Annotated in this window: 230 protein-coding genes, 4 pseudogenes and 2 riboswitches (1 of these 236 cut by a window edge); of the genes and pseudogenes, 182 read left to right on the forward strand and 52 right to left on the reverse strand. The window is 41.6% G+C overall.

What is annotated here, in order from left to right; translation table 11 throughout:
• Positions 1-802 precede the first annotated feature (802 nt).
• The 3 genes from IEV27_RS14745 (at position 803) to IEV27_RS14755 (ending at position 2,162) form a co-directional block, all read left to right on the forward strand.
• The gene (locus IEV27_RS14745; protein WP_188378282.1) at positions 803-1,126 is read left to right on the forward strand and encodes a nucleotidyltransferase family protein; all 324 of its coding nucleotides are present in this window, start codon (positions 803-805) and stop codon (positions 1,124-1,126) included.
• On the forward strand, positions 1,102-1,500 hold the full coding sequence (locus IEV27_RS14750; protein ID WP_188378283.1) for an HI0074 family nucleotidyltransferase substrate-binding subunit: 399 nt from the start codon (positions 1,102-1,104) through the stop codon (positions 1,498-1,500). Before IEV27_RS14745 ends, IEV27_RS14750 begins: the two co-directional genes overlap by 25 nt.
• A gap of 296 nt (positions 1,501-1,796) precedes the next feature.
• Positions 1,797-2,162 carry an MFS transporter gene (locus tag IEV27_RS14755; RefSeq protein ID WP_342590300.1) on the forward strand — a complete coding sequence of 122 codons (366 nt, stop codon included), beginning with the start codon at positions 1,797-1,799 and terminating at the stop codon, positions 2,160-2,162.
• 171 nt (positions 2,163-2,333) lie between these two features.
• Here the strand turns inward: IEV27_RS14755 and IEV27_RS14760 are convergent, their stop codons facing one another.
• Positions 2,334-3,413: a hypothetical protein gene (locus IEV27_RS14760; RefSeq protein ID WP_188378285.1), complete on the reverse strand. Its 1,080-nt coding sequence runs from the start codon at positions 3,411-3,413 to the stop codon at positions 2,334-2,336.
• A gap of 473 nt (positions 3,414-3,886) precedes the next feature.
• Here IEV27_RS14760 and IEV27_RS14765 point away from each other — a divergent pair, with 473 nt between their 5' ends.
• The 4 genes from IEV27_RS14765 to IEV27_RS14780 all read left to right on the forward strand — a co-directional run bounded on the left by IEV27_RS14765 (position 3,887) and on the right by IEV27_RS14780 (position 9,286).
• Positions 3,887-4,648, forward strand: a complete 762-nt coding sequence (locus tag IEV27_RS14765) for an alpha/beta hydrolase (RefSeq protein ID WP_188378286.1) — start codon at positions 3,887-3,889, stop codon at positions 4,646-4,648.
• Positions 4,649-5,102: 454 nt separating this feature from the next.
• Positions 5,103-5,849: an MBL fold metallo-hydrolase gene (locus IEV27_RS14770; protein ID WP_229735372.1), complete on the forward strand. Its 747-nt coding sequence runs from the start codon at positions 5,103-5,105 to the stop codon at positions 5,847-5,849.
• A gap of 380 nt (positions 5,850-6,229) precedes the next feature.
• A complete protein-coding gene (locus IEV27_RS14775; protein ID WP_188378288.1) occupies positions 6,230-7,054 on the forward strand; it encodes an undecaprenyl-diphosphate phosphatase in 825 nt (274 codons plus the stop codon).
• Positions 7,055-7,921: 867 nt separating this feature from the next.
• Positions 7,922-9,286, forward strand: a complete 1,365-nt coding sequence (locus tag IEV27_RS14780; RefSeq protein ID WP_188378289.1) for an alkaline phosphatase — start codon at positions 7,922-7,924, stop codon at positions 9,284-9,286.
• A gap of 191 nt (positions 9,287-9,477) precedes the next feature.
• Here IEV27_RS14780 and IEV27_RS14785 read toward each other — a convergent pair whose 3' ends face one another.
• Positions 9,478-9,954 carry a CarD family transcriptional regulator gene (locus IEV27_RS14785; protein WP_188378290.1) on the reverse strand — a complete coding sequence of 159 codons (477 nt, stop codon included), beginning with the start codon at positions 9,952-9,954 and terminating at the stop codon, positions 9,478-9,480.
• Positions 9,955-10,307: 353 nt separating this feature from the next.
• Between IEV27_RS14785 and IEV27_RS14790 the strand changes: the two genes are divergently transcribed.
• Positions 10,308-10,628, forward strand: a complete 321-nt coding sequence (locus IEV27_RS14790; protein ID WP_188378291.1) for a hypothetical protein — start codon at positions 10,308-10,310, stop codon at positions 10,626-10,628.
• A 140-nt stretch (positions 10,629-10,768) separates the two neighbouring features.
• Positions 10,769-10,936 carry a hypothetical protein gene (locus tag IEV27_RS14795; protein WP_188378292.1) on the forward strand — a complete coding sequence of 56 codons (168 nt, stop codon included), beginning with the start codon at positions 10,769-10,771 and terminating at the stop codon, positions 10,934-10,936.
• 294 nt (positions 10,937-11,230) lie between these two features.
• Here IEV27_RS14795 and IEV27_RS14800 read toward each other — a convergent pair whose 3' ends face one another.
• Positions 11,231-12,109 carry a DMT family transporter gene (locus tag IEV27_RS14800; protein WP_188378293.1) on the reverse strand — a complete coding sequence of 293 codons (879 nt, stop codon included), beginning with the start codon at positions 12,107-12,109 and terminating at the stop codon, positions 11,231-11,233.
• A gap of 1,267 nt (positions 12,110-13,376) precedes the next feature.
• Between IEV27_RS14800 and IEV27_RS14805 the strand changes: the two genes are divergently transcribed.
• From IEV27_RS14805 to IEV27_RS14815, 3 genes are all read left to right on the forward strand, one after another.
• Positions 13,377-13,514, forward strand: a complete 138-nt coding sequence (locus tag IEV27_RS14805; protein WP_188378294.1) for a hypothetical protein — start codon at positions 13,377-13,379, stop codon at positions 13,512-13,514.
• A gap of 105 nt (positions 13,515-13,619) precedes the next feature.
• Complete coding sequence (locus tag IEV27_RS14810) at positions 13,620-13,757, forward strand: hypothetical protein (protein WP_188378295.1); 138 nt, start codon at positions 13,620-13,622, stop codon at positions 13,755-13,757.
• Positions 13,758-13,999: 242 nt separating this feature from the next.
• Positions 14,000-14,260, forward strand: a complete 261-nt coding sequence (locus tag IEV27_RS14815; protein ID WP_188378296.1) for a hypothetical protein — start codon at positions 14,000-14,002, stop codon at positions 14,258-14,260.
• A 148-nt stretch (positions 14,261-14,408) separates the two neighbouring features.
• Here the strand turns inward: IEV27_RS14815 and IEV27_RS14820 are convergent, their stop codons facing one another.
• Positions 14,409-14,903: a hypothetical protein gene (locus IEV27_RS14820; protein WP_188378297.1), complete on the reverse strand. Its 495-nt coding sequence runs from the start codon at positions 14,901-14,903 to the stop codon at positions 14,409-14,411.
• Positions 14,904-15,131: 228 nt separating this feature from the next.
• Here IEV27_RS14820 and IEV27_RS14825 point away from each other — a divergent pair, with 228 nt between their 5' ends.
• On the forward strand, positions 15,132-15,296 hold the full coding sequence (locus tag IEV27_RS14825; protein WP_188378298.1) for a hypothetical protein: 165 nt from the start codon (positions 15,132-15,134) through the stop codon (positions 15,294-15,296).
• A gap of 403 nt (positions 15,297-15,699) precedes the next feature.
• Here the strand turns inward: IEV27_RS14825 and IEV27_RS14830 are convergent, their stop codons facing one another.
• Positions 15,700-16,437: a PHP domain-containing protein gene (locus tag IEV27_RS14830; protein WP_188378299.1), complete on the reverse strand. Its 738-nt coding sequence runs from the start codon at positions 16,435-16,437 to the stop codon at positions 15,700-15,702.
• 417 nt (positions 16,438-16,854) lie between these two features.
• Entirely contained in the window at positions 16,855-17,817 is a 963-nt protein-coding gene (locus IEV27_RS14835) for a LysM peptidoglycan-binding domain-containing protein (protein WP_188378300.1), read from the reverse strand.
• 416 nt (positions 17,818-18,233) lie between these two features.
• Here IEV27_RS14835 and IEV27_RS14840 point away from each other — a divergent pair, with 416 nt between their 5' ends.
• The 4 genes from IEV27_RS14840 to IEV27_RS14855 all read left to right on the forward strand — a co-directional run bounded on the left by IEV27_RS14840 (position 18,234) and on the right by IEV27_RS14855 (position 25,754).
• Positions 18,234-23,783, forward strand: a complete 5,550-nt coding sequence (locus IEV27_RS14840) for a DNRLRE domain-containing protein (protein WP_229735373.1) — start codon at positions 18,234-18,236, stop codon at positions 23,781-23,783.
• On the forward strand, positions 23,777-23,959 hold the full coding sequence (locus IEV27_RS14845; RefSeq protein ID WP_188378302.1) for a hypothetical protein: 183 nt from the start codon (positions 23,777-23,779) through the stop codon (positions 23,957-23,959). Before IEV27_RS14840 ends, IEV27_RS14845 begins: the two co-directional genes overlap by 7 nt.
• 649 nt (positions 23,960-24,608) lie before the next feature.
• Positions 24,609-24,995, forward strand: a complete 387-nt coding sequence (locus IEV27_RS14850; protein WP_188378303.1) for a hypothetical protein — start codon at positions 24,609-24,611, stop codon at positions 24,993-24,995.
• Positions 24,996-25,475: 480 nt separating this feature from the next.
• Complete coding sequence (locus IEV27_RS14855; protein ID WP_229735374.1) at positions 25,476-25,754, forward strand: hypothetical protein; 279 nt, start codon at positions 25,476-25,478, stop codon at positions 25,752-25,754.
• Between the two features lie 137 nt (positions 25,755-25,891).
• On the opposite strand, the gene IEV27_RS14860 is transcribed toward IEV27_RS14855, so the two are convergent.
• Positions 25,892-26,206: a hypothetical protein gene (locus IEV27_RS14860; RefSeq protein WP_188378305.1), complete on the reverse strand. Its 315-nt coding sequence runs from the start codon at positions 26,204-26,206 to the stop codon at positions 25,892-25,894.
• A gap of 220 nt (positions 26,207-26,426) precedes the next feature.
• On the opposite strand from IEV27_RS14860, the gene IEV27_RS14865 reads away from it, so the two are divergent.
• The 17 genes from IEV27_RS14865 (at position 26,427) to IEV27_RS14945 (ending at position 40,207) form a co-directional block, all read left to right on the forward strand.
• Positions 26,427-26,666: a hypothetical protein gene (locus IEV27_RS14865; RefSeq protein ID WP_188378306.1), complete on the forward strand. Its 240-nt coding sequence runs from the start codon at positions 26,427-26,429 to the stop codon at positions 26,664-26,666.
• A 126-nt stretch (positions 26,667-26,792) separates the two neighbouring features.
• Positions 26,793-27,065 (forward strand): hypothetical protein, encoded by a 273-nt coding sequence (locus IEV27_RS14870; RefSeq protein WP_188378307.1) that lies wholly within the window; start codon positions 26,793-26,795, stop codon positions 27,063-27,065.
• A 239-nt stretch (positions 27,066-27,304) separates the two neighbouring features.
• A complete protein-coding gene (locus tag IEV27_RS14875) occupies positions 27,305-27,592 on the forward strand; it encodes a hypothetical protein (RefSeq protein WP_188378308.1) in 288 nt (95 codons plus the stop codon).
• Positions 27,576-27,863 carry a hypothetical protein gene (locus IEV27_RS14880; RefSeq protein ID WP_188378309.1) on the forward strand — a complete coding sequence of 96 codons (288 nt, stop codon included), beginning with the start codon at positions 27,576-27,578 and terminating at the stop codon, positions 27,861-27,863. The genes IEV27_RS14875 and IEV27_RS14880 overlap by 17 nt, the downstream gene beginning before the upstream one ends.
• 502 nt (positions 27,864-28,365) lie before the next feature.
• On the forward strand, positions 28,366-29,118 hold the full coding sequence (locus IEV27_RS14885; RefSeq protein ID WP_188378310.1) for a CPBP family intramembrane glutamic endopeptidase: 753 nt from the start codon (positions 28,366-28,368) through the stop codon (positions 29,116-29,118).
• Between the two features lie 356 nt (positions 29,119-29,474).
• On the forward strand, positions 29,475-29,846 hold the full coding sequence (locus IEV27_RS14890; protein ID WP_229735375.1) for a hypothetical protein: 372 nt from the start codon (positions 29,475-29,477) through the stop codon (positions 29,844-29,846).
• The gene (locus IEV27_RS14895; protein ID WP_229735376.1) at positions 29,843-31,960 is read left to right on the forward strand and encodes a LuxR family transcriptional regulator; all 2,118 of its coding nucleotides are present in this window, start codon (positions 29,843-29,845) and stop codon (positions 31,958-31,960) included. Before IEV27_RS14890 ends, IEV27_RS14895 begins: the two co-directional genes overlap by 4 nt.
• Before the next feature lie 721 nt (positions 31,961-32,681).
• Positions 32,682-33,047: a DUF192 domain-containing protein gene (locus IEV27_RS14900; protein ID WP_188378311.1), complete on the forward strand. Its 366-nt coding sequence runs from the start codon at positions 32,682-32,684 to the stop codon at positions 33,045-33,047.
• A 52-nt stretch (positions 33,048-33,099) separates the two neighbouring features.
• Positions 33,100-33,276, forward strand: a complete 177-nt coding sequence (locus IEV27_RS14905) for a Flp family type IVb pilin (RefSeq protein WP_188378312.1) — start codon at positions 33,100-33,102, stop codon at positions 33,274-33,276.
• Between the two features lie 90 nt (positions 33,277-33,366).
• On the forward strand, positions 33,367-33,876 hold the full coding sequence (locus tag IEV27_RS14910; RefSeq protein WP_229735377.1) for an A24 family peptidase: 510 nt from the start codon (positions 33,367-33,369) through the stop codon (positions 33,874-33,876).
• A complete protein-coding gene (locus tag IEV27_RS14915) occupies positions 33,870-34,247 on the forward strand; it encodes a TadE/TadG family type IV pilus assembly protein (RefSeq protein WP_188378314.1) in 378 nt (125 codons plus the stop codon). Before IEV27_RS14910 ends, IEV27_RS14915 begins: the two co-directional genes overlap by 7 nt.
• Before the next feature lie 10 nt (positions 34,248-34,257).
• Positions 34,258-35,172, forward strand: a complete 915-nt coding sequence (locus tag IEV27_RS14920; RefSeq protein WP_188378315.1) for a TadE/TadG family type IV pilus assembly protein — start codon at positions 34,258-34,260, stop codon at positions 35,170-35,172.
• A 13-nt stretch (positions 35,173-35,185) separates the two neighbouring features.
• Complete coding sequence (gene cpaB, locus IEV27_RS14925; RefSeq protein WP_188378316.1) at positions 35,186-36,112, forward strand: Flp pilus assembly protein CpaB; 927 nt, start codon at positions 35,186-35,188, stop codon at positions 36,110-36,112.
• A 21-nt stretch (positions 36,113-36,133) separates the two neighbouring features.
• Positions 36,134-37,006, forward strand: coding sequence for a CpaE/TadZ family protein (locus IEV27_RS14930; protein WP_188378317.1), 873 nt, complete (start codon positions 36,134-36,136; stop codon positions 37,004-37,006).
• Positions 36,960-38,363 (forward strand): TadA family conjugal transfer-associated ATPase, encoded by a 1,404-nt coding sequence (locus tag IEV27_RS14935; RefSeq protein WP_188378318.1) that lies wholly within the window; start codon positions 36,960-36,962, stop codon positions 38,361-38,363. The genes IEV27_RS14930 and IEV27_RS14935 overlap by 47 nt, the downstream gene beginning before the upstream one ends.
• A 1-nt stretch (position 38,364) precedes the next feature.
• A complete protein-coding gene (locus IEV27_RS14940; RefSeq protein ID WP_229735378.1) occupies positions 38,365-39,297 on the forward strand; it encodes a type II secretion system F family protein in 933 nt (310 codons plus the stop codon).
• Positions 39,298-39,301: 4 nt separating this feature from the next.
• Positions 39,302-40,207, forward strand: a complete 906-nt coding sequence (locus IEV27_RS14945) for a type II secretion system F family protein (protein ID WP_188378319.1) — start codon at positions 39,302-39,304, stop codon at positions 40,205-40,207.
• A gap of 41 nt (positions 40,208-40,248) precedes the next feature.
• On the opposite strand, the pseudogene IEV27_RS14950 reads toward IEV27_RS14945, so the two are convergent.
• Positions 40,249-40,407: pseudogene (locus IEV27_RS14950) on the reverse strand (NAD(+)--rifampin ADP-ribosyltransferase); the annotation flags it as partial.
• Between the two features lie 390 nt (positions 40,408-40,797).
• Between IEV27_RS14950 and IEV27_RS14955 the strand changes: the two are divergent.
• The 7 genes from IEV27_RS14955 to IEV27_RS14985 all read left to right on the forward strand — a co-directional run bounded on the left by IEV27_RS14955 (position 40,798) and on the right by IEV27_RS14985 (position 45,798).
• Complete coding sequence (locus tag IEV27_RS14955; protein ID WP_188378320.1) at positions 40,798-41,040, forward strand: hypothetical protein; 243 nt, start codon at positions 40,798-40,800, stop codon at positions 41,038-41,040.
• Positions 41,041-41,534: 494 nt separating this feature from the next.
• Complete coding sequence (locus IEV27_RS14960) at positions 41,535-42,008, forward strand: hypothetical protein (protein ID WP_188378321.1); 474 nt, start codon at positions 41,535-41,537, stop codon at positions 42,006-42,008.
• Positions 42,009-42,176: 168 nt separating this feature from the next.
• Positions 42,177-42,587: a hypothetical protein gene (locus IEV27_RS14965; RefSeq protein ID WP_188378322.1), complete on the forward strand. Its 411-nt coding sequence runs from the start codon at positions 42,177-42,179 to the stop codon at positions 42,585-42,587.
• Positions 42,588-43,126: 539 nt separating this feature from the next.
• Positions 43,127-43,264, forward strand: a complete 138-nt coding sequence (locus IEV27_RS14970; protein ID WP_188378323.1) for a hypothetical protein — start codon at positions 43,127-43,129, stop codon at positions 43,262-43,264.
• A gap of 220 nt (positions 43,265-43,484) precedes the next feature.
• Complete coding sequence (locus tag IEV27_RS14975; protein WP_188378324.1) at positions 43,485-44,003, forward strand: GNAT family N-acetyltransferase; 519 nt, start codon at positions 43,485-43,487, stop codon at positions 44,001-44,003.
• A gap of 155 nt (positions 44,004-44,158) precedes the next feature.
• Positions 44,159-45,046: an aminoglycoside phosphotransferase family protein gene (locus tag IEV27_RS14980; RefSeq protein WP_188378325.1), complete on the forward strand. Its 888-nt coding sequence runs from the start codon at positions 44,159-44,161 to the stop codon at positions 45,044-45,046.
• Between the two features lie 275 nt (positions 45,047-45,321).
• The gene (locus IEV27_RS14985; RefSeq protein ID WP_209488414.1) at positions 45,322-45,798 is read left to right on the forward strand and encodes a P-loop nucleotide/nucleoside kinase family protein; all 477 of its coding nucleotides are present in this window, start codon (positions 45,322-45,324) and stop codon (positions 45,796-45,798) included.
• 214 nt (positions 45,799-46,012) lie between these two features.
• Here the strand turns inward: IEV27_RS14985 and IEV27_RS14990 are convergent, their stop codons facing one another.
• Positions 46,013-46,450: a CHRD domain-containing protein gene (locus IEV27_RS14990; protein ID WP_188378326.1), complete on the reverse strand. Its 438-nt coding sequence runs from the start codon at positions 46,448-46,450 to the stop codon at positions 46,013-46,015.
• A 536-nt stretch (positions 46,451-46,986) separates the two neighbouring features.
• On the opposite strand from IEV27_RS14990, the gene IEV27_RS14995 reads away from it, so the two are divergent.
• Positions 46,987-47,382, forward strand: a complete 396-nt coding sequence (locus IEV27_RS14995) for a VOC family protein (RefSeq protein WP_188378327.1) — start codon at positions 46,987-46,989, stop codon at positions 47,380-47,382.
• Positions 47,383-47,509: 127 nt separating this feature from the next.
• On the opposite strand, the gene IEV27_RS15000 is transcribed toward IEV27_RS14995, so the two are convergent.
• Positions 47,510-48,319: an ABC transporter permease gene (locus IEV27_RS15000; protein ID WP_188378328.1), complete on the reverse strand. Its 810-nt coding sequence runs from the start codon at positions 48,317-48,319 to the stop codon at positions 47,510-47,512.
• The gene (locus IEV27_RS15005; protein WP_188378329.1) at positions 48,309-49,289 is read right to left on the reverse strand and encodes an ATP-binding cassette domain-containing protein; all 981 of its coding nucleotides are present in this window, start codon (positions 49,287-49,289) and stop codon (positions 48,309-48,311) included. Before IEV27_RS15005 ends, IEV27_RS15000 begins: the two co-directional genes overlap by 11 nt.
• A gap of 444 nt (positions 49,290-49,733) precedes the next feature.
• On the opposite strand from IEV27_RS15005, the gene IEV27_RS15010 reads away from it, so the two are divergent.
• Positions 49,734-50,354 carry a hypothetical protein gene (locus IEV27_RS15010; RefSeq protein WP_188378330.1) on the forward strand — a complete coding sequence of 207 codons (621 nt, stop codon included), beginning with the start codon at positions 49,734-49,736 and terminating at the stop codon, positions 50,352-50,354.
• 203 nt (positions 50,355-50,557) lie between these two features.
• Here the strand turns inward: IEV27_RS15010 and IEV27_RS15015 are convergent, their stop codons facing one another.
• A complete protein-coding gene (locus IEV27_RS15015) occupies positions 50,558-51,427 on the reverse strand; it encodes a DMT family transporter (RefSeq protein ID WP_188378331.1) in 870 nt (289 codons plus the stop codon).
• 464 nt (positions 51,428-51,891) lie between these two features.
• Between IEV27_RS15015 and IEV27_RS15020 the strand changes: the two genes are divergently transcribed.
• The 9 genes from IEV27_RS15020 (at position 51,892) to IEV27_RS15060 (ending at position 58,316) form a co-directional block, all read left to right on the forward strand.
• On the forward strand, positions 51,892-53,253 hold the full coding sequence (locus IEV27_RS15020) for a DUF2254 domain-containing protein (RefSeq protein WP_188378332.1): 1,362 nt from the start codon (positions 51,892-51,894) through the stop codon (positions 53,251-53,253).
• 531 nt (positions 53,254-53,784) lie between these two features.
• On the forward strand, positions 53,785-54,267 hold the full coding sequence (locus IEV27_RS15025) for a DUF2975 domain-containing protein (RefSeq protein WP_188378333.1): 483 nt from the start codon (positions 53,785-53,787) through the stop codon (positions 54,265-54,267).
• Positions 54,268-54,277: 10 nt separating this feature from the next.
• On the forward strand, positions 54,278-54,490 hold the full coding sequence (locus IEV27_RS15030; protein WP_188378334.1) for a helix-turn-helix domain-containing protein: 213 nt from the start codon (positions 54,278-54,280) through the stop codon (positions 54,488-54,490).
• Between the two features lie 18 nt (positions 54,491-54,508).
• On the forward strand, positions 54,509-55,309 hold the full coding sequence (locus IEV27_RS15035) for a DUF817 domain-containing protein (protein WP_188378335.1): 801 nt from the start codon (positions 54,509-54,511) through the stop codon (positions 55,307-55,309).
• 408 nt (positions 55,310-55,717) lie between these two features.
• Entirely contained in the window at positions 55,718-56,113 is a 396-nt protein-coding gene (locus tag IEV27_RS15040; RefSeq protein ID WP_188378336.1) for a hypothetical protein, read from the forward strand.
• A gap of 131 nt (positions 56,114-56,244) precedes the next feature.
• A complete protein-coding gene (locus IEV27_RS15045; protein WP_188378337.1) occupies positions 56,245-56,634 on the forward strand; it encodes a thiol-disulfide oxidoreductase DCC family protein in 390 nt (129 codons plus the stop codon).
• A gap of 266 nt (positions 56,635-56,900) precedes the next feature.
• On the forward strand, positions 56,901-57,644 hold the full coding sequence (locus IEV27_RS15050) for a hypothetical protein (RefSeq protein WP_188378338.1): 744 nt from the start codon (positions 56,901-56,903) through the stop codon (positions 57,642-57,644).
• Between the two features lie 72 nt (positions 57,645-57,716).
• Positions 57,717-58,004 carry a hypothetical protein gene (locus IEV27_RS15055; RefSeq protein WP_188378339.1) on the forward strand — a complete coding sequence of 96 codons (288 nt, stop codon included), beginning with the start codon at positions 57,717-57,719 and terminating at the stop codon, positions 58,002-58,004.
• A gap of 78 nt (positions 58,005-58,082) precedes the next feature.
• The gene (locus IEV27_RS15060; RefSeq protein ID WP_188378340.1) at positions 58,083-58,316 is read left to right on the forward strand and encodes a hypothetical protein; all 234 of its coding nucleotides are present in this window, start codon (positions 58,083-58,085) and stop codon (positions 58,314-58,316) included.
• A gap of 9 nt (positions 58,317-58,325) precedes the next feature.
• On the opposite strand, the gene IEV27_RS15065 is transcribed toward IEV27_RS15060, so the two are convergent.
• A complete protein-coding gene (locus IEV27_RS15065; RefSeq protein ID WP_188378341.1) occupies positions 58,326-58,499 on the reverse strand; it encodes a hypothetical protein in 174 nt (57 codons plus the stop codon).
• Positions 58,500-58,665: 166 nt separating this feature from the next.
• Here IEV27_RS15065 and IEV27_RS15070 point away from each other — a divergent pair, with 166 nt between their 5' ends.
• The 7 genes from IEV27_RS15070 to IEV27_RS19995 all read left to right on the forward strand — a co-directional run bounded on the left by IEV27_RS15070 (position 58,666) and on the right by IEV27_RS19995 (position 66,000).
• Positions 58,666-58,887 (forward strand): hypothetical protein, encoded by a 222-nt coding sequence (locus IEV27_RS15070; protein ID WP_188378342.1) that lies wholly within the window; start codon positions 58,666-58,668, stop codon positions 58,885-58,887.
• 545 nt (positions 58,888-59,432) lie between these two features.
• Positions 59,433-60,425, forward strand: coding sequence for a LacI family DNA-binding transcriptional regulator (locus IEV27_RS15075; RefSeq protein WP_188378343.1), 993 nt, complete (start codon positions 59,433-59,435; stop codon positions 60,423-60,425).
• 146 nt (positions 60,426-60,571) lie between these two features.
• Positions 60,572-61,075, forward strand: a complete 504-nt coding sequence (locus IEV27_RS15080) for a hypothetical protein (protein WP_188378344.1) — start codon at positions 60,572-60,574, stop codon at positions 61,073-61,075.
• Between the two features lie 101 nt (positions 61,076-61,176).
• Positions 61,177-62,679 (forward strand): sodium:solute symporter family protein, encoded by a 1,503-nt coding sequence (locus IEV27_RS15085; RefSeq protein ID WP_229735379.1) that lies wholly within the window; start codon positions 61,177-61,179, stop codon positions 62,677-62,679.
• 17 nt (positions 62,680-62,696) lie between these two features.
• Positions 62,697-63,860, forward strand: coding sequence for an iron-containing alcohol dehydrogenase (locus IEV27_RS15090; RefSeq protein ID WP_188378345.1), 1,164 nt, complete (start codon positions 62,697-62,699; stop codon positions 63,858-63,860).
• 29 nt (positions 63,861-63,889) lie between these two features.
• Entirely contained in the window at positions 63,890-65,323 is a 1,434-nt protein-coding gene (locus tag IEV27_RS15095; RefSeq protein ID WP_188378346.1) for an NAD-dependent succinate-semialdehyde dehydrogenase, read from the forward strand.
• A gap of 467 nt (positions 65,324-65,790) precedes the next feature.
• Positions 65,791-66,000 (forward strand): aspartyl-phosphate phosphatase Spo0E family protein, encoded by a 210-nt coding sequence (locus tag IEV27_RS19995; RefSeq protein ID WP_268235664.1) that lies wholly within the window; start codon positions 65,791-65,793, stop codon positions 65,998-66,000.
• A gap of 297 nt (positions 66,001-66,297) precedes the next feature.
• On the opposite strand, the gene sda is transcribed toward IEV27_RS19995, so the two are convergent.
• From sda to IEV27_RS15115, 3 genes are all read right to left on the reverse strand, one after another.
• Entirely contained in the window at positions 66,298-66,453 is a 156-nt protein-coding gene (sda, locus tag IEV27_RS15105) for a sporulation histidine kinase inhibitor Sda (RefSeq protein ID WP_229735380.1), read from the reverse strand.
• A 17-nt stretch (positions 66,454-66,470) separates the two neighbouring features.
• Positions 66,471-66,555, reverse strand: a riboswitch (cyclic di-GMP riboswitch).
• Positions 66,556-66,930: 375 nt separating this feature from the next.
• On the reverse strand, positions 66,931-67,854 hold the full coding sequence (locus IEV27_RS15110; RefSeq protein WP_188378347.1) for an LCP family glycopolymer transferase: 924 nt from the start codon (positions 67,852-67,854) through the stop codon (positions 66,931-66,933).
• Positions 67,855-67,856: 2 nt separating this feature from the next.
• The gene (locus IEV27_RS15115) at positions 67,857-69,239 is read right to left on the reverse strand and encodes a glycosyltransferase family 2 protein (RefSeq protein ID WP_188378348.1); all 1,383 of its coding nucleotides are present in this window, start codon (positions 69,237-69,239) and stop codon (positions 67,857-67,859) included.
• 377 nt (positions 69,240-69,616) lie between these two features.
• Here IEV27_RS15115 and IEV27_RS20145 point away from each other — a divergent pair, with 377 nt between their 5' ends.
• From IEV27_RS20145 to IEV27_RS15130, 3 genes are all read left to right on the forward strand, one after another.
• Positions 69,617-69,796 carry a YrhK family protein gene (locus tag IEV27_RS20145; protein WP_209488416.1) on the forward strand — a complete coding sequence of 60 codons (180 nt, stop codon included), beginning with the start codon at positions 69,617-69,619 and terminating at the stop codon, positions 69,794-69,796.
• Between the two features lie 366 nt (positions 69,797-70,162).
• Positions 70,163-70,426, forward strand: coding sequence for a CBS domain-containing protein (locus IEV27_RS19900; protein WP_229735381.1), 264 nt, complete (start codon positions 70,163-70,165; stop codon positions 70,424-70,426).
• A gap of 67 nt (positions 70,427-70,493) precedes the next feature.
• Entirely contained in the window at positions 70,494-71,228 is a 735-nt protein-coding gene (locus IEV27_RS15130; protein ID WP_188378350.1) for a YqjF family protein, read from the forward strand.
• Between the two features lie 32 nt (positions 71,229-71,260).
• On the opposite strand, the gene IEV27_RS15135 is transcribed toward IEV27_RS15130, so the two are convergent.
• Complete coding sequence (locus IEV27_RS15135) at positions 71,261-71,620, reverse strand: SpoIIAA family protein (protein ID WP_188378351.1); 360 nt, start codon at positions 71,618-71,620, stop codon at positions 71,261-71,263.
• A gap of 537 nt (positions 71,621-72,157) precedes the next feature.
• Between IEV27_RS15135 and IEV27_RS15140 the strand changes: the two genes are divergently transcribed.
• From IEV27_RS15140 to IEV27_RS15150, 3 genes and pseudogenes are all read left to right on the forward strand, one after another.
• Positions 72,158-72,340, forward strand: coding sequence for a YjzC family protein (locus IEV27_RS15140; protein ID WP_188378352.1), 183 nt, complete (start codon positions 72,158-72,160; stop codon positions 72,338-72,340).
• A gap of 106 nt (positions 72,341-72,446) precedes the next feature.
• On the forward strand, positions 72,447-72,695 hold the full coding sequence (locus tag IEV27_RS15145; RefSeq protein ID WP_188378353.1) for a hypothetical protein: 249 nt from the start codon (positions 72,447-72,449) through the stop codon (positions 72,693-72,695).
• 23 nt (positions 72,696-72,718) lie between these two features.
• Positions 72,719-72,949 (forward strand): annotated as a pseudogene (locus IEV27_RS15150) (manganese catalase family protein); the annotation flags it as partial.
• Here the strand turns inward: IEV27_RS15150 and IEV27_RS15155 are convergent.
• The 3 genes from IEV27_RS15155 to IEV27_RS20150 all read right to left on the reverse strand — a co-directional run bounded on the left by IEV27_RS15155 (position 72,945) and on the right by IEV27_RS20150 (position 74,149).
• Positions 72,945-73,256, reverse strand: coding sequence for a hypothetical protein (locus tag IEV27_RS15155; RefSeq protein WP_188378354.1), 312 nt, complete (start codon positions 73,254-73,256; stop codon positions 72,945-72,947). The pseudogene IEV27_RS15150 and the gene IEV27_RS15155 overlap by 5 nt on opposite strands.
• A 68-nt stretch (positions 73,257-73,324) precedes the next feature.
• Positions 73,325-73,777: a YndM family protein gene (locus IEV27_RS15160; protein WP_188378355.1), complete on the reverse strand. Its 453-nt coding sequence runs from the start codon at positions 73,775-73,777 to the stop codon at positions 73,325-73,327.
• 222 nt (positions 73,778-73,999) lie between these two features.
• Positions 74,000-74,149, reverse strand: coding sequence for an aspartyl-phosphate phosphatase Spo0E family protein (locus tag IEV27_RS20150; protein ID WP_188378356.1), 150 nt, complete (start codon positions 74,147-74,149; stop codon positions 74,000-74,002).
• A 559-nt stretch (positions 74,150-74,708) separates the two neighbouring features.
• On the opposite strand from IEV27_RS20150, the gene IEV27_RS15170 reads away from it, so the two are divergent.
• Positions 74,709-75,140 (forward strand): RDD family protein, encoded by a 432-nt coding sequence (locus tag IEV27_RS15170; RefSeq protein ID WP_188378357.1) that lies wholly within the window; start codon positions 74,709-74,711, stop codon positions 75,138-75,140.
• A gap of 443 nt (positions 75,141-75,583) precedes the next feature.
• Here IEV27_RS15170 and IEV27_RS15175 read toward each other — a convergent pair whose 3' ends face one another.
• The gene (locus IEV27_RS15175) at positions 75,584-76,198 is read right to left on the reverse strand and encodes a hypothetical protein (protein WP_188378358.1); all 615 of its coding nucleotides are present in this window, start codon (positions 76,196-76,198) and stop codon (positions 75,584-75,586) included.
• A 465-nt stretch (positions 76,199-76,663) separates the two neighbouring features.
• On the opposite strand from IEV27_RS15175, the gene IEV27_RS15180 reads away from it, so the two are divergent.
• Positions 76,664-77,062, forward strand: a complete 399-nt coding sequence (locus IEV27_RS15180) for an RDD family protein (RefSeq protein WP_188378359.1) — start codon at positions 76,664-76,666, stop codon at positions 77,060-77,062.
• Between the two features lie 231 nt (positions 77,063-77,293).
• On the opposite strand, the gene IEV27_RS15185 is transcribed toward IEV27_RS15180, so the two are convergent.
• The 3 genes from IEV27_RS15185 to IEV27_RS15195 all read right to left on the reverse strand — a co-directional run bounded on the left by IEV27_RS15185 (position 77,294) and on the right by IEV27_RS15195 (position 79,791).
• Entirely contained in the window at positions 77,294-78,532 is a 1,239-nt protein-coding gene (locus IEV27_RS15185; protein ID WP_188378360.1) for an MFS transporter, read from the reverse strand.
• A 113-nt stretch (positions 78,533-78,645) separates the two neighbouring features.
• Positions 78,646-79,305, reverse strand: a complete 660-nt coding sequence (locus IEV27_RS15190) for an ArsR/SmtB family transcription factor (RefSeq protein ID WP_188378361.1) — start codon at positions 79,303-79,305, stop codon at positions 78,646-78,648.
• A 216-nt stretch (positions 79,306-79,521) separates the two neighbouring features.
• The gene (locus IEV27_RS15195; protein ID WP_188378362.1) at positions 79,522-79,791 is read right to left on the reverse strand and encodes a hypothetical protein; all 270 of its coding nucleotides are present in this window, start codon (positions 79,789-79,791) and stop codon (positions 79,522-79,524) included.
• 307 nt (positions 79,792-80,098) lie between these two features.
• Between IEV27_RS15195 and IEV27_RS15200 the strand changes: the two genes are divergently transcribed.
• The 10 genes from IEV27_RS15200 to IEV27_RS15245 all read left to right on the forward strand — a co-directional run bounded on the left by IEV27_RS15200 (position 80,099) and on the right by IEV27_RS15245 (position 90,521).
• A complete protein-coding gene (locus IEV27_RS15200; protein WP_188378363.1) occupies positions 80,099-82,192 on the forward strand; it encodes a heavy metal translocating P-type ATPase in 2,094 nt (697 codons plus the stop codon).
• Between the two features lie 171 nt (positions 82,193-82,363).
• The gene (locus tag IEV27_RS15205; RefSeq protein WP_188378364.1) at positions 82,364-83,356 is read left to right on the forward strand and encodes a LacI family DNA-binding transcriptional regulator; all 993 of its coding nucleotides are present in this window, start codon (positions 82,364-82,366) and stop codon (positions 83,354-83,356) included.
• 236 nt (positions 83,357-83,592) lie between these two features.
• Complete coding sequence (locus tag IEV27_RS15210; RefSeq protein WP_188378365.1) at positions 83,593-84,867, forward strand: ABC transporter substrate-binding protein; 1,275 nt, start codon at positions 83,593-83,595, stop codon at positions 84,865-84,867.
• Between the two features lie 70 nt (positions 84,868-84,937).
• Positions 84,938-85,798: a carbohydrate ABC transporter permease gene (locus IEV27_RS15215; protein ID WP_188378366.1), complete on the forward strand. Its 861-nt coding sequence runs from the start codon at positions 84,938-84,940 to the stop codon at positions 85,796-85,798.
• Positions 85,798-86,622 carry a carbohydrate ABC transporter permease gene (locus IEV27_RS15220; protein WP_188378367.1) on the forward strand — a complete coding sequence of 275 codons (825 nt, stop codon included), beginning with the start codon at positions 85,798-85,800 and terminating at the stop codon, positions 86,620-86,622. The genes IEV27_RS15215 and IEV27_RS15220 overlap by 1 nt, the downstream gene beginning before the upstream one ends.
• Before the next feature lie 29 nt (positions 86,623-86,651).
• Positions 86,652-88,319 (forward strand): glycoside hydrolase family 13 protein, encoded by a 1,668-nt coding sequence (locus IEV27_RS15225; protein WP_188378368.1) that lies wholly within the window; start codon positions 86,652-86,654, stop codon positions 88,317-88,319.
• A 214-nt stretch (positions 88,320-88,533) separates the two neighbouring features.
• Entirely contained in the window at positions 88,534-88,836 is a 303-nt protein-coding gene (locus IEV27_RS15230; protein WP_188378369.1) for a hypothetical protein, read from the forward strand.
• 65 nt (positions 88,837-88,901) lie between these two features.
• Positions 88,902-89,159 (forward strand): hypothetical protein, encoded by a 258-nt coding sequence (locus tag IEV27_RS15235; protein ID WP_188378370.1) that lies wholly within the window; start codon positions 88,902-88,904, stop codon positions 89,157-89,159.
• Positions 89,160-89,190: 31 nt separating this feature from the next.
• Complete coding sequence (locus tag IEV27_RS15240) at positions 89,191-89,997, forward strand: ABC transporter ATP-binding protein (protein ID WP_188378371.1); 807 nt, start codon at positions 89,191-89,193, stop codon at positions 89,995-89,997.
• Positions 89,994-90,521, forward strand: coding sequence for a 2'-5' RNA ligase family protein (locus IEV27_RS15245; RefSeq protein WP_188378372.1), 528 nt, complete (start codon positions 89,994-89,996; stop codon positions 90,519-90,521). The genes IEV27_RS15240 and IEV27_RS15245 overlap by 4 nt, the downstream gene beginning before the upstream one ends.
• 27 nt (positions 90,522-90,548) lie before the next feature.
• Here the strand turns inward: IEV27_RS15245 and IEV27_RS20155 are convergent.
• Positions 90,549-90,644: pseudogene (locus IEV27_RS20155) on the reverse strand (Spo0E family sporulation regulatory protein-aspartic acid phosphatase); the annotation flags it as partial.
• Positions 90,645-90,812: 168 nt separating this feature from the next.
• Here IEV27_RS20155 and IEV27_RS15250 point away from each other — a divergent pair.
• Positions 90,813-91,076, forward strand: a complete 264-nt coding sequence (locus IEV27_RS15250; RefSeq protein WP_188378373.1) for a hypothetical protein — start codon at positions 90,813-90,815, stop codon at positions 91,074-91,076.
• Between the two features lie 259 nt (positions 91,077-91,335).
• On the forward strand, positions 91,336-91,512 hold the full coding sequence (locus tag IEV27_RS15255) for a hypothetical protein (protein WP_188378374.1): 177 nt from the start codon (positions 91,336-91,338) through the stop codon (positions 91,510-91,512).
• Positions 91,513-91,886: 374 nt separating this feature from the next.
• Here IEV27_RS15255 and IEV27_RS15260 read toward each other — a convergent pair whose 3' ends face one another.
• The 5 genes from IEV27_RS15260 to IEV27_RS15280 form a co-directional block, all read right to left on the reverse strand.
• A complete protein-coding gene (locus tag IEV27_RS15260; protein ID WP_188378375.1) occupies positions 91,887-92,399 on the reverse strand; it encodes a DUF3231 family protein in 513 nt (170 codons plus the stop codon).
• An 88-nt stretch (positions 92,400-92,487) separates the two neighbouring features.
• Positions 92,488-93,606: a GerAB/ArcD/ProY family transporter gene (locus tag IEV27_RS15265; protein WP_188378376.1), complete on the reverse strand. Its 1,119-nt coding sequence runs from the start codon at positions 93,604-93,606 to the stop codon at positions 92,488-92,490.
• Between the two features lie 20 nt (positions 93,607-93,626).
• Positions 93,627-93,839 carry a hypothetical protein gene (locus tag IEV27_RS15270; RefSeq protein ID WP_188378377.1) on the reverse strand — a complete coding sequence of 71 codons (213 nt, stop codon included), beginning with the start codon at positions 93,837-93,839 and terminating at the stop codon, positions 93,627-93,629.
• 4 nt (positions 93,840-93,843) lie between these two features.
• Positions 93,844-95,043 (reverse strand): Ger(x)C family spore germination protein, encoded by a 1,200-nt coding sequence (locus IEV27_RS15275; RefSeq protein ID WP_188378378.1) that lies wholly within the window; start codon positions 95,041-95,043, stop codon positions 93,844-93,846.
• 2 nt (positions 95,044-95,045) lie between these two features.
• Positions 95,046-96,563, reverse strand: a complete 1,518-nt coding sequence (locus IEV27_RS15280) for a spore germination protein (RefSeq protein ID WP_229735382.1) — start codon at positions 96,561-96,563, stop codon at positions 95,046-95,048.
• A 246-nt stretch (positions 96,564-96,809) separates the two neighbouring features.
• On the opposite strand from IEV27_RS15280, the gene IEV27_RS15285 reads away from it, so the two are divergent.
• From IEV27_RS15285 to IEV27_RS15300, 4 genes are all read left to right on the forward strand, one after another.
• Positions 96,810-96,971, forward strand: a complete 162-nt coding sequence (locus IEV27_RS15285) for a hypothetical protein (protein WP_188378379.1) — start codon at positions 96,810-96,812, stop codon at positions 96,969-96,971.
• A gap of 101 nt (positions 96,972-97,072) precedes the next feature.
• Entirely contained in the window at positions 97,073-97,438 is a 366-nt protein-coding gene (locus IEV27_RS15290; RefSeq protein WP_188378380.1) for a hypothetical protein, read from the forward strand.
• A gap of 137 nt (positions 97,439-97,575) precedes the next feature.
• Positions 97,576-97,845, forward strand: a complete 270-nt coding sequence (locus tag IEV27_RS15295) for a hypothetical protein (protein WP_188378381.1) — start codon at positions 97,576-97,578, stop codon at positions 97,843-97,845.
• 46 nt (positions 97,846-97,891) lie between these two features.
• Complete coding sequence (locus IEV27_RS15300) at positions 97,892-98,173, forward strand: hypothetical protein (protein ID WP_188378382.1); 282 nt, start codon at positions 97,892-97,894, stop codon at positions 98,171-98,173.
• A 99-nt stretch (positions 98,174-98,272) separates the two neighbouring features.
• On the opposite strand, the gene IEV27_RS15305 is transcribed toward IEV27_RS15300, so the two are convergent.
• Entirely contained in the window at positions 98,273-99,130 is an 858-nt protein-coding gene (locus IEV27_RS15305; protein WP_281063590.1) for an alpha/beta fold hydrolase, read from the reverse strand.
• Between the two features lie 208 nt (positions 99,131-99,338).
• Here IEV27_RS15305 and IEV27_RS15310 point away from each other — a divergent pair, with 208 nt between their 5' ends.
• The 6 genes from IEV27_RS15310 (at position 99,339) to IEV27_RS15335 (ending at position 105,422) form a co-directional block, all read left to right on the forward strand.
• A complete protein-coding gene (locus IEV27_RS15310) occupies positions 99,339-100,166 on the forward strand; it encodes a hypothetical protein (protein ID WP_229735383.1) in 828 nt (275 codons plus the stop codon).
• A 238-nt stretch (positions 100,167-100,404) separates the two neighbouring features.
• Positions 100,405-101,445, forward strand: a complete 1,041-nt coding sequence (locus IEV27_RS15315) for a zinc-binding dehydrogenase (protein ID WP_188378383.1) — start codon at positions 100,405-100,407, stop codon at positions 101,443-101,445.
• A 285-nt stretch (positions 101,446-101,730) separates the two neighbouring features.
• Complete coding sequence (locus IEV27_RS15320) at positions 101,731-102,312, forward strand: nitroreductase family protein (RefSeq protein ID WP_188378384.1); 582 nt, start codon at positions 101,731-101,733, stop codon at positions 102,310-102,312.
• A gap of 1 nt (position 102,313) precedes the next feature.
• Positions 102,314-103,288, forward strand: coding sequence for an ABC transporter substrate-binding protein (locus IEV27_RS15325; RefSeq protein ID WP_188378385.1), 975 nt, complete (start codon positions 102,314-102,316; stop codon positions 103,286-103,288).
• A 51-nt stretch (positions 103,289-103,339) separates the two neighbouring features.
• On the forward strand, positions 103,340-104,353 hold the full coding sequence (locus IEV27_RS15330; protein ID WP_188378386.1) for a FecCD family ABC transporter permease: 1,014 nt from the start codon (positions 103,340-103,342) through the stop codon (positions 104,351-104,353).
• Positions 104,354-104,378: 25 nt separating this feature from the next.
• Entirely contained in the window at positions 104,379-105,422 is a 1,044-nt protein-coding gene (locus IEV27_RS15335; protein ID WP_188378387.1) for a FecCD family ABC transporter permease, read from the forward strand.
• Between the two features lie 111 nt (positions 105,423-105,533).
• Here IEV27_RS15335 and IEV27_RS15340 read toward each other — a convergent pair whose 3' ends face one another.
• Entirely contained in the window at positions 105,534-106,034 is a 501-nt protein-coding gene (locus IEV27_RS15340) for a GyrI-like domain-containing protein (protein ID WP_188378833.1), read from the reverse strand.
• A gap of 157 nt (positions 106,035-106,191) precedes the next feature.
• Between IEV27_RS15340 and nagE the strand changes: the two genes are divergently transcribed.
• The 9 genes from nagE to IEV27_RS15385 all read left to right on the forward strand — a co-directional run bounded on the left by nagE (position 106,192) and on the right by IEV27_RS15385 (position 118,591).
• A complete protein-coding gene (gene nagE / locus IEV27_RS15345) occupies positions 106,192-108,123 on the forward strand; it encodes an N-acetylglucosamine-specific PTS transporter subunit IIBC (protein WP_188378388.1) in 1,932 nt (643 codons plus the stop codon).
• Positions 108,124-108,177: 54 nt separating this feature from the next.
• Entirely contained in the window at positions 108,178-109,356 is a 1,179-nt protein-coding gene (gene nagA / locus IEV27_RS15350) for an N-acetylglucosamine-6-phosphate deacetylase (protein WP_188378389.1), read from the forward strand.
• Positions 109,353-110,099: a glucosamine-6-phosphate deaminase gene (gene nagB, locus IEV27_RS15355; protein ID WP_188378390.1), complete on the forward strand. Its 747-nt coding sequence runs from the start codon at positions 109,353-109,355 to the stop codon at positions 110,097-110,099. Before nagA ends, nagB begins: the two co-directional genes overlap by 4 nt.
• A 3-nt stretch (positions 110,100-110,102) precedes the next feature.
• The gene (locus tag IEV27_RS15360; RefSeq protein WP_188378391.1) at positions 110,103-110,828 is read left to right on the forward strand and encodes a GntR family transcriptional regulator; all 726 of its coding nucleotides are present in this window, start codon (positions 110,103-110,105) and stop codon (positions 110,826-110,828) included.
• A 13-nt stretch (positions 110,829-110,841) separates the two neighbouring features.
• On the forward strand, positions 110,842-111,564 hold the full coding sequence (locus tag IEV27_RS15365; RefSeq protein ID WP_188378392.1) for a sugar isomerase domain-containing protein: 723 nt from the start codon (positions 110,842-110,844) through the stop codon (positions 111,562-111,564).
• A gap of 60 nt (positions 111,565-111,624) precedes the next feature.
• The gene (locus tag IEV27_RS15370; protein WP_188378393.1) at positions 111,625-112,344 is read left to right on the forward strand and encodes a MurR/RpiR family transcriptional regulator; all 720 of its coding nucleotides are present in this window, start codon (positions 111,625-111,627) and stop codon (positions 112,342-112,344) included.
• A gap of 131 nt (positions 112,345-112,475) precedes the next feature.
• The gene (gene mngA, locus IEV27_RS15375) at positions 112,476-114,419 is read left to right on the forward strand and encodes a PTS 2-O-a-mannosyl-D-glycerate transporter subunit IIABC (RefSeq protein ID WP_188378394.1); all 1,944 of its coding nucleotides are present in this window, start codon (positions 112,476-112,478) and stop codon (positions 114,417-114,419) included.
• Positions 114,420-114,438: 19 nt separating this feature from the next.
• Entirely contained in the window at positions 114,439-117,051 is a 2,613-nt protein-coding gene (gene mngB / locus IEV27_RS15380; RefSeq protein WP_188378395.1) for a mannosylglycerate hydrolase, read from the forward strand.
• A 487-nt stretch (positions 117,052-117,538) separates the two neighbouring features.
• Positions 117,539-118,591, forward strand: a complete 1,053-nt coding sequence (locus IEV27_RS15385) for a M14 family zinc carboxypeptidase (RefSeq protein ID WP_229735384.1) — start codon at positions 117,539-117,541, stop codon at positions 118,589-118,591.
• Positions 118,592-118,646: 55 nt separating this feature from the next.
• On the opposite strand, the gene IEV27_RS15390 is transcribed toward IEV27_RS15385, so the two are convergent.
• Positions 118,647-119,495 (reverse strand): HAD family hydrolase, encoded by an 849-nt coding sequence (locus IEV27_RS15390; RefSeq protein WP_188378396.1) that lies wholly within the window; start codon positions 119,493-119,495, stop codon positions 118,647-118,649.
• Between the two features lie 194 nt (positions 119,496-119,689).
• Between IEV27_RS15390 and IEV27_RS15395 the strand changes: the two genes are divergently transcribed.
• The 4 genes from IEV27_RS15395 (at position 119,690) to IEV27_RS15410 (ending at position 124,280) form a co-directional block, all read left to right on the forward strand.
• A complete protein-coding gene (locus tag IEV27_RS15395) occupies positions 119,690-121,729 on the forward strand; it encodes a BglG family transcription antiterminator (protein ID WP_188378397.1) in 2,040 nt (679 codons plus the stop codon).
• A 2-nt stretch (positions 121,730-121,731) separates the two neighbouring features.
• On the forward strand, positions 121,732-122,013 hold the full coding sequence (locus IEV27_RS15400) for a PTS sugar transporter subunit IIB (protein ID WP_188378398.1): 282 nt from the start codon (positions 121,732-121,734) through the stop codon (positions 122,011-122,013).
• A gap of 32 nt (positions 122,014-122,045) precedes the next feature.
• Entirely contained in the window at positions 122,046-123,392 is a 1,347-nt protein-coding gene (gene ulaA, locus IEV27_RS15405; protein ID WP_188378399.1) for a PTS ascorbate transporter subunit IIC, read from the forward strand.
• Positions 123,393-123,482: 90 nt separating this feature from the next.
• A complete protein-coding gene (locus IEV27_RS15410) occupies positions 123,483-124,280 on the forward strand; it encodes a histidinol-phosphatase HisJ family protein (RefSeq protein WP_188378400.1) in 798 nt (265 codons plus the stop codon).
• 137 nt (positions 124,281-124,417) lie between these two features.
• On the opposite strand, the gene IEV27_RS15415 is transcribed toward IEV27_RS15410, so the two are convergent.
• Positions 124,418-125,449 (reverse strand): YARHG domain-containing protein, encoded by a 1,032-nt coding sequence (locus IEV27_RS15415; RefSeq protein WP_188378401.1) that lies wholly within the window; start codon positions 125,447-125,449, stop codon positions 124,418-124,420.
• A gap of 183 nt (positions 125,450-125,632) precedes the next feature.
• Between IEV27_RS15415 and IEV27_RS15420 the strand changes: the two genes are divergently transcribed.
• The 35 genes from IEV27_RS15420 (at position 125,633) to IEV27_RS15590 (ending at position 161,601) form a co-directional block, all read left to right on the forward strand.
• Positions 125,633-126,856 (forward strand): DUF819 family protein, encoded by a 1,224-nt coding sequence (locus IEV27_RS15420; protein ID WP_188378402.1) that lies wholly within the window; start codon positions 125,633-125,635, stop codon positions 126,854-126,856.
• Between the two features lie 184 nt (positions 126,857-127,040).
• A riboswitch (cobalamin riboswitch) is annotated at positions 127,041-127,224 on the forward strand.
• Positions 127,225-127,358: 134 nt separating this feature from the next.
• Positions 127,359-128,336 carry an ABC transporter substrate-binding protein gene (locus tag IEV27_RS15425; protein WP_188378403.1) on the forward strand — a complete coding sequence of 326 codons (978 nt, stop codon included), beginning with the start codon at positions 127,359-127,361 and terminating at the stop codon, positions 128,334-128,336.
• Positions 128,329-129,381, forward strand: coding sequence for a FecCD family ABC transporter permease (locus IEV27_RS15430; protein ID WP_188378404.1), 1,053 nt, complete (start codon positions 128,329-128,331; stop codon positions 129,379-129,381). Before IEV27_RS15425 ends, IEV27_RS15430 begins: the two co-directional genes overlap by 8 nt.
• Positions 129,374-130,837 (forward strand): adenosylcobinamide amidohydrolase, encoded by a 1,464-nt coding sequence (locus tag IEV27_RS15435; protein ID WP_188378405.1) that lies wholly within the window; start codon positions 129,374-129,376, stop codon positions 130,835-130,837. The genes IEV27_RS15430 and IEV27_RS15435 overlap by 8 nt, the downstream gene beginning before the upstream one ends.
• Positions 130,837-131,784 carry an adenosylcobinamide-phosphate synthase CbiB gene (gene cbiB / locus IEV27_RS15440; protein ID WP_188378835.1) on the forward strand — a complete coding sequence of 316 codons (948 nt, stop codon included), beginning with the start codon at positions 130,837-130,839 and terminating at the stop codon, positions 131,782-131,784. Before IEV27_RS15435 ends, cbiB begins: the two co-directional genes overlap by 1 nt.
• The gene (gene cobD / locus IEV27_RS15445) at positions 131,759-132,823 is read left to right on the forward strand and encodes a threonine-phosphate decarboxylase CobD (RefSeq protein ID WP_188378406.1); all 1,065 of its coding nucleotides are present in this window, start codon (positions 131,759-131,761) and stop codon (positions 132,821-132,823) included. The genes cbiB and cobD overlap by 26 nt, the downstream gene beginning before the upstream one ends.
• Complete coding sequence (locus IEV27_RS15450; RefSeq protein WP_188378407.1) at positions 132,820-133,353, forward strand: bifunctional adenosylcobinamide kinase/adenosylcobinamide-phosphate guanylyltransferase; 534 nt, start codon at positions 132,820-132,822, stop codon at positions 133,351-133,353. Before cobD ends, IEV27_RS15450 begins: the two co-directional genes overlap by 4 nt.
• Positions 133,350-134,819: a cobyric acid synthase gene (locus tag IEV27_RS15455; RefSeq protein ID WP_188378408.1), complete on the forward strand. Its 1,470-nt coding sequence runs from the start codon at positions 133,350-133,352 to the stop codon at positions 134,817-134,819. The genes IEV27_RS15450 and IEV27_RS15455 overlap by 4 nt, the downstream gene beginning before the upstream one ends.
• A complete protein-coding gene (gene cobS, locus IEV27_RS15460) occupies positions 134,816-135,583 on the forward strand; it encodes an adenosylcobinamide-GDP ribazoletransferase (RefSeq protein ID WP_188378409.1) in 768 nt (255 codons plus the stop codon). Before IEV27_RS15455 ends, cobS begins: the two co-directional genes overlap by 4 nt.
• On the forward strand, positions 135,556-136,152 hold the full coding sequence (locus IEV27_RS15465) for a histidine phosphatase family protein (RefSeq protein ID WP_188378410.1): 597 nt from the start codon (positions 135,556-135,558) through the stop codon (positions 136,150-136,152). Before cobS ends, IEV27_RS15465 begins: the two co-directional genes overlap by 28 nt.
• Entirely contained in the window at positions 136,113-136,493 is a 381-nt protein-coding gene (locus IEV27_RS15470; RefSeq protein WP_188378411.1) for a bifunctional adenosylcobinamide kinase/adenosylcobinamide-phosphate guanylyltransferase, read from the forward strand. Before IEV27_RS15465 ends, IEV27_RS15470 begins: the two co-directional genes overlap by 40 nt.
• 12 nt (positions 136,494-136,505) lie before the next feature.
• A complete protein-coding gene (locus IEV27_RS15475; RefSeq protein WP_188378412.1) occupies positions 136,506-137,087 on the forward strand; it encodes a cob(I)yrinic acid a,c-diamide adenosyltransferase in 582 nt (193 codons plus the stop codon).
• Positions 137,088-137,813, forward strand: a complete 726-nt coding sequence (locus IEV27_RS15480; protein ID WP_188378413.1) for an ATPase — start codon at positions 137,088-137,090, stop codon at positions 137,811-137,813. It abuts the gene before it with no gap.
• Between the two features lie 62 nt (positions 137,814-137,875).
• On the forward strand, positions 137,876-139,000 hold the full coding sequence (locus tag IEV27_RS15485) for a M20 peptidase aminoacylase family protein (protein ID WP_188378414.1): 1,125 nt from the start codon (positions 137,876-137,878) through the stop codon (positions 138,998-139,000).
• A gap of 183 nt (positions 139,001-139,183) precedes the next feature.
• On the forward strand, positions 139,184-139,339 hold the full coding sequence (locus tag IEV27_RS15490) for a hypothetical protein (RefSeq protein ID WP_188378861.1): 156 nt from the start codon (positions 139,184-139,186) through the stop codon (positions 139,337-139,339).
• A gap of 201 nt (positions 139,340-139,540) precedes the next feature.
• Positions 139,541-140,098, forward strand: a complete 558-nt coding sequence (locus tag IEV27_RS15495) for a hypothetical protein (RefSeq protein ID WP_188378415.1) — start codon at positions 139,541-139,543, stop codon at positions 140,096-140,098.
• Positions 140,099-140,435: 337 nt separating this feature from the next.
• Complete coding sequence (gene rfbA, locus IEV27_RS15500) at positions 140,436-141,365, forward strand: glucose-1-phosphate thymidylyltransferase RfbA (RefSeq protein ID WP_188378416.1); 930 nt, start codon at positions 140,436-140,438, stop codon at positions 141,363-141,365.
• Positions 141,362-142,387: a dTDP-glucose 4,6-dehydratase gene (gene rfbB / locus IEV27_RS15505; protein WP_188378417.1), complete on the forward strand. Its 1,026-nt coding sequence runs from the start codon at positions 141,362-141,364 to the stop codon at positions 142,385-142,387. The genes rfbA and rfbB overlap by 4 nt, the downstream gene beginning before the upstream one ends.
• Complete coding sequence (locus IEV27_RS15510; RefSeq protein ID WP_229735385.1) at positions 142,351-143,313, forward strand: glycosyltransferase family 2 protein; 963 nt, start codon at positions 142,351-142,353, stop codon at positions 143,311-143,313. Before rfbB ends, IEV27_RS15510 begins: the two co-directional genes overlap by 37 nt.
• A 4-nt stretch (positions 143,314-143,317) precedes the next feature.
• On the forward strand, positions 143,318-144,007 hold the full coding sequence (locus IEV27_RS15515; protein ID WP_188378418.1) for a GNAT family N-acetyltransferase: 690 nt from the start codon (positions 143,318-143,320) through the stop codon (positions 144,005-144,007).
• A gap of 3 nt (positions 144,008-144,010) precedes the next feature.
• Entirely contained in the window at positions 144,011-144,367 is a 357-nt protein-coding gene (locus IEV27_RS15520) for an EamA family transporter (protein ID WP_188378419.1), read from the forward strand.
• Positions 144,364-145,503, forward strand: coding sequence for a dTDP-4-amino-4,6-dideoxygalactose transaminase (gene rffA / locus IEV27_RS15525; RefSeq protein ID WP_308808341.1), 1,140 nt, complete (start codon positions 144,364-144,366; stop codon positions 145,501-145,503). Before IEV27_RS15520 ends, rffA begins: the two co-directional genes overlap by 4 nt.
• Positions 145,466-147,157 (forward strand): DUF6044 family protein, encoded by a 1,692-nt coding sequence (locus IEV27_RS15530; RefSeq protein ID WP_188378421.1) that lies wholly within the window; start codon positions 145,466-145,468, stop codon positions 147,155-147,157. Before rffA ends, IEV27_RS15530 begins: the two co-directional genes overlap by 38 nt.
• A gap of 372 nt (positions 147,158-147,529) precedes the next feature.
• Positions 147,530-147,808, forward strand: coding sequence for a YhdT family protein (locus IEV27_RS15535; protein WP_373868111.1), 279 nt, complete (start codon positions 147,530-147,532; stop codon positions 147,806-147,808).
• Complete coding sequence (gene panF, locus IEV27_RS15540) at positions 147,805-149,274, forward strand: sodium/pantothenate symporter (RefSeq protein ID WP_188378423.1); 1,470 nt, start codon at positions 147,805-147,807, stop codon at positions 149,272-149,274. Before IEV27_RS15535 ends, panF begins: the two co-directional genes overlap by 4 nt.
• A complete protein-coding gene (locus tag IEV27_RS15545) occupies positions 149,275-150,501 on the forward strand; it encodes a M20 family metallopeptidase (RefSeq protein WP_188378424.1) in 1,227 nt (408 codons plus the stop codon).
• Complete coding sequence (locus IEV27_RS15550; RefSeq protein WP_188378425.1) at positions 150,501-151,571, forward strand: tartrate dehydrogenase; 1,071 nt, start codon at positions 150,501-150,503, stop codon at positions 151,569-151,571. The genes IEV27_RS15545 and IEV27_RS15550 overlap by 1 nt, the downstream gene beginning before the upstream one ends.
• The gene (locus IEV27_RS15555) at positions 151,571-152,317 is read left to right on the forward strand and encodes an SDR family NAD(P)-dependent oxidoreductase (protein WP_188378426.1); all 747 of its coding nucleotides are present in this window, start codon (positions 151,571-151,573) and stop codon (positions 152,315-152,317) included. Before IEV27_RS15550 ends, IEV27_RS15555 begins: the two co-directional genes overlap by 1 nt.
• 18 nt (positions 152,318-152,335) lie before the next feature.
• Entirely contained in the window at positions 152,336-153,778 is a 1,443-nt protein-coding gene (locus tag IEV27_RS15560; protein WP_188378427.1) for an aldehyde dehydrogenase family protein, read from the forward strand.
• Positions 153,779-153,926: 148 nt separating this feature from the next.
• Entirely contained in the window at positions 153,927-155,366 is a 1,440-nt protein-coding gene (locus IEV27_RS15565; RefSeq protein WP_188378428.1) for a sigma-54 interaction domain-containing protein, read from the forward strand.
• A gap of 173 nt (positions 155,367-155,539) precedes the next feature.
• The gene (locus tag IEV27_RS15570; protein ID WP_188378429.1) at positions 155,540-157,123 is read left to right on the forward strand and encodes a class I adenylate-forming enzyme family protein; all 1,584 of its coding nucleotides are present in this window, start codon (positions 155,540-155,542) and stop codon (positions 157,121-157,123) included.
• Positions 157,124-157,140: 17 nt separating this feature from the next.
• Complete coding sequence (locus tag IEV27_RS15575; RefSeq protein ID WP_188378430.1) at positions 157,141-157,896, forward strand: SDR family NAD(P)-dependent oxidoreductase; 756 nt, start codon at positions 157,141-157,143, stop codon at positions 157,894-157,896.
• A 15-nt stretch (positions 157,897-157,911) separates the two neighbouring features.
• Positions 157,912-159,294: a short-chain fatty acid transporter gene (locus IEV27_RS15580; RefSeq protein ID WP_188378431.1), complete on the forward strand. Its 1,383-nt coding sequence runs from the start codon at positions 157,912-157,914 to the stop codon at positions 159,292-159,294.
• A 38-nt stretch (positions 159,295-159,332) separates the two neighbouring features.
• Positions 159,333-160,379 carry a phosphotransferase family protein gene (locus IEV27_RS15585; RefSeq protein WP_188378432.1) on the forward strand — a complete coding sequence of 349 codons (1,047 nt, stop codon included), beginning with the start codon at positions 159,333-159,335 and terminating at the stop codon, positions 160,377-160,379.
• 16 nt (positions 160,380-160,395) lie between these two features.
• On the forward strand, positions 160,396-161,601 hold the full coding sequence (locus IEV27_RS15590) for an acyl-CoA dehydrogenase family protein (RefSeq protein WP_188378433.1): 1,206 nt from the start codon (positions 160,396-160,398) through the stop codon (positions 161,599-161,601).
• A gap of 186 nt (positions 161,602-161,787) precedes the next feature.
• On the opposite strand, the gene IEV27_RS15595 is transcribed toward IEV27_RS15590, so the two are convergent.
• Complete coding sequence (locus tag IEV27_RS15595) at positions 161,788-162,804, reverse strand: substrate-binding domain-containing protein (RefSeq protein WP_188378434.1); 1,017 nt, start codon at positions 162,802-162,804, stop codon at positions 161,788-161,790.
• Between the two features lie 244 nt (positions 162,805-163,048).
• On the opposite strand from IEV27_RS15595, the gene IEV27_RS15600 reads away from it, so the two are divergent.
• The 7 genes from IEV27_RS15600 (at position 163,049) to IEV27_RS15630 (ending at position 170,061) form a co-directional block, all read left to right on the forward strand.
• Complete coding sequence (locus IEV27_RS15600) at positions 163,049-164,140, forward strand: BtaManbiosPhlase (protein ID WP_188378837.1); 1,092 nt, start codon at positions 163,049-163,051, stop codon at positions 164,138-164,140.
• Positions 164,137-165,048: a DUF1861 family protein gene (locus IEV27_RS15605; RefSeq protein ID WP_188378435.1), complete on the forward strand. Its 912-nt coding sequence runs from the start codon at positions 164,137-164,139 to the stop codon at positions 165,046-165,048. The genes IEV27_RS15600 and IEV27_RS15605 overlap by 4 nt, the downstream gene beginning before the upstream one ends.
• 37 nt (positions 165,049-165,085) lie before the next feature.
• Positions 165,086-166,408 (forward strand): ABC transporter substrate-binding protein, encoded by a 1,323-nt coding sequence (locus IEV27_RS15610; RefSeq protein WP_188378436.1) that lies wholly within the window; start codon positions 165,086-165,088, stop codon positions 166,406-166,408.
• Positions 166,409-167,287, forward strand: a complete 879-nt coding sequence (locus IEV27_RS15615; RefSeq protein WP_188378437.1) for a carbohydrate ABC transporter permease — start codon at positions 166,409-166,411, stop codon at positions 167,285-167,287. It abuts the gene before it with no gap.
• The gene (locus IEV27_RS15620; RefSeq protein WP_188378438.1) at positions 167,274-168,104 is read left to right on the forward strand and encodes a carbohydrate ABC transporter permease; all 831 of its coding nucleotides are present in this window, start codon (positions 167,274-167,276) and stop codon (positions 168,102-168,104) included. The genes IEV27_RS15615 and IEV27_RS15620 overlap by 14 nt, the downstream gene beginning before the upstream one ends.
• 107 nt (positions 168,105-168,211) lie before the next feature.
• Positions 168,212-168,967, forward strand: coding sequence for a sugar phosphate isomerase/epimerase family protein (locus IEV27_RS15625; RefSeq protein ID WP_188378439.1), 756 nt, complete (start codon positions 168,212-168,214; stop codon positions 168,965-168,967).
• An 11-nt stretch (positions 168,968-168,978) separates the two neighbouring features.
• Positions 168,979-170,061 carry a Gfo/Idh/MocA family protein gene (locus tag IEV27_RS15630; protein WP_188378440.1) on the forward strand — a complete coding sequence of 361 codons (1,083 nt, stop codon included), beginning with the start codon at positions 168,979-168,981 and terminating at the stop codon, positions 170,059-170,061.
• A gap of 118 nt (positions 170,062-170,179) precedes the next feature.
• Here IEV27_RS15630 and IEV27_RS15635 read toward each other — a convergent pair whose 3' ends face one another.
• The gene (locus IEV27_RS15635) at positions 170,180-170,404 is read right to left on the reverse strand and encodes a DUF3892 domain-containing protein (protein WP_188378441.1); all 225 of its coding nucleotides are present in this window, start codon (positions 170,402-170,404) and stop codon (positions 170,180-170,182) included.
• A 221-nt stretch (positions 170,405-170,625) separates the two neighbouring features.
• Here IEV27_RS15635 and IEV27_RS15640 point away from each other — a divergent pair, with 221 nt between their 5' ends.
• The 21 genes and pseudogenes from IEV27_RS15640 (at position 170,626) to IEV27_RS15740 (ending at position 191,720) form a co-directional block, all read left to right on the forward strand.
• Positions 170,626-172,203 carry an ATP-binding protein gene (locus tag IEV27_RS15640; RefSeq protein ID WP_188378442.1) on the forward strand — a complete coding sequence of 526 codons (1,578 nt, stop codon included), beginning with the start codon at positions 170,626-170,628 and terminating at the stop codon, positions 172,201-172,203.
• Between the two features lie 6 nt (positions 172,204-172,209).
• Positions 172,210-172,899 (forward strand): response regulator, encoded by a 690-nt coding sequence (locus tag IEV27_RS15645; RefSeq protein ID WP_308808342.1) that lies wholly within the window; start codon positions 172,210-172,212, stop codon positions 172,897-172,899.
• Positions 172,900-173,106: 207 nt separating this feature from the next.
• Positions 173,107-174,105 carry a tripartite tricarboxylate transporter substrate binding protein gene (locus IEV27_RS15650; RefSeq protein ID WP_188378443.1) on the forward strand — a complete coding sequence of 333 codons (999 nt, stop codon included), beginning with the start codon at positions 173,107-173,109 and terminating at the stop codon, positions 174,103-174,105.
• Between the two features lie 25 nt (positions 174,106-174,130).
• Positions 174,131-174,589, forward strand: coding sequence for a tripartite tricarboxylate transporter TctB family protein (locus IEV27_RS15655; protein WP_188378444.1), 459 nt, complete (start codon positions 174,131-174,133; stop codon positions 174,587-174,589).
• A 16-nt stretch (positions 174,590-174,605) separates the two neighbouring features.
• Complete coding sequence (locus tag IEV27_RS15660) at positions 174,606-176,093, forward strand: tripartite tricarboxylate transporter permease (protein ID WP_188378445.1); 1,488 nt, start codon at positions 174,606-174,608, stop codon at positions 176,091-176,093.
• Positions 176,094-176,311: 218 nt separating this feature from the next.
• On the forward strand, positions 176,312-176,602 hold the full coding sequence (locus tag IEV27_RS15665) for a VanZ family protein (RefSeq protein ID WP_188378446.1): 291 nt from the start codon (positions 176,312-176,314) through the stop codon (positions 176,600-176,602).
• A gap of 361 nt (positions 176,603-176,963) precedes the next feature.
• Positions 176,964-178,016, forward strand: a complete 1,053-nt coding sequence (locus IEV27_RS15670; RefSeq protein ID WP_188378447.1) for a TRAP transporter substrate-binding protein — start codon at positions 176,964-176,966, stop codon at positions 178,014-178,016.
• 70 nt (positions 178,017-178,086) lie between these two features.
• Positions 178,087-178,626: a TRAP transporter small permease gene (locus tag IEV27_RS15675; protein WP_188378839.1), complete on the forward strand. Its 540-nt coding sequence runs from the start codon at positions 178,087-178,089 to the stop codon at positions 178,624-178,626.
• On the forward strand, positions 178,623-179,903 hold the full coding sequence (locus IEV27_RS15680) for a TRAP transporter large permease (protein WP_188378448.1): 1,281 nt from the start codon (positions 178,623-178,625) through the stop codon (positions 179,901-179,903). The genes IEV27_RS15675 and IEV27_RS15680 overlap by 4 nt, the downstream gene beginning before the upstream one ends.
• An 83-nt stretch (positions 179,904-179,986) precedes the next feature.
• Positions 179,987-180,883: an AEC family transporter gene (locus IEV27_RS15685; protein WP_188378449.1), complete on the forward strand. Its 897-nt coding sequence runs from the start codon at positions 179,987-179,989 to the stop codon at positions 180,881-180,883.
• A gap of 26 nt (positions 180,884-180,909) precedes the next feature.
• A complete protein-coding gene (locus tag IEV27_RS15690) occupies positions 180,910-181,848 on the forward strand; it encodes a C-terminal binding protein (protein WP_229735386.1) in 939 nt (312 codons plus the stop codon).
• Between the two features lie 18 nt (positions 181,849-181,866).
• Positions 181,867-182,172: an HPr family phosphocarrier protein gene (locus tag IEV27_RS15695; protein WP_188378450.1), complete on the forward strand. Its 306-nt coding sequence runs from the start codon at positions 181,867-181,869 to the stop codon at positions 182,170-182,172.
• Positions 182,154-182,909: a 2-dehydro-3-deoxy-D-gluconate 5-dehydrogenase KduD gene (kduD, locus tag IEV27_RS15700; RefSeq protein ID WP_188378451.1), complete on the forward strand. Its 756-nt coding sequence runs from the start codon at positions 182,154-182,156 to the stop codon at positions 182,907-182,909. Before IEV27_RS15695 ends, kduD begins: the two co-directional genes overlap by 19 nt.
• Before the next feature lie 16 nt (positions 182,910-182,925).
• Entirely contained in the window at positions 182,926-183,564 is a 639-nt protein-coding gene (locus IEV27_RS15705) for a bifunctional 4-hydroxy-2-oxoglutarate aldolase/2-dehydro-3-deoxy-phosphogluconate aldolase (RefSeq protein WP_188378452.1), read from the forward strand.
• Positions 183,565-183,582: 18 nt separating this feature from the next.
• Complete coding sequence (locus IEV27_RS15710) at positions 183,583-184,602, forward strand: 2-dehydro-3-deoxygalactonokinase (RefSeq protein WP_188378453.1); 1,020 nt, start codon at positions 183,583-183,585, stop codon at positions 184,600-184,602.
• Positions 184,599-185,747 (forward strand): galactonate dehydratase, encoded by a 1,149-nt coding sequence (gene dgoD, locus IEV27_RS15715; protein WP_188378454.1) that lies wholly within the window; start codon positions 184,599-184,601, stop codon positions 185,745-185,747. The genes IEV27_RS15710 and dgoD overlap by 4 nt, the downstream gene beginning before the upstream one ends.
• Positions 185,748-185,895: 148 nt before the next feature.
• Positions 185,896-187,056 carry a sulfate adenylyltransferase gene (gene sat, locus IEV27_RS15720; protein WP_188378455.1) on the forward strand — a complete coding sequence of 387 codons (1,161 nt, stop codon included), beginning with the start codon at positions 185,896-185,898 and terminating at the stop codon, positions 187,054-187,056.
• Positions 187,056-187,646 (forward strand): annotated as a pseudogene (gene cysC, locus IEV27_RS15725) (adenylyl-sulfate kinase). The gene sat and the pseudogene cysC overlap by 1 nt, the downstream one beginning before the upstream one ends.
• 47 nt (positions 187,647-187,693) lie before the next feature.
• Positions 187,694-188,464, forward strand: a complete 771-nt coding sequence (gene cysQ / locus IEV27_RS15730; protein ID WP_188378456.1) for a 3'(2'),5'-bisphosphate nucleotidase CysQ — start codon at positions 187,694-187,696, stop codon at positions 188,462-188,464.
• Between the two features lie 298 nt (positions 188,465-188,762).
• Entirely contained in the window at positions 188,763-190,721 is a 1,959-nt protein-coding gene (locus IEV27_RS15735) for a phospholipase D-like domain-containing protein (RefSeq protein WP_229735387.1), read from the forward strand.
• A gap of 192 nt (positions 190,722-190,913) precedes the next feature.
• Positions 190,914-191,720, forward strand: coding sequence for an alpha/beta fold hydrolase (locus IEV27_RS15740; protein ID WP_188378457.1), 807 nt, complete (start codon positions 190,914-190,916; stop codon positions 191,718-191,720).
• A gap of 98 nt (positions 191,721-191,818) precedes the next feature.
• Here IEV27_RS15740 and IEV27_RS15745 read toward each other — a convergent pair whose 3' ends face one another.
• Both IEV27_RS15745 and IEV27_RS15750 read right to left on the reverse strand, forming a co-directional pair.
• Positions 191,819-192,406, reverse strand: coding sequence for a YdcF family protein (locus IEV27_RS15745; RefSeq protein WP_188378458.1), 588 nt, complete (start codon positions 192,404-192,406; stop codon positions 191,819-191,821).
• A 67-nt stretch (positions 192,407-192,473) separates the two neighbouring features.
• The gene (locus IEV27_RS15750; RefSeq protein WP_188378459.1) at positions 192,474-193,199 is read right to left on the reverse strand and encodes a metallophosphoesterase family protein; all 726 of its coding nucleotides are present in this window, start codon (positions 193,197-193,199) and stop codon (positions 192,474-192,476) included.
• Positions 193,200-193,392: 193 nt separating this feature from the next.
• Between IEV27_RS15750 and IEV27_RS15755 the strand changes: the two genes are divergently transcribed.
• The 3 genes from IEV27_RS15755 to IEV27_RS15765 all read left to right on the forward strand — a co-directional run bounded on the left by IEV27_RS15755 (position 193,393) and on the right by IEV27_RS15765 (position 196,364).
• Entirely contained in the window at positions 193,393-194,193 is an 801-nt protein-coding gene (locus tag IEV27_RS15755) for a hypothetical protein (RefSeq protein WP_188378460.1), read from the forward strand.
• Between the two features lie 16 nt (positions 194,194-194,209).
• The gene (locus tag IEV27_RS15760; RefSeq protein WP_188378461.1) at positions 194,210-195,637 is read left to right on the forward strand and encodes a TcaA NTF2-like domain-containing protein; all 1,428 of its coding nucleotides are present in this window, start codon (positions 194,210-194,212) and stop codon (positions 195,635-195,637) included.
• Positions 195,638-195,740: 103 nt separating this feature from the next.
• Positions 195,741-196,364 (forward strand): YdhK family protein, encoded by a 624-nt coding sequence (locus IEV27_RS15765; RefSeq protein ID WP_188378462.1) that lies wholly within the window; start codon positions 195,741-195,743, stop codon positions 196,362-196,364.
• Between the two features lie 46 nt (positions 196,365-196,410).
• On the opposite strand, the gene IEV27_RS15770 is transcribed toward IEV27_RS15765, so the two are convergent.
• The gene (locus IEV27_RS15770) at positions 196,411-197,799 is read right to left on the reverse strand and encodes a hypothetical protein (RefSeq protein WP_188378463.1); all 1,389 of its coding nucleotides are present in this window, start codon (positions 197,797-197,799) and stop codon (positions 196,411-196,413) included.
• Between the two features lie 241 nt (positions 197,800-198,040).
• Here IEV27_RS15770 and IEV27_RS15775 point away from each other — a divergent pair, with 241 nt between their 5' ends.
• A complete protein-coding gene (locus IEV27_RS15775) occupies positions 198,041-199,024 on the forward strand; it encodes an aldo/keto reductase (protein WP_188378464.1) in 984 nt (327 codons plus the stop codon).
• A 103-nt stretch (positions 199,025-199,127) separates the two neighbouring features.
• Here the strand turns inward: IEV27_RS15775 and IEV27_RS15780 are convergent, their stop codons facing one another.
• Positions 199,128-200,429 carry an alpha-glucosidase/alpha-galactosidase gene (locus tag IEV27_RS15780; RefSeq protein WP_188378465.1) on the reverse strand — a complete coding sequence of 434 codons (1,302 nt, stop codon included), beginning with the start codon at positions 200,427-200,429 and terminating at the stop codon, positions 199,128-199,130.
• A 79-nt stretch (positions 200,430-200,508) separates the two neighbouring features.
• Complete coding sequence (locus IEV27_RS15785; protein ID WP_188378466.1) at positions 200,509-201,573, reverse strand: LacI family DNA-binding transcriptional regulator; 1,065 nt, start codon at positions 201,571-201,573, stop codon at positions 200,509-200,511.
• Between the two features lie 332 nt (positions 201,574-201,905).
• Here IEV27_RS15785 and IEV27_RS15790 point away from each other — a divergent pair, with 332 nt between their 5' ends.
• From IEV27_RS15790 to IEV27_RS15805, 4 genes are all read left to right on the forward strand, one after another.
• Positions 201,906-203,207: an ABC transporter substrate-binding protein gene (locus IEV27_RS15790; RefSeq protein ID WP_188378467.1), complete on the forward strand. Its 1,302-nt coding sequence runs from the start codon at positions 201,906-201,908 to the stop codon at positions 203,205-203,207.
• A gap of 94 nt (positions 203,208-203,301) precedes the next feature.
• Positions 203,302-204,228, forward strand: a complete 927-nt coding sequence (locus IEV27_RS15795) for a carbohydrate ABC transporter permease (RefSeq protein ID WP_188378468.1) — start codon at positions 203,302-203,304, stop codon at positions 204,226-204,228.
• Positions 204,228-205,052, forward strand: a complete 825-nt coding sequence (locus IEV27_RS15800) for a carbohydrate ABC transporter permease (protein WP_188378469.1) — start codon at positions 204,228-204,230, stop codon at positions 205,050-205,052. Before IEV27_RS15795 ends, IEV27_RS15800 begins: the two co-directional genes overlap by 1 nt.
• Before the next feature lie 55 nt (positions 205,053-205,107).
• Positions 205,108-207,339, forward strand: a complete 2,232-nt coding sequence (locus tag IEV27_RS15805) for an alpha-galactosidase (protein WP_188378470.1) — start codon at positions 205,108-205,110, stop codon at positions 207,337-207,339.
• A 664-nt stretch (positions 207,340-208,003) separates the two neighbouring features.
• Here IEV27_RS15805 and IEV27_RS15810 read toward each other — a convergent pair.
• The 7 genes from IEV27_RS15810 to IEV27_RS15840 all read right to left on the reverse strand — a co-directional run bounded on the left by IEV27_RS15810 (position 208,004) and on the right by IEV27_RS15840 (position 216,573).
• Positions 208,004-209,014, reverse strand: a complete 1,011-nt coding sequence (locus IEV27_RS15810) for a LacI family DNA-binding transcriptional regulator (protein WP_188378471.1) — start codon at positions 209,012-209,014, stop codon at positions 208,004-208,006.
• A 527-nt stretch (positions 209,015-209,541) separates the two neighbouring features.
• Entirely contained in the window at positions 209,542-210,576 is a 1,035-nt protein-coding gene (locus IEV27_RS15815) for an aldose epimerase family protein (protein ID WP_188378472.1), read from the reverse strand.
• A gap of 65 nt (positions 210,577-210,641) precedes the next feature.
• Positions 210,642-211,562: an ArsR/SmtB family transcription factor gene (locus IEV27_RS15820; protein WP_188378473.1), complete on the reverse strand. Its 921-nt coding sequence runs from the start codon at positions 211,560-211,562 to the stop codon at positions 210,642-210,644.
• A gap of 94 nt (positions 211,563-211,656) precedes the next feature.
• Complete coding sequence (locus tag IEV27_RS15825) at positions 211,657-213,051, reverse strand: MFS transporter (RefSeq protein ID WP_188378474.1); 1,395 nt, start codon at positions 213,049-213,051, stop codon at positions 211,657-211,659.
• A gap of 17 nt (positions 213,052-213,068) precedes the next feature.
• Positions 213,069-214,883, reverse strand: a complete 1,815-nt coding sequence (locus IEV27_RS15830; RefSeq protein ID WP_188378475.1) for a glycoside hydrolase family 2 protein — start codon at positions 214,881-214,883, stop codon at positions 213,069-213,071.
• 197 nt (positions 214,884-215,080) lie between these two features.
• The gene (locus IEV27_RS15835) at positions 215,081-215,551 is read right to left on the reverse strand and encodes a nucleoside deaminase (RefSeq protein ID WP_188378476.1); all 471 of its coding nucleotides are present in this window, start codon (positions 215,549-215,551) and stop codon (positions 215,081-215,083) included.
• 92 nt (positions 215,552-215,643) lie between these two features.
• Positions 215,644-216,573: a prenyltransferase gene (locus IEV27_RS15840; protein WP_188378477.1), complete on the reverse strand. Its 930-nt coding sequence runs from the start codon at positions 216,571-216,573 to the stop codon at positions 215,644-215,646.
• A 142-nt stretch (positions 216,574-216,715) separates the two neighbouring features.
• On the opposite strand from IEV27_RS15840, the gene IEV27_RS15845 reads away from it, so the two are divergent.
• A complete protein-coding gene (locus IEV27_RS15845) occupies positions 216,716-217,615 on the forward strand; it encodes a vanadium-dependent haloperoxidase (protein WP_229735388.1) in 900 nt (299 codons plus the stop codon).
• Between the two features lie 162 nt (positions 217,616-217,777).
• Positions 217,778-218,881: a CapA family protein gene (locus IEV27_RS15850; RefSeq protein WP_229735410.1), complete on the forward strand. Its 1,104-nt coding sequence runs from the start codon at positions 217,778-217,780 to the stop codon at positions 218,879-218,881.
• 40 nt (positions 218,882-218,921) lie between these two features.
• Here IEV27_RS15850 and IEV27_RS15855 read toward each other — a convergent pair whose 3' ends face one another.
• From IEV27_RS15855 to IEV27_RS15870, 4 genes are all read right to left on the reverse strand, one after another.
• Entirely contained in the window at positions 218,922-220,130 is a 1,209-nt protein-coding gene (locus IEV27_RS15855; protein WP_188378479.1) for a M14 family zinc carboxypeptidase, read from the reverse strand.
• A gap of 23 nt (positions 220,131-220,153) precedes the next feature.
• Entirely contained in the window at positions 220,154-221,194 is a 1,041-nt protein-coding gene (locus IEV27_RS15860) for a M14 family zinc carboxypeptidase (protein ID WP_188378480.1), read from the reverse strand.
• Between the two features lie 219 nt (positions 221,195-221,413).
• The gene (locus IEV27_RS15865) at positions 221,414-222,271 is read right to left on the reverse strand and encodes an STAS domain-containing protein (RefSeq protein WP_188378481.1); all 858 of its coding nucleotides are present in this window, start codon (positions 222,269-222,271) and stop codon (positions 221,414-221,416) included.
• A gap of 726 nt (positions 222,272-222,997) precedes the next feature.
• On the reverse strand, positions 222,998-224,122 hold the full coding sequence (locus tag IEV27_RS15870; protein ID WP_188378482.1) for a M14 family metallopeptidase: 1,125 nt from the start codon (positions 224,120-224,122) through the stop codon (positions 222,998-223,000).
• A gap of 188 nt (positions 224,123-224,310) precedes the next feature.
• Here IEV27_RS15870 and IEV27_RS15875 point away from each other — a divergent pair, with 188 nt between their 5' ends.
• From IEV27_RS15875 to IEV27_RS15905, 7 genes are all read left to right on the forward strand, one after another.
• A complete protein-coding gene (locus tag IEV27_RS15875) occupies positions 224,311-224,460 on the forward strand; it encodes a hypothetical protein (protein WP_188378483.1) in 150 nt (49 codons plus the stop codon).
• A 270-nt stretch (positions 224,461-224,730) separates the two neighbouring features.
• A complete protein-coding gene (locus IEV27_RS15880) occupies positions 224,731-225,189 on the forward strand; it encodes a hypothetical protein (protein WP_188378484.1) in 459 nt (152 codons plus the stop codon).
• Positions 225,190-225,316: 127 nt separating this feature from the next.
• Positions 225,317-226,312, forward strand: coding sequence for a LacI family DNA-binding transcriptional regulator (locus IEV27_RS15885; protein ID WP_188378485.1), 996 nt, complete (start codon positions 225,317-225,319; stop codon positions 226,310-226,312).
• A gap of 123 nt (positions 226,313-226,435) precedes the next feature.
• A complete protein-coding gene (locus IEV27_RS15890) occupies positions 226,436-227,782 on the forward strand; it encodes an ABC transporter substrate-binding protein (RefSeq protein WP_229735389.1) in 1,347 nt (448 codons plus the stop codon).
• A 69-nt stretch (positions 227,783-227,851) separates the two neighbouring features.
• Positions 227,852-228,844, forward strand: a complete 993-nt coding sequence (locus tag IEV27_RS15895) for a carbohydrate ABC transporter permease (protein WP_373868114.1) — start codon at positions 227,852-227,854, stop codon at positions 228,842-228,844.
• Between the two features lie 5 nt (positions 228,845-228,849).
• Positions 228,850-229,701 carry a carbohydrate ABC transporter permease gene (locus tag IEV27_RS15900; RefSeq protein WP_188378486.1) on the forward strand — a complete coding sequence of 284 codons (852 nt, stop codon included), beginning with the start codon at positions 228,850-228,852 and terminating at the stop codon, positions 229,699-229,701.
• Between the two features lie 24 nt (positions 229,702-229,725).
• Positions 229,726-230,686, forward strand: partial view of a glycoside hydrolase family 32 protein gene (locus tag IEV27_RS15905; protein ID WP_188378487.1) — the 5' portion only. Its footprint extends 488 nt past the window's final position; the window shows 961 of its 1,449 coding nt (coding positions 1-961); its start codon is at positions 229,726-229,728; its stop codon lies beyond the right edge, outside the window.

Genomic DNA, 230,686 nt, shown 5'->3' on the forward strand with positions numbered 1-230,686 from the left:
CATGGACTATGGCCTTCCCAAAAAATATATGGAGCTAAAAGTAGTTTATATAATATCGCCAAAGGAGAAACCATTGAACAGGTTGAAAAGAAGAAAAAATCTAAAATTTAGTAAGCGAATGATTACTTCTTTACTTTAATCGTTCAGTCATCAGCCATCGATCGTTGCAGCGTAAAAGTGTTATCCTCCCTTTGCTGGTCATTCATAATGGACTTTTCCATTCGTTCGCTTCTTTCCACAACTCTTTAAGCATGTCAATATGTGCTGGCAGCATTAATGAAGGCCAATTATGAGTTCCACGCTTATGAATACAACCCACGAGTGTTCCTCTTAATAATAGGAACGTTTGTTCACCAGTCTGTATTTTTGCAATCAATTTATTATCAAATAAAATCGAAGTAGTAACCTTTGTGTAATAGATTAATAACCTTTTGATGTCCTTTGTTATGATCAGTTACTGCTTATTTAGTAGTTCAATATTGGGATTTATATAGTTTCAAGTCTTCTAGAAAAGGGCAGGATAATTGAAGAATTGATTTCAAGATAATGGAAGTGCTCAATACGTGGGGAATATCGTCATTAATTAGTAAGAAAAGCAGAGTTGATGCTTATTCGAAATACCTATGTGTTCAAAAAGGTTCTAATATAAATTGTTATTAAAGTAACGGGGGCTTATCTACAATATAATGCCAGCCACAAGTAGGTGTAAATCGAATTTTTACTTAAGGAAAGCGGAGAAAGAAAATCCATCAAAGAGAAGATATACATATGCTATAATGGGAAAAAAAGAGGAAGGGATATTATGGGATGTCCTGCAGAGTTACGAGAGAGAATATTAGAACAATTAAAATCGATTTTGAATGAACAACTCGTCAAGGAAAAAGCGCGTGTTTACTTATTTGGCTCTTGGGCCCGACAGGAAGAAAAGCATAGTTCGGATATCGACATTGCTATCGAATCCCTCTCCCCGATCTCTCCTTTTAAATGGAATAAACTGATCGAGCAAATCGAAGAGTCTACCATTCCTTACAAGGTAGATGTGGTGGATTTACATGATGCCAATGAAGATCTAGTCCAACAAGTGAAAGAGGAGGGGATTTTATGGAAAGATTACGCCAACGATTAGAAGCAGCAGAAAAAGCGTTGGTTGCCTTTGAAAAGCTAGCTACCATTAAAAACCCGAATGATGTGGAGCGAGATGCAGCGATTCAACGATTTGAATTCTCTTTCGAGGCCTGTTGGAAAGCGGCGAAGCAATATTTATATGACATAGAAGGGGTCGATACCGGTTCTCCGAAGGGCGTCATTCGCAGTTGCAGGGAGGTCCACTTGTTGGAGGATGAAGAAGCCGTTCTGGCTTTGGAAATGGTAAACGATCGTAATTTGACCGTCCATACTTATAATGAAGAAGTGGCCATTAAAATCTACAAAAACTTGAACCGGTATAATAACCTTCTCCATCAATGGGTTGAAAGGATGAAAGGTAAAGTGATGGAATAATCATTAAAAGTTAAAGCCCCACACGTCTGCAACTACGTCTAGGGCTTTGTTTATATAGAAGTTTGGCTATATGGCGAAGGTCTTTTTTGATTTGTGTACTTTTTATAATCTTTCATTCAACTCTTCCAGATAAGGAGGCGATTATTCAATAAGAATAGTCGTCTTTTGTTTATTCACTCGTAATCCTCAGACATCAAAAAAAGCGGTGTCTGTCCCCTGCTCTTTTAAAAATTTAGCAGAGCGGGGGTCAGGCACTGATATCTACTTTCAACAATCATTGAAAAAACTTGAAAAAAATGCTCTTTACTTCCTTCAGTGTCAGTGGTGTAACTTTATTTTTTGGTCTTAATAGTTTCGCCTGGCTGGCATTGGTTTTGTCAGTACTATACGGTATTAGCGAACAAATCAGGTCGATAACGTTAGAAACGTATCTTCAAAATGAAGCTACCGTTGATGATTTGCCTAAAATTTATGGAGCACAGGGAGCAATAACATCCTTAACGTTTGGACTTTCCTCATTATTGTTAGGTGGAATGGCGGATGTGTTCGGCGTACAGTATGTGTTTCTATTAGCTGGTATCTTATTAGCTATAGCTGCTGTTTACATTGGAGTTGCATGCCAATATTTTCCTATAACCTATACGAATGGTCATGATGCTTAGAAAAATTTCAAAGAAAAGACTGCACTACTCAATTGTGCAGTCTTTTCTTTACGATTCAATTGTCTTTATATTGAGTGTTCCGTTATGATATCGGTACCTGACCCCCCGCTCTGCTAAAGTGGTAACACACTGGGGGTCAGGCGCCGACATTGTTTAGTTCTTAGCTTCATGTTACTGACCTATCAACGGATACGTGTTGCTTTCTTTCAAAGTATCATTCATTATTACAACTTCCCACGCGTGAAAGTCAAGTGCCGCCAATTGAATTGCATTCTCAAGTACAACCCGATCCGCTTCCGTTACGATATCTTCATCCATTGTGTATTGCACCGTAGCAACACCGTTTGTAATGGATGAGTCGACAATTTGTATCCCTTCTACAATGGCTGACGAGTAAAACGCATCGGCATTATCTATTGATCCCATCGCTTCAATTGTCTCTGGGAAAGAGAGCGGCTCATCGTTTTCATTTACCACTTGCTCCTCCAGCTCGCCACCAGGCAGAAACAGCGTTTCCTCTAATCCTTCGTCATAAATCGTATAGTAGCCGCGTGTTAAACCTCTTTCATCTTTAACAGCAGTAGGTTCATCGACTGCTCTCTCAGCTACTGTCATACCCTTTTCATCATAAGGATTTAAGAATGTAATTTCTTCAACTCCATAAAGGTCACTGATCCCATATAACGCGTCAAAGAATAAATTGCTTTGAGCTGAGGTTGCGGATAATTCATTCCCATCTTCATTGAAGTGGATGAATAGATCTGGCCGCTCAAATGATAGATCAGCATACGAACTTAATATATCCTGCTCAGACGGATCATTATTTAAAAGTGAGGTTTCTAAGCGTTCTTCAGGTGACAGTGCTTGATCTTCTTTCTCATCACGGTGTATAGCGTAGGCTGTATAAAACCGACTTTCCTGATCGAATACTTGAGTATCAATAAAATAATTAGAATTCTTTTGAGCCCCGGCATAAACGTCTGTGCTGCTCTCCTCATCATTAGAAGTTTTAGCTTCATCTGAAGAATCCATATTTTCATCGTCTCCCTCATCAGTTGTCCCATCTTCTGCCTCTGAGCTGTTATCGATTTCAACGTTGTCTTCTGTGCTGCTATTATTTTCTGGCGATTCCGCACTTTCATTTTCAGCAGACTCAGAAGTTTGAGGATTTGTCTCTTCCCCTGAGCTTTGACATCCAGCAATAAAAAAAGCAACAGTAATCAACCCTGATATTTTTGTCATTTTTTTCAATTTTAACGCCTCCTATTCCAGATATACCCCCTAAGTAGTTTCTTAAGAGTTAATTTTTGGATATTTATATTTATTTTCCAATATATCGGTACCTGACCCCCGCTCTGCTATAGTGGTAACGCACTGGGGGTCAGGCAATTCCACTGATGATGAATGGCTTGTTGTCAATGCCGTTCATGAAGATGATGTGAATCTTGATCGTTAAGCAGGTATCTATGCTGAAATAGGTACCTGTTTTATTTTGAAGGGTTTTCAATTTTCTTTTCTGTTGCAACTTTTTACTTTGTAAATCGTAATTATTTTTACAGTTGAATAAACAGTCCTTTATCAAGTCACTTTTAAACGAGACAGAATTTGCCTGTGGTACTGTTTTTTAATGTATTTTATGAGCATAAGATCATTAAGTTATATAAGGCGGACTACGGAGATTAGGCGATTGCGAAACTTTTCAGTAGGATTATAGGAGGGGTCCCATGTTAGAAATCCTTCAAGTTCAAATGAAGTCATTTAAAGAAAAAAGAAAAGTGAGGGTCTACCTTCCTCAAAGTTATAATCCATATAACAAAAAACAATATCCCGTGATATATATGCACGATGGCCAGAACGTTTTCAGGGACTCTGATGCGATTGGCGGGGTTTCATTATCCCTTGAAGAATACTTAGATCATAATAAAATTCATGTAATTGTGGTAGGTATTGATCAAAAGCCTGAAGAGAGGATTAATGAATATTGTCCATGGATAAATGGAAACTACAGCGAAGAAGTTTTAGGGTATAAATGCAACTTAGGTGGTAAAGGTGAACAATATATTGACTTTATAACTAAAGAACTTAAGCCATTGATTGATAGTAGGTACAACACTATAAAAGAAAATACATCAATGGTTGGTATATCTTTAGGCGGGCTGATTTCTGTTTATGCAGCATGTAAGTACCCGCATATTTATAAAAGTGTAGTGGGTTTATCTTCAGCATTTTGGCGTAACCAGGAGCAAATAGAAGATTTTATCAGAAGATCTGATCTTTCCTCTATTAGCAGCCTCTACTTAGACTGGGGAGATAAAGAGGTGGAAGACGAAGACATTAGCAGGAAATTTTCTGTTTCGAATGAAAGAGTTGCCACTTTATTAAAAGAAAAGGTAACCAACTTTAAATATTCAGTAATAGTAGACGGTGAACATAATTATACTTCCTTTAAAAACAGGGTTTCTCAAATAATTTCCTGTATCAATTAATACGTTAAGACTAGGAAAAATAGTTTTATCGTGAAATTCAGTCTTTATTAATAGGGAGCTTTATATAAAGCCCTTACATACATGTTCACCAATTAGAAATTTGAATAATTAATCAATCGAAAAAGGATTGAGTTCCTGCCTTCGTTTTGAAATAATTGGAAGTGTGTCCAAGATAAAAATATCATTTGTCCACCATCATTAAATGCTGTAGGAGGGGTTATGAAAAAAATTTACTGATTTTATCCGTCATCGTTAACCTGTTTTATTCAGAAATACATTAGAAGATAACCACCGTACCTATATAAATGTTATACTTTGGAAAATGATGAAGGGGGATGTGCTCGAATTGGAAATTGAATTTCTTGGAACTGGCGGGGCCGTCACTATACCACGACCACTCTGTCATTGTAATGTTTGTTTAGAGGCAAGAAATAAAGGAGTGCCATTTAGTAGAATGGGACCCAGTTTATTTGTCCATGGTCCTAATTTATTGATCGACACACCAGAAGAAATTAACCAGCAAATCAACCGTTCTACTATTAAAGATGTCAATGGAATTATCTATTCTCACTGGCACCCAGACCATGTAATGGGAAGAAGAATTGTTGAATCGTTAAGTGCAGACTGGACGCACCATCCCCCTCAACATAAGAAAATAAACATTTACCTTCCAGAACAAGTAGATATAGATTTCAAAACATTTCTTGGCAGTAGCGACCATTTAAACTTTTTTGAATCACAAGGATTTGCTAATGTTAATCGACTAAAAGATGGCGATAGTTTATTCTTAAATAATACGAAAGTTTTTCCGTTTAGGTTGGCGGAGGATTACGTTTATGCTTTCATGATTGAAAGTGATAGCAAGAAAGTCCTTATTGCTGCTGATGAGTTGAATAATTGGAAGCCGCATAAGGATGTAATAGGTGTGGACCTCGCTATATTACCAGCAGGTATATTTGAATTTCATCCATTAAATGGGGAGAGATTATTACCTGAAAATCATCCTGTTTTTGAAGAGGAAGCAACCTTTAATGAAACATTACAAATTATCCAGACTCTTAAAGCTAAACACGTGATCTTAACACACATTGAGGAACCGAATGGGTTAAATTTTACTGATTATAAAGAGTTAGAAAAGAAGCTGAAAAATTCTGGCTTACGTATAGAATTTGCTTATGACACTCAAATGGTGAAAGTGTAATTTCTTAATCTATCGGGGGCGTTAGCCCATCTAAAATAAAAGCGAGAGTTTACCATACAACAGGTATCGTCATATCTCTCTTATTTTAGGGGCAGTTATTTGGAAAAACCGTTTTAAATTTTGTTCAGCACGTTCAGAAAGGTTAATATATTAATTATAGTAAAGGAAAGGAGAGATTATTGGAGAGCAAGAATATAAAATAGTCAGTCATTCAACTACATCTTCATATTCCACCAAGCATAAGCCTTTTCATATTTCTATTTTTTAATCCAATTGCTTATCTTGTTCTAGTTACGAATGTATTTCTATATACTGTAAAGGCAATAGTACTGTAGATCATGAGATCGGTAGAAAGCATTTGAGTTAGGGAGAAGTGTGTTATGGGAATATGGGAAATGATTGTGGCCATCATATTAGGCTTTGTAGAAGGTCTAACTGAATTTGCTCCAGTTTCTTCTACAGGTCATATGATTATTGTCGATGAATTATGGTTGCGTTCTGGCGAGTTATATAGTGAACCTGTAGCCAATACATTTAAAGTCGTAATTCAGTTAGGATCCATACTTGCTGTGGTGGTTATCTTTAAGGATAAGTTCACTCAAATGCTTCATTTTAAAAAAGGTCATAGGGAACAGTTAGGAAGATTAAAACTCTCCCAAGTTATAGTGGGTATCCTCCCGGCCTGCGTTTTAGGTTTTGTATTTGAAGACTATATTGATACCCATTTATTTTCAGTCAAAACTGTCATCTTCGGTCTTGCTGCGGGGGCCATTCTAATGATTTTTGCAGACCACTTTCAGAAAAATAGACCATTCACAACAATTAGTGTAGATAAGATATCTTATAAACAAGCGTTTGGGATGGGGTTATTTCAGTGTATAGGTCTGTGGCCGGGTTTTTCCAGATCTGGTTCAACGATGTCGGGTGGTGTTTTGCTGGGCATGAGTCACCGAGCATCCGCTGATTTTACCTTTATTATGGCCGTTCCCATCATGTTAGGAGCTAGCAGCCTTTCCTTACTAAAAAATTTACAATACTTCACATTTGATGCGCTGCCGTTTGTTTTAGTAGGCTTTATAAGCGCATTTGTGTTTGCATTAGTGTCTATTCGATTCTTCTTAAAGTTAATAAATCGGATAAAACTTGTTCCTTTTGCCATTTATCGAATCCTCTTAGCCGGAACAATATATTTACTTTATTTTTAGGACTAGGTTAGGACCTTCCTAGCTGCTTATTTCGATTCTATTCATGGAAAAAGTAAGACTTTCTAGGTATAAGAAATGTAAAATTTAAGTCAGCCACCTTGCTGGCTTTTTTATTTGGTAGAAGGATTATTACTAATATAGTGCCTGCCCCCGTCCTGCTATAGCAGTAACCCGGTGCGGGCATCGATACCGTGCTTCCCTTGTAAATAAATATAATCTAAAAAGAAATGGAGACTTTTATGTATCACTGAAATTAAAAAAATAGGAAAATTGGCGGTGTCTCTGATGTTGACGTCATCATCGTAGCATATTCTAACCTTCGGACTGGAGGTCACGCACCGAGGTTATAACGCAAACAGGATGGTTAAAGGACTTCTATATAAAAGGTGACCACCGCCATAAAAAAAGGAATAACAAAGCAGAGAATCGTTATCGTGGAGCTAGAATATCATTTGTCATATCGTATGATCTCACAAATGATGCTCGAAATATGGTGCCTGCCCCTGCTCTGCGAAAACGTTACGCAGTGGGGTCAGGCACTTCTACCCTTCTGCATTTTATTATACGCAGGAGGATTTTTTTGCTTTTAATGACAACTTTTTAACAAATAGACTTTTCGCCCACATCGATGATCAGCCCCCTTCTTATGACATAGACAATTAACTTTCATTCCCTTTCTTGCTATCTATTGACTTATATTAAAACACTACTTTTGTAAAAGTTTTTTACTTCCATTTTTTGTAGTCTATTAGGTCTGGTGAATAATTTACAATGTTTAAAATAGTCTTAACTTTTCCTTAAAACTACCTAGTCAAGTCTGTGTTACACTTTTTTTGAAATCACAAAAATTGGGAGGAGAGAGTACATATGTTAAAAAAGTTAAGTGTGATTACAATTAGTGCAGGTTTGATTTTTGGTGCAGGAGGGGGATACGTACAGCAGGTTGATGCCCAAAAGCCGGATGGGGCTGATAAAGGAAAGCCTGACCATGCAGGTAACCAAAAAGTTGAAAATGTTATTTACATGATTCCTGATGGTTTTAATGCAGACTATGCGACTAACTACCGCTGGTACAAAGGAGAAGATGCTGTTTGGGATGAGCATTTAAAAGGGCTGCATCGAACGGATTCTGAGGATTCTAGAGTAACGGACTCCGCGGCTGCCGGAACTGCGATGGCTTCAGGTGTAAAAACGAACAATGGTTCGGTAGGGTTAGATGAAGAAGGAAATGAAGTAGAAACGATCCTTGAATCCTCTAGTGAGAAAGGAAAATCTACTGGTCTAGTAGCCACATCAACGATTACTCATGCCACACCGGCTGTATTTGCCTCCCACGTGGAATCACGTGATAATGAGCCTGAGATTGCCAGGCAAATGCTCGCTAACGAGGTAGATGTGATGCTGGGTGGAGGTAAAGATTTCTTCCTGCCGGAGTCTGATGGGGGAGAACAAGATGAGAATCTATTAGAGCAAGCGGAAGAAGCAGGATATACAAATGTGGAAACTCGTGATGACTTAATGGAAGCTGATGATATTGATGTAGAAGAAGGAGAGAAACTGCTTGGTTTATTTGCAGATGGTCCTTTAACTCCTGAAATGGAGCGTGAAGGTACAGAACAGCCTAGTCTATCAGACATGACGGAACGTTCGATTGATGTTCTTGAGCAGGACAAAGATGGATTTTTCTTAATGGTTGAAGGCAGCCAAATTGACTGGGCTGGGCATGATAACGATCCAACCTGGGCAATGAAAGATACAGAAGCTTTTGAACAAGCTGTAGAAAAAGCTATTGAATTTGCTGAAGAAGATGGAAATACGCTTGTCGTTGTAGCTGGTGACCATGAAACTGGTGGAATGACCGTTGGATCGAATGGTGAGTATGATACGAAGCCGGAGCTCGTCAAAGATGTGACAGCCACTGGTGCAGCGATGGCTGATGAATTAAATGAAGACCGTTCCAACGTGGAAGAAGTAGTAGAGAGCCATACACCATTTGACCTGACAGAAGAAGATGTGGAAGAAATCCAGGAGGCTGAAGATCCAAAAATGGCAATTAACCATTTTGTCAGCGATGAAGCCTTAGTCGGCTGGACGAGCGATGGCCACACTGGTGTAGACATTCCCGTTTATGCCTACGGCCCGCAGTCGGATTCTTTCAGCGGCTTGATTGATAACACAGACCTTCCTAAACTTATGGCAGAAGCCATGAAAGTAAATTTGGGAGACAAATAAGCGAATCTTAATAATGAACAGATTCGGTGAAGAAGTGTAATAGATAGAAGAAGCGGCAGCCATATGACTGCCGCTTCTTCAGTAGGATGAAGATAAAAAATATAACCAACAAAAAGCTGCAGCGATTGTAAATCGCTGCAGCTTTTTAATAAAAGTTATAACACACTCACCTGATTTTTTTAATAGTAACGTTAACTGAAAATTTTTATTTGTTTTTCAGTGATCCCTTTAATTAATTTCAGTTCACTTATCAAAAATTCATGGGTGTTATCAAACATCTTTTTTTCGCTTGTATTTAGCGCTTTCTCTTTCCTCATACGTTTTAGATCACGTACAACTTCAGCACTTTCCTGCATTAGACCCGTTTTAATTTTGTCCGTGTTCACTTTAAATCTTTGTTTCCACGGCAGGTCTTTATCTGATTCTTCATCCTGAAAAATGTGTATGATGTGTTTTAATGCCATTATGTCAGTGATGGGACGTATACTTGAACTCAATATTTTCCCCGTCGGAATCATGACTTGCATATTACTGATTAACATTTTGATAACATAATACTCTTGTTTTTTTCCTGAGATTTCCTTATCTTCTATGGCTTTAATAGTACCTACTCCGTGCATTGGATAAACAATGTTATCGCCAATTTTGAACAAAAAATCCACCTCCATATGTGGTTACCTTATTAAGCTTAACATACATATGGTTTTTAATAAAATTTTATAATAACATATTTCAATATTAACGATCAACTATTTTTTCTTGAAACTAGATTGAATAAACACATTTGGAAGCGTGTCGGGTAAAGTATTTTTCTTTAAGGTCTAAGGGAAAAAGAGGAATTTATTTATTTGGCGGTTTCTCTATTTTCCACTTTATAATCATTGAGGCAGTTATTTTTACTCAGGAAAGTAATTTTATATTTGTGATAATAATGATTGAGTCTGCTTCTTTAATTTGAAATAATTGGTATTAAAATAGAGGGTAGTTTAATTGAAACGAGCAGCAGTTAAGGAGGATAGATATGATGGATTATGTTTGGCTTAATATTGGAAGCTTTGTTCTAGGAATAATAGCTTGGACAACTCCTCTTCTTAGTCTAACGTCAGATAAAAAGAAAAGGAATAAAAAATGGGTTAGGATGTCTTTTATCAGCTTTAGTGCATGCAGTATTTCACTATGTTTTCAGATTTTTTATATTTACCATAAAGTAGTTATTGAGGATTGGTGGGCGTTAATAGATACAATGTATGCTGTTGCGATTGCTTCCGCCACTCTTCTTGTCGTTACTATTATTTTAAATGCGATAACTCTAAATGCATCTCGCGGAATAACTACAGATTAGGTGTTAATCCTTCTATTTCTTGATGAATTTTTTTATCTAAAATTTTGAAAAGGTAAGTAACATTTAAATGAAGCATGTGTTTCCAGCTGCATCTCAGTGTTATTATAAAGGGCAGAAGAAATTTAAAAGGGGGGTTCTAAATGAGTTCTACTAAAATTATGTTACTAGGTATTGCACTAATGCTTGTGGCGTTATACATACCTGAGGCTGTTTTTAGATCAGGCGGTTTTGAGATTTATCTATTAGGTTTAGGCTTTATTGTAGTCATTATCGGCTTATTTAAAGTAGATAAGAAGCAAAATTCATAGGGACCATCATGAAAGTAGAATCTTATCTGACGCAGGATGGTAAGAATGGAGGGAGAAGTGAATGGAAAATAAACATTTCTTGATCATAACTCTAATCTTAGCGGTTCATTGCCTCATTCTAGGTTTCTTAGTTTTTCAAATAAGCATATTAAATGACTTATTAGAAGATATATCCATTACGCTCAAATACATAAATAGAAATGTTTAATAGGCATATGTCGGTACCTGCCCCCCCCGCTCTGCTAAAGCGGTAACGGACTGGGGGTCAGGCACCGATATTTAGATGACTATATTTTATTGAGGATGGGGAGGCTTCTTCACGCTAAGTACGATAACCGTAACTAGAATGAGTACCATTCCAAGAAGTTGAATGAGGGTCAAATGATCCCCGATAAGCAGAAGGCCAAATAATGAAGCTGTTACCGGCTCAACCATAGCGACCATTGAAGCAGTAGTCGGGGCCGTCCACTGAATGCCAATCACATAAAATATAAACGAGATCCCAGCCCCCAGGATCCCCAATAAAAGAAACCAGCCTATGTCGTTTGACGTCACCACACTAGCGGCTTCATCAATATCAGCAATAAGAAAAAGGATGAGACAAAATGAAAAGAACGCGATGGTTAAGGTGGTCTGTGGCTTGCCGATGGAAGAGGCGATTTTAAATCCGAATATAAATAATGCATAGGAAAGACCCGCAGCAAGCCCGGAGGCCACCCCTAGTAAACCCACTGATATCGAATCGGTATTGTAGGCACCTGTTAGCATGATAATTCCCATAAGTACACCCACTATGCATCCCCATTTAAACCAAGTTGAACGTTCTATTCGTAATAAAAAAGAGATGACAAGGACGAACACCGGTGCCGTGTACATTAAAGTAGCGGCAACAGCTACGCTTGAGGCTTGGATCGTGAGAAAATAAAAAGTGAAATTTCCAGCCACACCAACACCAGCCAATAAGGACCAAATGAATAAACGAGTAGAGGAGGTCCAATTTTGTTTAAAGCGTAAAAGAAACCATGCCAAAAAACATACAAAGCCAACAGCCCCTCGATAAAGGGAAATCACAATTGGATCCCAGCCCTTGTTCATTAAAATATCCGCAATTCCCCCACTAACGCCCCAGCATATAGCTGCAAGAATAACTAAGGTTACACCTACCGATCTCATCGTTTGTATGCCTCCTAAAAACAAGTAATGGTACAACTTTTAATAGAAACCTAAAGCGGGCTTAAAATTAAGGGCCAAACCACCCTCTTTACGTTCCTATTCAAACCTATGTTTTTTAGAAGGCATAAATGGTAATTCCTTTACTTTATTCTGTATTCCCTTAAGGGTGTATCTAGTCTTTACTGAAACTTTGATGTATTCCAGAAAACGATATAGTTACTAGCAACTTAATAAATGTGCCGATGGTAAGTGTTAAAAAAGGACTGGGGGTCAGGCGCCGACCTTTGTTTTACCCCTGATATTCCTAAAGTTCTTCCTTATCATCCTTCCAAAATAAAAGTGGATGTGGGAAGCATATGTGGAGGGAAAGATAACTCTTTGACCTTTATAGGTTAAGACAAAGGAAAGACTACTTTTAGTGCTGTAAAGATCAAAATGCATTTGATTTTACAGAAGAAAGTGTAAAGATAAACGAGAACCTTAAGGGCAAATATGGAGAGATAAGAATAAAATTCCAAGATATAAAAATGGGAAAAAGATGAGATTTACTACGAATTTATTACTTATGAAGATAGCGTGTCTAAAGAAGAATTATTCAATGTTGCAGATCATTTTTACTTAACCGAATATCTTTTCGTCCCAAGACTATTAAACGGGCTGGGGCGATGGCTGCATCATTTCAACATTTTTCTTAAGTTATGCATTCACTTTCATGCTGTTTTAAGATATGTTTTGAAAACGTGTCTTCTTTAAATGGGGGCCGAAGTCGATTAAAAGGTAAAGGAATAAACCTAAGTGGAGTGACATATCGTTTTAAAACGGGTTACGTTCTGACAGGAACATAATTTTCATTTGTATGACTTTTTTGAAAAATAGGCTTTACTTTAAGGTGGAGTTCGTATATAATTTTCCAGAGTAAGAAAAAATTATCAGAAAGCGAGGTCGAAACCAATGATGAAAACTTTAACTTTGAATCAAACTGTACAACTAAATCGACCTGCGCTATTTATTAGACCCTAAAATATCTTTCTAAAAATAGGATCATAACAGCCGCAGGTCATGCATATTGTATTCCTGTGGCTTTTTTGCGTCTTCAAACGGAGAGCTTAAAGCAAAGCCACAGAATACCTGTGGCTTTTTTGCGCCTTCATAAACGAAGAGCTTTAAAAGCAGAGCCACAGGACACCTGTGGCTTTTTCTTATGGAATCAAAGAGTAATATTACTCTTTTGATATAAATTTATAATAGTTTAAGGAGGTGACCAATAATGACGATGCATTTCTTTATTTTTACGATTCGCGTGACCCGGCGAAAGAAACAAAATTATTCACCGCTGCCCGGTTACCGACACAGTGCTCATGATCAATGGCTTGACCGAAAAGCAAGTGCCAAAACTATTATTTAAGAAAGGGAGTGTAACGATGACAGAACTATTGAGAATTGAATTTATGAATTGGTTAAATGCGGAGAAGGATTCCGCTTAGTGACAATCACATAGGAGGAATAAACGATGAGAATTAACTTTTTAATTTTTGTGATCTCATTTGAAAAAATGGCGCCGGAAGCTAGAGATCGTTCGGCTAAGCGTGCCCGATTAATCAGTGATCGCATCAACGAAAGAAAAATGAAACACCATCAAATGTATTAAGATGATCTCCGCTTTTTGGAGGAACATAGATAAATCAAAACATCAGAGCTGCCATGACTCTAACTTCTACTAGAGTCTGGCAGCTTAAATTTAAAGTTGGAACAAAACTTGAGTTTTCATATTTTGTTGGGAATTGGAAGGAATTGACGTTTTCTATATCGAAGTGTAACAAAGGAACTTAATATTCTATACATATGAAAAGGAATGAGTGGAATGAAACTTACAGGGAAGGAGAAGTTGATATGAATAAGGTGCTTTTTTTCTTTAGTAATTTACTTGTCATACTAGGAGTTTGTACGTTATTTGTAACCGGCATTTTGAGTAAGATCCTCCCTATGCTGGGGAGGGCTGCTTATCAGGCTGCCGCAGCAGGCAGCTATTCTCAAGAGGACTACATCGTGAACTTCACGACAATTAATATTTTTGCTTTCTTATTAATAGCCATAGGTGCGGTATCAAGTTATTTGATTTATAAACAAGTTTTGGTAGAAACTGAAGTTTGAGAACGAATCGGGGACGTTTGGTAAATAAGCTTACTTACAAGGATGAACTTCCATCACATGCAGGAGTTCTTCCTTGTAAGTAAGCTGAAACTAAACGTTAACAGAGCCATTATGTAAAGCATTCTTTCCTGCATTTCAAATCGGATGGTTAAAGGAATTCTACAAAGAAGGCGACCACCGCCATAAGGAAAGGAACAACAAAGCAGAGTACAACTATTAGTGCCAGTCCTTTACTTTCCTGCACCATATCCCGCCAGGCTCTTTTTGACTTGCTTGGCAGCTTTTTAAACTGTTTTTTTACGTTTATATCAGCAAGCAGCAAGTCATATTTAACCTTTTTAAAGGAAAAAGTCCCTTTTCTTCTGTATCGCTGCGTACCTTTGCTAGTCAAAAAAGCAAGTAATCCAAAAATAGCTGCATTGCCTGAAAATAGAATCCAAGCCCCTTTTAACCCCTTACTATCTATGTACAACATTGCAACCATAAAAGCACTAACTGCACATCCCGTGATGATACTATATACCAATCTCGCTGCAGACAGACGAGTCCCCCTCTTTACTAAAGTTCTTGAAACCTTTAGAGCTAAATAAACAGAAAGAATCAACGCGGATATAAGCAAAACAAAGAAAATAATCTGTGACATAACTTCCTCCATTGAATAAAAAATACTATTTTTCTTGGGGTCCATCTTATCATAAGTGCTATAGAGGAGGTAACAATGATGGGTTTTTCGGTCGGATTGGGAACAGGTCCAGGGGAAAAATCGAAAGGGATGGGTATCGCTTACTTAACGAACGGAGCAGTAGAATAGAAGACTCAATGTTACAGTTTAATTATCTTGCAAAAGTGATATCGGAGGGAGCGGTCAAGAATGTTCAGGAAATGGATTAGACCTATTCTAAGAGCAGTTCCATTAGGAATTGGTATAGCAACAATTGTTTTGGTTATTCAAGGGTCTATAGAAGGAAGCGGCCCAATCACCTTTTTATCAATTGGAATGATTTGCTTAGCCATTTTACATTATGAAGAAAAGTAATAGCTGATATAGATAAGGGGAGAAAAGATGAAAGGATTCACTTGGGGTTTACTGCTTATTTATTTGGCTGTTAATGTTACTTTGCTTTGGATATCAAATTCATCGTATTTATTTTCCCAGTCGGGTGTATCCATTTAATTATTATTCACTGTGTCAGGTTTTTTAATTTATAAACAAGTTAAAGAAAATCGAATTCTGAAGAAACTAGTAGTGTATTCAACTTCCTTTATGGTGTTTTTGCTTATCGTAACAGGTTTAATACATATCGCGGTAACTTCTATGCCATAATTGTTGTTGAGCGGCGGACTTTTGGTTATCGAGTCTTACAAAAAATATGGTGCCTGACCTCCGCTCTGTTAAAACGTTAACGCAGTGGAGGTCAGGCACTTCTACTCATGTTTTATTAAACAGCTTTTTTTCTAAAAAACATGCTTACAAAATTAGCCGCTTTTATCTTAGGGTGTAAGAAAGGTGAAACGTGAACTTTATATTCTTTTTCTAGAATAGCCTTTTTCAACTGATCAATGGTTGTACATTCTGGAATTTCATTAAAGATACATCCGTAGTGAAAACGCTGATCAGCACTACTGCCGCTCACAGCCCCGATTTGAAGGTGAGAAGCTAAAGCTTCCATTTCAGTTTTCATAGTATTCCCATATCTGTATAAGTCTTTTCCGTTAATTTCGAGAGCATCAAACTGTTTTAAGGTTTCCTCTTTATGATGGAGCCAGGGATTGGATTGTCTTAAAGGGTGAGCTGCAATCTTCAATACATGATTATGGTGAATTAATTCCATCAATTCGTCCGCGTGGATCTCATTCTCTTGAAGACTTAGCTTCTTATAAATGAGCTTGATAGTTTCCCGATTAGCAATAATTAAAAAGCTCCCTTTGTCTTTAACATCAACTTGCATGCCAGGAAACACTTTTAGGCCATTTACATCATAATAATCATTTTCATAAGAGAAGTTGTGATCGAGCATGTTATAAAGGTTAGTAAAATTAGGGTGGTTTACATTTTCCGTCAAAGCTAACGCATCTAGTCCATTCAAGCTTGCTTCTTCCATTTTTTTAATAAATTCATCTAGAGTAATGGGTGATTTCCTTGATAGATTTGCGTGGGTATGAAAGTCTATGTGCATTTAGCTCTCTCCTTTGTTTTTACTAAACGAATCATCAGCTCAAGTAAGATCCTAACTATCTATTATTGTAATCAAACATTATTAAGGGAATTAATGTAATATGTTGACTCAATGTAAATTTTTTCTGAGGTATATTAATTTACTGATAAGATCGAGTGGCAGAATAGTAGAAGAAAAATGATAGTAATATGATGCCTGCCCCCTGCTCTGCTAAAGAGTTAAGGGAGTGGGAATCAGGCACTTTTACCGGAATTCGTTTGTGTAGCTATCGATTCTTACAATGAGGGGAGGTAAATATTTTTTGAGTAGAAGGATCTGTGGTAAATCTCTAAAACATAAATCATCCGAACGGATTTCGACGGAATCGTTCGGATGATTTTACTCTATATTCAGTTTTGTTCCAACCCGTTTTGTCGTTTATTCAGGAATCTCTAACTCTTCTCCTACCCATAAAGGATCCTGTGTATCCATATCATTAGCTTCTGCGACGGCTTCAGCAGTCGTTCCATACTCGTTGGCTATCCCCCATAAATAATCGCCTTCTTTTACTGTATGGACTTGAGTGTCATCTCTCGTTTCACTCAGGCCGATTTCAGCCCAATTAAATAGGGAGCCAGGATCTGTTTTTCGGTCCGGTGCATATTCATCATGGCCGACGATGTGATCTCTGTCCCTTTGAACGTCGGGATTGCGCTGTTCGATACCTTCTAACAACTCATCTAATGCTTTATACTGATCTTCCGTGTATCCAATGTCAGAGGAATCTATTGAATGGTACGCTTCCGTGGACATCATGGAGGCCATTTCCTCCTCTGTTCCGACAGCTAATAATTCAATTCCAATCGATCGTTGATTCATATCGTTGTCATACTCGGGAAACCCTGAAAGGCTACCTTCCCCTGCGTGAAAAGCTGCACGGTCTTCATCGACCAGCTGATAGATCTCTCCATCTCGTCCTATCATGTAATGAGCGGAGACGCCGTAATCGACAAAATTGTCATATATATCATTCACACTGTATGGATTCTGCGGTGTCAAAGCGGCGTTTGAAGTGAAGTGAGTCATCACATGAGTGACTTCTTTCGTGCGTTCCTCCGAATGTTCTAATGGAAGCGAAAGATCCATGATCTCTTCTTCCACAGGGATTACCAGTTCTTGCCCGACATAAAGATAATCGGTGGTCTCCATATCATTAGCTTCTGCGATTTCCTCCATGGTTACATCGTACTCTTGCGCGATGACCGATAAGTATTCGCCTTCCTCTACAATATGTATAGTCGTCTGTAGATCTTTTTCCTCAGCTGAAACTGATAATGGCACCGTCATTGCTGCTGTTATGAATAATGAGCAAAAAATGATCCAAAACCTATTTATCTTCATCCACTATTCTCCCTTCTAGTACCTTTTCCCTGTTCACACAAAAAAGCGAACGGGGCCATGGTAACATAGAAAGCGAGCAGAATTGATAGGTCATTCTAATTATTCTAGTTTAAAAGTCAGAAATAATGCTGATTTGCTTATTAAGCTCGAATAAAGCCGATGGAAAAGTTATTCCTGTTGTTAAATCGGTGATATCACGCAAGGAAAAGCAGAGTCTTTAAATAAAGGCTCTTATTTTTATAGCATCTACATCCATATTTTGGTTAAAAAGTAAAACAAATCATTTAGTTGGCAATAGTCAATTTTTATTAATCTTTCTAAACCCTGTTGTTGGGAAAATTTATGGATGTTAGGGTTTCAACTATGTCAAGAAGATGACAAAAAAGTTACAAAAATATTAAAAGGAGGATTTGATGTTGAAGAAATATTTTTCAAAGTCATTAGCCGTAATATTATCTTTTTGTTTAGTTTTTTCTCTGATCGCGCCAAGCATTTCATTGGCTGCACCGGGAAAATCAGAGCGGGGACAAAGCAAGAAGGAAGAAGTGCAGCCTGATCGGGGCGAGCTCCCTGATAAACGGCCAGATGAAAGTATAGAGCTGAAAAATCAGCGGACAGAATTTTCAACTCGTTACTATAACCCGGATGGAAGTTTTACAGAAGAGATTTCCGCAGATCCGATTTACTATGAGACGTCCGGTAAAGATAATAACGGTAAACAATTTAAAGAAATTGATAACAAATTGAAAAATCACCCCAATAAAGATAGCAAGGTTGTAAACGGGGCAAATAAGTTCCAGTCTTCCTTTGGGAAAAGTACAAATGCTGGGAATTTAGTCACCATTGAAGAAGGGGATACGAACCTTTCCTTGACGCCTGTCGATGCGAAGAATGTGAAGGGAAAAACCAATGGGAATAAGATTACATATGAAGATGCCTTTCCTGACGCTGATTTAGTGTATGAAGCGAGAGGCGAGGGTGTCAAAGAAGACATTGTCCTTCACGAACGTCCGGACGATCATAAGTTTCGGTTTGAAGTAAAAACCGGCGGACTTGAAGTGAAGGAAGAAGACGGCACGATTTACTTAGAGAAAAAGAATGGCAAGAAAGCTTGGAAAATGGAGCGTCCATTTATCTCCGATGCGAATGAAAAAGATGCAGATGCGGTTACCTTAGAATTAGTCGAAGAGCAGGGGAAAACGTATGTGGATGTAGTAGTTGATGAAGATTACCTTGATGATCCAGATATCAAGTATCCGCTAACGATTGATCCGACGATATCACACCCTGATGTCATTCAGGATAATTACATATCCAGTGCATTTGAAGATTCCGTTTTTTCTAGTAATTCGTATACATTGAGCGGGCACGATGACTATTATGAGAAAACTCGTTCCTTAACGAAGTTCTTCTTACCGAGTCTTCCGAGCGATAGTAAAATCGAAGAAGCAAACTTCCAACTTTATCAAACCGAACAAAGTACGAATGACTCTACCGTCGATTTATATGGGATCGAAGAGAATTGGAATGATGAAGTGACCTGGGAGGATCGACCTGAAACAGCTGACTCCAAAGAAGATTCCGTAACAAATAATGCCTCTGATGAATACTGGAGCTGGGACATTACAGATCTTACGACGGGCTGGTATAACGGCACTGAAGCGAATAACGGAGTCATGCTGCAGCATGAAGACGAAGAAGAGCTGTACCGTAAATTTAATAGTAAAAGTAATGATGCCAACGGACCGCGCTTAAAGATTAATTATCGTGTGGATCCAATCGGCCAAGAGGATTTCTGGATGCAAACAGATGATCAAGTCAATCCTGCCAACGGAAATCTGATGAGACAGGAAACGGACCTTTCCATACCAGGCAGAGGGCCGGATACGGAAATCACCCGTACCTATAACAGCAGAAAAGCGGATGTTTCGGGGATGTTTGGAAACGGATGGTGGAGTAACCTGGATAAGCGAATTGTGGACGAAGGAGAAGGTCCGATCACTTTTATCGATGAAGACAATACGCGACACATCTTTGGTAACAAAGTCGGCGGTGGATATGAAGCTGCTGGAGGCTTACAGCTGGATTTAGAAAAAGAATCGGACGGTTACACGATCACGAAAAAAGATGGCACAGAGTGGAAATTTAATGAAGACGGCCTTCTGATATATAGTGAAGACACGAACAACAATAAAGCGGAGTATTCGTACAACAGTGACAATGAGTTAACAAAAATTACGGATGCTGCCGGCAGAGAAACAACACTTGATTATGAGGATGGAAATGTTCAAACGATTGAAGATTTTGATGGGAGAACCTTAGATTATAACTACAGCGACGGCGAATTAACTGGTGCTTCAGATTTAGAAGGTCACACGAAGTCGTATGAGTATGGAGAGGATTCACTGCTGCAAAAAGAAACGGATCCGGAAAATCACACGCGCTCCTACTCTTATGAATCTGAACGTCTGATAAAAATCGCCTCTCCTATGACTGTAGACGGTGAAGAGAAAACAAGTGAAACCACTTATGATTACGATCGCGATGAACAAGTAACGTCCGTGACTGATGGAGAAGATCACCGTGTAGATTATACGTATAACGACTATCGTAACGTCGTTCAGGTGAAAGAAAACCCTCTAGATGAAGACAATCAGGCGGTTACCACCTATGAGTATGATGACCAGAACAACCTGACGGAAGTGGTGCAGCCAAACGAAAACGAAGAGGACAGTTCAAAAGCCTATCAATATGAGTATGATGAGAACGGCAATATTACCAATAATGAATTGCCGGAAAGTGAAACGTCAGCTTACCAGTACGATGATCAAAACAACCAGGTTCAAGCAGAGGACTACAATGGAAATGTAAGCTCTCAAGATTACGATGAACAAAATAATCAGACAGAATCTACGGATTCCAATTTGCAATCGGAGGCCACTCGTTACAATGAGACGGGAAGTGTACAATATCAAACCCATCCTCTCGGGGCTGCTGATAACTTAGTGGTCAATAGTAACTTTGAAAAAGAAGACGGAGACAGCAACTGGCCGCAACAGTGGAATCAAGAGGGCGAAGCAGGCTTTTCCTGGAGTGATGAAGCTCGTTTCGGTGAGAAAAGTATTAAAATAGAAGACCCTTCTGAAGACGCTAAAGTTGTGTCTGAGAAGAAACTGGAGATGGACCCTGAAACGGATGTGACAGCCAGTGGCTACGTAAAAACAGAGGATCTCGAAGGGCAGGCACGTCTACATGCGGTTTATTACAATGATGGGGAAGAAGTAGCCACTGAAACCGTCGGCACTGTCCAGGAAACAAAAGATTGGCATCGCGTGCAAGCACCTTTACAGGATGTACCTGAGGATGCCAATGAAATTCAACTGGAAATGGAACTTCAAGAAGGCGAAGGCTCGGCTTACTTTGACGGTCTGCAAGTAGAGAACAGTTCCGTCTCCAGTGCTTACAACCTGATCGAAAACCCGAGCTTTGAACGAGAAGGCGAGGACGAAGGCATTCCTGAAGACTGGAGCACGACAGATAATGTCACCAGCGATGACAAAATGGTTAATGACGATGATTACGTCTACACGGGAGACCAAGCCTTCCGCCTGACGGGGGAAGAGGATGAAGACAAGTATATTAAACAGCGAATCAACGTTTCTGGAGATAAAGACTCCAAGCTTACCCTTTCCGGCTGGTCCATGCAGGAGGGTGCCGACCCTGATGGAGGATACTACAACCTTCAAGTAGCAATTAATTACGAGGATGGGTCAACTGACTGGACAAATGCCAATGACTTTAAACCAGAAAAGGACGGGTGGCAGCACGTCGCGGCAGAATTTGACCCGGAACAAGCCTATGAATCTGTCGATGTGTATTATTACTTTTATGATCAGACGGGCGAAGCTTACTTTGACGGAATCCGTCTAGAAGAAGGCAGCTCACGTACGAATTATTCGTACGATTATGAAGGCTACCAAACGCAAGAAGAAGACCCTTTAGGCAATAAGACGTCTTTTAGTTATGACGAAGTAGGAAACAAAACAAAAGAAACGAAGCCTGAGGGTAATGAAACCGAATATGAGTATGATGAGAAGAACCAGTTGACCAGCGTGATCGATGCGAGAGGAAATGAAACCTCCTACACACATGATGACAATGGCAACCGCACTTCCGTAACGGACGCCAAAGGACATGAATCTACGTACGACTATCATGAAACCGATCAAATTTCGTCCTATACCAACCCTTTGGATCAGGAAACGAAGTTTGAGTATAACTTAAATGGTGAATTAACCGATACCAATCAACCGAATGGGGATCAGGTGACAGAAGCCTACAATGAATTGGACCGAAAAGAATCGATCTCTTATAATGGAGACGAAAAATGGTCCTTTGATTACGATCCATCCGGCAACTTAACGAGTGTCTCCGGTGATACGGAAGAAACGTATGACTATGATTCCAATGACCGTATGACGAGCAAACAGGACGGAAAAGGGAATGAAACCAGCTATAAATACGATAGCAACAGCAACAAAACTTCCCAGAGCGTAGACACGAGCGACAGCAGCTTTACATTAGACTATGACTATAATAAGCTGGACCAATTAGAAACGATCTCCCGTGACGGAGAGCGCCTTGCGGATTTCACTTATGATGAGCGAAGAAACCCGGCGGCGATTGACCGAGGCAACAACAGTCACACCAGCTTATCGTATGATTCCGCCAACCGTCTCAAAGAAATCTCAAACGATGATGGCAATGGTCAAACCATTGGTGCGTATGAATATGAGTACGATCAAAACGGCAACCGTACCAGCGTGGAAACGGATGAGGGCACGATTGAGTATGAATACGATGCACTCGATCAGCTGAAGAAAGAAACCTTAACGGACGGCACCACTATTACGTATGAATACGATGATGCTGGAAACCGTACGGAAAAAACAGAAACTAAAGACGGAGACTCAGAGACGGTCGAATATGCTTATGATGAGGCAAACCAGCTGACAGACAAGGATGGTCAAGCCTTTGATTACGATGAAAATGGCAACCTGTTGGACAATGGGGAGCATCAATTTGTCTACAATGAAGACAACCGCCTGATGGAAGTAAAGGATCAGGATGGTTCTACCATTGCGGAATATGCGTATGATCATGATGGGAAACGGACGAAGAAAGTAACGGATGAAGGCACCATCAACTACCACTATGAAGGTAACAACGTCCAGTATGAGACAAACGAAGACAATGAGGTCATCGCTGAATACACATGGGATGAAAATGATCAGCCTGTCACAATGACGAAGGACGGAGAAACGTATTATTATCATGTCAACGGCCACGGAGATGTGACTTCTCTTACGAATGAAAGCGGAGAAGTGGTCGCAGAGTATGACTACGATTCGTATGGGAATATTCTAGACCAATCCGGAGAAATGGCGGAAGAGAACCCGTATCGTTACGCAGGGTATCAGTATGATGAAGAGACGGATCAATACTATCTGATGGCGAGGTACTATGATGCAGATACAGGGAGGTTTATTACTCGAGATACTTTTCATGGGTTTGCGGATGAATCATTGAGTGTGAACCAATATATTTATACAAAAAACAACCCGGTGATGAATATAGATCCTTCTGGATTCTATACAGTTAGTATAGTAACTGTGAAATGGGCAGGTGCTATATTTAACACCATAATTGGAGCAATTGTTGGCGGCGGTGCTGGAGCTTTTGCGTCTTTCCTCAAGAGAAAGGGTGCAGAAGAAGCGGGAAAAATTTTCACTAAATCAATAAGGTCCAAACTTTCAGCTTGGGGATTAAATGCATTAGGAGCTTCCGTTGGAACTATAGTAACTACCGTTCTAAACGCACTAGATATTGGGACAGCGATCGCAAGAGCGCTAGACAAAACTGATGCAAAGAAAAATAACGGATGGTTGGATGTGAGGTTATGGTAAGAATACTTTCATGTATTGTTGTGCTGCTTGTATACAGTACGCTTATCTCACGATTAATGACAGCATTAGTTGAACAAGGTTTATTTCTTAGAAAAAGTCTTTTATTCGTATTAATTACAGGCATTCTTTTGATTTCAGGGACACTTCTCATTATCGAATTGTTTAAAAGATTGTAACGAGGAACTAATCAATGTAAGCGGTAAGGCTCGTCCATATGGAAATTGCCCATCACTAAAAGAGAAATAGTGATGGGCAGTTTTATCTATTGTCGATCCAGTAAAATGAATATGAAAAGTCCGTTTTGGTCTTCTCCAGCTTCAGGAACTACAACCCAAAACTCACCTGTACTTTGAAGAATCTTCTTAGGATCTCTGTGAAATGGTTTACTGCCGGACTAAATCCGGATCATAAGGTCCAGTTTTAAAAATCATTAATGTCGTTATGGACTCTCTGACATGTAATTTTATTTTTACTAGAAAGTTTTAAATATGGTGCCTGCCCCCCACTCTGCTAAAGCGTTAAGGCAGTGGGGGTCAGGCACTTCTACTCCACTTCAGCAGTAAGCGGTGCACTAGGGAGAGCTGTAGGAGTTGGAGCAGCGGGATCTATTGCTTACGGAGTATATCTTGATATAAAATGGGAGGTCGCTGGATGGGCATCAAATCCTCCAGCTAATAAATGGGTAGCTTTTTATAGAATTGGAGATAAGTTAATAAGTTCAATAGTCACCAATGCATTTAGTGCAGGAGTTAGTAAAAAATTAAAATTGTGATTTGAAAAGGGAAATTTGTTCCCCTTTCAATTAAATGATTAGGAGGTGGTTGTTTGCTAGAAACTTTCATGCACTACATGAGAAATCATGGATATGTACGGGTTTTCACTATTGTGGGTTTAGGTTTTTTATTGGGGATCGTATTATATCTACTTAGATTATTGCAGGTAAGTCTCTTTGTTGAAAATATTATATTTTATACTACTGTATTAATTGTACTGACTATTGGCATTTTATTAGGTTTCTTTATAAATGTTCCTTCAATTAAAGCTTTTCTTCTATCTTTCGGTTCTACGACTATTTCTTTAATTATATACTTTTTACTTACAGAGACAGTATTAAGGTGGTATGAAAATTCACATATCCTTTTTATCGGTATCGTTTATTTAGTGGCGGCAGGAATGGAAAAGAAGTTTGTTGATAAAGTAGACTCTGCTTAAAAAATAGGTAATTATTTCACTGCTGTTTATTAATATGATGCCTGACCTGGCTCTGCTGAAGCTTTAATGCAGAGGGGTCATAAATAAGGTGCCTGCCCCCCGCTCTGCTAAAGCGTTAAGGCAGTGGGGGTCAGGCACTTTTACTGAATGCAGGCTTATATTTTATGATGTTAAGTTATAAATAGTCCTACTAATCAATGCAAAACTGGGATTAACTAAAGGAATCTATATTCATTAAAAGGAAAGTATCTAAATGAACATCAGATCCTTCTTCTAGTACTAATGAAGTTGTAACATGACTAGGAAAATATTAAATTATTCAATTGCTGAATCAAATAATTAAGGGGGGGGGCATACTCCCTTGTTTTAAAAAAGTAATGGAGGTGACAAAAAATAGTGCCTAATGCTACATACAGCAATACTTATCCATTATTGCCACTAGTAGTAATCTATCTATTATTGGCATTGGGTATTTTTTTCGTGGCAAGTTATAGTTCGCTGGAATTTAAAGTTATAGGAACTCTAGTAATTGTAAGCTCTTTTTCACTAGCCACTTACTTTACTAAGTTTTCTCATATAAAACCAGCTTCTTTAGGAATTGTTTTTACTGTATTAACTGTAACCGCGTGTGCGGGAGTTTATTTTCTAATAGAAGTACTGTTTTCAGGAGTAGAGTTTTTTATAAAACTAATTGTTGTTTTCTTAACCGAATCTCTAGCAGCGAAAAGCTTATTAAAATGGTCCGGTAAGAATGAATAAGTTCTTGTTTTGGTGCATGTCCCCGCTCTGCTAAAGCTTTAACGCAGTGGGGGTCAGGCACTTCAATGTAAAAGTGCCGAGATATCTATTAAGTAAACCTTTAACTAAAGCTCGCGTTTTAAAAAAACTTCATCCATTTATTGTAAATAATTGTTCAATTCTCTTGCTTTTTCTTGAATATCAAAGACATATTCATTTTTTGAGAACCTATATTCAACTCCCTGAAAAGTTTTAATAATCATTACATCAAAAGGAATTCGACGGCTTACTACAACCTCATTTGGTTCATTAACAAATCCAGGGTTTGTTAATAGTAAAATGATACGTACAAACCAATTGCGCTTTTTTTTCTCTGTGTATGTCCGTTTTAGCTGTTCAGTGGTTATTTCATAATTTTTAATATCGGATAATGGTATTCTTTTTGAACCTATCTCAATAAAGTCTTTTTCCATTTTAGCAAGACCTCACAATCATTATATTATTTAAGTATATTTTATAATTACAATGAAGACAACTGCCTGACGGAAGTGAAGGACCAGTAATATGGTGCTTGACCCCTGCTCTGCTAAAGCGTTAAGGCAGTGGGGGTCAGGCACTTCTACTCAAGTCAATAATAAAGCAGCGGTTATATGGCCGCTCAAAGTCTTACGTGAAAACTAAAGGAGAATAAAGATGGGAGATTTAGTAGGTGGCCTTCTAAGCTTGGTGACTGGTGTTTCTTGTGTATACATGTTTTTTTATACGACCCGGTACCAATTCTTTTACGGCAAATCATACGAAATTGTTAAAGATATCATTACTCCTCTTCCTGCAAGCTTTAACTATTGGCTTTTAAAGCTCTTGTATCTAGTCGGAGGTTTATTAGGTACAGGTATTGGAGTTTGGTTCGTTTTTATAAAGCCGCTTTTATAATACAGAGTAGAATATTTTATATAGATAACTTGCTATAAAGTTAGTACAGTAGGAGAAAGAATTACGGTTGTAATGAGAATGGGGAAGGTCGTTCCTCTTTCAATTAAGTTCTTAGGAAGTGATTGTGTGCTGGAAAATTTCATGCGCTACATGAGAAATCATGGATATATTCGGACTTTTACGATGGTGGGGCTAGGTTTTTTAGTGGGGATTGTACTGTATTTGCTTAGGTTCCTGCCTGTTCATCCGCTGTTAGAAGATATTATTTTTTATACTTGTAGTTTAATCATCCTGACGTTGATTATTTTACTAGGTTTTTTCATTAATCTGCCTGTGAAAAAGCTATTTTTCTATCGTTCGGTTCAACGGCTGTCTCTGTGCTTATCTATTTATTGCTGAGAGAGACGGTATTTAATTGGTATGAAAATTCTCATATTCTTTTTATTGGAGTCGTATATGTAGTGGCAGAAGTGATGGAGAAAAAGTTTGCTAATCAAGAAGAGGTGCACGTATAAAAAGAGGGGACTTGTATTTCGTTACCTCATACTAAGGCACAACGCTTATGATGGGAAAAGAGTGATCGAATCGATACATAAGATGAGGGAAAGGGAGATTTAGAAGGTGGTGTTAAGACTTTTATGTCAATGTTTTTACTGGTTTTTTATCAAACGATCTTATTTAGCATTGTATTAATAGGTGAAGTGCTGTTAGAAAATCATGACGGATCATTCGTTCATTTACATCCAATCATCCCATTTTTGGGGTCGTACTTCCTTTATGCGCTTGCCCTGTTATTTTTAGTGTATGTGTATAAACAATATCATACGGTTTCATTTAAAAAGAGAATCATAACATCGATCATGTCATTTTTGCTTTCTTTTTTCCTTATGTTTATCGTTTTAGCTGTGCTTGAGAAATCTTTATAAACGAGTAGCACCATCTCATATAAGTGAGCTGAGCAAGGAATATGCAAGCGAAGATCATTTACTTGTTATTACGGTGACCCATTCAAAGAATCGTGAAAATAAGTTATTTATCGATTTAACAAGTGAAGGGAAAGGGCTGGTCGTAAACTTCGAGAATGGGGAATCAACAGACGAAGTATACGAAATACAACATGGGGCTTCCCATTTATATGCAGAAACTTTCGAGCTTTATGAGTCTCTTTATAAAGAGAGACCCATGGAAGCCGATTAAAATTTGAAACCGCCCTTCAATAGTCGAACCCTATTTTGGAGGGGTGATATGAAGTAAAGCATGCTATGGGGATCTGAGTTCATATTAATTATGAACATGCCCTACAGGCAAGATGGTTACTTTTACCCTATTGGGATATATCTATACTTAACAAATTTTGTTATATACCATCAAAAAGAATAGTAATTCACAAACAAAACAGCCCTGGTTCTTTAGTGCATAGAATCACGGCTGTTTTTCTTCGATTGTAAAAAGCGGCATAAATTCGTGTGTGGCATTCCCTGTACTAAAGTTTTGTAGTGAGGATCAGGTACCGTAACTTTAAATGAACACGCAGTAGACCCTACTGGATTGTTTATAGGGAACAATGACAAAGTTCAAAGGCAAACTATTTTTGCCATCTAGTTTTTGCTATGATAGCAGTAGGTACTCTTGTTAGAGGAAGTAGATCATTTTAGTATCTGTACTAATAGTGTTCTAACGCAAGGGGAAGGTTGATCGTATGCAGAAAAACGGAATGAATAATAGAGTTAAGGGACTTGCTGCAATAGGATTTATGCTAGTCATCTATTATGGTATTAAGTTTATCGCGGTTAACGCTGCTTTATATGATTTTCTCCCGATTAATGGGAAAGAAATTGATATGGATTGGATTAGGAAAATGGAACATCATTTCATACAACTTCTATTAGCCATTCTTCTAATTGTTATCTTTTCAAGAGGGAAAATTCAAAAGTGGGGCTTTAATTTTTATAACTTTAAACTTTCAATAAAAATACTAAAGAAATTCATTTTTTATTATGTTGTTTATTTTATTTTAATTAGCTTGATGATTCAGTTTTTCTTCTACCCTGATCCATCGTTAAATTATAGTTTAACACCAATCAATGCACTTGGTCATTTAAGCTTTATGTGGTTAGTATCGGGTACTTCAGAAGAGATACTTTTTCGCGGTCTTATTCAAACTTTTTTAGCTGTTTATTTGACGAACGTTTATAAGATAAGAGGCATAGAATTGCCTTTGGCTGGAGTAGTTGCTGCTCTTATATTTACTCTTGCACACTTTCATTTTAGTCTTTTTCCATTTGAGGTTATTCACTATAATATCCCTCAACTCATTATGGCTTTCGTATTGGGGATATTCTACTCGATTACGTTTCATTATACTCGCAGTCTTCTCGCTCCAATTATTGCTCATAACCTGTCAAATGGAACGATACTCTTAAGCACATATATATTATACCTCATTAAATAAATGGTGGATTTACACAGGTATCCTTCTACAGTTATTCTTATCATCCATAAACAAAACAGCCCTGGTTCTTTAGTGCTTAAAACCAGGGCTGTTTTGTTTGTTCGATTGAATAATGGCACAGAAAATTAATGAAATAGATCTAATTTTCAGTGTTTTTGGTTGATTTTGTATAAGGAAGGGTAGGGGAAAATAATCCATACATATACGTTCCTTAGGGAACAGAGGACAGATTTGAATACGGGAACAGTAGGGGATATAGATCTTTCAGTTTTTAAGATAATATAGGGTTACACCTTATTATCTATAAATAGTAATGGAGCCAGATTGCTTCTTTATAACTTTATGGAGGTGTTGGAATGATTGAACATGTAACAGAGCCATTGCAGGAAAATCAAGAAATCTTCGCTCTCCTAGAAGATCATAATGAATGGAAGGGGATCCCTTTCATTTTCGAAGAAGGGAGGAGTTTAATGGTGAAAAAGGAATCGCTGCCATTACAGTTGGAATGCACGATGCTATTTCAATCGAATCCTCATATGAATGAAACGATGACAGGCATAGGAACGCGCTTAGGCAGAAAATCAGAGGATCTTCAATCCATTGTAGAAGGGCTGGTGCAGCAGGGCATTTTACAAAAGTCAGGAGATGAATCCTCTCCTCTATTCCGTTACAAAGAGCCTGTTGTTACTACGGAATTGGTTATTACCGAAGAGTTTGATCGTTCATGAGAGAAAACATTGAACTAGTAGAGGAGCTTCAAGAGACCTATGCCTGTCAGTATGATTTAACGGTGATTATTACAGATGAAAGCGGAGAATTGGTCACACCGATCAAAGGAGAGAATGCTCTCTGTAATCAATTACTGGATCAACAACAAGAGTACTTAATGGAAAGAATAAAAGAAAGCTTGAATGAAAAATGGACCATTTCCGCTCCCGTTAGTCATGACATTTTACCAGGAATTCATATGGTCGTTGTACCTGTCGAGATTACAGGGGGGCGTAAGTTATTTTTGTGGAGTGGAGTGCTGGTTGAGGATAACGTTCGCAAGCTTGTTGCAGAAAAACTGAATCAGCAGGTTGATGAAACTGTGACATGGGAATATTTAATTGAGGAAACGCCTGTACTTACTTCAGAAAATAAAAAGGAATGGCTTTGTCGAGTGGATAAACTGGCTAAAATTATCTCTCTTTGTTTTGGAGGAGAGAAGGATTCTACTGATTTTAATAGCTTTTTACTGCGGCAAGCTATGAACAATAGAACAGAGGACATGATCGAGAAGTTTGGCGACCGTCACCATGACCATGACTTTTTAGGGATAGCTGAGAAAGCAGAGGGAGACGAATACCGTGTGACACATGCTGCAGGAGACGGGGTCGACTCTTTGCGGGGTGCAGCATTTTCTTTAGGAGAAGGGTTTCTCGGTCGTGTGCTTATAAGCGGAAAGGCGGACTACTGGGAAGACATTAAGAGAGATCCGAGATCTTATTTCTTTCACAGGTTCTCTTTCTTTCCTCGATCGCTTTTTTGTTTTCCGATAAGCCGATATGATGGTTCTTTATCTCTTTTATTCGGAGGAAGCCTGTCAAAAGGAATCATTCCTAAGGAAAGCATAGATTTAGGAAAAGCTTTTGCCAGTGTTTTAGAGATGAAGCTGTTAACAGAAAATCTGCAAAAAGAGAATAGTGACCAGCTTAACCGCCTGTCGTCTCTTGTTGAAATATGCAAGCTGATGGCCTCTACTCCGGAAACAAAACGGATCCTGTATATTCTCGTTGATATCAGCTTAAATTTAGTAGAAGGCCCATTTTCGTGTGTCGTTTTAAAAGAGAAAGATGATGAAAAGGCTCAATTAGTGGCCAGGGGCAATATGACCGGTCAAGCGAAAGATTATGTGAGAGATGTGGTCAGCCGCTATTACAGTCCGTCCAGCAAAGATACGTCCGAAGATTCGCTGCCAGTAGAAAATGAAACGCCGTGGGGTGGAACAGTCATTGAGTGTCCTTTATTCCATCGGGACAGGCTGCTGGGAGTGCTATGTGTAGGTGTGGAGGAGTTATCTACGCAGCATCTTAAGGAGCACATTACCTTCCTCCATACGCTTGGGATTATTGGCGGGATTTCATTACATCTCGCAAAAGTGGAAAATGAAGGAACGATCTCAGGGCAGGTAGAAACGTTATACAAAGCCATTAGTCAATTCGACGAAGAAGCTTATTTGATTGCTAAAGAGTCTAAGAATTTAGCCAGGGAGTTTACACTTAAACTGGGTTTAGCGGCCCCGATTATAAAAGATATTATTAGTGCCTGCCAGCTTCATCTTTATACGGGGTGCTTTCTGGAACAATTTTTTCCCGATAGTAAGGTTCCCTTGATTGTTGAAGAAGGAAAAAGATTAATGGAGAAACCGTTGCAGGAGTGGGAAGAAGCAAGCGTAGACAGTCAAGTATTTGCTATTATTCTTATGTATGAAAAAACACGAAGCGTAGGGATGTTCGAACGTGAAGAAGCTGCTATTTTTCAAAAATTTATATCTTTTATTAAAGAATCACACGTTATTGAACAGGAATTTTCTCTATCGGATGAGCTGGGAGAGCAGGAGCTTACGTCTTTTATTGATCCTATTAAGGAGGAGACGAACCTTTCTCCACGCGAGCAGGAAGTTCTGAATTTAGTTATTCAGGGGCTGAACAACCGGGAAATTGCAGAGGAACTGTATATCAGCGGTCATACCGTGAAAAACCATGTCACGAAGATTTTTCAAAAGCTTGAAGTTCCTGACCGGGCTCATGCGATATCAAAAGTGTACCAATTAAAATATGAACAATCCTATACGAATTAGAAGTTGTATTAACCCCCAGAAAGACTCGATCTATTCATTAAAATGATCGGGTTTTTCTGTCTTTAGCCCTCGCCGCTTCGTCAACATCCTGCGCTTTCCGCGGGCACGGCCTCAGTCTCCTCGGAAAGCAAAGACCGCTTTCCTGTGGGGTCTTCGGACTCGGGCTGTTCCCGCAGGAGTAGTCGCTTTTTTTCGTTTCTTTTATCAAATTCGGCTTTGGAACTATCCTAGACTGAGCTGCAAATATTGTTTCTATAAGAACTCAGATTGTTTCTTCAATGATTGATTATGGAAAAGGGTTTTAGGAAACGTCGACACTCCTATGGGAGATACGAATAAGGTGTGACCCCGGAAGGCATAAGCCTGAGGAGGCACATCATTCGCCCATGGAAAGGGAGTAGTTTCCTAAAACCCTTTCTTCTATCGATGGCAAGAAACTTATACATTCGAATAAATGAAGAGAAATCTAAGCTTTCTCTCCTAGCTGAAACCTCCCATTTCGGGAGGTTTTTTTGTTGCACAGAACGGAGAATAGGACTAGTCCGCTATAGGACTCCTTCCCAATTAGAGCTTTATATAGGAAAGGTTTCTCATGGATCCGTGAAATGAACAACAGGAACAGAAGGGGATAGTATATTATAATGAACACCTGCATAATTGAGATTGTAAGTTGATCACTCATGAGTTCAACGAACCATAACAAAAGTCAGGAGGTGATCCGTTGCAGGTCATTGATCGTCAAACCAATCAATTGATCGTACAAGATCTAAAAACAGCGTACACCTTCTGGGCAAGGCTAAAGGGACTAATGATGACAAAGAGCCTGTCAGAAAATGCCGGGCTGCATATTGCCCCCTGTCCTTCGATTCATACCTTCTTTATGACATACAGCATTGATGTAATCTATCTTAATGAACGAAAAGAAGTCATAGGAATCGAAGAAAATCTAAGTCCCGGAAAGATCGGCCGACGGTTTTCAGGAGCGAAATCAGTGATCGAGCTTCCTGCAGGACGAATAAGGGAAGTCTCGATCACTGCAGGACAAGTCCTGGCTTTTGTAAATGGGGAAAATGAGCAAGTGAGTTAATCAAACGGCAGAACTATAGTCATAGTTAATAATAAATAAGGGAGAGATTTAAATGGGAAACAAATTTAAAGGTTTATTTATCGAAGAAGAAGGTCAAGGCATGACGGAATACGGCTTAATTTTAGGACTTATCGCTGTGGGAGTCATTGTTGTATTAACTACTTTAGGTGAAGAAATCCAAGGTGTGTTCGAGAATTTAACAGGTCAACTTCCAGGTGGCGGCGAATAGTAAGTAAGCTATAGAGAATCAACCAAAGGACCCTATTTCTTAGTAGGGTCCTTTCATAAAAATCAAAAAACGAAGGAAAGGATGGCCCGAGTGATTAATTTTTTATTACTTCTTATTTTACTTATTTGCGTGATCACAGATATAAAAAACAGAAAAATATACAACAACGTCATTTATCCCGCTTTGCTGCTCACATTTATCATTCACTTCGCAGCAGATGGGTGGGGAGGATTAGGCTATTCTTTCCTTGGTTTTTTGATCGGTTTCAGTTTGCTGCTGATTCCTTATTTCCTCGGGGGCATGGGAGCAGGCGATGTGAAGCTGCTTGCATTAATTGGGGCTCTTAAAGGCGGGAGCTTTGTTTTTCAATCCTTTCTATATATGACCATCATTGGGGCGCTGATCGCGGCAGCCATTATTTTGTTCCGCCGCGGTGTTCTAAAGTCAATCATCTACTACTTTTCGAGTTTTAAAAATGGGGTGAAGCTTCCGGGCGGTATTTCTAAAGGTTCACTCACAGCCAGCTATCCGTACGGTGTAGCCATCGCGCTTGGCGCAGCCTTTCAGGTAATGACAGAGGGGACGATCACTTTATGGTAAAAAAAGAGGATGGCCAGTCGCTTGTCGAATTTGCTCTTGCCCTGCCCATTCTCCTTTTACTGGTCATAGGGATTATTGATTTCGGACGGGTGCTTTATATTCATCTTCAGCTTGAGCTTGTGACGCAGGAGTCGGTTCGGCTTGGAGGGCTGGGACAAGAAGATGGTTCCATCCGCTCCTATGCAGAGAATCATTTCGCAGCGGGAGACCCTTCTAAATTGGAAGTAGCGATTACGCCTTCAAGCGGCAGTCGTGAAACAGGAGATTATGTTACGGTTTCGATTTCTTATCCTGAGCGATTATTGCAGCCGCTTGGGGATCTATCTATTCCTTATACAGTAGAAACCAGCTCAACCATTCGGATTGAATAAGGTGAGAAAAATGAAGCGATTTTTAAAAAATATAACAAGAAAAGAAAGTGGAAACGCGATTGTCCTTATGACACTGGCCATGGGAGTGGTACTGATCCTTGCAGGACTGGTGATTGATGGGGGGCATTTATTTATGTCTAAAAGTCACTTGCAAAAGACGGCCAATGCCGCAGCCTTATCAGGAGCGCAGGAAATTGTGAATGATCAGGCTTCTGTCGATGCGGTGGTCACTCAGGTATTAGACTCTCATGGAGAAACAGAAAGTCTGCGGCAGTCGACGGTAGAAAATAATCAAGAGCTGCACGTTGAGCTTGAAAAGGATGTTCCATTGTTCTTCTCTTCCATTCTCGGAATTGAAAACATACTTGTAAACGTGGATGCAAAAGCTGGTTTAAATCCAATGGGTGAAGCCAAAGGGGTCGTCCCTTTAGGTGTTGATGAGTCCGTACCGTTAAACTACGGAGAGACGTATCAGCTTAAGGTGGATGCAGGGGATTCAACAGCTGGAAACTTCGGAGTGCTTGCACTTGAAGGCCCTGGAGCTAAATCTTATGAAGAGAGTTTAACCCATGGATTTGATGAAAATTTAAATGTAGGGGACATCATCAATACGCAGACGGGTAATATCGCTGGACCGACTAGAAACGGAGTTGATTACCGTGTGAGTAACTGCCCCGATGGAGAAGTGACTCAGCGAGACTGCTCCAGAATTATGTTAGTCATTGTTTATAAACCCTACAGCCAGTCCAGCAATCAATTGAAAAGTGTAGAAATTACGGGCTTTGCTTATTTTTATATCAATGAGCCGATGGGGAAAAATGATGATTCCATCAGCGGGATTTTTATAAAGCGGGCCGGAGCAGGGACAGCTGGAGGAGAATCCACGCCTGATCGCGGTGCATACGCCATTAGATTAGTAGAGTAGGTGAAGACTTTAAATGAAACCGAAGAAGATCGTATTATTGGCCGTTATCTCTGGGTTAATGACCACGCTTTTATTTTACACGATTATGAGCAAGCAGGACTCCAGTGCTTCTGGAGAGGAAACTCCGATGGTTGAAGTAATCGTAGCAAGTGAAGATATCCAGCAAAATCAAAAAATCACGGAAGAAGTGTTGACGAGCGAACAGGTGCCTGAGGATCAGGTTCATGCGCAGGCAGCCAGTCAAACATCAGATGTGGTGGGACTGTTTGCAACAGCTGATTTAAAAGAAGGAGAGCCTGTCATGCTTCACCGGGTTCAGCAGAGCGAGGATGAAGATGAATTTGTTACTAAGAAAGTAACAGAAGGGTATCGGGCAGTTTCTATTAATGTGGATTACGTAAAATCGGTCTCTAATTTGATTGAACCCGAGGATTTCGTAGATGTGGTTCTCAGTGAAGGGACGGAAGGCGAAGCCATAAATTCTGAAGTGATTTTGGAAAATGTGCGCGTGCTTTCAGTAGGGCAGCGGATGGTGGAGAAGAAATCCGGGGAAACGGAGGAAGAATATACAGCCGTCACTCTCGAATTAAAACAAGATGAAGCCGTGAAGCTGGTCAACGGAAGTGAAAGAGGAAGCCTTCAGCTCGTTCTTTTAAGTGAACAGATTTCAGAAAAGGATGAGAATGAGGAAGCATCAGCAGAAGCTGACGATGAAATACCGGAGGATTCAACTTATATCACCTTGCCTGAGCAATCGCTGCTTCGAGAAGGACCGGGACTCGATTCCTCTGTCTCTGATGTTATTGCTAAAGACACAAAGCTTAAAAACCTGAATGAACAAGAAACAGACGACGACGAGCGGATTTGGATGCTGGTAGAAACGCCTGATCAGAAAAAAGGGTGGATGAGCAGCCGGATCCTTAAACATGAAAATGAATAATGGACAGGGAGTGAGTAACCAGTGACAAACGATAAACATCAAACGTTAGAAACGTATCCATTACACGAAGTAATTGCCGTATGCGGTGCTGTTGGGGGAGCGGGGAGAACGTCTGTCACTGTCAACCTTGCTGCCTCTTTGGCCAAAAAGAAAAGAAGGATACGGATCGTCGATGGAGATTTGCAGTTTGGCGATACAGCTCTAGCTCTTGATTTGCAGCCGTCGCTGACCGTAAAGGACATCGCCGAAAGAGAAGATGAGAAAAATGTCCACGATTATTGGACGGTCCACGAGTCTGGAATTGAATTGCTTGCTGCTCCGCATCGCCCGGAGCACGCGGACTTAATGACAGCGGACAGGTTTGGATCGTTGATCGAATCGCTGCAGATTTCTTCTGATATTTTAGTAGTGGATGCCGAAACAGGCTTAACGGAAAGAAGTTTGCAAGTTATGGAAAAGGCGGATCGAATTCTGCTTGTGACCACGCCGAGGATGGCGGCGTTAAAGCATACTCGACTAATGGCCGAAACCCTTCAAGTACTCGACTTGAAACATAAAGTTGACCTCATCGTTAATCAGTTCACGGCGGACTCGGTCATGAAAGCAAAAGAAATGACAGAATTAACCGGGGTAGAAAACGTTCATTTTCTGCCATATGACTATAAGCGCATGCCGAAATCACTGGATGTAGGGATTCCGCTGGTGGAAAGCAATCCAAAGCTTTCGTTTTCTATAGAGATCGGTAAGCTGGCAGAGGAGCTTTTTCCAAATCTGCAAAACACAAGAGAAAAACAGAGTGCTGTAAACAAGATGATGAACAGGCTAAAAGGTTCAAGGGGGAACAGGCATGAGTTTATTAGCAAAACTTCAATCAAAGACTCAAGAAGAAGCTGACGTAAAAAAGAATAAAGAAGCTGCTCGAAAAGATCAAACCATCCAGCCTCCAACTCAACCGGCTCCTAAGAAAAAGCCGGATAAAAAGCCTGTCATTAAACCAGACCCCAACAAAGAATTAAAAAGTCTGACGTTTAAATACATTTTAAAAGAACGAAAAGACGATGACGTGGAAGACATCGTCCATGATTTAGATGACATTATCTCCACCATCATCATTGAAAATGAACTAAAGCCTAAACAAGATGACCTGGAAAAATTAAAGAAAGAATTAGCCAATGATTTAACAGGGTATGGACCGATTAATCCATTACTGCTTGATGAAGACGTATCTGAGGTCATGGTCAATGGCCCGGATCAAGTGTATGCCGAACGCAACGGACAATTAGAGCTGACCGATATTACTTTCCGTGACAATGACCATGTGCTGGCCGTTTTAGAAAAAATCGTCGCCCCTCTCGGACGCCGGATTGACGAAAGCAGCCCCATGGTTGATGCCCGACTTCAGGATGGATCGAGGGTAAACGCCATCGTCCCGCCGTTAGCTTTAGGTGGTCCTACAATTACCATCCGTAAGTTTGCTAAGGATCCCTTTACGATTGAAGATTTGATTCGCTTTGGGACGCTCACTGAAGAGATGGCGGATTTCATCCAAGCCTGTGTGGAAGCGAAGCTGAATATTTTCGTAAGCGGCGGAACAGGATCTGGTAAAACGACAACCCTCAATGTTCTTTCTTCTTTTATTTCCAATAAGGATCGCATTATAACGATTGAGGATGCTGCTGAGCTTCAGCTCGGGCAGGAGCATGTCGTTTCACTTGAGACCCGGCCTCCAAACATTGAAGGGAAAGGAAGTATTTCCATCCGTGATCTGGTGAGAAACTCTCTTCGGATGCGTCCGGACCGCATTGTCATTGGAGAGGTCCGTGGCGGCGAAGCGTTAGATATGTTGCAGGCCATGAATACAGGCCACGATGGTTCTCTTGCAACCGGTCACTCGAACAGTCCGCGGGACATGATCGCCCGTTTGGAAACGATGGTATTAATGGCCGGGATGGAGCTTCCCGTCAAAGCCATACGCGAACAAATCGCGGGTGCGCTTGACGTCATTATCCAACAATCAAGATTAAAGGATGGAACCCGTCGCATTACGAGCATTACCGAAGTTCAAGGCCTGGAAGGAGACATCATTGTTCTTCAGGATATTTTTGCTTTTGAGCAGTCGGGTATCGATGAAGAAGGTAAAATCATTGGAAAATTAGTGCCTACCGGGGTGCGGCCTAAGTTTTATGAACGGATGGAGTATGAAGGCATCCACTTGCCTGCCTCAATCTTTATCGAAAGGGAGAGTCATTAGAATGACCATCTTATTCGTGGGTGCTGTATTTCTAACCATCTTTCTCTCTTTACTGGCACTCGCCAGCATGCGTCAGGCAGCTGTCGAGGAAGGGGAGGCTGCCGCTCCGCCTTTGACCTTCAAAGAGTTTCTAAGGCAAAGCAACCAGCGCCTGAAAATGATTTTGATTAGAAAGAAAAAACCGACCAAAAAAAGAAATGCATTAGAGGAAGAACTAAGTGGAGCTGGACTTACTATGAAGCCTGAAGAATTCATTGTTTTTCAGTGGATTGCAAGCATCATAGGCGGCGGACTGCTTCATCTGGTACTGCAAAATATGCTGATGATGACGGCAGGTGCCATCATCGGCTTTCTTATCCCGAAAATTTTGTTAAAAAGCAAGCGCAGGAAGAGAATCAAGCAGTTCAATGCGGGACTGCCGGGAATGATCACTTCGATCATCGGTTCCCTGCGGGCCGGGTTCAGCTTTCCTCAATCCTTGCAGATGATTTCTGAAGAGTCTTACTCTCCTATAAAGGAAGAAGTCCAGCTGGTGTTAAAATCGATGCAATACGGGACAAGTTTGGAAGAAGCTTTACTCGAGTGGAAAAAACGACTGCCGAGCGAAGACCTGTCTTTATTAGTCGAAGCCATTTTAATTCAGCGGCAGGTAGGGGGAAACCTTGCCTACCTTCTTGACAAAATCGTAGAAACTACGAGAGAACGAGCAAAGATCGAAAACCAGATTAAAACGCTGACTGCACAAGGACGTTTATCAGGCATGATTATAAGTCTTCTGCCTATTGGGCTGGGCGGCATCATTTACGTCATGAACCCGGAATACATCCTTACATTATTTACGAATCCTATTGGACAGGCCATGCTGGCAGCCGCACTTATAGGCGGGGTTATAGGCTTTATCCTCATACGAAAAATTACGACGATCGAGGTGTAGCGAGATGCTATTGTATATTAGTTTTTTTATCGTCATCAGCCTATTCGTCTACTCTATGCTTACGTTTAAAACAGAAAAAACGGCCCGCCGCAGGAAAAGAATCGATGCTTATTTTACCAACATGTCCATTACTGAAGAGAATGAAGAAGACCCTTCCTTCTCTGAGCGTGTCCTGACGCCTTTATGGAGAAGTATAAAATTAAAGTATCAAAGAAAATGGAATAAAGAAAAGGCATCAAAGCTTGAAATAAAGCTTCTGCAGGCCGGCCAGCCGTTTGGGCTGTCCCCTGTCGAATTTAAAATCGTGCAGCGGATTCTATTATTTTTCTTCCCGTTGATTGGCTGGGGGTATGCCTTATTACTCAATAGCGACCTGTCTTTAAGGATTCTACTGTCCCTTCTCGGTATAGCGGCTGCCCTCGTTCTGCCGAAGTATTATTTAAAAACGAAAGCAGCTAAAAGAAGCAAGCTTGCGGTCAAAGAGCTGCCCGATACACTAGACCTCCTGACGATTAGTCTTGAGGGCGGGCTGGGCTTCGATTCGGCATTAAGCAAAGTAGTTTCAAAGAAAAAAGGTGTGCTTTCTGAAGAATTCAAACGCTGTTTAGAAGAAATTCGTTTAGGAAAGACAAGAAAAGAAGCGTTAAACGCAATCAATGATCGTTTATATTCCGAAGAATTACAGTCTCTCGTTTATAATATCGTACAAGCTGAAAAACTTGGCGTTGGAATGGTTAAGGTGTTGAGAGTACAAACGGAGGATATTCGGGAACAAAGGCGGCAGAGAGCAGAAGAAGCAGCGATGAAGGCGCCTATTAAGATGATGTTTCCGCTCGTTTTGTTTATATTCCCTACCTTATTTATTATTCTACTTGGACCTGCCATCCTGCAATTTATGGATGCATTTTAGGACCCATTCCTGCTCGCAGCATCAAGAGCTGATAGTTAAGATCAATCGTATATAACAGCTTTTCCTTGTTCACGTAACTTTTGTAAAGATGTAAGCATATGAGTAATTTGTTCATCGGAATGTCTTTCCCATGCACGTAATTCAGCAACTATTTTCAAAGGAGATTTAGACCTGTACGAACGTGTGGGGTTTCCCGGGAATTAAAGTTTGTTCAAGTTTAGGGGGCAAATCTTCAAATATAGGATTTGCTCCCTTTACTTATGTTTAGTGAATAACCTGCAATGGTGTTAAGAAAAAACTGAAACATTCTATTCTCTTGAAACGTAATTATTAATAAGTAAAATCCTTTTGAGGTGAAAGTATGGATATTAGTATAATTGTAGCGATATTTGTAATTTTTGTAGTGGCTTTAGGCGGCAGTTACTACAACAACAAAAAGAAATAAAATTCGGGAGCTTATCAGGTATCTCGACTTAATATCGCTGATCCAACTATCGTATTCGAGTTGCAATTCCAACTAAGGAGTTGCTTTTTTCTTTTTAGCAAAAGGTTAAGTAACTTTAAAGAATAGAAGCAGATGAGAGTGTCTGGTGGAGTTAAGTAAGGGCAGGGAGAGACTGATTAAATCCTTGCAGACAGTTAGAAGTTTTTCCGTTATTGAAAGAGTGAATTCAGGACATGTAGTTGTAGACGACAGGAATCTTCCTGGTTTCTTTTTTATAAGTACTATGATTTCAGAAGGTTTATTTATTCCTTATCATGGGTCGTTGATTGAAGTATTGTTTGATATGAGAAACGACATGGGAGCGCACAACCAAAGAAAAGGGAAGTAAGAACATATATAAGCAATCGCTCGAAATTTAAGAAAGATTGGAATGCGTCCATTGTTCTGTTGTTCCGTTAAAAGGGGCGATAGATGCACAGTGGATAACGCTTATTGTGCTAACTAAACAGAACTTAGAAAAAATATGGTGGTTTTATGCAAATGTACATTCACATATTAATTGTAGGTATCTTAATTTTCCTCACTGTATTCTTTAAAGACAAAGCGAACTGGAGGAAACATCTTGTAAGGTTTATTTATTTTGTGGTTGGTTTATCTATTTTCAACTTTTTATTGAATTTATTGTTAGGTAAAACGTTGTGATCTTTCACTAATTTTTTGCTTATAGTATGTATGACTTAGCTTTGGTCATAAGTGCATGTAGTCATCAAGAACAAAATATGGCATTAAAAATAGAACGAGATGAGAAAAGTAACCAGATTTTACTGGTACCCGATATGAAAGAAGATATATGTGAAAAAGTTTAGTGAAGGAGGAGGTCTTTTGAGAAGGGCGAGATTACTAGTAATCATTGCTGTTTTGACTCTTTTAACGGCCTGTTTTTCTAATGAAGGAGACGGGAAAGAAGAAGACACTCTTTTCCTATACAAAGGAACCAAAATATCAGATCGGGAATTCACAGGCACTGTCATTCGATCGATGCCTTATCATAAACAAATGACTGATTTCTCACTCTACCCCAATGAACATCAGATAACAATACGTTATAGTGACATTCAAGATAAGGAACTTCAAAAAATGATTCTAACTGTATCAACATATGCTTTTAGTTTGATAGAAGGTGTGAACCTAATTGTTTTGGTAACAGAAGGAGAAAGAGCCAGAGTATACGAAGAAGAGTTAAAAGAATGGTATGGAAACAGTGATTATGACGATGCTTCTAGACAAGAAGAACTCGACAATATGATTGACTCATCTATCGACAACAACAGGGAGGTTTTTTTAGACAATATATAAATTATAGGGTATCTTTTGCTGAAGTGAATCTTTCCTTTTCCAAATATACCTGAAAATAATAGTGTGGTTTTTATTTTAGGGTTATCTTGAATTCAATGTTTCCACATAAGCCAGCTATTACTAAATAGAGTACTCGCCCTTATTAAAGAGAGGGGGAAGAATGTCAGATTGAAAAGTATCATATTATTTATTGTTACCTTATTATTAGCAATGTCTATAATCAATGGATGTTCTGATAATGGACAAAATTCTGCTGAATCTATTAATACTTTTGAAGGTTATTTTGTTTCAGTTGTTGGGGACAACGAATTAAAGATTGAGTGTTCAAAAGCGGCTAAGAGAAACACTGATTCTACGACAGAGGAAGGATACGATTGTAATGTAGAAACAACTGAAAAAACTACCATAAAAACAGAGGGTGGGAAAAGTTTAGAAGTTGATGAATTAAGAAAATTGGATATTCATAATCTAGACAAACCGAAAAAAGCTAAAGTCATTCTTTCAGAAGAAAAAAACATAAATCTAAGCAAGAGTAGCAGGAAGGGGCTGGATGCTTCTGAAATAATTATTTTTCATTAACGGGGCATCAGAAAATGAGCTATTTAGAAATGTCTCGAAACCAGTACATAGTCAACACTTTGTGTCGGCTTTTTATTATGTTTTTAAGACGTGGGAAATGTAATGAGTTAACAAAAGGTACAACAGATTTAAAGTAAAGACTAAGAAATAACTTACATAGTTCTTTAATAATGAAGAATTTTTTCTTCTAATAAGCTTTATTTAATAGGTTGAGAGGAGGTGTTGCTCACGTGGTTTCCATGATAATAATGTTAGTCCTTTTTCCAACAATGATTACTAGTCTTATCGGGTATTTTTTATATAAATACAGTAAACCTTTAAGTATAATCGCGATGATACTACTTCCGATCATTATTATGTACTTGCTTATAAGTTATGTAGTTATATTGAGCATTCCTTTATCTATCATTATTGTGCTAACCGTTCATGGATATAAAAAGTCTCAAGGATCTTGATTTCAAATATTCTATACACGTGGGCAAGCCTTAAATTGAGCATTTTTTTAAATTTACATCATAAAGGATGAAAGGAGAACTATTGTGAATAGAGATCCATTAGAGTTAGTGAAAGTAGTGAGTTTAGCAATTATTGCTGTCAGCATGGCTGTGATAGCTTGGAGATTGGGGAAGGTTGCTGATTATTTGTATGACTTAGTGATGTTATCTGGAAATGGCTGAGAAGGTTACTCTCTCACTAAATGAGAAAGAATTGAATCATGGGTTTTTCAGACAAAGAGATTGTAGTAGAAGGAGCTTAAGGTCAAAAAAACTTGATATAATTTATTCAATCAAAGGTGGGGATTCTAGAGAAAGTATTTTATTCCTTTATCCCTTTATTTTGACTTTCTTTATGGAACGAGGATTGTGGCTAATTTGACTGATAAACGGAGGAGGATAAATGGAAATTACAATTGATAAATTAAAATATGAAGATGCGGGAGAATTATTTGATTTTGAAAATGAAAATCGAACCTTTTTTGAAAAAATGGTACCAGGTCGGGGTGAGGATTATTATCACTTTGACACGTTCATGATCCAACTCGAAGAATTATTAAATGAACAAAAACAAGGGTTATCTTATTTTTATCTGATAAGAAAAAGAACTGGTGAAATCTTAGGAAGGATTAACTTAGTGGACGTAGACAGATCCCAAAACTTAGTTCACATAGGTTATAGAGTTGGTGAAAAACATACGGGACAAGGGGTTGCACACAAAGCTTTACAGATCTTATTGGATAATCTGAGTAAGGATGGTTTTACTAAAATCTTGGCCAAGACGACAAATAATAATGTTGCTTCACAAAAAGTCCTAGAAAAAAATGGCTTTACGAAGTTAGGAGTAAGTAACGAAGAATTTGTAATGAATGGAGAAACACTGAGGTTTGTACATTATATGTGGACTATTTGTGTAACGTAGCTACACTCATATTTGCTATGACATACATCGCTCGTTTAGTGGTCCTTTTTTTTGACTCGACTAATAAATCAATATGGTGCCTGCCCCCCGCTCTGCTAAAGCGTTAACGCAGTGGGGGTCAGGCACTTCCACTATAACTGGTAAAGGAGTAATAAATGGATATTAATGTTAATTTAGTTAGAGGATTAATAGACGAACAATTTCCTGAATGGTCAGAATTAGATATCACTCCGGTGAGAAATGGTGGAAATGACAATAGAACATTCCACTTAGGTGATTATATGAGTGTAAGGCTACCGAGTTCTGAACATTATGTTCCTCAAGTTGAGAAAGAACAAAAGTGGTTACCAAAGTTAGCAAAAGAATTATCTTTACCCATTTCGACACCTATAGCAAAAGGGTATCCTAATCAGGACTACCCGTTTCCGTGGTCAATCAACAAGTGGTTAGAGGGAGAAACGTTAGCTCCAAAAAATATTCGTGATGTTAACCAATTGGCAAGAGACTTGGGATCATTTTTAATTGAGTTACAGTTAGTAGATGCTAGTGGAGGTCCTTTAGCAGGGAAACACAATTTTTATAGAGGTGGCGATCTTGCGGTATACAATCAAGAGACGAGAGATGCCATTGACGCGAACACAGATACATTAAACACCTCAATACTAAATGAAATTTGGAATCTTGCCTTGAGCTCTAAATTCTCTGGTCGTCCTGTTTGGGTTCATGGTGATATGGCTCCAGGTAATATTCTTACTAGAGATGGAAAACTCTCTGCTGTTATAGATTTTGGGATTTTAGGAGTAGGTGATCCTTCTTGTGATTATGTCATGGCTTGGACCTTTTTCGATGACGAAAGTAGAAAGGTTTTTAAACGTACATTAAATACGGACGAAGAAACATGGAACAGGGCGCGAGGATGGGCATTATGGAAAGCTTTAATTACGTACAATTGGAATAGAAGATCTAACAAAGAAATCGCAGAAGAATCATATAATATCATTAATACCATACAGGAGGATTACGAACTAAATCATTCGCTCTGATAGACGATTATACAAATGAAAGGACTAGTCAATGAATCGCCTTCTTTACATAGAAGTAGGAGGAACATCTTTTTGGGGAAGGTGATGTCTGAATTGGAGAAGGGCAAACCCGGAACAATGGTTTGTTCCCATTTCTTATTTTTGTACCAGACTATAAATAACTGATCCGATCTTGTTAAAACAAGTGGGACAGTAACAATTTAATTAGGCTAACGAGGCAGGTTAATTCAAGAATATTGCACATTTATTTATTACAGAAAAGGGGGTGGTATTATATGGCAACTCTCCATTTAATGGTCGGTCTCCCTTGTAGTGGTAAGACTACCCTTGCTCGGAAAATTGAAAAAAAATATTCTGCACTTCGACTTACTCCCGATGAATGGCATACGCGATTAGGTCATGATTTCGGGTATAACATGACGGAATTAAAAGAGGCAATACACAATGCTAGACATGATGCAGTGGAATCGCTGATGTGGGATGTTGCAGCTAGGATTTTGCTTCTTGGTGTTGATGTTATTCTAGATTTTGGATTCTGGTCTAGAAGTGAACGGGATGAGTTTCGTTCTCGTGCCAAGGAACTAGGAGCTGAGTTTAAAATTCATTTTAATGATCTATCACAAGAGGAGCTATTTGAACGTTTAAGGAATAGAAATGCTCAGAAACCAGATGCGACATTTGTTATTCCTGAATCTAAACTTAAAGAGTGGATACAAACTTTCGAGCCACCTTCTCCAGAGGAACTTGAGTAATGATCCTAGAAAACAGCAATTTTGAATAAGAATCAGGATGGGCGCCACCTCACTCATAAGGCGCCTTTTTAGTTTGAACATTTAAGGTAAACATTAATTGGAGAGAAACAAAAGTAAAACAAACTAGGGAGTACTTTATGTTGAAGAGAGATTTATTTAAAACAGGCACTTATCGAAGGAGGATAAGCGCCATTTGAATCAAGAAGATAGACCTTTAATAACTATGATCAAGAGGGATGATCTGCCCCCTGATTTCTCCACCAGGGTTTTGCTCGGTATGAACGTTAACGTACGTAAGTTTTTTTCGCATAAACTTTAGCAGGTCAGCGACATCGTGTATACCCACATCATTATCTTCAATATCTTTATCTGTAATGGTTCCAGTAATTTTTCCTCTTCGAGTGGTTATCCCTTCTTGTTCTTCTAAAGTCATTAAATTAGCTCCGAAAAGGAAAACAATGACGGGACCATTTTCATCACGATCACCAAAGTGAATATGCGCTTGCACGAAATTTTTAATATCTTCGACTTCGAGCTGAAACTTGATTTTAGTACAACCTTTATTCGCCATGAATTTAGCCACTCCAAAAGCATCTGTATCAACTGGAGGTACTTCATTTTTACCTTTTAGCTTGGCAAAAAACTTCTCCATAATTTCACCTCCCACATAAGTAAACTACGTTATTGTATGTTAAGAGAAATAAGCTTGTATAGGTGAGAGGATGAAAGGAACTACATTTTCTTGCATAATAAAGAAGCTGAAAACCCTAGAATCGATCTTCAGCTTTTGGCCCTATAAAATTTGACGGATGGAGCCGGGCCAAAAACTTGTTATGCGGACCGTAGACGGACCTTTTCCTATGGAAACGACGTACAGGTGGAAAGCCATACATGAGAACCGCACACAGATGACGCTGCAGAATAAGGGGGAGCCGGCAGGTTTTTCAAAAGTGTTATCTCCTATCATGGCTCCCATGATGAAAAAAGCTAATAAGAAAGACCTTAAAGAAATCAAAAAAATTTTAGAAAACAGCAATTTTTAATAAATATCAGATGGGCGTCTCTTTAAAATGAGACGCCTTTTTTTGTTAAGGATTCACGAATATAATAAAGGATTATTAAACTTTTTATAGAATATACAACTTGATGAGAAAAGTCTAGGCCTAGAACGAAACCAGGAGGTTATTTATGGGCAGATTAGTTCATTTCGAAATTCATGTGGATGAGATGAATCGGGCGAAAAAGTTTTATGGAGAAGTGTTTGGATGGAAGTTTGAAGATTGGAGCGAGTATGCGGGAATGCCTTATTTTGGAGCCGTAACGGGCGATGAAAAAGAGTTGGGTATCAACGGTGCATTAATGCAGCGGCAAAGTCCTCCTCCAGGAACAAACCAACCTTTGAATGGTTACGCTTGTACAATGAGTGTGGAAGATTTCGATTCTACTGAATCTAAGATTATCAATAATGGCGGCAAGGTCGCATTGCCAAAATACGCTCTGCCTGGGATGGCGTGGCAGGGATACTATATTGATACGGAAGGAAATACCTTTGGTATTCACCAACCGGATGAAAATGCCAAGTAGCATGTAAAGGCCCCTTTTTTAACCTAAGGTGAAGACTAAACAATCGATTGCCAATAGCGGAATAGCCTTCGTCCATAAAGTATAGAACGAAGGCTGTTTCGTCTTTTTATTTATTTTCTCAATTTGATTAATTTTTGTTTCTGAAGAAGTACATCGTCAGTGTGCCAAACACGGCAATTAATCCTACTGAGATGTACGTAATGATCAATAATTCGCTCGTTACATCATACCCGTGAATTAATCCTCTGGACGCATCGACCACGAATGTTATTGGGTTAATGTCTACAAAGTGTTGTAACCAGTTTGGCATTGTAGATGGATCAACAAATACGCTGCTTAAAAAAGTGAGAGGGAATAACAGCATCATACTTATGGCCATGAGAGCTTTTTCAGAACGTACAATGATTCCAAGCATTGTCCAGATCCAGGATAAACTAAAAGAGAAGAATAGAATGACCAGGACGGCAAGGACGACTCCTGAGAACCCTGCTTCTGCACGGAATCCTAGAATGTAACCAAGTGTGATCATGATGGTTGCAGCAAGTGAGTATCGTACGACATCCACTAGCAGCGCTCCTACCAATACAGCGGGCTGCCAGATCGGCAGTGAACGAAAACGATCAAAAACGCCTTTCTCGATATCTTTATTTAAATCCAGCCCTGTGTACATCGTAATCATTGCAACGGTCATGACTAAAATTCCTGGCAGGACAAAGTCCAAGTACTCGCCTGTTGAACCCGAAATTGCTCCACCGAATAAATACGTAAACATCAGCAGGAAGATAATCGGGAATACCGTTACATCAAATAGCTGTTCTGGAACATAGCGTATGCGTAATAACGCTCGCCATGCGAAGGTAAGAGCGGCACTCATGGGTGAAGCTTTGGGTGGGCGTTTTTCTAAGGTGATTGATTTTTCTAATGAATTATTCTCCATTTGCTTCCCCGCCTTTCTCTTTAGCAGGCTTTCCGGTAATGGTTAAGAATACATCATCTAAACTTGGCTGCTGCATCGAGAAGTCTTTCACGGCTATCTGGTGGTTGGCTAGTTCTCCAATGGCTTTTGCAGCCTTGGACTGGTCTTTCATCGTTACGGAAATCGATAAGCGAGCACGATCCACTTCAGGGGTCTGTGCAAACATTCCTTCAAAGATGGACTCAGCCTTGTTCAAATCCCGTTCGTCTTCGAATTCGATAATCAAGCTGCGAACACCAATCGATGATTTCAATTCTGCACTCGTTCCTTCCGCAATTAAAACCCCTCGGTCTATCACACCAATGAGGTCAGCAAGTTGATCGGCTTCTTCTAAGTATTGAGTCGTTAGAAATACTGTCGTACCGTTTTTGACTAATGCTCGAATGATAGTCCACACTTCATTCCGGCTCCTTGGATCCAGGCCGGTCGTTGGTTCATCTAGAAAAAGCAGCTCTGGGGAAGTAATAATACTTGCGGCGATATCGATTCTTCTTCTCATTCCGCCGGAGTATTTCTTCACCTGGCGCTTCGCTGCATCTTCTAAATTAAAAGCGGCTAATAATTCATCGGCACGCTGCTTTGCTTCTTTTCGCGAAAAACCAACTAACCTGCCAATGAAAATTAAATTCTCGCGGCCGGATATTTCTTCATCAACCGAAGCAAACTGTCCCGTCAAACTAATCGACTGCCTGACTTCATCCGCTTCTTTTGTCAGATCATACCCCATGACTTTCGCTTGACCTTCTGTTGGTTTCAGCAGCGTGGCCAGCATACGGATCATCGTCGTTTTCCCGGCACCATTAGGCCCAAGGAATCCATAGATAATTCCTTTTGGCACCTTTAAGCTTATGCCGTTTACAGCACGTTCTTTTCCAAACGCTTTGACTAACTGATCGGCTTCTACTGCATAGGTTTTATTGGATCGTTCCATTCGTCGTCTCCCTCCCGCTTCCATTCCATTTTATCACAGCTCTGAAGTCTTGATTTTTGTTTGTGATAAAGGATTGAGTCGCTGGGTTCAGGTATGTATCAAATTATGTTTAGATCGTACAAAAAGATTGAAAGGAAAAGAAATTAGAAATGAAACAAATTTAAAAATATAGGAGGGGAGAGGTGGGAATATTTAATTTTTAAAGTAATTTTTGTGCCAGGTACAGAACGTTTGTGAATGACTTTCCCAAGTTCTACTTTCTAATAAAACTGAGGGGGTGAATAGGGAAGCAATATTCCCAATGCAAGAGGGTAGATTAAAATGATACCATTATGAATATATTAATGAGGAATTATTACTGTTCGTATTCCAATTATAAATCAGTAGACGGTGACTGGACTTATAGAACCTGGTCAGACAGTTCACCAATGTAGGGGATAAATTATGAATAATAAACTCATCATCATTATTACATTATTGTACATAACGTCCCTTCTTGCTGCTTGTAACCAAAATGAAGAACAAGGAGCAGCGGCGGACTCAGACTCAAAAGAAGAAGTTGAAAATAGCGAGGAGCAAGATAAGACAGAGGAAAGTAATGAGGAAGAGAGTACTTCGAACGATTTAAGTGAAGCATTCATTCCACCTGACTTTGTCGTTCAAAAATTTAAAACGACATTCAACGATGAAGAAAACAAGATGAATATGGCTTTAGATTATAAAGTTAGTCCTGAGCTGTATGAAAAACTTAAAGATCATGAGTACTATTTTTATCTTAACTATCCAGAAGAAATACAAAGTATAATTGATTCAGAACACACTGATCTAGTGAAGGGTTCAAAGATGATGGATGCGAACAGGTTAGATTACTCTGTTTCTTTTGAGCAATCCATTTCCCAGGATGTCGACCAAGGAGAAATTGAAGCTTTAACGGATAATCGTAACTACGATTTATACATTACGAATGGTGAAAAAGAAATCGTACATGTATTCAAAGACGTGGCAATCGGTGCTGAATTTGATTCAGAAGAATCATCCTCCGTTGAAGTAGATGAAGAAGATTAGAGACCTGAATATAAGTAATCCGAACTGATTTCTACAAAATCGTTCGGATTATTTTATGCTTTATTTTTTCCCGTCCTGATTCCTGGGCGGCTTTTCTTCTTCAAGTGCTTATTTACAGGATATTAAATGATGTTGCAGAAGAGAAGTAGATTCAAAAGTTCTTTGCGCCGGGTACCAGGTACCGTTGTTGGTACCTGGTACCCTTAGTCGGACTGCTTCACACTAAGTACGGTGACCGTCGTCAGGATGAGTACCATTCCAAGAAATTGAACGATGCCCAAATCATCTCCCATAAGCATAACGCCAAATAATGAAGCTGTCACCGGCTCTACCATAGCGACCATTGAAGCAGTTGACGGGGCAGTCCTTCGAATACCAATTACATAAAAGATAAATGAAATTCCAGCTCCCAGGATTCCTAATAGAATAAACCAACCTAAGTCGTTTGACATCACCACACTGGCTGCTTCACCCCTGTTCATAAAGAGAAGAAGAATGAGGCAGAATGAAAAAAAGGCGATAGTTAAGGTAGTCTGCGGCTTTGCAATAGAAGCGGTTTTTTTAAATCCAAATATAAACAATGCATAACAAAGTCCAGCAGCAAGCCCCGCTGCCGCCCCTAGAAAACTTACTGAAATCGATTCGGGGTTGTAGGCACCTGTAAGCAGGATAATCCCGATAAGTACGCCGGCAATGCATCCCCATTTGAACCAGGTCGACCGTTCTATTCCTAATAAAAAGGAGATTAAAAGAACAAACACAGGGGCCGAGTACACTAAAGTAGCCGCAACTGCAATGCTTGAAGACTCGATACTAAGAAAATAAAAAGTGAAATTACCAGCTACACCAAGACCAGCTAATAAGGACCATATATATAAACGAGTAGAGGCTGTCCAATTTTGTTTAAAGCGAACGAGAAACCAGGCGAGAAAACATATAAATCCCACAGCCCCCCGGTAAAATGAAATCACAATAGGATCCCAGCCCTTGTCCATTAAAATATCGGCAATCCCCCCGCTAATGCCCCAAAATAAACCCGCTAACATAACTAAACCTACACCTGTATATTTCATTGTGTGCCTCCTAGTAATAAGTAATGGTACGAAAATTTGAAAACCTTATGCGACATTAAACGTAAATTGGAGGATCAAACGATTCTCTTTACGTTTTTCATCAAGTTTTAAAAGGTGTTAACGGTAGTTCCTTTAATTTCTCAAATTTAAACCTCAATAAGAAGAGAAAGGACAACGGTCCTAGGATAGAGGTGAAAACCGAATCAATATTATGGACAACCTCAAATTGAACTCATTTAGAGTTCCAACTCTCGCAAGCTTACCTGGAAAAAGTCCACGCAGAGATGTAATAGAAACTTCGGGTTAAGGAGCCTGGGAGATCAGTTGGTATTTTTCGTGATAGTAATGGAAACCTAAAAAGTAAGGTTAGTTTGCTTCGATCCGGGGTAGGAAATAGAAGTATTTAAACTAAGAAGAATGGTGATCATGTGGGTCTCTTTTACTATATAAAGAAATATTTTAAAATGTCGAGACGTCAGCGGAAAAGTGAATTAAAATCAACTCTTTGGTTTATGCCTTTCTGGTATATCGTTGGAGCGGTGTGTTTATCCGCTTTTACCTTTTATCTAGATTATGTCGTTGATATCAGCTTGTATTTGCCGGCTGCTGTCGGTTTCAGCGGCCAGACGCTGCAGGTGCTTTTAAGTGCCCTCGTAGGAGGAGTGCTTACGCTAAGCGCGTTTACGATTAACTCCCTGCTCGTCGCCTTGACGACGTTCAGCGGACAGTTTTCTTCCAAAATGCTTGTCAACTTTGTCAGTGACCGGGCGACCCAGCACGTACTCGGTATTTTTAACGGCAGTTTTATTTATGTACTTTTAAACTTTTTATACGTTACACATGAAGAAGAAGAGTACATTGTAGCGACACCGGTCTTATCGATTCTGACAGCTATTACGGCTGCGGTCACGTTTATTTATTTTATTAACCATACAACGACCTGGATGCAGGTGCACAACATCAGCTTCAATATGAATGCCAAGTCAAAATCAGTGCAGGCTTCTCTAGAAAAAGAATTAAAGCCATACCGCCTGGAAAAGGAGGTAGACGAAGAATCCCTTCCTTTTGCGTCTGATGGAAAAGTGTTAACAGCCAGCCAATCCGGTTATCTTCAAGTGGCTGACTTTTCAAAACTGATTAAACAGGCGAATCGAGATAACATTCTCCTGCAATTTGACGTTAGAATTGGAGAATTTGTTGTAGAAGGAACTCCCATGCTTACGTATTGGGAATACGGACGAGCCATTCATCCAGAACGCTACATTAAGTCTGTTGAAATCGGGGTCAAACAAACCGAAATTCAAGACCTGGAGTATGGGCTGATTAAGCTTGCCGAAGTAGCCATCAAAGCTTTAGGTCACAATGACCCTCTTACCGTTACGAATACGATTCATCAAATTGCTGATTTGCTGAAGAGCATCGGCCAGTCGACGAATTTCTCTCCTTATCTTTTTGATCAGGAAGAGGAGCTGCGCGTGATCTTAAGTCAAAAGGATTTTCGTTATTACCTTCATAAGGGATTTGCCTCGATTCGTGAGTACGCGAACCAGAACTCGACAGTGATGACGGAACTTTTAACGATGGTATCCCTGCTGAGCAAAACGATGGATGAAGAAGTGCACAGTGATTTATGGGAATTTGCCCGTCAGACCATTTTAGGATTTGATAACTACAGCCTGTACGAAAACGACTGTCTGTATATTTTGGAGCAGTTATCCGAACTCGCTAAAAACACAGATCATGAGCAGGATTACCTTTTCCTGCTTGAATATATGCTGCAGCGGGTGAGCTCAAAGAGTGCGGCTGAAGTGCGTTCTTCTCTTTAAACTATTTTCTGAAACGAGCCATGATTAGCTTTAGGGGCTGTTCATGATATTTCCAAAAACATATAAGAATGGCCATAATGATTAGAATAACGGCAAATCAAAGACTGCACTTTATGCCTCTCTGTTTATTTCCAGTAGTATAAAGTAATACGTCTGCTGTCACATAAAATAGCATCAAAGTTGAGAGAAGCAGAAGTGAAGAAAGGCCAGGATGAGACTGTCAATATGAGTAAAACTGAATAGAACCTAAAAAATCCGAATGATTCGATTGAAATCAGTTCGGATTTTTTGAGGCAAGGCAAGTATCTTTTGGAATTACACCCACAGCTACCTATTAAAGTTCTATTCTATCAGGGGTCTTCGAATCAAGCGGTTCCCATAGGAGTCTGCGAATTTTTCCCTAACAATCTATCTTGTCGAGTTTATATTTGTATAACAACAAAAATATCATTTAATTAAATAAAAATTTATTGTAAAACGATAAATGACATGGTAAATTAAATGTACCATTAATTTAGTGAGGTGCGTTTGATGAAACGTGGAACAACACTCTTTTTAAAATTGGCTGTCATTCTGATTGGTCTCCCGATTCTTGCTTTATGTATCTTTGCAGTGCCCGAGATCGCCGACTTTGCCGCAGAATTTTTTCCCGATCTTGCTTTTATGAAAATTTTCATCTGGATTTATCTATACGTCACAGCCATCCCTTTCTTCTTCGCGCTGTACCAGGCCTTTAAGCTATTGAGCTTCATTGATAAAAATAAAGCATTCTCCGATTTATCGGTGAAAGCATTAAAGGTGATCAAAAACTGTGCTGTGGCTATTAGCGGGTTATATGTTGTGCTCATGCCGGTCATTTATATCGTGGCAGAATACGATGATGCGCCGGGTGTGATCGTCCTTGGGTTAATCATTATTTTTGCTTCCATGGTAATCGCTGTTTTTGCCGCCGTGCTTCAACGACTGCTGCAGGAAGCGATCCAAATCAAATCAGAAAACGATTTAACGGTCTGAGGTGAAGACGATGGCTATTATTATTAACATTGACGTCATGCTGGCGAAAAGGAAAATGAGCGTAACCGAACTTTCGGAAAGAGTTGGAATCACGATGGCCAACCTTTCGATATTGAAAAATGGAAAAGCAAAAGCGATTCGGATCTCAACGCTGGATGCGATTTGTAAGGCATTGGACTGTCAGCCTGGAGATCTCCTGGAATACAGACCTGATGAAGAATAATGAGGAGGAGGCGATAGGATGAGAGCCATCACACAACTTCTGCATTTTGGCTGGCAGCAGGCTCTATCCTGCCTGTTTCCTGTCGTCATTTTTGCCTCATTAGCGATTACTCAAGTCATACCACTGCCTTTCCTGCCGCGGTATGACTGGCTGCTGATCATCTTTCTTCTCATGCAGTGGTGGATGGTTCGTTCCGGACTTGAAACGCGGGATGAACTAAAGGTGATTACATTGTTCCACTTGATTGGGCTGGCGCTGGAGCTTTTTAAGGTACATATGGGCTCCTGGTCGTATCCAGACGAAGGCTATTCGAAAATACTCGGCGTCCCGTTATACAGCGGTTTTATGTACGCTAGTGTGGCCAGTTACCTCTGTCAGGCGTGGAGAAGATTAAAGGTCGAGCTTGTGAAGTGGCCGTCTTTTTGGGTCGTCGCTCCTTTAGCCGCGGCCATCTATTTGAACTTTTTTACCCATCATTACTGGATCGACGTGCGCTGGTGGTTATCTGGACTGGTCATCATTGTTTTCTGGTCTTCCTGGGTTCGTTATGAGGTGAATGGTTCTCATTATCGGATGCCGATCGCCCTTTCTTTTGTACTGATCGGCTTCTTCATATGGGTTGCTGAAAATATCGCAACTTTTTTTGGTGCCTGGGAGTATCCCAATCAGACGGATGCCTGGAGTCTCGTTCATTTAGGAAAAGTGAGTTCGTGGCTGCTGCTTGTGATTGTGAGCTTTTTAATTGTGGCAATGTTAAAGCAGGTGAAGGGGAAACGTTTCACTCTTGCATGGCTTCAGGAAAAGAAGACGTTTTATTGAAATTTTTTTGTGAATAGTGAGTATTCTGTTATGTTGTAAAAAGTTACCTGTTCAAATGAAAGAGTGTCTATTATAATGAACATGCCATCCAACTTACTCCAACCCGTTCAGTAAGTTTATTTCGGTGATGGCCCTATGCCTATTTCCGCTCCCATGTTCACATGGGACCCCTATTTATGTAGAAACCCACAGAACGTCTAAGGATCTAGTCTTAGACGTTTTTTGTATTGAACACCTGGCAAAGGAAGCCGCCTATCCCAGTAACTGATTATTTTCCCCTCCCTAGAAAATGGTTGTAAATTACTTGTAACGTCTGTACGCAGGTTAAAAAATCAAGCATAATGAGGGAGAATACATAAGTCTTTTTTACTGAATAATTACTAAATATTTGATCGTGAGTGGTTTGCTATGCTGTTTTCTGTTAGAAAAAATAATTATCCTCAATCATTTGTAGATTATGTTAATGTTCATAAGGATCAAGTGTACCAGCTTAGTTATATGCTGACGGGGAACTCCCGTGCGGCGGAAGAAATTTCGACCGAGGCATTTCTGCGAGCCTATACGCAGACAAATTACAAACGTTACATAACTAAGAACCATACGCAGCTTTATCGAATAGTTGTCGATCTTGTTACTGATTATCTAGCCGAGCGTAAAACAGAAACAGGGAAAAAGAAAGTTGGCAAGGATACGTTAGAAGACTCCTTAATAGCTCTGCCTATTAGGGAAAGGGTGAAGGTAGTATTGAAGTATATCTTTGAACTGCAGTCGAGGGACATTGAAGCCATTCTAGAGTCCATGTAAAGAGGGAGCTAATATTCAAGTCGTAGTTCCCCAATATGCATGGAATAACTGCGGAATCCATAGAGAAAAGGCTGAAAGAAGGATACATCGACCGGCTTTACTAAACCAGTATGATGAAAGGCGGGGGAGCAATGAAGAGGGTTATTTTATTTGACGGGGAGTGTAACTTCTGTGATCAAAGTGTCCAATTTATCATCAAAAGAGACCCGAAAGCATCCTTTGCATTTGCTTCGTTACAAAGTGAAAAAGGGAAAGAATTATTGAGGAAGCATCATGCCCCAGAAGACATTGACAGCCTGGTGCTGATCGAACATAATCGCTGCTATGTTCAATCCTCCGCAGCTCTTCGGATTTGTAAACATTTAAAAGGGGCATGGAAGCTGCCGTATGTTCTCTTACTCATGCCCAAACCTTTGAGGGATTTTGTTTACAGCATCCTGGCAAACAATAGGTACAAATGGTTTGGGAAGAACGAAAGCTGCCGGCTGCCTTCCCCCGAAGAACGTAAAAGGTTTTTATAATCGATGACGCTATTCTTGTGGTCATTTACTTGGCGTAGAAACTCATAACTATTTCACTAACTATAATTTGCTTAATGCCTTCGCTAATAAGTAGAAATGTTCTTTTTTTCCTGAGAATGTTCATATATGCCTCGAAATGTTCATAAAATTGATTTCTGAGATTGGTATGATGATCTAATTGTTCTCTGAAAAAGCTTTCCTTTTCCTAATGGCGGGCGGCTAACCGTCTATTTCATAGATGAACTAAATATATAAGGATGACATGCATGAAACGACAAACGATTTCATTTCTGCTTGCTGCTTTCTTAACCGTGCTGCTTTTAACGAGTTGTAAAAGCTTAGAAGGGGAGCAAGAGCTTGAAATAGATAATGAACAAGAAGAAACGGAAGATCAAAAAGTTGAAGATATTATCTTTCATAGTGCTTCTAAAGAAAGCGAAACACCAGGGGAAGCCGTTCAAGAACAATACGAGGTTGTTTTTAGTGATGAAGAGAGTGAATTTCCTGAAGCGTCTTCCGTCCTCCATGAAACGGGGGTAGAGGATCGAAGCATCGTTTCGATACGTTCACCTGAAGGGGAAAACAACTATAGTGTTTTTCTGTATGAACGAGAAGAAGTGTGGGAAATCAGAGGTTCCGTGCGGATCGATGCGAACGAGGGGGAAAGCTTTACAGATTCAGAAGGCTTAACTTTACCAATGGAGGACTACAGAACCACTCATCTACAATTAGACGATTCAGAAAGTGATATGTGGACGTTCGTGAACGATCAAAAAGTGGTCAATGTAACCACGTTTGAGGAATTTCCGTTAAGACAAGAGGCCGAGGAAGTGGAGCTGGCGGAAGGCCGAAAGGGATTTGTCCAGGAGGATTCCTATGGTCACACGTCCATCTATTATTATGATAGAGGAAAAGTAGTCGTTGTATCTGGCACTCTTACAGAAAGAGAAGCGATTGACTTAGCGGAATCACTGCCTCCTGTCAGCTCAGTTGACTTCCCGAAACAATAGCCATTAAGGTTGTGGCGGTTTCGTAGAAAAGCTTTAGGAGCCTGTTTAGTACTTTGATAGAGGTGGTATTTTTTGAAACATGTAGGTTTACTAGTAATTGCGGGGTGTGTACTTACAGCGTGCTCTGATGATTCACCAGAACCTGAACAGAAGGATACTTCAGCCGATCCCTTAGCGCCGCATTATGCAGAGATCCTCGATTATTATGGACAGTTATACAACACCATCGATGCGTCGATTGAAGACGACAAAAGTGAGGACTATTATGAAGGTATTGCTGATAATGCTAAAATCACGCTGCAGACTGCTTTAGTATACGACCAAATCGATGATTTATCTTATGATCATTTATCAGAATAAGTTTCAGGTGATGAAGTAGAAAAAGTCAAAGAGATTAATAGCTACTTATACGATGCTACGTTCCACCTCACTCAAATAATGAAGGAGGAAAAAGTAGATAAAGAGGGCGTCACTCCATATTTAAAGGAGCTTAAAGCTGAGCTAGATGTTAGTGGTGTATCCAGTCATGATTTAAACTATTATAATTTACTAAAAAACCCCCGGCCCGTTGCCGAGGAAAATAGTGAGGCGGAAATCCTTGAATTAATCGATCAAATGCTGGAGGACTCTAAAGAATTCTTTGAAACGGTTGATAAAGAAGCAGAGAATTAGGTACAACCATTAATACAATTTTTTTAATATGAACTGGGCAATTACACGGGCAGCAAGTCCGATTAATAGTGCTATAAGCCAAATGATTAAAATGTTATCAGACACTATCATCCCAACCTGGAATCCATAAACGAGCGCAACTCCTATTATAATTCCTATAATAATTCTTTGAGACAATTTCATAGTTCCACCTCTTACAATTATATTGACGATCTAATCCCTATATTTCCTAAGAGGGAATAGTTAAACATTTCCATGTCCAGTGAAAGAGTAACATTATGGATCGCCCCTTACCTACAGCAGGAAAAACCCACTTTTTGTCGAAAGTTGTCTTCAGGAGGTGTTTTTGGTGAAAGAGATTGTGACGAATGTGTCTTTATGCAATGGCCATGTGATTAAAATGGTTCTTGAAAGAGAAAGCGTAGAAGCTGTCATTGAAGAGCTGCTGGAAAGCAGCGGTACATTTAATGAAGATGGAGTTTCTTTTTTAAAAGATCATGTGATTTCGGTGGAAGCCAGTGAGAAGCGCTTACCACGAACGAGTACTGATGCAAAGAAATATGTACCTTGATCGGAAGCATCCCATTTGGGGTGCTTTTTATATTAATTGGAGGAGGATGTTCATATTTTCCTGAGAATGTTCATATATTGGGCGAAATGTTCACAAAACCACTCCAAATGTTCATATATTCCTTACAATGTGCATAAATGCTGTGAAAGGTTCATATTGCTAGATTCACTGGCTTTTGCGATCAATGCTTGATACGAAAACAATCGCTGCAAGCACAAGTAATCCAACTGCGTTCTTAATTTTCATTTTCTCAAACTCCCTTTTAAACTTTTTATGATGTTATAAGGACTATATCATATGAAGTTATTTTTTGGTAAAAATGTAATTTAGAAGTTGTGACATTTATATAGTGATCGATTTAATAAAGTTCTAGCAAATGTAAGAATTATCGTTTGAAATGTCAGAAAAAGCATGACAAATGTCAGAATAAATCCCCAAATGTCAGAAAAAAACACCAATGCTTTTTCACCACTCCCATATTGACAATTTTCTGAATGTATTTTAACTTAACATGTAAGCGCTTTTATAATTGAGGAGATAAAAACATGACGTCATCTAAAGATGTAGCAAAACGCGCAGGAGTTTCTCAGTCTACCGTTTCAAGAGTACTGAACACGCCTGAAAAAGTGGACAGGATAAAGTATGAAAAAGTAGTTGAGGCCATGAAAGAACTGAACTACCGGCCGAATTCGATTGCAAGGTCGCTCGTTAAGAAACAAACGAAGTCGATTGCACTGATCTCAGGACCGCTGCACAACCCATTTTTTGTGGAAACGACGACATCGATCGTCAATTATTCTAAAAAGAGGGGGTACAACGTCAACGTCCATTTTGAAAACTTTGGAGACAATATGTCTGTTTATCAAGATGTTCTTGAACATGAAGTCGATGGGATTATTTTGTCATCGATCTTGTATGATGATCCGATATTTCCTGAGCTTCAAAAGCAAAATATTCCATTCATTATGTTTAACCGTAAGCATCGTGAGCCTGGCAATTATGTGGAGATGGATAATGTACAGGCGGGTCGCATTGCCACGGAGCATTTAATGAATTTAAATCATACGAACATTGTTTGTGTAGGTGGACCTTCATCGATGACGACGTTTCAAGGTCGGTATGAAGGGTTTAGACAAGTGATGGAGGAAAATGGAATAGAAGTTTCGGATCACAATGCCCGGATGACGGACACGAGTGAAGAGGCGATTCGAGAAGTGATCAGGGAGATCCTGGCTGAAAAAGATCGTCCGACCGCTATTTTTGCAGCCACCGATTCGATCGCTATTTTTATATTGGATTATTTAATTCAAAAAGGGTATAGCGTACCGGAAGATATGAGTTTGATTGGGGTCGATAATATCGCTTTAAGCAGTCATCATTCGTTTCAGCTCACCACAGTCGGCATGATGGAAAAAGAAAACCTGGGCCAGCTGGCGATCGAACATTTAATTGAACACATTGAATGTCCAGACAGTGAGTCTGTGCAGGAAACATACCCTGTTCAATTATATAGACGATCGACGACTAGAGATATTTAAACGTGTTTTTGAATACGTATTCAAAGGATGCGCTGCTGTTGTAGTGAACAAAGGTAAAGACAATAAGGGTTTATTCTATAATTTTATGTAAAGGGATAAGAATACGTAACCATAGTGAGTCTCTTAAGACTAAGGGAGGTGAATGTTTGATGTACACGCTGCAAGAGAAGGACACGATTCAATTACCAGATCAGTATACCATGGTGTATTATCCTTATATGGTTTCTGAATGGTCCGTGGAGTATCAACCCTTGCCGTTTATGAAGAAGCGAAAAGAAAAAATGAGGGTGATTTCAAACTTGTTCCATAAAGAAACAGGGCTGTTTGAATGGCCTGCGGATAAAATGGAAGCGCTGTCAAACGAGAGGGAAGGGATTTTCTTACCAGAGCAATATGAAGAGTCTGCTCGTCATCATACGTCCCTTGATTTTATACGTAATCTTTACCTCCACAAACGAAAAGTTTGGTCCAGTCCCGTCATAGACTGTTTGAATACGTATTCACTATATGTAACCTATGCCATTTTCCCGGAAGATCGCAAGGGGCGTAAGGTCTATCAAATGGTAGAGCTGGCCACAGGTCAAAAGGTGAATCTGCAGCACCATAAAAATATTTATCATTACTTACAATCGAAGGAGGTGATTACATGACGTTCTTATATATCATGATTGCTGTTATTTTTGGAACATGGATTGGGATGGCCCTGGTGCTCTTTAAAACAAATTTTCTAAATAAATAAGGGGGGATTACGTTGAGTGTAGTCGTTTATTCTTGGATTTTTATGGCGATTTTTATAGGGATTATGCTTGTGATGGGTTTTATCGGAATGAAAAAGACAAACACCGCTGAAGATTTTGCGACGGCCCGGTCCAGCTATGGACCCATAACGATTGCGCTGGTGATCAGTGCAGGGGTATCCAGCGGTTCTACGTTTATGGGGATGCCTGGGTTAGCTTATGACTTAGGTACACCGAGTTTATGGTATCCGTTGTTATATCCAGTGGCCACAGTGATTGGGATGCTTTTTGTCGCGAAGACCATTAAGAAATATGGAGATGAATTCGGAACGCGAACGATTCCAGAATTTATTGGCGATCGATTTAAGAGTGAATTCTTAAGAATCGTCTTAACAATCATTTCCATTCTATTAATCTTCTACGTGGTTTCCCAGCTGGTCGCAGCTTCCACTATGTTTCAGATTATGATGGGCGTTGATTATCATTGGGGCATTATCATTACAGGCGTTGTACTGGCGATTTATGTATTTATGGGCGGCTCCCATTCTGACATTTTAACGGACTCGATCCAGGGCTTTCTTATGTTGATTACATCCCTGGTGGTCGTGGCTGTCTTTGTGGCAAGTGTTGGGGTGGAAGGTGGCTTTGGAGATATGATCTCAACGATAAAGGAAAGGAACCCTTCTGGTGGTTTTGATCAACTGTTCCTTCCCGGTGACAATACGTATGGCTCACTTTGGCTGGTAGCCTTACTGTTTATCGCCCACCTTCCTTTTGGTATTTTACCACATTTAGGCAACAAATTCTTAGCTGTCAAATCAAACAACGATATGAAGAAATTGATTATGTACTGTACCATCTTTGCAACGATTTTACCTTTAATGGGTCTTGGCGGAATGCTAGGGATCGCCGTTATTGATCCAGGGATGGACATTCGTCCTGACCAGGTCATTCCTGTACTCTTTCAGGAGATTTTTCCTCCATTTTTAGCAGCATTTTTAGCGGTTACGGTTCTATCGGCCATTATGTCCACATCGGACGGGTTAATTGTTTCCTTAACCCAGCTGCTTGCTAATGATTTGTATCGTAAATCCATCGTTCCAAGAACCAATGTGACAAAAGAAAAAGCGGAGAAAGTCGAACTGATCATCAGCCGTTACTCCACATTTGTCGTGATTCTCGTCGCTTCGATCATGGCGTGGAATCCGCCGGAGTTTCTATCGATCTTCATGTGGATTGGAATTGGTGGAATTGTCTCCGCAACGGCAGGGCCATTAGTTGTCGGAGCTTTATGGAATCGAGCAACCAAAGCAGGGGCGATCACGTCATTATTAGTCGGGACGCTTTCTTATTGGTACATTTACCTGCCGATCGGGATGGGCGTCAGCAACCCGTTTGCTGCGGCCGGTGCAGGCGTATCACTAAGCATGATCACGATGGTGGTATTTACGTTAGTCGCAGGAAAAAAACATGAATTAAATACGCAATCTAGCGAAAAAGTATCGATTCATTCGTAGAAAGGGAGAGTCATACCATGAATTCTTTTATTACGCCGCAGAATATCTATCACGGGGAACACTCCATTGAGCAGCTGCGAACGATTGTTCAAGATTTAGATGTAAAGCATGCCTTTTTGTTAACGGATCCTATGCTAAAAGAATTGGAAGTCATTAAGCCTATTGAACATATTTTAGAGGAAGAGGGCATTCGGTACGATTTATCGACGAATGTCGTCCCTGAACCTCCGTTAGCTATAGGGAACGAAGTCGTGCAGGAAATAAGAGAACAGAAACCCGATCTTGTCATCGGAGTTGGCGGAGGGAGTGCCCTGGATCTTTCCAAAGCGTCTGCCGTGCTGGCAGACCATGAGGGGTCCGTTGAAGATTATTTAAATTTAACGGGTACCAAACAGCTTCAATCCCCTGGAATTCCAACGGTGCTTATCCCAACCACAGCCGGGACAGGGGCTGAAATAACGGATATTGCTGTTTTTTCCTTAGAGGATACGAAAGATGTCATTACCCATAAGTATTTGTTAGCGAATTACGCCATCGTCGATCCTCAGCTCACCTATACACTGCCGCCAAAAGTAACCGCAGCCAGCGGTGTCGATGCGTTGACTCATGCCATTGAAGCTTTTACATCCGTAAACGCCACGCCGTTAACCGATACGCTTGCTTTAGATGCGATGAAACGAATCGTTAACAATCTGCGAAGTGCGGTTTGGAATCCGAAGGCTTACGACGCAAGAAAAGAAATGTCGCTAGGCAGTTTAATTGCCGGACTGAGTTTTTATAATGCGGGGGTAGCCGGTGTACACGGTTTAGCATATCCGCTTGGAGGATTATTTAAGATCCCTCATGGTGAAGCCAATGCTGTGCTGCTGCCTTATGTGTACCACCGGATTTGGCCATCATGTTTAGATAAGATGAACGAGTTAGGTGAAATTTTCTCCATCTCTTACGAAGGGAAAGATAAACGACAGGTGGCTCAAGAGGTTGTGCAATCTCTTCATGAACTCGTAAAAGACGTCGGGCTGCCAACGTCCATCTCTGAATACAACATTATATCAGACGATATCGAGCAACTGACCAGTAATGGGGCGAAGCAAACACGCTTACTGACAAGAAGTCCTATGCCTTTTGATGAGAATAGCATTCGTAACGTCTATCAGCATGCACTTCGCGGCTGGGAATAATTGAACTTTATCATTAGAGGAGGAGAACCATGAAGGAATTAAATCTATTAAACTATGTGGCAGGGGAATGGGTAGGAGAAAACGAAGAAACCTTTGACATTACAAACCCGGCCACTAATGAACGAGTCGGAACGATGCCGAATGGTACAAAAGAGGATGTACTGGCTGCGATTGAAGGGGCGCAGGCTGCATTTGAGGAATGGAAGGTATTATCAGCAGAAGAACGCTCGGATTATTTAGAAAAATTTTATCAGCGGGTGATCGAGCGACAAGAAGAGATTGCTCGGATTCTAACGCTTGAAAATGGCAAGCCGTTAAAGGAAGCAAGAGGAGAAGTGTTGTATGCTGCTTCATTTATTAAGTGGTACGCCGAAGAAGGAAAAAGAGTGTACGGACGAACCATTCCTTCAAAAGGACCAGGGCAGCGCATCCAGGTGATGAAACAACCCGTTGGAGTCATTGCTGCTATTACACCATGGAATTTTCCAGCAGCTATGATTACTCGAAAACTGGCTCCCGCCTTAGCTGCAGGCTGCACGTTCATTGTGAAGCCGCCAAAAGAAACCCCATTAACGGCTGCTAAATTAATGGAATGTGCAGAGGAAGCTGGGATTCCGAGTGGTGTAGTTAATATGGTCGTTACCCCAAACGAGGCATTTAGCGAAACCATTCAGCAAAGTGAAGTCGTTCGCAAACTGACCTTCACAGGTTCTACGGAAGTTGGAAAATTATTAATGAAGCAAAGTGCGGATCAAATGAAAAATATTTCACTTGAACTAGGTGGACAAGCTCCACTCATTGTTCTGGATGATGCTGATGTAGAAGCAGCCGTCGAAGGCACGATCGCTTCGAAATTTAGAAATGCCGGCCAAACGTGCATATGCGCCAACCGACTGTATGTTCAAGCAGGAATTTACGATGAATTTGTAAGCCGATTGAAAGAAAAAATAGAGGAGCTCAACGTAGGAAATGGGCTGGAAGAAAACGTCGATATTGGACCACTGATCAACCAAAAAGGGTATGAAAAAGTCGTACGCCACGTCGAAGATGCCAAAGAAAAAGGAGCAGACATCGTCGTAGGCGGCCAAGGGCAATACGAAGCTCCATTTTACGAACCTACCTTAATTCTCGGGGCGAAAGAAAATATGCTATGTATGACCGAAGAAACCTTTGGCCCCGTCGTACCGGTACAAAAAGTCGAAACTGAAGAGGAAGCTATTCGACTGGCCAATGATACACCTTTTGGATTGGCCGCCTATTATTTTACGGAAAATATGAATCGCGGCACAAAGATGGCAGAGGCTTTAGACTATGGAATTATTGGCTGGAATCATGGGGCCCCGTCCGCTGCGCAAGCTCCTTTTGGAGGAATGAAGCAAAGTGGATTAGGAAGAGAAGGAGGAGCGGAAGGTATTGAAGCGTTTCTGGAAACGAAATATCTTTCGATTGGCATTAAATCATGATTCATCACGTGCTTGCACACGATGAGTGATTGACAGAGTTTTACGTGAAATAAAATGTCCTGGGACAAAAGAATCTATTATTGAGAAAGACCCGAACAAAATCATTTAAATTTGATCGGGTCTTTCGTATGTAACATTCTGGGTATCCGCCGCTTCGTCAACATCCTTCGCTATCCGCGGCCACGGCCTTAGTCTCCTCAGAAAGCAAAAACCGCTTTCCTGCTGGGCCTTATGACTCGTGCTGTTACCGCAGGAGTCTACGCCTGTTGACTAAGTTTCATGTTTCCCTGTCTCTGCCTCTTTCTCTTTGATTCCTGGTTAGATGTTCCCTGACAGTTGGGGCATCGATACAAGAAGTTCTTTATAGTCTAGGTAGAATAGCATTCGTTTTCACCAATAGGGCTGATAAAATCGAGTCCCAATATTAAGTATTTCATTCTTTAGAATCGAATTGTATCGATTAGACATTGAGTCCATTAGATCATCTCGAAAAGGGGTATATAGTTACCATTGGGGGTGTCAGAATTACTATAAAGCAATTAGAAGAAAGAATTGAACAACTACGACTGGAAATGTACAAAGCGTTTCTTGAAAATCCTCAAGACCCCCAAGTGGTAGAGATTTCGCAATCCCTGGATGAACTCTTGAACGAGTACAACCGTCTTACAAAGAAGTAATTTAGGATTACTCCTTTCGTCTGAGTGGATTGCGAGTGGAAAATCACCCAACCTCCATAGCACATCATGAATTAAGGGTGGTTTTCCATTTTCCTTACCATCTCTACTTTAATAGCTTACGAGAATTTCTGGTAGGATCTTAACGACAAATTAATACCCATAAAAAAATAGCCCTTTTATTGGGCTTTTAGGAGTTTATATATGATTTCTTTAATGAAAGAATGGAAATTAGACTATCTCGCAGGGTGTCTAAAGCAGCACACATTGATTATTTATCTAATCATAGGAAACTTTTGCTCATATACAAGGACAATACATCTTTCTGCGTTGTAGTTCCTCAATAACTAAGCTTAAGAAATCATTAGACACACCGATTTCTAGAGCAGCGCAATACGTTCGAACTAGTACATCATCTGGCAGTTCGACAATTTTACCTCCACTCCTATAGGCCATTGTAGTTTCTTCTCTCCTTTTAGAGGAGCCGGTTGCACTAATTGTTCATTATAATTCAAGTGCCCACATACGAATTATAAATCATCACATTCTCTTATTATAAATTAAAATTCTCAGCAGTTAGTTCATTGATCCATAAGAGTATTCTCTACTACAATTCTTGCTTTTTGGATACCTCATTTTGCTTGCAAATTAATATAGATACACATTCTCTCATTGTATTTATTATACAATAGATACATACGTAAAAATATAAAAATAATAGATTAAACATCCTGTTTTTATAATATTTTTGAAGTTTATTATGAAACTATCATTAATCTGAAGTTGTTTATATATTGGTTTAGGATGAAAGTCCATTTTATCCTAAAAATAGCCCAATTATAAGAGAAATGCCCTCTACTTGAGTTAATGCTTGAGCTGTTGTTTAAGTAGAGGGATTTCCCGGATTTTTCTTTTATATTCGTACGTCCAATTTTAATTCTCTTCTTCTAAATGTTCTTTCAATACGTCTGAAAGTTCCTCGACTTGATTTTCATCAGGCATATAATAATACGTTTCGTCGATTTCTCCATCCTCACCTTCAATTTCGTGCTGCTCCACACGTTCAAGAGCATCACTGTAGTTCGATTGAATCTCCCAAATTTCATTTAAACTGAAGTTCGTGCGTACATTGTCTTCAATGACTCCAAAGATCCCTTCCACTTTTGTGATGGAGGAAAAGTTGGATCCTTTATCGATCATTCCACGAATAATCTTCCGTTGTCGCTCCTGACGTCCCAAGTCTCCGCGCGGATCGTCTTTTCTCATACGAGAGTAGGTCACAGCCTCTTCACCATTTAATTGTATAGGACCTTCTTCAAAATGAACGCCCTTATAGGTGAATTCGAAATCGTTGGTTACTTCGACTCCATCGACGGCGTCCACCATGTCTTCGAAGCCTTGCATATCGATCCGGATAAAGTAATCAACCGGGAGATCAAGAAAGTTTTCTACCGTACGCATCGTCATTTGCGTCCCGCCGAATGCATAGGAATGGTTAATTTTATCTTTTATGTTTTCTCCCGCGATATCTGTATACGTATCACGAGGGATACTCACCATGTGTGTCGATTTCTTATCAGGATTTACGGTTAGTAACAGTAGGGCATCGCTGCGCTGGTTCGTGTCTCCTTCACTTCCTGGTTCATCGATCCCCATTAATAAGACAGAAAAAGGATCTCCTTCCTCAAAGTTGATCCCTTCGAGGCGTTTCTCTGATTCCTTCCGATCAATATCCTCCTGGATGCTCGTGAACGTAGAAGTGACTAAATTCCAACCGTAACTTCCGGCGGCTACAAGTAAGACACCCATACTCGTTAAGGCAACGAGCAGTATTTTCTTCCACTTTGTTTTCCTCATAATTACCTCGCTTTTTGATTATAAGTTGGTGGCTGAGACGCTGAATCTACATGATAGGTTCGACCTGTTCGTTCGACTTTCTTCCAATCCCGATTAAAGAAATAAGCGATACTGCCGTACATAACGAAATACATCGTGACAAACCGGTGAATCAACACGTCATACACGACGGTATTAAATAGAAGAAAGTGCTCGCCTTTTTCGAACGAAAATCCATATCGTTTCAATTGACTGATGGCCAGTAAATTATAAATAAAATTAAATAAGAAGATATAGGCTAAATACACAAGGATAAATCCAATAACTACGAAGGCCATATTCATAAGCGCATTGGCAACAAAAAAGCCGGCCGTAATGTATGCCGCCAAAATTCCTACAAAGAACGATTCAATGATGTAAAAGAACGAAACAGCTTTTGTGAAAACTGTTTTTCCGAGAAAGGTGCGAAAGTGAACGAGGCAGTCCATATAAGACTTTTGCCAGCGAATTCTCTGCTTAAATAAATCTCTCCACGTTTCAGGTAACTCGGTATAGCTGATGGCATCCGTAATAAGTAAGACTTTTTTATCCTTCAGTTTGGCGATGTATCGATGAATTTTAAGAGTGATATCGATATCTTCCCCCACGGATGAACGATAGCCGCCGACTTCAATGAGTGCACTTTTTTGAAAAATACCAAACGCACCAGAAATAATCGCTAATGCTTGAAACCGTGCAAGTGATAATTTTGTAACGTAAAATGCTTTCAGAAAATCAAGCATTTGCACGCGGACGAGCATTTTTGTACCCGCTAAGGACAGTTTTTTGAGCGGGTTGGCTGATTTCGTCTGTAACACATGAACCATACCGCCAGCTGCCACAACATTAGGGTCGGAGAATTTTTCATTAACGACATCCAATGCGGGAGGGGTGAGTACCGTATCCGCATCCAGTGTGACGACTAATTCTTTTGAAGAATATTCGATCCCTGCATTTAAAGCATCTGCTTTCCCGCCATTCACTTTGTTAATGACATAGATGTGCGGATAAAGAGAAGATTGATAAACAATATCCACTTCCTTATGGGATAGATTGCGTTGAGGGCATTTGTGAGATGGTTTTAAGTGCAGAAGCTGATGCAAAAGCGGTAACGTCTCATCTACGGAACCATCGTTTATGTAAAGAACTTCAAAATTACCGTAAGCAAGCGACTTCATGCTTTCCACAGATGTTTCAATAATTCCAGCTTCATTATATGAAGGAACTAATATGCTGATCCCCTTTTCTGATTCCATCGGTTCTTTTTTCTCTTCATCCTCTTCTCGAAACCAGGGCAAGCAATGAAATAAATGAAGAAGTGGGAAAAACAAACATAAACAGAAAAAGATGATAAGGAAAATTTCCAAGAATAGGCTCCTCTCGTTAAAGATTTAATCTACATAATCCTTCAAATTTCGATCTTTTTCAAGGGTGTTCTAAAGAAATCTTACAGAATACCCACTAGAATGATCTGGATCCTTATCATATGAAAAAACGAATGGTTCAAATTTCCTGTGCTTTGATAAAAATTATGTGAAGAACATGGTTTTGCCTGTAAAGAAAGTTTACTTTAAAACGAAGAGTTTAATCAAAATCTAAATTGGTAACTAATCATGAAAGAAGAATTTGTGAGGGAAAGGAGTATTCCAAAACTAACCGAAGACAAGAATTACCTAGATTTGAAGGCAGGCGGGTTTCGCGTTTTTTCTGGAAAAGGTATAAGTTTATCTCACTTTTTAACGATGTGCTCGTAGGTGTCTTCTTTATTGCAGGCAGTACACTGAATTTCTTTTCAGTTACGGCGTTGTATGGAAATACATGTTACCTGTTGGGCAGTTTATTTCTCGGCGCACGCCCAGTCCTTAAGTTTATTCATGACACCACTTTAAAAAATGAAACGAAAAACACGATAGGAAAAGAATGAGGGCCATAAGCCAGTTTATACCGCCTTGCCTGGAAGTTTTAAACGGTTTCTTGAAAAATGAGGACTATGGTCTTTCTTGCTTACCCTTTTCTAGTTTGAAAACCATAGGCATAAACGTGCATAATGCTCCTGTGAGGTTTTAAAAGGCTTTCAAGGTGGAAATTGCTAAAATATAGCAATGACTACATAAAGAAAGGTGGAGGGACAATGAGTAAAGTAAAAGACGTGATGACGACTAACCTGACGACTTGTAACTCTTCGGATGATCTGGCTACGTTAGCTAAGCAGATGTGAGATGAAGATGTAGGATTTGTCCCAATCGCCGAGGAAGGTAAGTATGTAGGCGTAGTGAAAGACCGGGATATCGTGGTTAAAGGTTTAGCCAAAGGTTCAGCTGGTGAGGTTAAAGCGTCCGATGTGATGACAGAGAAGGTTATAACCGGCTATCCAGAGATGGAAGTAGAGGAAGCGGCTCGCCTGATGCAAGAGCACCAAATCAAAAGACTTTTAATTGTAGAAAGTGATACGGTAAAAGGTGTAGTAACTCTAGGTGACATTGGATACCAGGGGATCGATGAAGCAGCCGCAGGAATTGTCCGTGAAGTCTCCAAAGGGCAGTCAAACAACTAGTAACGTACGAGTGGGAAAAGATACGCTATCATGCCATAGGGTATCTTTTTTATAGGAGGAAGCGAATATGTATAAACAGATCGTGGAGCAGACAGACCATAGAACCACTCCCATACCTGATGGTCCCTGGGTGATGACCCAAAGGTGGGAACATCTTTTATTTCTACATTTCCCTTTAAACAAAGAGACGATGGGGCCTTATATCCCTGAAGGCCTTACGTTAGATACATATGAAGGAGAAGCCTGGATCACCATTCTTCCATTTGTAATCAGCGATATGCATATTAGAAACCTCCCGCCTCTTCCATTTGTAAATAATTATTTAGAACTCAATGTAAGAACGTATGTAAAACGTAACGGAGTCTCTGGTCTTTATTTTCTAAGTTTAGATGCCAGTAAAATCTTAGCTGTAATGGGAGCAAGATTGACCACGCTTCCTTATTATTATGCAAGGATGTCTATGTTCGAACAAGACGGACAATATCACTTTTACAGTCAGCGTAAAGGAAAGACAGGATCCCTTCTTCAAGGCTCCTACCGGCCTCACTCCGGCTTCTATGTCCCCAAAGATATATCGCTTGATCAATGGCTGCTGGAACGATATTATGCCTGGAGTTCCCTTGGCAGCCTCCTTGTCGAAGTCGGAATTCACCACACGAAGTGGGAGGTTCAGAAAGCTCAAGCTGAGATTCAAGCGTATAACTTAACCCCTTTTCCTGTTCAAGAAATGACAAAACCGCCGCTACTTCATTACGTAAGATCCAAACGAGTATTATTATGGGCGCTTAACCTCGTGAAATAAAAAGTTTCCTTCTCAATAGGGAGAAGGAAACTTTATTGTTGTTTCATCCACTTCCAGGCTTTCTCCTGTTCCTTATCTTCAAATACCTCTACTTGAATACCGGGCAGATATTTCCCGACTTTTGCGGAGGCTGTAATCCAATCTTTATGGCTGATAATGGCAAACTTGTCAAATTGCTTCCACCGTTTAGCATCTACTTTCATCCCTTTAAGAAGTCCTTGTTGAGTAATTCCATTCATTTCTTTTATATAAGCGATCACATTAAATCTGTCTTCGTCTTTAAATTGAGTCTCAATATATTCATCGAGATGAAGCGCATCCCTGCCAGTGGCTTCCCCTTTGACCTCAACTACGATGGTTGAGGGATCTTGACTGGGTAAAATGGTAAACATGTAAACATCTCCTCCTTGAGAAACCATTCACGAAACTAAACAACTATAAACATTGGCGAAAATGATTATTATTACCTTCCTTCATCTGTGATTTAAGTCTTGCTTTGGTTCATGAATTGGTAAAAAAGATTGATATGAAGTTCAGTGAATATTGTATTATTAGGCTTTATTAGGTGAAGGAATCTTTTGTTTTATTTGAAAAAATATTGCGTCAACAGGAAATAAACAACATTTTTGTTTAAAATTTAATTACCAATATTTCGGATATTTTACAAAAGTAATTTCAAATAAAATTTGTAGTTTAACTTAACTAAAAAGTGAGAAATTTAAAATTGTAACACCAAAAATTTCATCTAAGGAGGCAAGATAACATGGCTAAGAACAATCAAAGGAACATGAGCAGAGAAGAAGCAGGTAGTAAAGGCGGCCGCAATTCCAGCAGCGATTCCAACCGCAGTTCTTAACAACACTTTTAAAATATAAGAAACTGGTTACTGGCATAACCATCAACAAAAATTTTTCCGGAGGTGCTTTCCAATGGCAAATAACCAACAATATAAAACAGGAGAAAAAGCTCCAGAAAGCGGTAAATATAAAGTAGATAAGCTTCAAAATGGAAATTCCAGTCAAGATAACACAACAATTAATCTCAATAAAGGAGATCAATTTCCACCTTCTCCTTCAGAGAATGAAGCAGCATACTGGGTGAAATCTTCTTAAAGATGTAAAGAGATTCCCCTCTTGGTTTATGTATCAAGAGGGGAATTTTATTGAAATAATAAATCTGGTGTAAAAAATCACTCTGATACGGTGAGGGGATGTAACTGTGGCGTTGAAGCTTCTTCATACATTGAAAAGTGACGGGTACTCCAAAGTTACTTTTGATACAGAAAATGAAGGGAAGAGGGTATTTCTCCAACTGGATGAATTGGTCAGCGAAGAGCAGTTGTTAAATATATTAAAAGTTAATCCCAAACGTGTAGAGTATTTTCCATTAGAAGAGAAGCCGTACATGATTGTACATGAAAGTGATATATGCACAAGGTTTTATATTGATCCTAAAAAATCAAACTAAAAAAGAAGGGTTGGAATACTCCTGTGTTTTTTCATAAAAAAGAACTACAATATCATGCACAGCCAGAACGTCCGGACCCTGTTTACGCTAAAAAGCTTCAAGAAATACTAGGTGGTCAGTTTGGATAAATATCAGTCGCGATGCAGTACTTATTTCAAGGCTGGAATGCATGAGGAGACCAACGCTATAAGGATCTAATAATGGACACAGGAACAGAAGAACTTGGGCCCATTGAAATGATTTTAATGGTTATTCCATTTGACTATTGTTTTCATTGGGAGACGTGTTGTATGGATCTTCACTATTTTCATTCTTATCATCATGAGTAGGGTGGGCTCCCGGATATTGCCTTGGTAAGTCTTGGTGAAGATTCCGGTTCTCATAGGCAAAATTACTGTAATATTGCTGGCCATCTTTCCATGGTGTCTCTTTGTTTTTTACTGGTTTATCTTTTCCTTCTGGATGCCCAAAAGAACCTTCTGGAAATTCTTCTGAAGTAAGAAAGTTACGCTGTGTTTCAGCATTTGCAAAGTCTGTATATTTCTGGTTCTTTTTTGTCATCTGCTTTATTCTCCTGCTCGTTTTCTAATGATATAAAGATGGGAAGAACGATAAAACTTAGTAAAGTTTTATCGTTCTTCCTTATTATGCGGGTCGTCTGGTGTTAATTCTTCGGAAGCCTCCATACTTAGCTGCCTTGAAGCTTTTTTCCGTTTAACAACCCTCTTCGTGTCATTCGAGCCGTTTAACGTTCGTGCGACTGACTGATGGAAGAAATACTCGAAAATCCCTAAAGAGATCGTCGAAATAAGAGTGGCTTCAAACACTGTATTTCCCACAGTAAGAGCATCTGTCATTATATAAATCACGACAAAAGCTAGGACGACATCAGCTATAGTTGCGGTCATATTATTGCTTCTAGCTAAGATAAGCTTATCACCCAGTACGTACGAAACAATACCAAGAACGAGAGTGATCAAGAACACGTTACCAAAAGAAACGTCAAACCCTACCCCTAAAATCATATAGAGAATAGCGAGACTGACTATAAATTTTAAACCCATTAATTTTACATTTTCCACTGCATTCACCTCCTACACTTTATAGGCTTTGTAGAAGGACTTACTTTTATTCAATGGTTAAAGTAGCTGAATGAATACTGGAAGAAAAGGTTTCTGGTTAGTAAATAATATTCTGAAGAAGACCCTTCGAATTTTGAGAAGAATGAAGGGTTCAATTGAGGAGAAACCACGTGCTCAGGTCGGTAAGAGTAATTTTTTAAGGAAGTGATAAATGTGAAGAGTTTATTTAGATTTTCGACTCAGTTGGTTTAAAAGCTTATCTAACTGCTGAGAGATTTCTAATATTTCATGATATGGTTTTTTGCTGCGGTAGGCTTCGTGCATTTTATTTCTTAGTTTCTCGATCTGTATGTCTAAGGAACTTTCCTTCATTTAATCCTTCACCACCCTAAAAGATGTTAGCGTTTACACCATCATATCGTAATTCCGCTAATAAAAACAGAAGGATGGCGAAGATTCTCCTTGCTTGTCGAATGAATAAACGAAAAATTGAGGTTAGCTTCTCGATAGCTTTTGAATGGTCACTAATACTTGTGAATGTTTAGAGATTTTTCTCTTATAACTCAGTGATAGATGTCTTTTTCTTGCAGCTTTTTCAATCAAATCGATTTCATTAAACATGGCGTTTGTTAAATCCCCGCTTGTAATCTGCATTAGAATCTGTTGGTAAAGCTCTACTAATTCTTTGGTGCTGTAATGCTCATGGTAGAAATTATATTTAATTACGTGTACACTCCTTACTAATAATTTATTTCCCTAACTCATGATAAAGGTAAAAATTATATTAGTAAAATGTAAAAATACCCAATCAGTAATGTGTAGATTATACTAACCACGAGGTGTTTATTGAACTAATCTACTAATTGCTATCGTTGCATAGGCTATTTGACCCGAGTAAAATAGACAGTATTATGAAAGAAAGGAGAATCTTATGTATCAATCTGTAGGATTTTGGACAAGAGTTGGAGCCTTTCTTCTCGATGGGCTTATTATTTATTTTCCTATTGCCCTTATTACCTACATACTTTTTCATTCGGATATCGATGGGCCGATCCCGAGCGTTATTCAATCACTGTATATGTTGATTGTACCGGTCTTCTGGTACGGCTATATGGTAGGAAAGCGCATCTTAGGCATACGAATTGTAAAAACGGACGGCACGGACGTCACAATAGGTACGATGCTTCTGCGTGTTTTTGTAGGAGGGCTTGTTTACGGCATTACCCTGGGAATAGGTTATATTGTAAGTGCATTTATGGTAGGTATTCGAAAAGATCATCGTGCCATTCATGATTTGATTGCAGGTACATACGTAACGGATGCTCCACCGGAAGAAGCACCTCCGTTAGAACAAGTGAATTAAGGTAAAGAGAAAAACACTCCAGCTTGGAAGTGTTTTCAGATTGTGGAGAAACCCAATGTTTTGCCGCAAGCTTTTTATCTTTACCTTTTCCGTGGACGTGCGCCCAAGCTTCCTCGCGAAACCCGCACTCGGCGATCTCGGCTCACTCGTTCTTCCGCAGGAGTGGAAGGGCCCTCGCTCCTTGGAAGTTCTTTAAGACAGAAAAAGACTCTCCTCCACCTGGCTCACCCTTGCTAGATGGAGGACAATCTTTTTCATGTTCTGGCAGACAGCCGTCATCACCGCCTGTTCCTTCACTTTCTCTTTTCCACGCAAACGACTGCAAAGCTATGCTCAAACTTCTTTTTTCATGCGGTAAATCCATAAAATGAAAGAAATCAGAAAAAAATCAGGCTGTCGGGCCTTTGACAGCCTGAAATTACTAAAGCTTGGGAGTGTTTTATTTACTTAATATAGCCGTGGCTTCTGCGGATACTCATTCCTTCATTTAAGTCTTCATTCCAGGTGAGAATACGGTCGACGTGATCGCAGTTTTTCTGCCCAAGGAATGATTTTACTTTGTTCACGAATTCGTTATACCGAATGGATTCTTGGTGCATTTTATTGTAGGACTTTTTATACGTCTGCACAGCATCCTCTAGGGCACATTCATAATCGTGGCGTAGTTTTTGCAACGCCTCTGATTGAAAATCATCTTGATAAGCTTCCGCTGTTAAGTAAACTAATCGGTCAACGATTTCTGAATGATTTGTCACCTGCGGCTCGTATGTGTCCGACGGGTTTTCATTTCTTAAGTTCTCTTCCATCTTAAGAATTTTGTTTACGGTGCGGCAGTTTTCCTGCCCGAGGCTCATTTTAATCTTCAATACGAGCTCGTTGTAGCGGACGACTTCGGGACGTATATCTTCATTGGCCTCCCTGTACATTTCGATCGCTTTCCACACCGCGCACTCATAATCGTGACGCAGTTTCTGGATCGCTTCTGATTCAGGGTGCTCATTATAAGCTTCTGCAGTAAAGTGAGTAAGACGATTGACAATGGATTGTGGACTGGTCATAAAAATCTCTCCTTTTCCTGTCATTTCTTTGTTTGTTAAAAGATTTCCATACCGCCGTTGAACCCTTTATATTAATTTTGTTTGAAGAGGCATGCTCTTCTTTTTGTGAATCATTCACTGGTTTTCATTATTGGGCTGGCTGATGGATTTAGTATTGTTGTGTTAGTTGTATAGATAATACCCAGCTTTTCTTAAAATAAACCACCTCATACGTTTCGATGTGCAAAAGCCTGTTATAGAAGGGGGAAATACATCATTCTTTTTAACGAATTAACTTATACTGCCAGAAAGTAAAATTCCTTTAGAAGGATGACTCAACATGGGAGCATGAAGGAGTACGAGAGGGTATCGGCAAATGGATGGAATGAGAGCTTGTTTATGGGAAGCAGGCTTTTTCTCTATGAAACTCTTTCCAAAGGATCATCGTAGGTAAAATAGGACATTAAAATTAGAGGAGGAACTACGATGACATCTATTTCACAAAAACGCACAGATGCTATATTTATCGACTTTGCCATTTCGACAGTGGTTACGTTAAGTGTGGAGAAGCTGCTGAGGAAAAAAGTAAAAAGTGAAGCTGTGCACGCGTTAGTAACGCCGACACTCGTCATGTGGGCACTAGAGTATGCACAGCTGAAGCAATGGGGCCAGACGGCAGGTTATAAAGCAATGGGACTTGCGCTGGAAAATGAAGATGGAGAAGAGCCGACTTCGAGTCAGTTGATTAAACGAATGGCGTATCGAGACACGATCAGCGGTTTTAGTTATTTAAAGGATCGGAAAGGTTTCACTGAAGAAGACGGGGCACTTATGCCGCATGATCGTTATGCAGGGACGGTCGTGAAAGAAGTAGAATCTTGTTAACTACCTTACCATCACGGACGAGGGGGAGGGTAGTCGCTCTACAATCCGGAAGTATTAAAGAAGCACGCTCCTCTTTTTTAAAAAGAGAGCGTGCTTTATTATTTTCAAATAACACCCCGAAAGGTTTCCCCTTTGTTTGCATATCAGATTATGCAAGGTTACACCTTCACTCTTAAAATTACACAATCCCCATTCCCTTACCTACGACACTAAAAATGGTTAAAGCTAGCCTTAAGCATCCACTTGAAGCGTTTCTTTCATTTTTGTCCATGCTATGATTGCGGATATAAACGGGAGTACAGCGACAAGGCCAATGGCCCAATTGACATTAATCATGTCTGCAATAATTCCTGCAATTAATGCACCAAATGCGTAGCCGCTGTCCCGCCAAAATCGATAAACTCCCATAGATGTAGCTCGCCATTCTGGATGGGCCACATCGCTTATCGATGCGAGGATCGTTGGGTAAACCATTGCTGTTCCTATTCCTAGGAGAGTTGCCCCAATAATCCATAACGGATAGGTATTGACCATTACTATAAACCATAGGGATAAAGCTTGGACAAACATCCCAGTTACTATGAGTTTTTTTCGGCCAATCCGATCGCTCCATACGCCGGTAAATAGCTGAAATAATCCCCATGCAGCTGGGTACACAGCCACAACTGTTCCAATCTGGCCGACACTTAACCCGCCGGTGGCAAGAAACATCGGGAACAGGCCCCAGGCCATCCCATCTTTTAGGTTTGTTGTTAATCCAGCTAAGCTGTTGCTTGATAGATTAGTATTTTTCCACGTGGTACGTTTGAAGACTTCCCATGTGGAAACAGGATCTGACTCCATCTTCTGTTGTTTAGCCTGTGCTTTAAGATGCTGATCCGTATTTTGTACGATAAGCGATAAAATAAAACCAATAATGACGAGTACGATGCCAATGTAAAAGGGTTCCGGACTTAAGGAATAAGTGGAAGCGACATAACCTGATACAGCTGCCATGATCGCGACACCTATATATCCGGCAAATTCATTGAATCCAACAGCCAATCCTCTCTGGGTGGATTTAGCAAGGTCAACTTTCATATTTACCGTCATCGACCAGGTTAATGCTTGGTTAATACCTAAAAAGATGTTGGCGACAATAATGACCCACCAGGCATGAGCGAAAATGACCATGATAGGGACCAATAATCCGATGGCCCAGCCAATAAGGAGAACTTGTTTTCTACCCATTCGATCGGCTAAATCACCTGCAAAGAAATTGACGATCGCTTTTGAAAAACCAAAGCTGACAATAAAGGATAAGGCAGCACTCATAGATGCTAGTCCAAAGCGTTCTTCTCCTATAATAGGTAGAATGGTTCTTTCCAAACCTACCATGGAACCTACAAATAAGTTGATGACGACTAATAAAACAAATTGAGCAATATTTTCTTTGACCCCTACCTGGGGCTGAGTCGTTTGATTGTTCATGATTGATCACCTCTTAAAAAGAACCTGATTTGTTTTATGCATTTCCTTGAAGTTTTCTAGTTGAGGAGGAAGGTCTGCCACAATAGGGTATGTGTGTAGATACGGACGGAACTTTAGTGGGTCAGGTTTTCTTTATACTGATTCCATTCATGAACACTTGCTTCCAAACGTGCAGCCTCAAAGCCTTCCGATTGTAAAAGCTCTACGGCTTCGGTGGCATAGACACAGTAGGGACCACGGCAGTAAGCAATGACTTTCTTATCCTTTGGAAGATGGATGATGTAATCATTCAATTCCTCCATAGGTATGGAAATCGCTCCATCTAAGTGTTCACTCATATACTCCGCTTTTGGCCGGACATCAATCAAAACGTGGCTCTCATCTTTTCTGCGATCTGCCCATTCTTCTAATTCAATCGTTTCCAACTCGTTCCCTCTTACAATAAATTCATCTCTAAGAAGGTTAATATCAGTGATTTGTTCTTCTGCCACAGACTTTATGGAAAATAAAAGATCCGTTACTTTAGCATTCGCCAGCTGATAAATCACATAATTTTTTTCCTTCTTATATTGAACTAAACGGGCTTCAAGCAATGCTTGTAAGTGTTTAGAAGTGTTGGCTGTCGCCATTCTCGTTTCCTTAGAAAGAGTTTCAACGGACTTCGGTGATTGAGATAGTAAATCCAGCAGTTCTAATCGCTTCGGGCTGGACAAAACTTTACCTATGCGTGTGAATTCATTGTAAATTGTATCTTTGAACGACCTTGCATCCATGTAAGCTCATCTCCTCTAAGTCAACTATTAAACTGAATAGTTGAATAGTAATACTCGTAATTATGTTTTGTAAAGAATAAAGATTGATCAAAAGGGACGTTGACTACAACGAAAAAAAGAACGAATCCAAAACATGGGTTTCTTGGATTCGTTCTTCTTACATTTTCTCCATAAAGGTGTTGGTCATTTCCTTACTTAAAATAGAGCGATGGATCATTATTTTATTTTTGACAGCGTCTTTAATTCAAAATGGTCGGCTACCAGATCAAAGTCCCGGCTTACATTGAACAAGTGCCAGTCCGAAAAGTTATTGACGCTCTCCCATACATGCTCACCGACCTTGAAGGTGTAATATTCCCCTTCTGTGAAATAGCAGTGGTGGGGAGAATCTAACACTTTTTTAAGTGATTTTTCATCTTTGGCTGTGTTTAGTAATGTCGAATTCTTGCTGAAGATACTTCGTTTACATTTTGCTTCAAATTGCATCGTAAGCACCCCTTTTTTAATGTTCTCTTGTAATATAATTCTACCCAAGAAGTCAGAAAATTATAACAATGAAATGGACAACCTAATTTACTTTACTAAAGTCCCATTCGCTGGTTTAAGGTGCTGGGTTGAATATACCAGTAGTTTTTTAGCGGCAATTGAATTAGTTTGAGAAATATATTTTCCAACTTCACAAAATCTCGATAATTAAGTGGAACTGTTTTATAAGCCGTCTTAGCGATAGAAAGCATAAGTTTCCTTTAGATAGAGGAATATAAGAAAATAAGTTTAGGAGGGAGTATGTGTGATGTCTAAGGATAAAGCAAAACATGAAGTGGAGCAAAACCAGGAGCATCCTCATGGAGAAAGCCATAATCATCAAGGGGATGAGGAGACCTATGATCATCATTCCCATGAAGAACATGGTAATGATCACGGGGGTCACGACCATCATGACCATGACCACGGAGATATGATCGCAGATTTTAAGAAACGTTTTTATATTTCATTATTATTAACGATCCCTATCCTTATTTTATCTCCAATGATTCAGAATTTTATGGGAGTGGATTGGCGATTTCCATCTGATCTATGGATCTTATTTGGCCTCTCCACCATTGTCTTTTTCTATGGGGGCTGGCCTTTTCTTACGGGAGCATACAGTGAGTTAAAACAAAAGAACCCAGGGATGATGACGTTAATCGGCTTAGCTATTTTTGTTGCTTACGGGTATAGCTCGCTCGTTGTTTTTGGGTGGAGCGGCAATAACTTTTTCTGGGAGCTTGCTACCTTAATTGATATTATGCTGCTCGGTCACTGGATTGAAATGCGATCGATCATGGGAGCATCCAATGCACTGGAGCAATTGGTTAAGCTTATGCCAAATGAGGCCCATCGCGTAAAGAAGAATGGAGAAACAGAGGATGTCCCTGTTTCGGAATTAGATGCAGGAGATCGAGTGCTCGTTAAACCTGGGGAGAAGATTCCTGTAGACGGTGTCATTCAGGATGGGAAATCAGCGATTGATGAATCGATGCTGACAGGTGAATCCATGCCTGTAGAAAAAAACGTAGACGATGAAGTGATTGGCGGCGCTGTAAACCAGGAAGGATCTTTAACCATTGAAGTGAAGAAAACCGGGGATGATACGTATCTCTCCCAGGTCATTACGTTAGTCAAAGAAGCTCAAGATTCTAAATCAAAAACCCAGGATTTAGCCAACCGTGCGGCGAAATGGTTGTTTTACATTGCATTAGCCGCTGGGTTTGGAACATTATTTATCTGGCTCGCTTTAGGCTATGGCTTTGATATGGCCTTTGAACGTATGGTAACGGTAATGGTCATTTCCTGTCCACACGCACTAGGTTTGGCCGCTCCCCTTGTCGTCGCTGTGTCCACTTCGATTTCGGCCAAAAAAGGTCTATTAATCAGAAATCGTACCAACTTCGAAGGGGCCCGCCAGTTGAATGCTGTCGTGTTTGATAAAACCGGCACACTGACAAAAGGAGAATTTGGCGTCACCGATATCATTCCTTCTGATGATTATACAGAAAAAGAGGTTCTTCTTTGGGCAGCAAGCGCTGAACAGAATTCAGAGCATCCACTTGCTGCAGGAGTTTTACAAGAAGCGAAGGAAAAAGAGTTTACACTTAAACAGGTGTCAGACTTTGAGTCGATGACTGGAAAAGGCTTAAAAGGTACAGTAGAAGGAAAAGAAGTGCTCGTTGTCAGTCCAGGGTATGTCAACGAACAGGACATGACGTATGATCAACAGGCCTTCAACGATCTATCAGAAAAAGGGAAAACGGTCGTATTTGTGATCATCGAGAATCAATTAGCCGGCATGATTGCATTAGCTGATATGGTTCGTGATTCTGCTAAAGATGCGGTTGCCAGCCTCAAAGAGATGGACATCCACCCGATTATGCTGACAGGTGATAATCAGAAGGTCGCCGACTGGGTGGCGGAACAGCTGGGAATTGAGGAAGTGTATGCGGAAGTCCTGCCCCATCACAAATCCGATCAAATTAAAAAAATCCAGCAAAAAGGCTGGAAAGTAGCCATGACAGGTGATGGGGTGAATGATGCCCCGGCCCTGGCTACAGCAGACTTAGGCATCGCTATCGGTAGTGGAACCGACGTCGCAATGGAAACGGCCGATGTTGTTTTAGTAAAAAGCAATCCCGAGGACGTGGTCAGTATCATGGATCTATCCCTGCGAACGTACCGCAAAATGGTGCAAAACCTATGGTGGGCGGCTGGATATAATATAGCTGCTATTCCCCTTGCTGCCGGAGTTCTTGCTCCTGTCGGCATTGTTTTAAGCCCAGCGGTGGGAGCAGTATTAATGAGTCTCAGCACAGTGATTGTTGCCATCAATGCAAAATTATTACGAGCGTAAATATCGGTACCAGGTACAGAGAAGCTATCAAAGCGTACCTGGTACCAAAATAGTGTTAAAAAATCGATTTTAATGTGGTGTATCTTCTTTTTTATTGCATCATCTTTCTCTGTTGATTAGAATAAGGGTATGAAACTGATTTCATATATCAATGGAGTGGAGTGATGGGAGATGCCAACGATTTCGGATGTGGCGAAGTTATCGGGGTTGTCGAAAGCAACTGTATCCCGGGTGATTAACAATCACCCTTATATAGCAAAAGAAAAACGTGAACGTGTGGAACAAGCGATGAAAGAGCTCGGCTATGTCCCGAATCCGTCAGCGCGAAGGCTGCGCGGTTCTTTGACGAACACGATTGGTGTGATTGTCCCTAGAATCGTCAATCCGTTTTTCTCCTATCTTGTCCACTCCATTGAACAATCGGCTTATAAAAACAATTACCAGGTATTGATGTTTCAAAGCAACGAGAAAAAAGATAAAGAGCTGTACTTTTTAAATTTGCTGAAGAATCGACAGGTTGACGGGCTTATTATGACATCGATCGAAAACGATTGGGATGTGATTCAGCCTTATACGGAATTTGGACCCATTGTGTTGTGTAATGAATACTTGACGCATTCAAAAGCGCCCATCGTCCGACTGGATCAGGCGAAGGCAGCCTATATCGGAACGAAACATTTGATTGATAAAGGTCATACGAAGATTGGGTATTGTACGGGCGGCTTATTTGCTGAGGATGGCAAAGACAAGGATCGCAACCATGGCTACCAGCAGGCGTTAAGTGAAGCGGGACTCAGCATCCATACGAACTGGATTTTCATTAATAAACATACGATTGATGATGGGAAAAAAGTGATGAGACAGATGCTGGCGATGGACGATCGTCCGACAGCTATTTTTACAGGCAGTGACGAAATCGCAGCCGGAGTTATCATGGAGGCGAAGGAAAATGGCGTACGTGTGCCGGAGGATCTTGCGGTAATCGGGTTTGATGATCAGCCGGTTGCTGAAATTATTGAGCCGAAACTTACGACGATCCGTCAGCCGGTGGATGAGTTGGGGGAGAAATCGGTCGAACAGCTGATTGCGTCGATGAATAGCAAAGAGACCGTTTTGAAAAATATTGAATTACCTGTAGAGCTGCTTGTCAGAAAATCTACCTAATTTTCAAAAAAATATTGAAACCGATATCATGATCGCGTATACTTCTAAGTAGAAAATAAATTGTGAGTATCGGTTTTTTATTTTTTTGGAACGATATGAAACCGATATCATACGCAGGCATCTACTTTTTATTCAGCTTATGATCAGAAGGAGGGACAATATCTAGTTAATATAAGGTATATATTTTTTAAGAATTTATGAAACCGATATCATATACAAAAGGAGTGTTCCAGCAAATGAAGAAAATAATGGTTGTGATTGCAGCTTCTATATGGTTAACAGGGTGTTCATTTTCCTCCGGTGGTTCAGGTGAAGGATCTGGCGATCAGGTGACGATTGAAATTTATCAAGGAAAAGTTGAATTTAAAGATCAATTTGAAGAGCTTGCCGAAGAATATGAATCAGAAAAACCGGATGTAAACATTGAAATTACGAGTGTCGGGGGCGGAAATGATTATGCGGGCTCGCTGAAAACGAGATTTGCTTCCGGGGATGAACCGGAAATCTTCAGTATTGCCGGGCCTACCGAGGCGGAGAATTTTGAAGAGTATTTAGCCGATGTATCGGATACTGCCTCAGCTGACGCTGCGCTTGAGGGCAGCCTTGACCCGGTAACAAAAGACGGAGAAGTGCTTGGTCTTCCTTTTAATCAGGAAGGGTATGGACTCATTTACAATAAGCGTGTTTTTGAAGAAGCGGGTGTGAACGCGGACGACATTCAATCGTATGAAGACTTAGAGAGTGCTGTGGAAGAATTGGACAGTCAAAAAGAAGACTTAGGATTAGAAGCCGTCTTTGCTTTCCCTGCGAAAGAGCAGTGGGTTCCTGGAAATCATTTGTCCAATGTTTATATGGCAGCGGAATTTGATCAAAAAGTGTTGAATGCTTATGAAGCAGACAGTGTTGAGTTTGAAAAGGGCGATGAGTTTCAAAGAATGATTGATTTGCAGAATGATTTTTCGATCCAGCCTTCCTTAACGCTGGATTATTCGCAGCAGGTGGAGCAGCACTTTTCCTTAGAAGAAGTCGCGATCATTCAGCAGGGCAACTGGATTTATCCGTCGGTTGAACAGATGGATCCTGAGTTTGCCGAGGAAAACATGGGAATTCTCCCAATCCCGGTGGAAGGATTTGAAGGAAAGATGCCTGTTGGAATCCCGAACTACTGGGGTGTGAATAAGAATAGTGGCGAAGAAGAGGTTCAAGCGTCGAAGGATTTCATTGACTGGATGTACACCTCTGAAGCCGGTAAAGAAGCGGTTCTTCAAGACTTCAAATTTATTCCGGCCTACGAAGGCTTCGATACAGAGAATATCGTGGATCCTTTATCAAAAGAAATCTATCAATATGCATCGGATGGAAATACGATCGGCTGGGTTTTCCTTGGCTACCCCGGCACGTGGGGCGATGACATCGGCGGTTATATTCAGGAGTATTTAAGCGGAGATATGACGTGGGAAGAAGTGGAAGAAGAATCCATCAGCCGCTGGGAGAATTACAGACAGGAATAAATAAAATGTGAAGAGGAGCTAACAGCTTAGGTTGTTAGCTCTCCTCATTTAAAAACGCAAGGAGGCTGTTATGAGTAATCGGACGCTTTCATTTTGGTTGTTTCTTACCCCTGTTTTACTTGGTTTAGGTATTGTTGTGGTGATTCCGTTTCTTTATGGATTGGTGTATTCGTTTACCGATTGGAACGGGCTTCGGGCCGATCAATTTATCGGATGGCAAAATTACATCCGTTTGTTTCAGGAAGATGAGTTTATGCAGGCTGTCTGGTTTACGACCAAATTTGCCTTTGTCACAGTGATTTTATTAAACCTCTTTGGTCTCGGGCTTGCGTTAATCGTAACCCGTAATATTAAATCAGGTAATTTGCTGCGTACGATCTTCTTTATGCCGAACTTAATTGGCGGGCTGATTCTCGGGTTTATCTGGCAGTTTATTTTTATTAGCGTGTTTGGCGATATTGGGAACCTTACTGGAATTGAAGGATTCAATGGATGGCTTTCCACCGTGAACACGGGGTTCTGGGGGATTGTTATTCTTACATGCTGGCAGATGGCCGGCTACATTATGATCATTTACATCGCCTACCTTGAGAATATCCCGAAAGACTTAATTGAAGCGGCGAAGATTGATGGAGCGAGTGCCTTTCAGCGGTTTAAAAATATTACCTTCCCGCTGGTGGCGCCGGCATTTACGATCAGCATGTTTCTGACGCTGTCGATGTCGTTTAAAATTTATGACCAGAACCTATCGTTAACCAATGGCGGTCCAGCCAATCAAACGCAGATGGTGGCGATGGACATCGTCAATACAGCGTTCTCAGATAACGACATGGCTTACGCCCAGGCGAAGGCGGTCATTTTCTTCCTTATTGTTTCAGTTGTTGCGTTAACTCAAGTGTATTACAACAAAAAACGAGAGGTGGAAATGTAATGAAGAAAAACAACGAGAAGCGTAATTTATTCTCGATCGAAATTCTCGGATTAGTGCTGGGACTCTTATGGATTGCTCCCTTTTACTTAATGATTGTGAATGCTTTTAAAACGAAGCGCGATATTTTTACAGGGGTGCTCGGATTTCCAGACGAGTGGATTACGGAGAACTTTGTGGAAGCATTTATTGATCTTGAATTCCTAAAGTCGCTGTTTAATTCGACACTGATTACGGGCGTCAGCGTGGTCGTGATTATTCTTTTTTCTTCCATGGCCGGCTATGCGCTTGCACGAAACAAGAGTAAGTTGAGCGGCGTCATGTTTTTCGTGTTTGTGGCAGCGATGCTGATTCCGTTTCAGTCTGTGATGATTCCGTTAGTCGCTTTGTTTGGACAGGCCGATATGCTGAACGCTGGCGGATTAATCTTTATGTACTTAGGATTTGGGTGCAGCTTATCCATCTTCTTATACCACGGGGCAATGACGGGAGTATCGAAGTCGATGGATGAAGCGGCGATTATCGATGGAGCGAATCGATTTCAATTGTTCTGGTGGATCATTTTCCCTTTATTAAAACCGATATCCGTTACGGTTGGGATCTTAAATGTCATTTGGATTTGGAACGACTATTTGCTGCCTTCCCTCGTGTTAAGCGAAGCCAATGCGACCATTCCATTGAAGATGTTTTTCTTCTTTGGTCAGTATACGAAGCAGTGGCACCTGGCGTTAGCTGGATTAACGATTGCAATTATCCCCGTGATCATTGGATACTTTTTTGCCCAAAAACAAATCATTGCCGGGGTGTCTGAAGGCGCTGTGAAGTAAGGGAAAAAATAGAAGCAGGAGGTAGGAATATGGAAAGACAATGGTGGAAAGAAGCGGTCGCGTATCAAATCTATCCGCGCAGTTTTATGGATTCAAATGGCGACGGAATCGGCGACCTGCAAGGGATCCTCTCTAAACTTGATTATTTGCAAGACTTAGGCATTGACGTGATCTGGATTTGTCCGGTTTATCCCTCCCCGAACGATGACAACGGCTATGACATTAGTAATTTTAAGGGGATTATGAATGAATTTGGTACGATGGAAGACTTTGATGAGCTGCTGAATGAAATTCATAAACGAGGCATGAGGTTGATCATGGATTTAGTCATAAATCACACGTCTGATGAACACCCGTGGTTTATTGAATCGAAGTCGTCAAAAGACAGTCCGTACCGCGATTTCTACATCTGGCATCCCGGGAAAGATGGAAAGGAACCGAACAATTGGGCTTCCATTTTTGAAGGGTCTGCCTGGGAGTATGACGAAGAGACGGAAGAATATTATATGCACATTTTTTCTCGAAAGCAGCCTGATTTAAATTGGGAAAACGAGGCCGTGCGCGAGGCGTTATACGAGATGGTCAATTGGTGGCTTGATAAAGGGATTGACGGCTTCCGCATTGATGCGATTTCTCATATTAAAAAAGCCCCCGGGCTGTATGACCTCCCAAACCCTGAGCAGAAGGACTACGTCTGTTCATTTGACGGGCACCGCAACCAGGAAGGGATTCAGACGTATTTAGAGGAGCTGAACCAGCAAACCTTTTCACGCTACGATATTATGACCGTGGGCGAAGCGAACGGCGTCAGTGTCGAGGAAGCCAACGAATGGGTCGGCGAGAAGGACGGAAAATTTAATATGATTTTTCAATTTGAACATACCGATTTATGGGGAAAAGAAGGCAGGAAAAGCCTGGATATTCACGCCTTAAAGCACATTTTCACAAAATGGCAGACGGCGCTTGATGGCTCGGGATGGAATGCTTTGTTTTTAGAAAATCACGACCTTCCCCGTTCGGTATCGGTATGGGGCAATGATGAAAAGTATCATACAGCCTCCAGCAAATGCTTAGCTGCTTTTTATTTTCTTATGCAGGGCACACCTTTTATTTATCAAGGCCAGGAAATCGGTATGACCAATGTGCATTTCCCTTCGATTGATGACTATGATGACGTCGCTGCCAAGAACCTCTACCAGCATGAAAAAGCAAATGGCAAAACGCATGAAGCAGTGATGGAAGCCATCTGGCACTGCGGACGCGATAATTCACGGACCCCGATGCAGTGGTCGCCAGAAAAGAATGCCGGATTTACATCAGGGACTCCCTGGATAAAAGTGAATCCGAATTATTCAAGACTTAACGTAGAAGAATCGATGGCAAGAAACAATTCCATTTATCACTTTTATAAGCAGTTGATTCAGCTTCGAAAGGACCACCCCGCCCTTGTCTATGGAAGTTATCAGCTTGAACTTCCTGATCACGATCAAATTTTTGCGTATTCGAGGAGCTTTGAAGGACAGACCTTTGTCGTCATAACGAATTTAACAGAAACGGATGCACCTTTTAGTGAGGCGTTTGTGAAGGGTCGTGCAAGCGAGCTGTGCCTGAGTAACTATGAAAGAGCTGGGTTAGAAGAAGCCGTTCTACAACCTTTTGAAGCGCGGGTTTATCGATTAAGGGAGACACTTATCTAAACGGTAAGTGTCTTTTTTATAGTCACGTAAATAAGGTTCTTTTTGGCTTCGCGGTTCTTCCGCTGGAGTGATCAATAAGCTCTCGTCGAGTTCAGCCTGAATCCCCTCACCTAACACGCAAATTCTTTTATAAAACGTATCAGCCAACTTTACCAAGTGAGCAGGAAAAAACCTCTAGGATATGGAATACTATACTAGAGGAGGGTGGATCGAAATGAAAAACATAAAGCTGAACAAAGCATTTAATATGGAAGACAACTCAGAAATTACTTTCTCAAAAGGCCTGCTGCTCATTGATGATAAAGGAACACCCGAGAATTGGACGGTCAGCTTATCAAAGGTGAAAGAGCCTGAAGTATTTAAAGGAAACGATCATAAACAAATTAAGTTAAATTTACTGGATATCAAGGGACAAACGTATATTGGCACTGCAGCGACTGATCTTATAACGAGTGATGGTTCTGTTCTGATGAAATCAAAGGGTGCACTGGATAAAGGGAAAACGGTCGAGTCCTAAACAGGGATCGATCGTTTTTTTCTTCATTAAAATGTGGAGCATTAGTTACAATCATTGAGGATCACATGCTGCCTGTGGATTCTGTGCTCATTCCTGTCAAAGGGTATCATGCGATGTACAAGGAAGTGATCCTGGATAAAAGAATGCCGACAGACGTTCAACTCCCTCATTTAAAAAGAGGCATTCAGTTATACTTAGATCACAAAAGAGAACTGACGAGTTTTATTCATCTTCATCTTGAGCTTTCAGAGGAAGAGCTCGTCCCGTTACTATTGAACAATTTTAAAAAGTACGGCCTAGGTGAGTTCAATATAGAAAGTTAATAATACAGGCAAAAGGAAGGGTGTCCAACGAATGGTGTTGAAAATGGAAAACGTTTCATTAAGACGGGGAGATCGCTGGATTTTAAAGGACATTAATTGGGAGATTGAAAAAGGAGAGCACTGGGTACTGCTCGGACTGAATGGTTCAGGCAAAACCTTGATTCTTAATTTACTGAACTCCTACACGTTCGCAACAAAGGGAGAGATCAACGTGTTAGGGATGCAATTTGGCAAGACGTACCTTGCTGAACGACTCCGCAAACAAATCGGTTTTGTTTCTTCCGCTATTCAGCAGAAGATTCACGAGGGTGATAACGCGTTTGAAGTCGTGTTAAGCGGAGCTTTTGCTTCGATTGGTCTGTACGAACGACCGACAGATGATATGAGGGAGCGGGCCATTGGGTTACTGGAGGATCTCGGCTGCATAGAGTATGCTAATCGTAATTATGAAACATTATCACAAGGGGAAAGGCAGAGGGTGCTGATTGCGCGCGCCTTAATGGCCGAACCTTCCTTGTTAATCCTCGATGAGCCGACCAATGGGCTGGACTTTATTGCCAGAGAAAAGCTTTTAGAATCCATAGAAGAGCTTGCGAAAAAGCCGGACGCCCCTACGATGATCTATGTTACCCATCACGTCGAAGAGATTTTACCCGTTTTTCATAAAACCTTGCTGTTAAAAGAAGGCGAAGTGTTTGATGCTGGAAAGACGAATGAAATGATGACAAGTGAACAGCTTTCTGCCTTTTTTGATCTGCCTGTTGATGTCAGCTGGCACAACGACCGTCCGTTTCTTTCTAAAATAGAAATGGCAAATAAAAGAGGAGGGAGGACATGAGCCGAACAGTAGGAGTCGCTACATTGCTTTCGGGAGAAGAAAAACTTGAGGTTCTTACCTATTGGAACATGTTCGAAATAGATTTCAACTCAACGGGGGTTCAGTCCTTTGATTCACCTAATTTTGGCTATCAGGGCGGAACGTGTGAGGATGCAGCTTCTTTGAAAAAAGATTTGGAACAGCTATGGGCAGCACATCCTTCGTTTGAAGTGAACGTCGATGGGTTCGGGTATTTTGAAGAGCCATCTCCAGTTGTTTATTTGAAAATAGAGAAGAACGAGCGATTAGCTGCATTACATAAAGACGTGCATCAGCTGCTGGAACAGCATTGCGAGAATCTATTTGCCTTATACGCACCCGATCAATGGGTGCCCCATATTACACTCGCGATGGGCGACATTTCTCCTGAAGATATTCAGATTTTTAAGAAAGAGTATCATAACCATGCACCCGCCTTTACACAAAAAGTGGATCACCTGGCACTCGTAGAATTCAAAAAAGACGGAAGAGTTGAACTCCTGTAAGCCTTTTTGCGCTGTATAAAATTGATTCATCAGGTCGTCCAGCTTCTGCGACAGGTGAAGAAGATGGCTGTACTCACATCCATTCAGGTACGCTTCATATAACTGCTTCCTCATTTTTTCAATTTCACTTTCTAAATAACTGGCCTATCCTTTTTTAAAAAGTAATCAATTTTTTGAAATTTTTCCAATTGTGTATGATACACTACTATTACGAAAATTCCTATGATGAAACGAATAAATGGCCTATGTTGTAGAAAGAATTACAATGAAGCGACAAGGAGAAAAGGAAGCATGGAAAAGACAAAAACCATTTGGGTCGATCCCAATAAAAAGTACGGGATACTTAAGATAGAAGATGAAGTTTTCGGAGCTTCTTTTCATCCGATTGAAATTAACAGCAGCGATCCATGGAAGTATACGATCATCAATAACTTATGGTACACCACCTACAACGGGGCGAGACAATACTTCCGTGTGAAAACCAACCCTCATGTTGTGACAGGAAGAATGGTTAAAATTCAGCTTGTTGATGAAAAGCCATCTGTGCATACATAGTAGCATGATAAAATTACATGGACCTAAAAAAGCTCCCTAATCCGGAGCTTCTTTTTTTGCCTATAAAAGTGAAACTTTACCAGTTGGGTGATCGTAACTTTAGTAATGAAGAAAAAGGGGGCAGGGAGATGAACTTGATCATCGGCCTATTGATCATCGCGGCACCGGCCCTTTTCCTAATCTATTGGGGAAAGTCAGGCTTCGATTGGGGAAGTACAGAGGATCGTAAAGAAGACAAAAAATAAAGGATGAGAATGGCATGTATATGTTTGTTTTTATGTTCTTAGCAGGATTCTGTATTTTAACGTTTCCACTCATGGGGCTCAAGGACTTTAAAAATGAAAAGAAAAGTCACAAAATGATTCGTATCTCTTTCATTGGTCTAGCTTTCGTCTTCCTTATTGGGGGAACAATTGATTTAATGACTTATTTATAGCGTGAGGACGAATAATAGTCATTAGAAGTAATCTACTTTAGAAAATTAAGTAAATGTTATCATAGGTAAGTTGAAGAAGTAACCGTTTGATAAAAAATTGTATGGTATAAACGCAGATCATTAGCGTAGTCAAAATGCTTAAGACTCCTGTGGGAACAGCTCGAGTCGAAGAACTCGCAGGAAAGCGCTCTTTGCTTTCTGAGGAAGCTGAGGCTGAGGCCGAGCCCACGGAAAGCGAAGTATTTTGACGGAGCGATGGTGAAAACCCTTACTTGAACATAAATAATCCGAACTGATTTCAATAGAATCGTTCGGATTATTGTATGCTTTATTTAGTTTTGTGTCACTCTCCACATATAAGGAGATCTTAACCCTTATTGTTCGCGTGAGCTTGTTTTATGCAAAGGAGGAAGGACAAGCCAGCCTTTTTCCTTATTCAAGCGTAAAGCTCTTGCTCCAGCTTGAGCTTTATTCATATGGAACTGCCCAAATAACATCGCAATGTCCTCACGGCTGGATTGACCGATAGCTTGACTGCAAGCCACAAGTCCCTGGGCAATGTTAAGTGAGACAGCAGCGCTGATTTCTGGATCATTGGCTCGAGCACCTACAGGAATGTCGTCTACGTTAGCTACTGGACGTTCAGGAGGTGTAGGAGGTAGAGCGATCCCATTTAACTTAAGTAGTTCTTCAATTTCCCGGCTTTCCTGTTTAATCCCTTGAATCAGTTCTTCTAAAAGGCGTTTTAAATCCTTATCACCTGCATGATTGTAAAGGGTCTCATAGGTTGCACAGTTTCCCTTAGCTGCTGATAAGTAACTCCATAAACTAAAAACTTCTCCATAATGCAATGGCTCTTTTTGTTGATTCCCTGTCAGAATACCCATATCTATCTACTCCTTATAAAAAGTGTCTAGTCTATTATTGATCCGTTTTTGAAATTTATTCATCCGGTGAGAATTTAAAAGACCTCTTTTATGAATGGGATGAGAGGTCTTTCTGCTTTTTATCTCTCTTCGATTTGATTATTAGACCGATCCATACGAAGGCAGGAAGGATAAAGCCATGTGTGAAAGCATAAGGAAACCACGTATCGCCTACGAATGTTTCAAAATAAGCGACATCAGGATAGGCGATGATGGATAAAACAATCATGCCCATCCCGAGCGGCAACAGCAAAGGACGGTGGTCGTCCATCGTAAGGAACTGGGCAACCCCCACGCTGACAGCATAATAAAGAACGACCATTTTGAAGAATATGGTTAGCATCCAAATTATTCCAATAACAATTTCCAGCCCTTCTAAAAAACCTGCAATGTTTATTTTTTGAGCCAGTTTATAACTTGGAAAAGTATTCAGAGCTGTTAGGTCGCTGCCAAGGACGAGCAAACAGAGAAGAGTAATCAACGTCAAAATCATCCCGCCGATGAATACGCCTAACACCCACGCTTTTCTTTTCGTTTTAGCGTCTTTTACATAAGGAAAGATCATCAGAAAGGTCACCATCTCCAAAAGGGGTGTACCGATGACAAAGGTAGACGTGCTGAGCACGGGCATAAATCCTTCGCCTAAAAAGGGCTGAAGGTTTTCTACGTTAATCTGGGGAGCTAACGTAATCGTGAAAAATAACAATAAAAGAAAGACCCAGGGCATGAACATTTCAGCAGACCTTCCCATGACTTCTAATCCTAAATAAGCCCCCCATATGACGACAATCAAAAAGAGAATGTGGGTAAATTGTAAAGGAGTTTCGGGTATTATTTCAGTCGTCATGAAATCTCCAATGTTTCTTAACACAAGGGCAGCTAAAATAAAAAGAAACGATAGATAGAAGAATAGAATAAACCTGCCGAACCAATTTCCAAATACCATAATTGTCGCCTGTACAAACGTCTTACCTTCCATTAATTTTGCCATATGATTATAGAAAAGGATGAGAGTTAATCCAATTAAAAGGGAGATGGTAATGGATAACCATGCGTCCTGCTTTGCTTGCGCAGCAAGGGGGCCGGGTACAATGATAATGGAGCTTCCAATGGTAAACAAAATGACCAAGAACATAAATTGACGGGGACTTATCGTCTGGTTATCCATTTTTTCACCTCATTTCTTCGTTACCCTAAGAAAAGTTGATAAAAGCTTTGAATATAATCCAGCGGGTTTGGCAATGGGACTTCTCCGGCTTCCAATACACTAATAGCTGTGAATATCACCAAAAACAGGCTGAAAAACCATAGGTCTTTCTTTTTCTTTTTTAATAAAGGGAACTCCACAATAAAGATAACTGCTGCGACAATGATAATTGCTAGTATAGACCACACCTTCACTCACCTAGCCTTCTTTAATGATCGGTTGTGTAGAGTCTCCTTTTCTACGGAGATCCGCTTTGACTTGAATGTCTACATGTAAATCTTTGAATTCAGTATCCCAATCATTTTCTACGGTCTTCCAATATTTTGGGTTTTTACGATGGATGAGACTGCCGAAGCCAAAAATGTCGGTCTCATAATCGTTTTGAGCCGATTTTATAGAGGCTTCCATGAGCCTTTTAATTTCTTTTTCTGTTTCCTTATTCAAATTCTGGATAGAGTCCTCTTTGCTTAAATCAATCGGACAATTCAATTCACCGATGTTTCCTTCTAGGTCCAATTCAATGGAAATGGAGGGCTCTCCACCTGCAAATGCCGCATCCATACTGCTTTGCGTCCGTAATATTTCAATGCTTGCCGTCCCATCCTGGCAAGGATGAGTGATCACTGAACTTTTGATATTCCCGAGGATGTAGTTATACCCCATACTTGCATCTTCATCAAGCCAGCCAACAAGTCGGTCATCCTTTAGTACTCCTAAGTGATCGATGGTCAGTTTGACTGGGGCATCAATATTTTCTACATTACTAATATTCGTCCCACCTTCTTCTGGTCCTTCCATGAAGACGCCGGCAATGACAGGGCTTTGCCCTTTACTGTGAATCTGAGAAATTAACTCGTCAATCGTGATCCCTTTAGAAGAGCCATGACCTGTTTCTACAGCTTCAATGGAATTCATAAGTTTATTAGCTGGTATTTTCTCATAGGCAGTAAGAGTACTTAACAAAGTGTCCACGTCCGTATCTTTAGCAATCGTTACATAAAAACCAGTCCGAAATTCATGTTCCCGGTAAAATAAATCAAGTGAGGAAATGATTCCTTCTTCCGCTAAATCTTTTCCGAGTACAAGAAGCCTTAATTGCGATAAGTACATTTTACGTGGGGATTTATGGGTCAACTTTCTGAATGCTTCTAATAATGTTTTGCCTGTGGTGGAATACGTCGAGACCGGTGGGCGAGTAGTTGGTGCATCTGTAGCAATTTCAGATGGGTTGATCACCTGAGCAACTAACTCGTATTGGTTATCATCCGTCTTATCAATTCCCATCGCCACGACAATGCCAATTTCATCTAACTCGTTGCTGTTCCAGCAACCTGTAAGGAGAATGAAGCACAAGACTATCGCTGGAATTTTGAAAAAGACTCCCTTCTTCACCAACATCATCAGCTCTCCTTTGATGTAGAATCTACTCTTTTTTGGTCCTTTTTTGTTAAAGAACTAGGGCGGGATAACAAGCCCCAGTGAGGAAAACGAACCAATACATCCTTCTGATCTTTAGGTATAAATGGAGCAAAAGGAGACATATAAGGCTTTCCGAACGATGTTAGACTGCATAAATGAAGAACCAACGCAATCATCCCCAGGATAATGCCATATAAACCGAACGTAGCTGCTAAGATCATCAAAGGAAATCGCAGCATTCTAATCGAAATCGCCAAATTATAAGACGGGAAGACAAAGCTGCTGATGGCCGTAATAGCGACAACGATGACCATGGCAGGAGAGACGAGCCCTGCTTGAACAGCTGATTGTCCTAATACAAGTGCACCAACAATCGATACGGCAGAACCCACAGGTTTAGGCAGCCTTACTCCTGCTTCCCGTAATATTTCGAACGTCAATTCCATCATTAATGCTTCAACTAAAGCAGGAAAAGGCACGCCTTCCCTTTGGGCAGCTAAGTTGATCAAAAGAGGGGGCGGAATCATTTCTTGGTGAAACGTTGTAAACGCAATATAGAGAGAAGGCATGAATAAAGCGACAAAAAAACAGAACAAGCGCAACATTCGTATTAATGTGCTTATGTCCGCACGCTGATAGTAATCTTCACTGGATTGCATAAAGTTTACGAATAAAGCGGGTACTAATAGAACGTTTGGCGTTCCATCTGTAATAATAGCGACTCGGCCTTCAAGAATCCCTCCCGCAATCGCATCCGGTTTTTCCGAATTATAGACGGTAGGGAAGGGAGAATACTGCGCGTCTTGCATGAACTCTTCTAAATAACCACTTTCCAACACTCCATCAATATCGATCTGGTCTAAGCGTCGATTCAATTCTTCGATGACATCTGTTTCGGCCGTTCCTTCTAAATAGACAATCGCCACATCAGTATGTGTTTTGTTACCGATTTTCTTAGCCTCAATGCGAAGGTTGGAATCTTTAATTTTTCTTCGAATTAAAGCTGTGTTTGTCCTTAAGGTTTCCGTGAAAGCTTCTTTAGGACCGCGGATGACGCTTTCTGATGTCGTTTCCTGAACCCCTCTGTCACGCCAGCCTTTGGTGCTGGCAGCCAATGCTTTTGTTTGTTTTTCAAGCAGCAGGATCGTTTCACCTGAAAGCAGCTTATCGAATAGGTCAGTGTACGACTCTATTTCTTCCGTTTCACCAATGGGCAATGCTTTTTCTTTGATGGATAAGTAAAGATGGTGACTGGACTGACGCTTCGATGGCATCTCCAGCATTAAAGCTTCGAGAATGAAGTTTTGCACCGAATTGTTATCAACAAGCCCGTCCATATAGATAACAGCTGCGGACGTTTTGTGAATCATTAACGAACGGATCACAAGGTCAGAGCTGTCGCCCATTAACGTGCGGATATGGTCTAAGCTGTCTTCCAAATTAGGAAAAAGTGGTTGTGAAGCAGGTGGAGACGTTTGCTTATTAGAGTTTTGCTTCAACGTAATCCCACCTTTACTCTCGGATGTTTTTGTTTATTTTGTTCATAAACTGAGAAATTATGAATGCTTTCAAGATATTTTTGGAAGAGATAATATTAGATCAAAGACCTAAAAAAGCTGCCCCTGAAAAAGAACAGCGGGTAAATTTTTTTGCTGGTTGGAAGTGGTGAGGACTTTGTAAAGGCAAGTTTATTACCAGGGAAGTTGTCCATGGGTTTGAGGATGTCTCTCAAAGCATAAACCAATATGTTTATACGAAAATATTCCCATACTGCCCCTGATGGGCATACACCAGTTATGGCTGCGATAGCAGCATTAGGGATTGATTTAGGACTCGTAGAATACTACTATGGTGGAAGAAGAGGAGCTCAATCATTCAGTTGGTTATACAATACCACCCTCAGCTAAAAGTGGCTCAGAATCAGCGGACTTAGTAAAAAGTTTGGTACATAAGCAAGGTGAAGGAGCCCCTTATCATTTTTGTAAATTGAATGGAGTTTTCAGCAGGTATGATACAAGCCTTAAGAAACAGTTATTACATGCGTGCGTTTGCATTTCTGATTTTAGCGGTCATAATGAGTGGAGGATTTTCCTTAATAGAAAGTGATCTTATATTTTATATATTTCTCCTGGTTATTTTAATTTTAACGGTATTCATCGGTTTTTTTATAGAACTACCTCTCATTAGAGCATTTTCATTAACTAGTCTTTCAGTAGTCATTGCTGTGAGTATTGATCTGATACTAACGGAAACCATTTTAAGCTGGTATGACAACTCACATATTTTGTTTATTGGGTTGATCTTTTTCATAGCATCGTGGCTCGACAAGAAATTTGGTTCTATGGAAGATTCAGAGGCTTCCCCGCAATCTTAATGTAATCCCTGCTGGTCATTATGTAGAAAAAGAGAATGCCGTTCTCTTTTTAAGAGGTGATTTTTTGCTTAATCATATCGTGCAGTTCATGCGAAATCATGGATATGTTCGAGTCTTTACTATAGTGAGGGATTACAATGATTTATTTCAAGTTTATATTGTATCAAATGATCATCATATGTTTAACAATGGCGTTAAGTGTCTATTTCAACATGACTATTGATGGATGGGGCTCGAATGTACTGAGCGGGATTCTATTTATTGCTATGTTCAGCTCTGTTGTCTATCTTCATTATCGAAAAAGATTCGAGCACTTACGACTGAAAATCCTGTCTTTTGTCCTGGCAACTTTACTCGCAGGGATCATTATAGTGCTGGGCGCAATTTTCCTGCGAGTTCTTGCGTAATAGGTGAATCTGTCAAATAGTACTTTGTAACAAAGGGGGGGTTATGATGGGTGAACTTGAAATAAGTATGGCGGTCACCATTACTCTGATGGTCTTCACCTGTTCTGGAATCGTCCTGTATGACAAGTTTTTTAATAGAATCAAAGTAGATAAATGGATTTACATAACGATGTTCTCAGCTTCCGTTATATTGGGATTGAGCTTTGCGGTTTATACAGATATGGGGTACCTGGAGGCTCTGATTATAGTTGCTTCGTTTAGTGTTTTATCCATGGGGCAATACAAACTTTTCACCAGGATGAATCGTAAGTTGCACAAGAAAGAATAAAAAATTGTACAAGAACCCCCCCTTCTTCAATATATCAAAGAAAGGGGGGACATTAAGATCAGCTTTTGATTTATAACGTCCTACCGTAACGTATAAACATTAATGGAACGGCATTAATGCTCGTTCAGCGTCTGCCGGACCATCATAAGCAAGAGCATCATAAACAAAAGCATAGGATAATGGATCATATACAATTCCCTGATGACCAATTTTGTTCAATGGATAATGGTCTTGTATAGTAATGTTCGATATTTGCTTCTTTGGTCCTTCGAGAAAGGCTGAGGTATAGGGGATGACCACTTGATCAGTTTCTGTAGTTAAAACAGTATAAGAAACGTTTCCTCTGGTTTCTTCTCCACTGTTTAGATTTTCAAGAAATTCCGATCCTGCTAGTTGCTGCTGGCAGGCTATACAGGAAGTGATATCAGCCAGCTCCGGGTTTAGTCGTTCGAAACCAAAGAATCCCTTTGTTCCATGGTTAGAAGGCACAAAAGCAATTAAGTTGTCTACATACTTGTCCCCGCCTAAAAACTTGAGATAGTATCTTGGCATCATTCCCCCCTGGCTATGCCCTATAATATCTACTTTATCTGCACCAGTGAGTTGAAGAACATTCTCAACAAAATGTTCCAATTCTTGAGCGGATTCTTCAATAGGACCTGTAGAAGCCCCGGCGTGAGTAAACCCGTAATTTAATGCATAGACACAGTAACCTTTACTTGTAAGGGCAGGGGACAGCTCCATCCAGTTTTGTGCACTGCGCTCAAATGTACCGGGAACAAGAATGACCGGGTTGGGTTTATCGTCAGACGGTTCACAACTCGAATCATTAGCTCCAGGCGGCGGGGTGCCTTGCTCCAGTAAAAAACCTTCCTCACTTTCAGCGTGCGATGGATTCGGGACGATGAAAAAGAAAACGATGAACAAACTAAACATGTAAAAGGAATGCTTTTTCAAATGAACTCTCCTCTCTCAGAAAATGAATGATAGTTCAGGGAGTATATAAAAAGAGTTCACCCAAAAAGTCTGCTTTTGCAGTATTATTTCTGAGTGAACCATCCATATCTCCGCACGAAGTATAACCTTTGTTTTTTACAATATAATAGCGCTTACATTTTTGTCAAATTACGTTCTTTATGTGGTAAAATAATAAAGAAATTCCGAGATGAAAATTAAGATAGATGGCGGTTTATTTGAGAAGGATGGACGATCGAATGAGGTGGACCTTATGTTGCCAAGTGAAGACATTTTGAAGACGTGGCGTAAGTTTGATCATTTTCCTATGGAAACTGTAAGTAAGCTGTGGGTTTATAACAAGCATAAGGCGGGCAGGCAAAGAGATATTGCTCAAATGAGAGAAGATCGGCAAAAGTACGGACTCTCAGGCAACTGCTTTGATTTGGCCATCTGGCTGCTTGACGAGTTTAAGAAAGACGGAATCAAAGCTTATCCGATCGGTCACGATATAGACGCTGAAGGTGCTCATGTTGCCGTTATAGCGGTTGATGAAACGGGAGGCCGATATTTATGTGATTTAGGAGATCAATGGATCACTCCTATACTCATTGACAGTCATCGGCAGGATTTCAGTGAGGAGAAACTCAGTGGAGTCTTTCCAGCTGCAAAAATACAAGTGAAACCTGGAAGGGAACATCTAGAAATCCTCTACCATCGGCCGAATGGAAAAGTTTCCAAGCAAACGTATGATACCACCCCGATCGAAGCCGAAGAATTTCGTACAGCAGCGGAAGCATCTCAAAATAGGATCAGTCCGCCTCCTTTAATAGAGTGCCGGGTAGGATATAAAGATGAGACAGCTCATTGGGAGTTCGATGATTGGGAAATCACATGGAGCACAACGGAAGGTTTAATCAAAAAAGAAAGCAATGAAACGATGAGTGAGTTAGCGGATGTGATCGAAACTACAACCGGAATGGATAAAGGGATCGTGCAAACCGTTTTGGAGCTATATCGAAAGAGAGAGAAAGAGTAAATGAGCATGATCATGCTTCCATTGGGTATAAATGGAATGCATGACAAGTGATGTAGGAACATGTCCCTCCTTGCCTTGAAAAAGTAAGGAGGGTTATTTTATTGCTCTGCGTATGGAGAGCAAAGGATAGCAGGAAGTTAAACATTACATTTGATAAATAAAAATAAAAGATAAATAATATATCGTATACTTACTCTCTTATAAAAGAAGGGTTAAAAAAGAGAAAGGTGATGATGTTATGAGAGCGGTACAAGTTACAGGATACGGGGATGTTGATCAGTTAGAACTAGTGGAAACCCCCATCCCTGAACCAAATGACGGGGAAGTCCTAGTAAAAGTAAAGGCATGTGCGATTAATAATACAGAGATCTGGATGAGAGAAGGAGCTTACGGCACTGGTTCTAAATCTGGATGGCGGCCCGAAGGCGTACAGTTTCCACGCACACCTGGCTCTGATATAACAGGCGAAATTGTCAAAGTCGGAAATTCGGTAGAGGAATCTATGGTAGGTAAAGATGTTGTTTTATTCCCATTTACATCTAGTGGAGAAGAAGGATCCGAACATATTTCTGAGGATATGTCTTTTATAGGCTCAGAATATGACGGGGGTTATGCTGAATATGTGGTATGGCCAGCTGAACTTTGTTTTGATATGCCTCTCTCCAGCTATTCTGAAAGTGCCGTTTTTTCCGTAAGTGGTTTAACGGCGTGGCATATGGTCGAACAAATTCAAGTTCAGCCTGGGGAAACGATTATGGTAACCGGGGCAAATGGCGGTGTTGGATCACTAAATGTCCAAATTGCATCTAAAGTCTTTGGCGCTAAGGTTATCGCGGTGATTGGTGACTTAGATAGTGAAGAAAGACTGAAGGAATTAGGAGCGACTCATGTCGTTTCCTATAAATCTGATCATCTTGCAGAAGAAATTTTAGAAGCGAACGGGGGACCCGTTGATTCTGTGCTGGATGTTGTCGGAGATGCTTTGTTTCCTGCATCTCTACAGGTATTGAAAAAGGGAGGCAAGTTCTGCATCTCAGGATCTGCTGGCGGCCAGAAGACAAATCTCGATTTTAGAACGCTGTATCTTAAACATATTACGATGTATGGATCCGTGCTCGGAACGAGGGCCGAGTTTAAAGATATGCTTCAAGCCATTTCGGAAGGGAAAATCAAGCCGGTCATTGATAAGACTTTTCCTTTGGAAAAAGCGAAAGACGCTCAAGTGTATTTTAAAAATAAAGGGAAGTTAGGAAAGATTGTATTACTGCCTGAAGAATAATTCAATTTGTTTCACTGAGGAATATAAGAGCCAACTATCCAATCGGAGGTTGGCTCTTATGCTTATGATAACTACGTTCGACTTTAGCAGGATTGTAATGGAATCTCAGCTTTAAAGTATGATCAATTTTAAATTAATTTTGAAGATGTGGTTGCAACTTATCTTTTCTTTGTCTATAATGAGAATCATTATCAGTGAGTCTTTAAAAAAATTCCTCGATCTGGGGTTATTTTTTTTATTATTTTTAAATGAAAATGATTATCATTACCATATAGGAGTGAGAAAATGCTAAAAGTCGAAGAGAGTAAAGTAGTTGAAACGATAAAGAATCGACGTTCCATAAAGAAATTTAAAAGTTCGCCCATCGATAAAGAAGTCATTATCGACTTGTTAAACGATGCGGTTTGGGCTCCCAATCATGGCGTAAGGGAACCCTGGCGTTTCATGCTGTTTATGGGTGAAGGAAAAGAAGCCATCGTTGAAGCCTTGCTAAATGAGTGTGAGCGCGGCAAATTATCGACGAAAAATCCTGATAAGCTGATTGAAAGATACCGCCACATCCCGGCTCACTTAGTCGTCGTGATGGAAGAGAGTGAAAAGAAAAAAATATGGGAAGAAGATTTTGCAGCTACAAGTGCTTTGATTCAAAACCTTCAGTTGCTTGGGTGGGAGCAAGGGATCGGAATGATATGGAAGACCAATCAGTACATAAATTCCAGTTCATTTTGTGAAGATATCGGGGTGAAAGAAGGGGAAAAAATCGTTGGGATTATCCATATGGGGTATCCAGAAGAAATCCCTAAAGCCCAGCAAAGAACAAAAGCGGAAGAAAAAATAACAGTAATCGACAAAAAGGAGAGGTTATAAAATGAAAAATAAATGGGGAATCGGGAGTTTGCTCGTATTATCGTTCGTATTATCGGCATGTGGCAGCTCTTCAGATGAAACGTCAGGAGACTCTGAAAATCAATCCAATGATTCAGAAACTCGTGAAGTGGAGCATGCGATGGGAACGGCAGAAATTGAAGGGGACCCAGAACGTGTCGTTTCACTCTTTCAAGGAGCCAATGATGCAGCCGTGGCTTTAGATGTGGAGCCTGTTGCCATTGTAGAATCCTGGGTGGAGCAGCCTGTCTATAAATATTTGCGCGATGATCTTGAGGGTGTAGATCAAGTAGGGGAAGAAACACAGCCTAATTTAGAAGAAGTAGCTAAGCAGCAGCCGGATGTTATTTTTGCCAATAAAGACCGGCATGAGGATATTTATGATGAGCTTTCACAAATTGCCCCTACGGTCATGATTGATGAGATCTATGGATGGAAAGATACCGTGGATCTCATGGGACAGTCCCTGGATCAAGAAGAAGAGTCCGAAGAGTTACTTGATGAATGGGATGAGAGAGTGGCAGACTTTAAATCTCAAATGGAAGAGGAAGGTCATTTTCCTGTCGAAGCAGCCATTACGAATTTCCGTGCGGATCATGCCCGAATCTTTTATACAGGGTTCGGTGGCGGAATTTTAAATGAATTGGGCTTTGATCGTCCTGATAATCATAAAGAGGATACGTGGGGAGTGAAGTTAACATCTAAAGAAAGCATTCCTGAAATGAATGCGGACGTCATCTTTAACTTTAACTCTGGAACAGAGAAGGACGAAATTCAGCAGACCTATGAAGAATGGACAGGTCACCCTCTTTGGCAGGAGCTTGATGCTGTGCAGGATGATAATGTGCACAATGTAGATGAAGTGACGTGGAACAGCGCAGGAGGCTATTTAGCTGCGAACCATATGCTGGATGACTTGTACGAGATTTATGATTTAGAAGATGAAAATAACGAATAGAAGGAGAGGGGAGTCTCTCTTCTTCTGTCTGTCAAAGGATAACGGCTGATTATGTCTTATTTATTAAAAACAAAGCTTTCAAAAATCATAGGGGCTGCCGTCACTGTACTACTCTTTTTATTTGCCTTTTTATCAAGCTTATATTTTGGTCAGACAGCCATTGTAGTAGAGGATATTGTGCAGGCATTTACTCGTTTTAATACGTCGTCCATTAACCAGGTGGTTGTTTTGGAGGAGCGGCTGCCCCGGGCAGTGTTAGGCAGTGTCATTGGTGCCAGCCTGGCAATCGCAGGAGCCTTAATGCAAGCTTTAACAGGGAATCCCCTCGCTTCTCCAAGTATTTTCGGAATCAATGCAGGCGCCTTGTTTTTCGTCGTTTTATCGATTACTCTGTTTTCATTTTCTTCGCTTGTTCAGATTATGTGGCTGGCGCTGTTAGGTGCAGCTGTGGCAGGGTTATTGGTATTTTTGCTTGGTTCGATTGGAAGAGATGGGATGACGCCGATCAAAGTTGTCTTAGCAGGATCGGCCATCAGTGCTTTGTTTTTATCCATGACTCAGGCCATGCTTGTGTTAGATGAGAATGGGCTGCAGCAAGTCCTGTTCTGGTTGACTGGTTCGATCAGCGGCAGGTCTCTGGGTATGCTTTATCCTATCTTGCCTTTTATTGTGATAGCCGCTGCCGGGGCTATGTTTATGGGAAATGCGTTAAATGTGTTTGCGACTGGAGAAGATGTGGCTAAGAACCTTGGACAGAAAACGACCCTGTTTAAAATAGGGATAGGTCTCATTGTCATTATTCTAGCAGGGAGTTCTGTGTCGATCGCCGGTGCAATTGGTTTTATTGGATTAGTCGTTCCCCATATCACAAGGGGAATGTTCGGACCAGATTATCGATGGGTGATCCCTTTAAGTGCGGTGTTGGGAGCATCCTTACTCGTTAGCGCGGATGTGTTAGCCAGGCTGCTTATTATGCCTCAGGAAATACCTGTAGGGATTATGACCGCATTGATTGGCACCCCGTTTTTTATTTATATCGCCCGGTATGGTTTAACTAAGAGGTAAGGGCTGTTGTGAAGGGAGTTTCAGTATGGCAAGACAAATGAACATTCGCAGTAAGAAAAACACAATATCCTTTCAAATTGATGTAAAGCCTCTAATGGTGACCCTGTTATTACTGCTACTCACCGTTGCCGCTCTCTTTGCAGGACCTGGATTTGGCGATCCTTTCTTTAGCCCAGTGGAGATTAGTCAGTCTTTATTTGGTCGAGGTAGTGGGGGAAATGAATTTATTATTAATACGCTGCGATTTCCGAGGGCGGCCGTATCTCTGCTGGCTGGTTTATGTTTAGGAATAGCTGGAGCGATTCTTCAGGGAATCGTACGTAATCCCTTAGCTTCGCCGGATATTATCGGAATTACTGGAGGAGCGGCAGTAGCGGCTGTAAGCTATATCACCTTTTTTCAGGATAGTTTCGGGATTCAGTGGCTGCCCTTTGCAGCCATTGGTGGCGCCTTAGCGGCTTCCCTGCTGATCTACTTCATTTCATGGAATGAAGGGGTAACGCCTATTCGGCTGGTTCTTATTGGCATTGGCGTGTCCGCAGCGATGAACGCCTGCACGATGCTCATTCTAACGCTGAGCCCGGATTACTCTGCAAGCCAAGCCTATATTTGGCTGACAGGAAGTGTTTACGGTGCGTCATGGGAGGGGCTGCGTTTACTACTGCCCTGGACGGTTCTAATCGTTCCATTAATTGTTTTGTATTCATCTGTACTCAATGTGCAGGAATTGGGAGATGATACTTCCGCGGGGCTCGGTCTAAGTGTGCAAAAACACCGCGTGGTTTTATTGTTGAGCAGTGTAGTACTTGCTGGGGCAGCGGTTTCTGTTGTAGGCACCATAGGCTTCGTAGGATTAGTTGCCCCTCATATCGCACGACTGCTGGTAGGGCGTTCTTTTCCATATTTACTTCCTTCCGCTGCCTTTATTGGTGCTCTTATTGTTTTTTTAGCAGATGTCGTTGCACGCACGGCTTTTTACCCCAGTGATATCCCTGCTGGAATCTTTACGGCTGGTGTAGGAGCTCCTTTCTTTATTTACTTATTAGTTAAGAATCGGCATAATTTTTAAATATCTGTCTTGGTGATCTGCACCACCTGCAGTAAAAGAGTCCCATTTTCTTTGAGAAAATGGGACTCTTTTCTATGGGAGCTTTCTGTTAGACCTTTGTCGTCCGCTTTTTTATTGGATGTAGATGTCAATCTGTTTGTTCTCGGGATCGTAACACCTTTCGTCATACATCTCGAAATCCAGGGCGCCCTGATGCTCATACCCCGATTGTGGAAACCACTCTGTAAAAAGGTAATTCCATGTCGATTGAATGGTCGAGGGAAACGATTCCTCATTTGCCTTCGGCGTAGTGAACACGGCATATTCGAGCTCGGGAAAACTTTTATACACCAATCCTTCAGGTGCTTGCGTTCCTTTTTCTACTTCCATTCCAATGATATAAACGAACTCGCCGGTTTCTGGGGAAAAATCGGTACAGATGCCGAGTTCTTCATTTTTGTGCAGGGGATTCGGAATCGTAGCGCCCAATTGTTTCTGAATGTACTGCTGCCAAAACTGTGGGATGTCTTTAAGGTTCTGACCACCCTTATTCTTCGTCTTCAGTTCGTACCCAAGTCCGCGGAAAGGGAAGGGTCCATGGATCCTGACGGCAAGAAGCTTTTGGAAAACTATTCATAAGGCGTTTTTTACATAATGATCATGTCTAATATTCACTATAATTATAGGTGCAAATAATCTTTTATTCTATTGGTATAGACAACTATACTTCATAATGGTAAATTACTTATATGAAACGTTTTCACATAAAAAATTTAAGAGGAGAATAATCATGTTAAATTTCTTACAACGAATTGGGAAATCTCTCATGTTTCCCATTGCAACGTTACCAGCCGCTGCGCTTCTCGTGCGCCTCGGCATGGACGATATGCTTAATATCCCGTTTGTTACAGCGGCGGGAAATGGAATCCTTGAAAACCTGTCGCTTATTTTTGCGATTGGGATTGCGATGGGATTTGCGAAGGATGGGAACGGGGCCGCTGCTCTTGCGGGTGCGGTTGGTGTTTTAGTTCTTGAAAGTGGAGTTCAAGGCATTAATGATGAAATTGATATGGGGGTTTTTGCCGGAATTATTGCCGGGGTGATCGCCGGTATGCTCTATAATCGTTACAATGATGTGAAGTTCCCAGAGTTTCTATCGTTCTTTGGCGGGAAACGGTTCGTACCGATCATTACTTCCCTCACTATGGTAGTACTTTCGTTTGTGTTTGGTTATTTATGGGTGTATCCGCAATACGTACTCGATTCTACAGCGAATTGGATATTAAATTCTGGTGAAATAGGCGTTGGTGTATACGGGGTGCTGAACCGTTTGTTTATTCCAGTTGGTTTGCACCACGTAATGAACACGGTCATCTGGTTTGATTTTGGTACATTTTCAACAGAAACTGGTGATGTCGTTCGAGGCGAGATTAATCGTTTCTTAAATGGTGATCCAGAGGCCGGGTACTTCTTGGCTGGGTTCTTCCCGATTATGATGTTCGGACTTCCGGCTGCTTGTTTAGCGATGTATGCCGCAGCGAAGAAACATCGTAAAGCGGCAGTTGGCGGCATGTTCTTAAGTATTGGCTTAACGTCCTTTTTAACAGGGGTTACGGAACCGATTGAATTCTCCTTTATGTTCTTGTCTCCTTTGCTTTATTTTGTTCACGCCTTATTAACAGGGGCGGCGATGGTCGCAGCCTTTATGCTCGATATTAGGCATGGATTTGGCTTCTCGGCAGGGTTGATCGACTTTTCCTTAAACTATGGAATTGCCCAAAATCCGCTCCTGCTTATTGTCGTAGGGCTGGTATTTGCAGCCATCTACTTTGTCGTGTTCTACTTCTTAATCGTCAAGCTCGATTTGAAAACGCCGGGCCGTGAGGATGAAAACGAAGGTTTTGTAGAAGAAACGCAGGAAGTTGGTCAGCCGGGAGAGAAGATGGATGATCAAGATGTAAAAGCTTATCGCTACCTTGAAGCGCTCGGGGGAGCTGATAATATTAAATCACTCGATTATTGTACGACGCGCCTGCGTCTGCAAATGGCTGACCGGAAGCAGGTGAATGAGAAAGCATTAAAATCGTATGGTGCCCGTGGAGTGATGAAGGTGGGGAAGCAAAACCTTCAAGTCATTGTCGGCACATCGGTTGAGTTTTTAGCGGAAGCGATGAGGAAACAGATGGAGCAGGGAAACAACGCCCCTCCTGTTCAAAATGAAAAGCAGCCATCAAAACAGGAAGAAGCGTTTCATGGTCTTCGTATCATCCGTGAAAATGATTTTACCATGCCGATTGAAGGGAACGTCATGCCGCTTGAAGAAGTGCCGGATGAAGTGTTTGCCCAAGGCATGATGGGACCTGGATTTGCGATCGATCCAAAAGGCGATACATTCCGCTCTCCGGTAAACGGTAAAGTGGTGCAGGTTTTTCCGACGAAGCATGCGATAGGGCTTGAAATGGACAATGGTTTAGAAATCCTCATTCATGTAGGTCTTGATACCGTTAAACTAAATGGAGAAGGATTTGAAACCTTAGTGGAAGCTGGTCAGTCTATAAAACAAGGCGACCCGCTTCTGCGCATCGATCTTGATGATGTGAAAAGCAAAGCGCCTTCTGTCGTCACGCCGATTATTTTTACCAACGTAGAAAACGAATTGGTGACCCTCCTTAAGCAAGGGATGCAGTCAGAAGGTCAAACCGGGATACTAACGATTCAATAATCATAAGGGAGGAGCCTCTTGCTTCTCCCTGAGTTCATGATAAGGAGTGAGACGATGGCTGGAAGTATTGAATGGACAAACGTAACCATTGTGACCCCGTCAGAAACGATCGAAAACGGTTCGCTGCACGTTCAAAATGGAAAAATTACCGCAATCGCACGTCAGCCGATTGGCGGAGCGGATGTAACCATTGATGGGAAAGGAAAGATACTTGTGCCAGGGTTTATCGACGTGCACATTCATGGCGCCAATGGCCATGATGTGATGGATGCAACTGAAGAAGCTTTACATGGAATGGCGTCTGTGCTGCCTCAAGAAGGAACGACAAGCTTCCTCGCAACGACGATGACGCAGTCGAACGAGGAGATTTCAAATGCTGTAACGAACGTCGGAAACTATATGAAGAACGAACAAGCAGAAGGTCAGGCAGAAGTGGTAGGCATTCACTTAGAAGGCCCTTTTATTTCAAAAGATAAAGCAGGCGCTCAGCCTCTTACCCACATTGCACCTCCTTCGATTGAGCTGTTCGATCAATGGAATCAGCAAAGCGGTGATCACATTTGTCTCGTGACGTTAGCTCCTGAAGTCAAAGGGGCGATGGATTTTATCACCCACGTTAGTCAAAAAGGCATCGTTGCTTCTATTGGGCATAGTGACGCCACGTATGATCAAGTGACAGAATCCGTAGAAGCAGGTGCTCGCCACGTTACGCATTTGTACAATCAAATGAGCGGCATGCATCACCGGGAACCTGGAGTCGTCGGAGCGGCATTTTTAAATAACAAGCTGATGGTCGAAATGATTGTCGATCACGTACATGCCCGCCCGGAATCTGTGCAGCTGGCGTATCATCATACAAAAGCTGACCGCACGATATTAATCACGGACGCGATGAGAGCGAAGTGCCTTCCTGAAGGAGCCTATGACCTTGGAGGACAGCAGGTGCATGTAAAAGGAAAAGAAGCGCGTTTATCAGACGGCACATTAGCGGGTAGTATTTTAACGTTAGAAGAAGCGGCTGCTCATATGAAAGAAAATACGAACCTAACGATCAGAGACCTTGCACGGATTACATCAACAAACGCGGCGGAACAGTTAGGCATTGACGATCGTAAAGGAAAGCTTGAAGAAGGAAAAGACGCTGACCTTGTGCTTCTTGATGAAGATTACCGCGTCGTCATGACCATTTGCCGCGGAATCCTCGCATACGATGGCAGGGAGGAGACACGATGAAGGTGATCATCACGCATAACAATCAAGAATTAAGTGAAAAGGCGTGCGAACTTATTGAACAGCAGGTGAAAGAAAAGCCGGATTCCGTGCTCGGCTTAGCCACAGGAGGCTCTCCTCTAGGCACATATAACGAAATGATCAAAGGATGTAATCACCGCTCCGTTGATTATGAGCACGTAAAGGCACTGAATTTGGATGAATATATCGGCTTGGACAAAAACGATCCCCAAAGCTATCATTTTTTCATGAGGAAGCATTTGTTTGATCACATTAACATTAACCCTGATCACACGTACATTCCGAATGGGAAAGCGAAGGATCTACAAGAAGAATGTGAACAATATGAACAGTTCATCGAAGATATCGGCCCCCCGGATCTTCAACTGCTTGGCATCGGTCAAAATGGACACATTGGCTTTAACGAACCAGGAACACCGTTTGATCGTGAAACGCACATCATCCAGTTAGAAGAGTCGACAAGGCAGGCCAATGCCCGTTTTTTTGAGTCGATCGACGATGTACCGAAGCAGGCCATCACCATGGGGATCCAGTCCATTTTAAAAAGTAAAAAGATCGTCGTTATTGCTTCTGGTGAACGAAAAGCAGACGCCATTCAACGTTTATTAGAAGAAGAACCAAGCGAAAACCTGCCGGCCTCTGCCTTGAGAAATCATAAAAATGTTACTCTTATTGTAGACGAAGAAGCGTATCAAAAAGTAGGACAAGGAGAGGAGACCCAATAGAATATGGTTGATAAACAATCACCACTCCCGATCTATTATCAGATTGAAGAGGAGCTTAAGCAGCGCATCAAAAATAAAGAATTCAAGACCTACGACATGATTCCATCCGAACGCGAGCTGTCGGAAACCTTTGATGTAAGCCGGATGACCGTCAGGCAGGCGATTACGAACCTGGTAAATGAAGGCGTCTTGTACCGTGAGAAAGGCCGGGGGACCTTTGTGGCGGAGGAGAAAATCGAACAGCCGCTCCAAGGACTGACTAGTTTTACCGAAGATATGAAAACGCGGGGGATGGAAGCGAGCAGTAAACTGCTCACTTTTGAAAAAGTGAACGCTCCCCTCGATATTTCTCGTAAATTAGAAATAAAAGAAGAAGCGCCCGTTTATAAAATTCAACGGATTCGCTACGCCGACAAAAAACCAATGGCGATTGAAACGAATTTTCTATCCGCCGCTATGTTTCCTGAACTCGATGAACAAATTGTTCTCGGTTCGCTTTACAGCTACATTGAAAAAATGAAAAAGCAGCCGATCGGAAAAGCTCACCAAATGATTGAAGCGACAACGGCCGATGAGAATCAAGCCGCTTTATTAGATATTCCTGTAGACTCCGCTATTTTGTCGATAGAGCGGCACAGCTGCTTAGCTGATGGAACTCCATTTGAAGTCGTCAAATCGTCCTATCGCGCCGACCGCTATAAGTTTATTAGTGATATTTATCGTACGTAAGGAGTGGGAAAGCTTGTCCTATTTATCGAAGGTCGCCGAACAAATCCACCACTTAGAACAGTCCACGAACGAGCAGCTGACCTCGATCAGTCAAACGATCGCGACGAAACTAAAAGCCGGCGGGATCATCCACTTGTTTGGCTGCGGCCATTCCAGCTTACTGGCTCAGGAGCCCTACTACAGAGCAGGTGGGCTCGTTCCCGTTCGACCGCTCGTCATTGAACCGCTCATGCTGCAACAGGGTGCTGTGCAATCAAGTGTGTATGAAAAAACGTCGCATTTCGTGCACGATTATGTAACAGAGGAAGACGTACGCGAAGAAGATGTGCTCATCGTCATCTCAACATCCGGCCGCAACCCTGCACCGATTGATGCAGCGAATTTTGGAGGGGAAAAAGGAGCTTACGTGATCGGTATGCTCTCGATGGAGTATTCCACTACCCAGCCTTCCCGGCACGTGTCAGGGAAACGATTAGAAGACGTCGTTGATGCGGTGATTGACACACAGGTTCCGTTAGGCGATGCCCTTCTAAAAGAAGAAGGGATCCCCCAGGCATTTGGGCCGTTGTCTTCGGTTGTGGGCGTCGCCTTGATTCAGGATCTGCTGGCGAAAACTGTAGTTCATCTTAAGGAAATGGGAGAAGAGCCTCCGGTATTTATGAGCGGAAATCTGGACGGGGTCGACGAGCATAATCGGAAGCTTGTTGAAAAATATAAGCATCGGATTCAGTTTTAAATCGTCATCTACCTTCATGATATAATAGCTGGTAAGACAGGTCTTCCATGAGGTGAACCTATGAACTTAAAAGAAAGAGCTCATAAATATGAGTACAAATTGAATGACACAGACGATCAAATTATCGACTATATCCTGGCCAATAAAGAAACAGTGATCGACACTTCGATCCAGGCATTAGCGAAATCTTTATATACGGTTCCTAATACCATTACCAGGCTGTCGAAAAAGCTTGGTTATGATGGATTTTCGCAGCTTAAAAACAATTTGAAAGAAGAGCAGGAAGACGACGAGGAAAATGCAGCTCAGTTCAACATTCGTAAGACGCTGGAAATCTTAGATGATGACATGCTTCGTAAAATTGCAAAAAAGATTAAGCAATCTCGCCATGTGTATCTTTTTGGCGTTGGGGACACCGCTCCTTTTTGTGAAATTATGGCCACTCATTTTAAAATTGGAGGAATGAATGCTGAGTTTTTTCTGCATCGCCATGATGCGGTTTACGCGATCAATCATGCGAAAAAACAGGATGTTTTGTTTCTGATTAGTATGTCTGGGGAAACGGAACAAATCATCGAAATGGCTGAGTTAGCGAAGGAAAAAGAGATCACCATTATTTCTTTCACTCATTTTTCGAGCAATACGCTAGAGAAAATGTCGGATTATCGCTTTTTCTTTTACTCACCGAAACGAATGCTTGAGAACTACAACATTTCTGATAAGACACCGATGATGCTGGCGCTTCAGCAATTATCCAATGTGTTTTGGGAAACCACTTGATGTGTATAAATACACACATCAAGTGGTTTATTTTTTTGAGGAAGTGTACTTTTATAAAGAAAAGTAAGCGTTTACTTATCGTGTGTTACAGTGTTTTCAAATGGAACGAAGATTGAGGGGAGGAGAAAGTAGTGAAATTACAAAGCTTAACGTCAACGAATTTAATTCGTACAGATCAGGCTTTTTCTACGAAAGAGGAAGCGATTCGATATTTAGTCGATCAATTAGATCAAGAAGGCCTGCTTCATTCAGCTGATGACTTTTATGATGCAGTGATGGAACGAGAAGCGCTCTCGGCTACGGGTATGGAAGGGGGATTGGCCATCCCTCACGGAAAGTCGACATCCGTTAAACAAGCCGCATTTGCTGCAGCTACGTTAAAGACACCGATTGAAGACTGGGAAAGCGTCGATGAAAATAACCAGGTGGAGCTTGTCATGCTGCTCGCGATTCCAGAAGATGAAGCGGGTTCGACCCACTTAAATCTACTGGCTGAGTTAATGACGCGCATAACTGACCCGTCCTATAAAGAAAAATTAATGGCAGCTAAGACGAGTGAGGCATTTTACGAAGCACTTGACCAGGAGGAAACAGAAGACGTTGCGGAGACAACATCTGATAAATTGCTCTTAGCTGTAACAGCCTGTCCAGCAGGCATAGCGCACACGTACATGGCAGCTGAAGCCTTAGTAAGAGCCGGTAAGGAACTAAATGCTGAGGTGAAGGTGGAGAAGCAAGGGTCGAACGGAATTGAAGACCGGCATTCGAAAAAAGACATTCGTCGTGCTGATGCAGTCATTTTTGCAGCTGATGTGGCCGTGAAGGACCAGGAACGCTTTGCAGGACTTCCACGAGTAACGACTTCAGTTGCAGCGCCCTTAAAAAATGCAAAGGGAATTATTGAGGACGCGATTAAGAAATCAAGAGATCCATCGTTACGTGAAGAAACAGATGATTCTCATGAAGAAGAGGAGCCAGAGGGAAAATCATTCAAAGCTGAAATTAAAGACTCCATTATGACCGGGATCTCATATATTATCCCTGTTATTGTAGCTGGCGGGATGACATTGGCTTTCGCTGTGCTAGTCTCTCAAGCCTTTGGACTGCAGGAGGTTTATGATCAGGAAGGTTCTTGGCTTTGGTTGTTCCGCCAGTTAGGCGGCGAAATGCTTGGAACGTTAATGATTCCGATTTTATCCGCGTACATGGCGTACTCGATTGGTGATAAGCCGGCGCTTGGACCAGGTTTTGCAGCCGGGATTGCCGCTAACTTGATTGAGAGTGGCTTTTTAGGCGGGATGCTTGGTGGTTTCCTTGCCGGGTATATTATTAAATTTTTGAAGAAGCATGTGCAAACATCCGGCACGTTCTCTGGCTTTGTAAGCTTCTGGTTATACCCTGTGGCCGGGACGTTATCCGTCGGAGCGATCATGCTGTTTGTCATTGGTGAGCCACTAGCCTTTTTAAATAATGGGCTTATTAACTGGCTTGAAGGTTTGTCGGGTGGAAACGCGATTTTACTAGGTGCGGTTATTGGCACAATGGTCTCCTTTGACCTTGGTGGACCAGTGAATAAAGCGGCGTACACATTCTGCATTGGGGCCATGGCGAGTGGCAACATCATGCCTTACGCTGCCTTTGCTTCGGTGAAAATGGTCTCCGCGTTTGCTGTAACAGGAGCAACGATTATCGCTAGAAACCTTTATACGAAACCTGAACAAGAGGTTGGAAAACAAACGTGGCTCCTTGGCTTAGCCGGCATTACAGAAGGGGCAATTCCGTTTATGATTAACGATCCGCTGCGTGTCATTCCGTCACTGATTGCCGGATCAGCCGTAACCGGAGGGATTGTAGCCTACTTCGGAATTGGACTGAATGTGCCGGGCGCAGGGATTTTCTCCTTAGCCTTACTAGAAGGCCAGCCATTACTGTTAGGGGCTAGCGTGTGGTTAGGTTCAGCATTAATCGGTGCCTTCATTTCTATGATTCTGCTCATTCTTTCTAGAAAACATAAATTAAAAAAGCAATCTACGAACTTAACAACAGAAGAAGATAAACAATGGAAGTCAGCATAAGCAAAGGAAGGGATTAGTCATGAAGCAAGTCCACGTTGTACCACACATGCACTGGGATCGGGAATGGTACTTTTCAACAGAAGAATCAAGAATACTACTCGTTAATAATATGGAAGAAATTATGGATCGGCTCGAAACAGATCCTGACTATCCTTACTACGTGTTGGATGGACAAACGTCGATCTTAGAAGATTATTTCGCCGTGAAGCCGGAAGCGAAGGAGCGGGTGAAAAAACTCGTTCAAGACGGAAAACTGATCATCGGGCCATGGTATACGCAAACCGACGAAATGGTCGTCGGAAGTGAATCAATCGTTCGGAACCTCCTCTACGGCATTAAGGACAGCAAGGAGTTTGGTCAGCCGATGATGATCGGCTACCTGCCCGATTCCTTTGGGCAATCGGCACAAATGCCTCACATTTTAAATGGATTTGATATTAAGTATACGATTTTCTGGCGAGGAACGTCTGAACGGCACGGAACGGATAAAACCGAATTTTATTGGGAGACAGATGACGGATCCCGTGTGCTCGTCCAGTTGCTTCCATTAGGGTACGCGATTGGGAAATATTTGCCGCAGGAAGAAGATACGCTGAAACAACGTATGGAAAAGTATTTTCCCGTGTTAGACCGTGGGACAACGACCGACCATCTCGTGCTTCCTAATGGACACGATCAAATGCCGATTCAAAAGGACATTTTTGAAGTGATGGGTAAGTTGAGACAGCTTTATCCTGATCGTGAGTTTTTCTTAAGTAAATATGAAAATATCTTTGCTGAAATCGAAAAGCAGAACGATCTGGCCACGTTGGAAGGCGAATTCCTGGATGGAAAATACATGCGGGTTCACCGCAGTATCTACTCTACACGCATGGATATTAAAGCCGCCAATACGCGCGTCGAAAATAAGATTACAAACGTGCTGGAGCCGCTCGCTTCCATGGCGTATGATCTCGGTTTTGAGTATCATCATGGGTTGATTGAGCTGATTTGGAAAGAGATTATGAAAAACCACGCCCATGACAGCATTGGCTGCTGCTGTTCTGACAAAGTGCATCGTGAAATTGCCGGTCGACTCTTTTTAGCTGAGGAAAAAACCGATCAGTTGATTGAATTTTATAAAAGACAGATTGTCGATGCGATGGAGACGGATGAGACAGCCGATCGCCTGACGTTGTTTAACTTCCTCCCTTATGAACGCGAAGAAATCGTGACGACCGAAATCATTACAAAGTACAAAGGTTTTTCCTTAGTCCATGAGAACGGAGAAGCGGTAGATTACGAGATCCTTCATCGTGAAGAAATCGATCCCGGCTTAATCGACCGGCAGATTGTTCATTATGGAAACTATGAACCTTTTATTAAATATAAGATCCAATTGAAGCAAACATTGCCGCCAATGGGGTATACGACCTTTTTTGTAAAGGAAGATGAAGAAAAGAGAATGGAAGACACGCGCAGTGATCAGGTGGATACGGATTACTATCAAGTGGCTGTGAATGAAAATGGTACGCTCCACATTTATGATAAGCAGTTAGAAAAGTCGTTCGATCAGGTGCTTCTCTTGGAAAACGGAGGAGATGACGGTGATGAATATGATTTCTCGCCACTTGAAGGCGAAGAATTAATTTTTAGCGACAATGTAGAAGCTGAAGTTTCGATCCAACAAAATCAGTATGCTGCGACGGTTGAGATTAGCTATTCTCTACACGTGCCAGCCAGTTTAGAGGATCGGAAGGCTGATAATATAAACAGCGAAGTCAATGTGCATTTTACGATTCATATTTCCAATCATAAACCGTTGATTGAAGTGACATGCGAGCTCGACAACAAAGCCAAAGATCATCGCCTGCGTGCTTATATCCCGACTGGATTGAGCTCGAGCTTTTCCCTCGCCGATAATCAATTTGGACACATTCAAAGAGATGTAATTGATTCAGCGATGGATGTGTGGCAGGAAGAGAAATGGAGCGAGCGTCCTGACGCTATTTATCCACTGTTAAGCTATGTGGGAGTGTCTAACGATGACTACGGCGTAAGCGTTCTTTCCAATAGTACGAGAGAATACGAGATTGTAGGAGATTCCTATGACACCATCGCGCTAACCTTATTTAGAAGTGTCGGACATTTAGGGAAAGCAGACATGCTGCGCCGGCCGGGCCGTCCTTCAGGCATCAAGCTGCCGACACCAGACTCTCAAATGCTAGGTAAGCTCAATCTGGAATTCGCTTTGTACCCGCATAAGGGCAGTACGCTTGAGGCAAATGCAGCGAAGGCGGCGAAGGAATATTTAACGCCTGTAGAGACGTATAACAAAATTCCTTATAATGCGATGAAGCTTAATCCATCAAGTGTGAAGACGCCCGTATGTTATCAGTTGTTGGAAGAGGTTGACTCTGAGGTTGTGTTAAGCACGTTGAAGAAAGCGGAGGAAGACGATGCTCTTATTCTTCGAGTGTTTAATGCGAAAGAAGAAGAAATTGACGCTTGTTACAGAATTGAAAACGGCGCAAGTGAGGTCTGGCAGACGAATTTGAATGAGGAGAAGCAGGAGCAATGGAAGGGAGAGGCAGACTTCGTAAAGTTTCCGGTAAAAGTTAATCAATCACAGAGCTTTCTAATTAAAAAATAGAGAAACATTCGTTTTTTACAGGCTGTCGACTTCAAAAGAACGGCACGGGGTGTGTTATTGTAGCTTTCATGGAAAAGAAAAAGTCAAGGAACAGGCGCTGATGACAACTGCCTGTCAAGATATGAAAAAGACTCTTGTCCACTTACCTAAAGTATGCTAGGTGGACGAGAGTCTTTTTCTGACTTAAGGAACTTCAAAGGAGCGAGGTCCCTTCCACTCCTGGGAAGAACGAGTGAGCCGATATCGCCGAGCGTGGGTTTTGCAAGGAAGCTCGGGCGCTCGTCCGCGGAAAGGGAAGGGTCCTTGCTCCTCGCGGCAGGAAAAAAGCTTGCGGAAAACCAGGGGTTTCTCTGCAATCTGAAACGTAAACTCATAGGAGTTTACGTTTTTTAATGGGTAAATTGTCTAGATTTTACGCATCTTAGCAGGAAATGGCATACTTTCAAAGAATTTGTTTAGATAACTAATTTTTCTTGGAGGTATGCGTATGAAAAACAAGAAGTTGAAAACAGGAGTAACGGCGATGCTGACTTTATCGTTATTAGCTTCCCCCGCCGTCAGCCCAGTAGGGGCAGAAGGCAGCGGGCCAGAAGTGAATGAGAATCAGCAGGTAAAGATTGAAAGCTTAACGAGTAACGAAGAGCTGGCAAGTTTTTTACAAAAGGTGGACGAGAAATCGGACAGCATCAGTGTAGAGGTGATTGGGCAGTCGATTAAAGGGCGGGATCTTAACCTCGTGAAGGCAGGGAATGATCCAGGCAACCCGACGATTCTCATGGTTACCCAGCAGCATGGAAACGAGGCACTTGTGACGGAGTCAGCGATCCAAGTGATCAAGAAGCTTTCTACCAATAGTAAAGAAGTAAAAGATTGGCTCGACAACGTAAATGTTCTATTTGTTCCGCGTCTTAACCCTGACGGAGCGGCGGGCGATGTCGATTGGGATTCATCTCACCTGCAATTTGGTGGAATGCAGACAAGGAATAATGCCGCGGGTATTAATTTAAATCGCACTCATAATTCATTATCTCAGCCAGAAACCCGGGCATTACATGAAAATGTATTAAGGAAGTATGACATTGATTATGCGATTGATTTTCATCACCAGATTGCAAACCGTGTGACAGAAGATGGCGAGCTTGTGTCCGGAGCCCTGCTCTACCCAACGAGTACGATCACGGATGAAGTGCTCGAGAAGTCTCGAAAGCTTGGTGCCGTCATCTACAATGAAATGGACTCAAAAGGCTACGGAACATTTGCCCGTTATGCGGAAGGCGGTAGTTTAACGTCGAATGCGCGTAACCACTTCGCTACTCATTATGATATTCCGACCATTCTTTTTGAAAATAGAGGGATGACGGATTCACCTAATACAACCTCTATTCTAGGTCAAAAGAGCAGCGGCTACTTAATCAAACAAGGAACAGATGCGATGCTTTCTTCCATTGAAGCCATCGCTGACGGCTCAATTGCTTCAACTGACGTGAGTGTTTGGGATACGATGCCTGAACAATATACAGCAGACGGTGAAGAAGAATAAAAGAAAACTTACCCCGCTTCGGATTGACGAAGCGGGGTTTTTGTGAGGGTGAAAACTAAATTAATTTTTGAGCTAAATAAGAATATAAACCATTTTCTTTATAAGTGAACTCCGTTATATCATCAGCAGAACGCTTCACTACCTCTTCAGCATTCTGCATAGCGACAGAGTATCCGGCCAGTTCAAGCATGGGCAAGTCATTTTCCCCGTCTCCTATCGCCATTAGATCTTCAGGAGTAAAGTTATATTCCTCAAGTAATCTATGGATGCCGCTTGCTTTCGAGACATGGCCCTCCATTATTTCGCAATTATGCAAAGTGGAAGAGGAGGTGGTAAACGTAAAGCTTTCCTCTAATGTTAATAATGACTGTTTCCATTCTTTAATTATGCCTGGATTCATACTGAAGAAATACAGTTTCACATTACCATCATAAGACAAATTCTCAACCCACTGGATGTCTTGGTTTAGAGCTTGTTTTCTTGATAAATATTCATTATCCAATAATGTCTCCGGTTGAGGAGATTCGATCACACGTTCAAGTAAGCCTTTATCCTTTTTAAGTGCAAATTGACTTCCTATATGAGGGTGAATTTCATAATATAACCCGGCTTCTCTTGCTTTATGAACGGCGCTGCGTACTAAGTCTGGGTTTAATTTGTGCTCGAACAAGACATTCCCGTTCATGTAGCACCCCATTCCGTTTGCAGTGACGATCCCATCAGGTTCTAACCCTGATGGAAGGACATCATCGATTTCGAATCTTGTTCTGCCAGAGGCGAGAAATAGTCGTATGTCTTTTTTCTGTTGTACATCCTGGAGCAGCGAGAGAAGTTCGTTAGTTACTTTATTTTCAGCATTTAATAACGTTCCGTCCATATCAAGGGCAATGACTTTAGGGTTCATGGAAAATCCTCCTCGTAATTAACTGGGTAGAAAAATTCATTAGAATAGTTAAAGTATAAGGTCGTTATACTAACAAAACAACTTAGTATAGAGCACAATTTGTGTATTAAACGCTTACAAAGATTGGACTTGAATGTTGTTGTTATGCCTTTGTAAGCGTTTTATACTTAGAGTAAGAAATGGAGGTTCTTCCTTTGCTAGATCAAAAATCCTATCAATTTCTCGAGAGGATCATGAAGTACAAACGAATTACAAAGCCAGAGATCATGATGGAGCTGGACCTGTCAGAAAGACAATTTCATTATCTATTAGAAAAAACGAATAGCACGTTAAGCCGTATTAACCTGCCTCCCATTGAAATGAAGAACCAAATGTTTATAGTGAATGAAAAAACGAAAGAGCTCTTAGAAACAGAGACGGATCTGGACATAAGGGGAAACGATCTCGTCATTTCTGAGGAAAACCGTCCATTCATGATTTATTTATATACCTTCATTAAAAAGGAAGCCATTTCGAGTTATCATTACCAATTACTTCTGGGGGTAAGTAAAAACACAGCTTTAGCTGATGTGAAAAAAGCTAAAGAAGTCTGTCAGACGTGGAACGTTCAGCTGGTTTACAAAAGAATGGAAGGCTATTTTTTAGAAGGTCAGGAGATGGATAAACGAAGGTTCGCCATTTACTGCATTGATTATCTTCTTTCCCAACCCCTAGGAAAAGAGATCATTGTGATGACCTTAAAAGAATGGGACGAAGAGCAAGAGATTTTAGAAACGCAGACCATTGTTGAGGAGTTTCTTAAAAATAAAACGCTTCACCTTGTAAAAAGCAGAAAAGTAGAAATGATCTACCACCTTATATTCATAAGAGCTCGTCGTCAAAGCGAAGGCCTTCATTTTACAGCTGATGAGAAAGACATGCTAAAGAGACAGGAATTATTCCAGCACGCTCATGACTTGGCTAAGAAATTATTTTCAGAAGGATACAAGAAGGAAAAGTATTTCACAGCAATTCAGTTGTTAACTTCCCAGGAAGAAGTAAGCAGTCAAGATAACTCATCTTTACAAAAATTGGCTGAAGAAATCATTAATGAATTCGAAAAGAATACGCTGCTGCCTATCGAGAATAAAGGTTATTTGATTAAGAGCTTACTGAATCATCTCGTTCCAACTTTTTTCAGGATTACGTTTGAGATTCCGTTAATAAATCCGATGACGGAGAGAATTAAAGAAGACTACAAGGAACTATTTCAATTTGTAGACAGATCATTGCGGCCTCTCTCTGCGTTAACGGGCAAGAAAATAAGTGAAGCTGAAATAGGTTATTTCACTCTCCATTTTGGAGGATATTTAGAAAAATACAGAGATGTAAAACCTGAAAATGTAAGGGCTTTGATCGTCTGTTCCAATGGAGTCAGTTCATCGATCATGCTAAGAGCTCAATTGAGTGAAATGTTTCCGGGGGTTTATTTTTCTCGCATCCATACAGCGGAGAATATCCAAAATATCTCACCTTCCAGCTATGATTTAATATTTTCTACGGTTCCGTTAACGTCAATCAAACCTTTATTTATAGTCAAACCTTTATTATCTCTGGTAGAAAAAAATCGCTTGATCCAAGCTGTGTCTGCAGAATTTCCTCAATTGAATGAGCGAAATATTTCTGTAGATCAGGTAATGAATATTGTTAGAAGAAACACAGATATTAAGAATGAAAAGAAATTAATCTCCGAATTAGTAGAACTCATGTACTTTAATAACACAGAACAAAGGTGGGAGAAGCCAATGCTTTCGGAATTATTAACGGAAGATACGATTCAATTTACAAATGAAGAACTCAATTGGAAGTCAGCTATTAATCAGGCGGCACAGCCGTTGCTGTATACAGATAAAGTGGAACAAAGGTATGTTGACGCCATGATTCAAAATGTTGAGGAGATCGGCACCTATATTCACATCGGAAAAGGAATAGCAATCCCACATGCCAGGCCGGATGCCGGCGTCAATCAGATAGGAATGTCACTTCTTAGAACAAGAAAACCAGTACTTCTGCTTGATCAGAAGGAACATCCCATCGATTTATTTATTTGCTTAGCAGCGGTCGACAATGAAGCTCATTTGAAGGCTTTATCTCATTTAACAAAATTGTTGGGAAATGACTCTACTTTGCAAGCTATTAAGAATGCTGACTCTGCTCAGCAAATTATTGAAATTATTAAAGAAGGAGAGGAATAATAATGAAATTTTTAGCGGTTTGTGGATCAGGATTAGGTACTAGTTTTATGGTGGAGATGAATATTAAGCAGGTATTGGAGGAGTTAGGGGTTACAGGGGTTGAAGTATCCCACTCTGACTTGAGTTCAGCTTCTCCAGGAGATGCCGACGTTTTCTTTTTAGCAAAAGATATAGCGGAAGGCGGAGAACACCTTGGAGAAGTAGTTGTCCTTGATAATATTATTGACATGGATGAATTAAAAGAAAAGGTTACGAAGGTGGCTGAAGAAAAAAATCTCATTTAATCTTTTGAACAGCGAAGAAGGGGAGTATAGCGATGAATAACGTTCTTGCAACTTTAATCGACATTTTAAGTCAACCCGCCATATTAGTTGCTCTGATTGCTTTAATTGGATTATTGGCTCAAAGGAAAAACTTGTCTGACACAATGAAGGGAACGACAAAAACGTTTGTAGGATTTCTCGTTATTGCAGCGGGAGCCGGTATTTTAGAGACGTCACTGGTTCCCTTCGGAGACATGTTCCAGGAAGCATTTAATGTATCTGGAGTAGTGCCGAATAATGAAGCCATTGTAGCTTTGGCATTAAATGAATATGGTTCAAATACAGCATTAATCATGTTTTTCGGGATGATCGTTAATATCTTAATTGCACGATTTACCAGGTTCAAATATATCTTTCTTACGGGCCACCATACGTTGTATATGGCGTGTATGCTAGCCGTTATTATGGCTGTTGCTGGATTTAATACTGTACCTTTAATCGCAGCAGGATCAGTTGCCCTGGGTATCATCATGACGTTATCTCCTGCGATTCTGCAGCCATTTATGAGAAAATTGACAGGAAATGACAATGTAGCATTAGGACACTTCAGTGCTGTTGGTTATGCACTAAGTGGATTAGTAGGGAAAGCAGTAAAAGGAAAAGAGTCAACATCTACAGAAAAAATCGACTTTCCAAAAGGACTTGGGTTTCTGCGTGATAGTACAGTAAGTATCGCTTTAACGATGGTCGTTATGTACTTTGTTGTCGCCCTGGCTGCTGGACCAGCTTTTATCGAAGCTGAGCTTAGTGATGATACCAATTACCTTGTATTTTCACTCATCCAGGCCGGTAATTTTGCAGCAGGTGTATTCATTATTTTAGCAGGGGTGCGCTTGGTGCTTGCAGAAATTGTGCCTGCCTTTAAAGGGATTTCTACAAAGCTTGTTCCAAATGCGAAGCCTGCCTTAGATGTTCCAATTGTCTTTACGTATGCTCCGAATGCAGTATTAATTGGTTTCTTCTCCAGCTTTGTCGGTGGATTGTTCAGTATGATTATTATGGCTGTTGTAGGAAGTACGATTATTCTTCCTGGAGTTGTACCGCACTTCTTTACAGGAGCTGCCGCAGGTGTCTTCGGAAATGCAACAGGTGGAGTAAAAGGAGCTGTTGCGGGATCTTTCGTAAACGGTATTATTATTTCATTCCTACCAGTCTTTCTCCTGCCGGTATTAGGAGATCTAGGCTTTGCCAATACGACATTCTCTGATGCAGACTTTGGAGTCGGGGGTATATTCTTCGGTACACTTGCAAATTATGCAGGACCGATGGCTATCGTGATCAGCCTTGTAGTTATTCTGGTGCTCATGGCCATTCCGTTTAGAAGTAAAAAAAGCGCATAAAATATGAAAAGAAAGGGGGAGATTCTCCCCTTTTTCTTATTTTCCTTAAACAGTGGAAGAAGTAATTTAATATGAAAGAGGGTGTCAGTCATGTATTTAACTGAATACCATCATCATACGAATCATTCCTTCGATTCTAAAGCAAATATGGAAGATGTCTGTAAACAAGCCATAATCAAAGGCATCGATGAGATCTGTTTTACGGAACACTTCTCAGTTAACCCAAATGTCCCCACGTACGGCCATATGGATTTTGACCGATACTTCACCCAAATCAAATCCTGCCAAGAAAAATTCAAAGGTGAATTGACGATTAAAGCGGGGATTGAACTTTGTGAGCCACACCTCTTGATGGATAAGTATCATCTAGAACTTTATAAGCTGGAGCTAGATTTTATCCTTGGCTCAGTTCATAACATCAACGAAGAAAAACTGCGCAAGTTCATGAATGAGAGGGAGAAGCACGAAGCTTATCGTAAATATTTTGAAGAAGTCTATTCTTTAGTATCTTCAGCGGATATTGATGTTTTGGCCCATTTGGATTTGATGAAACGTTACGCCATCGAAACGAAAGGAAACTATTCCTTTACTGATTTTCAGGATATTTTACAAAAAATTTTAGAGAAGGCGGTAGAACGGGGAATAGGCATTGAAATCAATACGTCTGGCTTATCAAATGAACATGTGGGGGAAGCTTTTCCTACGATGGAGATTCTCAACCTTTATAAAAAACTTGGGGGCGAGATTTTAACCATTGGATCAGACTCACATCGAGCCGATACAGTGGGGAACCATTTAGAAGATGCGCTGCACATGGCGAAGCAGGCTGGTTTTACTCATGTGTATACGTTTGACAATCGGAAGCCGCAGTCGGTGAAAGTAGATTAAAGCGGTACCTGGTACCAATGAACAAAAAAGAGGACAGAGGAAGAAATAAAGTATATCGGTACCTGGTACCGATGTAGGCGCACACACTTCATTGACTGTAATGAAGTGTGTGCTTTTGTTATAAGCAGAATAAGTGCTCAGTTTTCTTCCTCAAGCTCCTTCATTAAATCCACATTATATTTTTCAATTGCACTCAACGAACCACCATAATTCACATCAGTGATATACCACGTTTTCTGTGAGAAATAGTCCCGTAATTCTTTAGATTTAAAGATATACCCGTGACGCGCGAAAATTTCATTTCGAGCCAGCCGGAGTTCATTTTTCGTTAAGTGGGTGAGCTCGTGTTTCGACAGTCTGTATTGATTGCTGTCTGGCAATAAATAAGTATCAGCGTTGAACGCTTCTGTTGGTTCTAGTTCGGGCTCTGAGCCAAATACACTCTCACGAAGAATTAATGTGAAGTCTTCTTTACTCGTCCCTGTTAAAACGGGAATGGAGTACCCGCATGATCCGGAATAGTTTAGTAGATCTTCGGAAGGTAATTGATCAGGATATTCAGCTGTGCAGCTGTTCCCCACATATACATTCCACTCGTCGCCAAGCGCAATTGATAACTGATCAATGGTGTCAAAAACGTCTTCGGCCCAATTTTTTAATGGGGTCAGGTTATCCTGGTCATAAAGGTTGAAGATTTTTTCTAATTGTTGAGCGGGTATTTCATGAGCATCTATATATAACGTTTGGTTCTGACGAGTGACCCTCCATTCTCCTAATGAAAGATTTCGTCCGGGCAGCTCGATTTGTAGTTGGTTTAACTGTTCTTTTGTTTGAAGGAGGAGATCTGCCTCTGACTTCTTCCTCTGTTCTTCAGGTTCTATTGTTTCTTCATTGGTTTCCTTGTTACTAGTTTTAGATTCTTTATTAGAGTGGTTGGAGCTGGCTTTTAATTCACTTTCTGGAGAAAAATAATAGTTCCAGCCGAAAAACAAACCGATTCCTAGCGCGAGGAATAAGCCTAGTAGTACAGGTAAGGTGGAACGCTTCGATCGTGTGGGCCTTTTTTCTCGTGTTCGGCTTTGGGGTGGAAGGTCCACTTTTTTCCCGCATCCTGTACAGTAGGATTGATTGTTATTTAGTTTTTGTCCGCAATGTTGACAATGTTCCATAAATTCCTCCTTTGGCTTTAACGACTTATGTGTTTCGTGCCTCTTTAAGATATGGGATTTTTTTCCGAATATGACTTAAAGTTATGTTGGAGGCCATGAAGATAACAAATCACTTTGGTTTAAAGGTGTTGCTGATTTCCAATAAAAACCTTAGAATGATATACCAAAACAGGAGGTGGTTTCATGGAGAATAGTTTAGTTCAACCAGATGATGTTTGGATATTGTGGGCGTTTCTTGCAGGATGGGCTGCGATCAGTATTTACTTGGAGCAAAATTATAAGTGGGCATCTAAATTTTCCGGTGCGATTATCGCTTTAGTCGGGGCGATGATTTTAGCGAATGTTGGAGTCATCCCATTAGAATCACCCGTATATGATACGGTTTGGGAATATGTGGTGCCGTTGGCCATTCCGCTTCTTCTGTTTCAAGCGAACATTCGAAAGATTTGGAGTGAAAGTGGCCGGTTATTAATGTTATTTTTCCTAAGTGCTGCCGGTACAGTGGCTGGGGCGATCATTGGATTTTTTCTTTTGAAAGACGTAGTGCCCGGGCTTGACCAAGTCGGAGCGATGATGACAGGGTCTTACATAGGGGGCGGCGTGAACTTTGCTGCTTTATCTGCTAAGTTTGAGGCACCAGGAGAGCTCGTTTCCTCTGCTGTGGTAGCGGATAATTTAATGATGGCTTTGTATTTCTTCATCTTAATGGCTCTGCCGGCGATTGGCTTTTTTACAAAAAGGTTCAAGACGCCTTATATGGATGAGAGGGCTGAGGCTGGCGGCAATAATAGTGACCAAACAGATGCGGCTTCCTACTGGGGGAGAAAAGAAATGTCGCTTCAGGATATTGGGTTAGCTGTTGGTACTTCATTTGGTCTCGTGGCTGCTTCATTTTTCATTGCCGATTGGTTTGCTGAACTCATTCCTGCAGGTGAGGATGTTAATATCCTGGGTAATGTGTTAAACGGTATTCTAGGCGATGGATACTTGATGTTAACCACTTTGACGATGATTGCTGTTACTCTGTTTCCAAGATATTTTGAAGGAATTCGTGGAGCGCAGGAAATAGGTACATATTTGATTTATATCTTCTTTGTCGTCATCGGTATTCCAGCTTCGATTGTCCTTATTTTTCAAAATGCACCGCTGCTGTTGGTATTTGTATTTATTGTCGTGATGAGTAATATGATTGTTTCTTTTGTATTAGGACGGGTCTTTAAATTTAGCCTAGAAGAAGTAATCGTTGCGTCGAATGCCAATATCGGCGGACCAACTACAGCAGCTGCGATGGCGATTGCGAAGGGCTGGACGAAACTGGTGGTACCGATTCTCTTAGTCGGTACACTCGGTTATATTGTAGGAAACTATATCGGCACAGGTATTGGCGTTTGGTTTAGTGGATTTTAGGTAATGAAAGCTCTCTTCACTTTGTGAAGAGAGCTTTTATTTGTGGTGAAAATAACTTATTAATTTGGTAACGGGCATGCGTTAACTCTACAATTAAGCAAAGCATCTGTAGAGTCATCTATACGATTATTATATCTTAACCCGTGATTTTTCCGTAACGTTCATTTAAAATAGAAAGGAATAGAATATCGTCGTAAAAATAGGCGTGATGGACGTTTCATCACTTAAAAGGGAAGTTGGTTCAATTCCAACGCGGTCCCGCCACTGTATTTGCGAGCGACCTGCATCATTCCACTGTGTGTAAGCATGGGAAGGAGCAGCGAGCGATGACCATAAGCCAGGAGACCTACCTATTTTTCTTCACCAAAACCCTACGCGGATAGGAGGTGTGATCGGGAGCGGCTTGCCATAAACGGGCAGGCGCGCATTGGTTACGTATACACATCTGGATGTAGGATGTGTATTTTTTGTGTTCATTTTTATAAAAAAAGGGGAGAACGACATGAAAAAGTATTGGCGTTACATAGGAGTTGCTTGTTTATCAGCTGGGCTGCTAGTGGGATGTGCGGAGGATTCGAGTGAGGAATCAAATGATGAAGCACCGGAGGAAAGCAATGAAGAAGCTTCTGGTGAAACGAGCTATCCGTTGACGATAGAGGATGCGATGGAAAATGAGGTTGAAATAGAGGAGGATCCCGAGCGCATTGTCAGTTTAATGCCGAGCAATACGGAAATTGCGTTTGAACTGGGTGCTGGAGATGAAGTTGTCGGTGTGTCAGAAAACGATAATTACCCGGAAGAAGTCACTGAGCTTGAGCAGGTGGGCGGTATGGAAATTAATGTGGAAAAAGTCATTTCCCTTGAGCCTGATTTAGTCCTGGCGCATGCTTCCAGCGCACACAATTCGCAGGAAGCCCTTGATCAGATCGAAGAGGCGGGGATTGCCGTATACATCGTTGAAGATGCGGCCAGTTTTGACGGGGTTTACGACACGATCGAAGCCATTGGTGAAGTTGTGAATGAGCAGGGAAATGCTGAAGAAATCGTAACGGGCATGCAGAAAGACATAGAGGCGATTGAGGAACAGGCGGCAGAAGTGGAAGAAGAGAAACGTGTGTTTGTCGAGGTGTCTCCTGAGCCGGAAATTTACACAACAGGGACAGGCACATTTATGAATGAAATGCTTGAGATGATTCAGGCGGAAAATGCCGCAGCTGATGAAGAGGGCTGGGTGCAGATGAATGAAGAAGCGGTCATCGACATGCAGCCGGACACCATCATTACGACGTATGGTTACTATACAGAAGATCCAGTAGAGCAAGTGTTAAGCCGTGAGGGCTGGGAAGAAGTCCCTGCGATTGAAAATGCAAAAGTCATCGATGTGCATTCTGACCTTGTGACCCGTTCAGGTCCGCGTTTAGTAGAAGGGTTAGAAGAACTAGCGGAAGCGGTTTACCCTGACACATTTGGCGATGAGTAAATTTTTTACCTACACGGGATCTCTGCTGGTGTTAGCCGCTGCGATCATAGCGGCGGTAGGTGCGGGCAGCGTGGCCGTTCCGCTTTCTGAGATTATAAAAGTGATTATTGCTCATGTGACACCTTTTTCTCCAGCTGTTGATTCCGTTCATGACAGTATTATCGGGGATGTCCGGCTTCCGCGCGTTTTATTAGCCGGACTTGTCGGTGCATCGCTTGCGATTTCGGGAGCGGCCTTTCAAGGACTTTTGCAAAATCCGTTGGCTGACCCCTATACGTTAGGCGTTTCATCGGGGGCTTCCGTAGGGGCGGTGCTTGTATTGTTCCTCGGAATTTCGTTTCCTGTGTTTTCGATGGTTACGCTGCCGATCATGAGTATCTTAACGGCTGTACTGACGCTGCTTTTTGTTATTACGTTTGCCCGCATGCTTGATCAAACACTGTCGATTGAGACGCTCATTTTAACAGGGATTGTGTTGGGGTCGTTTCTTGGATCGGTCATTTCCTTAATGATTGCGTTAACGGGCGATGAGCTGCGGCAGATCGTCGGCTGGCTGCTTGGCAGCGTCGCGATGAGAGGCTGGAATTTCGTCAGCCTGCTCGTTCCCTTCTTTGTGATCGGATCGCTGCTGCTTTTGATTCAAGGACAGGAGCTTAACGCGATGTCGTTAGGCGAAGAACGGGCGAAGCAGCTCGGTGTTCCGACTGAAAAACGAAAAGCTGTCATATTACTCGCCGCTTCCATTTTAACAGGAGCAGCGGTGGCAGTTTCGGGAACGATTGGATTTGTAGGGCTCGTCGTGCCTCACATTTGCCGGAAATTATTTGGCGTCGATCACCGTCATTTATTGCCGCTGTCTTTAATCAATGGGGCGACGTTCTTAATTTTAGCTGACCTCGTCTCGCGCACAATAATTGCACCTGTGGAACTGCCAATTGGTGTTATTACCTCACTGATTGGAGCGCCGATCTTTGCATTGATTTTGTATCAGCAGCGAAAAGAACGAAGCACACACCGTAAAAGGAGGGGAGCTGTGCATGATTGAAGTTCAGAACGTAAGCGGCGGTTATGAGGAGAAGCCGATCGTCGTTCACGTCGATTTTTCCGTATCAAAAGGGGAATTCTTTGGCGTCGTCGGTCCAAATGGCTGCGGCAAGACGACGCTGTTTAAAATGATGAGCGGCGTGCTCCCTTTATGGAGCGGAACGGTCTCAATCGATAGCCGGACAATTGACCAATACGATCGGAAAAGCCTGGCGCGAAAAGTGGCGACCCTGCCGCAGATTCAGCAGAGCTACTTCACGTACAGCGTGGATGAGACCGTGATGATGGGGCGTTATGCCTATCAATCAGGCTTGTTTAAACAGCCATCTGCGGAAGATGAGCAAGTCGTTGAGCGCATTTTACATCAAATGGGTTTAACTCAAATGAGGCACCTGCCGATTACGGAGCTAAGCGGTGGAGAGAGGCAGCGTGTGTATTTAGCGCAGGCGTTAAGCCAGGAGCCTGACGTATTACTGCTTGATGAGCCAACGAATCACCTTGATTTCAGCTATCAAAAGCAATTGCTTGATGAACTAAAGCAGTTAACGTTAACAGATGAGTTAACGGTTGTATCTATTTTTCACGACTTAAATATTGCCAGCTTGTACTGCGATCGGCTGCTGCTTATGGAAGAAGGCAGCATTAAAAAAATGGGGACGCCGGATGCCGTCATGCAAAAGGAATTGCTTGAAGGGGTTTACCAATCGACGATTGATGTGTATGCGAATCCGTCTGTAGCGAGTCCGCAAATGAACGTGATGCCGGGTTATCTTTCTTCTGCATCTTCAGAGCTGTCGTCGGAGCTTTTACAAGTCAGTGACGAAAAAATACTGTTTCAGGTGAAACGGCCATTGAAAACATTTTCTTCAGCTGTAGTAGGTGCAGGCTTTGGCTGGTACCAAAACTTTGTGAACTATCACGTCGATAAAAACTTTACCTGTGATGCGCCCGATCGATTCATGAAGGAAAAATTTCATGAGTGGGGGCTGCCTGAACACGAAACGCTGGCTATGATGACGGCAGCTAATGTAACGAACTTTGCGAAGCGATATGTATGCGAGAACAATTTTACGCTGCTTGTCCTTGTGACCGCGGGAACGAGTAACGCTGTCGATGTGTTGTACGGAGCGGAGCACGGGTTTGTGGCCACACCGGGAACCGTCAATACGTGGGTTTTTGTTGAAGGAGAGCTTTCTGAGCAAGCCTTTATTCAAGCGGTTGTAACGGCAACGGAAGCGAAGACGAAGGCTTTTACTGATTGTGAAATAACCGATCAGTTAACGGGCACGATGGCAACAGGTACCTCCACCGACAGCATTCTGATCGCAAGTACGCAGACGGGGGAGCATGTAGAATACGCAGGACCTGTGACGGCCCTCGGAAGTACCATCGGCCGAGCGGTATATGAAGCCACAGTTGAAGCCATCAAGAATTCGTTCCAAGGAAAACGCGTATGATGGCGCATTTAATGGCGTTAACGCTCGCGTTTATGCTTGATCTATGGCTTGGCGATCCGCGCTGGCTGCCTCACCCTGTCCGTATGATCGGCCAATTGATTGCTTTCTTTGAGAAAAAGTGGAATCACGGTAATTTTCGCCGAGTAAAAGGTGCGGCGATGCTTCTTATCGTAGGCATAATCGTCTTTTTCCTCTCGTGGACGATCGTTTGGGGAGGTTATCAGATTCACATGGCTGCTGGAATCGCCGCGGAAGCGCTGCTCATTTGGACGACGATTGCTCAGAAAGGATTAAAGGAAGCGGCGATGGATGTGTACAGACCTTTAGTGGAAAAAGATTTTACAAAAGCGCGCCAAAACCTAGCGATGATCGTCGGGCGGGATACCGGACAATTAAACGAATCAGAGATCGCTCGCGGAGCTGTAGAAACGGTGGCCGAGAATACGAGCGACGGCATTACGGCCCCTCTCTTTTTTGCCTTAATCGGCGGTGCGCCTTTAGCGATGCTGTACCGTGCCGTGAACACGTGTGATTCGATGGTGGGCTACCGTCACGAGCGCTATGTACAGTTTGGCTGGGGATCGGCGCGTATTGATGATGTATTGAACTGGATTCCAGCCAGGCTGACGGCATGGCTTCTGCTTCTCGTAGAAAAATCTTCGGCTGTTACATTTCGGCTGCTGCGTGAGCAGGCCAGGCGTCATCCAAGTCCAAACAGCGGCTGGGGTGAAGCGGCATTTGCTCTTTTACTAGGCGTGCAGCTAGGCGGGAAAAACTATTATTTCGGGGAAGCTTCTTATCGGCCGACGATTGGGTTTATGAGACAAGAGCTTCACGCGCAGCATATCTTGGAATCTACGAAAATCATGCTTCGAGCCATTATTTATTTTCTCATAGTTTTATGGATGGGAGGGACCCTTATTGAAATGGCCAGCTCATGGCGCTAACCCGCACTACTTAACCGAATCGATGAACCTGCCGCCTGTGCAATATGATTTTAGCGTCAACGTTAATCCGCTAGGCCCGCCAGAATGGCTGAAGGAGAAATGGCAGGATTTTTATCATCTCGTCATGGAATACCCTGATCCTCACAACAAGCGTCTGATCGAGACGATTGCTGAGACAGAAGGGATATCAGAGGAACAAGTACTTGTTGGAAACGGAGCTTCCGAGCTTCTGATGCTGCTGGGAGGATATTTTTCTGGCAAAAGAGTGCTCATTGTGGAACCGACGTTTTCAGAATATCGAACGATTGCACAAACGCACGGCTGTCAGGTCGAGACCGTATTCCTCAAGGAAGAAGAGCGATGGCAATTGCCAGTTGAACGAATAGAGGAAAAAATGGCAGGTGTCGACCTCGTTATTTTATGCAATCCCAACAATCCAACAGGCGTTCACTATGATTGGAGTGAAATGGCTCCGTTGCTGGAGACGTGTGAAATGACGGGCACTTATCTAGTAATCGATGAGGCGTTTTATGACTTTGTGGAGCAAGAGCCATCATTGATTCAGCATGTAAAGAGCTATTCGAAGCTGATCGTGCTCCGATCCTTAACCAAAATGTATGCTGTACCAGGGCTGAGAATGGGCTACGCAGCTGCAGACAAACACCTCGTGGAGGAGCTTTCTCACTATCAGCCGACATGGAGTGTAAACGGACTCGCTCAAGCCGTTGCTGAGCGCTGTGTTCAGGACGATGTTTTTCGCAAAGGGACGCGACGTTACATCCAATCGGAAAAAGATCGGCTTTTTCCAGCGCTGCAGGACCTGAGCTTTACGGTGACGGATAGTGAAGTGAATTATTACTTACTTGGCGGCTATCCCAATTTGGGTGAAACGTTACTCCCTTTTCTTTTAGAAAATCGGATCGCCGCACGACATACGTACAATTTTCCAGGCATCGATGGGGAGTTTATTCGTCTATGTATCCATACAAAAGAGGCGAATGATCGGCTGCTCGAACTGCTTGCGAGGTGGGCACTATGATTACTTTTATTTGCGGAGGTGTAAGAAGCGGGAAAACAGGCTTTACGGAGATGCAGATGCTAAAAAGTAAGTGCGAGAACCTTCATTATATAGCCACAGGGGTAGCGACGGATGAAGAGATGATAGAGCGTGTGTCTCATCATCAGGAGGACCGCAGAAAAAGTGAGCGCGCCTGGCTGACGTGGGAACAGCCGACGAAGATTAACGAGCTGACTTTTTCATGGGAAGACGCTGTGTTACTCGACTGCATCACGACGTGGGTGACGAATAAAATGATCCAGCATGAAGACTTGGATCCAGATCAGCTGATCGATGGATTGCTGAACCAGGTTGAAGCGTTAATCGCTCAGCCGGGCGAGGTGTACATCATTTCGAATGAGGTCAGCCGAGAGCTTCCTTCTCCATTTTCGATGGTGGAAACCTACAAATACATCGTCGGAACGATGAATCAGCATCTTGCTGCACGCAGTGACCAGGCGGTTGAAATGGTGTTTGGAGAGCCTGTTTTTCATAAGGAGGTGGATGGATGAAGGGTGTCATGATTCAAGGAACCGCATCAAATGTCGGGAAAAGCTGGATCGCCACTGGGTTATGCCGGATGTTTGCCCGAAAAGGCGTAAAGGTGGCTCCGTTTAAATCACAAAACATGTCCAATAACGCGTACGTGACGGTTAAAGGAGAAGAAATCGGCCGCGCGCAAGGCATTCAGGCAGAAGCTGCCGGGGTGGAGGCGACGGTTGAAATGAATCCGATTTTGTTAAAACCAACGAGTGATCGACGGTCAGAGGTGATCTTACGCGGGGTCAGTCAAACCGTATGGTCAGGCTCTGAATATCGGGAAAAAGGATATGAAAAAGGCAAGCGGACCATCAAGGCATCGGCTGACAGTTTAAATAAGGAGTACGACATGCTCGTCATTGAAGGAGCCGGAAGCCCGGTGGAAATCAACTTAAACGACCGTGAGCTTGTAAACATGTCGATTGCTGACTTGCTTGATGTTCCTGTCATTTTAGCAGCTGATATTGACAGAGGCGGTGTATTCGCAAGCATCGTCGGCACGCTGGAACTGCTGGAAGAACAGCATCGTAAGCGTGTGAAAGGGGTGATCATTAATAAATTTCGCGGCGAACGAGCGTTGTTTGAAGATGGAGTGAGATGGCTTGAAGAGCGTACCGGGATTCCTGTACTTGGCGTCCTGCCTCATTTAGAAAATCACGGCATAGAGGGTGAGGATTCGCTGACTGTTGAGTCTGTTTATGCTAATCAGGAGCAGTCATTAGATATTGCTGTCGTGCACTGGCCTTATATAGCGAACGACTCGGACGTAAATCCGTTATCTCATGAACCGGATGTTTCGATCCGCTATGTCCGGTCTTTTGATGAGTTAGAAGATCCTGATGCATTAATTTTACCGGGAACGAGAAGTACGATAGACGATTATCGTACGTTTGAGAAACTGGGATTAAAAGAAGCCGTCCGTGAATATGCCGAGGAAGGAACGGTCATTGGCATTTGTGGCGGCTATCAAGTGTTGTGTGAAACGATGTATGAAGATAAGGCCGATCAGGAAGGTACGGCAGGCATAGGTTTATTTCCATTATCGACGACGTTTTTCCGTGAAAAACAGACGATACGTGTAAAGGGAAGTACACACCCGGCAAGCGGATTTGCAGAAACTCCAATGGCTGGTTATGAAATTCATTTAGGGCGTACAATAGGCGTGAATACGACGCCTTTTCTCGAATTGCCAGATGGACCAGAAGGCATCAGCCTCGATCACGGCCGGTTAATCGGCACCTATTTACATGACTGTTTTCACAACGACGAGTGGCGGACCGAATGGCTTAACCGCCTGCGAAAAAAAGCAGGCCTGCCTCAACAGCCGGTGATGCACTTCTCCGATCGTCAAAAGCGATACGACAGGCTGGCCGATCATTTAGAAAAATACTTGGACCACGAGGCGATCCGTGAAATTGTTGAAGGAAGCCGCTCATGAAGAACTTCTTTTTTGGCGGATTGTTCGCGCTGCAATTTTTTTCGATCATCCCTGTTCATCAAGAGATTGAGCCGGGACCCTCCCGCGTTCGCTGGTCCTTGCGCTGGCTTCCGTTGGTAGGGTTAGGGTTTGGTGCAATGAATGCCGTCCTGTTTTTATTGCTGAATACGTACACAGAAATAAGTTTACTCAGTCTCGTTTTGCTGGCGATCATTATTCCAATCGTGTTAAGCGGCGGCCTTCACTTAGATGGACTTATGGATACAGGGGATGCTTATTTTTCTTATCAAGACCCGGAGAAACGATTGGACGTTATGAAAGATCCGCGTACTGGGGCGTTTGGTGTGATGGTCTTACTTATCGTTCTCGCTCTGCGCTTCATCTTTATATATGAAGCATTGCTTGTAGACGAAGCGGCCGTTTGGTTTTTACTCATCGTTCCGTGTTTCGCACGAATGGCAATGGTCGGATTGCTCGGCCACGCGCCCTCTGCAAAAACGAGCGGACTAAGCTCTTTTTTTCAAAAATCGTATGATCCAAGTGTGACGTGGTGGCTGCTTGGTACAAGTTTCTTTCTTATAATAGGATGTTTTTTCATTTCGATCGGTGTGTCCATTGCCATGGGCTTAGCTGTATTTGCGGGGGTCTGGATCATAAAGAGCTGGGCTGTTAAAGCCTTTCGCGGAATTACAGGTGATGTTTGCGGCGCGATGCTGGAAGGGATGGTGACATTTTTATGGTTGATCATTTGGATCTTTATTTAATTCGTCATGGAGAAACGGTGTCAAATCGGCAAAAACGCTACATTGGCTGGCGCGAGGAGCCTCTTACGGAAGAAGGCGTGGATCAAATTAAACAGTTGAGAAAGAAGCTGCCCCTTATGGAGTTCGTTTACGCAAGTGATTTATCACGCTGCCGAGAAACTGCGGGTATTTTGTCGCTGGTATTTCGAGAAGAAAAAGCATTACGGGAATATGATTTTGGAGATTTTGACGGCAAGAGTTACGAGGAATTAAAGGACGAGGAAGGGTACAGACGCTGGCTTGATGATATGGAGAATGAATCGCCTATAAATGGGGAGAGTTTTTCTCAATTTAAAGGTCGTGTGCTTCAGTTTATGGCTGCCCTCCTTGAAACATGTGAAGACGCTGCATCGCCAATAGCTCTCGTTACTCACGGAGGCGTCATTCGTACGTTACTGCAGCATTTTTCAAAGCAGACGAATTCCATGTGGGAGTGGAGCATGGATCCAGGTGAGGCCTACCACATCCAGTTGCTAAAGGAGGGAGACGAGTGGATTTTATTACAGGCGGAGCGCATAACGGCAAATTAGCCTGGGCTCTGCAGCACTACGAAGGGGAAGCGGCTGTTATACGGCAGAGGAATGCATTTGATAAGGGAGCCGCTTCTTTAGTGATCGTTGACCAAGTAGAAACGATGATTGGAGAGCGTAACGACGCTCAAAAATTTTTTCAAAAGTTAATGGATTGGGAACGTGACAATGACGTTCGTCAGCTCGTTTTCATTGGAACGGACATTACCAGCGGCATCGTACCTATGGAAGCAAAAGACCGTAAGTGGCGGGATGACGTCGGCTTTCAATACCAGCAGTTCATGAAGGATGCTGAGGCCGTCTATCGCATTTGGTTTGGCATTCCACAACAAATAAAATAGGAGGTTTTTAACATGAGGTTATATACGAGAACGGGAGATAAAGGACAGACAAGCGTGATTGGTGGAAGAGTGGAGAAGGATGAAGTGCGCGTGGAAGCTTATGGAACCGTCGATGAAGTGAACAGCTTTGTCGGGAAAGCACGTACGGAATTGGAAGGTGCAAAATTTACTGAAATTCAAGAAGAGCTGGAGCGGATTCAGCATGAGCTGTTTGACTGCGGCAGTGACCTTGCGAATAAAAAATCGAACCGTCCGTACAAGCTTCAGCAGGAAAGTATTGATTGGCTGGAGCAGCGCATGGACGAATACATTCAAAAATCGCCTGAACTTGAGCGCTTCATTTTACCAGGAGGATCAGCAGCTTCCGCGACATTGCACATCGCTCGAACGATCACCCGCCGGGCAGAGCGTCTCGTCGTTACCTTGCAAAAACAAGAAGAGATCCATCCTGTTTGTTTAATATACTTAAATCGTTTGTCAGACTATTTCTTCGGACTGGCCCGCTACGTCAATATGCTGAGCGAAATGAAAGACGTCGAGTATATTCGCAGCGCAAAAGTTTTTCGTTCAGGGAAACGAAAGGAAAACGAATAAATGGCCGTCCCATTATTCATACCAGATCAACATGATCGAGAGCTTGTTATAGCCACAGATAATGCAGGTGCGATTGGAAGAAAGTGTGACGATCAGGTGCAGGTTCCCTATTCAATCGTAGCTGAAGCGTTGTTTCGCGTGGCTATTATGGACACATTAGCGGTGGGTGCTGCTCCTTTTGCAGTGAATGTAATGAACTTTGCCGGAGACGACGTGTGGCCGGAACTTGAAGAGTCGATTACCGAACAATGCAGAAGCTTAGATTTTGAACTGCCGATTACAGGAAGTACTGAATCCAACTTTTCGATGAATCAATCAGCGGTTGGATTAAGTGTAATAGGGACGGTCTCTTCACAGGATAAAAAGGTAGGCTGTTCTTTCGAAGGGTGTGGAGTCGCTTTGATTGGCGAGCCGCTTGTTGGGGAAGAGGTTATTCATTCAGCAGAAAAAGTCGCCCCATTAGACTTATTTGTAAGTTTGACACAACAGGACTGGGTGCATGAAATTTTGCCAGTTGGCTCTAAAGGGATTGATGGCAGTTTAAAAGAGCTGGAGAAAAGAAATGCGTGGAAGCCTCACGAGTGGACCGTTCCTTTTGATCGAAATAAGTCAGGTGGACCATCCACCAGCTTCCTCATCACTTATGACTTAGAACGAGACCTTAATTTACTGAAGCTAGCCGGCGGATATGTAACAGTATTAGGGTACCAGGTACGCGAACGTTAAACGCGTGTACCTGGTACACAAGAGTGAAAATCCTGTACCTGGTACCGAAAGAAGGTGGAAAAATGAAAAATGGCATTGAAAAAAGGGTTCTTGAGACTTTCCGCTATCTTCATGAGAACCCGGAAATCAGCTGGGAAGAGTATAAAACAACGAACTATATCGAGGAATTGTTAGTGAAAAGCGGGTGTACGGTCACCACATTTGACGATTGTACCGGCGTGATCGGGGAATATGGCAATTTTGAAAGTGACCATCCTGTCATCGGTGTGCGTGCAGATATGGATGCTTTGTGGCAGGAAATAAATGGAGATTTTCAAGCGAACCATTCTTGCGGACACGATGCTCACATGTCGATGGTGTTAGGTCTGTTGTGGAAGCTTGAACAAACCCCTGCCATCAAGGAAAAAGTGGCGATTAAGTTTATTTTTCAACCTGCAGAAGAAGTATGTTCTGGAGCATTAAAAATGGTCGAGAAGGGAGTTGTCGATGACCTCGACTATCTATTTGGCATTCATCTAAGACCGGCGCAGGAGGTTCCCATGGGGAAGGCTTCCCCTGCGATAGTACATGGAGCCGTTAAAATGTATAAGGTTGAGATTAAAGGCGAGGACGCTCATGGAGCAAGACCTCACCTCAATCACAATGCGATCGAGATCGGGGCACAAATTGTTAACCACCTGAGCAAGATCCATTTAGATCCTAATGTTCCTCACTCGGTAAAAATGACGAATTTTCATGCAGGCGGCAAGAGCTCGAACATTATTCCTGGCAACGCCTCATTTTCTATAGACCTTCGCGCGCAGAACAATAAACTGATGGATGAAATGGAAGGGAAAGTCCGCAGCCTATTTGAAGCGTTGGAAAATTTATATAATATCGATATAAGAATAAATGATATAAATGGAGCTGCAGCTGCCAAAACAAATGAAGAAGCGACCGATCATATGAGAGAAGCAATCAAGCACACGCTTGGTGAGGACCGCTTACATCCGCCAATCGTCACACCGGGAGGAGACGATTTTCATTATTACACTAGGAAAAGACCTTCTTTAAAAGCGACAATGCTCGGGCTTGGCTGTGATTTAAAGCCAGGTCTGCATCATCCCCATATGACATTTAATGAATCAGCATTAATGAATGGAGTAGCGATCCTGTATCGTACAGTTGTTCATATTTTTAAGTTATAGTGAGTGGCAGGTTTACTGTTTCATAAAGATAAAAGTTTTCTTGTATAACAATTATGTCAAAAGTTTTACAATTATATTTCAAAAGGTGAAAAATATGATAAAATATAGGTAATTGTTAACCGTTCCTATTGTTTTTTGCTTAGATGAGAAAAAATATAATTGGATGAGGGGGCGTATGACATAATGGAAAACTTACTTCTTATGGAGCAGCGTCAATTGGGAAATACAGAGGACATTATGGAAGGGGAAATTTGTGAGAATTGTCACCAGCCATTTTCTGATTCACCGCCTATGTACCCACGAACTTGTGAAGATTGTCAAAATGATCAACTTACATAGAGAAGCTTATAGTTTAGATGACTCTGCCTGCCTGTTTATAGGGCAGGTTTTTTAATGGGGAAAAAGTTTACCATTTCTGCACATTAGGTAATGATCTACAAAAAATAGATGGTAAATTTTGTTCAACTTTGTATAATTTTATGTTCATTTCTCTCTTTCTATGATATTTTGATCGCATCTACTAGAAGGGAGAGGATGTATTTGAAAAAGAATTGTCGTCTTTTAATTGTACTGAGCATGATTCTTATGGCTTTTTCACCTGGAATGGAAAGGGTTCAAGCCGCTGAAAATTCTCCATCTATTGATCCATTAAGTGAACAAAAACAACAAGAAGTAAAACAATTAGAAAATGAACTCCATGAGAGCATGATTTTAGAGTTTGATATTGTGACGGGATTAGATGAACGGTTATCGAGCAAACCCACCTACGACGAGCAAACGATCCATCAACCCTATGAGCCTGAAACGAAAGAAGCCCCTCACGCAGCCAAGCAAATGATTCAAAAGTTACAAAACACAGGTGAATATGCCTGGAATCTTTCCATTGAAGAATATACGAGCAAGCTGCCGATTACAGCCGATGCTAAACGTACGTTCGAAGAGTACTTAGGCTATCAATATGTAATGGAAACGTTAACTATTGCTGCTGCCTCTCACAGTGACATCACCGATGCCCTGTCGAGTCAGATGCAACATGCAGGAATGCCAAGCTGGTTATCAGGAGTAGCGGCTAGAACACTAGTATTCTTACTTCTTTAAACAATGAGAGCGCAGAGAAATACAGCTGATCACAAGAAGAATTAAGAGCCCTTTTCATAGGAAGGCTGCTATTCCTATGCAGTCAAGAATCGCAGGAATCAACACCCTGAGCAAACAACGATTTAACATACAACAAGTCCTGCAGCTTGGCATCATTATGGGCAGGACTTTTTTTCTTTTTTCTCTCGGTACCAGGTACACTTTTTCTCCCCTCCTGTACCTGGTACCAAAAAAGTACCAAAAAAAGTACCAAACTGTAATAGAAATGTAAGAGTGAAAGTGCTAAAAAAAGGTAATAGGGGGAGTAACACCAATTCTATGGATTGAGGTGGTCAGATTGAAAGGAATTATCCTTGCTGGTGGAAGCGGAACGAGGTTGTCTCCAAGTACAATAAGCGTGAATAAACACTTGCTTGCGGTGTACGACAAGCCGATGATTTATTACCCTTTATCTGTATTAATGCTTGCCCAAATTGAAGACATTTTGATTATTAGTACGCCTGAAGATGTGAACCGATTTGAAAGTCTATTAGGGAACGGTGAATCTTTAGGCATCTCGATTACCTATCAATCTCAAGAAGATCCAGATGGCATTCCTGAAGCATTAGTGATAGGGGAAGACTTTATTGGTGATGACGATGTAACGCTCATCCTTGGAGACAATATTTTTTATGGGCAGGGGTTCACAACGCTTCTTCGTAAAGCCATTCAACAGCATGAGCACGCTACCGTTTTTGGCTATCGTGTCAAAGATCCAGAGCGGTTTGGGGTCGTTGAATTTGATGAACGAAAAAAAGTGGTTTCCTTAGAAGAGAAGCCCGATGATCCTAAATCAGATTTTGCGGTAACGGGACTCTATATTTACGATCACCACGCGGTCGACATTGCTAAGCATCTCTCTCCATCAGAGCGTGGAGAATTAGAGATCACCGATCTAAACAAGGAATATTTAGAGAAGCAGCAGCTTGACGTTCAGCTGCTCGGTCGAGGGTTTGCCTGGATGGACGCCGGCACCCACGATTCGTTATTTGAAGCCTCTGAATTTGTGAAAAATATTCAGCAAAGACAGGGATTCAAACTCGCTTGTATTGAGGAAATCGCCTACTATATGGGTCACATCGATAAGCAGGAATTAATGCAAATTGGACATTTCATGGCGAAGACCGATTATGGCCAATACTTGATTGATATCGCTAACCGTAGACACATTGAACAATACTGGGAGGAGTTTGACAGCCATCCTATGTTAGAGGTGACGAAGCCATGAATCGTTCAAAGCCACTTCTTGTGACGGGCGGGGCAGGATTTATCGGTTCCAATTTTATTAAGTATTACTTGGATACGTATCCGAATGTTCCTCTCGTTAACGTCGACAAGCTCACGTACGCTGGGTCGACCTCAAAGGTAAAAGAAGTAGAAAGTCACGAAAACTATCACTTTATTCATGGGGATATTACAGATGAAAAGCTCATTCATCAGATCTTTGAAGACTTTCCGATTAAAGGGATCATTCATTTTGCAGCGGAATCGCATGTAGACCGATCGATTGAAGATGCAAGCTCATTTATCGATACAAATGTAAAAGGAACGATGATCCTTTTGCAGGCAGCGAAGCATGCGTGGGAACAGCGCGGCGAACTTAAGACGGCTCGCTTCCACCAGATTTCTACGGATGAAGTCTATGGCTCATTGGATGATGATGGGAAGTTTAATGAACATACGCCATATGACCCTCGAAATCCTTACAGCGCCTCTAAAGCAGGGGCTAATTTACTTGTGAAAAGTTTTGGCTATACATATGGAATGAACGTGGTGCTATCCAGCAGTTCCAACAACTATGGTCCCAACCAGCATGTTGAAAAATTGATTCCGACGATTATTTCAAATGCGCTGAATCATCGCTCGATCCCTATTTATGGGGATGGCAAAAATATAAGAGATTGGCTTTACGTGGAGGATCACTGTCGCGCGCTTGATCTCATTTTTCATCATGGAAAATCAATGGAGAGCTTTAATGTCGGAGGCGGGAATGAAATGAAGAATATCGATTTAGCTGCGGAGATCTGTGAGATTCTTGATCAAACCTATCCTGCTTATAAGGGCGATTTAGCTAGTTTTAAAGAATTAATCACGTTTACGAAAGATCGGCTGGGTCATGATCGCAGGTATGCAGTGGACGATACGAAATTAAGAGGAACGCTGGGCTGGCAGCCAATCATTGACATGCAGCAAGGGTTACAAGAAACTGTGGAATGGTACGTCGATCAATGGACACCGCTCAGCCGTTAATTTCTGTTGTTGTTCCTGTTTATGGCTGCCGCTCCTGCTTACACGAATTATGCGAACGTGTGAGGACAACGATTACAAACATTCCCGCTGAGTATGAAATCATTTTAGTCAATGATGCAAGTCCTGACCATGCGTGGGAAACAATCGTTCAACTGGGCAAGGAAGATGAACGAGTGAGAGGAATTGATCTAGCCAGGAATTTTGGACAGCATTACGCCATTACGGCTGGTTTAGACCACACATCCGGCAATTGGATCGTGGTGATGGACTGTGATTTACAGGACCGTCCCGAAGAAATCGCCTCTCTTTTTCAAAAAGCGCAGGAAGGGTATGAAGTGGTCTTTGGCAAAAGAGTACATCGTCAGGATCAGTTAAAGAAACGTCTCTCATCAAAATTATTTTACCGAACGTATGATTATTTCACGGGACATTCCTCGGATCATACGGTAGCTAATTTCAGTATCGCCGCGAAAAAAGTAATTGAGGGATTTAGGCAGATGAAAGAGCAAAATCGACTCTATCCTCTTTTTCTTCAGTGGATGGGCTACAAGACGACGAGCATTCCTGTTAAGCATAATGGAAGAGGCGATGGAAACTCTTCGTATAGCTTAAAGAAGCTGGTTACATTAGCGACCGATACGATCATAGCTCAGTCGAACAAACCATTGAGATTATCGATTCAATTCGGTTTTTTCATTTCACTAGGTTCGTTCATTTATGGATTGTATTTATTTATCCGTTACTTCTTTATGGATCAGCATGTACAAGGCTGGACAAGCGTTATGGTCAGCATGTATTTCATAGCCGGGCTGATGTTTTTTAATTTCGGTATTCTCGGTCTCTATATAGGGAAAGTGTTTGATGAAGCAAAAGGAAGACCGCTCTATCTGATTCGGGAACAGATTAATGAAAGGAAGCGGAGGTGATCAAATGACGTTAGACTATTTACGGCCGACCCCGTGGGATGTAAGGAATTTTCATATTGATACGTTTGAAGTGATGAGCCTGGAAGAAGATGCTCTTAAGCAGACAGAAGAACGAGAAGGACACTACACCATCAAAGTCGATCCTTTTGATAACCCGAAACCGTTGCTGGAGCATGGATTTTATTATGTTGATACTTTAATTGAACCGGTTTGTAAGAAGAAAAAGCTGAACAGGTTCGATCAGGAAGGAACCACGATCTCAACCAAGTATGATCGAGCAAGTATATTAACGATCGCTGAAGAGACTTTTGCTCATGGACGGTTCCACAGAGATTTTAACATTCCAAATGAGCAGGCAGATAAAAGGTACATGAACTGGGTGAGCGACTTAATCGATAAAGAGCAGATTTATGCTCTGAAATTTAATGAAGAAATTGCAGGATTCTACGGTTTTGAAAAAGAGAATGTACTCCTGCTCGGCATGAGTAAGGATTATCGTCATAAAGGACTGGCGAAGTCATTCACGAGTAAAGCGTGCGACAAACATATGACGGAAGCAGGGTTGTCTGAACTCCGCACCTCTATATCAGCAGCCAATGTGGCTTCCTTAAATTTATTTCACGCATTAGGCTTCCGATTAGAAAGCACGAAAGACATCTACCACAAACTAAATCGTCGATCATCAGGCAGGTGACTTATGGGATATGCATATATATTTGGAACCATTTTCTTTACGGTTTATGGCCAATTAATTTTAAAATGGAAAATTGATCAATATGGCGGTCTGCCGGAGCTGTGGAAAGATAAAGTCATTTTTCTCCTGCAGCTGCTGCTCAATCCTTTTATCTTATCAGGTTTCTTATCCGCATTCGTTGCGTCCATTTTTTGGATGGCCGCGATGACAAAGTTTGATATCAGCTACGCTTATCCATTTATGAGTCTCTCTTTCGTGCTTGTTTTTCTACTATCGGTCTTCATGTTTGGGGAACCGATTTCGCTGAAAAAGGTGATGGGAGTCTCGTTCATTGTGATAGGAATTATCGTAATGAGGTGATCCAATTGATTCCATTTAACCGCCCATGTGTGGTTGGAGGAGAAGAAGAATTCATGCAAGAAGCGATCTCCCAAGCTAAGCTGTCTGGAAACGGACCATTTGGTCAAAAGTGTACCGACTGGCTGGAAGATCAGCTAGGGTGTGAACGGGCATTTATGACTCCATCCTGTACGGCGGCACTCGAAATGGCAGCTCTTTTAACAGAAGCAGGGCCGGAGGATGAAGTCATTATGCCTTCCTACACGTTCGTTTCCACTGCTAACGCCTTTGCGTTAAGAGGTGCAGCGATTCGTTTTGTCGATATCGATGAAAAAACGCTCAATATTGATCCAGCGCAAATCAAACAGGCGATAACAGATCGTACAAAAGCGATTGTGGTCGTTCATTATGCGGGAGTCGCCTGCGAGATGGATGAAATTATGCGGCTGGCAGAGGAGCACGACTTGTGGGTGGTTGAAGATGCGGCCCAGGCGTTAACGAGTACGTATAAAGGAAAGCCTTTAGGCGCCATCGGCCACTTAGCTGCGTTCAGCTTCCATGAAACGAAAAATTACACGTGCGGGGAAGGCGGCGCTTTGATTATTAACCATGCCCCTTTGATCGAACGAGCCGAGATGATTCAAGAAAAAGGAACCAATCGAGCTCAATTCTCTCGCGGAATGGTCGATAAATATTCGTGGCGTGATCTTGGGTCTTCCTATGTGATCAGTGAGCTGAATACAGCCTATCTTTACCAGCAATTGAACCACATTGATCAAATTAATGAAGATCGCAAAAAGACTTGGGCTCTGTATGCGAGGGAGCTGCAGCATGTGCTGGCTTTAGACGCCGTCGAAGGCCCCCACATTCCTGACGAAGCAGAGCATAACGCCCACATGTTTTACTTGAAATGCCGGAATCATAAAGAGCGTGCCGAACTCATTGATCATTTAAAAAAGAATGCTATTATGTCTGTGCCTCATTACGTACCCTTACATTCCTCTCATGCGGGGGAAATGTATGGAGTATTTTCAGGCAAAGATCGATATACAACGAGAGATAGTGAACGATTGGTAAGACTGCCGTTATATTATGGAATGTTAGAAGAGGATGTCCGTCATGTCGTTAAGCAAATTCAACTTTTTTATCAAGTATAAATGGAACATTTTAGCGTGTGTTGTTTTAATCTTGTATCTTTTCCCTTACTTTACCTTAGGAGGAGATACACACATTCGAGTCCACGATAACTTAGACTCAAATATTGTATGGTATAAACTGTTGGCGGAAACTGGACAACTCTTTGCAGGGCCTGGGGCTTCTATTCCTAATGTCATTAATGGTCTGCCACGAAGTGCTCTCCCTTCACCGTTCGATGCTGTGACGTGGCTGTATGTATGGTTTGAGCCTTTTACCGCCTATACGATCAGTCAAACGATTATGCGCTTTGCCGCTTTTTTTGGTATGTATTTATTGTTGAGCCGTTTTGTTATTCGTGACTTTCGAGGGTCATGGCTTACGGCAGGCTGTTCCTTAGCCTTTGCTATGCTTCCTTTCTGGCCGTCAGGCGTCCTAACAATTGCAGGATTACCTTTAGCCTTTTATCTATTCTTCACCATCCGGCAGCAGGAAAAAAGAACCCCGTGGTACATTTGGCTCGCGATAGGCTTCATTCCGCTTTTATCTAATTTTATATTAACCTTTATCTTCTTTCTTGGACTTATGGGGGTCTTATGGCTCATTGAATGGGTTGGGAAGAAGCGATTTAACATGCCTTTTTTTATCGCCATCGTAGGGATGACAGCTATTTATCTATTGAAAAATTACATGCTGCTCTACACGATGTTCATTGATTCCACTTTCACATCGCATCGAAAGGAGAATGAGCTCGGCCACAAAGATCTTCAAGGCACACTTGATCTTTTTGTACATAATTTTCTTAATGGCCACACCCATGACATGGCGGTGCACACATCTATTGTATTGCCTGTCCTTATTTTTGGGGTGTTTATTGCCATCGTTCGCGGCGGTTATCCCACCCGGCTGGTTTTACTCTTTGCCGCAACCCCTGTCCTTTCCATGTGGTATGCCCTTTGGTATTGGGAAGGCTTGCGGCCGCTTAAAGATAGCTTAAACTTACTGAATACCTTTAACTTTGCCCGTATTCATTTTTTTGACCCGGTGATCTGGTACGTATGCTTTGCTTTAGCATTAGTCATTCTAGTGAAGCAAGTGAAAGCAGGCTGGCTGATCTCAGCGGCTCTCCTTATCGCTCAGTGCTGGAACGTTTTTCAGTTGAATGAAGAAAATAAATATAGCGAAATCAATACCCCGACATTTAATGAATTTTATTCCACCGAATTATTCGATGAAATCAAGGAATATATCGGCGAGGATCCCTCAACATATCGGGTCATTAGTGTGGCGATGCACCCGACGATCGCGCAATATAACGGGTTTTATACATTGGACACGTACAATAACACCTACCCTCTTGAGTATAAACACCAATTCCGTGACGTAATTGCTGATGAATTGGAGAAAAGTCCTGCATTAGAAAATTACTTTGATACATGGGGAGGCAGAGCCTACACGTACTCCAGTGAACTTGGAAAACATTATATGTTCAAGAAAACGAGCGACCGGTCGATCGAAGAACTTTCTCTTAATACCGAAGCCTTAAAAGAATTAGGCGGGCAGTATGTCTTCTCCGCTCTGCCAATAGAAAACGACGAACAAATAAACCTCCACCACGAGCAAACATTTGAAAATGAAGCCTCCCCCTGGAGGATTTACCTGTATCAGGTACAGTGAAATCGAATTTTAGTACCTATTTGTGTACCATATTTGTGTACCAGGTACAGTGAAGTGAATTTTTGGTACCTGGTACACAACACCCTACTCTCAGTACCAGGTACACAACATTCCATCCTCTGTACCTGGTACCCACAACCATGGTACCCACAACCACAAAACCAACTACCCACAATGTCCAATTCAACTTGCTCTTTTTTTACAGTGTGTCTAGTTTACAATAGAAAGAAGTAATGGTTTGTCTAATGAATGGTAAGAGAATTAATTGTACAATTAATTTAGAATGTTCCGAAAATAGCAGGAACTCCTGTTAATTTCATAGAAAGCATAGGAAAACGAGCATACAAATAAATCGTAAAGGAGATGGACAACGTGCCTCCAAAAGAAGATTATCGTTTTAAAATTGCCAATCGAGAAGCTTTAATAGGCGTAGGGTTAGCTATCCTCAACTTTGTTTGGTGGTTTGCATTTGCCTACGGACTCGGCAGCAGGCCGCCTGAAGAATATAGCTATATCTTCGGGCTTCCTTCGTGGTTTTTTTATAGCTGCATCGGTGGATTTGTCTTGATCGCTGCGCTTGTCACGTTTGTGGTTAAGGTTTTTTTTGTAGAAGTACCGCTGGATGATGAAGGGAAAGGTGATCGCTCATGAACATGGCTGTCATCATTCCATTAGTTGCTTTTCTCGTGATCATTTTTGGCGTTGGGTTTTTGGCGAGCCGCTCATTAACAAGGTCCGATCATGATTTTATGCAGGATTATTTTCTTGGCGGTCGTCAGCTTGGTGGATTTATTTTAGCGATGACGATGATCGCTACATACGGAAGTGCAAGTAGTTTCATTGGCGGTCCGGGTGTCGCTTACAATGAAGGATTTGGCTGGGTACTGCTTGCGATGGCGCAAGTGGCATCTGGGTATTTTGTGCTTATGATTCTCGGAAAAAAGTTTGCGATTATGGCGAGACGATATAATGCCGTCACGCTGACGGATTATTTGAAAGGGCGTTATCAAAGCAAGTGGGTCGTCTTAATTGCCGCCTTTAGTATTATTATCTTCTTATTTTCAGCGATGGCAGCCCAGTGGGTCGGCGGCGCCCGTTTAATTGAATCGCTCACGGGTCTCAATTACACCTCTGCTCTTTTCATCTTTGCATTATCCGTTCTTATTTATGTTGTCATTGGCGGATTTAAGGCTGTTGCTTTAACCGATATGATTCAGGGCGTTGTCATGGTTGGGGGAACGTTAATTTTACTAATCGCTACGATTATTGCGGGCGGCGGGATTTCAAATATTATGGCTGACTTAACAGCTGAGAATCCTTCCCTCATAACACCTTTTGGAGCGAATGAAAGTTTAACGCCTTCTTATGTTTCTTCGTTCTGGATTTTAGTAGGGGTAGCTGTCGTAGGGCTTCCTCAAGTCACCGTTCGTGCCATGTCGTATAAAAGTTCACGCGCGATGCACCGCGCTCTTATTATCGGTACGTTTGTCGTTGGTTTTATTATGTTGAATATGCACTTAATCGGGGTATTTGCCCGCCCGATTCTTCCAGGAATTGAAGTAGGTGATACGGTGATGCCGCTGATCGCACTTGAAGTTCTCCCGCCGTGGGTGGCTGGAATTGTACTCGCCGCTCCGATGGCCGCGATTATGTCGACCGTCGATTCCTTGCTTCTTCTCGTCAGTTCTTCTGTCGTCAAAGATATTTACGTCAATTACGTCAAACCTGATGCTTCGTATAAGAGGATTAAGCGAATGAGCTTTGGCGTTACAGCCGTACTCGGCATTCTCGTGTTTCTCATGGCCCTTAACCCGCCAGATTTATTGATTTGGCTCAACTTGTTTGCGTTTGGCGGCTTAGAGGCGACGTTCATTTGGCCCGTCGTACTGGGGCTGTATTGGAAAACGGGCAATAAATATGGTGCCCTTTCTTCAATGATCGTTGGTATTGGCTCTTACATTATCATCGATGTATTTTACACGTCGCTTTTTGGCTTGCACAGTGTTGTTTTTCCAGTCATTCTATCCTTAATCGCTTATGTAACGATTAGTCTGGCAACGAAGAATCTTGCGTTAAACGCTTATAGTGAACAGCAAAAGCTAGAAGGGAGCATGTAAATGGAAACAAAAATAAATGCCCAGCAAGTGAGAGATCGTGAGGCGGTTATTTCATTAACGCAGCAGCTCGTCAGAATCCCAAGTGTGTACCGGCCGGGTGTTGAAGGTGGTAATGAAGAGAAAGCCGCTCACTTTGTGGCTGATTACTTAAAAGAAAAAGGCATTGAAGTATTTATAGAAGAAGTCGAACCAGGACGTCCAAACGTAATCGGCATCATCGATTCAGGAAAACCAGGGAAGACACTGCTGCTTGAAGGACACACTGATGTTGTAACAGAAGGCGATCACAGTGCGTGGCAATACGGACCGTTTGACGCAGAAATCTTTGACGGCGTCATGTATGGAAGAGGCACCAATGACACGAAAGGAAACTTAGCCTGCATGATCACCGCTGTCGATTCCATTTTACAGGACAACGAGACGTTCAAAGGCAAGATCATTTTGTGCATTCCGTGTGACGAGGAAGGCATGATGATCGGAATTAAGCACTTTATAAAAAATGGATGGGCTGAAGGTGTCGATGGGGCGATCATTTGTGAGCCTGAAGAAAACCAGGTGTGCATCAGCCAGCGCGGGGCAATGAGGCTCGAACTCACGACCTATGGAAAAATGGCGCATGGCGCGATTTCGTGGAGCGGCATCAATCCTAATTTGCGGATGGCCAAAGTGATCGTAGAATTGGAAAAGCTGGAAATGAAAGAACAGGAACGCTTAGGGAAACACCCAACTTTAGGCTGGCCGAGCCTTACGCCAACGATTCTGCGTGCGCCTGTCAAAGGGGATGCGCAAATCAACGTGATTCCTGATCAGTGCATGACGACGCTCGATATTCGTACTGTCCCGGGTCAGGATCATGAGGAGCTCAAACAAGAGATCAGAGATATTTTTACTGAATTAGCTAAGGACGATGAGGACTTCAAAGCCGATTTTAACGTAATTGAAGACCGGCCATGGACAGAAACGGACCGTGAAGAAGCGATTGTTAAATCTGTGGCAAAAGCGGTCAAACACGTCACTCAAAAAGATCCTGTTTATAACGGTGTGCCGGGAGCAACCGACGGTACCTTTCTTCATATCGCAGGGGTGCCGATCGTAACCATAGGAGCGGGAGATCGTGACATTCCCCACCAAATCAATGAATACGTAGAAGTGGACGAATTAGCTGTCACGACACAAATCTATAGACAAGCGTGCTTACATTTTTTAAATGAAGAGGATGATACGTAATGCATAAAATTGCCGTCATTCCTGGAGATGGAATTGGTCCAGAAGTTGTGAATGAAGCCCTTGCCACGTTAGAGCAGCTTGTTGAAAATGATGACTCATTATCCGTAGAATGGGAAGTTTTTGACTGGGGCTCTGAGTATTACTTGAAGCATGGGCGGATGATGCCGGAAGACAGCTTAGACCAATTGAAGGCATTTGATGCCATATTGTTTGGTGCGATCGGAGACGCGCGAGTTCCTGACGATGTAACAATCTGGGAACTCATCATGCCGATCCGGAAAGAATTTCAGCAGTATATTAACTATCGACCGGCAAAGCAGCTCGATGGCATTCAATCCCCGCTTCACAGTAAAAAGGAGATCGATTTTGTCATTATCCGCGAAAATGCAGAAGGGGAATATTCGAACATGGGCGGGCACCTTTATAAAAACACCCATCAAGAAGTGGCCGTTCAAAATACAGTTATGACGCGGGAAGGCTGTGAAAAAGTCGGCCGCTATGCGTTTGATTTTGCCCGAGAAAATAACTACACATCGGTCACGAGTGCGACGAAATCAAATGCGATTGTCCATACGATGGAGCTATGGGACCGCAGTATGACGAACGTTTCACACGACTATTCTGAAATTGCTTTTGATTCAGTTTACATCGATGCGCTGGCTGCTTCGATGGTACAGCAGCCTGAAAAATTCGGTGTTGTTGTCGCCTCCAATTTATTTGGTGACATTCTATCAGACTTAGGTTCAGCCGTCGTAGGCGGGCTTGGGGTTTCTCCTTCAGCGAACATTAATCCAGAAGGCAGCTACCCGTCCATGTTTGAACCGGTTCACGGTTCAGCACCGGATATCGTCGGAAAAGGTATTGCGAACCCGATCGCGCAAATTTGGTCGCTGGCCCTTTTACTCGACCATTTAGGGTACACGAAGCATTCGAACATCATCCTTTCAGCGATAGAAAGCACGGTGCGTGATCAAGTGGTAACGCCCGATCTTGGCGGCAGCTACTCGACAAAAGAAGTCGGACAGGCAATTCGAGACCGAGCGGCTGCTGCATTTCAGGAGGCGGAATAATGGACGTCAAACAAAAAACGATTATTGTCACAGGGGCAAACGGGGGGATGGGGCTTGCGGTCGTTCATCAATTACTGAATGAAGGAGCACAAGTCGTTGGCTGTGACTTAAATCGTGATCAACTAGACAGCATTCAGCATCATCAACTATCCATTTATGAAGGCAACTTACTTGATGAAGATTTTGTCCGGAGAGTGTTTCAGGAAACGAATGATCGCTGCGGCAAAATTGATGGTCTTGTCAACGCCGCAGGCATAGCGCAGCAGGCGGAGCCGATTGAAAATGTGTCCGTAGAAACGTGGGAGAACTTAATGGATATTAATATGAAGCTATTATTTTTAACGTGTAGAGAAGCGGCTAAATATATGAAAGCGAAGCAAAGGGGTTCGATCGTCAACGTCGCTTCCATCTCTGCGGTACGCCCGCGTCCCGGACTGCAAGCCTACGTAGCTTCAAAAGGCGGAGCCGAAAGCTTTTCAAGAGCGCTCGCCATCGAATTGGCCGAGAATAATGTTCGAGTAAACACGGTTCATCCGGGTCCGTGTGATACGACTATGCTCGAGAAGTTTGCCGCAGAAGGTGTAGATATTGAGAAAGCAAAGGATGAAACGTTTAAGAAAAGTGTCCCTTTAGGAAAACTTTTAACTCCAGAAAACATCGCATCATCAATCATTTTCCTATTATCGGATCAAGCGGATATGGTCACTGGTGCCGCCCTGAACGTAGACGGCGGAAGAGGCATTTAGAGGCAGGGAGGGAAACATATGGACGAGCTGTTTATGTACATCGATGGGGAATGGCAAGAGAGTCATTCAGGTGAACGTTTAGACTACGTCAATCCAGCGAATCAACAAGTGATCGGCACCATTCCAAGAGGGAAAGCGGAAGATGTCAATCGAGCAGTTTCAGCCGCTAAAGCTTCTTTTAAAGCGGACGAATGGAGAAAAATTAAACCTCATGAAAGAGGATATATTTTATCAGAAATGGCACACAAGATAAGAAAAAATAAAGAGGAGTTGGCTCGCCTCGAAACGATGGACGTAGGTAAGCCGTTGTCTCAAGCACATGCGGATGTAGAGGCAGCGGCCCGTTATTTTGAATTTTACGCGGGAGCAGCCGACAAGTTGATGGGCGAAACGATTCCTATCGAAGACGGCGTGATCGATTTCACCGTCAGAGAACCAATCGGGGTCACCGCCCATATTATCCCGTGGAACTACCCGATTCAAATTACATCAAGAAGTACAGCCGCCGCAATTGCCACAGGCAACACGGTCGTCGTTAAAACCGCTGAACAAACCTCATTAACCGCAATGAAACTCGCAGAGTATTTTCACGAAACAGCCTTGCCAAAAGGTGTGTTTAATGTAGTCACAGGCCTCGGTCAGGAAGCCGGCGCTCGACTCGCCAATCACCCGGACGTCAACCACATTACATTTACCGGCTCTGTGCCCACAGGAATTAAAATAATGAAAGCAGCAGCGGATCACGTCGTTCCCGTCACACTGGAGCTGGGAGGTAAATCTCCCAATCTCGTTTTCTCTGATTGTGATGAGCAGAAAGCCTTAAATGGTGTCATACGAGCCATTATTCAAAACGCCGGCCAAACGTGCTCAGCTGGTTCGAGACTATTAATTGAAGATTCCTACAAAAAAAGATTTCTCTCCTTATTAAAAGCTAGATTTGAGGAACTCACGGTCGGATCAGGTGAAAAAGATTCTGATATCGGCCCTATCCTGTCTAAAGAGCAATATGAGAAGATCGTTTCATACATTGAGCAAGGTAGAGAACAAGGTGAAATTATTACGGGAGGCGAACGCGTGCAAGTCAAAGGTTGTGAAGAAGGCTACTATCTGCAGCCGACCATCATCGATCAGCTGCCCCACGACAGCACGGTCGCTCAAGAAGAAATCTTCGGCCCCGTGTTAGCTGTCTTCTCTTTTCAAACGGAAAAAGAAGCATTGCAGTTAGCCAACGGAACTGACTATGGGTTAGTGACCGGCATATGGACATCAGACATCGGCAAAGCCCACCGTCTCGCTGATGAAATTCGATCGGGCCAAGTTTTTGTAAATAACTATGGAGCTGGAGGCGGCATACAAATGCCATTTGGCGGTTATAAACGAAGTGGATTCGGCAGGGAGAAAGGGTTTGTGGCATTGAAGAACTATACCCAGCTGAAAAATGTAGCGATTAAGTATCGATGAAGTCGAAGCGGTACCTGGTACCCAGAGAAAAAAGAAAAATAACTCGGCGTCCCGGCCGATTTTGTATTTAGTCATTTTTTTACAGATTACTTTGACACTTTATACAGCTGTCTAATAATGGAAGTACGAACGGAGTAGGAGGCGAAATATGAAACAATCGCTAGAGCCAAATGAACAAGAAGTTAAGCATTCTTTACCCCAGAACCTGCATTTACTTGATTCTATCATTCAGTCCAGTTACGACGGAATTTTTGTAGCGGATGCTTCAGGAATCGGTTGGACAATGAATGATGCGTATACTCGAATAACAGGCGTCCCTAAACATAAACTTCTGCACCGTAATCTAAAAGAGGCGATCGAGGAGGGGATTATCTCTGATTCGGTGACTTATAAAGTTTTGGAAGAAGAGAAAGCGGTTACAATTGTGCAGAATGTAAATGGAGTCGAAGTGCTGGCGACGGGGAGCCCTGTAAAAGGGGAGGATGGGAAAATCTCGCATGTGGTCACGAATATTAGGAATCTGCGAGATTTGAATTATTTAAAGTTCGAGCTCCACTCGTCTGAAGAAACGATGGAATGGGCAGTGAAGGAAACGAAGCTGCCGTTACGGCAGGAGTCGAACCTCCCTCCTAAAGGGGTGGCTGCTAAAAGTAAAAAGATGAGGGAAGCTTTTAGAGTAGCTGAGAAGGTGGCGAAGGTGAATTCGACCGTTCTTCTCACAGGAGAGACGGGTGTGGGTAAAGAGATTATCGCTAACTTCATTCATCAACACAGTCCGCATTCGACCCGCGAATTTATTAAAGTCAACTGTGGCGCCATTCCTTCTACATTATTGGAAGCTGAATTATTTGGTTATGAAAAAGGTTCGTTTACTGGAGCGGTGGCGAACGGAAAGGTAGGGCTTTTTGAAAAAGCCAACGGAGGGACGATTCTATTAGATGAAATTGGGGAGATTCCTCAAGAATTTCAAGTGAAGCTGCTTCGTGTGCTTCAAGAGAAAGAGATTCGAAGGGTCGGAGGCACCCAGCAAATTCCGCTGCAACTCCGCGTGATCGCTGCCACCAATCAAAATTTAAAGCAGCTCGTGGATAAAGGGAAATTTCGCGAGGATTTGTATTATCGTTTAAACGTGATCCCCATATCGATTGCTCCATTGCGAGAGCGTCGAGAGGATATTACGCCAATTGCATTTTTTTATCTACGCCAATTAAATGAAACTTATCACTTCAACAAAACACTGCATCCTGACACGCTGCCAATTTTGGAACAGTATGATTGGCCAGGGAACATTAGGGAGCTGGAAAATGTGCTGGAACGGGCCGCCGTGATTTCGGAGCATGAAGAGATCCAGCCTGCTGACTTATCGATTACGACTCAGGAAGAAGAGTCTTCCAAATGGAAGCAGCGAAACTTAAAACAAAAAGTCATTCGTTATGAAATGGCACTCATTAAAGAAGCCTTAGCAGAACATAAAACGACTAGAAAAGCAGCTGAAGTGCTCGGGATCAGCCAATCTTCTCTAGTGAAAAAGTTGAACAAGTATCCAATAAATGAACAGGAATACGTCCATGAAGAGGGGCATCTATAGGCCTCTCTTTTTTGATTCGTTCATTCCTTTGTTGATTCTTTTTTGAATCGCATGAGTAGACTCCCTTTTACATAAATACTGAATTTTCACAATTATTCAAAATAAAAAAGTTGGCACAATTCTTGCTTGTATAAGAGTGAAGGTATTTTTAAAAAAGGGGGAGGATTGTCCTCATGAAAAAAGAACGGATTCATGATCGGGAAGTTTACGCATATGATACGCGCCCTGCTAGCGTGTGGGAACTTTTTGAGCAAACAGTACACAATCATCCGTCAAGAGAAGCGGTTGTCTATGAGGGCAAACGCATCACGTATGAAGAATTGATGAAGCAAGTGAAAAAAATAAGTGCTTATTTGCGTTATGAATGTTCGTTAGAAAAGGGAGATCGACTGGCTTTACTCGTCGGAAACCGGGCTGAATTTATTCAAATGTTTCTCGCGTGTACAAGCTTAGGCATCATTGTTGTACCTTTGAATTTACGTTCATCTGTTCAAGAGTTAATCAACATGATGGACCAGGCTGAAGCCCGAGTGCTTTTCGTTGAAGAAGGATTTGATGAGGTCGTTAAGAAGTGGAAAGAAAAACACCCTGAATCTTTAGTGATTGGGACGAAAGATGTGGATAAGGGATTATTGTATGACCAATTTGAATCTTTGCTGCATCACGCTTTTCCTGAAGCTGATTACCCCAATCTGCAAGAGGAAGATCCTCTTTATATTATGTACACATCTGGTACGACTGGACTTCCGAAAGGAGCGATTGGAAGTCATGTGAACATCATCCATAGTGCGCTTCATTATAAAGAGGTGTTTCAAGCGAAGGAACCCGTGCGAACGTTAATCGCTGTGCCGTTGTTTCACGTCACGGGCTTAATTGGGCAATTATTTTATATGCTGCTCGTCGGTGGAACGAACGTTTTAATGAAACGTTATCAGACAGGGAAATTCATTGAACTGATAGAAAAGGAAGAGATCACGTTTTTATTTAATGTCCCAACGATTTACATTATGATGTTGAGCCATCATACATTTAAGCCTGAAAATATGCGTTCCCTGGATATTGCTGCCTTCGGAGGGGCGCCAATGTCACAGGAAACCATAGAGTCTTTAATGAAAGCGCTTCCTTTTATTCGTCTTCACAATGCTTATGGTGCTACGGAAACATCTTCTCCAGCTACCATCACTCCTAAAATTGAAGGGTTTTCTCGAATTGCTTCGATCGGACAGCCCGTTCCTGCAGGAGAGATTAAAGTAGTGGATGAGGATGGCATGGAAGTGCAGCCGGGAGAAGTCGGGGAGTTATTCATTAGAGGGCCGATGATCGTGCCTGGATATTGGAAGAACGATGAAGCGAATTTAAGTTCTTTTGTAGACGGGTATTGGAAATCTGGAGATATGGCGATGGTAGACGAAGAAAATTTCGTCTATTTAATGGATCGTAAGAAGAACATTATTAATCGAGGCGGAGAAAAAGTGTTTTCTGCTGAAGTGGAGAATGTGTTATATGGTCATAAGGATGTGTTAGAAGCAGCGATTGTCGGGGTTCCTGACGAAATTTTTGGAGAAGAAGTGAAAGCTTTTATCGTGCCAAAAGAAGGGAGCAGCCCGACAGAGGATGACATCCAGCAGTTTATGAAAGAGCGGGTCGCCGATTATAAAGTACCGAAACAAGTGGTTTTCATTGACCATCTCCCACGAAATCCTGGAGGAAAAATACTAAAACAGCGTCTAGCTGATGTACAAAACAATCATTCATGAAAGGCAGGGGATGAAAGATGTTTCAACTAGAAGGAAAAGTTGCGATGATTACGGGAGGAAGTAAAGGAATTGGATTAGGAATGGCCCATTGTCTCGGTCGAATGGGGGCGAAGTTGGCCATCTCCAGCCGCGGGTTGGACGACTTGGAGCATGCGAAAAAAGAGTTATCCAATGAAGGATATGATGTGATGGCTACATCTGTGGATGTCACGAATAAAGAGAGTGTGAACGCATGGGTCGATGAAGTGATTGGGCACTTTGGCGAAGTCCACATCCTCGTGAACAACGCTGGCACGAATATTCGAAAACCATTGATAGAAGTGGAAGAAGAGGACTGGGATCGTGTCCTCGATACGAATCTAAAAGGCGTCTTTCTCGTGGGTCAAGCGGTCGCAAAACAATTAATTAATCAGGGGAAAGGCGGGCGCATCATTAACATTTCATCTATTTTTGGAGGTGTAGGAAGCAGCTTTCAAACGAGTTACGCGTCAAGTAAAGGAGGCATTAATCAACTAACGAAAGTATGGGCGCATGAATTGGCGGATAAAAACATCAACGTCAACGCCCTTGCACCTGGGTACATAAAAACCCCGATGACAGCCGGGTGGCTCGATGACAAAGAACGCTACAACCAAATTATTAATCAAACGATGGTCAAACGAGTGGGTGAATTACAAGATTTAGAAGGCCCTCTCCTCTTGCTTGCCTCAGATGCATCGAATTATATGACAGGCCAAACGATTTATGTTGACGGAGGATGGACTGCACAATAAAAAGGGGGATAAGGAATGGAACCGACTGCGAAAAAAATGGATTGGGAAGAGAAGCCACAATCGAACAACCTCGTTTCAAAGCTAGCGATGTTTTTCGCGAAAATAGCAGAAAAATATTTGCCTGACGCCTTTGTATTTGCTGTGCTTTTAACGATTGTCGCCTTTCTTAGCGGGGTATTTATTACTGAAAGCTCTCCATTTGATATGGTGCTACACTGGGGGGATGGATTTTGGGGATTGCTTGAATTTACGGCCCAGATCATTACAACGTTTGTGATGAGTTATGCACTTGCTTTAACAAAGCCGGTATCTAACCTGCTTGAGAAAGCGGCGAGTTTGTGTAAAACTCCGAAATCAGCCATATTAGTTGTAACCTTTTCCTCACTCGTTGCCTCACTCATCAGCTGGGGACTTGGCCTCGTCGTCGCTGGGATTATGGCTCGACTTGTCGGAAGAAAAGTGACGACCGTTGATTATCGTGTATTAGTTGCGGCTGGCTATTCAGGCTTCGTCATTTGGGAGGGTGGATTATCCTCCTCACCTTCACTTTTTGTAGCAACAGAAGGTCATAACTTTCAGGACATGGTCGGGCTTATTCCGACGTCTGATACGTTGTTCTCGATCACTAATATCATATTGGTTATTGTCATTTTTACAACTTTACCTTTTGTTATGATGCTTATTCACCCGAAGCGCCCCGAAGATCGAATGACAATCGATAAAGAAATGTTAAAAGAAACAAAGATCACCCATGACCAGGTAAAAACGAAAGACTTACAACCAAACGAAAAATTAGATAACAGCCGATTAATCGTATTAGCGGGTGGTCTGCTAGGATTAACGTATCTCATCGCACAATTTTCGATGAATGGGTTTTCCTTAGACTTAAATATCGTAAACCTTATGTTTTTAACCGCTGCGTTACTGTTGTATAGCAACGTACGCGAATTAGGGAATGGCATTAAAGCAGCTTCCGGAAGTGTAGGACAGTTCGCGCTTCAATATCCTTTTTATGCAGGAATTATGGGAATGATCAGCGCATCTGGATTGGCGATATGGCTATCGACAAACATTGCCAGTGTAGCGAATGAGCAAACCCTACCTTTCTTTGCCTTTTTATCCTCAGGGTTACTGAACATGTTCATCCCTTCAGGAGGAGGTCAATGGGCGGTTCAAGCTCCAATCATGCTGCCAACAGCGATGGATATGGGCGTCGATCCTGCAAAAATTGTTACGGCTGTAGCATGGGGGGATGCGTGGACAAATATGATTCAGCCATTTTGGGCGGTACCAATGCTTGCGATTGCCGGGCTGCGTATTCGTGACATGATGGGCTTTGCTACCATTACCTTATTGTATACAGGCGTCATCATAACGATCGTGCTGCTTATTTTTTAACAAAATAAAGAAAGCGTTTACAAAAAAGGAGGGATTAGATGGCTGAGCTTACGAAACAAGATCGTGAAGAAATTAATTGGGATGGGGTGAAGCGGCTGTTGGAGAGGCAAATACCCGAGGCAAAAGGAGAACTGAAGGTGCGACGCTTTTCAGCCGGATATTCTAACATTACGTATTCTATTGAAGTAGGAGATTGGAAGGGCGTCCTGCGCCGACCGCCATTTGGAGAAATTCCGCCACGGGCACATGACATGGAACGAGAGTTTAAGATCCTGGAAAAAATTCATCCCGTTTTTCCTCTAGCTCCTAAGCCGTATGTATATAGTGAGAATCCTTCATTAATGGATAAACACTTTTATGTCATGGAACTTAAAGATGGCGTCGTCATTGATGATCAGCTGCCAGCGCATTATGAAGATATAGAAGGAATACGTAAAATTGTCTCTGAAGCCGTGGTCGATTCTCTCGTCAAACTTCATTCGATTGATATTTACGAGCACCAATTAGACGATTTAGGAAAGCCAGATGGGTTTTTAGAGCGGCAAGTGAAGGGGTGGATCAAACGATACAACCGAGCGAAAACACATGATTACGTCGGGGTAGAAGAAGTGGAAACATGGCTGCTGCAGCAGCTTCCAGAGTCTCCATTTCCTACGCTTGTGCACAATGATTTCAAACTGAATAATATGATGTTTTCAAAAGAGCAGCCAGGTGAAGTGACGGGCGTTTTTGATTGGGAACTGAGTACCATTGGCGATCCATTGACCGATGTAGGAGCGGCACTCGCCTATTGGACTGAACCAGAAGACCCTGACACCGGTTTAACAGCAGTGACTAAAGAAGAAGGATTCCTTACTCGTAAGCAAATGCTTGAGTTATATGCCGAAAGAAGCGGGAGAGATGTGAGTCAAATTAATTTCTACCTCGTGTTTTCTTTTTATAAAATCGCCAGTATCCTTCAGCAGATTTATGCACGATGGAGCAGCGGTGAGCTTCAAGACGACCGCTTTGCAAACTTAGACCAAGGCATTAGTAACTTAATGAAAAAAGCAGAAGAAGCCAGACGTCACCCTATTTATACTTAAAATGGAGGAATAGCCTATGTTAACAACCTTATCACCTAAAATCCAAGACGTTCAGGAAAAACTCATTTCTTTTATGGAAGAAGAAGTGTACCAGAATGAGAAACTGTATGAACAGCAATTAAACGAAGCCGACTCACGCTGGACCATCCCGCCGATCATTGAAGAATTAAAGGCGAAAGCGAAACGAGAAGGGTTATGGAATTTATTTATAGGAGAAGAGGGTTATGAAACACAGCTGTCAAACTATGAATACGCTCATCTCTGTGAAATTATGGGTCGATCCTTAATCGGCCCTGAGGTGTTTAACTGTAATGCTCCCGATACTGGCAATATGGAAGTACTCATGAAATTCGGTACAGATGAGCAGAAAAGAAGATGGCTGACTCCACTGCTGGAGGGTAAAATACGTTCTTGTTTTACCATGACGGAACCTGATGTCGCTTCATCTGATGCAACCAACATTCAAAGTTACATCAAGCGTGAAGGGGATGAATATGTCATTAATGCGAAAAAGTGGTGGTCCTCCGGAGCCATGGATCCAAGATGTGAGATTGCGATATTCATGGGAAAAACAGATCCAGATGGTCCTCGTCACCGCCAGCAATCGATGATCCTTGTGCCGATGGACACGCCAGGGGTGGAAGTGAAGCGTCATCTGCCGGTCTTTGGTTATGATCACGCGCCCCACGGCCACGCAGAAGTTCATTTTACAGACGTTCGTGTACCTGTAGAAAACCTTTTATATGAAGAAGGAGCAGGGTTTGAAATTGCGCAGTCCCGATTAGGACCAGGGCGCATCCATCACTGTATGCGAGCGATTGGAGCAGCAGAACGGGCATTGGAACTTATGAATGAGCGAGCGATGCGAAGAGAAACATTTGGTTCTTCTCTCGCTGAAAAAGGAGTCATTCGCGAACATATCGCTGAATCCCGAATTGAAATTGACCAAGCCCGCCTGCTGACCCTCCATGCAGCGCAGAAAATGGATGAACACGGGGCAAAAGCAGCGAGAAAAGAAATCGCAATGATAAAAATCGCAGCTCCGCGCGTATCCCTTAACGTCATCGATCGCGCCATTCAAGTATTTGGAGGGGCAGGGGTTTCGGAAGACTTCCCACTTGCCGCGCACTGGGCCAACGCCCGAACACTCCGAATCGTCGACGGACCAGACCAAGTCCACCTGCGCGATATTGGCAGACTAGAATTGAAAAAATATCAATAGATTTCTATACACTCATCAAAAAATCGCCCTAAAGAGATTTCCACTCGATAGGGCGATTTTTGATTTTTTGATAGATTCTTGGTACCAGGTACACAAAAAGCGACTCTCGGTACCTGGTACACTATAAATGGTAAACAACAAAAGCGCTTTGCCGTTCATTTCTGCAAAGCGCTATTCTGTGTGCTTTTATTTCTTTTTCTTTGTTGAGTCCCTTTTAATGAGTGTCGCAGGTAATAAAATCTCCTGATAAGGTTGTTCAGGATTCTCCATTCTCCAAAACAGCTTCTCTATGGCATTTTGACCAAAAGCCCTAAAGCTAATATCCATCGTCGTAATCGATGGAGTGGATAGTTGAGACAGCTGGCCGTTATCAAAACTGCAGACAGAGGCGTCACTTGGTACTTGAATCCCGTGTTGCTGTAAGCCTGATGTAATGAGATAGCCCAGCCCGTCATTGACGCAGAACCAGGCGGACGGCTGTTTTGATAGTTCACCGATAAAATGATTCAGGACGTTACTTTCTTCTGGTGCATCGGTTAGTAAATATTCTTGAGTCGGTTCAATTCCGTAATCCTTAAGAGCAAGCAAAAATCCTTCAAGGCGTTCCTGATAACTTGGAGAAAAACTTGTATCTCCAACAAATGCTATGTTTTTATGGCCGAGCTCAATTAAGTGTTGGACGGCGGTGTAGGCGCCAAAGCGATTGTTCGTCAGAATGGCGTCAGCGTGAATGCTGGGGTGGTGATGATCAATTAAAACGGTTGGGATTCCTGTATCGAGAACCTTTTGAATGTATTCGTTGCTAATGTGAGAAAGAATCAAAACGCCGTCCACTTCTTTATTTTCAATAAAAGAAGGAAGGGTAAGGGATTCTTTTGACTGTTTATTTATGGATTGAATGAGCAGGTTTTTATTTCGTTTATTGACTTCTTCTTCTATTGTTAAGTAAATTTCTCCAAAAAAGCTTTTCATGGAAAAAGCGAAGTCGGACGCAATGAGGGCAATGTTCCCGCTTTGAACTTGATTATAACTGCGAGTAGTTACGGAGCGGTTATATTTATATCCAAGTTCTTTGGCTACTTGATGGACAAGTTTTCTAAGTTCGTCACTTACCCCTGGCTTTCCAGTTAACGCTTGGGAAACCGAGTTTTTTGATATATTGAGCTGGTCGGCAATGTCTTGCATTGTCACTTTTTTTGCCATGAAGGAAACAACCTCTCTCTTAAAACATTTTGTAACGTTACTTTATAATATACTGTATTGTTGATTTAATTACAATTAATTCCTTAAGTCAAGTAAATCACGGATTGCATATTGACATTACAAAATCAAAATGTATAATCATTTGTAAGGTTACTAAACAAAATAGTAAAGGGATAATAATTTTGTAATGTAATGACGAGTTATTTTGAAAAGGCTTACAAAACGGATGGAGGAATGAAGGTTGATGAATGTGACACGGCTAGAACGCAACCCGTTAATTACACCGGCAGACGTCACTCCTTATCACGATGATCATGAAGTGATAGGAGTGTTTAACGCAGGGGTGGCGGAGTATGAAGGGGAAACACTTCTCTTATTAAGAGTAGCAGAACGTCCAATTACGAACAATCCTGCAATTGTAAAAGCGCCAATTATTGATTTTAGTGAAGGAGAAGGGAAGCTTCATCTTATTGAGATTCATGAAGATGACTCAACCTATGATTTCTCCGATCCGCGTACGATTCGCTATCAGGATAAGGATTCGACAGCTTACTTAACATCGCTTTCGTATATCCGGTTGGCAAGAAGTGCAGATGGTGAAGATTTCACTGTTGATGAGGAACCGTTTATATATCCTGAAACGAAACATGAGGCATGGGGCGTTGAAGATCCGCGAGTGACTCAGATCGACGATACATATTACATCCAGTACAGTGCGGTCTCAGAAGTAGGCGTAGGAGTCGGGCTGATCTCAACGAAGGATTTTGTATCATATGAACGTCACGGATTGATGCTTCATCCTGAAAACAAAGATGTAGCGATTTTTCCTGAAAAAATTAACGGGAAATATTATACGCTGCATCGACCGGTCCCTAAGGGTATTGGGCGTCCGGAAATTTGGATCGCAGAGTCTGACAACCTTATTCATTGGGGAAACCACCAGCACCTTTTAGGCTTAAGTGAAGATGGATGGGACAGTGGTCGAATTGGCGGAGGCGCCATTCCTTTTAAAACGGAAGAAGGCTGGATTGAAATTTATCATGCGGCCGATAAAAATGACCGTTACTGTTTAGGCGCTGTCCTGCTAGATCTTGAAAACCCAGCAAAGGTACTGGCGAAAACAAATGAGCCTCTTTTAGTTCCAGAGGCTGATTATGAAGTGAGTGGATTTTTTAGTCAAGTTGTTTTCAGTTGTGGTGTAACGTTACAAAATCGTGACATCAGGGTGTATTACGGAGTGGCTGACACGTCGATGGCCGCAGCGGATATGAGTGTAGATGATATTTTAGCGCAGCTTACCTATATGAAGGTTCCTGAAGGTGGGACGATTGAATGACGTATACCGTTGATCGATTGCTAGATGCGTACGATCGCCAGGAAGGTGCAAAACAAGCGGAAAAGCTAGAGTTTACCGGCGTGGGGGAGAGAGATGTTTACAATATCACAGCTCCTTTTACCGATGAAGGGGAAGCGGTCATCGCCGGACGAGTGGAAGGCCGAGATACCGAGTATTCTGATGTTTACTTTTTTGTAAAAAGAAACGGAAAATGGGAGCCTCGATCGGACGCGCCAACCTTTGAACTGCAGGATCCATTTGTTGCTCGAATCCATGGCCAGCTCGTTTTTGGCGGGGTAAAAGTTACACCTGATCCAGACGATGCGAGGAGGTTAACGTGGAAAACGGTGTTCTATAAAGGAGAGAGCGTTCGAAAGCTGAAGTTTTTCGCCGCGGGACCTGAAGGCATGAAGGATATTCGTTTACTGGAGTTACAGGACGAAACGATTGGTGTTTTTACCCGTCCACAGGGTGAAAAAGGCGGCCGTGGGAAAATAGGATTTACGAGAATTAATTCGTTATTTGACCTTACTTCAGAAAAAATAGAGAGAGCTCCACTTATTGAATCTCATTTTATCGAGGAAGAGTGGGGAGGAGCGAATGAGCTTTACCTGCTGGCAAATGGAGAGATCGGAGTGCTTGGGCATATCGCTCAGTTTGATGAGGAAGGGAACCGCCATTATTATCCAATTGCGTGTACCTATGATAGGAACACCAATCGATTTACAAAGATGAAGATTATTGCGACGCGGCGTGATTTTCCTAAAGGAGAAGCGAAACGTCCAGATCTTACGGATGTTTTATTTAGTGGAGGATTAATATTTTTAGCCAATGGAGATGCCGAACTTTATGTCGGGGTGAGTGATGCTGAAGCTCATAGGGCGACTGTGCCAAATCCATTTATTTAATAGTGAAGGCGATTACAAAAAAGAGAGGGGAATTTAAATGAAAAACCTGCTTAACCTTCGTTTATTTGTTCTTATGTTTGCGAGTGTTCTAGTCGTTGCCGGCTGTCAGTCTGAAAGTAATGGAGATGGTGGTTCAGGTGAGGATGGTTCTGTTGAGTTTGAATTCTGGGCTGCACCTAACCCAGCTCAGGAAGCATTCTGGGAAGAAATGGCTCAACAGTATATGGAGGAAGAGGAGAATGTAAGCATTAACGTAACGCCAATGCCGGAAAGTCCTTCTTCTGAAGCAGGGATTCAGTCAGCTATTGCAGCTGGAAATGCTCCAGCGATCTCTGAGAATATTTCTAGAGGATTCGCCGCGCAATTAGCGGGCAGTAACGCGATTGTTCCTTTCAATGAATTTGACGGCTATGATGAGTTAATTGAAGAACGTCAAATGGAAGAAACGATGTCATCGTGGAAATTTACTGATGATCAGCAATTTGTTTTACCTGTCTATTCAAATCCTATGCTGTTTGCGTGGAGAACAGATATTTTAGAAGAATTAGGCTTTGATGAAGCTCCAAGAACGTACGATGAAGTGTTAGAAGCCGGTCAAAAGCTGAAAGAAGAGTACCCAGAGAAATACCTTTGGTCAAGAGCGGACCTAGTACAGCCAACTTGGCATGCGAGATGGTTTGACTTCTTCATGCTTTATAATGCGGCTTCTGATGGCAACAACTTTGTAGAAGGAAATGAAGTGGTTGCAGATGATGAAGCTGGTGTAGAAACGTTTGATTTCTTCAGTGAGATGGCCGAAGGGGATATGCTTTTAACGCGTGAAGCTACGGATCCATTTGAATCAGGGGATTCGATCATGATGGACATTGGACCATGGACGTTCTCTTATTGGGATGATAAATTCCCAGAAATGGTAGAAGGCGAAACGTATGAACTAACGATGCCGCCGGTACCTAGTGAAGAAGGGGCAGAAAATCCGAAGACGTTTGCTGATACAAAAGGGCTGTCTATTTATGCATCAGCAACAGAAGAACAGCAGCAAGCGGCCTTTGATTTCGTGAACTGGGTCTACTCTAATGCTGACAACGACTTGAAGTGGTTTGAAGATACGAACCTGCCTCCAGCACGTGATGATTTAGCGACAAACGATGCGTTCACTGAGTTCCTTGAAGAGCATCCAGAACTTACGAAGTATGCAGACAATATTCCAAATGCCGTGCCACCAATTGATAGTGAACAAACGGCTGAAATTCAAGAACTAATCGGAACTGAAGGATTAAACCCTCTCGTTAAAGGTGAAAAAGATGCAGAACAAGCATGGGAAGATGTGATCAATTCCATTAACGGGGTGTTGGAGTAAATGGACAAGAGTAATGCAAGGTTGGGTTGGCTTTTTGCCAGCCCTTACCTTATCTATTCACTCATTTTCTTTCTCTTCCCATTATTGTGGGCGACTTATCTAGCTTTTACCAATTGGAACTTAATTGCTGCTGACTATGAATTTGTCGGCATTCAAAATTTCATAGAAGCCTTCTTTAGTGAGAGTGTGCGAGCGGCTTTCTTTGTTACATACAAATTTCTCGGGATGTTCGTTCCGATTGTAGTGGGGGGAGCCTTGTTACTCGCGATGCTCATTCACACACTGCCGAAGTTTAAAGGTTTGTTTTCTGTGGCTTTCTTTTTACCTTACTTAGCTTCAGGGGTAGCTTCGGCTATTGTTGTTAATGGTGTGTTATCCCACAACAGTCCATTTAATATTTGGCTGCGAGGAACATTTGGTCTTGATATCGACTGGTTAGGTTCATCCATTTTAGCGCCGTTAATTATTGCGCTTATGATGGCTTGGAAGTTTGCCGGTTACTATGCGCTTCTTTTTGTTGCTGGACTTGAAAGTATTCCAAAAGAAGTATATGAAGCCGCTGAAATGGATGGGGCAGTAGGTTTTAAGAAGTTTTGGCACGTGACCATTCCGATGCTTTATCCATCCTTTTACACAGTCACGATTTTAGCAGTCGGACTCATGTTTGGTATTTTCACCGAGCCATATGTGTTAACAGGTGGTGGGCCAGACTTAGCGACTCACACGTGGCAGTTAGAAATCTACAGCCAGGCGTTTGAACGACTGAATGCAGGTTACGGAACGGCCATTGCCGTGATTAATTCGATTGTTACATTTGGTTCAATACTCGTCTTTCGTAAAATTTTAGAGAAATGGGGTGCGAGACATGGCTGGGAATAAAAAACTAAAATTAAGCTTGCTGTATACAGTGGCGTTTACTGTGCTCCTCGTTATGGTCTCCCCTTATTTATACATGGTGCTCGGCTCCTTTGCCGTATGGGATCAAGTCGATCGAAAATTAATACCAACTGAATTTACGCTCCGTTCCTATGAATGGCTGTTCTTTGGCGGAGAAGGAGCCAATGCTCGGCCATGGATGCGCGCTTTTTTTAATAGTGTGATCGTAAGTACGACTTCTTCTATCTTAATGATTGCGACAGCTCTGCTCGTTGGTTATTCCTTAGCGAAGCTTAAGTTTAAAGGGAACCGGCTGATTAACAACGTCATTTTGTTTCAAATGTTCTACCCAGCTGTCATTCTCTTAATCCCTTTATTCTTAATCATTCGTTACTTCGGAATGTATGACACGTACTGGGCGATGATTCTTCCGAAGGCCGTGAACTTATGGGCCATCTTTATGTATACCAACTTCTTTAGAGGGCTGCCGAATGAATTGATTGAAGCAGCGAAGATTGACGGTGCCAGTCAATGGAAGATCGTTTGGAAAATTGTTCTGCCGATGTCTAAGTCGATTACGACGATTATTTTCTTATTCGTCTTTATGGAACGATGGGTAGAATTGCTATGGGATATGCTTGTCGTCAATAGTGAAGATATGCTGACGTTAAACGTATTGTTAGCGCAAATGTTTGGACCTTACGGAGGCTACCCCGGACCGATGTATGCTGCGTCCGTACTATTAACCCTGCCCATCCTAATCCTGTTCATCATCTTCAGCAAAAACTTCAAAAAAGGCATGCAGTTTGTATTGAAATGACATGGTACCAGGTACGCAGAGAGAGAAATTGCGTACCTGGTACACCGATGTTAACTATCTGTACCTGGTACCCAGAAAGAAAAGAAAAAAAGTAAATAAAAAGAGGAGTGGGAGAGATCGCACAGATTGGGTTGCAGCTTTATTCGTTGAAAGATTTTACAGAGAAAGACTTTTTAGGTACGCTCGAAAAAGTGGCTCAAGCAGGTTATGATGGCGTGGAGTTTGCGGGATACTTCAATACCCCAAGCAACGAGCTTAAGAAAACCCTGGATGATCTTGACTTAAAAGCAGCGGGCAGTCATATCGGAATTGATGATCTTGAGCAGAACTTAAATAAAATGATCGAGTACTCTCTTGAACTAAACAGTCCTTACATTATCTGTCCCGGCTTACCTGAAGTGTATCGAAATAGCGCTCATGCCTATAAACGAACGGCTGAATTGTTTAATCAAATTGGTGAAAGTTGCCGAAATAGTGGACTGCAATTTGGCTATCATAACCATCACGTGGAGTTTGAGAGATATGATGGCGAGTACGGTCTCGACATTCTAGTGAATCATACTGAAAAAGAGAACCTATTTATCGAATTGGATACGTATTGGGCTGAAGTGTGCGGCATTAAGTCCATCGACCTTATTGAAAAATATAAACAGCGCTGCAAGGTACTTCACATTAAAGACATGAACAATTTTGAAGTAAAAAGAAACGTTGAAATTGGCAAGGGTGCAATGGACTTTGAGGAGATTGTAAATGCTGGTAAAGCTCAGCAAGTAGAGTGGTATACCGTTGAGCAGGAGAATTTCGATAAAGACCCATTAGTAAGCATCCAAGAAAGTTTTCAATATTTAAAAAGCATTTTGTAGGAGGATGAAAAATGGTAAAACCTAAACTCAAAATAGGTATTGTAGGGTGTGGCGGTATCGCAAATGGAAAGCAAATGCCCAGCCTATCTAAGGTAGAAGCCGTTGAGATGGTGGCTTTTTGTGACATTATTGAAGAACGAGCGCAAAAAGCGGCAGCGGATTTTGGGTCTCAGGACGCTAAAGTGTTCTCAGACTTTCATGAGTTGTTAAATGAAGACCTAGATGTGGTTCATGTCTGTACTCCAAATAAGTCGCATGCTGAAATCAGTATAGCAGCACTTGAGTCAGGCAAGCATGTCATGTGTGAAAAGCCAATGGCTAAAACCGCTGAAGAAGCACGAGATATGGTAGAAGCAGCGAAGCGAAGCGGCAAAAAACTGTCGATCGGTTACAATAATCGATTCCGTAACGACTCGCAATATTTAAAGAAAGTATCCGAAGATGGAGATCTTGGAGACATTTATTTTGCAAAAGCTCACGCTATTCGAAGACGTGCCGTTCCAACATGGGGAGTCTTTTTAAACGAAGAAGAACAAGGCGGCGGACCGCTGATTGATATTGGAACTCATGCCCTCGATTTAACACTATGGCTCATGGATAATTATGAAGTGAGAAGTGTGGTAGGAAACGTTTATCACAAGCTTTCTGATAAAAAAGATGCCGCTAATGCATTTGGTCCGTGGGATCCCAAAGAATTTAACGTTGAAGATTCCGCTTTCGGCTTTATCACCATGAAAAATGGAGCAACGATCATTCTAGAATCCAGCTGGGCTTTAAATTCGCTTGATGTAGGTGAAGCGAAAAGTACGCTTTGTGGAACAGAAGGTGGAGCGGATATGAAAGACGGCTTGCGAATCAACGGTGAGAAATATGGGAGATTACATACGACAAAACCGGAATTAGATGCTGGCGGAGTAGACTTCTACAGCGGTGAAGACGAAAGTGACAGCGACCGAGAAGCAAGATTGTGGATTGAAAGCCTGCAGAATGATGAAGAGCCAGTCGTAAAGCCGGAACAGGCGCTAGTCGTTAGTGAGATTTTAGAAGCCGTATATGAATCAGCACGTACAGGCCAACCCGTCCATTTTGTATAGTCGGTACCAGGTACAGCACCGGCGAAAAAGCGTACCTGGTACACAGAAGTAGAAATCATGTACCAGGTACACAAAAAGAAGTCGAGGAACGCACCCCTCGACTTCTTTCTATAGTGAATTAAAACGTCGGAAGATTATCTAGGTTATTATTCGGATCTCCGTCCGCATTGCCGCGAATTACAGGACGTCCATTCCTCGCCTTACCCACGTTCGCTCCTTGAATTGTTCCACTTTCCACAGCCGCAACCGCTTCCTCATAACTTAGTTCTTTCCCGCTCGAAGTCTGAAAGCTTACAATATCGCCATCCTCATTTTTACGAACGCGCTCAAAGTATTCTGCCATAACTTCTCCCTCCTTTCATAGGTGTAGTATGTAGAAGAAAGAGGGAATTGATGCAGTTATTTTGTACCTGGTACGCAGAAGTGGTAATGGTGTACCTGGTACACAGCAGTCATCAATCGGTACCAGGTACACCACAATCAACTTTCTGTACCTGGTACCGGCAAATCCATCCTCATGTTAAGATAATATGAAATGTAGCGTTTACATAAGGGGTCATTGTGATGAGGAGCAGGTTTCGAGTTTCACTTAAGACAAAAATACAGGTACTGATTTTTACGTTAATCATATCGGTCATTCTCATTCTTTCTGGTATTTTTACTTATTTAGAGTTCGAGCAGACGGAGGAGCATATGGGCGATATGGCTTTACATACGGCCACCACCATTTCCTATATGCCCTCGATCAAAGAGGCGTTTGAGACCGAAAATCCTTCTGAAGAAATTCAGCCGCTTGCGCTGGAGATTCAAGAACAGGTAGGGGCTGAGTTTATTGTCATTGGGAATAAGCAGAGCATCCGGTATGCTCACCCGAATGAAGCGCTGATTGGCCAAAGGATGGTCGGCGGTGATAATGAGCGGGCTCTTGTGGAGGGGCGTTATTATGTGTCGAAGGCTGAAGGGACGCTCGGTCCGTCTTTAAGGGGCAAGGCACCGATCGTTAATGATCAAAATGAGATCATTGGCGTCGTCTCCGTTGGCTTCTTAATGGAGGATATTTATACGACGTTCTTTAACACATTGGGGAAAATTGCTGGGGTGTCTTTCCTCGTCTTAGTCATCGGCGGCCTCGGCGGTTATATGTTGACACGCAGTATCCGCAAAGACACGATGGGACTTGAACCCTATCAAATTGCTGCCCTTTATCAAGAACGTGAAGCTGTTTTATCTTCAGTAAAAGAAGGACTCATTGCGATTGATAAAAATGCTCACGTCACGACGATCAATGCAGCCGCGAGAAATCTGCTTCACCTATCAGGTGACGTTACTCAACAACCGATTCAAGCCATTTTTCCAAACTCAGAAATGGAGCGCGTGCTTCGTTCAGGCAAGGAAGAGCGTGATCAAGAGATTTCACTTGGCGATCGAATGGTCATTGTTACACGTACGCCTGTTATAGAAAACGAGGAGGTCGTAGGTGTTGTGGCGAGTTTTCGAGATAAGTCTGAGGTTCGCGAGATGGTAGGGGCTTTATCTGAAATTAAGCGTTACTCTGAAGGACTGCGCTCGCAGACCCATGAGTATGCCAATAAAATGTACGTTCTGCTTGGCCTTCTCCAATTAAAAAATTACGACGAAGCGATGGATTTGATTCAAGCCGATTTTAAATCTGTCCAGTATCAATCGAACCGTCTGGATCAAATTAAGGATGACACGGTGCAGGCGATTTTATTAGGGAAAATCAGTAAGGCTTCAGAGCTGAAAATTGATTTTGTCGTCGACGAAGATGCCTCAATTGAAGCAGTGCCAGAGCAGATTAGCCGTTCGAAGCTCGTAACGATTTTGGGGAATATAATCGATAATGCATTTGAAGCGGTAAAGGATCAAATTGATAAACAAGTCACTTTTTCTGCCACAGATATAGGCCGTGAAATTGTGTTTGAAGTTAGCGACAACGGGCCGGGGATTCCTGAAGAGGTCATGCCTTATATTTTTGTAAGAGGATTTTCAACGAAGAAGGGAGAACAGAGAGGATTTGGACTCTCCAATGTGCGTGAAATTGTGGAAGAACTTGGAGGAACGTTTGAACTGGATTCCGACCCATCCACTGGAACCACTTTTTCTCTGTTTTTATCAAAATAGAAAGGAGTGAGAAGATTGATTAAAGCAGTTATAGCAGAAGATGATTTTCGTGTCGCCGATTTGCATGAAAAATTTTTAAAGGAAGTAGATGGCATAGAGGTGGTGGCGAAAGCATTAAATGCTGAAGAGGCACTGCAGGCTGTGCATCAGCATCGTCCGGACCTTTTATTATTAGATGTGTATATGCCGGATCGCTTAGGAACCGAGCTATTGCATGAATTAAGAAAGACGTTTCCCGCGCTCGATATCATTATGATTACTGCCGCCACTGAAAAAGAAATGATTACGAAGGCGCTCAATTACGGTGTCGTTGATTATATTATTAAGCCGATCTCAATGGATCGATTTTTACATACCATTGAAACCTATCAGAAGAAAAAGCATCTCATGAACAGTCAGGAGACGTTTGATCAGAAAACGGTTGATCAATTAATTGGAAATGAAACACCGGATGAACCGGAGGAGGCGTCTGTTCCAAAAGGGATCGATCAGCTTACATTAAAAAAAGTAAGGCAGCTGTTAAAAGATAATGCAGACGAAGGAATAACGGCAGAACAAGCTAGTCACCATATGGGAGCCTCAAAAACGACAGCCCGGCGCTATTTAGAGTATTTAATTTACATTAATGAAGGAGTCGCTGAAATGAGGTACGGCAAAGTAGGGCGTCCTGAAAGAAAATACTTTTATCACCAATAGTCGCTCACCGCGGCTATTTTTTTATTGAGTAAAAATGCGGCCAATTTAAAAATCCGCGGCGACGTTCATACGCCCTACTCGTAAATTTTATTTATTTAATTACGTTAACGTTTTTAAAAAAACTAATTTTGAAAACGGTTACATAAATGCTCCCCTCCTTTACCATATGAATTAATTCTAAATTTTCTAAAAAAGGTGGAAGCGCAGATGAAGAAAGTAATAGTGTTCGGACTAATCCTTTTCCTATCGATATTGACGGCGTGCAGTAAGGATCAATACGCCAGCTCCGAAAACGGCGAGTGGGAGCCGCAGCAGCCGATTGAGCTGGTTGCCCCTGCAGGTGCTGGAGGCGGCTGGGATACAACGGCGCGCAGTGTCAGTCAAGTTATGGAGGAGGAAGGCATTGTTGATGAAGATATGGGCGTCGTGAACAAACCTGGCGGAGGCGGTGCTGTTGGGTGGGCTTATATCGATGGTAAACAAGGCAACCCTCACCATCTCTTTATAGGTTCTCCGCCATTAATTTTTATTCCGTTAAATGGTCAGTCGCAAATCGGTTACGAGGACTTCACTCCATTGGCGAACATGATTGCGGACTATGCTGCTTTTGCAGTAAGAGAGGATGCGAAGTGGGATGACTTAAATGAGCTGTTCGACGATATGAAAGAAGATCCTCAAGACATTACCGTCGTCGGCACTTCGTCGCCCGGCTCAATGGACCATATGCAGTTCGTGAAAATTGCTAAGGAAGCAGGCGTTGATATTACTAAAATTAAATATGTATCTTCACAAGACGGCGGCGCGCTTACCCAAGTGTTAAACGGAAATGCTGATGTATTCTCAACAGGTGTGGCTGAAACCGTAGAGCAAGTTCGAGCTGGAAAAATAAAAGTGCTCGGCATTACAGCAGAAGAACGATTAGAAGGAGACGTTTTGTCTGAATTCGCTACCGCCAAAGAACAGGGAATTGACGCAACATTTACCAACTGGAGAGGTTTCTTTGGACCAAAAGACATGGACGAAGGACAAGTGAAATATTATGAGCAAGCTTTTAAAGAAGTAAGTGACTCTGAAGCTTTCAATGAAATTCGTGAAAAATACGGGTGGGACGAAATGTACATGACGAGCGAAGAGTACAAAGAATATCTCCATGAACAAAATGAAGAACTGAACGTTTTACTCGAGGAAATGGGATTAGCAGAATAGTTTTTAATTGAAAGAGGTGACGCAAATGGTTCAAACATTAAATCAAAAAGTGAGTCTCGTACTCGCTGCTATAGCACTCGGCTATTTATATTTAAGCTATAACTTAAAAGAGTATCCGTACGTACCGGTGGATTCCGACTTAGTGCCAAAAGTGTTAGGTTACATCCTGCTAGCTTTAGCGATTGCTTTGTTCTTCGATAAGTCGTCTGAAACAAAAGAGGAAAAGGCAAAACGAGTCGTTCCGAAAAAAGAAATTCTTGTCATGGCTGCAGTCGGCGGCATGGTTTTCCTCTATATCTTTTTATTTGAAATCCTCGGCTTTCTTATAACAACGTTCCTGTTTATTTTGGCTTGCTCCACGTTTCTTGGCTATCGAAAATGGGTGACGAGTCTTATCGTGTCCATCGTGTTTCCTGGGATTTTATACTACGTATTTAATTATTTGCTACAGATCAGATTGCCACAAGGCATACTACCATTTTAAAAGGTGTTGATATGATATGGGTGGACTAGACGGATTGCTGCAAGGTTTTCAAGTCGCGTTTAGTATCGAAGGAATTTTATTTGTTTTTATTGGCGTATTTATAGGGACTTTTATCGGTATGATGCCAGGTCTGGGACCGATCAGTGCGATTGCTATTATGATCCCGGTGACGTACGGGATGGATCCGACTACTGCGCTCGTCATGATGGCAGGTGTCTACTACGGCGCCGTATTTGGAGGATCGACCGCCTCCATTTTATTAAATGCTCCCGGGATTTCAGGGACGGTAGCTACGGCGTTTGACGGCTATCCGATGGCGCAGCGGGGTGAGGCAGGGAAAGCGCTGGCTATCGCCGCTGTTTCATCTTTTGTAGGTGGAACGGTATCCGTCGTGTTACTTATGCTGTTTGCACCTGCTTTAGCTCAGGTAGCTGTGACCTTTGGTCCTCCCGAATATTTTGCCCTCATGTTTATGGGCCTCATGGCGATCTCAAGTCTCTCAGAGGGCTCAACGATCAAAGCACTGATCTCAGCCACGCTTGGTTTTATGGTCGTAACGATCGGGATTGACGGGCAAACAGGCACACCGCGTTTTACGTTTAACAATCCCAATTTACTAGAAGGCATCGACTTTCTTGTCATTGCCCTCGGGTTATTTGCTTTAGCCGAGGTATGTTTTCTCATCATCAATCGAAAAGATACATCATTATCAGATAAAGCCAATGTCGGAAGCATTAAATTGAAAAAAGAAGACCTCAAAGAAATGCGCGGCCCGATGTCCCGCCAATCCTTCTTAGGCTTTGTGTTAGGCGTGCTTCCCGGAGCCGGGGCGACCATCGCTTCTTTTATCGGCTACATCACAGAAAAGAAAATCGCCAAGAAACCAGAAGAATTTGGAAAAGGATCCGTCCGAGGTCTTTCAGCACCAGAAACAGCAAACAATGCAGCTACAAGCGGCGCCTTTGTGCCACTGCTAAGCCTCGGAATTCCAGGATCAGGAACGACGGCTGTCATGCTTGGTGCTTTTCTCGTATTAGGTATTCAACCAGGACCCTTACTCGTTCAAGACCATCCCGATATTTTCTGGGGCATTATTGCCAGTATGTACATCGGGAATATCATTCTTCTCGTGTTGAATTTGCCGCTGATTCCTTATATCTCAAAGCTGTTAAAGATTCCACGGCCCCTGCTGATCTCGCTGGTGATCATTTTCAGTTTAATCGGTGTGTACTCCGTGAGTTTTAACGTATTCCATTTGTACGTATTATTGATTTTTGGCGTCATCGGTTACTTAATGAGGCTGACATCCTTTCCAGCTGCGCCGTTCATCCTGGCCTTTATTCTCGGAGGTATGATGGAACAATCACTTCGTCAAGCATTAACGGCATCTAACGGAAATTATATGGTATTTATTAAGGAACCTATTTCTCTTACGTTGCTTATTATTAGCTTGTTATCTTTCTTAGTTCCCCTAGTAAGAAGAAGATGGCAATTAAGATCGTAAATGAAAGAATCTTGCAGAACTTCTCTCTGCAAGATTCTTTTTTTAGTATAAAACAAAGATAACCTTTCCAAAATGGGAGTAAGACTACGAACGAAAGGAAAGGTTTATTTTATGAAAAAAATGCTGTTCACCCTGCTCCCCATCATCTATATGATTCTTATATGGATCCAGTCCAGCCACTCCATCACCGCCATTAAAAGATTCATAGGAATCAGCCAATGACCATCAATACGTTATTAGAAAGCTTACACTTCATTGAGTTTGCAATTTTATATCTTTTGATTATTTTGGCGCTGGCAGCCAACCAAAAGTTTAGCCGCACGACAAGTTTGTTTGCAGCAGCAATTGCCATGATATATGGTGTCGTCGATGAAATTCATCAGCTATTTGTTGTTGGTAGATCTTTTTCTATAGCTGATATTATTAAAGACTGGACGGGGGTAATTGTCGCTTGGACATTGGTGCGAGTGACGAACTTTAAAAGAATTATTAAGGTTAAATCGGCGTAAAGGTAAAATACCTCAAAGTTCATGAAAGTGAACTTTGAGGTATTTTTTATAAAAGAACCATAATATAAAATTCTTTATCCTAAGAAAAAAATAAAAAATTTTTCGATAATTCCATTGTAATAAAAAAATATTATTGTATAATCAGAATTACAGAAAAAATATTTCATTCATATTACAGAAAGCGAGGTGAATGAAAAGAAGAAAGATCTTTTTTTAAAGCTTTAATTGTAAGCGGTTACCTTTGCGGTATAACTAACATACATACCAATCGTTTATTTAAGGTTATGAAGAAGGTCAAGGCAAGTTGGTTAACAATTCGAGGGTAATGGACACTCGAAAATATATTCAAAGGGGTTTTATTATGAAAAAAATTTTTATGACATTATGTTTCGTTCTTTTAATGGGAGTACTTGCAGCTTGTGGAAATGCAGATTCTGAGTCAAGCAGTGGAGATAGTGACGGCGGAGATGAAAGCGCTTCAAGTGGTGAAGAAAAAGTGATTAAAGCTGGTATTGGTCTAAACGATGATCACCCTCAATATAAAGGGTTGTTGAAGTTTAAGGAAATTGTTGAAGAAGAAACAGATGGAGCTATTAAAGTTGAAACGTATCATAGTGGCCAGCTTGGTGATGACCGTTCAATGACGGAAGCTCTTCAACTGGGAAGCCAGGAAGTTACGATTCCATCCACGGCACCTCTAGCAAACTTTGTATCTGATTTTAGTGTTTTCGATATTCCATTTTTATTCCCAGATGAGCAAGTGGCTGATGAAGTGTTAGACGGTGAAGTTGGACAGGAGCTTCTTACTAAATTAGAAGATCAGGACTTGGTTGGTCTTACTTACTGGGAAAATGGGTTCCGTGATCTAACAAATAGTAAAAGAGCTGTTGCTTCTGTAGATGATTTTGACGGTCTTAAGATTCGTACCATGGAAAACGATCTTCACTTAGATGCATTTAAAGCACTAGGTGCTAACCCTACACCAATGGCGTTTACTGAACTATTCACTGCTTTGCAGCAAGGTACAGTTGATGGACAGGAGAATCCTTACGCGACAATCTATTTAGAAAAGCTTTATGAAGTTCAGGAGCATGTATCTGATACTCACCATATTTACAGCCCATTTGTATTCCTTATGAGTAAGTCTTTCTACGATGGTTTGACTGAAGATCAGCAGACAATTATGAAGGATGCAGCTGTTGAAGCTGGTCAGGAACAACGTGAAATGAACCGTGAAGCTAATGAGGAATACCTGCAGTCTCTTCAAGACGAGGGCATGGAGTACACTGAAATTTCTGATGAAGATCGTGAAGAAATGGTAGAAACTGTACAGCCTGTCATAGAGGATTATAAAGAGAAGATTGGTGAAGAAACAGTAGATAAAGTGTATCAGGCGATTGAAGATGCTCAATAAAGGAAGAGGGGATTATTCCCCTCTTGCTTTTTCATAAGAGAGATAAAGAGGGTCAGTTGAGGTGAATTTAATGAATATCATTCGTGTAATAGATCGAAGGATTGAAGAATTTCTGCTTGTTGTCTTATCAACGGTAATGGTTAGCGTTATTTTCCTGCAAGTGGTCATGCGTGTATCTGGAAATTCGTTGTCATGGTCAGAGGAATTGGGACGATATTGCTTTATTTGGTTGGTGTATGTAGGAATCAGTTATGGGGTGAAAAAGCAGCGTCATATTAAAGTAGACGTCATGCTTCTATTGCTTAAAGGCAAAGGAAAACTATTATTAGCTATTGTTGCAAATATTATCTTTTTAGCATTTTCCATATTTGTTGTGTTCTACGGTTATACCATTTCAAGTCAGTTGTTTGGGTTTGGTCAAGCTTCTCCAGCCTTACATATTCCAATGGGAGCAGTGTATCTGGCTACCCCGTTAGGGTTTGCTCTCACATCGATTCGACTGATTCAAAATCTCGTCGCCCAGTTTAAGATGTTAATTGGGAAAAAAGAGCTTGACGTTGCTGATGAACGTGATCGAATGCTTAATCAGGAAGGAGAGGATGATCAATGACGACCATTGTTCTATTTGGCTCCTTCGCCCTGCTTTTACTTTTAAGTGTTCCAATCGGGATTGCTATTGGAGTCTCGACTTTATTGACCATTGTTTATTCTGGCACGATCCCCATTGAATTTTTAATGAAAGAACTTGTTACGGCTGTTGATTCCTTTCCATTAATGGCGGTCCCTTTCTTTATCCTTGCGGGTGAGATAATGGGGAAAGGCGGGATTTCGGAACGATTGTTCAATCTCGCAAATGCGTTGGTAGGGAACAAGACAGGTGGATTTGCAATGGCCACGATTGTGACATGTATGTTCTTTGCGGCCATTTCTGGATCCGGTCCTGCAACGGTGGCTGCTATTGGTGGTATTATGATTCCAGCCATGGTGAAACAAGGTTATGATAAGAAGTTCGCTACGGCTACTGTAGCAGCTGCTGGTTCGATTGGAGTTATTATCCCTCCGAGTATTCCGATGGTTATTTATGGAGTAGTCGGAAATGCTTCGATTGGCGATATGTTTATCGCAGGTGTTATTCCAGGATTGCTAGTCGGCTTGTCTCTTATGGTGTGGGCGTACATCTATTCTAAGAAACAAGGGTACCGCGGCACGTTTGAGAAAACGTCATTTTCCTATATCGGGAAGTCCTTCTGGGATGCAAAGTGGGCGTTAGTCATTCCACTTATTATCCTTGGCGGTATTTATGGCGGTATTTTCACACCAACAGAAGCGGCGGTTATCGCAGTTGTATACGGCATTTTAGCGGGATTACTGCTTTACCGTGAACTGAAAATAAAAGATTTGCCAAAAATCCTAGCAGACTCAGCTTTAACAACATCAACAGTTTTAATCATTGTAGGAACGGCTACCGCTTTTGGAAGGTTACTAACGATTGAGCAGATTCCAACACAAGTCGCGAATTTCCTTTTATCGATATCAGAGAGTGAGATCGTCATCATCTTACTCATTACGGTGCTTTTATTATTAGTAGGGTGCTTTATGGATACGTTAGCGGCGATTATTATTCTAACACCAATTCTACTGCCAATCGCAGTAAACCTTGGATACGACCCGATTCATTTTGGAATTATTATGGTCGTAAACTTGGCTATTGGTTTTATCACACCTCCATTAGGTGTCAACCTGTTTGTCGGTTCAGGAATCTCTGGACTTTCTATTGAACAGTTATCAAAAGCGATCATTCCTTTCTTCCTTGCGATGATCTTTTCATTATTAATGATTACCTTTATACCAGAATTATCACTTTGGCTTCTGCAATTTAGTGAGTAATGAGGTATGGCCCTCACCTTGCCCGGTCCCTTGTGTGTCATGCAAGGGACTTTTGGGTTGTTAACTAGGAAGGATTGAGAACGATGTCTGTATTTGTCGGAGTGGTTTTACCGGTACTTCTCATATTTTTAGCAGGATTTACGATACAAAAACTAGCGAAACTGGACATTAAGTCTGTTTCGACGGTGGCGCTTTATGTCATGTTGCCTTGTCTCGTTTTTGAAACATTTTATGAGGCGAAGCTTAACCAGGAATATTTAATGATGTTGATCTTCTCGATCTTACTCCTCATGAGCATTTTAGTAATTAATAAAGTAGTTAAACGAATCAGAAACTATGATTCTTCTACAGAAAGCGGGCTCATTTTATCGACGGCGTTTATGAATTCTGGAAATTATGGTGCTCCGATTATATTGTTCGCGTTTGGAGAGGAAGGCTTCGTTTATTCAGTTTCTTTTCTCGTTTTACAAGCCATTATCATGAATTTCTTTGGCGTTTATTACGCAGCAAAAGGTTCAGCTGGATTAAAAATGGCGTTGGCCTCTGTTTTTAAGATGCCTCCTACGTATGCAGTCATCGCGGCGCTTATTATGAATCTAGCAGCCATCCCTATGCCGGAGAACCTTATGTCAAGTGTAGAGCTACTTGCAGCAGCAACCATCCCTATGGTGATGGTCATTCTCGGAATGCAGCTGGCTGAAATAAAAGTCATACAAATGGAATGGAGTAAAGTGTCCTATGCTTCAATAGTTCGCTTAGTTGCTTCACCATTGATTGCATTTGCTTTAACCCTTGTTCTTCCAATGAGTGATTTAATGGCGAGTGTATTAATCGTCGCTGCCGCCATGCCTTCTGCAGCTACGACGACGATTTATGCGGTTCAATTCAATTCTAAACCAGAACTCGTTTCCAGTATTACGTTAACGACAACTCTCTTAAGTATCATCACGATTCCGGTTCTGCTCATGATGTATATATGACTTTTTAAAAGAGGAGGTTTTCTACGTTGAAAGTAATCATTACTGATTATGAATACGATTCTCTGCTTCCTGAGGAAACAGTGTTAAAAGAACACGGAATTGAAATGGAGGCTCATCAGTGTCAAACAGAAAAAGAAGTCATTGAGGCGTGTCGCTATGCTGACGGTATCATTTCACAATATGCACCTATTTCCAGAAGGGTCATTGAAGAAATGCAGCAGTGTCAGGTGATCGCCAGGTACGGAATCGGTTATGATTCTGTCGATGTTCAATCGGCCAGTAAAAAAGGCATTGCTGTATGTAATGTGACGGATTACTGCATAGAGGAAGTATCCGATCATGCGGTCACTCTGTTATTAACGTTAGCTCGAAAAGTTTCATTATTATCAAACCGTGTGAAAAACGGGGGATGGGATTTCAACGAAGCGAAGCCGGTCGCTCGCTTAACGAAGCAAACTCTCGGACTGATTGGATTCGGGAATATCCCTAGAAAAGTTGCTGCAAAAGCTTCTGTTTTTGGATTGAATGTAGTTGTCTTTGATCCTTTTGTTACGGAAGCTGAAGGTGTCACGTTAGTATCTTTTGATGAACTTCTTACTTCCTCAGACTTTGTGTCCGTTCATGCCCCCCTCAATGAGAAGACCAAAGGAATGATTGATGAAGCGGCTTTTAAAAAAATGAAACGAAACGCCGTAATCATTAACACGGCCAGGGGACCTTTAATTGATGAAGGAGCGCTTGTGGAAGCTTTAAGAAAAAGAGAAATTGCAGGAGCCGCTCTTGATGTTATGGAACAAGAGCCTCCTGTTAAGGATCACCCGCTGCTAAGCATGGACAACGTCATCGTTACGCCGCATGTGGCTTGGTATTCTGAAGAATCAGAAGTAGAGCTTAAGACGAAAGCTGCTAAAAATACTGCGGCTGTTCTAACCGGAAAAAAACCTGCTTATTTAGTTAATCCTTAAAAGAAGAGAGGGTACATCATGACTCCAAAAGTATCAAAAACGATTAAAGTGGAAATCAACGAATCTCAAACCATAACTGAACTCAGTCAAATTATCCAGCAATACGATGCCGAAATTATTCTAAAGAAGAATGTAAATGGGAACATCATTGAAGCTAATCTTAAAAGTTTTCTTGGCTTAGTCAATCTGCGACTCCAAAACGGAGATGAGATCAATGTGGAGGGTTACGGGAAAGATGCATCAGAAGCATTAACAGAAGTAGAGGTTTTTTTTTCAACGGAATCGACAGGAGGGGGGATTAAAAGATGGAATATTTTAATTTAGATGGAAAAGTCGCTTTAGTGACTGGGGGAAACCGTGGATTAGGAGGAGCAATGGCTTACGGATTGGCTGAAGCAGGAGCTGATGTAGCCATTGTGCAAAGGTCAAGTGAAGAAACAGATGTGGCGGCCAACATTCGAGAGCTCGGAAGGAAATGTGAAGTGTTTTCTTTTGATATATCAGAAACAAACCTCCTCTCTGAGCTTGTCGATTCTGTAAATGAGACGTTTGGTCAGATTGATATTTTAGTCAATAATGCTGGTGTTCAACACCGCTCCCCTGCTGCCGAATTTAAAGAAGAGGACTGGGATTTTGTAATAGACGTTAATCAGAAAGCGGTCTTCTTTCTATGCCAGCTTGTTGGCAGGAAAATGTTAAAACAAGGCAGCGGAAAAATTATCAATTTAGCCTCACTGCTTTCGTTTCAAGGTGGATTTACTGTACCAGCTTATGCCGCAGCTAAAGGCGGCGTCGCTCAATTTACAAAGTCTTTATCTAACGAATGGGCTTCACGAAATGTAAATGTGAATGCCATTGCACCTGGGTATATGGCCACAGATATGAATACAGCTCTTATCCAAGATGATTCTCGAAACCGTCAAATTCTAGAACGAATTCCTGCCGGACGATGGGGAAAACCAGAGGATATGGTGGGAGCTGCTATTTTTCTAGCATCACGAGCCTCTGATTATATTAACGGAGAAATCATTACAGTCGACGGCGGCTGGATGGGCCGGTAAAAAGGAGGCAGTTTCTATGAATGATGTGATCCATCAAATAAATGTAGAAAAGGTAGTAGCCATCATCAGGTTAGACAGTAACTTACATATAGAAGACATCGTCAGAAGCTTATATGAAGGTGGAATAAGAGCGGTTGAAGTTACACTTAATACACCAGGTGCCTTAGACAGCATTAAACAGCTGAAGGGGAGCTTTAGCGACATGGTTATTGGAGCAGGCACAGTATTGGACGCACCGAGTGCGTATTCAGCGATCTTAGCCGGCGCTGATTTTTTATTAGCTCCGACCTTACAAAAAGAAACGATCCTAATGGGAAGTCGCCATGGTGTGCCTGTTATTCCAGGGGTTATGACACCGACAGAAGCATTGAAGGCTTATGAATACGGTGCACAAACTGTAAAGGTCTTCCCCGCTCGTTCTGTTGGAGTAAATTTTGCAAAGGATGTAAAAGGGCCGATGCCGTTTCTAAATGTAATGGCTGTGGGCGGTGTATCACTAGAAAATGCCGTGGAGTATTTTGAAAAAGGTTGGAATTCGATAGGAGTTGGAGGTTCCTTAATCAACCGTAAGTTGATCGATCAGAGAAATTTTGAAGAAATAACGGATAGAGCTAAGCAGTTTATTCAATTGAGAGATCAAAAGGTTTGTAAATAATTGGAATGGGGTGAAAGTGTGATTATCGTGATTGATTCAGGAACAACGAATTCACGCATTCGGCTTGTTGAACAAAACAGTGTGGACATCATAGATGCTTTAAAACTAGAGGTAGGCGTAAGGAATACAGCGATTGATGGGCATAACGGTCAATTAAAGCAGGATTTAGCCAATGGAATCAAAAACATACTTGAACGGAATAAACTAACGAAAGACGATATTAACTACATCGTGGCTTCCGGAATGATTACGTCAAATTTGGGTCTATTTGAAGTTCCTCATATTGAATCTCCCGCACAGTTTGAAAAGTTCACAGAAGCGATTCAAATGGTGGAAGCGGAAGAATTTTTAAACATCCCTTGCTTCTATATCCCGGGCATGAAGAACAAGGTGGGAGACTCACTGGAGAAAGAATTAAGCGTGATTAATCAATACGATGTGATGAGAGGGGAAGAGGTTGAAACGTATGGCTTACTCAATCAATTAAACCCTGATGGGAAAGGTGTAATGGTACTCCCGGGCTCTCATACAAAATATGTTTTCATAGGAGAGAATCGTGAATTGTTGAACTGCCGCTCCACTTTAGGAGGAGAAATGTTGAAAGCGATTCGCGACCAAACGATTATTTCTGATTCGTTAGACGAAAAGCTAGTCGAAAAGATTGAGCCTCATTATCTCTTCAAAGGCTACGATGCCGCTCGAAAAGTCGGTGCGACACGCAGCTTATATCATGTTCGTCTGTTGCAGCTCTTCTCTGAATTAAATGATAATGAACGAGCAAATTATTATGCGGGAGCCATTCTTTCTAATGATATTCAAGCTTTAGAGCAAATGCTCGAAGATGAAGAAGTGGATTGGATGATCATTGGAGGTTCAGAGCCGTTAAGAAGCCTATTTTGTCACCTGCTAAGTCATGTTAAAGAGTCCGCAAATATGATAGCGGCAACAGATGAACAAGTAGAGTTAGCTACAGTATTCGGAGCGACAGCCATGGCAGAAGCCTACTATTCAACTAATAAGGAGGGATCTTCAACATGAAAATCATAAGCTATGAACTCTTTCAAGTGCCGCCAAGATGGCTGTTTTTAAAAATTGAAACGAGTGAAGGACTGACGGGATGGGGTGAGCCTGTTATTGAAGGAAGGGCTCATACAGTAAAAGCAGCCGTTGAAGAACTAATGGAAAACTTAATTGGCAAAGACCCTCTTCGTATTGAAGACCATTGGAATATGATGTACAGGGCAGGTTTCTATCGAGGCGGACCGATTCTCATGAGTGCGATTGCTGGAATTGACCAAGCGTTATGGGACATTAAAGGGAAATTTTACAACGCACCGATCTATCAATTATTAGGCGGAGCATGCCGTGACTCTATTAAAGTTTACTCCTGGATTGGTGGAGACCGGCCATCTGATGTCGGGAGTGCTGCTAAAGAAGCCGTTGAAACAGGTTTTTCTGCTGTTAAAATGAATGGAACGGAAGAGCTTCAGTACATCGACTCCTATAGTAAAATTGACCAAGCTGTAGAGCGCGTCGCCAGCGTGCGAGAAAGCGTCGGACATGATATAGGTATTGGCATCGACTTTCACGGAAGAGTTCATAAACCGATGGCTAAAATTTTAGCAAAAGAATTAGAAGCTTATCGCCCGATGTTTATTGAAGAACCTGTCTTATCCGAAAACAATGAAGCGTTAAGAGACATAGCTGCCCACACCTATATTCCGATTGCGACAGGGGAGCGTATGTATTCAAGGTGGGACTTTAAATCGTTGCTTTCTGAAGGATACATAGACATTATCCAGCCTGATCTATCACACGCAGGAGGAATTACAGAAACAAAAAAAATTGCTTCCATGGCTGAAGCGTATGACGTAGCAGTTGCCCCTCACTGTCCGTTAGGTCCGATTGCACTGGCTTCTTGCTTACACGTGGATGCGACAGCTTATAACGCCTTTATTCAAGAGCAAAGCTTAGGTATTCACTATAATAAGGAAAACGACTTGCTCGATTATGTAAAAGATCGAAGCGTCTTTGATTACAAAAATGGCTACGTTAAATTCCCTGAGGGACCAGGGCTTGGTATAGAGATTGATGAAGATTACGTAAGGAAGCGTGCAGAAGAAGGACATAATTGGCGAAACCCGGTTTGGAGACACAAAGATAATAGTATTGCCGAGTGGTAATAAAATGGAACCCTAGTTTTGGCTAGGGTTCTTTTTATTTATAGTAAAGAGTTATTAGAATATTTGCGAAATAAAAGGATGTATGTTTCGATTTAGGGAGGAGAAAAAGCCCCGCTGCCCACGCGGTACAACTAAACGGAGGTATACGATGACCGTACAATTACAAGCGAACAAATTAAATGAATTAGTGAACAAAGAACTAGACGGAGCCAATCGGAAAGAAGCCCTTAATCGAGCAGCATCACTACCCAGCCTCACGATTTCCGCATGGACGATTTCGGATCTTGAGCTCATAGGAATAGGGGGATTCAGCCCGCTGGAAGGTTTCATGAGACAAGCTGATTATGAGCGTGTTGTGAACGAACTGCGCTTAAGTGATGGTACAGTGTGGAGCATTCCCATTACGCTGCCGGTTACTGAAGAGCAGGCGGGAGAGATCACGGTCGGAGAAGAAATCGCCCTGACAGGAGAAGATGGAATCACGTACGGCACGATTCAAGTTGAAGAAAAGTATACATACGATAAACAACTAGAAGCTGAAAATGTATACGGAACTTCAGAAGAAGCCCACCCTGGGGTGAAAAAAGTGTACGAAAAAGGGAACGTTTACCTTGGCGGTCCGATCACTCTACTAAATCGACCGGATCATGGACAGTTCGAAGACTACTACTTAGATCCAGCGGAGACGCGTCAACTGTTCAAAGACCTCGGCTGGAAAACAATCGTAGGCTTTCAAACGCGAAATCCGGTTCACCGTGCGCACGAACACATTCAAAAAACAGCGCTTGAAGCAGTAGATGGCCTTTTATTAAATCCATTAGTAGGGGAAACGAAGGCAGATGACATCCCAGCAGATGTACGAATGGAAAGCTACGAAACCATTCTAAAAAACTATTACGTCGAAGACCGCGTGCGTCTTGTCATCTATCCTGCTGCTATGCGTTACGCTGGTCCGCGCGAAGCGATTTTACATGCCATTGTCCGACGCAATTATGGCTGCACTCACTTTATTGTCGGTCGTGATCACGCAGGAGTAGGCGATTATTACGGAACGTACGACGCTCAAGATCTCATCGCTGAATACGAAGATGAACTCGGTATCAACATTTTTAAATTCGAGCATGCTTTTTACTGTGAAGTCTGTGAAAACATGGCCTCCGCTAAAACATGCCCTCACGATAAAAAGCACCATGTTCACCTTAGTGGTACGAAGGTGCGGGAACTGCTGCGCAGCGGAGAACGTCCGCCAAAAGAATTCTCCCGTCCTGAAGTCGCAGACGTTCTTATTAAAGGAATGAAGCAAACGTAATGCATAACTTAACGTGGCACGCCTCCAAAGTGACAAAAGCAGATCGTCAAAAACAGAAAAGCTAAAAAAGTCCGGTTCTCTGGTTTACCGGACTCTCCGGCTCAGGCAAATCAACACTATCTGTAGAGGTAGAAAGAGCACTCTATGAACGAGGTGTTCACACCTATCGTCTCGACGGAGACAACGTCCGCCAAGGACTCAACAAAAACTTAGGCTTCATTCAAGAAGACCGCAAAGAGAACATCCGACGCATCGGGGAAGTCGCCAAGCTTATGAACGATGCCGGTCTGCTCACACTAACCGCCTTTATCTCGCCATATCAAGAGGAGAGAGACGAAGCCCGACGCCTTTTCGAAGAAGGTGAATTTATCGAAGTGCACGCAAAATGTTCACTAGAAGAAGCTGAAAAACGTGATCCCAAAGGCCTCTATAAAAAAGCACGAGCAGGCGAAATCAAAGGTTTCACTGGCATTGATGCACCTTATGAATCTCCAGCTGACGCTGAAATCGTGATTGAAACAGACGTTCTCTCGCTAGAACTGTCTGTAACTCACATCATTTCATATTTAAAAGATCATCAATATATTTAAATCGCCAGCGAGAGCTGGCGATTTTCCTAATCCAAGGAGGAAGCACGATGAAACAGATTATACAAGCCGCTCTATCAGCCGGTAAAGAAATTATGAAAATCTACGAAACTGATTTTGACATTGAATACAAAGAAGATGAGTCACCGTTAACCACAGCAGACCAGCGCTCAGACGAAATCATTAAGAATGCCCTGCGTACACATTATCCTAATATCCCGGTACTTAGCGAAGAAGGCAGCCATATCACATATGAACAGCGAAAAGAGTGGAGACAATTTTGGCTCGTTGACCCTATTGATGGCACAAAAGAATTCATCAAAAAGAATGGCGAATTCACGGTGAATATCGCACGGATCCGTAACGGAAAGCCTGTCCAGGGCGTCGTCTACGCCCCTGCTCTCGATATATTATACGTCGCTGATGAAGACAAAGGCGCCTACAAAGTGGAAGGGGTATTATCACGTGAAAATGTTCACGCCGAAGCCCTGCCTATCGAAAAGAGGGATGATCGAACAGTAAAAGTTGTCGCCAGCCGCTCGCACATGTCTGACGAAACGAAAGCTTTTATTGATGAGTTAGAAGTAAAATACGAAAACGTAGAAACCCTATCAGCTGGAAGCTCACTCAAGCTATGCCTCGTCGCCGAAGGAAAAGCCGACTACTACCCGAGATACGCCCCAACGATGGAATGGGATACAGGCGCTGGTCAAGCCATAGTTGAGCTATCAGGCGGAAAAGTAGAAGTAGCGAATGACCAAAAACCCCTCGAATATAACAAAGAAAACCTCCGCAACCCATGGTTTTTAGCGTATAGATAGAAAGAAAGTAACAAAGAGCGGTACCAGGTACGCAGAAGGAGAAATTGTGTACCTGGTACACAAAAGAGGGAAGTTGGTACCAGGTACATAAAAGAAGAGGGAGTGGACCTGGTACTAAGTACTTACCCTCACTACCATTCGCTCATGGAATTGAAAAAATTCACCAGAATCATTTATTATGATCCTGGTTCCTCACAACATTCAGACTATTTTATAAAAGTCTCATAACTCCTTAATGATTATGCTTTACACTGGATGTGTAAGCATTTTTTAATAATTATTAAAGGGAGTGGAAAAAGTGAGTGAATGGAGAGCATTTGCTAGTTTACTAGTTGTCGTGTTGATCGTAGGTATTCCTTTAGGACATGAAGACCAGGAAGTTTCGGCAGCTTCGAGCGGAGACGTTGTCGTAAATGAAGTGGCATGGATGGGGACGACAGATAGTTTTAATGATGAATGGATTGAATTACATAATACGACGGATGAATCAATCGACTTATCCAGTTGGACGTTATCAGCTGAGGACGGTACGCCGGATATCAGTTTATCTGGATCTATTCCGGCTGAAGGGTATTATTTGTTAGAGCGGACAGATGATACGACAGTGACGGAAGTATCAGCTGACCAAATCTATTCTGGTGCTTTATCCAACAGCGATGAATCCCTTGAGCTTCGAGATGGCTCAGAAAACGTGGTGGATACTGTGGATGATTGGCATGCGGGTGATAATGATAAAAAGGCGACAATGGAGCGAATTGATCCTGAAACAAGCGGTACCAATTCGACGAACTGGGCAGATGCTGCTGCTTCATATAATGGCGGCTATGGTACCCCGAAAGACGATAATTCCAGCAACGAGCCAGATGTGGAGTGTGAAGAAGACATCTCTAATGTCTCTGAAGGAGAAGGCGCTATAAATGTATACTTTAATAAGTGTGTCGATCACACGTATGCGGCCGATGGTAATGAAGCGAATGAAGGTGTCAATTTAGAAGACCGCTTAATTGAGCGATTGGAACAGGCAGAGGACCGTATAGATTTTGCTACATATGAACTAAATCTTCCACGTATTGCTGATACGTTAATTGCTAAGGCAGCTGATGGTGTAGACGTACGAATGATTGCTGATGCGAAGGATGCTGATGATCCTCATTATGAAGAGCGTTATGAAACGATGAGGCTATATGTTGAGAAAATTAGGCGGGGAGCTGATGGTGAGATCGGAACAGCTGACGATGTAGAAATCTTATCAGACTCACCGATGATGGCTGTTGAAGACGCTGAGGCTCGATCAGAGGTCGGCTTGCCTGAAGACGCATCTGATATTGACGAGGTAACCGTTGAAGTTGGAAATGGAGAAGAAACTGGACGCCTTTTTGTTGAAGGAGAACAGAAAGGCGAAGAAGGGACATACTATTCGCCTGGAAATCAAATGCATAACAAGTTTGCAGTTGTAGATGAGCATTGGGTATTTACGGGAAGCTGGAATTTTACCGTGACAGGCTTGTATGGGACGGAAGAGAATCAAGAAGACGGTATACTTGATGGTAACCAGCAGCACGTTGTGGAAATTAATTCTCCAGAGCTCGCTGATATTTATGAAACAGAATTCAATGAAATGTGGGGCAGCGCATCCATGTCCCCGAATGTAACAGAATCGAATTTTGCCACGCGAAAAACAGATAATACGGAGCATGAAGTCGATGTAAATGGCGTACCTGTTGAGGTTTACTTTTCCTCAGGAGATGATGCGATCGGTCAGCTGACGGACTACGTTAAAGAAGACGCTGATGAGAACACGTACTTTTCTATTTTTGCCTGGAGTGATCAGGGTTTACTCGACGAATTAAAGTACAAATATGAAGGCTCTTATGAAGACGGAGTAGGGACTCTAACTGGATTTGATATTAGAGGAGTCTTTGATTCTAGTTTTTGGAACCAATGGTGGTCCGCGAGTATTGATATGACAGGACGCACCGCAACAGAAGAAAGTGATGGAAACCCAAATACGCGATGGGCAAACCCTGCGCCTGTGTACAAAGATGCGGAAACTCGAAAGCTCCACAGCAAAACCATGCTCATCGATGCTGATACAACAAGCGATCCCACTACGATTGTAGGATCTACCAATTGGAGCAACAACGGCAACAATGTGAATGATGAAAACATGCTATTTATCCATGATGATCAAATTACCAATCAGTTTATACAAGAATTTAATGCACGCTATGAACAAGCAGGAGGAAGCATCGAATAAAACCAAGAAAAAAAGTTGCAGCTATTCACTGTAACTTTTTTTCTTTTTTCTCTGGGTACCAGGTACAGAAATAGAGACAGTCTGTACCTGGTACCCACGATCAAAAAAAGTGTACCTGGTACCTATATTTTTACCCAACCTTGAATAAGTTCTTTATGATGATGTTTTTACTATTTCAAGGAGTGTGGTTGGGTGAATTACTTAAGTATAGATTCCAAGACAAAGCTTTACTATCAAGGAGAAGGTGTAGGACAAACTGTGATATTTGTTCACGGGGTGATGATGAGCAGTCAATTCTTTCAGAAGCAATACCCTTACTTCAAAGAAAAATACCGTACGATAATGTTTGATTTTCGAGGGCATGGTGAATCCAGTAAAGTTGAGTATGGTCATACAGTAGCGAACTACGCCAAAGATTTAAAATCGTTAATCGAACATTTGGAGTTAGAGGATGTGATCTTAGTAGGGTGGTCAATGGGAGCATTTGTCGTATGGGACTACATCAATCAATTTGGCACAGAAAATATCAAAGCGATAACAGTGGTGGATCAGTCACCGTCTGATTATCTTTGGGAAGGCTGGGAGTACGGGGCATTTACTTTTGATGCCATTAAGGGTGTGATGCAGGCGATTCAAGAAGATCAAAAAGGATTTAATAGTGAATTTATTTATGGGATGTTTAAGGATGAGCCGGACAAGCAAGAGCATGAGTGGATTCTTAAAGAAATGATGAAAGTACCAGCGTCCATTGCCAGCACAATCGTCTTTAATCAGACTGCTGTAGATTACCGAGAAACTCTTTCAAACGTTGACGTCCCTACTTTAATTTGCTTCGGCCGCGATGATAAGTTTTTTCCAGTAGCGGCAGGGGAGTATATTCAACAAAAAATCCCTGGCTCAAAACTTGTACCTTTTGAAAATAGCAGCCACTGCTTGTTTTTAGAGGAGGCAGATAAATTTAACCAAGAGCTGGATAAATTCTTTCAGAGCTTAGAATAGAAATATTACGTGTACCTGGTACTTAGAAAGAGAAAAAGTGTACCAGGTACACAGAAGCTTCCACTATGTACCTGGTACTCAGATAAAAAAGAAAAAAATTATCCAAACATATAGACTGGGAAGTAGCCGATGAGTTTTACCCATTCGCTGAAGACGGTTTGGGCTTCTCGTTTGGTTAAGCCATCATCAGGGTCGTAGTAGGAGGGAGCGGCTGAAAAAGATAACTCGATTTCTTCTTCCACAAACACTCTCTCAAAGGTGAACTTGCTTCGCCTTGAGTGATAGTTACTTGTAACAACGATGGCGGAATCCAACTCGTGTTTTTTCATAAGCTCTCTACTATACACCGCGTTATCATATGTACTCGTGGCTTTTTTTTCTTCAATAATATGCTCTTCGTCCACACCTCGTTTGATCGCTTCCTCTGGTTTTGTGCCTTTTTCCGTTGAGTTAGAGAGAATGATCGTGTCTGCAAGATCTTCTTCATAAAGCTCCACCGCGTGTGCAAGGCGGCCTTCATTTCCGCTTAGCACAATGATGGCGTCTGAAGGCTTAGGGTTGCTTTCGATAATTAAACGTTGTGGACCGAAGGTGAATAATAGAATGAGTACAATTAATCCAAATAGAAAACATATTAAAAAAAAGCCGCGCAGAATTTTTTTAGCAATCATGGTATGATCTGACATTTGTACTGTTTCCTTCCCCGTTTATCAATAAAAGCTAGATAAGGCCACTCACCTTATCTAGCTTTCTTTAATTAGATACTGATGCGTTCATTAATAGTTTGGTTAACAAGTCCTTTTTCGGATAGTCAGAGGATTTCACACCTTCAACTACCTCCTCTAAATCATAGCTTGTTCTTATAATTGAAGTTTGGACACCGCCATCTTCAATATCTACAATCGCGTAAGAAGGCTGGGCAAGCCCATCAAATGGCAGTCCGACACTGCCTGTATTAATTATAATTTTACCGTCGATGTGGCGGATGTATGGTTTATGAATATGGCCGTACACATAAATGTCGGCAATATCATTGACCATTAAGCGTTCTTTCATCGTTTCCTCGGTTTCCGTAGGTAACACGACTTCGAATAAATCCTCCGGAGTAGCGTGAAATCCGTGAATATGAACGCCTTCAAAATCTTCGTTAATCTCTTCTTCTAGATCGTCTAAATATCTGATGGCATCACTCGTCATATTTGAGCATGACCAGTCTTTCTCTTCATTCATGTCTTCAATGACGTCGTCTGGAACTTCTCCTTCTTGGACACCTCGAACGATCCAGGCATCAGCATTTCCTTTTATTACTTTAGCATCAAGCTCTTGTACGAGTTCAACGGAGCGCTGTGGTTCGAGCCCTCGGTAGGATAGATCTCCTAATACGAATAGTTGGTCGACGTTTCTTTCTTTTATATCTTCTATCACAGATTCAAGTGCATGTGCGTTACCGTGAATATCTGCTATAAACGCTAATCTCATAAAAGTCTCCTTTTTTACGTGTGATTTTAAACCTTATTCCCTTCCATTTTAAATCGAAACTCGATTGCCTCCTGATTATTATATTACCATTCTTTTTCCAAGCGCTCATTAAATATTAGTTCTTAATTCATAGGTCTTGTACGTATACATAATTTATTGAGTCCACAAAATTTAAAAAGCAAAGGATGGTTCAATGAAGTGTACAAATTGTCAAAACGAACAGTCATCAGGAAAATTTTGCGGAGTATGCGGGACCCCTTTCTCTGAAGAAGAAATTGCTCAATCTCCACCCCCGACAACTGCGCTGGCCACTGTAGAGCAAAACACGTCAAATGCTGATTCCATGAACAACGTACGGTACTATTGGAATGATTTTCTCCGCTTCCTCAAACAGCCGTTAGAAGCATTTCGTGCAGATGAATCAGCATTTGCCCGCGGAATGATAACTCTATTGTTGTATATGACAGCCTTTACGTTAAGCATTTATTTTATATCGAACTCTCTCTATAAGTTTTTCAATACTTCAATGATGATGGAGGAATTTGCTTTTTGGGAAGCGCCGACGGCCATTCCTTTTTTCGAGTTCAGCTATCGAATCTTTTTCTTCTCCTTAGTAGGAGTAGTGATTAGCCTTGTTTCTATTTTTATTGTTTCAAAAATAATGAAGCTTACGTTATGCCCTAAAACCCTTGTTGCTCAATATGGAGCGCTGATGACGCCGTTTCTTTTCGTCAATGTGATCACTATTTTATTTGCGTTAAGCGGAACAGTAACGGCAACGTTTCTATTATTAGGGGCTTCGATGTTTTATGGGCTGCTTGTCGCTCCTATTCTTTTCATTTACCACCATGGCATGAGAAGTCAGCCGCAGCGAGTGTTTTATGGAAGTATTGGAACGAGTGTTATTATTCTATTTCTTTCTTATTTTATGGGGAGATGGATGCTCATAGAAAAGTTAAGTGAGCTTGGAGAACGTTTTAATCAGATTCTTTAAAAGGGGGATGTAGCCATTGAAGTATTGTACGGAATGCGGCCATTCCCTTTTGAAAGAACAAGCCTTTTGTGTTTCGTGCGGAGTGAAGCAGAATGATGGTTCTACACAACCCATCCCGCAGCCTTCAAGAAAAATGCGCTCGATAAGGAAGCCGCTGAAAAAAAGAACAAAATTAGTAATAGGGATCATTATCGCTTTAGCTGTACTTTTATTTACGGCTCACCAGGTCATCTCTGAAAAAATGGATTCGATGATTATGGTTATGGAGATGGATCGAGCGATTTCCAACAACGATGCTCATGCTTTTTTTGAACATATTGAGCTTGAGGAAAAGGCTTTGTTAAATAAAAAAGATTTTCTCGCTTATATACAGGAGTCGGGCTGGGCAAATATTGAGAGGCAATTAACGGATGTGGTCACTGGGGAGGAAAAAAACCTTTCAATCAAAGATTACGACGGAAACGAACTTTTTACGTTACAAAAGGATCACCTATTTGCTGAGATGTATCCGACTTATAAAATAAGTGCAAAACCACAGCCGGTTACAGCCGCCACGAATTTTTCACCAACGAATCTAGAAGTAGGTGATCAATCCGTAGAGATAGAAGAAGGGGAAGGAAAAGAAGTATATCAAGCTTATCCGGGGACGTACGAAGTAAAAGGTGAAGCTGAAAATGAATTTGGCGTTTTCGAATACAAGGACGAAATTCATGTTGATTTAGATGACGAGTCTCCGACTGAGATTTCGATTGATTTTCCAGATGAAACGTATACCATTCAAACCGATCAGTCTGATGCCACCTTATTTATTAATGGAAAGAGTACGGGCAAAGCATTAAGCGAGTTTAGCGAGCTTGGTCCTTTTCCAGAAGATGAAGAGGTCTTTATGTATGCTGAAAGAACTGACAAGGATGGAGATGTTCAGCGTACGGAAGAGATCAGTCAGTACTATACAAGTTGGGGGTCGCTTCCTTTCGAATTTAATAAACGAGAATATGAATTCCCAGATCTTGAGTACGAAGAGGAATATATGGAAGAAGACGTGGAAGGGGTAACGATCGAAGAAGAGGATTTTGTTTCCACTGAAGCGTCCCACCATGTGCTGGCGTTTAGGGAGGATTACGAAAGTGCCTTAAATGCAGTCGACTACAGCTATATTTCTTCTTACTTAGAAGAAAGCAGTGATGCGGCAATTGAACTGCAGGATTATTTAATGGAAATTGATCATCAAGGCTTCTGGTTCAATTTCACTTCTAATGAAGTGGTTTCTACTGAACAATTAGATGAAGCGACGTTTCTGGTAACAACGAATGAAGGATTTACATTCACAGATTACGAAGGCAATGAAACGATTTATGATCGGGTAAAAGATTATGAAGTAACAGCAACAGAACAAGGATTAAAGATTACAAAGATTGATATAAATGAAACGAACAGAGACTGACCCAAATTAAATATTTTATAGAAAAGTTTTCCTCTCTGCACAATTCATGCAAAATTACTGGGTACCCTACAATTGTACAACTACTACAGAGAGGAAGATCAACATGAACCGAATAAAATGGATATTTGGCACACTCTTTTTAATCTCTTTATTAACACTAGCAGCATGCGGCAGTGATAATGAAGAATCTACAGAAGAGGACACAGAACAAAGTGAGGAATCGATGGAAGAAGAGAACAATGAAGAGAATGAAGAATCAAGTGATGAGGAAGGAATGGACCATAGCGATATGAACCATTCCGGGTCAGGCGAAGTACCTGATGATCTAGAAGAAGCTGAGGAGCCAACTTTTGAAGAAGGTGATCAAGCGACAATCACAGCTTCCCATATGGAAGGAATGGAAGGAGCGGAAGCCACAATTGTTGGCGCTTATGATACCACTGCTTACGTGATATCATATGACCCAACGAACGGAGGCGACCGTGTAGAAAATCATAAATGGATTATTCATGAAGAGATTGAAGAAGCAGGTGACGAGCCATTTGAATCAGGCGATGAAGTGACCATTGAAGCGTCCCATATGGAAGGAATGGAAGGCGCTACTGGAGAAATTGAGTCTGCTGAAGAAACGACCGCATACATGGTTGATTTCACGACAACAGAGAGTGAGGAAGAAGTGACCAATCATAAATGGGTAACAGAAAGTGAGCTAGAAGAAACGGAATAATAAGCCATTAAAAAAAGCTGAGGAAGCACATGCTTCCTCAGCTTTTTTATGCTCGTTTAACCATATCAACGTACAGTTTCTGATAGGCTTTATGTTCATCGAGCATGCCTACTTCGTGGTAGAGCTTAGACAGCCATTGAACAGGTTTCGGGTCTTCGTCATTTAGTTCCATTTCCCAGCTCATGCACTCAATGGCTTTTTGCGGTTGATGGAAATAATGATACAGCTCGCCAAGACGTCGTTGTTGACTCGGGTCTTCCAGCAGGATATTCATTTCATCAATTTTTTTAATCAGAGGTTCAGCGATTTTGATATCTTTAATTGGTTGAGCCCAGCTTTGTACATAAGCAGGTGTTTGATCAATCAATAAGGAGGATACGGCCTCATAAAGAATGGTGCTCGCTTGCTCTTCGTCGATGTTATCGCAAACGGTTAAAATTAACTTTTGTAATCCTTCAGGCGTTAGCGATTGGGTTATCAATTCTTTTTGTTTAACGATGGTGATCAATTGTTCAGATTGAGTGGGGTAGAGAACAAGCTCATGCTGGCAGATCAGCTGGAGGGCTGATTCAAGCTGGGCATCGTCTAAATAGGCTTGCAGCATGTCTTGTAAAAATGGTTCAACGGTCAAACCGCGGTTGGATAAGTCTTCTAATAACTCGAATCGATTTTCTGGAATGTATTCATTTATTAATGTCTTTAGGAAAAGGTAGTTGGTTTCATTTTGTGTGTGCTGTACACGACGAATGTGTAGAGTGAGGCGGTCTATCCATCGATTTTGCTGCTGGTAAAGACGATCTAATGTTTGAAAGGCGGAAGCTTTAGGAAGCTTGGCATACGCTTGTTTTTCGACATAAATAGGATCCCTGCTCAGTACGGACTCATCATTCGTCTTGTAAAGGGCTGCGTATCGAGTGAACTGTAAATCGCTAGTAAAGGAGTGCGTCACGCTATGATTTGGTGCGAAATCTCGGAGAATGTTGAGGATTCGGAAACAGGATAATAATTTTCCGTCACGGCGGTTTTGATAATAAAGCTTTTTAATGAGGTGTACGAGCTTTTCTTTCATAATAAAACCTTCGAAATAGGTAGCAATCAATACGGTTTCTTGCAGGGTGCGGTGTTTGGGTAGTTTGGCAAATAAGTCGTTAAAACTTTTTTTCTTATAAGGGGTGTTAGAACATTGGGCATGAATCAAGGGATGAGGCGGAGTGATAGTGGTGCCATTTTGAAAGGCGTTTTTTACGTATGGATAAGTAGTATCAGCTTTTGGAGTGACGTAGTTTAAATATTCATTCTCATAAAAGAAAACGTAATGGGTGTGGCCCTTAGCGTCTCTAGCTTCAATGATGCGGCTCTGCTTATAGATGGTCATTCGATCTATTTTCAGGTCACTTGTCTGATTCTTATCTTGAATGGTGATCGTTTGGGTCATATAGGTCCCTCCTCAATCTTTCTTGCCCCTTAACCATACCACTATATGGTACAACCATCAATAGGACAGACGAGGTGACTTTACTAGAAAAAGGTAAAAAACGACATAGTACAATGATTTTATATTCATGAAGGGTAGGTGTGTGCCTTTTAGCAGCTCGTAAAAGACCACTGTTTCAATAAATATATGATACTATTAAATGAAAGGGCTTACTTTATATATTTGCGAGGTGGTTAATAGCATGAAATATAATCGATTAGGAAACACCGATTTAGAAATCAGCGAATTAAGCTTTGGAACGTGGGCAATTGGTGGAAGTTGGGGAAAGACGGATGACCGCGCTGCTTTAGAAGGCCTTCATACAGCTATGGATGCAGGTGTTAACTTTTTTGATACAGCAGATGTCTACGGTATGGGACATAGTGAAGAACTGTTGGCTGAAGCAACAAAAGGAAAAGAGTCTGAGATTAAAATTGGTACGAAATTTTGTCGGCAAGGAGATATAAACGACCCCGACAATTATTCTATGGAACAAGTGTCTTCTTATTTAGAAGACAGTTTGAAGAGACTAAATAGAGACCAGGTCGATCTGTACCAGATTCACTGTCCTTCGTTTGAAATTATAAAAGATGGCTCTGTGTTTGAAGTTCTTGAAAAACTAAAACAGCAAGGGAAAATCAGATATTATGGGGTAAGTGTAGAGACGGTTGAAGAAGGAGTGCATGTGTTAAAAAACTCAAATGCTAGCGCCCTGCAAGTTATCTTTAATATTCTTCGCCAAAAGCCTTTAGAAGAATTATTTCCTGCTGCGGTTGAAAAGAATGTTGGAATTCTAGCTCGTGTTCCGTTGGCTAGTGGATTGTTGACAGGAAAGTTCAATCGTGACCATACATTTGAAGAAGACGATCACCGCCATTTCAATCAAGACGGTGAAGCTTTTAACGTAGGGGAAACGTTTGGTGGTTTAGAATTTTCAAAAGGGGTCGAATTAAGTCAAAAATTAAACTGGATTGCTGATGAACGTAAAAATATGACACGTGCTGCTTTAAAATGGATTATTCAGCAGGAAGCTGTTACGAGCGTCATTCCAGGGTTTCGAAATGTAAAGCAAGTGAAGGATAACATTCAAGCGTTAGACGTCAAGGACTATAGTCAGGAAGAGTTGAAGAGTCTTCAGAAGTTTTATAATGAAGAAGTTCATGCTCATATACGCGGCGTATATTAAAGTATAGTAAAACACACGAATAGTATCGTAAAGAACAAATAAAAAAGACGACTGAAAAGGCTGGCACCCAGCCCGTTTTAGTCGTCTTTTCTTAATGGAAGAATTACTTATATTCAGGAAGCCAGTCTCCGTGAGCTTCGATAAGATCGTCACACATTGCCATAATATCATCCATGGAAAGCTCTGCACTCGTATGAGGATCCAGGAGAGCTGCCTGATAGATGTGTTCCTTTTTGCCGGTTACAGCGGCTTTGATCGTTAACAATTGAGTATTAATATTCGTTCGATTAAGGGCAGCTAGCTGCTCAGGCAGTTCTCCTATATAAGTGGGAAGAATACCGTTTCGGTCAGCAACACAAGGCACTTCTACACAGGCGTTTTCAGGAAGATTTGAGATAAGACCACCTCTGTTCATTACATTTCCTCCAAATTTAAAAGGAGCGTTTGTTTCCATTGCTTCAATGATACGTGATCCGTATTCTTCAGACCGCTCGTGAGATAGCTGGGAGTTATGTACGATTTCTTCGCGCATATCTTCCCATTCTTTAATTTGATTGACACAGCGGCGGGGATACTCGTCTAAGGGAATGTTAAAGCGTTCAATCAGTTCAGGATACTGGTTTTTAATGAAATATGGGTGATATTCAGCGTTATGCTCTGAAGATTCTGTGATGTAATAGCCGAACTTATCCATCAGTTCAAAACGAACCATATCATCATGCTTTTCCTTTTGTTTCTCTTTGGCACGTTTCTTGATTTCCGGATACAAGTCTTTTCCGTCTTTCTTTACTTCTAAGAGCCATGCCATATGATTGATGCCCGCGATCCGCTCTTCAATTCCTTCGTGCTCCATATCAAGTGTTTCAAATAATTCCTTCGTGCAAACTTGAACGCTATGGCAGAGGCCAATCGTTTTTACACTTGTGTGGCGATTCATAAATCCTGTTAAGGTTGCCATAGGATTTGTATAGTTTAAGAGCCAGGCGTCAGGACAAACTTCCTCTATATCTCTAGCAATTTCCAGCATCACAGGTATTGTCCGCAACGTTCGAAAGATCCCGCCGATGCCGATCGTGTCACCAATCGTTTGCTGTAATCCGTATTTTTTTGGAATCTCAAAGTCGATGACTGTACTTGGCTTATATCCACCTACTTGAATCGCGTTAATCACATATTTGGCATCTGTTAAAGCTTCTTTTCTGTCCAGATAAGAAACAATATGAATCGACTGATTATATTTTTTTGATAAATTTTTCAGCATTTGCTCAGATTCTCGCAGCCTTTTTTCATCAATATCATGAAGAGCAAATTCAAATCCTTCAAGGGCTGGAACAAACATGCAGTCCCCAAGAATGTTCTTCGCGAAAATCGTACTTCCAGCTCCAATAAATGTAATTTTAGACATGTGTTTTCCTCCTGTTTAAAAATAGTGTTAACTGCTTTGAAAGCGCTTTTAAAGTAGTGCAAATTATAGTAAATGAAACTTAGACAGTTACTGAACAATTGTCCTGATTATTTACAGACGACGATTCACGAAATTGAACCTTACACGGATGAACAATTTTGGTAGGGATGTCTCTACCTTCCATTCGTTCATTTAGTAGTTTTACCGCTGATTTCCCCATTTCTTCTGAAAATACCTTGGCGGTCGTTAAAGGGGGATTTAAGTAACTTGCTAATTCTACATCGTTATAGCTGACAATTGATACATCGTTTGGAACATGAAATCCTGAATCGTGTAAAGCGCGCAAAGCCCCAATTGCGAGTGGGTCACTTGCGGTTATAAATGCGGTAGGCAGCTGACCTTTACTAATAGCTTGATTCATTAAGTGATAGCCAGCATCAGTCGACCAATCTCCTATATACACATGTTGATCGTTATAATAACCTCTTCTTTCCATGATCTTCTTATATGGAACGAACCTTAGCTTTTCCAAGTTATCAATACTGTCCAGTTCTGGTTCCTGATAAGAGGAATGGATAATCTCCTGCCCGCCGATAAACCCAATGTTTTTATGTCCTAGCGATATTAAATGTTCCATTAACCTGATCGTTGCACTATAAAAATCAGAGGTCACGCTGTCAAACTTCTCGGTTCCTGGTGATTCGTCGACAAACACTACTCGGTTATACTTTGCATAAATTTGCTGCACCGTCTCCGGGGAGATATTACCAACTACTATTACTCCATGAAGATCATTAAGACTAGTATCCTCTGTCCAATTTTTTTCCTGCCTGACGACGGAAGAGATATTTAGATTGAAGCGCAAGCATTCCGCCTCAATTCCCCTCCTTATCGATATAAAATATTCATCTTCGTATTCATAATCTTTTGAACAAAAAATAATTAGTCCAATAGACTTCTTTTTATTCAATAAAGAAGCTTTTTTCTTATTGGAAAGCGATAAATAGTTTAATTTTTTCGCGGATTCGTACACGCGTTTTCTAGTCGTATCAGCTACAGATAGGGTTTCATCTTCACTTAAGACTCTGGAAACGGTTGCTATAGAAACGTTCGCTGCTTTTGCTACATCTTTTAAACTGGCCATTTCGCACCTCCTTATTTTAACTAAAATTTTACTTAATATTTAAGGTATCACAGTTAGTGTTTTTATTCAAAATAAAAAAGAATAAAATTAGTTTTACTTTTAACATTACATGTAGAGGATGTAAACCGCTTGAAATATACTATTTAATTATGAGAAAATTTAAAAAATCACTTGTAAGCGATTTCTTTATCTGTTATGTTTTAATTAATAAAGTTAAAATTTTAGTAAAAAAACGAAGGTTTATTTCGCTATTTTTTACTAGATTCAATCAGGGAAGGTCGTTCAGGGTTACTGGAGATACTAACCATAATAAAAACTTAGGGGGTAACATGATGAAAAAATCTTTTGTGAAGTTAGCGAGTAGTATTGGAGTTATCGCATTGTTGGCAGCTTGTGGAGGTAATGGCGGTGGCAATGGAAATGGAAGCGACAATGGAAGTAATGAAGAAGTAAGCGGAAGTGAAGAGGGTAAATTGACTATGGCTCTTTCTGCAAGTAGTGAAGGGGAAAAGAGTACGTTTGAAGAATTAATTGGCGAGTTTGAAGAAGAAACAGATATTGATGTTGAAGCTAGTTTTCCAGGTGGAGGGTATGAAGACCAGATGAGAGTTCAGATGGCCGCAAACGATTTGCCGGATATCTTTGATACCCATGGTTGGTCTCAGTTGCGCTATGGAGAATATACGTACGATCAGCAGGATATGGACTGGGTCGATGATTTGAAGCCTGCGATGGAAGATATCGTTACGGATGATGAAGGGAAAGTATATACCTATCCGGTAAACATGGCTCAGGATGGTGTTATCTATAATAAGAACGTTTTAGATGAATATGGCATTGAGGTACCTGAAACGTGGGATGAATTTGTCGAAGCGCTTGAAACAATACGTGATGAGACCAATGGACAAGTTGCTCCATTGTGGATTGCCGGTGGAGATGGCTGGCCTCTAGGACAGATGGTCGACCAAATGATGACGCCGATGTTCGCAACCGATGAGGAAAATGATTACACAGATGAATTTCTTGATGGCTCATTTGACTGGAGCCAATACGAGTGGCTTCCAGAACAACTTTTGATGCTGCAGGAGAATGACCTGCTTAATCAAGATGTTTTAACTGCTAAATTTGCCCAGGCTCCTGAAATCATGGCTGGGGAGCAAGCGGCATTCATGTTTGCAGGTGGTTCAGTTGGACCGGATGCAACAGCAATGAATGAAGAAGTAGAAGTTGGTTTAATGCCTACCCCGGCTGTTCATGAAGGAGACGAGCAGGTTTGGATTGGCGGGGAACGCTTTACACTTGCTATCTTTGAAGAGTCTGAAATGAAGGACGAGGCGAAGCAGTTTATTGAGTTTATGGCTGAACCTGAAAATGCACAACGTATTGCAGAGGGGACTAATTTAGCGTCAGCTATTGAAGGTGTAGAAGCAGACACTTATTTCTCTGAAGATCTTGAGAACTATTCAGATACTGAAATTGTCAGCTACTTCGACCGTGTTTTTCTGCCGAGCGGCATGTGGGACGTAATGTCGACAACAACGGAAGAATTGTTAGCCGGCGGATCACCTGAAGAAGCAGCCAATACAATGGAATCTGAATATGACCGTTTAAGAGAAGAAGGCGATGACGAATAATACTCATTAATTAGGCTTAAAAGGGGGAGAGAACATTCTCTCCCTTCTATGTTAATGAGACGAATCGTGCATTAAGAAGGAGATGACATATAGTATGAGCGAACTGGTTGGAAAGTTGAGAGGAAAAACAGGGAAATCCAGTAATAAACAAAAGTTAAATAAGGAAAAATCCTTATGGTGGATGTATCTGCCGGCGGTTTTATTTGTCACCGTGTTTATCGTCTATCCGTTTATGGATGGGGTGAGAATTTCATTTACAGATTGGAATGGTTTTTCTCAGTCCTTTAATTTTGTCGGACTTGAGCAATATTCACGTATGTTTAATGATCCTACAACCTGGACTGTTATTCGGAACACTCTTTTATATGGGATCGGAAGTACGATATTACAGAACGGACTTGGTCTTTGTTACGCCTTACTATTAAATAATTCTATTAAATTTAGAACATTAACACGGACAATTGTTTACCTTCCGGTTATTATCAGTCCATTAATTATGGGGTATATTTTCTATCTCTTTTTCGCTTTTCAAAATGGAGCTCTAAATGATGCGATAACGGCTTTCGGTTTTGCTCCAATTAATGCGCTCGGAAATGCTGATATTAACCCTTATATTATTGTATTGGTCAATACCTATCAGTTTGTCGGAATTGCTATGATTATTTACTTAGCAGGATTGCAGGGAATCTCCAAAGATTTTTATGAAGCGGCTGATATCGATGGAGCTTCTGCTTTTCAACAGTTTAAATCCATTACGCTGCCAATGCTAGCCCCGTCGATCACCATTAACGTAGTTATTAACATTATTGGCGGCTTGAAGCTGTTTGATGTCATTGTAGCCTTAACTGGCGGTGGACCAGGTAATGCTTCACAGTCCAGTTCCACGTTTATGTACGACTTGTATTTCAGCAGACAGGATGCCGGGTATGCAGCTACACAAGGTGTGTTGATTGCCTTTATTATTCTGATCCTTAGCTTGCTTGCGCTATGGTACTTTAAACGGAAGGAGATTGAAGCGTAATGATAAAAAACAAGAAAAAAGGGCTGTTAACCATCCTTGCTCTCATTGTAGCGGCTATTCACGTTATCCCGTTTTATATTTTGATCACGACCTCGCTGAAAGTGCGTGGAGATTTCAGTTCGCGTTGGGCGCTTCCTGAGTATTTTACCCTTGAAAATTTCGGTATAGCGTGGCAAGAAGCAAACCTGGGACCAGCCTTCATTAACTCCTTTATTATTACATTTGTAGCGGCTGTTCTGCTCATTTTTGTCGGTTCGCTTGCTGCTTATCCATTGGCGCGGCGAAATACGAAGCTGAATAAAGCAGCTATGATGTTTTTCATAGCGATTATGGTAGTTCCGCCACTTACGGCTCTCGTACCGCTTTATCAGCTAGTGGTTGATATAGGAATGCTGAATACTCGAACGATTGCAATTTTAAACAATGTGGCCGCATTTCTGCCGTTAACTATTTTTCTTTATTCTGGATTCATTCGCTCCACAATTCCGAAAGAATTAGAAGAAGCTGCGAAAATTGACGGTGCCAGTACGATAGGAATTTTCTTTAGAGTGGTTTTTCCGCTCTTAAAGCCAGTGACGGCATCCGTATTGATTATCGCGTGTGTCTTTATCTGGAACGATTATCAGTTTGCCATTTTCTTCTTGCAAAGCAGTGAAGTGCAGACGTTAACGGTCGCGATGGCCAGCTTCTTTGGTGAAAATCAAAATAATCTCGGGCTTGTAGCAGCTGCTGCCTTTCTAGCGATGATCCCAATGGCTATTTTGTTCCTATTCTTACAAAAATACTTTATCGCCGGACTATCATCTGGTGCTGTAAAAGGATAATATTCTTGAAAGCTAACTATTAATTATTGAAATTGTTGTAACGGAGGACTTGCACATGCCGATCTACTTTAACGAAAATACAAAAGAGTTTCATTTACAAAACCAAGGGCTGAGCTACATTTTCTGTATTATGAAAAATAATCAACTTGGCCACTTGTATTACGGTAAAAAAATTAAACACCGTGATTCTTTTCAGCACCTGTTAAGAACACAAGCCCGTGCAGGTATGTCGAATGTATTTGAAGGTGATCTTACTTTTTCGCTTGATCTATTAAAGCAGGAATACCCTTCATACGGAACGACCGACTACCGTGAGCCTGCTTATCAAATTCTTCAGGAAAACGGCAGCCGGACGACTCAGTTTGAATATCAATGCCATGAAATTTTTGAGGGAAAGCCTGCTTTGAACGGACTGCCGGCTGCTTATACCGAGGAAGAGGGTGAAGCATCTACACTTGTTGTCACGTTAGTCGATTCATTAATTGATGCAGAAATTAAACTATCGTATACCGTTTATGAAAACCGCAATGTCATGACGCGTAACACAGAATTTGTTAATAAGGGAAAACAAAAACTTGAATTAACACGAGCACTGAGCGCCAGCGTCGATTTATTTGATGCCGACTTTGAAATGGTTCAGCTTTCTGGTTCGTGGTCGAGAGAGCGTCATGTGAAATCAAGAGAGCTCGTCCCAGGAATCCAAAGTATCTCTAGTACGAGAGGGACGAGCAGCTCTCAGCAAAATCCGTTTCTTGCGTTAAAACGTCCGACAGCGGATGAAAATCAAGGGGAAGTGTATGGCTTTAACTTCGTGTATAGTGGAAACTTCCTTGCTCAGGTTGAGGTAGATCAGTATGATGTGGCGAGGGTGACGATGGGAATTAATCCTTTTGATTTTCGTTGGCTCCTTAAGCCTGGAGAAACATTTCAAACACCAGAAGTCGTTATGGTTTATTCTGATGAAGGTATGAACGGGATGAGTCAGACCTATCATGACTTATACCGTGAACGTCTCGTGCGCGGTCCGTGGAAAAAAGAAGAGCGTCCTGTATTAATAAACAACTGGGAAGCGACTTATTTTGACTTTGATGAGGAGAAGCTGTTGTCGATTGCTAAAGAATCAAAAGAGCTTGGCATTGAACTGTTTGTGCTGGATGACGGCTGGTTTGGTAAACGTGATGATGATACAACTTCACTCGGCGACTGGTTTTCTGATAAAGAAAAGCTTCCTAATGGAGTGGAAGGGGTGGCCAGGAAAATCACCGACCTCGGCATGAAATTCGGGTTGTGGTTTGAACCAGAAATGGTCAATAAAGCCAGCGAGTTGTACAAACAGCACCCGGACTGGATTATTCAGGTAAAAGGAAGAACACACTCCCACGGTAGAAATCAATATGTGCTTGATTTTTCCCGGAAAGAAGTAGTCGATAATTTGTATGAGCAAATGGCAGAAGTCTTAAAGGAGTCGCCAATTACTTATGTGAAGTGGGATATGAACCGGTATATGACTGAGATCGGTTCACTTGATTTACCTTCGGAACGGCAGAGTGAAGTGGCCCACCGCTATATTTTAGGAGTGTATGATCTGTACGAACGATTAACGTCTCAATTTCCAGAGGTGTTATTCGAGTCATGCGCAAGCGGAGGTGCCCGATTTGATCCGGGCATGCTCTATTATGCACCGCAGACGTGGACGAGTGATGATACTGATGCAGTGGAGCGTTTAAAAATTCAATATGGAACCTCGATGGCTTACCCATTGAGTACGATTGGGGCTCACGTATCAGATGTGCCAAATCACCAGGTGCACCGAACTACGAGTCTGTCGACCCGGGGAGATGTCTCTTTCTTTGGAACCTTTGGCTATGAACTGGATATTACGACGATGACGCCTGAAGAAAAAGACGAAGTGAAGCAGCAAGTCCACTATTACAAACAGCACCGTAAGCTCATCCAGTATGGCACGTTTTATCGTTTGCTCAGTCCGTTTGAGGAGGGAGGCAATCGAGTGGCATGGATGGTCGTTTCTCCCGATCAAAAGGAAGCACTCGTTGGCTATTACAAGATTCTTGCTGAGCCGAATCCAGGTTTTAAACGACTGTTTTTAAAAGGTTTGAATGAACAGCAAGAGTATGAAATCGAAGGCATGGATGGAAGTTATTACGGTGATGAATTGATGAGAGCTGGTCTGATGCTCGAAAATGAGTATTCAGGGTCTGTGCCCCCTGAGAACGAAAAACTAGGGGATTTCACCTCATCCCTTTACAAGTTAACGGCTAAACAATAAACATTTAGAAAAAAGAGTTGGCTTATACGCCAAGTCTTCAGCTTGTAGTTGAGTGAGTCAACAGAAAAACTGAAAGTCTATGAAAGGTAGAATTTATAAAGCGGTCTATGTGGAATTTAATTTTCACACAGACCGCTTTTCTTCTAGCTTTTAAGAAATTTGCGCCTTCTATTCCTTTATAATTTTAACGCTTCGTTTCAATCTTATACCGTTCTTTAGCCAGGCAACTTATAGATGGTTTTTAGGAGCAGATAGTTGAACATACGAATGGATTTTAGATTGATCTCTGTGGATGCAACGATGAGCGTTCGGTGGTGACGCCTGGTCGATTAAAACCGGCCACGTCCTGTGGCCAACATCGACACTAGCACGTCCGGTGCGTCGCGGGAACAGCGCGAGCCGAAGATCCACTTGGTCTAGTGAACTTCTTGACCAAGTTAGCTTAGGCCGTGCCCGCGGCAAGCATCCACCGACAAGCGATTCGTGAGGCTCTTTAAGGTTAGAAAGGACTTCTTCAGTAGCCTGCCTTTCAGTCCTACGGGTTCACACCTTATTCGTATCTCCCACAGGAGTATCGCCGTTTCCTTAAACACTTGTTCGATAAAAAAGCCACTAGTGAGAATGAGGAATAAGCAATATTATAATAGATGAGAGCCAAGTCTTATTAACTGAGTTTTGATGTGCTTTCTCTTTTTATTAATTTCGTAGGGATGACTACTTTTTTGGGGATTTCCCGTTTTGTATCCAGACGTTCGACCATTAATTCAACTGCGGTTTCCCCCATAAATTCTGTAAATACCTTTACGGTAGATAAAGAAGGTTGAAGGTAGTTGGAGGCGGCAATATCGTTAAAACCAATAATAGACACCTCATCTGGTACGCGGATGTTGTTTTCATGAAGAGCTCTTAACGCTCCGATTGCCATAGAGTCACTGGCTACGACAAATGCTGTAGGAAGTTTTGGCTGCTGTAACGCGTCCTTCATTAGACGATAGCCATCTTCCGTACCAAATCGACCAACAAAAACAAATTGTTCGTTAAAAATATTTTTGGATGTTAAGTATTCTCTAAAGGCTTTTTCACGATAATCCATTAAAGTTTCATTGGCTCTAATTTCTAAAACTCCGCCAATGAATCCAATATCACGATGGTTTAAAGATATCAGGTGATCTAAAACCTCAATCATAGCTCTTTGAAAGTCAATCACCACAGAATCATAAGTCAAATCAGATGGAGAAAAATCTACAAAAGTAATCGCGCTTGTTATTTCTTTTATTTCCTCGACTTCTTCCGGAGGAATTCTTCCAACAACGATCATCCCATCGATATCATTAACAGCTGATAAATCTAACTGATTATTTTTTCGATAAACTTTTACTAAATCGATTTTTTTGGCGGCGCACTCTTTTTCAATCCCAAGGCGAATCGCTAAAAAATAAGGGTCGCTAATTTCATCTTGCTCAGAATGGAAAAGAATAATGCCTAGTCGGTACTTCTTCTTCTCATTCTTTGAAGCGCGTTGTTTTAACGTACGGTAATTCAGTTCTTCAGAAACTTTAAAAATCCGTTTTTTTGTCGCGTCAGATACAGATAAAGTAGAATCGTAATTTAAGACTCTGGATACGGTAGCGATAGAAAAACCGGTTTTTTCCGCTATATCACGAATCGTTGCCATCAAGTACTCTCCTTCTATGGTAAGTAAAAAATATTTGTTTAGTAAAAAATGGTTTATTTATACTATATCACACAGAAAACGTGACTCCTATCTACTGAAGGAAAGTAATTTTTTGAGGAAGAAGCAACGGAATTCCTAAAGAAAAAAGACAGGAGTTTTCCTGTCTCAAGTTTGTAGAGAAATCTTAGTTTTCTCTATACTTTTTATTGCAAGTAAAAGTTCACTAGAACAAGTGGCGGCTAGGCTTTCCTCTTATAGAGACAAAGATGTCAACAAGGCTCTATACTTCAATGGTTCCGAAAGCTATTTGGATCAAAGGAACGGAAAAGTGACGACTCCTGCGGGAGGAGCAGACAGGAGAGGCCCCGGAGGTCGCAGACCGAGGAGACTTTCCGTCTTGCCCCGCGGAAAGCGGCGCTTTTCCTGTTCCTTTTCTCCAGACAAAAATGAAGGAACCACCATATACCCCCATATTCTATCCGTCTAAGCTTTTTCGACAGCCTGAAGACAGGAGTTTTCCTGTCTTTTTAAATGGTTTCAAACGTGAAAGTTGTCTTCTTTTCATAAGGTTCGTTAGCTTTTAAAAGAATACTTGGAAAACCTTTATGATGGAGAGAAGCGGGGGAAGCTTGGGTTTCTAAACACAATCCCGAATGTTTTTGAGCAGGACCGCTCTCTAAGAGGTGCTCACTATTTAAATTGTTCCCTGTATATAAAACCATACCGGGTTGATTGGTGTAGACTCTTAGAGCTCTCCCGCTTTCCTCATCTTTTAGGCTAACCTGTTCCTCTTCTGTTTCATTAAAAATAAAATAGTGATCAAATCCATCGTTAGCTAACTGGATTTGGGGATGGCTGGAGTCGAGTCCAGTTTGCAAGGTAGATTCCTTGCTTAAATCAAAAGGGGTCCCTTCACTAGATTTAATTTTACCTGTAGGAATAAGGTTCTCATCCAATTCTACAAACTGATTGCTGTTTATTTTCATCTTATGATCGCGAGCGGTTCGTTTTGCATTTCCGCTCAAGTTAAGATAACTATGATTCGTTAAAGTGACAGCCGTATCTTGATCACTGATGGCTTGATAATCGATTGAGAATTGATTATGATTTGTTAATTGGTATGTGATTTTCACAGAAAGGCTGCCAGGGTATCCGCCTTCTAAATCTGGAATCTCCAGCGTGAATTCTACTCCCGCTGCACTTGTTGTTTGAAAGGGAGCAGCGTTCCAAATTTTTTTATTAAAACCTTGGTCGCCCCCGTGGAGAGAGTTATCTCCATCATTAGTATCTAGAACATACATCTCATCATTGAGAAGGAAGGAGGCTCCGTCAACTCGTCCGGCGACTCGTCCGATCAGCGCTCCGAAATAATTGGGGTCCTCTACGTAATCTTCATATTTTTTGTAAGAGAGAACGACGTTTTCAATAGTGCCTCTGCGGTCAGGAACATTGATCTCCGTGATGATCCCACCATAATTTAAAGCGCGTATGGACATGCCGGAGTCGTTTTCCACAGTGAATGCTTTCCAACCGTTAGGTAGTAACTCTTCTTTTACTTCCATATTTGTGTGCCTCCATATTGATTAGTCTTTACTATTAATTTAGGTTTGCAAAATTCAAGTAAGATTTAGCTTTTGGCTTCGTACTTGATATTCATTACGATTCCTTGCTCGTAGTTACCGAATTTCGGACCGAATAAATTCATACCGCCCTTGTTTTCGGCATCTTCTTTAATGCCCAATTTAAACGCAACGTAGGGGTGATCGCTTAAGTGAAGGTCTCCTATGGTTACGTCAGAAGCCTTTTCATTGTCTATGAAACAACCATCCTCATTGATTTTCCACTGTTTCAGTAAACCAAACTGGGTAAGATTTGTACGCCACCAGTCCGGAGTAAGGGACCCTCGTTCTCCCCCGAAGTCTCCTGGAGATGTCCAGGTAGCAGTTTCTGTATGATTGATCCAGGTTGTTATATCAGAAGGCCAGTCCAGTTTATAGTTAGGAGCTTCGGAACACACTTCTGCGCTAAATGAGATTTCCTTTACTGTGTATCCATAAGGAATGCGATTAGGAAACCTGTATTCTACATAGCCATCTCTGAAGAATAAGAGTTGAGCATTCTTTCGATCTGTTTCGTAGAAAGAACGTGGGTCGTCCTGGATGCCAATGTATTCCTGCTCTCCAACGAGTCCACAGTTGGGATGAACATGACAATCGAGATAATCCCCAATATTCATTTCAATGGTAAGTTCATGTTCATTTGTCTGCTCTTCCATATTGAATAAGTCGATAATGATTCTATCATAGTTAATGGCACTTACTTTCTGTGTACCTCTCCCAGGAACTAGTTCTGTCACAATGAGATCGACTTTTTCTAATTTATTAACGTGAGAAGCGGTAGTAGAGAAAGGAAGGTTCAGCTTCTCAGATAATTCGTTGACGTTGTGCGGCTTTTCGCTTAATAAGTTTAATATTTTTACACGGGTCGGATTTGATAGAGCTTTATTGATGGGTAGCATATTTTCAAATGTTAATGGTAGTTTTTTCACAAGAGAAGCCTCCGTATAAGAGTGTGTCTTTCCCTTAAGTATAACAAATTATTATACAAAAGAAGGGTGCAAGAAGCACCCTTCTTCATAAAAATTAACTTTGAGGAGAGGCTTCATTTCTTTGTTTTCTAAGGTGTATCTTCTCGACAGTTTCCTTGTATTCTTTCTCCGTATAGGAATAGAAGTACATGATAATGAAGCGGATGATCGAACCGAGTGCAGGGAGCAGGGCAATGACGAAAAATAGCATGTTCAGTGTAAACTCACTTTGGGCCTGGTTCGATTGATAGTTGATCGCAGTTAAGATCAGCCCCGTAGCACCTCCAGAAACAGCCACAGACAATTTCCCTGTAAACGTTTGTCCTGAGAAGATAACGGCTTCATTACGTTTTCCGGTTTTCCATTCTGTATATTCAATCGTTTCTGCCAGCATTCCAGAAATTAATGGCCCCGTAGTTGTATACAATAGCATCGTGAGCCCTATGAAAATGAACGAAACGACAACACTAGAGTAACCAAGACTAAACCAAATGATTCTAATGACTACATCTGCAGCTACAATCACCATCAGCATATGCTTTTTCTTATACTTCAAGTTTAGCTTAGGGATAATGAAAAAGCCGATACAGCTGGCAAAACTAATAATACCAAATATACTCATGAATGAAGCGCTTCCAAGATTATACGTAAAAAAGTAAATGTTTAAGGCTTGTGTGATATTCATAAAGACATTGCAAAAGAACACAACCAGTATGGCGAACATCGGCTTGTTGGCTCTAATCGCCCGTACGCCATCTGAAAATTTTACTTTTGTTTTAGGCGGTTTCACTCGTTCTTTCGTGTTTTTGAACCCATTTAACATAATAGGGAGCGCGATCGCCATTAATACAATGGTAGCTAGCAAGTAGCCTTGTCCCAAATCATCTCCGCCGAGCCATTCGGTAAGTGGGGTAAAAATGGTTGGAGACAATGCGATTCCTGTAAACACACCCATATTTGCGAAAGTAATTAACTTTGTTCTCTGTTCTGCCTGCTGACTCATTACGGAGGATAGGGACCAAAATGGAACGTCAGAAGCTGTATAAACCATTCCCCATAAAATATAAGTCCCCCCAGCATATATGACTTTCGCTGTCATACTAAGCCCATCCAAAGGGAGAAAACAAAGGATAGTAGATATCACGATAAGGAAAGGCATGTATTTAAGATAGGGTCTAAATTTACCGTGTTTGGAATTTAACGTATCCATAATCGAAGCCATAAGCGGATCATTTACAGCATCCCACGTCCTTGCGATAAGAAAGATGATACTTGCCGCAGCCGCAGAAATTCCCAAGATATCAGTATAGAAAAACAGGATATATGAGCCTATTAAACCGAAGCTGATACATTGGGCAAAACCATAACCAAAATAGGAAGCGATTTCTTTTTTTCGAATGTCCTCTTTCAATTCCATATCAGTTAGTGATTGATTTTTAGATGGTTCCATATTTTCTCCTCCTCATATTATTCAAAAATAAATCCTTCAGATTTCATAGCTGATAAAACTTTATAGATTTGCTTCGAATCGAATTTTTCCTCATGATCATGATTTAAGAGCCCATTAACCTCTTGTTCAACATCAGACAGTTGAGTGTAACAAAAGCCTTGAATAGAACCAGTCTCCATAACGGCTTTCATTAATTTCTCAAAACGTAATAATGCTTCCTCTTTCGTTTGCGGTCTAGATCCATAACCCCAATCGTCTTCTTTTAACTCAGGAGCAAAAGCGATTCCTCCAAATTCACTCATTATAATTGGTTCACCACTGTATTGATAACCACGGGCATAGTTTTGTTTTCTACTTGTTTTAGAAGGGCTTCCATTTACGTACTTTTCTTTGGTTTCATAACTGCTGGCAAGTTCATCTGCATTGGAATTGTAATCATGAATCGTAAGAATATCCGTTAATGTGTGTTCCCATCCATCATTACCGACGATGAGACGCGAGGGGTCCAGTGCTTTTGTTTGATAATAGAGAGCGTTTACAAAACTCTGCTGATCTGCCCGATGGTAGATTTCATTAACTCCCCATGATTCATTCATTAGGGTATAAACGATAACGGAGGGGTGATTAATGTGCTTGTGGACCATTTCCCGGCTTTCTTGAAGCATTGCATTCATTGATTGGTCAGTAAATCGGAAGATACTCGGCATCTCTGCCCACATGACTAGTCCCAGTTGATCACATAAATGAATATACCTACGATCGGCAATGGTTTGATGTCGTCTCACTCCGTTAAAGCCCATTTCTTTCACCTTTGTGAGATCATTTTTCATTTGTTCGTAGTCAGCCGTCATCAATGAGTCTTTATAGTATCCTTGATCGAGAATCAATTTGTGATAAAATGTCTCACGATTTAGTAGTATTTTGTCATCATTTACCTCAATGCTGCGCATACCGAAGTAGCTGTTTACCTCGTCCATTACTTCTTCCTCACGTAGTAAGACAAAAGAAATATCGTACAACTGTGGTGAATCCGGACTCCAGTAAAATACCCGAAAGTCAGCTTGATCCGATTCAACATCCACGGTCATCTCAACACTGGTTTGATTTTTTTTCACCGCGGCTCCTACGGTATTGATCCATTCTCCCTGAAAATACACATGAGCTTCCACATAAGCTTTTGATTGATGAGGGGGAAGCAAGGTTTCAAGTTGAAGAGTAGACTGCTCAATGTTTGGTGTCATTTTTACATGTTTGATATGAAGGGGTGAAACTTCTTCAAGCCACACCGGCTGCCAAATGCCGGTTGTGCGTGTATACCAGCATAAAAAGTTGGAAGATTTCCAGGATTGTTTTCCTATAGGCTGCTCTACACTATTTCGATCTTCCACTCGTATTACGATGGAATTATCCCCGTGTTGAACAGCCGAGGCAATTGAAAAGCTAAACGGTGTGTGCCCTCCTGTATGCTCCCCAATAAATTGACCATTGACCCAGACCTTGGTGTAATAATCAACTGCTTCAAAATGAAGGAGCAGATCCTTGTCCAAAGCTTTCTCCCAATAAAAATTTCTTTTATACCATACAATTTCATGTTCCTCTTTTAAATAGAGGCCAGACTTTTTACTTTGATAGGCATAAGGAACTTGAATTTTTTGAGAAAGCTTTTCCGAGGCGTTATGCCACCCCTCTTGTTCTCCAATATCACGATCATCAAACGTGAACTCCCATTCCCCGTTTAAGTCGTACCAATCATCCCTCCTGAATTGTGGTCTAGGGTATTCATGTTCTGTAGATTTCTTTTTTTCTAAGCGAGATGCAGAGCTCACGACCATCACTATCGCTCCTTTTCTAATAAAAAGTAAGGGTTTTCATTTGTTAGGTACTATTATTACACAAAAAATAGTTTCATTACAATAAAAATAGTAATAAAAATTAAAAAATTTTAAAAAGGCTAATTTAATAACAAAAACTCCAGTCGTTTGACTGGAGTTTATAAATTTAAGTAAGAGTTATTACCTAAAAGGACTAATTAATATTCAACCTTTTCCTCCTGTTTCTTCCATTCTTCAAATGGTAAATTCTTTTCTTCTAAATCAATTAAGTGAAAGGGGATGTATCGTTCTTCATAGTCTTTATTAATTTCTTCATAAATAAATTGATCATCAAATCCTTCAGCTGCTGCCAGCTTTTGATCAGCTGCGTAATACACTTTTTCTATTCGAGCCCAATATATTGCTCCTAAGCACATGGGGCAAGGTTCACAACTCGTGTAAAGGACGCAATCTTTCAGCTGAAAGGTGTTTAAGTTTTCACAGGCTTTACGAATTGCCTGGACTTCAGCGTGGGCCGTGGGATCATTAGTGGAGGTGACTTTGTTCTGTCCAACTCCCACAATGTTGCCATATTGGTCGACGACAATCGCCCCAAAGGGTCCACCGTCGGATTGTATGTTTTCAATTGCTAAATGTATCGTTTGATATAAATAGTTTTTGTGGTCCATAATCAACCTCCTAGGAATGTAATTTTCAGAATAATCAATTTTATGATTAGCTTCAATGAAGTTGTAAGATTATGTAACACACCCAAAACCTTTTATATAAAAATTCCGAGCCAAACGGCATTAATCATCGCCAAAATCAAGATGATTTTTTCATAGGATGAAACCTGCTCATCATCTTGCACTTCCATCTTTAGCACAAGAATGATCGCTGCTCCAGTTAAAACAAGCAGACCAACTGCAGCCTCGATTCGCTCCAATCCTAACCACACGGCACAGGCGCCGGTTAACCCAAAATAAAGCAAGGCGGGAAGTCTGCTGAATGCTAAACCGAATTTTTCTATCGACCATACGACACTCGTTCGTTTCATTGGAGTGGCTTGTCTGTCAGCATCACGATCGGGGATATGATGCACCATCACCCAGGCTATACAGAAAAGGGCGTTTAATGCAGCGTTCTGCCAGACCCATTCAGGGAGACTGTCTAACGTTAGCCATGCCCCTGCTAAACCTAGGAATAAGACAGACGGGAAGGTCGAAAGCCATTCTCCTATGAACGGGCGATAACTAAATTGAAGAGGGGGCAGGGAATAAGAAACGGCTCCCCATATCCCTATAGATAGCAAGATTGCTAATTTATAATAGCCAAAAAATAAAAAGGTGAGTACCACCAGGATTAAAAGTAATAGAAGACTTTTACCAGTACGCCAAAGATTCTCTGGAGAAATATAACCTGTTTGAATCACGCGGCTGCCTCCCGACAAAATCGCGGGGCTGTATTGGTCCGTCCCAGATCTATGATCCACATAGTCGTTTAAAAGATGTGTAAGGACACCATGAATGATAAAGGCACCCAGAATTAATAGAAAAAATAATGGATATAATTCTTGAGATGAAATCGAAGTGTAGAGATACAAAGGAAGAACAGTAGAAACGATCGTAGCTATACTAGAGGAGATCACAGCGATTGATCGAAGGAGAAGCCAGCCTCCTTTTAGTGAAGTTAATGTTTGGTTGGTTAACATATATATCCCCCTTCATTCGAACGATGAATGTCGATAATCGATACCCTTATTCATCAAAAGTGAACCTTAAAATGTTATGAAGTGTCCAATACCTTCTTGAACTCTCTTCATAATATAGGTTATAAACACGAGGAGATGATAAATGGTGGGTAAAAATTATTTGCGATGGTCAGAGGAACCATACGCGGGAGAGCGGCATGCACCTAACGATCCAGTAACGCCATTGGCCGGGTCGTGGCCTCTTATAATGCTCGAGAGAGATCCGCATGGTCACTACCTTAAACCGAATGGTGAAAAAATGAAATTACCGATTGAACCTCCCAGTCGTATCGATTTCGAAAAAGAGCTGTTAGAGGTACAAAAAACGTTAAAACATCTTACACCTGAGGAAAAGAACATAGGAATTTATTATGGAACGGGAGTACCGACGAAGCAGTGGACACCGGTGATCGATCGCCTGATTGATACGTATGACGTCAGTCCAACGACTGCAGCCAGAATATTAGCTGTAGTTCAGGCGGCTGTGAATGATACGATGATTATCGTTTGGGATTTGAAGTACAAATGGGACGTAGCAAGACCCAATCAATACGATCAAAAAATGAAAACTTTATTATGTACACCGCGTTTTCCAACTTATCCGTCCGGTCACGCCACGATGTCAGGATGTTCGGAGGTGATTTTAAGTTATTTCTTTCCTAGAGAGGCGAAAAAGCTTAAAAATATTGCAGAAGATGATGCGGTTAGCCGTTTGTACGGAGGAGTTCACTTTCCTTCTGACAATGAAGAAGGGCTTCGTCTAGGAAGATATATTGGTTCTGTTATTGTCGAACACCTTAAGGAGCAGAAGGAAAGAGGACTGAGACCAGTCGATCATCCATCCCGACGCTACTTAGACGCAAAGATTGATCCGTTAAACTATAAACAGTTCATACCTTTCGACTTTCCGAAAGAGTGCTCGTCGTTAATCGATGATGACTTTAAAGAAAAGGAAGATGATGTAAAGTATGGAGATACTCCAAAACCGAAGTTGTTTTATTAAAAAATAGGTAAAAGCACCTATCTCGTTTAATTGGATGGGTGCTTTTTTTACGAGCTAAGAGCAGCAATTGGTAGTCATTTCTTCTCTATTCAAATTAAGGATCTTCCACTATGATGGATGGGAAGATCTAACAGTGTAACCATAGGGAGGAAATCATTTTTGGTGCGTGTTGTTTTTATTTTATCGTTAGTTTTGACGGGATGCAGTGGTTTGGTGGAGGACTCAAAAGCGGTAAAGGAAGAAACGTTTGCCGCACATTCGGATAAAACGTTCAGCGAAATGAGCTGGAAGGATGCAACAGCTCTTAAAGGTACAAACACAGATGGACATGAACCGATTGAACTAGTAGCCACTGGTGATGTGATGTTTGAATGGTCACTGGATCAAACAATAGAGGATAAAGGACCTGAATATCCTTTTGAGCAGGTCGCAGAACCGATTTCAAATGCTGATTATGCGCTCACGAACCTTGAAACAGCAGTCACAGATCGTGGAGTGAAAGAGGAAAAAATCTATAACTTTAGAACAGATCCAGAAAATCTTCAAGGACTGAGTAAGGCCGGATTTGATTTTGTATCACTAGCCAATAATCATACGCTGGATTACGGAAGCGAAGGTTTAGTAGATACGTTGTCTTATTTACATACATATGATTTAGATTATGCAGGTGCTGGACATAACGAACAAGAGGCCTATCAATCTCATACGATTGAATTGAACGGGGAGACGGTCAGTGTACTTGCATTCTCACAAGTATTGCCTAGTACGGACTGGTATGCCATAGGAGAGCAGCCTGGAATCGCCAGCGGTTATCAACAAGAGCGTTGTCTTGAACTCATTAAAAAAGCAAACGAGATGTCTGATTATACGATCGTGTATATGCACTGGGGCAATGAAGGAGAAGCCATTCCTGAACAAGAAACGAGGGATTATGCCACTCGCATGGTTCATGCTGGAGCTGATGCTGTCATTGGCTCGCATCCTCACGTACTGCAAGGATTTGAAATAATTGATGGGACACCTGTGGCCTATTCATTAGGGAATTTTTTATTCCCGGATTATGTAGAAGATGCTCAAGCTCAAACCGGTTTGCTACAGGTGGAGTTACATAACGGAGAAGTGCAAATGAATTTTGAACCGTGGAAAATTAAAGATGATCAAATCATAAACCCTGGAGAGCAATACCAGGATGATATATGGACGTACTTAGAAGAGATATCCTTTGGAGTGGCAATAGAAGAAGGAGATATACGAGCGTTTCAATAAAAAAGCTGTCCTCTTCACTAGAGGACAGCTTTTTTTACTATTAAATTCCTGGTCGATAAGAGGTTTCAGGAATATCTTCATAGCGTTCTGGATCAAGCTCATTCACTGAGCCGTCTGCTACGCCCTCAATAATTGCTTGTAACCCTGTTTCTACGGCGTTAACAAGCATTCCTTTTTTCTTTTGTCCCATGCTTTGTGTTTGTCCCGTAACTTCAAAAAGAACGGTTCCACTTCCGTTTAAAGCAAAAGAGCCTAGTGCCGTACCCGGCAAGTCCAGCCCTTGACTGTACAACGTAATGTTGTCAAATGGTGAACTTCCCATAGATTGAAGAGCATCATAAGCAGCTAAATTTAGCTGGCGTGAGAAATCGTAGTCATAGTTGTCTTCGTACTCTGCATATTTAGCACCTGCTTCGCTTGAAGGGTCAGGAACGAACTGTCCAGACAGCGACAATGTGACAGGATCTGACGTCCCTTCCACGTAATAAAGTCCCTGGTGATGTAAGTCTACAAATACATCGACTTTACCGAATTCGTCTTCTAATCCTTTATATACATCTCGAACGGTTTGAGCTTCAGGTGTGATATACCATCCGGGTTCTGAAGAAGAACCCGGCACATCTTCTGGTTCAGGAGTGTAGTCTAAATCCGGATTGAAATCTCGGTTCACATCAAATCCAGGTTGAGATGAATAGTCATCCCCTTGCAAAGTGGCTCCATTTTCCGAATAGTAGTGGTTCCACGTCGGACCATCTGCACCCTCTAGTTGAGGGAAGTCCTGTAGTACTTCTTCCCATGACATGGCATTCCCCCGGCGATCGAGTTCTGAAGCATCTGGGTTCATTTTAGGCAGTGTGACAAGTGTAACCTCTTCGAGCAAAGCTTTTACATCAGGAGAGTTGCTGGACCCTAAATGCTGAAGTAGATTTAAAATCGCTTCCGTGCCGGTTTTTTCATTGCCGTGTATTTCACTTTCGATTAAAATGACACGATCTCCATTTCCGACGCGTGCTTGGTGAATGTCTCGACCGTTGTTGGATTGTCCAACGACTTCAACTTCTACACGACCTTGACTTGATTGTTCAATCTTCTCAAGTTTTTTACCAAGCTGTTCATAGTCGGTAAAACCAGAGCTGTTGTAATTTTGCTGCTCAGGTGTACCTGGATGGTTCCCTGCTGCATATGTTGGCATCGCTAAACTTGTACAAAGGGCTAGAGTACTGACAACAGTGAATACTTTTTTCTTCATGTTCTCCACTCCTCAAATTGTTATTATTCGCCATAACCACTTTCAGGAAGGTCATCCCAGAAGGACGTGTCTGCCTCGTTAATAGAACCATCAGCTAAAGCTTCAAGTGTTGCTTCCATTGCTGTAACAGCTTGTTGGATCAGCTTCCCGTTGCTCTTTTGTCCCAGGACATAATCATCGTATTCGTGATCGGCCATTCCACGCATTTCAAACAATAACGTGGCGACATCATATTCTACTGCAAGACCGTTACGGCTGATCGTTTCTGCTGATCCACCAGGATACTTAGAAAGTAAGCCATATCCTTTATCACTTACAGCATCGTAAACAACAGAACCAAGCTGCTTCGAACGTTGAAGCACTTCATCATCTACATTTTCCGTCGTTGGATAAAGAATAGAGCCTGATACAAGCTCATCTGAATCACCGAGTGTCGTTTGTGTACCTTGGTGGTGAAGGTCAATCATGTAATCGGGGCTGTACTTTTGTAAAACATTTTCATGAAAGGCCTTCGTTTCGGGCTGTTCACGATCAATGTGATCACGGTTTAAGTCAACTTCGTTTGCGTTGTAGCGCGTATGTGTACCTGATACGTAATCATCTAAAGAGAAATTAACATCTCCTTCAGCCCCATCAACATTCAAGCGTGGAGCAATAAGCACATTTACGTTATCTAAAATTTCTTGAGTTTTCTTACCGTTTGAAGTTAAATTCTGAATAAGTTTAAGAGCCCCTTCAGTCGTTAATGTCTCATTTCCATGCTGCTGTGTAAGGAATAACACAGTAGGGTTGTCTTCATTAGAACCAAATTTTGCTAAGTATAAGTCTCGTCCTTTTACAGACTCTCCGTAAGTTTCAAGCTCCATAGCTTCAGATTGACTGTCAGCCTTCTCCAATACTTTGACCATCTCTTCATAATTGTGAAGGCGTTCATTTTTAATCGTTTCATTGCCCTCATAGTTTGGTCCGTTGGCACTGTTGTCACCTGCTAATACTGTTCCTGTTGCTGCTCCAGTAGCAAGTAAAGTACCTGCTAATGCCACCGATAAGACTTTTTTCTTCATCAATCATCATCCTCCTTCAAATTTTGTTGTCTAGACCACTTCAATAATGAACATTGGAATTCCTTTTATTTTGAGGAAAATAATAACAAGTAACTAGATGAGGGTAGGTGATTTGGAGGGGGAGCTAAAAGTTTCGGGACCATAGTATGGGATTTGGTGAGTTTAAAGTCGTGAGTGAAATGACATAAAAAAAGTGCTTCAGCCATATGCTGAAGCACGTTATTCCTTTTCAGTTAAATAAAAGCCAATGTATTTAAGAGCCGCTTCTAAATTCGTCACGGTCTTCGTTTTTAAAGAGAGCAATTTTACATTGTTCACTTCATGGCGAGCAATGTCCGGGGTAATCCCTGTAATGATCGTTTCAATCCCCATAAGTTGTAACGATTGAACCATATTGATCAATACATTTGGAAATACGCCATCCACGATAAGTAGTCCAGATAAATCAATAATAAAATAATTGATGTCATTTTCTGCACTATAAGTAAGTACATTGTTCATTATTTTATCCGCCCGGGCCTCATCAATGATGCCTTGAATGGTAAGGATGGATACCCCTTTTATAATCGGAATGATTGGAACATTTAAAAAAGCCATATTGTATTTTGTCTGATCTAGTTCAATAAGATGAGATAATACTTCCGCCATAGACTTCATGTACTGGATATCATCGTCACTGAATTTCTTTTCTTCTCGATCCATGACGCACAAAGTGCCAAACACTTCACCACTGGAATCTTTTAATGTGACTCCTAGGAAACCTTTCATTTTTAATTGAGTAGTGACTTCAAGTTCTTGTGTTAGTTCGTCCTTCTCTAGATTAAATGTGGTCATTGCTTCTTGATCATCTGAAATAATTAACCGGCAATACGTTCCGCCGTATTCTACAGAATACCCCTCTGGAATAATCTCTTCTTGTTTATTATAGGAGCTTAGCACCGTCATTGCTGACTTCCCTCTACGTGTCACATAAGCCGTGTTTACGTTAAGACGTTCACTAATTAATTCAAAGATTTTTTTGGAAGCTTTGCGTAACGAGTGAAAATCCGTGGATGATAAGTTATATGGATTAGTCAAGAGTATTTCCCCCCCTATAATGATAATTTCAGTTCGCTCTAATTAAGTAGTTTTTATTTTACCACAAACCGTCATATGTAATGGTGAGGGATGCTCAAAGGCTAAGAATGCGAGAGACCTGCACGTGTAGTAGAACATTGAAAGCACATGACAAGTAATTAAAAAAGTTAAGCTCAATTGCACTGGTTCTCTAAATCATTATGAGCAAAAACACTCTTTTTGGATAAGAGTGTCAGCTTGTAGAGAAACTTTAGTTTTACCTTTTTACCTTGAAAGTGTAAACACTTCCTGCATGAGGAAGTGGAAAGGGTTATAGGAAACAACTCTCTATCCCTGAGCGAATGGTGTGCTTCTCGGGCTTTATAAGCCCTCCGGGGTCACACCTTATTCGTATCTCCCCTAGGGGTGTCGCTGTTTCCTATAACCCTTTTTCGATAAAAGCCGCGTCCTAATAGATCAGAGACTTTGAGGCGTCCATGATAAGGTGGTTCCGTGCACCTCATGATATAAAAAGGAACGGAAAGAGTGGCGACTCCTGCAGGATGAGCAGACAGGAGAGGCCACGGAGGTCGCAGACCGAGGAGACTTTCCGTCTTGCCCCGCGGAAAGCGCCGCTTTTTCCTGTTCCTTTTCTGCAGACTCTAATGTAGGAACCAGAGGAGGCCTTGTTTACATTTATCCATACTTTTTCGACATTATGAAAGAGGCGAATCTTCGCCTCTTTTCTTATTTAAGAATTTTCTCTTTGGTTAAAACAGATTCAATCGCAAGCTGGGCTTCCTTCATAACGGATTCTCTCCATTCCGCTTCTGGGGGATAGAACATGTTTTTTAACTCCTCGAGGATCCATTGCCTATCTTCCTCCCGTTCAGCACCTTCCCAGTACAATTGATTTTCTAATATAATCGTCGTAAACTCGCGTAGTTCTGCTTCGCGATCAGCTCCAAACGTCCCAAATTCAAACAAAGCAGAAAACAAATGAGTTTCTGGGAATTCCTCATTCTTCAGCTTGTAAAAGTGATTTGTAGAGTCGCCTTTTACCTTTTGAGGTGTAAACTTTTGAATGTTTTGCACCTGATAATCTGCTTTCATTTCATCCTCATTGCGTGGATCGTGCTCAGAGACTACTATTGTAACTTCATTCGTGGGGCCAAGTGCTGTGTGCCAATCCATATGAATGACTCTAGGAAACGTTGAAAGCAATTTTCTCTGCTTATCTTTTAAATAGAGCGTTGATTCCTCTTGAGTGGTGCCGCCATAGTACACACCGCGTTTAAATTCATATTGTCCCATACCTTTTGCTTTTTTGACGCCCTGATAGCCTTGTTCGGCCATTCCTCTGCTTAATTGATGATAGAGATCCGTCTTTTCTTTTCTGATATCTTTTACCTTACCGTTCGGTAAAAATAAGTTGCTTTCTTCTGCGTAATTCTCATTAATATCTAAAGGGATGGAATCTGGATGATAAAAATAATTTCGATTTAAGTCTACATTGTTCTCTGTTACTCGGCGGTAATGTTTCATTCCCCAAGGGTTAAGGGCGTGAATCAAGCAGATTCCAGCTGTGGAAGGGTCGACTTGATCAAGGTATTCATCAACAAACATTCGAATTACAGCAGCACCGGCATAGCCTTCAATTCCATGCTCGCCAGATGTGAGGAATACCACTTGCTCATTTGATTCAAGTGCCTCCGAATAGATGGTGTCAATGGTATTATCCTTTTCTTGACCGATAGATTTGGTTGAGAGACTGGCGTCTGGCCATTTCTTTTGGATTTTATGAAGAAGATGGCGAAATTCATCTCTAGATTCTTCATACGTATTTGGAAAGTATTTGTCGATTTGAAGCATAGGATCACCCCACTCTTTTTAAATGATTGAATAGTATTGAGTTTCCTAGCTGAAGCAAGGTTAAACATTATTATAATAAATAACATAGGGAATGAGTGTAATTTGCACCTTCTCCCTCACATTAAATCTGTATTTTTGATACACTTATAAAAGTTTAGTTTTTGGGGATGAAGGTGGGTTGGATTTTTGTGGACAAGGAGAAAATGTATCAAGACTTAAAGAGAGAATTCACTGACAAAATGGGAAGAGAGTTAAAGAGGGAAGAAAAAGAATTTATTATGTGGATGGTGGAGGAACACCACAAAGAAGAGGAAAAAAAGAATGATTCATATTTTTGATAATAAGGCTCTCGTATAGACGGGAGCTTTTTTAGTAATCTAGGTAATTATAAAATTCCAATCTTTTTTTATAGAGTGATATCCAGCTCCAGCGCCCAGACACTCGCGTCATAAGCAAACCGACCTGCGGAAGGGAAGGCCGCCTCCCTCCGGCCGGTTTGCTTATGCGTGTCGTGTCTACCAAGGCGCTTGCGCCTTAGTTCTTGAATGATATCCTGGCCTGCTTAAGCATACAATGTGGTAAACGTCGGGTTTAAGGAGACATTATGCATGAAAAAGAACAGGATTAAAATCCTGCCGATTCTCGTAGTTGGCTTAATTCCTCTTATCATAGCACTCGTATTATTCCTTTTTAATTTATCAGAGCAACAAGCAAAACGTGTGGTCGATGACTTTTATACATATGAGCAAGAAGGAGATTTCTCTTCTTCTTGGCAGCTGCTTCACCCTTATATGAAAGATAAATTTACAAAAGGACATTATATTCAAGATCGGGCTCATGTGTTTATGAACCATTTTGGGGTCACCACATTTTCCTATGAAGTAGAAGGTGCAGAAAAAATAAAGGATTGGAAGATGGAAGAGGACCGCGACGCTCTTAATGAAGTGTATATGATGACAGTGATTCAGACTTATAAAGGGAAGTACGGACATTTTGACCTTTATCAAAAGGTGTATGCAGCTAAGGAAGAAGGAGAATGGACGATTTTATGGGATTATAATAAATAGAGAGAGAAGGGCTTTCGTGAAAAGTGTAAATTGTCTATTGACGAAAGCGTTTTCTTGTTTTACTATTTACTTAAGGTAAACGATTACGTAATCGTTTACTTCATCCTCAGGAAAGAGGGATTTTACTATGGCGTCGATTAAAGATGTGGCAATCAAAGCGGAAGTGTCTACAGCTACTGTATCACATGTTATTAATGGCACTCGCTATGTAGCAGATAAGACAAAGGAAAAAGTTTACGCAGCTATGAAAGATTTGGATTACAGTCCAAATATGGTGGCGCGCAGTTTAAGAAGTCGAAAATCAAATACGATCGGTCTGCTTGTTCCATTATTAGCGGAAGATACATCCAATTTCTTTTTTATGTCAATTGCCAATGGAATTGAACAAGTACTTAAGGAAAATGGGTATAACTTAGTACTAAGCAATTCGAATGAGAATGCAGATATGGAAAAGGATCAGATTAAAGTATTTAACCGTCAACATATTGATGGGTTAGTAATTGCTCCTGTTAATGGAAAGGAACATAGGTACGAAGACCAGTTTAATGGGGAATACCCTGTCGTCTTCATTGACCGACGTCCTCAAGGCTATAAAGGAGATACGATTCTCGTCAATAATCGTCAAGGAACGAAGGAAGCTGTGGAAGTACTACTCAACAAAGGGCACGAGAAAATAGGCTTTATTACGGGGACTTTAGGGATTACGACCAGTGATGAAAGATTAGAAGGGTATAAGGAATCTTTAGCTCAACATCACATTGCTTTTAATAAATCTTATATAAAAGAAGGACCAGCTACTTTTCAAAAAGGCTATCAACTGGCTGAAGAGCTTCATAAAGAAGGAGTCACGGCATTGTTTGTTGCTAATAATGTGATGACAATGGGATCGGTGTCGTACTTGCAAGCGAACGACGTAAAAGTACCTGATCAAATGGCAATTATAGGTTATGACGATTATGATTGGATGAAGATCGCTTCCCCGCCTTTATCTGTTGTGCGGCAGCCCGCTTTTGAAATGGGAAAGGCTGCGGTGGAACAATTGTTAAAACGTATCCATGGAGATACAGAAGGCACAAACGAAGTCATGCTAAACTCTGAATTGGTTATAAGAGGTTCCTGTTAAGGTACCTCCTTATTTTTAACAAAAAAGTAATCGTTTACGTAATCGTTTACTACTTGAAGGAGGTGAGTGTAAGCTTATCTTGCTTAGTTTTATATTTTTACTTTATAAAAGGGGGAGAAACAGTTGAATAAATTATCAATCTTTTTATTCGGTTTTATGTTGTTATTCTTAGCGGCTTGTTCTAGCAATAGTGAAGGTACATCAGGAAACTCTTCAGAAGGTGAGAGTTCGGAAGATGAGGATACAGTGGAAACAGGTGAAGTGGAAACTAATGTAGAGGCTACAGGTGATGAAGATGTTGTTCTTGATTTCTGGATCCACCAGACAGGTGAAGATGAAACAAATGCATATATTGAACGAATTGATGCGTTTAACGAAGAGCATGAAGACATTCACGTGGAAGCGGAGGTCATCATTGATGATGGAGCAAGCGCTTATAGCGACAGTATTAACGCTGCGCTAGTAGCAGGAAACCTTCCGGACGTGATGGCGATTGATGGTCCTTATGTATCGAGCTTTGCGGATGCAGGAGTTATTCGTCCAATTGATGAGTATATCGATGAAGAAACAAAAAACCAATACGTAGATTCCATTATTCAACAAGGTACTTACCAAGATAAGCTTTACTCTCTAGGAGCAATGGAAGCGTCCGTTATGCTTTATTACAACAAAGATATTTTTGAAGAAGAAGGAATTGAAGCAGCAGAATCATTAGATGAGGCGTGGACGTGGGATGAATTAATGGAAAATGCTAAAACTCTAACCACGGAGGATCGCTATGGTTTAAATCTATTTATGAACGAGGGCGTTGGTGAATGGCTGACGTTTATGGGGGCTCCTTTTACTTGGTCAAACGGAGGGTCTCTTGTTTCTGAAGATGGTATGGAAGTGGATGGTCACTTAAATAGTCCAGAAACCATTGAATCGTTAAACTACGTTAAATCTTTATTTGAAGAAGGCGTCGTAAGTGAAAGTCCTAGTCAAACTCAGTTTGAAGAAGGAAATGCAGCAATGGCGCTCGGTGGTCCATGGATTTCTGTTTCTGCAGAGGAAGCCGACTTAAACTGGGGGATGATGCCTTACCCTTATAAAGATGAGAAAGTTTCGCCTTCTGGAAGTATGGCTTATGCCATTACTGAAAATACTGAGCATCCTGAAGAAGCGACAGAGTTAATGAAATGGATGACAAATGAGGAGTCTGCCATCACTGTATCTGAAGCAACTGGAATGCCTCCTGCACAAAAATCAGCATTTGACTCTATGGAAAAATACGATGAATTACCTTATAGCATTATGAAGGAGCAAGTTCTGGAAACTGCTCACGCTAGACCTTCTACGCCAGCTTATCCTGTTGTAACGGATGCTTATGCGCAAGCATTTCATGCCGCAGCTTTAGGTGAAGATGTAGAACAAGTTATTGATCAGCAAGTCAATCGAGTCGAACGAGAAATGAAACGTTTTAAGGAGTAATTTTAACTAATTGAGGGGGCAGTAAGCGATCAGTTGCCCCCATTATATGTTCAGGTAAGGAGGTTAATCATGAAAAAATCTAACAGTTCTTCAGCAGAACAGTTGGACACTAACGCCAATCATGATCCACGGGGACGTCTTCAAGTGGCTGATAAAAAGCCTCATCGCAAAAAGAAAAGAATGAAGTCCCAAAAGTTTAGGGAAGCCGCCACAGGCTACTTTTTCTTGGCTCCTGCTTTGATCTTATTAGGAATTTTCTTGCTTTATCCGATGGGAGCAGCCTTTTATTACAGCTTTACTGATTTTTACATTTTAACACCTAATGATATTTCTTTCATTGGGTTTGAAAACTTTTCCTACATTTGGAATGATGCAGAATTCCGTCAAGCCTTTTGGAATACGGTCTATTTTGCGGCCATCGTAGTACCCGTTCAATTAACAGTAGCTTTAGGACTGGCTTTGCTTATCAATAAGAAAATTCGATTTCGGGTGTTCTTTCGTACAGCGTTCTTCTCTCCAGTGGTCATGTCATTGGTTGTAGTATCAATCTTATGGACGTTTATGTATAACCCGAACGAAGGCTTGATTAACGAATTACTTGGCTTGTTCGGCATACCTGCTCAGCCTTTCTTGAATAGTCCTGATCAAGCAATGAATTCGATTATTGTTATGTCCGTTTGGCAGGGCGCCGGTTTTCAAATGATGATTTTCTTAGCAGGGTTACAAAACATCCCAACCCACTTGTACGAAGCAGCCGATATTGACGGAGCAAGTAAGTGGCAAAAGTTTTTACATGTCACTTTGCCCGGCTTACGGAACATTGCCTTATTTATTTTTATTACGATCACGATAGCTGCGTTTAAATTGTTAGTCCAACCGATGATTATGACCCAAGGAGGTCCGTTAGGGACAACAAAATCACTCGTCTATCATATTTATGAGACCGGGTTTAACTATAGAGATGTAGGCTATGCCTCAGCGATGGCCGTTGTTTTTACAGTGATTGTGTTGGCTGTCACCATTATCCAACGCATGCTCACACGTGAAGAAGGGGGAGTATAGGGCTTATGAAACAAACTCTCACACAAAAGATTATTCTCTATGTCACATTATCTATTATAACAGTCATCTTTTTATTTCCTCTGATTTGGATGCTCGTTTCCTCAATGAAAAATGAGTTTCAAATTTTTAGAGATATGACATCGCTTAAAGCATTCTTACCTCCTTTACCTAGCGAAGTGGAGGGAGGATACTTTCACAATTATGTGGAAGCCTTTCAGCGTGTAGATCTAATGCGTTACATTGTGAACAGCCTTATTTATACCATTGGAATTATTATCTTTGGATTAATTGTTAATTCCATGGCTGGATATGCTCTGGCGCGATTTAAATTCCCGCTTGCTGGTTTTTGGCTTGGGGTAATCATTGCCACACTGATTATCCCGCCCGAAAGTATTTTCCTGCCATTGTACGTACTCGTTTATGACTTAGGCTGGGTAAATACGTACACAGGTTTAATCGTCCCATTTATTGCAAACGCATTTGCTATCTTTTTGTTCAGACAGTTCTTTTTAGATTTTCCTAGGGAGCTTGAGGAAGCAGCTAAGATCGATGGGTGTTCGCAAATTGGAATCTTTTTTAGAATTATTGTTCCATTATCTAAGCCTGTTTTTGCTACCGTAGCCATTGTTCTTTTCATCAATCATTGGAACGATTTCTTGTGGCCGCTCGTTGTGGCTTCTGATGAAAGTATGCGTACCATTCAAATTGGCCTTCAATACTTCATGAATGATCCACCAATTAGGTGGGGACAAGTCATGGCTGCATTAACTGTGGCAACCATTCCAATGCTAATTATATTTACCTTCTTACAAAGGTATTATGTGCAAGGGCTTGCGCACACAGGTTCTAAGAATTAATTGTGAAGGAGTAGATTTGAATATATGGAAAAAAACAAAGAGTTAGTAAAAACAGAGAAATATAGACCTCATTTACATTTTACACCTCAAGAAATGTGGATGAATGATCCGAATGGGCTCGTCTATTTTGAAGGGGAGTATCATTTATTCTATCAGTATCATCCACAAAACAAAAAGTGGGGACCCATGCATTGGGGCCATGCTGTAAGTAAGGATTTATTAAAATGGCAGCACTTGCCGATTGCGCTTTATCCTGATGAGTTAGGATATATTTTCTCAGGAAGCGTAGTTGTCGACTGGGAGGATACGAGTGGATTTTTCGATGGAGGGCATGGTCTAATTGCGATGTTTACTCATGCCAAAGAAGAACTGCAGCGTCAAAGCATTGCCTATAGTAAGGATCAAGGACGTACGTGGAAAAAGTATGAAGGGAATCCTGTGATCGAAAATCCTAATATACAGGATTTTCGTGATCCGAAAGTGATTTGGCACGAAGCTAGCCGTCAATGGGCCATGGTATTAGCAGCAGGGAAAAAAGTAATCTTCTATACGTCTCCTGATCTTAAATCTTGGTCTTTGGCCAGCGAATTTGGAGAAGGGTGGGGCGCTCAAGAAGGTACGTGGGAATGTCCCGATATTTTCCCGCTTCAGCATCAAACGACAGGAGAGCAAAAGTGGGTGCTCCAAATTGGAATTGATGCAGGGGGACCCGCAGGCGGTTCAGGAACGCAGTATTTTATCGGTGATTTTGATGGAAAAACATTCTCGCCTGAACAACGTAAGCATGAGATTTACTGGCTGGATCTTGGAAAAGACTTTTACGCTGCTCAGTCTTTCTCAGATGTGCCAGATGAGCAGCGGATTGTTCTTGCCTGGATGAGTAACTGGCAGTACGCCAATGAAGTCCCGACGCACCCTTGGAGAAGTGCCATGTCAATTCCAAGAGAGCTGTCTCTTCAAACTATTGATGGGGAGGATCGGGTTA

It is taken from the genome of Halobacillus andaensis, from assembly GCF_014636475.1.
GTDB lineage: Bacteria > Bacillota > Bacilli > Bacillales > Halobacillaceae > Halobacillus_A > Halobacillus_A andaensis.

Excerpts from the sequence above, each read along its gene's own strand:
- IEV27_RS15770 (WP_188378463.1), bottom strand. The coding sequence starts at position 197,799 with ATGACCCAAACGATCACCATTCAAGATAAGAATCAGACAAGTGACCTG.
- IEV27_RS14745 (WP_188378282.1), top strand. The coding sequence starts at position 803 with ATGGGATGTCCTGCAGAGTTACGAGAGAGAATATTAGAACAATTAAAA.
- IEV27_RS14990 (WP_188378326.1), bottom strand. The coding sequence starts at position 46,450 with ATGGAGAAGTTTTTTGCCAAGCTAAAAGGTAAAAATGAAGTACCTCCA.
- IEV27_RS15290 (WP_188378380.1), top strand. The coding sequence starts at position 97,073 with ATGATACAAGCCTTAAGAAACAGTTATTACATGCGTGCGTTTGCATTT.
- IEV27_RS15900 (WP_188378486.1), top strand. The coding sequence starts at position 228,850 with ATGAAACAAACTCTCACACAAAAGATTATTCTCTATGTCACATTATCT.
- IEV27_RS15885 (WP_188378485.1), top strand. The coding sequence starts at position 225,317 with ATGGCGTCGATTAAAGATGTGGCAATCAAAGCGGAAGTGTCTACAGCT.
- IEV27_RS15220 (WP_188378367.1), top strand. The coding sequence starts at position 85,798 with ATGAAGAAAAACAACGAGAAGCGTAATTTATTCTCGATCGAAATTCTC.
- IEV27_RS14805 (WP_188378294.1), top strand. The coding sequence starts at position 13,377 with ATGACGATGCATTTCTTTATTTTTACGATTCGCGTGACCCGGCGAAAG.
- IEV27_RS14765 (WP_188378286.1), top strand. The coding sequence starts at position 3,887 with ATGTTAGAAATCCTTCAAGTTCAAATGAAGTCATTTAAAGAAAAAAGA.
- IEV27_RS15020 (WP_188378332.1), top strand. The coding sequence starts at position 51,892 with ATGTCGAGACGTCAGCGGAAAAGTGAATTAAAATCAACTCTTTGGTTT.
- IEV27_RS15555 (WP_188378426.1), top strand. The coding sequence starts at position 151,571 with ATGGACGTCAAACAAAAAACGATTATTGTCACAGGGGCAAACGGGGGG.
- IEV27_RS15335 (WP_188378387.1), top strand. The coding sequence starts at position 104,379 with ATGGCAAGACAAATGAACATTCGCAGTAAGAAAAACACAATATCCTTT.
- panF (WP_188378423.1), top strand. The coding sequence starts at position 147,805 with ATGAACATGGCTGTCATCATTCCATTAGTTGCTTTTCTCGTGATCATT.
- IEV27_RS15630 (WP_188378440.1), top strand. The coding sequence starts at position 168,979 with ATGGTAAAACCTAAACTCAAAATAGGTATTGTAGGGTGTGGCGGTATC.
- IEV27_RS15450 (WP_188378407.1), top strand. The coding sequence starts at position 132,820 with ATGATTACTTTTATTTGCGGAGGTGTAAGAAGCGGGAAAACAGGCTTT.
- IEV27_RS15310 (WP_229735383.1), top strand. The coding sequence starts at position 99,339 with ATGAAAATTAAGATAGATGGCGGTTTATTTGAGAAGGATGGACGATCG.
- IEV27_RS15300 (WP_188378382.1), top strand. The coding sequence starts at position 97,892 with ATGGGTGAACTTGAAATAAGTATGGCGGTCACCATTACTCTGATGGTC.
- IEV27_RS15135 (WP_188378351.1), bottom strand. The coding sequence starts at position 71,620 with ATGTTTACCATTTTACCCAGTCAAGATCCCTCAACCATCGTAGTTGAG.
- IEV27_RS14775 (WP_188378288.1), top strand. The coding sequence starts at position 6,230 with ATGGGAATATGGGAAATGATTGTGGCCATCATATTAGGCTTTGTAGAA.
- IEV27_RS15835 (WP_188378476.1), bottom strand. The coding sequence starts at position 215,551 with ATGGACCACAAAAACTATTTATATCAAACGATACATTTAGCAATTGAA.
- IEV27_RS15210 (WP_188378365.1), top strand. The coding sequence starts at position 83,593 with ATGAAGAAAATAATGGTTGTGATTGCAGCTTCTATATGGTTAACAGGG.
- sat (WP_188378455.1), top strand. The coding sequence starts at position 185,896 with ATGACCGTACAATTACAAGCGAACAAATTAAATGAATTAGTGAACAAA.
- IEV27_RS14755 (WP_342590300.1), top strand. The coding sequence starts at position 1,797 with ATGCTCTTTACTTCCTTCAGTGTCAGTGGTGTAACTTTATTTTTTGGT.
- IEV27_RS15385 (WP_229735384.1), top strand. The coding sequence starts at position 117,539 with ATGAAAAACAAGAAGTTGAAAACAGGAGTAACGGCGATGCTGACTTTA.
- IEV27_RS15635 (WP_188378441.1), bottom strand. The coding sequence starts at position 170,404 with ATGGCAGAATACTTTGAGCGCGTTCGTAAAAATGAGGATGGCGATATT.
- IEV27_RS15095 (WP_188378346.1), top strand. The coding sequence starts at position 63,890 with ATGAAGGAATTAAATCTATTAAACTATGTGGCAGGGGAATGGGTAGGA.
- IEV27_RS15530 (WP_188378421.1), top strand. The coding sequence starts at position 145,466 with ATGTCGTTAAGCAAATTCAACTTTTTTATCAAGTATAAATGGAACATT.
- IEV27_RS15785 (WP_188378466.1), bottom strand. The coding sequence starts at position 201,573 with ATGGCCAGTTTAAAAGATGTAGCAAAAGCAGCGAACGTTTCTATAGCA.
- IEV27_RS15515 (WP_188378418.1), top strand. The coding sequence starts at position 143,318 with ATGACGTTAGACTATTTACGGCCGACCCCGTGGGATGTAAGGAATTTT.
- IEV27_RS15050 (WP_188378338.1), top strand. The coding sequence starts at position 56,901 with ATGAAACGACAAACGATTTCATTTCTGCTTGCTGCTTTCTTAACCGTG.
- IEV27_RS15795 (WP_188378468.1), top strand. The coding sequence starts at position 203,302 with ATGAGCGAACTGGTTGGAAAGTTGAGAGGAAAAACAGGGAAATCCAGT.
- IEV27_RS15235 (WP_188378370.1), top strand. The coding sequence starts at position 88,902 with ATGCTGCCTGTGGATTCTGTGCTCATTCCTGTCAAAGGGTATCATGCG.
- IEV27_RS15255 (WP_188378374.1), top strand. The coding sequence starts at position 91,336 with ATGTATATGTTTGTTTTTATGTTCTTAGCAGGATTCTGTATTTTAACG.
- IEV27_RS15825 (WP_188378474.1), bottom strand. The coding sequence starts at position 213,051 with ATGGAACCATCTAAAAATCAATCACTAACTGATATGGAATTGAAAGAG.
- IEV27_RS15660 (WP_188378445.1), top strand. The coding sequence starts at position 174,606 with ATGGGTGGACTAGACGGATTGCTGCAAGGTTTTCAAGTCGCGTTTAGT.
- IEV27_RS14825 (WP_188378298.1), top strand. The coding sequence starts at position 15,132 with ATGTTCAGGAAATGGATTAGACCTATTCTAAGAGCAGTTCCATTAGGA.
- nagE (WP_188378388.1), top strand. The coding sequence starts at position 106,192 with ATGTTAAATTTCTTACAACGAATTGGGAAATCTCTCATGTTTCCCATT.
- IEV27_RS15600 (WP_188378837.1), top strand. The coding sequence starts at position 163,049 with ATGAATGTGACACGGCTAGAACGCAACCCGTTAATTACACCGGCAGAC.
- IEV27_RS15510 (WP_229735385.1), top strand. The coding sequence starts at position 142,351 with ATGGTACGTCGATCAATGGACACCGCTCAGCCGTTAATTTCTGTTGTT.
- IEV27_RS15015 (WP_188378331.1), bottom strand. The coding sequence starts at position 51,427 with ATGAAATATACAGGTGTAGGTTTAGTTATGTTAGCGGGTTTATTTTGG.
- mngB (WP_188378395.1), top strand. The coding sequence starts at position 114,439 with ATGAAGCAAGTCCACGTTGTACCACACATGCACTGGGATCGGGAATGG.
- IEV27_RS20150 (WP_188378356.1), bottom strand. The coding sequence starts at position 74,149 with ATGAAGGAAAGTTCCTTAGACATACAGATCGAGAAACTAAGAAATAAA.
- IEV27_RS15425 (WP_188378403.1), top strand. The coding sequence starts at position 127,359 with ATGAAAAAGTATTGGCGTTACATAGGAGTTGCTTGTTTATCAGCTGGG.
- IEV27_RS15295 (WP_188378381.1), top strand. The coding sequence starts at position 97,576 with ATGATTTATTTCAAGTTTATATTGTATCAAATGATCATCATATGTTTA.
- IEV27_RS15000 (WP_188378328.1), bottom strand. The coding sequence starts at position 48,319 with ATGGAGAATAATTCATTAGAAAAATCAATCACCTTAGAAAAACGCCCA.
- IEV27_RS15170 (WP_188378357.1), top strand. The coding sequence starts at position 74,709 with ATGTATCAATCTGTAGGATTTTGGACAAGAGTTGGAGCCTTTCTTCTC.
- IEV27_RS15130 (WP_188378350.1), top strand. The coding sequence starts at position 70,494 with ATGTATAAACAGATCGTGGAGCAGACAGACCATAGAACCACTCCCATA.
- IEV27_RS15830 (WP_188378475.1), bottom strand. The coding sequence starts at position 214,883 with ATGGTCGTGAGCTCTGCATCTCGCTTAGAAAAAAAGAAATCTACAGAA.
- IEV27_RS15605 (WP_188378435.1), top strand. The coding sequence starts at position 164,137 with ATGACGTATACCGTTGATCGATTGCTAGATGCGTACGATCGCCAGGAA.
- IEV27_RS15110 (WP_188378347.1), bottom strand. The coding sequence starts at position 67,854 with ATGAGGAAAACAAAGTGGAAGAAAATACTGCTCGTTGCCTTAACGAGT.
- IEV27_RS15195 (WP_188378362.1), bottom strand. The coding sequence starts at position 79,791 with ATGCAATTTGAAGCAAAATGTAAACGAAGTATCTTCAGCAAGAATTCG.
- IEV27_RS14790 (WP_188378291.1), top strand. The coding sequence starts at position 10,308 with ATGATGGATTATGTTTGGCTTAATATTGGAAGCTTTGTTCTAGGAATA.
- IEV27_RS15265 (WP_188378376.1), bottom strand. The coding sequence starts at position 93,606 with ATGGATAACCAGACGATAAGTCCCCGTCAATTTATGTTCTTGGTCATT.
- IEV27_RS15475 (WP_188378412.1), top strand. The coding sequence starts at position 136,506 with ATGAGGTTATATACGAGAACGGGAGATAAAGGACAGACAAGCGTGATT.
- IEV27_RS15855 (WP_188378479.1), bottom strand. The coding sequence starts at position 220,130 with ATGAAGAAAAAAGTATTCACTGTTGTCAGTACTCTAGCCCTTTGTACA.
- IEV27_RS15580 (WP_188378431.1), top strand. The coding sequence starts at position 157,912 with ATGGAACCGACTGCGAAAAAAATGGATTGGGAAGAGAAGCCACAATCG.
- IEV27_RS15155 (WP_188378354.1), bottom strand. The coding sequence starts at position 73,256 with ATGACAAAAAAGAACCAGAAATATACAGACTTTGCAAATGCTGAAACA.
- IEV27_RS15860 (WP_188378480.1), bottom strand. The coding sequence starts at position 221,194 with ATGAAGAAAAAAGTCTTATCGGTGGCATTAGCAGGTACTTTACTTGCT.
- IEV27_RS15655 (WP_188378444.1), top strand. The coding sequence starts at position 174,131 with ATGGTTCAAACATTAAATCAAAAAGTGAGTCTCGTACTCGCTGCTATA.
- IEV27_RS15045 (WP_188378337.1), top strand. The coding sequence starts at position 56,245 with ATGAAGAGGGTTATTTTATTTGACGGGGAGTGTAACTTCTGTGATCAA.
- IEV27_RS15370 (WP_188378393.1), top strand. The coding sequence starts at position 111,625 with ATGAACTTAAAAGAAAGAGCTCATAAATATGAGTACAAATTGAATGAC.
- IEV27_RS14920 (WP_188378315.1), top strand. The coding sequence starts at position 34,258 with ATGAAGCGATTTTTAAAAAATATAACAAGAAAAGAAAGTGGAAACGCG.
- IEV27_RS15400 (WP_188378398.1), top strand. The coding sequence starts at position 121,732 with ATGAAATTTTTAGCGGTTTGTGGATCAGGATTAGGTACTAGTTTTATG.
- IEV27_RS15870 (WP_188378482.1), bottom strand. The coding sequence starts at position 224,122 with ATGCTTCAAATCGACAAATACTTTCCAAATACGTATGAAGAATCTAGA.
- IEV27_RS15285 (WP_188378379.1), top strand. The coding sequence starts at position 96,810 with ATGTTTATACGAAAATATTCCCATACTGCCCCTGATGGGCATACACCA.
- IEV27_RS15465 (WP_188378410.1), top strand. The coding sequence starts at position 135,556 with ATGGTTGATCATTTGGATCTTTATTTAATTCGTCATGGAGAAACGGTG.
- IEV27_RS15415 (WP_188378401.1), bottom strand. The coding sequence starts at position 125,449 with ATGGAACATTGTCAACATTGCGGACAAAAACTAAATAACAATCAATCC.
- IEV27_RS15895 (WP_373868114.1), top strand. The coding sequence starts at position 227,852 with ATGAAAAAATCTAACAGTTCTTCAGCAGAACAGTTGGACACTAACGCC.
- IEV27_RS15560 (WP_188378427.1), top strand. The coding sequence starts at position 152,336 with ATGGACGAGCTGTTTATGTACATCGATGGGGAATGGCAAGAGAGTCAT.
- nagA (WP_188378389.1), top strand. The coding sequence starts at position 108,178 with ATGGCTGGAAGTATTGAATGGACAAACGTAACCATTGTGACCCCGTCA.
- IEV27_RS15480 (WP_188378413.1), top strand. The coding sequence starts at position 137,088 with ATGGCCGTCCCATTATTCATACCAGATCAACATGATCGAGAGCTTGTT.
- IEV27_RS14815 (WP_188378296.1), top strand. The coding sequence starts at position 14,000 with ATGAATAAGGTGCTTTTTTTCTTTAGTAATTTACTTGTCATACTAGGA.
- IEV27_RS15435 (WP_188378405.1), top strand. The coding sequence starts at position 129,374 with ATGATTGAAGTTCAGAACGTAAGCGGCGGTTATGAGGAGAAGCCGATC.
- IEV27_RS15245 (WP_188378372.1), top strand. The coding sequence starts at position 89,994 with ATGAGCCGAACAGTAGGAGTCGCTACATTGCTTTCGGGAGAAGAAAAA.
- IEV27_RS14795 (WP_188378292.1), top strand. The coding sequence starts at position 10,769 with ATGAGTTCTACTAAAATTATGTTACTAGGTATTGCACTAATGCTTGTG.
- ulaA (WP_188378399.1), top strand. The coding sequence starts at position 122,046 with ATGAATAACGTTCTTGCAACTTTAATCGACATTTTAAGTCAACCCGCC.
- IEV27_RS14785 (WP_188378290.1), bottom strand. The coding sequence starts at position 9,954 with ATGGAGGTGGATTTTTTGTTCAAAATTGGCGATAACATTGTTTATCCA.
- IEV27_RS15585 (WP_188378432.1), top strand. The coding sequence starts at position 159,333 with ATGGCTGAGCTTACGAAACAAGATCGTGAAGAAATTAATTGGGATGGG.
- IEV27_RS14980 (WP_188378325.1), top strand. The coding sequence starts at position 44,159 with ATGGATATTAATGTTAATTTAGTTAGAGGATTAATAGACGAACAATTT.
- IEV27_RS14915 (WP_188378314.1), top strand. The coding sequence starts at position 33,870 with ATGGTAAAAAAAGAGGATGGCCAGTCGCTTGTCGAATTTGCTCTTGCC.
- IEV27_RS15140 (WP_188378352.1), top strand. The coding sequence starts at position 72,158 with ATGGCAAATAACCAACAATATAAAACAGGAGAAAAAGCTCCAGAAAGC.
- cbiB (WP_188378835.1), top strand. The coding sequence starts at position 130,837 with ATGGCGCATTTAATGGCGTTAACGCTCGCGTTTATGCTTGATCTATGG.
- IEV27_RS15485 (WP_188378414.1), top strand. The coding sequence starts at position 137,876 with ATGAAAAATGGCATTGAAAAAAGGGTTCTTGAGACTTTCCGCTATCTT.
- cobS (WP_188378409.1), top strand. The coding sequence starts at position 134,816 with ATGAAGAACTTCTTTTTTGGCGGATTGTTCGCGCTGCAATTTTTTTCG.
- IEV27_RS15610 (WP_188378436.1), top strand. The coding sequence starts at position 165,086 with ATGAAAAACCTGCTTAACCTTCGTTTATTTGTTCTTATGTTTGCGAGT.
- rfbB (WP_188378417.1), top strand. The coding sequence starts at position 141,362 with ATGAATCGTTCAAAGCCACTTCTTGTGACGGGCGGGGCAGGATTTATC.
- IEV27_RS15670 (WP_188378447.1), top strand. The coding sequence starts at position 176,964 with ATGAAAAAAATTTTTATGACATTATGTTTCGTTCTTTTAATGGGAGTA.
- IEV27_RS15230 (WP_188378369.1), top strand. The coding sequence starts at position 88,534 with ATGAAAAACATAAAGCTGAACAAAGCATTTAATATGGAAGACAACTCA.
- IEV27_RS15205 (WP_188378364.1), top strand. The coding sequence starts at position 82,364 with ATGCCAACGATTTCGGATGTGGCGAAGTTATCGGGGTTGTCGAAAGCA.
- IEV27_RS15040 (WP_188378336.1), top strand. The coding sequence starts at position 55,718 with ATGCTGTTTTCTGTTAGAAAAAATAATTATCCTCAATCATTTGTAGAT.
- IEV27_RS14945 (WP_188378319.1), top strand. The coding sequence starts at position 39,302 with ATGCTATTGTATATTAGTTTTTTTATCGTCATCAGCCTATTCGTCTAC.
- IEV27_RS15565 (WP_188378428.1), top strand. The coding sequence starts at position 153,927 with ATGAAACAATCGCTAGAGCCAAATGAACAAGAAGTTAAGCATTCTTTA.
- IEV27_RS15185 (WP_188378360.1), bottom strand. The coding sequence starts at position 78,532 with ATGAACAATCAAACGACTCAGCCCCAGGTAGGGGTCAAAGAAAATATT.
- IEV27_RS15275 (WP_188378378.1), bottom strand. The coding sequence starts at position 95,043 with ATGTTGGTGAAGAAGGGAGTCTTTTTCAAAATTCCAGCGATAGTCTTG.
- IEV27_RS14835 (WP_188378300.1), bottom strand. The coding sequence starts at position 17,817 with ATGAAGATAAATAGGTTTTGGATCATTTTTTGCTCATTATTCATAACA.
- sda (WP_229735380.1), bottom strand. The coding sequence starts at position 66,453 with ATGGCCTATAGGAGTGGAGGTAAAATTGTCGAACTGCCAGATGATGTA.
- nagB (WP_188378390.1), top strand. The coding sequence starts at position 109,353 with ATGAAGGTGATCATCACGCATAACAATCAAGAATTAAGTGAAAAGGCG.
- IEV27_RS15620 (WP_188378438.1), top strand. The coding sequence starts at position 167,274 with ATGGCTGGGAATAAAAAACTAAAATTAAGCTTGCTGTATACAGTGGCG.
- IEV27_RS14885 (WP_188378310.1), top strand. The coding sequence starts at position 28,366 with ATGCAGAAAAACGGAATGAATAATAGAGTTAAGGGACTTGCTGCAATA.
- cysQ (WP_188378456.1), top strand. The coding sequence starts at position 187,694 with ATGAAACAGATTATACAAGCCGCTCTATCAGCCGGTAAAGAAATTATG.
- IEV27_RS15410 (WP_188378400.1), top strand. The coding sequence starts at position 123,483 with ATGTATTTAACTGAATACCATCATCATACGAATCATTCCTTCGATTCT.
- IEV27_RS15650 (WP_188378443.1), top strand. The coding sequence starts at position 173,107 with ATGAAGAAAGTAATAGTGTTCGGACTAATCCTTTTCCTATCGATATTG.
- IEV27_RS15240 (WP_188378371.1), top strand. The coding sequence starts at position 89,191 with ATGGTGTTGAAAATGGAAAACGTTTCATTAAGACGGGGAGATCGCTGG.
- IEV27_RS15215 (WP_188378366.1), top strand. The coding sequence starts at position 84,938 with ATGAGTAATCGGACGCTTTCATTTTGGTTGTTTCTTACCCCTGTTTTA.
- IEV27_RS15420 (WP_188378402.1), top strand. The coding sequence starts at position 125,633 with ATGGAGAATAGTTTAGTTCAACCAGATGATGTTTGGATATTGTGGGCG.
- IEV27_RS15750 (WP_188378459.1), bottom strand. The coding sequence starts at position 193,199 with ATGAGATTAGCGTTTATAGCAGATATTCACGGTAACGCACATGCACTT.
- IEV27_RS14865 (WP_188378306.1), top strand. The coding sequence starts at position 26,427 with ATGGGAGATTTAGTAGGTGGCCTTCTAAGCTTGGTGACTGGTGTTTCT.
- IEV27_RS15595 (WP_188378434.1), bottom strand. The coding sequence starts at position 162,804 with ATGGCAAAAAAAGTGACAATGCAAGACATTGCCGACCAGCTCAATATA.
- IEV27_RS15250 (WP_188378373.1), top strand. The coding sequence starts at position 90,813 with ATGGAAAAGACAAAAACCATTTGGGTCGATCCCAATAAAAAGTACGGG.
- IEV27_RS15360 (WP_188378391.1), top strand. The coding sequence starts at position 110,103 with ATGGTTGATAAACAATCACCACTCCCGATCTATTATCAGATTGAAGAG.
- IEV27_RS14750 (WP_188378283.1), top strand. The coding sequence starts at position 1,102 with ATGGAAAGATTACGCCAACGATTAGAAGCAGCAGAAAAAGCGTTGGTT.
- IEV27_RS15315 (WP_188378383.1), top strand. The coding sequence starts at position 100,405 with ATGAGAGCGGTACAAGTTACAGGATACGGGGATGTTGATCAGTTAGAA.
- IEV27_RS15225 (WP_188378368.1), top strand. The coding sequence starts at position 86,652 with ATGGAAAGACAATGGTGGAAAGAAGCGGTCGCGTATCAAATCTATCCG.
- IEV27_RS14985 (WP_209488414.1), top strand. The coding sequence starts at position 45,322 with ATGGCAACTCTCCATTTAATGGTCGGTCTCCCTTGTAGTGGTAAGACT.
- IEV27_RS15810 (WP_188378471.1), bottom strand. The coding sequence starts at position 209,014 with ATGGCAACGATTCGTGATATAGCGGAAAAAACCGGTTTTTCTATCGCT.
- IEV27_RS15200 (WP_188378363.1), top strand. The coding sequence starts at position 80,099 with ATGTCTAAGGATAAAGCAAAACATGAAGTGGAGCAAAACCAGGAGCAT.
- IEV27_RS14890 (WP_229735375.1), top strand. The coding sequence starts at position 29,475 with ATGATTGAACATGTAACAGAGCCATTGCAGGAAAATCAAGAAATCTTC.
- IEV27_RS15390 (WP_188378396.1), bottom strand. The coding sequence starts at position 119,495 with ATGAACCCTAAAGTCATTGCCCTTGATATGGACGGAACGTTATTAAAT.
- IEV27_RS15675 (WP_188378839.1), top strand. The coding sequence starts at position 178,087 with ATGAATATCATTCGTGTAATAGATCGAAGGATTGAAGAATTTCTGCTT.
- IEV27_RS15685 (WP_188378449.1), top strand. The coding sequence starts at position 179,987 with ATGTCTGTATTTGTCGGAGTGGTTTTACCGGTACTTCTCATATTTTTA.
- IEV27_RS14875 (WP_188378308.1), top strand. The coding sequence starts at position 27,305 with ATGTCAATGTTTTTACTGGTTTTTTATCAAACGATCTTATTTAGCATT.
- IEV27_RS14995 (WP_188378327.1), top strand. The coding sequence starts at position 46,987 with ATGGGCAGATTAGTTCATTTCGAAATTCATGTGGATGAGATGAATCGG.
- IEV27_RS15330 (WP_188378386.1), top strand. The coding sequence starts at position 103,340 with ATGTCTTATTTATTAAAAACAAAGCTTTCAAAAATCATAGGGGCTGCC.
- IEV27_RS14860 (WP_188378305.1), bottom strand. The coding sequence starts at position 26,206 with ATGGAAAAAGACTTTATTGAGATAGGTTCAAAAAGAATACCATTATCC.
- IEV27_RS15320 (WP_188378384.1), top strand. The coding sequence starts at position 101,731 with ATGCTAAAAGTCGAAGAGAGTAAAGTAGTTGAAACGATAAAGAATCGA.
- IEV27_RS15780 (WP_188378465.1), bottom strand. The coding sequence starts at position 200,429 with ATGTCTAAAATTACATTTATTGGAGCTGGAAGTACGATTTTCGCGAAG.
- IEV27_RS15775 (WP_188378464.1), top strand. The coding sequence starts at position 198,041 with ATGAAATATAATCGATTAGGAAACACCGATTTAGAAATCAGCGAATTA.
- IEV27_RS14845 (WP_188378302.1), top strand. The coding sequence starts at position 23,777 with ATGGTAAGAATACTTTCATGTATTGTTGTGCTGCTTGTATACAGTACG.
- IEV27_RS15190 (WP_188378361.1), bottom strand. The coding sequence starts at position 79,305 with ATGGATGCAAGGTCGTTCAAAGATACAATTTACAATGAATTCACACGC.
- dgoD (WP_188378454.1), top strand. The coding sequence starts at position 184,599 with ATGAAAATCATAAGCTATGAACTCTTTCAAGTGCCGCCAAGATGGCTG.
- IEV27_RS14830 (WP_188378299.1), bottom strand. The coding sequence starts at position 16,437 with ATGCACATAGACTTTCATACCCACGCAAATCTATCAAGGAAATCACCC.
- IEV27_RS15325 (WP_188378385.1), top strand. The coding sequence starts at position 102,314 with ATGAAAAATAAATGGGGAATCGGGAGTTTGCTCGTATTATCGTTCGTA.
- IEV27_RS14810 (WP_188378295.1), top strand. The coding sequence starts at position 13,620 with ATGAGAATTAACTTTTTAATTTTTGTGATCTCATTTGAAAAAATGGCG.
- IEV27_RS14895 (WP_229735376.1), top strand. The coding sequence starts at position 29,843 with ATGAGAGAAAACATTGAACTAGTAGAGGAGCTTCAAGAGACCTATGCC.
- IEV27_RS15180 (WP_188378359.1), top strand. The coding sequence starts at position 76,664 with ATGACATCTATTTCACAAAAACGCACAGATGCTATATTTATCGACTTT.
- IEV27_RS15550 (WP_188378425.1), top strand. The coding sequence starts at position 150,501 with ATGCATAAAATTGCCGTCATTCCTGGAGATGGAATTGGTCCAGAAGTT.
- IEV27_RS15615 (WP_188378437.1), top strand. The coding sequence starts at position 166,409 with ATGGACAAGAGTAATGCAAGGTTGGGTTGGCTTTTTGCCAGCCCTTAC.
- IEV27_RS14800 (WP_188378293.1), bottom strand. The coding sequence starts at position 12,109 with ATGAGATCGGTAGGTGTAACCTTAGTTATTCTTGCAGCTATATGCTGG.
- IEV27_RS14905 (WP_188378312.1), top strand. The coding sequence starts at position 33,100 with ATGGGAAACAAATTTAAAGGTTTATTTATCGAAGAAGAAGGTCAAGGC.
- IEV27_RS14820 (WP_188378297.1), bottom strand. The coding sequence starts at position 14,903 with ATGTCACAGATTATTTTCTTTGTTTTGCTTATATCCGCGTTGATTCTT.
- IEV27_RS15755 (WP_188378460.1), top strand. The coding sequence starts at position 193,393 with ATGAAGTGTACAAATTGTCAAAACGAACAGTCATCAGGAAAATTTTGC.
- IEV27_RS15805 (WP_188378470.1), top strand. The coding sequence starts at position 205,108 with ATGCCGATCTACTTTAACGAAAATACAAAAGAGTTTCATTTACAAAAC.
- IEV27_RS15430 (WP_188378404.1), top strand. The coding sequence starts at position 128,329 with ATGAGTAAATTTTTTACCTACACGGGATCTCTGCTGGTGTTAGCCGCT.
- IEV27_RS15090 (WP_188378345.1), top strand. The coding sequence starts at position 62,697 with ATGAATTCTTTTATTACGCCGCAGAATATCTATCACGGGGAACACTCC.
- IEV27_RS15765 (WP_188378462.1), top strand. The coding sequence starts at position 195,741 with ATGAACCGAATAAAATGGATATTTGGCACACTCTTTTTAATCTCTTTA.
- IEV27_RS15455 (WP_188378408.1), top strand. The coding sequence starts at position 133,350 with ATGAAGGGTGTCATGATTCAAGGAACCGCATCAAATGTCGGGAAAAGC.
- IEV27_RS15005 (WP_188378329.1), bottom strand. The coding sequence starts at position 49,289 with ATGGAACGATCCAATAAAACCTATGCAGTAGAAGCCGATCAGTTAGTC.
- IEV27_RS15570 (WP_188378429.1), top strand. The coding sequence starts at position 155,540 with ATGAAAAAAGAACGGATTCATGATCGGGAAGTTTACGCATATGATACG.
- IEV27_RS15025 (WP_188378333.1), top strand. The coding sequence starts at position 53,785 with ATGAAACGTGGAACAACACTCTTTTTAAAATTGGCTGTCATTCTGATT.
- IEV27_RS15790 (WP_188378467.1), top strand. The coding sequence starts at position 201,906 with ATGAAAAAATCTTTTGTGAAGTTAGCGAGTAGTATTGGAGTTATCGCA.
- IEV27_RS15590 (WP_188378433.1), top strand. The coding sequence starts at position 160,396 with ATGTTAACAACCTTATCACCTAAAATCCAAGACGTTCAGGAAAAACTC.
- kduD (WP_188378451.1), top strand. The coding sequence starts at position 182,154 with ATGGAATATTTTAATTTAGATGGAAAAGTCGCTTTAGTGACTGGGGGA.
- IEV27_RS15745 (WP_188378458.1), bottom strand. The coding sequence starts at position 192,406 with ATGTCAGATCATACCATGATTGCTAAAAAAATTCTGCGCGGCTTTTTT.
- IEV27_RS15520 (WP_188378419.1), top strand. The coding sequence starts at position 144,011 with ATGGGATATGCATATATATTTGGAACCATTTTCTTTACGGTTTATGGC.
- IEV27_RS15800 (WP_188378469.1), top strand. The coding sequence starts at position 204,228 with ATGATAAAAAACAAGAAAAAAGGGCTGTTAACCATCCTTGCTCTCATT.
- IEV27_RS15010 (WP_188378330.1), top strand. The coding sequence starts at position 49,734 with ATGAATAATAAACTCATCATCATTATTACATTATTGTACATAACGTCC.
- IEV27_RS15575 (WP_188378430.1), top strand. The coding sequence starts at position 157,141 with ATGTTTCAACTAGAAGGAAAAGTTGCGATGATTACGGGAGGAAGTAAA.
- IEV27_RS15880 (WP_188378484.1), top strand. The coding sequence starts at position 224,731 with ATGAAAAAGAACAGGATTAAAATCCTGCCGATTCTCGTAGTTGGCTTA.
- IEV27_RS15490 (WP_188378861.1), top strand. The coding sequence starts at position 139,184 with ATGGAAAACTTACTTCTTATGGAGCAGCGTCAATTGGGAAATACAGAG.
- IEV27_RS15815 (WP_188378472.1), bottom strand. The coding sequence starts at position 210,576 with ATGGAAGTAAAAGAAGAGTTACTACCTAACGGTTGGAAAGCATTCACT.
- IEV27_RS15060 (WP_188378340.1), top strand. The coding sequence starts at position 58,083 with ATGAAGGAGGAAAAAGTAGATAAAGAGGGCGTCACTCCATATTTAAAG.
- IEV27_RS14940 (WP_229735378.1), top strand. The coding sequence starts at position 38,365 with ATGACCATCTTATTCGTGGGTGCTGTATTTCTAACCATCTTTCTCTCT.
- cpaB (WP_188378316.1), top strand. The coding sequence starts at position 35,186 with ATGAAACCGAAGAAGATCGTATTATTGGCCGTTATCTCTGGGTTAATG.
- IEV27_RS15695 (WP_188378450.1), top strand. The coding sequence starts at position 181,867 with ATGACTCCAAAAGTATCAAAAACGATTAAAGTGGAAATCAACGAATCT.
- IEV27_RS15680 (WP_188378448.1), top strand. The coding sequence starts at position 178,623 with ATGACGACCATTGTTCTATTTGGCTCCTTCGCCCTGCTTTTACTTTTA.
- IEV27_RS15545 (WP_188378424.1), top strand. The coding sequence starts at position 149,275 with ATGGAAACAAAAATAAATGCCCAGCAAGTGAGAGATCGTGAGGCGGTT.
- IEV27_RS15705 (WP_188378452.1), top strand. The coding sequence starts at position 182,926 with ATGAATGATGTGATCCATCAAATAAATGTAGAAAAGGTAGTAGCCATC.
- IEV27_RS15260 (WP_188378375.1), bottom strand. The coding sequence starts at position 92,399 with ATGGGTATTCTGACAGGGAATCAACAAAAAGAGCCATTGCATTATGGA.
- IEV27_RS14780 (WP_188378289.1), top strand. The coding sequence starts at position 7,922 with ATGTTAAAAAAGTTAAGTGTGATTACAATTAGTGCAGGTTTGATTTTT.
- IEV27_RS15065 (WP_188378341.1), bottom strand. The coding sequence starts at position 58,499 with ATGAAATTGTCTCAAAGAATTATTATAGGAATTATAATAGGAGTTGCG.
- IEV27_RS15035 (WP_188378335.1), top strand. The coding sequence starts at position 54,509 with ATGAGAGCCATCACACAACTTCTGCATTTTGGCTGGCAGCAGGCTCTA.
- IEV27_RS15840 (WP_188378477.1), bottom strand. The coding sequence starts at position 216,573 with ATGTTAACCAACCAAACATTAACTTCACTAAAAGGAGGCTGGCTTCTC.
- IEV27_RS15665 (WP_188378446.1), top strand. The coding sequence starts at position 176,312 with ATGACCATCAATACGTTATTAGAAAGCTTACACTTCATTGAGTTTGCA.
- IEV27_RS14770 (WP_229735372.1), top strand. The coding sequence starts at position 5,103 with ATGGGACCCAGTTTATTTGTCCATGGTCCTAATTTATTGATCGACACA.
- IEV27_RS15175 (WP_188378358.1), bottom strand. The coding sequence starts at position 76,198 with ATGACCAGTCCACAATCCATTGTCAATCGTCTTACTCACTTTACTGCA.
- IEV27_RS15030 (WP_188378334.1), top strand. The coding sequence starts at position 54,278 with ATGGCTATTATTATTAACATTGACGTCATGCTGGCGAAAAGGAAAATG.
- IEV27_RS14975 (WP_188378324.1), top strand. The coding sequence starts at position 43,485 with ATGGAAATTACAATTGATAAATTAAAATATGAAGATGCGGGAGAATTA.
- IEV27_RS15845 (WP_229735388.1), top strand. The coding sequence starts at position 216,716 with ATGGTGGGTAAAAATTATTTGCGATGGTCAGAGGAACCATACGCGGGA.
- IEV27_RS15075 (WP_188378343.1), top strand. The coding sequence starts at position 59,433 with ATGACGTCATCTAAAGATGTAGCAAAACGCGCAGGAGTTTCTCAGTCT.
- IEV27_RS15640 (WP_188378442.1), top strand. The coding sequence starts at position 170,626 with ATGAGGAGCAGGTTTCGAGTTTCACTTAAGACAAAAATACAGGTACTG.
- IEV27_RS14935 (WP_188378318.1), top strand. The coding sequence starts at position 36,960 with ATGAGTTTATTAGCAAAACTTCAATCAAAGACTCAAGAAGAAGCTGAC.